Below are 194,299 nucleotides of genomic sequence, written 5' to 3'. Positions count from 1 at the left end.
CGCCGAAATGCTCCATCAGTGGAACCACCACTACAACTGGCACCGCCCGCACCAAGGTATCGGCGGCAAAGCACCAATGTCCAGACTCTCAACCAACCGAAATAACCTCTTGCAACTTCACACCTAGGCCCGTACCGGCTCCCGAAGCGTTGCGGCGAAGGCCAGCATGCCGGATGTCAGGTTGCCGAGCGCCTGCATCCGCCCGCTCCACTCGACAGCGCGCCGTTCGATTCCGGCCAGATCCGCGCGCAGCGAATCCCACGACTGCGGCCAGGCCTGCTGCGCCGTGGCGCCGTTCCATTCCAGCGAAAACGCTTCCAGCCCGTCCAGGCCCGATGCATAGCGCTGCAGGAAGGCGCGCAGCTTCTTGTGGTGCAGATTCTCGTCCTGCGGGTAGATATGCCAGACGAAAGGACGCTGCGCCCATTGGGCGCGCACGAAGGAATCCTCGCCGCGCACGAAATTCAGGTCGCAGGCCCACAGCAGGCGGTCATAGTCCGGCTGGGGCAGGAAGGGAATGACGCGCACGGTCAGCGCACCCTGCGCATGCACTGCCCCGGCGCGAGGCGTCCCGCCGAGAAATGACTGCACCGCGGCGGTGGCCACGCCTTCGGGCACGAGGCAGGTTACCGCCGTGCCGCCATCGCTCCAGGCCGCGAACAAGTCCGCCACCGGGGCATGCGGATAGCAGAACAGCGAAACCTTCATGGCCGCCATCTCGGCCGGGCTGACGCCGAGCTGCCCGAGGAAGCCTTGCATCGCGGCCGGATCGGACTGGAAACGCTGCCGCGCTTCGTCGAGGCCCGCTTCGCGCAGCAGTCCGCCCGTCTTTGCCGTAAAACCGGGAAAGAAGAAATGCTTGGTCAGCGGCAGGCGCGGATGCATCGAGGGCAAGCCGTGGCAACCTTCGACCCACTCCTCGGCAGTCAATCCTTCCAGGTTCAGCCAGACCGGACGCGGCTCGCATTGCGCCATCGCGGCGACATAGGCAGGCGGGAGTTCGCAGCCGAAGAATTCGATGACGATGTCCGGAATCTCTTCCGGCGCAAACGCGCCGTCCTGGTCGCGCCAGTGACGCACCTCGATGCCCTGCACATGCTGGGCATCGGCATCGGGCACGACGTCGGGACAAAGTCTGCGGAAGCTCTTCAGATCGTCGACCCACAGGGTCACCGCGATGCCATGCTCGCGCTGCAATTGCCGCGACAGGCGCCAGCAGATGCCGATGTCGCCGAAGTTGTCGACGACCTTGCAGAAGAGAGCGAGCGTGCGTGGGTTGCGCATGGAAAGACTGACGGAGAGCGATCGCGAAATGCTACGCGAAAAAGAAAAACGCCACGCAGACATTCATGTTCTGCGTGGCGTCTTGTTTGGCGTCCCCACGGGGATTCGAACCCCGGTTATCGCCGTGAAAGGGCGGTGTCCTAGGCCTCTAGACGATGGGGACAGAGCCTGTGCCGGAAACAAAAGCGCCACACGTTTTGCGTGGCGCCTGATCTGGCGTCCCCACGGGGATTCGAACCCCGGTTATCGCCGTGAAAGGGCGGTGTCCTAGGCCTCTAGACGATGGGGACAGTAACCTGTCAAAAACAGCCTAAACTACTTTTTTCTCTTCCGCACTCTGCATCGATGTTCACACATCGATAAGCAATTTGGTGGAGGTAAGCGGGATCGAACCGCTGACCTCTTGCATGCCATGCAAGCGCTCTCCCAGCTGAGCTATACCCCCGTTGCGAAGAGAACGAGAGTATAGCAAATGTTTTTCTGCCGTGTAAATCCTCGGAGCGAATTTATCCAAGATTTTTTTCGAGACGGGCCAGCACGGTCTCTCGGCCGAACAGTTCCAGCACCGCGTCGATCGACGGCGTCTGCAGCTGGCCGGTGACCAGCAGGCGCAGCGGCATCGCGAGCTGCGGCATCTTGAGCTTGTGCGCGGCCAGCACTTCCTTCATGGACGCCGACAGCGCCGCCTTGTTCCATTCGATGCCGCGGCACTGTCCGATGAACTGCGCCAGCGCCGGACGCACGGCCTCGGTCACATGCTGCGCCATGAGCGCCGGGTCGGGCCGGGGTTGACGATAGAACAGCATCGCCGCTTCCGAGAGTTCGTTGATGGTATTGGCGCGCTCCTTGAGCAGCGCGATCACCGGCTCCAGCGCCGGCGCGCCGTCGAACTGCGCGCCCTCCTTTTCCAGCAGTGGACGTACCAGCGCCGCGAGGCGCGCGTCGTCCGACTGGCGGATGTAGTGGTTGTTGAGCCATGCCAGTTTTTCCGGATTGAACTGGGCCGGCGACTTCGACAGGTGGTCGAGGTCGAACCACTGGATGAACTGCTCCATTGAGAAGATCTCCTCGTCGCCGTGAGACCAGCCGAGACGCGCCAGGTAATTGAGCATCGCCTCCGGCAGGAAGCCCTGCGCCGGGTACTCCATCACGCTCACCGCGCCGTGGCGCTTGGAGAGCTTCTCGCCGTCGGCGCCGAGGATCATCGGTACATGGCCGTACTCGGGCAGCGGCGCGCCGAGCGCGCGCAGGATGTTGATCTGGCGCGGCGTGTTGTTGACATGGTCGTCGCCGCGGATCACGTGGGTGATGCGCATGTCCCAGTCGTCGACCGCGACGCAGAAGTTGTAGGTGGGGGTACCGTCGGGACGGGCGATCACCAGGTCGTCGAGTTCGCGGTTGGAGATGGTGATCGTGCCCTTGACCACGTCGTTCCAGGTGACGTCGCCGTCGAGCGGGTTCTTGAAGCGCACCACCGGCCTGATGCCCTCCGGGACCGGCGGCAGCGTCTTGCCGGGCTCGGGACGCCAGGTGCCGTCGTAGCGGGGCTTCTCGCCGATGGCCCGCTGGCGCTCGCGCATCGCCTCGACTTCTTCCGGGGTGCAGTAGCAGAGATAGGCGTTGCCCGCCTCCAGCATCTGCGCCACCACCTCGCGATAGCGGTCCATCCGCTTCATCTGGTAGAACGGGCCTTCGTCGTGCTGCAGGCCGAGCCAGTTCATGCCATCGAGGATGGCCTGCACCGCTTCCGGCGTGGAGCGCTCGAGGTCGGTGTCTTCGATGCGCAGGATGAAGGTGCCGCCGAAGTGGCGGGCATAGGCCCAGGAAAACAGCGCGGTGCGGGCGCCGCCGAGGTGGAGATAGCCGGTCGGGCTGGGTGCGAAACGGGTACGGACGGTCATGGCAAAGAAAAACGGCCTTGGGGTGCCAAAGCCGTGTCGGATGAAAGATGCGCAATTCTACCCCGATGCCAGCCAAAAGCACCGGGGCGCGGGGGACTCAGTCGTTCTTGATGACGATGCTCGGGAACTTGCTGGTCATGTCCTTGGCCTTTTCCGCCACCCTGATCGCGACCTTGCGGGCGATCGCCTTGTAGATCTGGGCTTCCTTGCCGTCGGGATCGGCGACCACGGTCGGGCGGCCGCTGTCGGCCTGTTCGCGTATGGTCATCGTCAGCGGCAGCGCGCCGAGGAAGTCGACGCCGTATTCGGCGCACATCTTCTGGCCGCCGCCGTGGCCGAAGATCGATTCCTCATGGCCGCAGTTGGAGCAGATGTGGGTGCTCATGTTCTCGACCACGCCGAGGATGGGGATGTCGACCTTCTCGAACATCTTCAGGCCCTTGCGCGCGTCGAGCAGGGCGATGTCCTGCGGCGTGGTGACGATGACCGCGCCGGTGACCGGCACCTTCTGCGACAGCGTCAGCTGGATGTCGCCGGTGCCGGGCGGCATGTCGACCACCAGGTAATCCAGATCGCGCCAGTTGGTCTGCTCCAGCAATTGCTGCAGCGCCTGCACCACCATCGGGCCGCGCCACACCATCGGCTGGTCGGGGTCGATCATGAAACCGATGCTGGCCACCTGCACGCCGTGGTTCTCCAGGGGCTCCATGGTCTTGCCGTCGAGGGTTTCGGGCTGGGCGGAAATGCCGAGCATCATCGGCTGCGACGGACCGTAGATGTCGGCGTCCAGGATGCCGACCTGCGCGCCCTCGCTCGCCAGCGCCAGCGCCAGGTTGACCGCGGTGGTCGACTTGCCCACCCCGCCCTTGCCCGAGGCGACGACGATGATGTTCTTGATGTTGTTCATGACCTTGATGCCGCGCTGCACGGCATGCGCGGTGATCTTCGCGGAAATCCCGGCGCTGACGCCGCCGACGCCGGGCAGCGCGCGCACCGCGGCAACCGCGGCGCCGCGGATGCTGTCGAACTGGCTCTTGCCCGGATAGCCGAGTTCGATGTCGAAGCGGACGTCGGCGCCGTTGACCTCCAGATTCCTGATTGCCTTGGAGGAAACCAGGTCGCGGCCAGTATTCGGATCGATGACGCCGGCCAACGCCGTTTTCACGGCTTCCACAGTGATGCTCATTACTTCTCCCAAAAAAATTCCTGCAGAAGTCTATACCAAGCGGTTTGACAGCGTATGGCTCGGACAAACTCGCGCACGCTGATAAAATCCCTGTTTTATTTGGAAAAAGTACCGCCCGATGAGTACCAGCCCGCGCCGCAAGCTGTTCGTCACCACCGCCCTGCCCTATGCCAACGGGGCTTTCCATATCGGCCACATCATGGAATACATCCAGGCCGACATCTGGGTCAGGTTCCAGCGAATGCAGGGGCATGAGGTCTATTTCGTCGGCGCCGACGACGCCCACGGCACGCCGATCATGATCGCCGCCGAAAAGGCCGGCATCACCCCGCAGGAATTCGTCGCCCGCATCGCGGCCGGCCGCGCCCAGTACCTGGACGGTTTCCATATCTCGTTCGACAACTGGCATTCCACCGACTCGCCGGAAAACACCGAGCTTTCCCAGGGCATCTATCTCCGGCTGAAGGAGGCCGGCCTGATCGTGACCCGGGTGGTGGAGCGCTTCTTCGACCCGGTCAAGGGCATGTTCCTGGCCGACCGCAACATCAAGGGCGAATGCCCGAAGTGCGGCGCCAAGGACCAGTACGGCGACAACTGCGAAGTCTGCGGCGCCGCCTACGAGCCGACCGAACTGAAGAATCCCTACTCGGCGCTGTCCGGCGCCACCCCGGTGCTCAAGCCTTCCGAACAGTATTTCTTCAAGCTGTCCGACCCGCGCTGCATCGTCTTCCTGCAGGAATGGCTGCGCTCGCCCGGCCGCCTGCAGCCGGAAATGGTCAACAAGGTCAGCGAATGGCTGGGCAGCGACGGCAGCGAACTCGCGGACTGGGACATTTCCCGGGACGCGCCCTACTTCGGCATCCCGATCCCGGGCGTGGAAGGCAAGTATTTCTATGTGTGGCTGGATGCGCCGGTCGGCTATCTCGCCAGCCTCAAGAATTACTGCGGCAAGATCGACGTCGATTTCAACGCGCTGCTCAACGACCCGGCGACCGAACAGATTCACTTCATCGGCAAGGACATCGTGTCCTTCCACCTGCTGTTCTGGCCGGCGATGCTGAATTTCTCGGGCCATCCGATCATCGACAAGCTCAAGGTCAACGTCCACGGCCACCTGACGGTCAACGGCGAGAAGATGAGCAAGTCGCGCGGCACCGGCATTTCGCCGCTGCGCTACCTCGAGCTGAAGATGAATCCGGAGTGGCTGCGCTACTACATCGCGTACAAGCTCAATGCCCGCGTCGAGGATATCGACTTCAACGCCGAAGACTTCGTGGCCAAGGTCAATTCCGACCTGATCGGCAAGTACGTCAACATCGCCAGCCGCGCGGCGGGCTTCATCACCAAGCGCTTCGGCGGCCGGCTCAGCGACGAGGTGACCGGCGACGAGGCGATGAGCTGGCGCCTGCGCCTGGCCGAGCAGGAAGCCTCGGTGCGCGACGCCTACGAGACCCGCGAATACGGCAAGGCGATCCGGCAGATCATGGCGCTGGCCGACGAAGTCAACCAGTATGTCGACCAGAAGAAGCCCTGGGAACTGGCCAAGGATCCGGCCAACAACCAGGAGCTGCAGGACGTCTGTAGCAACCTGCTGCGCTCTTTCTGGTGCCTGTCGGTCTACCTGGCCCCGATCCTGCCGGCGCTGTCGCGCAAGGTCGCGACCCTGTTCGGCCTGGAGCGCGATCTGACCTGGTCCGACCTGCAGCAGTCGCCGTCCGCGATCGGCACCTTCGAGCACCTGATGCAGCGCGTCGATCCGAAGATGCTGGAGGCGCTGTTCGAGGGACCGGAGCCGGCGGCCCAGGCAGCGTCGGCGGCGGCGACGGCGGCGGCCGGCATCGAACCGATCGACGCCGAGATCAGGATCGACGATTTCGCCAAGGTCGACCTGCGCATAGCGAAGATCGTCAACTGCGAGCACGTGGAAGGCTCGGACAAGCTGCTGCGCCTGACGCTGGACGTGGGCGAAGGCCGCATGCGCAACGTCTTCTCGGGCATCAAGTCGGCCTACAAGCCGGAAGACCTGGTCGGCAAGCTGACGGTGATGGTCGCCAACCTGGCGCCGCGCAAGATGAAGTTCGGCGTGTCCGAAGGCATGGTGCTGGCCGCCTCCGCCGCCGATGAAAAGTCGAATCCGGGCATCTACGTGCTCAATCCCTGGCCGGGCGCCGAGCCCGGCATGCGGGTGCGCTGACATGGACGGCGACAGTAGCGGGCGGCAGGCCCCCTCCCTCGCCATCGTGGTCCGCGAAGCGGGCTTCGACGATGCCCAGTGCATCGCCGACCTGACCCGCGCCTGCTGGGCCGGCAAAGTCGCCGTCACCTCCTCCGGGCACCGCGAAACCGCGGTCCGCGTCCTGCAGGACCTGCAGGACGGCGGAGGCTTCATTCTGCTCAACGACGAGTCGCCGATCGGCTCGGTCCGCTGGCTGCCCCTCGACAGCGAGCCCGACGTCTGGGAAATCCTGCGCATGGGCGTGCTACCGCAATACCGCGGCCAGCACCTGTCCGAACATCTGCTCGAAGCCGTGATCCACCAGGCGCTGCTGTGCGACGTGAAGGAGTTGCGGCTGGCGGTGCGCGCCGACCAGGACAGGCTGCTCGACCTGTACGCGGCGCATGGCTTCGAACTGGCGCCCGAACTCGAATACTCCCACGCCAATCCGCTGGAGCCGCCGCCGTCGGTGATGCGCCGGATGCTCTGAGCCTGCCGGTGCGGGCGGGCATCCCTGCCTGCGGCGCCGGCGGCGGACCTCCGCATCGCCTCTCCTGACCTGGCCTCGTGCCCGGGCCAGGCGCGCGCCACTGGCTTCATTTCGCGCAGCGGCGCACAATACCCGCAATAACAACAACCGGGGAGATGTCCGCATGCCCAAGCTGCCCGTCGCACGCTTTCGCCCGATGCTGTTCGACGCCCTGCGCGGCTATGACCGCACCCGCTTTGCCGCGGACCTCGGTGCCGGACTCACCGTGGGCATCGTCGCCCTGCCGCTGGCGATGGCGTTCGCGATCGCTTCCGGCGCCAAGCCCGAGGCCGGCCTCTTCACCGCGATCATCGCCGGCTTCCTGGTCTCCGTGCTGGGCGGCACCCGGGTGCAGATCGCCGGACCGGCGGGCGCCTTCATCGTGATCGTCTACGGCATCATCGAGCGCTACGGCTTCGCCAATCTGCTGATCTCGACCATCTGCGCCGGCGTGCTGCTGTTCGCGCTCGGCCTGTTCCGGCTGGGCAGCCTGATCCGGCTGATCCCGGTGCCGATCGTGATCGGCTTCACCAACGGCATCGCGGTGCTGATCGCGCTGTCCCAGGTGAAGGATTTCTTCGGGCTGCGCATCGACAGGCTGCCCGGCGATTTCTTCGCCCAGATGCACGTGCTCGGACAGGCCGCGCATACCGTGAATCCGGCCGCGCTGGCGGTCGGCCTGGCCTCGCTGCTGGTGCTGTTCGGCTGGCCGCAGCTGTTCCGCAGCGACCGCGATCCCGCCGCCCTGCCGCGCGCGCTCCGCTGGATGCGGGTCTTGCCCGGCCCGATCGTGGTGCTGGTGCTGGCCACGCTCGCGGCCGGCCTGCTGGACCTGCCGGTGGATACGATCGCGAGCCGCTTCGGCAGCATTCCCCAGGGCCTGCCGGATTTCCGGCTGCCGGAGTTCAGCTGGCAGCTGGTCAAGCAGCTGGTGGCGCCGACCCTGACCATCGCGCTGCTGGGCGCGATCGAGTCGCTGCTGTGCGCGCGCGTGGCCGACAAGCTCGCGCGGCAGCGCCACGATCCGAACCAGGAGCTGATGGCGCAGGGCGTGGCCAACGTCGTGGCGCCCTTCTTCGGCGGCCTGCCGGCCACCGGCACCATCGCCCGCACCGTCACCAATATCCGCAGCGGCGCCAGTTCGCCGGTCGCGGGCATGGTGCACGCGGGGACGCTGCTGGCCATCGTGCTCGCGGCCGCGCCGCTGGCCGGCGGCATTCCGCTGGCGGCGCTGGCGGCCATCCTGCTGCACGTGGCCTACAACATGGGCGAATGGCACGAGTTCCGCCGGCTGCTCCGGTTCTCCGTCAACTACCGCATCCTGGTGCTGGCCACCTTCGCACTGACCATCGTGTTCGACCTGTCGGTCGCGGTGGAAGTCGGCCTGGTGCTGGCCTGCCTGTTCTTCATCTACCGGATTTCCAGCCTCACGCGCATCGAGCCGCTCGACGCCGCCGCCCTGCCGCTGCCGCCGGCCCCGGGAGTGGCGGTGTATTCGCTGTTCGGCTCGCTGTTCTTCGGCGCAGTGGGCAAGCTGGAAGCGCTGGCCGAACCCGAGCGTCTTCCGCACCGGGCGCTGGTGCTCAGGCTCGACCAGCTGATCAACATGGACACGACCGGCCTCGAGGCGCTGGACGACCTGCGCCATGCGCTGGCCGCCCGCGGCTCCCGCCTGGTCCTGTGCGGGGTGGGCGGCCAGCCGCTGTCGCTGATGCAGCGTACCGGCTTCCTCGACCGGCTGGGGACGGAGAACCGCGCCGACGACCTGGCGCAGGCGCTGGCGCTCGCCAACCGCTGAGCGAACCGGCGGCCATGAGACTTGTCTGAAGATCAAGTCCGGCCTGTGGCGGACGACGCATTCCCTTGGGGAAGAGCCGTGGAACTCAAGGTAGAATACTGCCTGCTTTTTCCTTTGCGACTCCTGACACCATGAAATTCAGCAAGCACAACTCGCATTACGAGTCCGACATCACGCGGTTCCTGAAGGATCTGAAGCAGAAGGACCCGGCGCTGGAAGAGAAGCAGCGGACCGGCCGCGCGATTTTCTGGGACAAGTCGCCGATCAACCTGGATGAGCGCAAGCGCGCGGAAGAATCCCGCGTCAGGCAGCAGCCCTACGTCTACCAGACCAAGGGATGAGCGGCCAGCAGGAGGCGCTGCTGCCGCACCTGGCGGCCGACGCGCCCGAGCTTGCGCTGTCGCAGCAGCCGGACTCGACCCCCGACGTGGTGGACGGCATGGCCTACGCGAAGCTCTACGGCGAGCCGCTGTTCAAGCTCCCGAACGACCTCTACATCCCGCCGGACGCGCTGGAGATCTTCCTGGAGGCGTTCGAGGGCCCGCTCGACCTGCTGCTCTACCTGATCCGCAAGCAGAATTTCAACATCCTCGACATCCCGATGGCACAGGTGACGCGCCAGTACCTGGAGTACGTCGACCAGATCCGCGTGCGCAACCTGGAGCTGGCCGCCGAGTACCTGCTGATGGCGGCGATGCTCATCGAGATCAAGTCGCGCATGCTGCTGCCGGTGAAGAAGGCCGACACTGGCGAGGAGGCGGAAGACCCGCGCGCCGAACTGGTGCGCCGCCTGCTGGAGTATGAGCAGATCAAGGTGGCGGCACAGCAGCTCGACACGATTCCCCAGCTCGGCCGCGACTATGTGCGCGCGCAGGTGCTGGTCGAGCAGACCGTGGTCACCCGCTGGCCCGACGTCAACATCGGCGAGCTGCAGTCGATCTGGGCCGACATCATGAAGCGGGCCAGGCTGACGCAGCATCACACCATCACGCGGGAAGAGCTGTCGGTGCGCGAGCACATGACCGGCATCCTGCGGCGCCTGCAGTCGGCGCGCTTCGTGGAGTTCGCCGACCTGTTCGATCCCTCGCGCGGGGTGCCGGTGGTCGTGGTGAATTTCATCGCGCTGCTGGAGCTGGCCAAGGAAACCCTGATCGAGATCACGCAGGCCGAAGCCTTCGCGCCGATCTATGTCCGGCTCGCGTATTCTCCGAGCTGACCCATCTTCCCACCCGCCTCGCGCGGGATCATTTCCCAGGCATGCCATGAAAATCATCACTTCGATCGAAGAATTGCGCGACCAGCTGCGCGGCCAGCTGCGGACGGCTTTCGTGCCGACCATGGGCAATCTGCATGAAGGCCACCTGTCGCTGATGCGCCTGGCGCGCCGGCACGGCGACCCGGTGGTGGCGTCGATCTTCGTCAATCGCCTGCAGTTCGGGCCGAACGAGGATTTCGACAAGTATCCGCGCACGCTCCAGGCGGATGTGGAAAAGCTGGAAAAGGAAGGCGTGTACGTGCTGTTCGCGCCGACCGAGAAGGAGCTGTATCCGGAGCCGCAGGAATACCGGGTGCGTCCGCCCGACGACCTGGGCAACATCCTCGAGGGCGAATTCCGTCCCGGTTTCTTCACCGGCGTGACCACGGTGGTGCTCAAGCTGTTCTCCTGCGTGCAGCCCAGGGTGGCGGTATTCGGCAAGAAGGACTACCAGCAGCTGATGATCGTGCGGAACATGGCCAAGCAGTTCGCGCTGCCGACCGAGATCATCGCCGCCGAGACCTGGCGCGCCGAGGACGGGCTGGCGCTGTCGTCCCGTAATTCCTATCTCAGCGAGCAGGAACGCGCGGAGGCGCCGCAGCTGTACAGGCTGCTCAACGACGTCGCCGACGAAGTGCGCGGCGGCCACCTCGACGTGTTCGAACTCGAACGCAAGGCCATGGCCCGCCTGGCCGGGCGCGGCTGGAAGCCCGACTACATCTCCATCCGCAAGCGCGCCGACCTGCAGCCGCCGTCGGCCGGCGACCTCGCCAACGGCGAACCGCTGGTGGTGGTGGCCGCCGCCAGACTCGGCAACACCCGCCTGATCGACAACCTCGAGATCTGATGAGGCCGCGCGGGCTGGCCTGCGCCGTCTGCACCGTGCTCATGCTGCTGCCGCCGGCCTCGGTCGCGGCAGTCAGCGCCACGGACGATACCGGCCAGACTATTACCCTGCCCGCGCCGGCGCGGCGCATCGTCAGCCTGGCGCCGCATGCGACCGAACTCCTGTTTGCGGCCGGCGCCGGCAATGCGGTCGTCGGCGTCACCGAATTCAGCGACTACCCGGAGCAGGCCAGGCGCGTTCCCTCCGTCGGAAACGGACAGACACTCGACCTGGAGCGCATCGTCGCGCTCAAGCCCGACCTGGTGGTCGGCTGGCATACCGGCCTCGCGTCCGGCCAGCTGGCGCGGCTGGAAGCCGTAGGTATCCGCGTATTCCGCAGCGCGCCGTCAGACTTCGCCGCCATCGCCGCTTCCCTGGAGGGGCTCGGCCGCCTCGCCGGACATGAAGGCGCGGGCACGACGGCCGCCGCCGACTTTCGCAAGCGGCTCACGATCCTCCAGGAACGCTACCGGGATCGGCGCCGGGTCAGCGTTTTCTACCAGATCTGGCGCTCGCCGCTGATGACACTCAACGGCAAGCACATGGTTTCGTCGGCCCTGCGCCTGTGTGGTGCCGAAAACGTCTTCGCGGACCTGCCGCAGCTGGCGCCAACCGTCAGCGAGGAGGCGGTGGTCAGGGCCGACCCGGAAGCGATCATCGCGAGTACCGGCGAGCAGGACCACGTGCTGGCGGGCTGGAAGCGTTTTTCCGGCATGCGCGCGGTCCGGCGCGGCAACCTGCTGACCGTGGACGGCGGACTGCTGAACCGCGCCGGCCCCCGCGTGCTGGACGGGACCGAGGAACTCTGCCGGCTGCTGGACGAGGTGCGCGCCCGGCGCTAGCCGGCGGCGCCGCGCCTCACATGGAACCGGCGCGCAAACCTGAGCCACCCAACTTCAGGGCGGGACAGCAACGGACGAGCCCCCGCTTCGCAGCACTGATATCCGGTGCCGCCAGCCTGGCGAAGCGCCAGAAACAGGGGGTCAAATGGAGGCAAAACCGATCGGCGTCGTCGTGCCTTACTTCCGGGCTCCGGAGCAACTGGAGCGTTGCCTCAGGAGCCTCGAGCAGCAGGAAAGCGTGAGGACGGATGTATTCGTGCGCGACAACTCGCACGACAACATCCTGTACACGAAAGCCATCAACGAGGGCTTGCGCCGCTTCTGCTTCAACGGCTCGCACGACTATGTCCTGATCCTGACCCAGGATGCCTGGCTGTTCCCCGATTGCCTGCGCACGCTTGTTGACGTCATCGAATCCGATCCGAGGATAGGGATCGCCGCGCCGATCCAGACCACCGAGAGCGGCGAGGCGACATGGTTCGGCTCGCTGCAGGCCTATCCCTGGGGCCACCATGCGGGCGGCAACGCGAAGGACACACCTGATCCTTTCGACACCTATTGGGCCAACGGCGCCTGTCTGCTGATACGTACCGCGATGGTGCATGAGATCGGCATGCTCGACGAGAACATGCGCTTCGTCTGCTCCGACAGCGACTATTCATTCACCGCGAGGTCCAGAGGCTGGAGGGTCGTCGCCGTCCCGCGCGCCCGGGTGGTTCACAGCCTGCACACCAGCGGGGGCAAGACCGAGAAACCGGCGTGGCTGAGCAAAAGGATATGGGAAGACCAGCTCTATTTCGCACGCAAGTGGCTCTCGGGTGATGTGTACAGGCAGCTCGCCTATGAGGGCGACATCCTGACGCATGAGTTCGTTCAGCAGGAGGTCGCCAGATCGATGTCCGCCGTCGAGGAGTGGCGAACGCATGCGCGCGTCGAAAGCGCCGAGCGGAAATGACGGGGGCGGTCATGGATACTGACGGGATTCAGACAGGCAGCTTCATTTTCTGCACCTCGTACATTGTCGACAGCGCCGATTCACAGGAGCGTTATCGGAAATGGCTCGCCTACTATGACGAAATGAAGCCACGTTTCGGCGCCGCGCGTATTTTTCTGATCGATGACGGCTCCGCGCTGAAGAACATCCCGGGCGCCCTATCGGTCGTTGACGCAGATCAGCGGCTGCCTGCCCGCTTGCCGGACGGGCCGGTCATGTTCCGCTTTGACCAACACTACGGCCGCAAATCGATTTCCGTTTACCCGGGCTGGTGGCGGAGTTTCAGCTTTGCCGCCAGGATTGCCGCGCGCTACGGATACCGTAAGGCGATCCACTGCGAGTCGGATGCTTATGTCATCAGTGAGCGCATGATGAACTTCATGGCAGGACTGGACGACGGCTGGACCACCTTCTGGTGCCAGCGCTGGGGATTCCCTGAAACTGCGCTGCAGGTCATCGCCGGCCCCCAGCTGTCAACGCTGGAGGCGTTTCACGACCTGGGTGAGGATTTCTGGTTCACGGATCTGGGTAATGCGGGATTCGCGGAACACATCCTGCCCTTCACCCAGGTCATCAAGAACTTCGTCGGGGACCGCTACGGCGAATGTATGGAGGACTATCCGGACGACGTCGATTTCGTCTGCCAGGCAGTACCGTCCATGCAGTTCCAGAATCGGGGCAGGCGGGTGGTGAAAACTGCGGACTGAGGCGGAGACGGTGGCCGGTATTCACTGCCCGCTCCAGCGCACCCGCTCCTGCCACGACCCGGTATCCTCCGCCACGGCGCCACCCGGCCGCGCTCAGACGCGCCGCCGCCAGTAGCCGAAACCGACCAGCAGCGCCGCCAGCAGCAGCAAGGCCAGCGCGCCGATTGTCTTCTGCTGCGGCGACATCTGCGTGACGGTCTGCATTTCGAAGCCTGATACCGCATCCGGCTGCGGCGTCGCCTGCGATGGCGCGGCTTGCGGGGTCTGCGGGCTGCGCGGGGTTTGCGGCGCCTGGGCCGACGGCGGTGCGGCTTCCCGGCCGCCGGCATCCGCGACGGGCGCACCCGCGGCATCCGGCGAAGGCGCCCCCGTCTGCGACGGCGGCACAGTCTGGCGCAGGCTGGCGCGGCTGCAGGATTCGGCGGCGCAGGCCGCGCCCGCTTCCCGGATCGCGCGCGCGTTTTCCCGCTCCAGCCGCTGGCGCACCGCGTCCGGCGGCGTCCAGTACCCGCGCTCGATCGCGGTCAGCATGCGGTCGGTGATCGCCTGCCAGGCGCGCAGATTGTTCGCCTCCGCAAAGCGTTCGCGCACCCGCAGTCCGTGGCGGTCGGCCACATAGGTGTCGTACATGCGCTGCCACTTGCCGGCATCCACCGCCTCCGGCACGGTCACCTGCCACGCCCAGAGATAGTCGACCACGCGGTTGATGAAGCGCGCGCCCGCATAGCCTTCCCTGAGCATGCTGTCGGCCCAGCGCGGATTGAGATAGCGGCTTTGCAGCTCCTGCCCCATGTAGCTGTCCAGGCTCGCATGCCGCGGCCGTTTCGGATTCGACAGGTCGGTGACGGTCACCTCGGGCGTCTTGCCGTCGACGCTGCGTACGGCGAGCGCGACGCCGCCGAGGTACTGGAAGAAGTCGTCGTTGTCGAGCGTGGCGAACAGGTTGCTCGAGCGGCTGTGCAGGGCGATGCGGCTGCCGGAGAGCGCGCTGCGGAAAAGCGCCTCGCGCAGGTTTTCCCTGCCCGCCTGCCCGAGTTCGTCGCCCCATCGGCCGGCGCCGAAGGGATGGCTCATGCGGCGGATGAAGACCTCGGCCACCTGGCGTTCGTCCTGCCATGCATTGCTGAGGGGGATCAGCTTTTCGATATTGGTGCCGTAGGCGCCGGAGGGCAGTCCGAACACGCGGGTGGCCGCCAGCTGCTCCGCTTCGTCCTGCGGCATGCCGCGCCCGCGCAGCATGGCGGCGGTGCGCGCGCTGTGCGCCCGCATCGGATTGTCGGCCTCATCCTCGCGCTGGGCCAGCCGCGCCGCCTCGTCGAGCAGCTGCAGCAGATTGGGGAACAGGTCGCGGAACAGGCCGGACGACACCATGGTGACGTCCACGCGGGGCCGGCCGAGCTGCGCGCGCGGGATGACCTCGATCCCGGCGACCCGGCCGCGCTCGTCCCAGCGGGGGCGCACGCCGAGCAGCGCCAGCACCTGGGCTTCCATGATGCCTTCGTGGCGCGAGGTTTCCACGCCCCAGAGATTGACGGTCAGCCTGTCCGGCCACTGGCCGTGGCGCGCCCGGTAGTCGTCGACCAGCTGGCGGGCCAGCTTCGCGCCCTCGTCATAGGTGGCGCGGGCCGGGATGCGGGCCGGATCGAGGCCGTAGAAATTGCGGCCGGTCGGCAGTGCGGCCGGATTGCGCAGCAGGTCGGCGCTTGGCCCGGCGGGAATGTAGCGGCCTTCGAGCGCCTGCATCAGCCGGTCGAGTTCGAGCGCGGCGCTGTGCTCGATTTCCTGCTCCAGCTGGCGCGCGCGCTCGTCGCGCCGTGCCGCGGTGAGCGTGTTGTCGAGGCTGGCGATGGCGCGCGCGGTGGACTGCCGCAGCTCGGGCGCCGGCGCCACGCCGAAAGTATGCAGGCCGAACGGCGTGAGCTTGCCCGCCACCGTGTCGAGATAGGCTTCGAGCGCCTCGAGATCGGCCTCCCCGGCAAGCCTCTTCCTGCCCATGTCCTTGAGCACCCCGCTCCTCGAAGCCACCGCATTGAGTTCCTTGAGCCGTGAGCGCGCCAGCAGCGGGCTCTTCTGCTCCGCCACCCGGTAGTCGTTGAGCAGCGCGAGCAGTTCGCGCAGGTCGGGATTGAGGCCGGCGACGTCGAACGGCGGCGTCATGTGGTCGATGATGGTGGCCATGCCGCGCCGCTTGGCCTGCAGGCCTTCGCCGACATCGTCCATCACATAGGGATAGAGGTTGGGCAGCGCGCCGATCAGGGCCTCGGTGGGATCGCTCTCGTCCAGCCCGGCTTCCTTGCCGCTCAGCCATTCCTGCGTGCCGTGGGTGCCGAGGTGGATCAGGCCGTGCGCCTGGAAGCCATGCTGCAGCCAGAGGTAAAAGGCCATGTATTCATGGCTGGGCGGCAGGGTCACGTCGTTGTGCAGTTTTTCGAGATGCTGTTCCCATGCGCGCGCGGGCTGGGGCGCGAGCAGCAGATTGCCGTAGCGGCGCGCGGGAAAGACGAACTGCGCCTCGCCCCGGCCGTCGCGCCACAGGGTCGGCGCCTGCTGCGGACTGCCCCAGGCCTTTTCCACCGCGCGCCGCAGTTCGGCCGGCAGGCGCGCATACCAGCGCAGATAGTCGGCCAGCGGCACCAGCTGCGCCTCCCCGCTCTCCGCCAGCTTCGCCATGGAACGCGCATGGTCGCGCGCGCCCTTGGATGGATAATTGCCCCAGCGCTGGATGTCCTGCTGCAGCGTCTGGCGGTCGGCCGGCAGCATGCGCAGGGCCTGGCTGTCGAAATAGGCTTCGTTGCGCATGCGCTGCAGCACCTGCCACATGCTCTCGGGAAGCACGTTCAGATAGGCCGCGCCGATGGTCTCGGCGCCGTGCGGATAGTTGTAGTACAGCAGCGCGACGCGCTTGTCGGCATTGGCCGTGCGGCGCAGCGCCAGCCAGGCGTCGACGCGCTCGCGCAGCCGCTGCACGCGCTCCGCGATCGGCTGCTCTTCGATGTAGGCGAGTCCGGTCGCGGCATCGCTCACGCGCTCGCGGCTCGCCACCACCGTCGGCTGCACCAGGCCGGCCAGTTCCGCGCCGGCCATCTGCCAAGTGCGCTCGATGATGTCGAGGCCGGTCTTCGACGCGCGCCACTGTTGCGCGGATTGCTGGCTGAGCGTGATCGCGTTGATCGCCGGCACGCCGATCTTCTCGAGCATGGCGCCGGTGGCGGCGGTGCCGCCGACCTTCATGCCGAGCGCGACGATCAGGTCCACGCGCGGCCGCCCGCCGTCGTCGAGAAAATGCCGCAGCGGTGCTTCATAGGGATAGCCGAAGACGGGCAGCACGTTGTAGCCCGCCTTTTCCAGGCTGTCTGCGATGGCGGCCAGCGGCAGGGTCTGGCCGGCGGCGAGGCTGGCGCGGTAGAACGGAATGCCGACCCAGGGCGCGCCGGGACGATGCCCGGCATAGTCGCGCAGGTAGTCGTCGAAGCGCGCCGCCACCCGGCCGCTGCGGATGTCGTAGATGCCGTCGGCCGGCAGGACGCGCACCGGCTCCGGCGCGACCGCGGCGCCGAAACGGGTCTGCAGCAGCAGGCGCAACAGGCTGGCGAGGTTGTCGCTGCCGCCGGCGCGGTAATAGGCGTTGAGCGCGGCGTCCTCGCGCACGCCCGCCTGCCGCAGGCGCTCGTCGGGCGTGCCGCCGACCGCGAATACCGGGCGCTGGCGTTCCTGCAGCGCGCGCAGTTCGGCGGCGAGGCCGTCGGCGAGCTGGCGTCCGAGCACGTCGAGCACGACCGCGTCGGCCGATGCGAGCAGCGCGCGGTCGGCGCCGTCGATGCGGTTGACCGGCAGCACCCGCACCGTGACCGCCGCCTGCCGCAGTTCCTGCTGCAGCGCGCGCACCGCCAGCACCGCCGGCCGCGACTCGACATCTCCAACGACCAGCGCGATCACGCGGTCCGCCGCCTGCGCGCCGCTCAGCAGGCCGAACCACAGCCACAGCAGCGCGATCCATTTATTCCGGCACATAGACGACCTTTCCGTCGGGGAGCTGGTAGGCGGTGCCGAGGCGCTTGCCGGCGCCGGACAGCGGCTGGTCGCTGACCCGGCTGACCTTGATCTCCGGGCCTTTCTTGGTAATGACCTCGACCTTGCCGTCGGCGCCCTTCTTCGCGATGGTGACTTCGGAAGCGGGATCGAGCAGGTCGAGCATGTTCCAGGCGCTGAACAGCGCGATCATCATGGCGGCGATGAAAGCGATGCTGGCATCGAACAGGTTGGCCACGCCGGACAGCGGATCCTCGGGCTGGCCCGCTTCGCCGTAGCGGCGTTTTTTCATGAATCGCATGTCACGCCTCCCGGGTCTCCGTGGCGGCGGCGCGTGCATAGAGCGTCTCGGCCGCATAGGCGATGTCGGTCATGTCGCTGCGCAGCCAGTGCTCGCGCACCAGCGACAGCAGGTAGGCGAGCACGCTGCACGCGAGGCCGACGACGGTGGCGGTGAAGGCGGTCACCATGTTGTGCGCCATGCGCGCGAGGTCGCCCTGGGCCAGCCCGGCAAGCGCGATGCCCATCGGGATCAGCGTGCCCATCAGTCCCAGCGCCGGGGCGATGCGGATCGCGCAGCGCACGCGGTCGAGCTGCCGCAGGCCGCGCGCCTCGGACTGCTGCACGATGCGTTCGAGCCGCGCCTCCAGCCCGGGCTGGTCTTCATGCGCGGCGAGCGAGGACAGCATCTCCGCCTCCGCCGATGCCGGCAGCGCCCGCACGCCGCGCCGGCGCTCGCGCCACTCCGCGCACAGCGCGCCGAGCGCGACGAGCTGCCACAGCGCGAGCCCGGCTACCGCCAGCAGCACGGGCAGGTAAAGCAGCGACGAAATCGAATACAGCAGTTGTTCGAGACCTTGCACGGCGACATCGGCATTGAGTGTGGGCATGGCAATCCTTGAAAAAGTCAGGTGCTGGCCGAAGGCAGCCGCAGCAGCGCATCGAACAGCGGTTGGGCGGCGTCGGCGATGCGGTCCAGGCTTTGCTCGCGCAGCGCGGCCGGGTCGACTGTGGTGTCGCTCTCCATGCCGGCCCAGCGCAGCAGCGCGGACAGCGCCTGCGGGTTGTCGAACAGGCCGTGCAGATAGGTGCCGAGCACTTGTTCGTCCTCGCTCCTGGCGCCTTCCGGCACGCCGGCGATATGAAAGGCGGGTCGCGCCATCGCCGGGCCGCGCGATACGCCCATGTGGATTTCATAGCCGCTCACCGCGGCGTCGGCGAACGCGCAGCGTCCCTGCACCTGCACCAGCCGCTTGTCGCGGGTGAGTTCGGTATCGATGTCGATCAGCCCGAATCCGTCCGACGTGCCGGGCGGGCCTTCCACTCCGTGCGGGTCGGCGACGCCGCGGCCGAGCATCTGAAAGCCGCCGCAGATGCCGATCACCCTGCCGCCATACCGCAGATGACGCCGCAGCGCCTGCGGCCAGCCCTGCTCCCGCAGCCAGGCGAGATCGCCGCGGGTGTTCTTGCTGCCGGGGAGGATGACGAGATCGGCCGGCGGTATCGGCTGGCCGGGGCCGATGAAGCGCAGGTCGACTTCCGGATGCGCGCGCAGCGCATCGAAGTCGGTGTGGTTGCTGATGCGCGGCAGTGCCGGCACGATCACGCGGAAGCGTCCGGCGCCGCTCTGCGCCGCTTGTATCGCGTCTTCCGCATCGAGGAACAGGCCGTGCATATAGGGCAGCACCGCCAGCACCGGCTTGCCGGTCTGCCGCTCCAGCCAGTCGAGCCCCGGCTCCAGCAGGCCGATGTCGCCACGGAAGCGGTTGATGACGAAGCCGACGATGCGCGCGCGTTCGCTCTCGGACAGGCAGGCCAGGGTGCCGACGATGTGAGCGAAGACGCCGCCACGGTCGATGTCGGCGACCAGGATGACCGGGCAGTCGACCGCTTCGGCGAAGCCCATGTTGGCGATGTCGCGGTCCCGCAGGTTGATCTCGGCGGGACTGCCGGCACCCTCGACCATCACATGGTCGTAGGCGCCGCGCAACCGGCTGTAGGACGCCAGCACCGCTTCCATTGCCACGGGCTTGTAGCGATGGTAGTCGCGGGCGTTCATGTCCGCACGTACCCTGCCGTGGATGATCACCTGCGCGCCGATGTCGCTGGAAGGCTTGAGCAGCACCGGGTTCATGTCGGTGTGCGGCGCGACGCGCGCGGCCTGCGCCTGCAGCGCCTGGGCGCGGCCGATCTCGCCGCCGTCCGCCGTCACCGCACTGTTGAGCGCCATGTTCTGCGGCTTGAAGGGCGCCACCTTCGCCCCCGTGCGCGCGAGCAGGCGGCACAGCGCGGCGACCACGGTGCTCTTGCCGGCGTCCGAGGTCGTGCCCTGCACCATCAGGGTATGAAAGGGCAGCTTCGGTGCGGCGTTCATCGGCCCTCCGTGCGGCGGCTGCGCGCCTCTTCCAGCCGTTCGCAGAGTTCGGCCGCGCCGTCGACGATGCGCGGTCCCGCGCGGTTCATCAGGTCGGCGCTGATGGCGAACAGGTTGCCGCGCCGGACCGCCAGCATGCCCGGATACTGCTTCCAGAAATCGATCCCGGTCGCCTGCGCCTGGTCGTCGCGGTCGCCGCTGACGATGGCTTCGGGGTTTTCCTGCAGCACGGATTCATGGCCGATGTTCGGCGCCGCCGCGGTCAGCCGGCCGAAGATGTTTTCACCGCCGCAGACGCGGATGGCGTCGCTGACGATGTGCCGGTCATTGAGGGTGTACAGCGGCTTGCTCCATACCTGGTAGAACACCCTCACCTGCGGCCGCCTGCTGTAGCGCTCCGTCAGCTGGTCGATGCGTTTTTGCAGGGCGGCGCCGGCGCGCTGCGCTTCCTGCTCGGTTCCCATCATGCGGCCGAGCTGCTGTATCGCGCGCGGCACGTCCTGGAGGCGGTGGGGATCGCTGTAGAAGAGCGGGATGCCGAGCTGGCGCAACTGCTCCATCTGCCGCATCGAGGTATTGTGCCGCCACACCACGAGCAGATCGGGCTTGAGGGCGAGCAGGCGCTCGATGTCCACCTGACGGTTGTCGCCGACACGCGGAATGTCGCGCGCCGCCGGCGGATAGTCGCTGTGCCTGACGGTGCCGACGATGCGCGAGGCGCCGCCGGCGGCGAACAGCAGTTCCGTCACATGTGGCGACAGCGATATCACGCGCTGCGCGGGCCGCGGCAGCACGACGGTGTCGCCGGCGTCGTCCTGCACGGTGATCGCGGCCTGCGCCGCGCCGGTCAGCAGGCAAAACAGGACTGGCAGTGCAAGCCGCTTCATCGTGTCTCCTTTCGCTGTGTCCAGTCCGCCAGCGCCCGCTCCAGGCGCTCCCAGCCCTGTTCGTCGCCGGGCAGTCCGAGCCGGATGCCGCGCCCGGCCTCGCCGAAGTAGCGCACCCAGATGCCGTGCCGGGCCATCAGCTCGCGGAAGGCTTCCGGCTGCGTCTCCGGCCACCAGCGGAACAGCGCGGTGCCGCTCGACCGGATGCCGTGACGGCCGAGCAATGCATGCAGGCGCTCGCCCTCGCCCAGCAGGCGCGAGCGCTCGGCCTGCTGCCAGGCGCGGTCGCCGAGCGCGGTAGTGCCGATGCGCTGCGCGGCGGCGGACACCGACCACGGCCCGAGGCAGTCTGCCAGGCGCGACAGCAGATCGGGGCGTGCCGCCACGAAGCCGAGCCGCAGTCCGGCCAGTCCGAAAAACTTGCCGACCGAGCGCAGCACGATCAGGCCTTCGCGCGCGGTTTCAGTAGCGACGCTCAGTTCGGGCGCGGTGTCGCCGAAGGCTTCATCGACCACCAGCCAGCCGCCGCGGCGCTGCAGCCGCGCATGCCATTCGAGCAGGGATGCCGGCGGCACGACCGCGCCGGTGGGATTGTTGGGGTTGATCACGACCATCACGTCGGCCATGTCCGCCTGGCGGGCGAGATCGTCGAATGCGACCTCATGCACGTCGTGCCCGGCGCTGCGCCAGGCATGGGCGTGTTCGGCATAGGACGGCGCCGACACCACGACGCGGCAGGCGGCGCGCATGCGCGGCAGGGCCTGGATCGCGGCCTGGGTACCGGCCACCGGCAGCACGGCCGGAGCACCGTAATACGCGCGCGCGGCGGCCGCCAGCGCCGGATCTTCCTCCGGCAGGCGGTGCCAGATGGCGGGATCGAGCGGCGGCGCCGGATACCAGCGCGGATTGATGCCGGTGGACAGGTCGAGCCATTCCGCGAGCGGCCGGCCGTGGCGGGCGGCCGCTTCCCGCAGTTTTCCGCCATGCTCAAGCATGCAGCGTCCTTTCGAAAATGATGGCGGCGAGCACGGTCAGCGCGAGCCAGAGCAGTGCGCCATGCGCGACCAGGCGCCAGGCGCGGGCGATGTCCGGCGCCGAGGCCGGTGCGCCGCCGCCGAGCGGCGGGCGCTGCTCCACCCTGCCCTCATACTGCGCGGCCCCGCCGAGCGCGACACCGAGCGAGCCGGCGCCCGCCGCCATCACCGGGCCGGCATTCGGACTCGGCCACGCAGCCGCCTGCGTCCGCCAGCATCGCCAGCCGCGACGGGGATCGCCGAGCAACAGGTAAGTCAGGGCGGTGAGACGCGCCGGCGCCAGGTTCAGCAGATCGTCGATGCGCGCGGCGGCCCAGCCGTACTGCAGAAAACGCGCATTGCGGTAGCCCCACATGGCGTCGAGCGTGTTGGCGAGGCGGAACAACAGGGCGCCGGGCCCGCCGGCGACCGCAAACCAGAACAGCGTGCCGAACACCGCGTCGTTGCCGTTCTCCAGCGTCGACTCCACCGCCGCCCTGGCGAGATCGTCGGCCGAGGCGGTGCCGGTATCGCGGCTGACGATGCGTGCGGTCAGGCCGCGCGCATCGTCGAGGCGGCCGGTAGCCAGTGCCGCCGCGATCGGCAGCACATGGTCGCGCAGGCTGCGCAGGCCAATGGAGAAATACAGCAGCAAGGCATGGACAGCGGCCGCCAGCCAGAGGTCGGCCGTGCTGCAGATCCACGCCGCCAGCGCGACCGGCGGCACGACCAGCAGCGCCCAGCCAAGCACACCGCGCAGTCTGCGCAGCCCGCCACGATTGAGCACGCGCTCGAGCGAGGATGCACAGTTGCCGAAACCCGCCAGCGGATGCCAGCGGCGAGGCTCGCCCAGCAGGGCATCGAGCAGCAGGCCCGCCGCCATCAGCCCCGCGAGCAGCGGCAGCGGGAGGCCGCTCAGCACGGCGGCCCCTTGAGCACCAGCGGCAGGCCGGCGGCGACGAAGACGACGCGGTCGCAGCGCTCGGCCAGGGCCTGGTTCAGGCGCCCCGCCTCATCCACGAACCAGCGCGAGACCGCGCCCATGGGCACGATGCCGAGACCGACTTCATTCGACACCAGCACCAGGTCGCCGCGCATGTCGTCCACCGCCTGCAGCAGCGCGGCGCGCTCGCGGGCAAAGCAGTCGGGCGGCTCTATGCGGCCGATCTCCGGGAAATCGTGCGCCCCGGCGAACAGCAGATTCGACAGCCATACGGTGAGGCAGTCGACCAGCACCAGCCTGCCGGCATCCTCCTCGCGCGCGATCGCGGCGCCGAGCGCGATCGGTTCTTCCACCGTTTGCCACTGCGGGTCGCGGCGCTGCCGGTGGCGTTCGATGCGCTCGGCCATCTCGCTGTCCTGCGCGCGCGCGGTGGCGATGCATGCGACCGTCTGCCCCGACTGCGCCGCCAGCCGCTCGGCGAACAGGCTCTTGCCGGAGCGCGCCCCGCCCAGCACCAGTGTGCGCGTCATGCGGGACTCCGTCCGAGAAAGATATCGGCCACCGCCTGCGGGCAGGACGGGAAGTACGCGTGAAAGTAGGAAGCGGTCAGCGAGCCGCTGCGATAAATCGCTTCGCCCTCGGTACCCGATGGGTGCCGCACCGCTCGCGCCGACGGCGCCGGCCCGTCCTCCAGCCGCGAATAGTGGAATGCATGCCCGCGCAGCACACCGTGCCGTGTCTGCCAGCCCTGCATGCCGAGCGCGGCCAGGCGCTGCTGCATCACCGCCCTGCCGGGCAACAGCCCAGCCATGTCCCATCGCGTGCCGTCCACGGCCGTGATGGAATCGGTCAGCGCCATCATCCCGCCGCATTCGGCCAGCACCGGCAGCCGCGCCTGGAGGGCGGACGTCAGCGACGCGCGCCATGCCAATGCAGAGGCCAGCGCCTCGCCATGCAGTTCAGGATAGCCGCCCGGCAGGAACACCGCGTCAGCCTCCGCCGGCACCGGCTCATCGGCGAGCGGAGAAAAGAAAACCAGCTCTGCCCCGAGCGTGCGCAGGCAATCGAGATTGGCCGGATAGATGAAGGCGAAGGCCGCATCGCGGGCGACGGCAATCGTCTTGCCGGCGAGCGTCGCTTCCTGTGGCGGCTGCGCGGATTGCCGGAAGGACGCCAGGGGCAGCGCGTTCCATGTCGCCTCGTCGAGTGCCAGTTCATCGGCCAGCCGGTCGAGCAGGCTGTCGAGATACTCGACCTCGTCCGGCTGCACCAGTCCGAGATGGCGCTCCGGCAGGGCCGACGGCTGGCGCCCGAGGCTGCCGAGCAGCGGCACCTCGCGCAGCGCGCCGACGACCATCTCGGCGTGGCGCTGGCTGGCTACGCGGTTGGCGATCACGCCCGCCAGATGCACCGGCCCGTAATCGCGCAGGCCGAGCACGATCGCACCCGCCGTCTGCGCCATCGCCGAGGCATCGATCACCGCCAGCACCGGCAGCCCGAAATGCCGCGCGAGGTCGGCCGAGGACGGCTCGCCGTCGTACAGCCCCATCACGCCTTCGATCAGGATGACGTCGGCGTCGGATGCTGCGTCGGCCAGCTGGCGCCGGCAGTCTTCCTCGCCCACCATCCACAGGTCCAGCGACTGCACCGGCGCGCCGCTGGCGCGGGCCAGCAGCATCGGGTCGAGGAAGTCGGGGCCGGTCTTGAATACCCGAACCCGCTGCCCGGTCCGGCTCAGCTTGCGCGCCAGCGCGGCGGTGACGCTGGTCTTGCCCTGGCCCGACGCGGTCGCCGACACGAGTACGGCACGCGCCGCCGGCGCACTCACCACTCCACTCCCGGCTGCGCGGCGATGCCGGCGGCGAAGGCGTGCCTGACGAGCTGCATCTCGGTGACGGTGTCGGCCGCCTCGATCAGCTCCGGCGGGGCGGCGCGGCCGGTGACGACCACATGCTGCATCGGCGGGCGGGCGCGCAGATCGGCGATCACCTGCTGCACATTGAGATAGCGGTACTTGAGCGCGATATTGAGCTCGTCCAGCACCACCAGCCCGACCGAGGCGTCGGCGAGAAAGCCGCGCGCCTTATCCCATGCGCGCTGCGCGGCTGCGATGTCGCGTTCCCGGTCCTGGGTCTCCCAGGTGTAGCCTTCGCCCATCGCATGGAAGCTGACCTCGTCGGGAAAACGCCGCAGGAAGAGTTCCTCTCCGGTCGGTTTCGCGCCCTTGATGAACTGCACCACGCCGACCTTCATGCCATGACCGAGCGCGCGGATGGCCATGCCGAAGGCGCTGGAACTCTTGCCCTTGCCATTGCCGGTATTGACCAGCAACACGCCGGCGTCGCGCCGGGCCGAGGCGATCTTCTGGTCGACGACTTCCTTCTTGCGCTGCATGCGCGCGCGGTGCCGCTCGTTGATGTCCTGCTCATCCATGACGCCTGTCCTCCTCCGGAATGAATATGGTCCTGCCCTTGTGCCGCACCGCCTCGACCGGATAGCCGAGGCACTCGCCGAGCAGCGCGGGCTGCATGCTTTGCGCCACGGTGCCGGCATGCCAGCGGCCGTCGCCCATCAGCAGCAGCGCATGCGTCGCCACCTCGTGCGCGAGGCTGAGATCGTGGCTCACGATCACGATCGACCGGCCCTCGGCGGTGAGGCGCGACAGCAGCCGCATCATGCCGACCTGATGCGCGAGGTCGAGCGCGCTCGCCGGCTCGTCGAGCAGCAGCAGCGGCGTGTCCTGTGCCAGCGTGGCGGCGATCGCCACGCGCTGCCGTTCGCCGCCCGACAGACTGCGCACGTCGCGCATCGCCAGGTGGTCGGCGTCGAGCAGGCGCAGCGCGTCATGCGCAGCCTGACGGTCGGCATCGGCATCCCAGTAGCTGCCCTCCTGGCACGGGTGGCGGGCCGCCAGCACGGTATCGAGCGCGCGGTAGCCGAAGGCATCGTTGCGGCCCTGCGGCAGATAGGCGCGGCGCCGCGCCAGGGCGGTCAACGGCCATCCCCGCAGCGCCTGCCCGTCCATCGTCACGACGCCGGCATCCGGCTCGCGCAGACCGGCGAGCGTGCGCAGCAGCGTGCTCTTGCCGGCGCCGTTGCGTCCGATGATGCACCAGCACTCGCCCGGCCCCGTTTCCCAGTTCAGGTTGTCGATCAGCACGCGCTTGCCGGCGCGCAGGGACAGATGTTCGGTTCGCATCGGCTTATCTCCTGTGCAGCTGATGCAGTTGAACGAGGAATACCGGCACGCCGATGATTGCCGTGATGACGCCGACCGGCAGCTGCTGCGGCGCGATCACGGTACGCGCCAGCGTGTCGGCCAGCACCAGGAAGGCGCCGCCGGCCAGCGTCGCGGCCGGCAGCAGCAGCCGATGGTCCGGCCCCCAGGCGAAGCGGCAGGCATGCGGCACGATGAGGCCGACGAAGCCGATGCTGCCGGCGGTACTGACCGCGCTCGCCGTCAGCAGCGCGGAAGAAATGAACAAGCCCTTGCGCAGCGCGCTGACCCTGACGCCGAAAGCCGCCGCGTTATCGGCATGCATGGCGAGGATATTGATCGAGCGCGCCGCCCGCAGCACGTAGACGAGTGCCCCGCCCCAGACCAGCCACGGCAGGATGCCCGGCTGCGCGCTCGACAGATCGCCGATCAGCCAGAACACCATGCCGCGCAGGCGGTTGTCGGGCGCCACCGACAGCATCAGCGTCACCAGCGCGCCGCAACCGGAAGCCACGACGACGCCGGTCAGCAGCAGCAGCGGCGCGCTGCCCTCGGCGCTGGCGGTTCCGCGCAAATCGCGGTAAGCGAGCAGAAACAGCAGCAGCGCCACCCCGATGGCGCCGCCGAAGGCAGCGGCATCGACCATCCAGCCGATGCCGAAGAAAAGAATGGCCGCCAGCGCACCGACGGCGGCACCGCCGGACACCCCCAGCACATAGGGGTCCGCAAGCGGATTGCGCAGCAGCGCCTGCATCATCACCCCGGCCAGCGCGAGCGCGGCGCCGGTGACGAAGGCGGCGAGTGCGCGCCCGAGCCGCAGTTCCAGCAGCGTGGCGGCGAGCGTGCCGCGCTCGCCGCGGGCGAGTTCGCCGAGCGCGGCAAACAGCTCGCCCGGCGACAACGGCACCGAGCCGATGGCGCAGGCGAGCAGGATGCTTACGCAGGACGCGGCCGCCAGCACGAGCAGCACGATCAACGCCGTGCGGCGCTCGTGGCGCACGAACCTGACAGCGGGCGCGTGGGCGGCCATGCTACGGATCCCGCTTAGCGGGCGCCGTAGCGCACGCCGACGAAGAAGCTGGAGCCGGCGGTGTTGTAGTTGCGGGCAAGTTCATAGTCCTTGTCGAAGACATTGTTCCAGCGGCCGAACAGCGACCATTCCTTGGTCAGTGCGTAGGTCGCGTGCAGGTTCAGGAGGCCGTAGCCGCCGAGCTGGTTGCGATTGGCGGCGTCGTCGTAGCGGTCGCCGGAGAAGATCACTTCCGCGCCTGTCGTTAGCGGACCGGCGCCGTAATCGATACCGAGTGTGCCATGCTTTCTGGCGCGGCGCGCCAGGCGGTTGCCGGTGGTTTCGTCACGCGGATCGAGGAAGTCCAGGGTGCCGCTCAGGCGGAAATTGCCGAGGGCCGCGCCGGCACCGAGCGACACGCCCTCCAGCACGGCACGGTTGACGTTGTACGCGCAGCCGAACGGGAAGCTGGCCGGCGTGACGGGGCAGGTGCGCGTGCTGACGAGCAGATCGCTCAGACGATTGCGGAAGTAAGTGGCATTCAGGCGGTACTTGCCGTCGTCGTAATGCACGCCTGCCTCGGTGTTCCGGCCTTTCTCGGGCTGGTTGGTCGGCACGCCGTAACCGGGGAAGTAAAGCTCGTTGAAGGTCGGCGCGCGGAAGCTGGTGCCCATGCTGGCGCTGGCGCGCCATGCGCGGTTGAACTTGTAGCCATAGGAGAGGCTGCCGGTGGTATGCGAGCCGAACTGCGAGTTGTCATCGTTGCGCACGCTGGCGGCAGCCAGGTGGGCGCCGCGCCGCAGCTGATAGGCGAGCGCAATGGCATTGTTGCTTCGATCACGGGACACCGCCGCTTCCGACGACTCGACTTCTTCTTCCCGTCGCTCGGCGATCACCTGCAGCACGTCGGTACCGAACAGCGTGAAATTATTCTGCCAGCTCAGAGTGTCCTGCACGGTATCGTAGGAGGTGCGGCCGAACACGGCATCGCTGTCGCTCGTGTCATAGGATCGGCCGAATTGCACCGTGCTGTGCCAGTTTGGCAGGATGCGATTCTTCAGGAACATGCCGTAGGCGGCGACCTTGCTGTCGCTGCGATCGTCATAGGTCCGCCCGCTGTCGAAGCGCGATTCCAGACGGTTGTGAAGGAAGGTGGCCCCAAGTTCATGACCAGCCGACAGCTCGTAGGAAAGACGACCGCTCGCGCTCTTGCTGTCGTAGCCGTCCCGGTCCGGGTTATAGGACGAAGCCCGGGGCTTGAGCGCGGAAAAGCTGTCCGACTCCTCGTGCGCCGCCCTCAATGCGTAGCGCCAGCCCCCGGCGCCGCCCGAGATGCCCGCCTCCACATTGCGCGTGTCCCAGCTGCCGAATCCCGCTGATGCGCTCAGTGCGGGCGGGCCCTCGCCCTGCCTGGTGAAGATCTGGATCACGCCGCCCACCGCGTCCGCGCCGTACATCGTGCTCAACGGTCCGTACACCACTTCCACGCGGTCGATCTGCGACAGCGGGATGGCGTTCCAGCTGGCGCCGCCGCTGGTTGCCGAGCCGATGCGTACGCCGTCGACCAGCACCACTGTCTGGCGGTTGTCGGCGCCACGGATCAATACCGAGGACTGGGTCCCCGGCCCGCCGTTGCGCACGATCTCCAGTCCGCGCTGCCGCTGCAGCACATCGACCAGCGAGGTGCCGCCCGAGCGCGCGATCTCTTCGCTGGAGATCACGAGATTGTCGTTGAGCACTTCGGTGGCCAGCTGGGGTACGCGGTTGGCGGTGACCACCACCGGCTCGAGCGGCTTGTCCTGCGCGAAGGCGTTGAACGAGAAGACTGCGGCGAGTGCGGCAGACAGCGGAGCGCGTACCGGACGGAAGCGCCGTGAAACAGAGAAAGTCATGTTGAATATCCGAGAAAACGCCACCGGCCCGCTTCCCCGCAAGCCGGATGAACGGAAGCGCACGCACGGATATATCGACGGAAAAAGATGCGGCCGGGAAGCCGAACGATTCGCGCCGCGAACATCCCCGTCCGCGCACTTCCACCTGTCCTGGCCGGTATCCGGGCTATCAAGTCGGACGGTTCACCTTCCCATGCAGACTGCACAGTGGTATCAGAACCGCCTGTCATCGACCGCTTCGCGGTGATGACGCTTGCTTACCGTTGCGGGGGCAGCACACGTTTTGCGCCCAGGGCGCCGCAGCCTGGGGCTGCATCGTGTTTCCCGTTTAACCGCCCTCATGAACATGCGGGCGGGCACCAGAACGGCCGCTATTGTAAGGCTTGCAGGGTAGCCGGACAACAAGCAATCGGTTCAGGCCTTGTCCAGATCAAGCATCTGCACTTCGCCGTAGGCAATGCGGTGCGGCGTGCGCGCCGCTTCCAGCGCGATGTCGGCGACGGACCGCCCCGGTTTCCAACGCGTGAGCAGACGTATCGTCCCGGCGTGGCAGATGACTGCCGCCTCACCCCTGCGCCGTCGCAGGTCCTCGCAGAACGAGACGACCCGGGCAGCAACGTCGCGCACGGAGTCGCCGCCGCCGGGCCGGTAGTCGAGCAGGTCGGCATTCCAGGCATCGACCTCGGCCTGCGGAATGTCGTCCCAGCGCTGCATTTCCCAGGTGCCGAACGCCATCTCGCGCAGCCGGCCGTCCAGTGTCGGCGGCGCTGATTTCAGTGCGGCGGCGAGCGCGGCAGCGAGGTCGGCGCAACGTTTCATGGGACTGGAAAAGACCGGGAGGCCGCCGGGCAGACGAGGCAGCAGCCGCGCGAGCAATTCACGCTGGCGCGACGCGGGGACGGACAGGTCCGTGCCGCCGTAGCACACGCCTTCCAGGCCCTCGGGCGCCGCGTGCCGGACGAGGTGGAGCCGCATGTCTCAGGCCGCCATCGCCAGCAGCGCGAGGTAAATGGCCGCCTCGCCCGCCTGCTGTACCGCGCCCAGGCAATCCCCGGTGTAGCCGCCGATGCGGCGTACGAACCTGCGTGCGAGCCAGACGCTGATCAAGGTCAGCGCGGCGAGCGCAACAGCCAGCGCGGCCCATGTCAGCAGTCCGAGCCAGGTCATGAGCAGCGCCGGCGCCGCCACGCTCACCACCCCAACCAAAAACTCCCCCCCCGACATCTTCTGCGCCAGCGGCTTCGCCTTGCCCTCGCCCTTCACATAGTCCAGCTTCCAGATCAGCGCCGCCGACGCCAGCCGCGACGCGGGATGCGCCAGCAGCAGCGCGGGCGCGACCAGGGCCGGGGGGAGCAACGACAGGGTCGTGCACTTGAGCGCGAGCAGCAGGCCGATGCCCACCGCGCCGTAAGTCCCGATGCGCGAGTCTGTCATGATCTCCATCACCCGCTGCGGCGTCATGCCGCCACCCATGCCGTCGCAGGTGTCGGCGAAGCCGTCTTCATGGAAGGCGCCGGTGACCCAGATGCCGGCGACGACCGACAGCAGCACCGCGACCGGCTGCGGCCAGAGCATCGCGCACAGCAGATAGGTCAGCGCGACGATGCCGCCCACCACCACCCCGACCGCCGGAAAATACCGGCTCGACTGCTGCAGCCACGCCATCTCGAAGCCGACCCAGCGCGGCACCGGCAGGCGGGTGAAGAACTGCAGCGCGATGAAGAACAGGCGCAGCTGGCGCACGGCGGCGGCGATCATGTTCAGCGTTCCTGGTCGCTGACGCCGGCCGAGTCGAAGGTCGCCATCCCGCACAGGAAGCCGGCGGCCGCCTGCACCAGCGGGAGCGCGAGCGCGCAGCCGCTGCCCTCGCCCAGCCGCAGCCCGAGCTGCAGCAGCGGCGACGCGCCGAGATGCGACAGCATCAGCGCATGGCCGCGCTCGTTGGAACAATGTGAGAACACGCAATAGTCGGTGAGCGCCGGCGCCATCCGCGCCGCCGCCAGCAGCGCGGCGGTGACGATGAAGCCGTCGACCAGGATCAGCTTGCGCCGTGCGGCGGCGCCGAGCATGGCGCCGGCCATCATCGCGATTTCATAGCCGCCGAACGCGGCCAGTATCTGCAGCGGCGTGTCCGCATCCGCGTGCCGCCGCAACGCCTGCGCGATCACCCGCTGCTTGTGCGCGATGCCTTCCGGCGGCATGCCGGCGCCGGCGCCCACGCAGTCTTCCAGCGGCAGGCCGGTCAGCCGGTGCATCAGCGCGGCCGCCGAGGTGGTATTGCCGATGCCCATCTCGCCGAAACCGATCAGGTTGCCGGGCATGGACGCCGCCAGGTCGGCGCCCGCTTCCATCGCCCGGGCGCAGGCCTCGACGCTCATCGCCGGTTCATGCAGGAAGTTGCGGGTGCCGTAGCCCTGCTTGCGGTCGAGCAGCCGCTCGCGCGGACCGAAATCATGATTGACCCCGGCATCCACCACGTGCAGCGCGCAGCCGTTCTGGGCGGCGAAGACATTGATGGCCGCGCCGCCGGCAAGGAAGTTCTCCACCATCTGCCAGGTCACGCTTTGCGGAAAGGGAGAGATTTTTTCCTCGGTCACGCCATGATCGCCGGCGAACACCAGGATCGACGGCTCGCGCAGTTGAGGACGCACGGACTGCTGCACCAGGCCGATCTGCTTCGCCAGGGACTCGAGGCGGCCGAGGCTGCCGCGCGGCTTGGTCTTGTTGTCGATGGCGGCGTCGAGGCGGGCGGCGAGCGCGGCATCGGCGACCGGCGGTATGGACGGGATCTGCATCATGGACTGTCGGTGACGGGAGAAGCGCTGCAGTGTATGCGCCCCCTTGCAAACCCGTCAAATCGCTCTCCGGGTTTTCCACGAGCCGGCGGCCGCCCGGAATGGCAGTACACTTGCGGCTTTTCACCGCCGCCAACGCTGTCATGAAGAATCCCGCCGAATACTACAGCCAGCAGTACAACGCCCGCGCCGCCATCCCCGACCATCCGTACATCTTCACCCGCTGGGTGAAGGAATCGGCGCAGGTGCGCCGTTCGCGCGCCGGCCTGTACGACCTCGCCTATGGCGAAGCGGCCGGCGAGCGTCTCGACTTCTTCCCGGCCAGCCGCGGCGACGCGCCGCTGCTGGTGTTCATCCACGGCGGCTGGTGGCGTTCGCTCGACAAGTCCGATTTTTCCTTCGTCGCGCCGGGCTTCGTGCGCGCCGGCTTCAACGTCGCTCTCACCAACTACACCCTCGCGCCCGAAGCATCCATCGCGGAGATCGTGCGCCAGCAGCTGCGCGCGCTGGCCTGGCTCTACCGCAACGCGGAGAAGTATGATTTCGACCCGGACCGCATCGTGGTGGCCGGGCATTCGGCGGGCGCCCACCTTGCCTCGATGATGATGGCCGCCCACTGGCAGGTATACGGCGACGACCTGCCGGCCGACCTGGTCAAGGGCGGCATCCTGATGTCCGGCATCTATGACCTGGAGCCGGTGCGCCATGCGCAGTTCGTCAACGTCGACCTCGGGCTGGCCGAGGAGGACATCGCCCCGCTGTCGCCGGCATTCATGCCCCGGCCGCATCCGGCCCCCTTCCTCACGGCGGTCGGCGAACAGGAGTCGGATGAATTCCAGCGCCAGCGCCGCCTGATCGCGGATCACTGGAAGGACGGACACCAGCGCGCCGTCCCCCTGCCCGGCCACAACCACCTCACCATCTGCGACGCCTTCGCCGACCCCGGCCATGCGCTGCACCAGGCCGCGCTCGCGCTGCTCGACACTGTCAAACAGGCAAGGGTTCCGGACGCCGCGCCGCGCGACTGAGGTTTTACCGCATCGGCGGTCAACTTTATGATGTTTCCGTGTTGCAAGGATAAAACCGCTGGCTGATAATCGAGTTCGAATCCGCGCGCGCCGCATCGCGCCATTGCGCGCGATGTAAGCATAAAGCCGACACCACCATTAGGAAGCACCGACATGAGCGACGCAGCAGACGACCTGGACCTGGAAGCATTGTTTGACGAAGTGGCCGCGCAGCGCGCCGAAACCGTCGCCGAACCGGTCGCCAGCGATGCCCCGGCTGAAGCCGATGCCGGCGGCGAGGAGCAGGCGGATGGCACGATGTACGAGCGCCTGGGGGGCATCGTGCGCATGCTGCACGACTCGCTGCGCCAGCTCGGCTACGACCGCTCGCTGTCCGACGTCGCCAGCCAGATCACCGATGCGCAGGGCCGGCTCGAGCATATCGCCAGCCTGACCGAGCAGGCCGCCAACAAGGTGCTCAACACCGTCGACACCAGCATCCCGGAGCAGGAAGCCCTGGCAAAGAAGGCGCAGGAAATGCACGCGCGCTGGGACGACCTGTTCGCCGGCAGGCTGAGCGTCGAGCAGTTCAAGGCCCTGGCCGGCGACTCGAAACAGTTCGCCGCCACCGTCAGCGAAGCCACCGACGCCGAAAAGGCCCGCCTGCTCGACATCATGATGGCGCAGGACTTCCAGGACATCACCGGCCAGCTGATCAAGAAGATCGTCTCCATCACCAGCAAGGCGGAGCAGGAACTGGCGCAGCTGTTGCGCGACAACGCGCCGCCGGAAGTGAAAGCCGCGATGGCGGAAAACAAGCCCGTCGACCTGATGTCCGGACCCGCCGCCCCGGGCGCCGCGATGGGACAGGACGACGTTGACAGCCTGCTGGCCGACCTGGGGTTCTGATGGACGACATGCTCAAGGAATTCGTCGTCGAGGCGCTCGACCTCGCGACGAACGTGGAAGAACACCTGCTGTCGCTGGAGCGTCGCCCGGACGACACCGACGCGCTCAACGCGCTGTTCCGTTCCTTCCATACGATCAAGGGCGGCGCCGGTTTCATGAACCTGCCGGCCATCGTGTCCGCCTGCCACCTGACCGAAAACCTGTTCGACGGCCTGCGCACCGGCAAGGTGCCGGTCACGCCGACCGCGATTGAAGCCGGCCTGCAGGCCAGCGGCTTCGTGGCCGACCAGCTCGGTCAGCTCGCCAACGGCATGGCGCCGGAAAGCCTGGCGGCGATGCCGGCCTCGCTGGAGGAATTGCTGCGCCAGGCGATCGAGGGCGCGCCTGCCCCTGCTCCGGCCGCGGTGGCGGCGCCTGCCGCGCCGACAGCGGCGGCCACGCCCGCCGAAGCGACCGCGCCGGCGCCAGCCGCATCGGCCGACGGTATCGACTGGGTGGCGCTCTATCACGCGGTGGTCCCCGCCGGGACCGCCGTCGGGACGCCGGCGACGGCACCCGAGGCCGTCGCACCCGCGCCCGCATCCGCGGCGCCGGTCGCGCCGGCACCTGCCGCGGCGACGCCCATCGCCAAAGCCGCCGACGAACACGCGGCGCGTCCCATCGTCGCCCCGGTCAAGGAAGACAGCATCCGCATCGATTCGGCCAAGCTCGACGCCCTGCTCGAAGTCGCCGGCGAATCGGTGCAGGCCGCCAACCAGGCCGCGGTGCTCGTCGAGAAGCTCAGCCAGTTCAAGTTCGAGGGCCAGGCGGCGGTGCTGATGACCACGCTGCAGGAAACCCTGGCGCGCGCCTCGCGCTATTCCACCGAGCTGCAGCGCGCCACCCTGTCGACCCGCATGCAGCCGGTCGGCCGCCTGTTCCAGAAATTTCCGCGCCTGGTGCGGGAACTGGCGCGCGACCTCGGCAAGGATGTCGACCTGGTGATCGAGGGCGCCGAGACCGAAGTGGACCGCGTGGTGGTCGACAGCCTGTACGACCCGCTGGTGCACATGCTGCGCAACTCGCTCGACCACGGCATCGAAAACGCCGAGGAACGCGCGGCCACCGACAAGCCGGCCAAGGCGACCATCCTGCTCAAGGCCTGGCAGGAAGGCAGCAGCGTGATGATCGAAGTCTCCGACGACGGCCGCGGCATGGACGCCGCCAGGCTGCGCAGCAAGGCCATCGCCAAGGGCCTGATCACCGAGCACATGGCGCAGTCGAATGAAGAAGCGCTGCAGCTGATTTTCCTGCCCGGCTTCTCGACCAAGGAAGTCGCCTCCAGCGTCTCGGGACGCGGCGTCGGCATGGACGTGGTCAAGACCGCGGTCGAGAAGCACCGCGGCGCGATCCGCACCGAATCCACCCTGGGCAAGGGCACGACCTTCACCATCCGCCTGCCGATCGAGCTTTCGATCGTGCCAACAATGTTGGTACGCACCGCCGGCGCGCCGCTGGCCATGCCGATGGCGGTGGTGGAGCGCGTGGTCGAGCTGCCCGAGGATTTCGACGCGGTGGGCGGCGCCCCCGTGATGCGCGACCAGGGCCGCCCGCTCGCGGTGCGTTCGCTGGCCGCCGTGCTCGGCTATGAGCCCTGCCGCGAAAAGGTCGGCGTCGTCATCGCCGCCCCGCAGCCCTACATCCTCGCGGTGGAAGCCGTGGACGGCACCGCCGACCTGGTGATCAAGCCGCTGACCGCGATGGCCGTCCCCGGCATCAACGGCACCGCCCGCTCCGCCGAAGGCGAACTGGTGCTGGTCATCAGCCTGGCCTTCCTGCTCGACGGCTGCAAGAGCACCGAGCTGCCGACCAGGCTGGCCGCCTGAACCCTCCCGCCGTCGCGCAAGGCCCGGACTGGTTCCGGGCTTTTTTTATTGCCCGCGCGGAATGGCGCAGACGCGGTCATGCTTCGATCCTGCCCGCCCGAGTGATCAACCGCTCTTGCCCTCCGCACGAACCTGCGGCGATAAGCGCATGCCATGGAACAGATGACGGGATTTAGATCACTCATTCGCAGCGATCGGGTAAACCGTGGTCATTTTTCCAACCTCGGTCAACGGAGGAAAACTTGAGCGGGCCAACACAACTGCCCGGGGCCAGCACCTGGGCCTCCAACATGCGAACCTGGGTGGAGCAGAATCGCACCGTCAATCCGGACTATGCGGGGAGCAGTGGTGTGCGCGACGCGATTACCGCACAGGCGAAGGTGGTCGGCGTGGATCCCGGGGCGATCCTCGATGCCCCGTCGTCCCCCGGTTCCTCCAGCGGGACGTCGGGCGGCGGCACGGGTGGCGGCGGCACGGGTAGCGGCGGGGCCGGCAACCCGCCCGGCTCCAAGACGAATAATGCGCCCTCGGGCGTGTCCGGCCCCGGCGGCGGTCCGAATACGGGCAACAAGCCCGGAACCACCCCGCCTGCTCCCTCGAAGGAAGGATACGGCGACTTCAGCGGCACCGCGCCGAACGGCCGCCCCTCCGCCGACGAATCGGCAGACTTCGCCAAGCGGCTGGCGAATCACCTCAAGAAGAAATACGGACTGACGGATGAGCAAGTCGCCGGTATTTTCGCCAACCTGATGATCGAAAGCCGGTTCAAGGTCAATATCCGCGAAGGCGGCGGGCAATGGGGCGGCGACCTCAGCATCACCGGCGGCAACGGCCTCGCCCAGTGGACCGGCATGGCGCAGAACGGACCGAGCAAGGAGCGCGGTCTCCTGTTCAAGGAGTTCTGCGAAGCCAACGGCCTGGACCCCAACAGCGAACTGGCCAACGTCATGTTCCTCGACCACGAGCTGCAGGGAACGCATAGTCACGTCATCGACGCGATCAAGAAGGCCGGATCGGCACAGGAGTCGATGATGATCTTCGGCAAGCAGTTTGAAAACCCGTCGCAGCCGCACTGGGAGGTGCGCTCCACATTCATCGATGCCTCCCTCGAACTCATTACCGGGCGAGGAGATGAAAACTTCAAGCGGCTGACGGAGAACATCTGACAGAGCACCAATGTGGAAACATCGGCTCAACGATCCGTCAACGCATACGATCGATGCGTCGGCGCAGGGCAAGACGCACCCGGCGAGCCCGGCAGGCTCCCGCTGTCGCTGCGGCGCGGTCCGCTGGCTACGGCTCGCGTAGCGCCGGCGCAGGCTGTTCGCCGGTGCCGATAGCGACGTCCATGCCCCAATGCTTACACGCCGTGGACGACCTCACCGGCATGCCCCTGTTCCCCCTGCTCCCCCTGTTCCCCACACACATATAAATTATCAAAATTCCATTTTTTCCCGGGACCGCCTCCCTCGCTTTTGCGACACATCATTACAAACCCCGCAACGGTCAAGGAACCGTGAATATTGAGAGGCAAGGCCGGGCCGGGAAGGAGAGTTCTCGGCCGAAGAGCTCGCGCAACTTCGGAAGGATCTGGGCATAACGGCATAGCAGGACTACGGGCAGCGGCGTGGTCGGCCGGCCGCCCGCTACCCGACTCGTCCGCGAGGCGAGACCATGTCCTATTTCCCCCGCCCGCCCGCCGTTGCAGTGAATATCCCCAGCCCGATGAACGCGCCGGCGGTGACGTAGCGGCCTGCGGACGCCGCCCCGCTCATCCGCGACAGCAGCGGCGCAAGCATGCTCGCCGCCATCACGTAGACGGTATCGGTGATGCAGGCGATCACGACGAACACCGCGCCGAGCGCGATGCTCTGCAGCGGCGCCGATGCCGAGGGGTCCATGAACTGCGGCAGGAAGGCGGCGAAGAAGATCGCCGTCTTCGGATTGAGCAGCGCCACGAAAAAGCCGTCGCGGAAGATGCGGCGCAGCGAGGCGTCGCCGAAGCGCGCTTCGGCCGGGGCCGCGTCGCGCGCGCGCAATGCCCGGATGCCGAGCCAGACGAGGTAGGCGGCGCCCGCATATTTGACCAGCGTGAACGCGAGCGACGATACCGCGAACAGCGCGGCCAGCCCGAGCGCCGCGCCGGTGGCATTGCCGAGGTTGCCGAGCGCGACGCCGGCGGTCGAGGCCAGCCCCGCTCCCCTGCCCTGCGCCAGCGTGCGCGTGATGATGTAGACCACCGCCGGCCCGGGCGTGACGGCCAGCGCCACGCTGGCCGCGAAAAACGCGACCATCAGCGGCCAGGAGGGAAACAGCATGTCCATCGCGCTTTCCTTGTCTCGATGAAGTATACGGAACAGGCCCGCCGGTCGCGGCCCGCCGGCGGCGCGCGCCGCCTGCCTAGGCTTGCGGCCTGGCTGCGCCGGGCTGCGCCACCTGCTGATTGATGGCACCGAAGATCGACTTGCCGTTCGCATCCAGCATCTCGATGCGGATGGTGTCGCCGAACTTCATGAACGGGGTTTTCGGCTCGCCGCCCTCGATCATTTCCAGGCAACGCTTTTCGGCGATGCAGGTATAGCCCTTCTTGCTGTCCTTGTTGGACACCGTGCCGGAGCCGATGATCGAGCCGGCGCGCGCATTGCGGGTCCTGGCCAGGTGCGCGATCAGCTGCGGGAAGCTGAACACCATGTCCACGCCGGCATTCGGCTGGCCGACGAGGGCGCCGTTCCAGGTCGCGCGCAGCGGCAGGTGCACCTTGCCCTCCTGCCAGGCATCGCCCAGCTCGTCCGGCGTCACCGCGACCGGCGAGAAGCTCGACGCCGGCTTGGACTGGAAGAAGCCGAAGCCCTTGGCCAGCTCGGCGGGGATCAGATTGCGCAGCGAGACATCGTTGACCAGCATCAGCAGCTTGATGTGAGCCAGCGCCTGCTGCGCCGGCGTACCCATCGGCACGTCGTCGGTGATCACCGCCACTTCGCCCTCGAAGTCGATGCCCCACTCTTCCGAGCCGAGCACGATGTCGTCGGTCGGACCGATGAAGTCGTCGCCGCCGCCCTGGTACATCAGCGGGTCATGCCAGAAAGACTCCGGCATCTCCGCGTCGCGCGCGCGACGCACGAGTTCCACGTGATTCACATAAGCCGAGCCGTCCGCCCACTGATAGGCGCGCGGCAGCGGCGCCATGCAGCGTTTCGGATCGAAGTCGAACGCGCGCGGCGCGCGTCCTGCATTGAGCTGCTGGTAAAGCTCGTCGAGCTGCGGCGCGATGAAATTCCAGTCGTCCAGCGCGCGCTGCATGGTGAGTGCGATGCCGTCGGCGAGGTGAGCGCTCTTCAGGTCGCGCGACACGACGGCAAGCTGGCCGTCGCGGGTGCCGTCTTTGAGGGTGGCGAGTTTCATGTCTTCCTGTGGTTCTTGTCGTGGAAATGGACGTCCGCGATTCGACGCCCGCGCTAGTCTACCTCGCGCCACGCCGGACCGTGAAGACGGCCGCCGGAACGCCCCGGCGGATGCGGGCGCGGGCCGTGGCACGGAGGAACTGACATGGTCAATTTGCTACTCATTCAATACATGGCCGCAATGCGGCCGTGGGTCGGCATGCGGTGTCATACCAGGCACGAGGTGGGTCGGGGCGCCGGATTGCATCGAAAGGACGATGTTCGGGCGAGTCCCGTCAAACCGAAGCAAACGGAGAAGTAACGGAATCCATGGCAACTGTCAGCGACGCGCACAAGCATGCCTTGCATCGCTGGAAGCGCGTGAATGGAGCCGATTCCGGCCGGGGCGTGGCTTGAATACCTGAGCAAGTACATATTTTTGGAACGACGACATCGCCTCGCAGGATCTCGATGTGCAAAGGAAGATGTTCGGGCTGACAAAATGAAGCCATAGGGAGCACGAAATGGGCGGACGGTACATGGAAGGGCGAGAGCTTCCCGATCGCGCGATCCGGGGGAGATATCCGCGCGGTGACGGGCGTGCGCCCGCCCGCCCCCCCTTCGAGGGAAATCAGGAATACGGGTGATCAGACGCCATGGTCTGCCTGTCCGGGATGCTCCGGCATGCCCGATCCGCTCGTCCGGCCGTGAGTCGCCGGACCGCGGCCGGCGGACCGGGAACGGGCGGATCCCGATGCTGCATCGAACGGCGGACTATGTGCTCCACGATATACAGGAAAGGAAAGCATCATGGCAATCAACACTGATCTGAAGGCGATCTGGAATGTGTGGAAGGACCTGCATTCCAATTCCACCGACCCGAATGTCAAGCAGCTCGCACTGGCGAACCTCCAGGCGATGGACATCATCGACGACGGCCAGAAGAACAACTCGGTCGACAGTTCCATGAAGATCTGGGACATACAGGATCCGGGACAGGGCACGAACAACACACCGGGAGGCAGCAACGGGTCCCCCGACACCAACACGACATTCAAGAACCTGTGGAGCCAGCTGCCCAAGGACGTACAGGAGGCTGTAAAGAAGAAGTTCGCCGGCGACGACGGCGAATTCACGGACGCAGAAAAGACGAAGGCGATCGAGTACATGCATACCCACGCATGGAACGACGCGATCGTTTCCCCCGGCGATATCGAAAGGCTGAGAAAGGATCTGGGCCTGAAGATCCCGGACCAGGCCGAGGTCAACAAGAACTTCGACCAGATCATGAGCCAGGTGCCGGCCCCCCTGAAGAACAAATTGACGACGAACTTCGCCGGCCCGGACGGCACTTTCTCCGACGAAGAAAAAGGCCGCGTGGTCGAGTTCGTCAATTCCAAGGGTGGAACCGATGGGCTCAGCCAGGGCGAGATCGAAACCGTGTTCAATGAGGTCGACAGTTACAGCCGCAACCTCGAACAGATCAACGGCTGGCTCGTGCAGCTGCCCCAGGATCTCAAGGTCAAGCTGACGGAGAAGCTCGCTGGTCCCGACATGAACTGGAGCCAGGAGGAAGTGAATGCGGCCCATGAGTACTTCAAGTCGAAGACCAGCGGCGGAAACTTCCTCACGCCGGCCGACGTGGACGCGCTGCGAAAAGACATGGGTCTCGAGAAATCGCAACTGAGCACGCAGGACGTCAACACCTATTTCACTAGCTGGATGAGCGGGCTTCCCGAGGACGTGAAGAAGAAACTGACGGAGAAGTTCGCCGGTGAAGACGGCCAGTTCGACGATGAAGAGAAGCGCAAGGCCGTCGAATACCTGGGACCGATCAACAACTGGCTGCCGACCTTCACCCAACTCGGGCCACTGAAGTCGGAGCTGGGCATGAACGCCAAGGTCAACCTCGAAAGCGAGGAGACGGTTAACACCACGTTTGAAGTCTGGTGGAGATTCCTGCCACCCGATGCGCAGAGAAAACTCACGGAGAAGTACGCGGGCCCGGACAAGCAGTTCGACACCGCCGAGAAGAAGCGAATGCTTGAATACATCGATTCCGTGGGCGACTTGCACACCCTCGATCCGCGGACCGTGGAGGCCATACGGGAAGACCAGGGCATCAAGGGATCGGGATTGACCAAGGACGAGGTTGACAAGCTCTTCAAGCAATGGATGGATCAGCTGCCCGAGGATGTGAGGAACAAGCTCAAGCAGAAATTCGGCGGACTCGACGGCGAGCTGTCGGACGCCGAGAAGTCGGAGGTGGTTGAGTTCATCGCAGTGCTCGCGGGCTGGGATGACAAGATCCTCGCGACCGAACTGCCTGGAATCCAGCTACTGCTCGGCCTGGGTGGCGCGGGCGGTACGGGTGGAACGGGTACCGGTGGATCGGGTGGTACGGGGACGGGCGGATCGGGTGGTACGGGCACGGGTGGCACCGCCTAGCCGTGATGCCTGAGTGGTGGATCGCGCTCCGACCGCCGATCGTCGACATCTCACCACTCGTCCCTGTTTTGCGCGCCACTTCCTGACCGACAGGCATGGTAGCCGCGGCGCGGCCAGGAATTATCAGGAGAACACGATGCAAGTCAACAATGAGTCGATCAGGCAGATATGGAACGCGTGGAAGCAGGTGTATGACAATTCGTCCGACCCGGTGCAAAAGAAGGTCGCGCTGGATAACCTCAGGGCGCTCGACCTGGCGGATGACGGACAGAAGAATAACTCGGTGGACAGCTCAATGAAGGTCTGGGATATACAAGATCCGTCGGTCCCGAAGAACAACACGCCCGCACCTGGTGGTTCGACACCCATAACCGGTGGTTCGACACCCACAACCGGTGGTTCGACGCCCACAACCGGTGGTTCGACGCCCACAACCGGTGGTTCGACGCCCACAACTGGTGGTTCGACGCCCACAACCGGTGGTTCGACGCCCACAACTGGTGGTTCGACGCCCACAACCGGTGGTTCAACACCCACGCCCGGTAGTTCGACGCCCACAACCGGTGGTTCAACGCCCGCACCCGGTGGTTCGACGCCCGCACCCGGTGGTTCAACGCCCGCACCCGGTGGTTCAACGCCCGCACCCGGTGGTTCGACGCCGAAGTCAGGCAAGTCATTCGATGAGTGGTGGAGCCAGCTGCCCGTCGACATCAGGAACAAGCTCGGGGAGAAATTCGGCGGCCCTGACAGAATCTACTCCGAGGAGGAGAAGAAGCAGATCGTGCAATACCTGGAAACGAATGCCGGACCGGACGGCGTCGTCTCCGCGGGGGACATCGAGCGCATGCGGAAATCGCTGGGCAACACGAACCGCGACTTGTCCTTGTGGGATCCGATGCCCGATGACGTCAAGAACAAGCTCAAGGAGAAGTACGCCGGCAGCGATGGCATCTTCTCGGACGATGAATGGCGTCAGCTCAACGACTACATCAAGTCCAAACTCTCGACCACCTATGGTGTCACCCCGGACGACATCGACAAGATTAGCAAGGATCTGGATGCGGCCGGCTTCGACGGCCTTCCCCCGCCCCCGCCGAAGTCCGGCAAGTCATTCGATGAGTGGTGGAACCAGCTGCCCGACGACATCAGGAACAAGCTCAAGGAGAAATACGCCGGCTCTGATGCCGTCTTCTCGGAGGACGAAAAGAAACTGGTCGTGGAATACATGGAGAAGAACGCCGGACCGGACGGCGTCGTCTCCGCGGGGGACATCGAGCGCATGCGGAAATCGCTGGGTAACACGAACCGCGACTTGTCCTTGTGGGATCCGATGCCCGATGACGTCAAGAACAAGCTCAAGGAGAAGTACGCCGGCAGCGATGGCATCTTCTCGGACGATGAATGGCGTCAGCTCAACGACTACATCAAGTCCAAACTCTCGACCACCTATGGTGTCACCCCGGACGACATCGACAAGATCAGGAAAGACCTGTAGTCGCCGGACGACGGTGAATCGGATGGGACGGCCGGCTCCGCACAGGCGCGGCGCCGAGGGACGAGCGGCTGAACCGACAGCAAGTGGTACTGGTGCGGGGCCGATGGCCGCTGCCGGCAAGACCTCCGGCAGCGTCACGAGCCACGCCGGAGCGCGGGCCGGCGGCACCGCGCGATGGGGCTACGCGCCGCCGAGACGCAACAGGTCCCCGAGCGCCCCGCCAGCCAGCGTCACCACCCCCAGCACCGCGAAGATCGCCGCCGCGATCCCGTGCACCAGCCGCAGCGACACCACGCGCATGATGCGCTCGCCGAGGAAGACCGCCGGTACGTTTGCGATCATCATGCCCAGCGTGGTGCCGGCCACCACCGCATAGAAGCCGGAGAATTTGGCGGCCAGCGCGATCGTCGCCACCTGCGTCTTGTCCCCCATCTCGGCGAGAAAGAAGGCGATCACCGTGGTGGCGAACACGCCGAGCCTGGCCGGCTTCGCGTCCACGTCGTCGATCTTGTCGGGTATCAGGGTCCACACCGCCATCGCGAGGAAGGACAGGCCGAGTATCCAGCGCAGCGCATCCGGCCCGAGGAATTCGGTCAGCCAGCTGCCGACGGCGCCGGCAAATGCGTGATTGAACAGGGTGGCGACGAGAATGCCGAGGATGATCGGCAGCGGTCGGCGGAACTTGGCGGCGAGCAGCAGCGACAGCAGCTGGGTCTTGTCACCCATTTCAGCGAGGGCGACGATGCCGGTGGAGATGAGGAAGGCTTCCATGAATGATCCCGGGCCGGAGAACGGACGATTGACCACACGCCTCTCCGGCCCATTGCTGGAGGCGCGCAGTCAATGGTCTCGCCAGGCCCGATGCTGCCTGCGCCATGTCCGCAAAAGGACAAGTCTGTTGACGCAAGCCCCTCTCGCGGATACGGCTTCGGAGGGCGGCTACTCCCCAATGACGGGCGCCATTCTACCCGCAAACCGGGGTTACAAGGAAGCAAAAACGGCCGTCACAGCTCGTACATTTCCTTCTCGCCGTTCATCACCTGCTCGACCAGCTTGCGGGTGAGCGTGGGCGAGATCAGTTCGATGAAGCTGTATACATAGCCGCGCAAATAGGCGCCCTGCTTGAGGGCCACGCGGGAGACGTTGGTGCCGAACAGGTGGCCGACCGGGATCGCGCGCAGGCCCTTGTCGCGGTCGGCGTCATAGGCCATGCCGGCGATGATGCCCACGCCCATGCCCAGTTCGACATAGGTCTTGATGACGTCGGCGTCGATCGCCTCGAGCAGCACGTCGGGCTTCAGGTCGCGCAGCTGGAACGCGTGGTCGATCTTGGCGCGTCCGGTGAAGGCGCTGTCGTAGGTGATCAGCGGGTAGGCGGCGATCGCTTCCAGCGTCAGCGGCGTGATGCGCGTGAGCGGATGGTCGTGCGGCACCACCACCACATGTTCCCACTGATAGCAGGGCAGGCTGATCAGACCGTCGATGCTCGCGATCGCCTCGGTGGCGATCGCCATGTCGGCCTGGTCCTTGAGCACCATCTCCGCCACCTGCTTGGGATTGCCTTGCAAAAGCGACAACCTGACCTTCGGGTAACGCTGGGCGAAGGCCTGCACCACCCTCGGCAGCGCATAACGGGCCTGGGTGTGGGTGGTGGCGATGGTGAAGCTGCCGCTGTCCTGGGCGGCGAATTCCTTGCCGATGCGCTTGAGGCCGTCGATCTCCTGCATGATCAGCTCGACCGAGCGCAGCACCGCCCTGCCCGGCTCGGTCAGTCCGCGGATGCGCTTGCCGTGGCGGGTGAAGATGTCCACCCCCAGCTCCTCTTCCAGCTCGATGATCGCCTTCGACACGCCGGGCTGCGACGTGTAGAGCGCCTTCGCCGCCTCGGTCAGATTGAAGTTCTGGCGCACGGCTTCACGCACGAAGCGCAGTTGGTGGAGGTTCATCCTTGTCTGTCCTGCAATGTTTTTTCCGCGCTTGCATATGCTTTTTGAGCATATAAGCAAATGAGTACTAAATAGTTTGGAATAAGGAATAAGTTTATTACGATTCATGCTCCTTTGCGTGGGGTGCCATGGATCTTCATTACGTAATCTCCGGTTTTGCGGTCGGCCTGCTGGTCGGTCTGACGGGCGTCGGCGGCGGCTCGCTGATGACGCCGCTGCTGACGCTGATGTTCGGCGTCTCGCCCACCGTGGCCGTCGGCACCGACCTCGCGTTCGCGGCCGCCACCAAGTCCGCCGGCACCCTCGCCCACCGCTTCCGCGGCACCGTGCGCTGGGACATCGTGCGCCATCTCTGCTACGGCGCGCTGCCGGCGGCGCTGTTCACCACGCTCGCGCTCAAGTCTTTCGGCGCGCTCGACCAGCAGATCGGCCAGGTCATCCGCTATTCCATCGCCGGCTCGGTGCTGCTGACCGTGGTGGCGCTGCTGTTCCGCTCGCGCATGCAGGCCTGGGTCATCGCCCACCCCGAAAAGCAGCTGCAGGGCACGGCGCTGGCGGTCACCACGGTCATCGTCGGCGCCCTGCTCGGCACACTGGTGACGATCTCCTCGATCGGCGCCGGCGCTGTCGGTGCGACAATCCTCGTCTTGCTGTATCCTCGCCTGTCCCCGGCCGAAATCGCCGGCACCGACATCGCCTACGCCGTGCCGCTCACCGCGATCGCGGCCGCCGGCCACTGGTATCTCGGTTCGATCAACTGGGAACTGCTCGTCACCCTGCTGCTGGGCTCGGTGCCCGGCATCACCATCGGCTCCCTCGCCGCCCGCGCCGTGCCCGAAAAAATTCTGCGCGGCCTGCTGGCGACCACGCTGACCGGCATTGCCGCCAAAATGGTTTTTTAAGATTGGAACAACAAGATGTATCGCTACGACCAATATGATCACCAGATCGTCAAGGAACGCGTCGCCCAGTACACCAGCCAGGTGGAGCGCCGCCTTTCGGGCGAACTGAGCGAGGATGAATTCCGGCCGCTGCGCCTGCAGAACGGCCTCTACTATCAGCGCCATGCCTACATGCTGCGCGTCGCCGTGCCCTACGGCCTGCTGTCGTCGAAGCAGGTGCGCATGTTCGCCCACATCGCGCGCGAACACGATCGCGGCTACGGCCACTTCACCACCCGCCAGAACATCCAGTTCAACTGGATCAAGCTGGAAGAAACGCCGGAAATCCTCGGCAAGCTGGCCTCGGTCGAAATGCATGCGATCCAGACTTCGGGCAACTGCGTGCGCAACACCACCTCCGATCCGTTCGCCGGCGTGGCCGAGGACGAGATCGTCGATCCGCGTCCCTACTGCGAAATCATCCGCCAGTGGAGCACCTTCCATCCGGAGTTCGCCTTCCTGCCGCGCAAGTTCAAGATCGCCGTCAACGGCGCGAAGGAAGACCGCGCCGCGATCATGGTGCATGACATCGGCCTGTCCATCGTGAAGAACGAGCAGGGCGAAGTCGGCTTCCGCGTGCTGGTCGGCGGCGGCATGGGCCGCACCCCGATCCTCGGCAGCGAAATCCGCGCCTTCCTGCCGTGGCAGCATCTGATGAGCTACATCGAAGCCATCCTGCGCGTGTACAACCAGTACGGCCGCCGCGACAACATGTACAAGGCCCGCATCAAGATCCTGGTCAAGGCGCTCGGCATCGAGGAATTCGCGCGCCAGGTGGAAGCCGAATGGCAGGACCTGAAGGACGGCCCCGCCACCCTGACCGAGGAAGAACTGGCCCGCGTCGCCGCCCACTTCACCGCGCCCGCCTACGAAACCCTGCCCGCGACCGACGCCGGCTTCGAGCAGACGCTGGCCGGCAACAAGGCTTTCGCCAACTGGGTCAGGCGCAATGTGCGCGGCCACAAGGTCCCCGGCTACAAGGCCGTGGTGCTGTCGCTGAAGAAGACCGGCGTACCGCCGGGCGACGCCACCGCCGAGCAGCTCGACTTCGTCGCCGACATCGCCGACCGCTACAGCTTCGGCGAAGTGCGCGTCACCCACGAACAGAACCTGGTGCTGGCCGACGTGCGCCTGTCCGACCTGGTGAAGCTGTGGGAAGAGATCAAGGCCCAGGGCCTGGCCACGCCGAACATCGGCCTGCTGACCGACATGATCTGCTGCCCGGGCGGCGACTTCTGCGCGCTGGCCAATGCCAAGTCGATCCCGATCGCCGGCGACATCGCCGAGCGTTTCGACAACCTCGACTTCCAGCACGACATCGGCGAACTCGAGCTGAACATCTCCGGCTGCATCAACTCCTGCGGTCACCACCATGTCGGCCACATCGGCATCCTCGGCGTCGACAAGGACGGCAGCGAGTGGTACCAGGTGTCGATCGGCGGCGCCCAGGGCAACGAGTCGAGCATCGGCAAGATCATCGGCCCCTCGTTCTCCGCGCACCAGATGCCGGAAGTGATCGACCGCATCCTGCAGGTCTACCTGCGCGAGCGCAACGAAGACGAGCGCTTCATCGACACCGCGCGCCGCATCGGTGTCACGCCATTCAAGGAATTCGTGTACGCCACCCCGATCAAGATTGTGCATCCCGCTGGAGAAGACGCCTATGCGTAACATCATCAAGAACAAGGCTGTCGTCGGCGACGACTGGACGGTACTGCGCCTGACCGAGGAACAGACCGCCGACAGTGTGGCCATCCCGGCGGGCAAGGTCATCGTGCCGCTCAAGGTCTGGCAGGCGCAGCGCGCCGCGCTCGAAGCCCGCGCCGCCGACAGGCAGCTCGGCGTCTGGCTCGCCAGCAGCGAGCGCCCCGAGGAGCTGAAGGACGAGCTCGGCCGCTTCCAGCTGATCGCGGTCGACTTCCCCAAGTTCATGGACGGACGCGGCTACTCGATCGCCTACAACCTGCGCGCCCGCCTCGGCTGGACCGGCGAACTGCGTGCCATCGGCGACGTGCTGCGCGACCAGCTGTTCTACATGCAGCGCGTCGGCTTCGATGCCTTCGCGGTGCGCGAGGACAAGAACATCCACGACGCGCTCAAGGGTCTGTCGGATTTCTCCGAGCCCTACCAGAACTCGTGGGACCTGAAGTCGCCGCTGTTCCGCCGGGTGCAGCGCGGAGCCGCGGCATGAGCGATTTCGACAAGCTCGTCGCGGACACCCAGGCCACGCTCGCGCGCGTGGCCGCAGAGTTCTCGCCGGCCGTCTTCGCCTCCAGCCTCGCGGCCGAGGACATGGTGCTGACCGACCTCATCCTGCGCGCGAAGCTGCCGATCGGGATCTTCACGCTCGAGACCGGGCGCCTGCACGAGGAAACCCTGGGCATGGTCGAGCGCATCCGCGAGACCTACGGCTACGAGGTGCGCCTGTACACGCCTGAGACGGCGGCGATCGACGCCTACGTGCGGCAGAACGGCCTGAACGCGTTCTACGACAGCGTCGAGATGCGCAAGGAATGCTGCCGCATCCGCAAGGTCGAGCCGCTCAACCGCGCGCTCGCCGGCAACAAGGCATGGATAACCGGCCAGCGCCGCGCCCAGTCGACCACCCGCGCCGAACTCGCGGTGCAGGAAGACGACGCCGCGCACGGCATGACCAAGTTCAATCCGCTGGCCGACTGGTCGGAAGAGGACGTGTGGCGCTACATCCGCGACAACAAGGTGCCCTACAACCCGCTGCATGACAAGGGTTATCCCTCGATCGGCTGCGAACCCTGCACCCGCGCGATCCAGCCGGGCGAGGATGTGCGCGCCGGACGCTGGTGGTGGGAGAACCCGGAATCCAAGGAATGCGGCTTGCACGTCGTCGACGGCAAGCTGGTCAGAATCAAGTCCGTACCTGCGTGAGAATTTTATGAATACCGCTGTCGAAAAACTTTTCCTGGACGCCGCCAGCAACCGGCACCTCGACTGGCTCGAATCCGAAGCCATCCACATCATGCGCGAGGTGGCCGCCGAGTGCACCAACCCCGCCCTGCTCTTCTCGGGCGGCAAGGACTCGGTGGTGCTGCTGCGGATCGCGGAAAAGGCTTTCCGCCCCGGCAAATTCCCGTTCCCGCTGGTGCATATCGATACCGGCCACAACTTCCCGGAAGTGATCGAATTCCGCGACCGCCGCGCGGCCGAACTCGGCGAGCGCCTGATCGTGCGCTCGGTCGAGGACTCAATCAAGCGCGGCACCGTGCGCCTGCGCAATCCGCAGACCGACTCCCGCAATGCGGCGCAGGCGGTGACGCTGCTGGAGACCATCGCCGAATTCCAGTTCGACGCCTGCATCGGCGGCGCCCGCCGCGACGAGGAAAAGGCGCGCGCCAAGGAGCGCATCTTTTCCTTCCGCGACGAATTCGGCCAGTGGAATCCCAAGGCCCAGCGTCCCGAACTCTGGGATCTGTACAACACCCGCGTTCATCCGGGCGAGAACATGCGCGTGTTCCCGATCTCGAACTGGACCGAACTCGACGTCTGGCAATACATCGCCCGCGAAAAGCTCGCGCTGCCGTCGATCTATTTCGCGCATGAGCGCCAGGTCATCCCGCGCAACGGCCTGCTGGTGCCGCTGACCGACCTGACCCCGGCACGCGAGGGCGAGACCGTCGAGACCCGCACCGTGCGCTTCCGCACCGTGGGCGACATCTCCTGCACCTGCCCGGTCGCCTCCGACGCCGCCGACGTCGACGCCATCCTGGCCGAGACCGCCGTCACCCAGATCACCGAGCGCGGGGCGACCCGCATGGATGACCAGACATCCGAAGCCTCGATGGAAAAACGCAAGAAGGAAGGATATTTCTGATGAACGCCGTGCTAGCCGAAAAAGAACTGTCGCAAGCTGCCGCCGAGCGCGGGTTGCTGCGCTTCATCACCGCCGGCTCGGTCGACGACGGCAAGAGTACCCTGATCGGCCGCCTGCTGTTCGACAGCAAGGGCATCTTCGCCGACCAGCTCGACGCCATCTCGCGCGCCAAGCACAAGCGCACCGTCGGCGACACCGTCGACCTGTCGCTGCTGACCGACGGCCTCGAAGCCGAGCGCGAACAGGGCATCACGATCGACGTCGCCTACCGCTACTTCGCCACGCCCAAGCGCAAGTTCATCATCGCCGACACCCCCGGCCATGAGCAGTACACCCGCAACATGGTGACCGGCGCCTCCACCGCCGACGCGGTGATCATCCTGGTCGACGTGTCCAAGGTGAAGCTGGGCGAGGACGGCAGCGTCGAACTGCTGACCCAGACCAAGCGCCATTCCACCATCGCCCATCTGCTGCGCATCGAGCATGTGATCGTCGCCGTCAACAAGATGGACCTGGTCAACTACGACCAGACCGTCTACGACCGAATCGTCGCCGCTTACCGCCAGTTCGCGCAGCAGCTCGGCCTGGCCGACGTGCACGCGATCCCGATGTCGGCGCTGGTCGGCGACAACGTCGTGGCCGCGGGCGAGCGCATGCCCTGGTACCAGGGTCCGACCCTGATCGAGCTGCTGGAAAGCCTGTCCGTCTATGACGACGCCCACGATCAGCCGCTGCGTTTTCCGGTGCAGCTGGTGGCCCGTCACAACGGCCACGAAGCCAACGATTTCCGCGGCTACATGGGCCGCGTCGAATCCGGCAAGGTCAGCCGCGGCGACAAGCTGGTGGTGCAGCCCGGCGGACAGACCGCCACCGTGAAGGACATTCTCACGCTCGACGGTTCGCTGGAAACGGCGCGCGCCGGCCAGTCGGTCACGCTGCTGCTGGAAGAGTATCTCGACATCTCGCGCGGCGACATGCTGGCCGCCGCCGAGCAACCGGCCACGCTGCAGAAGACCGTCAACGCAGACATCTGCTGGCTGTCGGAAGAGCCGCTCGATCCGCGCCGCAAGTACTGGCTCAAGCACACCACCCGCCAGGTACCGGCCAAGGTGACGAAGATCGACACCCTGCTCGACATCAACACCCAGGAACGTCGCACCGCCGAGGCGCTCAAGCTCAACGACATCGCCACCGTGTCGATCAACGTCGCGCAGCCGCTGGCCGCCGACGCCTATGCCCAGATCCGCGCCACCGGCGCGTTCATCCTGATCGACGAAGTCAGTCACCAGACGGTCGCGGCGGGCATGATCCGACTGGACTGAGATGGACTCGCAGACTCCCGCGACCGGCAAGGTCTACCTGCTCGGCGCGGGCCCCGGCGCCGCCGACCTGATCACGGTCCGCGGCGCCCGTCTTTTGGCGCAGGCGGATGTCGTGCTGCACGATGCGCTCGTCACCGACGAAGTGCTCGCGCTCTGCCCGCAGGCGGAGAAGATTTCCGTCGGCAAGCGCTCGGGCCAGCGTTCCACCGCGCAGGCGCTGATCAACCAGACCCTGATCGAGTGCGCGCGCAAGTACCGGATGGTGGTGCGGCTGAAGGGCGGCGACCCGATGATCTTCGGCCGTGCCGACGAAGAGTTGCGTGCGCTAGAAGCCGAAGGCATAGCCGTGGAAGTCGTCCCCGGCGTCACCACCGCGCTAGCAGCCGCCGCCTCCACCAGACAGCCGCTCACCCGCCGCGGCATCGCCCGCAGCATCGCGTTCTTCACCTCCAGCACCGCGCCGGATCATCCCGAGCAGACGACGCTGCCCGACTGCGACACCCTGATCCAGTACATGGGCGGACGGGAGGCCCGGGAGACCGCACACAAGCTTCTGGCCCAGGGCCGCCCGCCCTCGCTGCCGGTCATCGCCGTCGAAAACTGCAGCCGGCCGGCTGAGCGCGTGATTCGGATGACGCTCGCCGAGCTTGAACAGGGCCTGGCCGACTGCAAGGGGCCGGTGCTGGTGATGATCGGTGAAGCGATGGCGAGCCGGCAGCCCGGGTAACTCGGTCGCTTCTCACGCCGATTCGCCCCTTCTCACGCCGATCCGGCCTTCGCCCGATCCTTCCCGTCTTACGCCGATCCGCCCTTCTCACGCCGATCAGTAGGGCCGGCGTCCCTGCCGGCCAACGGGCGGCAGTCCGGAGAACGATTGATACGCGGCAGCCCGCGCCATCCGCCGCAGGTCTTGCGACCTCCGCAAGGCCGGCACGGAGGCCGGCCCTACTCACGCCGGGACGGTCGTGCCACCGTCGCTGCCTGGCCAGATCAAGGGTTACCGGGAGAGTGGTTGATACGCAGCTTGGAGCGCACGATGCAGCCCATGCGCCCCCGGTGAGTCCGGCACGTAGACAAGTCCCATACACCCCGACAGTAGGGCCGGCGTCCCTGCCGGCCCAAACCACCTACGTCCGGAGAAAGGTGAATACCCGGATCGCCCCCCGTCTAAGGTCGTCGAAGCCCCAATGCACCGGCACGGACGCCGGCCCCACCCAAGCCAGGCCGGTAACCGCTACCCGGCCGACTCGGTCATCCGGACGCAGTACCCGGCAATCGCCTTCAACACGGTCTCGTCTTCGCCGACCGCGGGCGCGACCCGAAAACCAAGCCCGGGATACTCGGTGCGCAGCTGCTCCACCATGAGCGGCAGATCGCGCAGCACATGTCCTCCCTGCCCGAAAAACACCGGGACCACCGACACGCCGGTGCAGCCGTTCGCCGCCAGCGAGGCCACGAGTTCTGGCAGGCGCGGCTCCATGAGTTCCAGAAAGGCCAGCTCGACCCTGACCTCCGGCATCTGCGCCTGCGTGATCGCCTGCAGACGCCGAAACGGCTCGGCCCAGCGGGGATCGCGGGCGCCGTGGGCGAACAGTACGAGTGCATTCATGCTCATGCGAACCCTCCTAGTGTTTCTGCACCCATGCCAGCGCGCCCATGGCGACCAGCAGGAAGAGCACGCTCGGCAGCAGCGCGGTGGCGACCGGCGGCCAGGTGTTGAGCAGGCCGATATGCGAGAACAGGCTGTTGATCAGCTGGAAGCTCACGCCGATCATCACGCCGATGAAAATCTTCAGGCTGACACCGCCGGAACGGAAGTGCAGATAGGCGAACGGCAGCGCCAGCGCCATCATCACCATCACCGCCAGCGGATAGAACAGCTTTTTCCAGAACGCGATCTCGTAGCGTTCGGCGTTCTGGCTGTTGTCCTCGAGATGGCGGGTGTAAGTGGCCAGGCTGAGCGCCGACATGCGCTCCGGGTCCACCACCAGCACCGACAGGATCTCGGGCGTGATTTCGGACACCACGTCGTACGTCGCGTGCTTGCGCGAACTCACCACCTCCGCAAGGTCCGAACCCTTGGGCGCAAAGCTGGTTTCCGCCACATCGACGAAACGCCAGACATTGTTGCCCCGGTAGTCGGCGTGTCCTGCGGTGATGACGGCACGCAGCTGCATGTCGCGGTCGAATTCATAGACCTTCAGCCGGCGCAGCTGCCCGTCGGGCGTCACATTGCCCACGTTCAGAAAGCGCGAGCCGATGTTCTCTCCGGTCATGCCTTCGCTGCGGATCACGTCCTTGGTCCAGAGACCGGAGCGGAACTCGCGGGAGATGGAGGACTCCTGCGCCGCCAGCCGGAATTTCTCCGCGTATTCGCTGCTGGCCGGGGCGATGAACTCGCCGAACAGAAAGGTCACCAGCACCAGCACGATGCCGACCCTGGCGAGCATCCAGCCGGCCATGCCGGTGGAGAGGCCCGAGGCGCGCATGATGGTGAATTCGGAGCGGGCGGCCAGCTGCGCCAGCGTGTAGATGGTGCCGATCAGCGCCGCGATCGGCATCAGGTCGTAGACATAGGCCGGCAGGTTCATCGCCACGTACAGGAAGGCGTGCTGCAGCTCGTAGCTGCCGCGGCCGACGCGGGGCAGTTCGGCGATCAGGTCGAAGAACGCGAACAGCGACAGGAAGGCGACCAGCGCGAAGACGGTGGAGGTCAGGATCTCCGCCGCGACATAACGGTGCAGGACTTTCATTGCGGGGCCGCCTTGCGGAAGATGAAGGCACGCTTGAACGCGCCCCACATGGCCGCCGGATGCCAGGGGCTGTTGACCCCAAGGCGCCACGCGAACAGCCCGACGGTGAGCAGCAGCACGGCGAGATGCAGCGGCCACCAGCCGGCCTCGAAGGACAGGCGCTGCTTCTGCACCGCGGTCTGGAAGACGCTCACCATGTTGCTGTAGATGATGAACATGAGCAGCGCGACCAGCAGGTTGGCGGAGCGTCCGCCGCGCGGGTTGACGAAGCCGAGCGGAATGGCGAGCAGCATCAGCAGCAATCCCATGATGGGCAGCGACAGCCGCCAGAGCAGTTCTGCACGGTTATAGCGGTTCATGTCGGCCAGCAGCGCCGGGGTCGGCAGCGCGCGCGCCGACAGGTCGCCGACGACGGACGGCGATTGCTGCGCCACCAGCACGCCGTAGCGCTGGAACTCGGTCAGCCGGAGGTCGTCGCCGCCGGTCACGTTGTCGTAACGGCGTCCCTGGTCCAGGATCAGGAACTTGTCGCCGCGCTCGTCGACCGTCACCGTGCCTTCCCTGGCCACCACCAGGCTGTCCTTCCCGTCGCGCACGGTGTTGACGAAGACATTGCGCACTTTGGTGGCGTCGCCGGTCGTGCCCTCGACGAAGAACACCCGGTCCGAGGACGAGGACTCCTGGAACTTGCCGGGAGAGATGCGCGCGATGTCCTCGCGCTTTTCATAGCGTTCGCGGAATTCGGCGCTCTGCTGGTTCGACCACGGGGTGACGACGAAGCTGAGCAGCGCGATCACCGCCACGATCGGCAGCGCGAACAGCAGCACCGGCCTGATCCAGCGCGACAGGCTGAGTCCGGAGGCGAACCACACCACCATTTCGGAGTCCTGATAGCTGCGGGTGACCGCGACCAGCACGGAAATGAAACCGGTGAGGATCAGGATGATCGGCAGGTATTTGAGGGCTGCGAATCCGATCAGTGCGATCACGTCCTGCGACGAGACCTTGCCCCCGGCGGCCTGGCCGAGGATCTTGATCAGCATGACGGTAATCGTGATGGTAAACAGCGTGGTGAAGACGGCGCCAGCGGTGCTGACAAGTTCGCGTCGGAGAGCGCGCTGAAAGATCATTGAATGAAAGACTATAATTGCGTCTCGAGAAGGAGCGACCCATGGACTTTAGCATAAAACCTATTGACGCAAAAACCGGCCTGGCCGGGGTAAAGACGGGCTGTATCGCTGTTGGTGTATTTGAAGACAAGAAACTCTCCCGCACCGCGCAAGCACTTGACGCCAAAGGGGAAATCACCGCTGCCGTGAAGTCGGGCGATATCAGCGGCAAGCCGGGTTCCACCCTGCTGCTGCGGGGGATCGAGGGCGTCGCCGCCGAGCGCGTGCTGCTGGTCGGCCTGGGCAAGCAGGACGGCGTCACCGACAAGAACTTCCAGAGCGCCCTGCAGGCGGTCGCCAAATCCTTCTCGGGCATCGGCGCGACCGATGGCGCGCTGGCGCTGCCGCTCGACCTGGTCGCCGGGCGGGACGCCGCCTGGGCCATCCGCGGCGCGGTGCTGGCGGCGCGCGATGCCGGCTACCGCTACGACGAGACCAAGAGCAAGAAGGAAGCCGAGCCGACCGGCGTGCGCAAGATGACGGTGCTGGTGCCGGCCGAAGACCTGGCGCTCGCCAAATCCGCCGCCGCCCAGGGCCAGGCCCTCGCCAACGGCGTCGAACTGACCAAGACCCTCGGCAACCTGCCGCCCAACATCTGCACCCCGACCTATCTCGCCGACACCGCGAAGAAGCTGGCCGGCGAGTTCGGCTTCAATGTCGAGATCCTCGACCGCAAGCAGCTCGAAGCGCTCAAGATGGGCAGCTTCCTGTCCGTGACCAAGGGCAGCGACGAGCCGCCCAAGTTCATCGTCCTCAAGCATATGGGCGGCAAGCAGAAGGATGCGCCGGTGGTCCTGGTCGGCAAGGGCATCACCTTCGATACCGGGGGCATTTCCCTGAAGCCCGGCGCCAACATGGACGAGATGAAGTACGACATGTGCGGCGCGGCGTCGGTCCTCGGCACCTTCCGCGCGATCGGTGAAATGGCGCTCAGGCTCAATGTGATCGGCGTCATTCCCGCCTGCGAAAACATGCCCTCGGGCCGCGCATCCAAGCCTGGCGACATCGTGACATCGATGTCCGGCCAGACCATCGAGATCCTGAACACCGATGCCGAAGGCCGCCTGATCCTGTGCGACGCGCTGACGTATGTCGAGCGCTTCAAGCCGGCGGCGGTGGTGGACATCGCGACGCTCACCGGCGCCTGCGTCACCGCGCTCGGCCACCACAACACCGGCCTGTTCACCCGCCACGACGATGCGCACGATGCGCTCGCCGCGGAACTGCTCGCGGCAGGCAAGGCGACCGGCGATACCGCCTGGCGCATGCCCATCGAGGACGCCTACCAGGAGCAGCTCAAGTCCAACTTCGCCGACATGGCCAACATCGGCGGCCCGCCCGGCGGCAGCATCACCGCCGCCTGCTTCCTCGAGCGCTACACCAGGAAGTACACCTGGGCGCACCTGGACATCGCCGGTACCGCCTGGAAGAGCGGCGCGGCCAAGGGCGCGACCGGTCGTCCGGTGCCGTTGCTGACCACCTTCCTGATCAATCGCGCCAACGGCAAGAAGTCCTGATCAGCGGCGTCCGCAAGACCCGTCCTGACCAATGGCCCGCGTGCTCCGCACCCGGGCCATTGCTTCATATGTATCCAAGCCGGCTCAGCATCGGCAGTCCGAAGATGCCGAACATCGCCACGGCGATCGCGAAAAAAAATGGTAGCTTTTTGGTGCTCGCCGCCGTCGTGACCAGCCCGACCTTGTGCAGGGCGACCGACAGCAGCACGACCGCCGCCCCGATCGCCACCAGCAGAATCTGATGCATCGTCATGGACTCCTCCATTTGATTCAGCCCAACCGAACAGCGTCACCGCGGAGTGCCAGCCCCCGGGCCCGGCACTCCGCGTCCGCGGTTACGGATTAAAAGTCGAAGGCGGCCCCTTCGATGAACCCATCTCCGATCGCGACACCGCCGAAGTAGGAAATTCCGGCCGCGGCCGCTGCGCCGAAGGCGCCGACGGGTGTGGCGGCGATGGCGACGCCGAGGCCGAGCGCGCCGAATCCGACACCCACCTGCTCCCAATTGACGCCGCCGCTGACGGCCTTCACTTCTTCGGGACTGAGTACCTGCATAGTTTCTCCTGTTTGCGTGACATTGACGATATTCCCCGTTGCCTGCGGCCCCAACCCGCTGAGGCAGGCGGGACACGCGAGGATTTCGGGAAGGCGTGCATTGCAATGCATGGCCATTGTTCACCGTTTTCATGCGCTTCGAACAGATGCAGAAATGCATATATACAGCGGGAAACCAGGCTGCTAGCATGAAGCGCCGCCAGTCCCGGCGCAGTGCCGGCATCACAGTCGATCGAGCGCTGCGGTAAGATGCGGGCACGCTGAAACGCCGCCGCGCCGGCCGCACATCCCGAACAAGAGGACCGCATCGATGAAACTCGCCACCTGGAACGTCAACTCCCTCAAAGTCCGCCTGCCCCAGGTGCTGCAATGGCTGTCGGAGAATCCGGTCGACGTGCTCTGCCTGCAGGAGACCAAGCTCACCGACGACAAATTCCCGCAGGCGGAGATCGAGGCCGCCGGTTACCAGGTGGCATACACCGGACAAAAGACCTACAACGGCGTCGCCATCCTGTCGCGTCTGCCGATGACGGACGTGGTCAGGAACAATCCCCGCTTCCAGGACGAGCAGCAGCGCATCATCGCCGCCACCATCGACGGCATGCGCATCGTCTGTGCCTATATACCGAACGGGCAGGCGGTCGGCACCGACAAATACCTGTACAAGCTGCGCTGGCTGGATGCGCTGCATGAGTGGCTGGCCGAGGAACTGCAGGCCTACCCGCAGCTCGCCCTGCTCGGCGACTATAACATCGCGCCCGACGAACGCGACGTGCACGACCCCAAGGCCTGGGAAGGGCAAGTGTTGTTTTCGGAGCCGGAGCGGTCGCAATTCCAGCGCCTGCAGGCACTCGGCCTGAAGGACGCGTTCCGGCTGTTCGAGCAGCCCGAGAAAACATTCAGCTGGTGGGATTACCGGATGATGGCCTTCCGCCGCAACATGGGCCTGCGCATCGACCATATCCTGCTCTCGCCACCGCTGGCCGCGCGCTGCACTGCCTGCATAGTGGACAGAGCGCCCCGCAAGTGGGAGCAGCCGTCCGATCATGCGCCGGTGGTGGCGACGCTGGAGTGAGCGCGGCGGTGTCGAGGCAGTCCGGATTGCTACGCTTTGCGTAACGATAGGGCATCGACGTCGCGGCCGGTGGCGTTGCCTTCCTGCGGTCGAGCGGCCTGCTGTCGGTTGTGCGGCCTCCGCTGGACCGGCACGGAGGCCGGCCCTACTCAGACTCGGTGGGGCCGGCGTCCCTGCCGGCCCAGACCACGTGCGTCCGGAGAGGGCTTGATGCACGGCTCGCGCCACCCGACGAAGGTTGTGCGGCCTCCGCTGGGCCGGCACGGAGGCCGGCCCTACTCAGACTCGGTAGGGCCGGCGTCCCTGCCGGCCCAAACCACGTGCGTCCGGAGAGGGCTTGATCCGCGGCTCGCGGCGCGCGCCACCCGACGAAGGTCGTGCCAGCTCCGCTGGTCCGGGACGGAGGCCGGACCTGCTCACGCCGAGCCGGTGGGGCCGGCGTCCCTGCCGGCCCGGACCACGTGCGTGCGGAGAGCGGTTGATCCGCGGATCGCGACCCGGCGAAGGCGTGTCACCTCCACCCGGCCAGCACGAAAACGCGCCATGCTTCACCCTTCACGCAGTGCTTACTCCGCCAGCGCCGCCTTCACCTGCTGCAGCGAAGCCGGATCTTCGATCGTGGTGAGGTCGCCCGGATCGCGTCCCTCGCACAGCGCCTGGATGGAGCGGCGCAGCAGCTTGCCCGACCGGGTCTTCGGCAGCAGTCCGACGAAGTGCACCCGCGACGGCCGCGCGACGGCGCCGAGCTGACGGTCGACGACGGCCATGATCTCCGCCTCCAGCGCCTTGCGTCCCTCGGGCGTCGAGGCCGGCTCGGCGTTTTTCGGGATCACGAAAGCGACCGCGACCTGGCCCTTGAGCTTGTCTTCCACGCCCACCACCGCGACCTCGGAGACGTTCGGGTGGCTGGAAATGCTTTCCTCGATCTCGCGCGTGCCGAGGCGGTGGCCGGCAACGTTGATGACGTCGTCGGTGCGGCCGAGGATGAAGTAGTAACCATCCTCGTCGCGTATGCCCCAGTCGAAGGTCGAATACACCTGCTGCCGGAAGTTGGACCAGTAAGTCTTGACGAAGCGTTCGTCGTCGCCGTACACGGTCTGCATGCAGCCGGGCGGCAGCGGACCGTCGATCACCACCACACCCTTTTCATTGGCGCCGCATTCCTCGCCGGTGGCCTCGTTCAGCAGGCGCACCTTGTAGCCGTACATCGGCACGCCGGGACTGCCGAGCCGGGTCGCCTTTTCCTGCACGCCGCAGGCGATCGACAGGATCGGCCAGCCGGTCTCGGTCTGCCAGTAATTGTCGATGATCGGCACGCCGAGCTCGGACGAAATCCACTGCGAGGTCGTCTCGTCCAGCGGCTCGCCGGCTAGATAGAGCGCCTTGAGCGAGGACAGGTCGTATTTCTTCATGAACTCCGGCGGCTGCTTCTTCAGCACGCGCACCGCGGTCGGCGCCGAGAACATGCGCGTGACCTTGTACTTCTCGACGATGCTCCACCAGATGCCGGCATCGGGACGAATCGGCAGTCCCTCGTACATGACGGTGGCCATGCCGGCGATCAGCGGACCATAGACGATATAGGAATGACCGACCACCCAGCCGATGTCGGAGGTGGAGAAATAGGTTTCGCCCGCCTTGCCGCAAAAGATGTAATCCATCGAGGCCGCCAGGGCCACGGCATAGCCGCCGACGTCGCGCTGCACGCCCTTGGGCTTGCCGGTGGTGCCGGAGGTATAGAGGATGTAGGAGGTGTCGTTGGACTCCAGCCAGGTCACGGGCACCTGCGCATGCATGTGCTGTTCGCGCAGCGTCTCGTAGTCGACATCGCGTCCTTCGACCGTGGCGATCGGCGCCAGGGCCCGGTTGACCAGCAGCACGTGACGCGGCTTGTGCGAGGACAGGCCGATGGCTTCGTCCAGCAGGGGCTTGTAGGGAATCGCCTTGCCCGCGCGCGAGCCGGCATCGGCCGACACGATCAGCACCGGCTTCGCATCGTCGATGCGGGTGGCGAGGCTGTTGGCCGCGAAGCCGCCGAAGACGACCGAGTGGATGGCACCGATGCGCGCGCAGGCGAGCATCGCGAACGCCGCCTCGGGAATCATCGGCATGTAGATCAGCACGCGGTCGCCCTTGCGAACGCCGAGCGACTGCATCATCGCCGCTGCGCGCATGACTTCCTGCTTCAGCTCGCTGTAGCTGTAGACCTTCTCGGTATTGGTCTCGGTCGAGATGCCGATCAGCGCCGGCTTGTCGCCCTGGCTCTCGGCCCAGCGGTCGACCGCGTTGTAGCAGAGATTGGTGGTGCCGCCGACGAACCATTTCGCGAAAGGCGGACGCGAATGATCGAGCACCGTTTCGAACGGCTTCTCCCAGTGGATGCGCCGCGCTTCATTCGCCCAGAAAAGCTCGGGCTGTTCAACCGATTGCCTGTAGAAATCCTGGTAGTTCATGCTGTCTCCTGTTCGTCCCGCGCCGCGGCGCACTGTTCTGATTTCAGTATTGTTTTCGCGGCTTACTCTGCACTTACGCGATGCCGCGCATCGATAAAAAAACGCAGCGGATTTTCATGCGCGCTGCGTTTTTCTTATTCCCGGTCAAGCCTTCAGAAAATCTCAGAAGGTATCGCCGGGCACGCGCACCCAGCCTTCCATCAGCACGCGCGCGCTGCGGCTCATGATGGCCTTGGTCACGCTCCAGTCGCCGTTGACGCGCGTGGCTTCCGCGCCGACGCGCAGCGTGCCGGACGGGTGGCCGAAACGCACCGCGGTGCGCTCGCCGCCGCCCGCGGCAAGATTGACCAGCGTGCCGGGAATCGCCGCCGCCGTGCCGATGGCCACCGCGGCGGTGCCCATCATCGCGTGATGCAGCTTGCCCATGGACAGCGCGCGCACCAGCAGGTCGATGTCGTCCGCCTTCACCTGCTTGCCGCTGGAGGCGACGTAGTCGGCGGGCGGCGCGACGAACGCGATCTTCGGCGTGTGCTGGCGCTTCGCCGCTTCGTCGATGTCCTTGATCAGGCCCATGCGCAGCGCGCCGAACGCGCGAATGGTCTCGAACATCGCGAGCGCCTTCGCATCGCCGTTGATCGCTTCCTGCAACTCGGTGCCGGTATAGCCGATCGCGTCGGCGTTGACGAAGATGGTCGGAATGCCGGCGTTGATCATGGTCGCCTTGAGCGTGCCGACGCCCGGCACTTCGAGGTCGTCGACCAGATTCCCGGTCGGGAACATCGCGCCGCCCGCGCCCTCTTCTTCCGCCGCCGGGTCCATGAATTCCAGCTGCACTTCGGCCGCCGGGAAGGTCACGCCGTCGAGTTCGAAGTCGCCGGTTTCCTGCACCTGGCCATGGGTGACCGGCACATGGGCGATGATGGTCTTGCCGATATTGGCCTGCCAGATGCGCACGGTCGCGGTGCCGTTCTGCGGGATGCGCGCGGCATCGATCAGGCCGTTGCTGAGGGCGAACGGCCCGACCGCCGACGACAGGTTGCCGCAGTTGCCGCTCCAGTCGACGAAGGCCTTGTCGATCGATACCTGTCCGAACAGGTAATCGACGTCGTGGTCCGGCCGCGTGCTGCGCGCCACGATCACCGTCTTGCTGGTGCTGGAGGTCGCGCCGCCCATGCCGTCGATCTGCTTGCCGTAGGGGTCGGGACTGCCGATGACGCGCATCAGCAGCGCGTCGCGCGCGGCGCCGGGCACCTGTGCCGCTTCCGGCAGGTCCTGCAGGCGGAAGAACACGCCCTTGCTGGTGCCGCCGCGCATGTAGGTGGCGGGAATCTTGATCTGGGGTTGATGAGCCATGTTGTAATCCTGTGAGCGCCGGGCGTCCGCTTTGAACGCCCGGCACAGGCCCGCTTGCGCTAGGCCGCTTTTGCTTCCGATGCCAGGAAGTCCTGGGCGAAGCGCTGCAACACGCCGCCGGCTTCATAGATCGACACTTCTTCCGCGGTATCGAGGCGGCAGGTGACGGGCACGTCGACCCGCTCGCCGTTGCGGCGCTGGATGACCAGCGTGAGATCCGCGCGCGGCTTGCGCTCGCCGATCACGTCGTAGGTCTCGGTGCCGTCGATGCCCAGCGTGAGGCGGTTGACGCCCGGCTTGAACTCCAGCGGCAGCACGCCCATGCCGATCAGGTTGGTGCGGTGGATGCGCTCGAAGCCTTCGGCGACGATCGCTTCCACCCCCGCCAGCCGCACGCCCTTGGCCGCCCAGTCGCGCGACGAACCCTGGCCGTAGTCGGCGCCCGCGATGATGATCAGCGGCTGCTTGCGTTCCATGTAGGTCTCGATCGCTTCCCACATGCGGGTGACCTTGCCTTCCGGCTCGATGCGGGCGAGCGAGCCCTGCTTCACCTTGCCGTCGACCACCACCATCTCGTTCTTCAGCGTCGGGTTGGCGAAGGTGGCGCGCTGCGCGGTGAGGTGATCGCCGCGGTGGGTCGCGTAGGAGTTGAAGTCTTCCTCCGGCAGGCCCATCTTCGCCAGGTATTCGCCGGCGGCGCTGTCGGGCAGGATGGCGTTCGACGGCGACAGGTGGTCGGTGGTGATGTTATCGCCGAGGACCGCCAGCGGACGCATGCCGCGCAGCGTGCGCGGGCTGGCGGCGAGCGCGCCCTGACCTTCCTTGTCCCAGTACGGCGGACGGCGGATGTAGGTGCTCATCGGACGCCAGTCGTACAGCGGCTTGACCGCTTCGGCCGCGGTCGCCTTCTTCTCGAACATCGGGATGTAGACGTTGCGGAACTGCTCCGGCTTGACCGAGGCCTTGAGGATCGCGTCGATCTCCTCGTCCGACGGCCACAGGTCCTTGAGCATGATCGGCTTGCCGCTGGCGTCGGTGCCGAACGCATCCTTTTCGATGTCGAAGCGGATGGTGCCGGCGATCGCATACGCCACCACCAGCGGCGGCGAGGCCAGGAAAGCCTGCTTCGCATACGGATGTATGCGGCCGTCGAAGTTGCGGTTGCCCGACAGGACGGCGGTCGCGTACAGGTCGCGGTCGACGATCTCTTGCTGGATCTTCGGATCGAGCGCGCCCGACATGCCGTTGCAGGTGGTGCAGGCGAAGGCGACGATGCCGAAGCCCAGCTTTTCCAGTTCCTGCTTCAGGCCCGCCTCTTCCAGGTACAGCGCCACTGCCTTGGAACCCGGCGCGAGCGAGGTCTTGACCCAGGGCTTGCGCACCAGGCCGAGCTTGTTGGCGTTGCGCGCCAGCAGGCCGGCGGCGATCACGTTGCGCGGATTGCTGGTGTTGGTGCAGCTGGTGATGGCGGCGATGATCACCGCGCCGTCGGGCATCTGGCCGGGGACTTCCTCCCACTTGCCGGCGATGCCCCTGGCGGCGAGATCGGCCGTGGCCACCCGCGCGTGCGGGTTGGACGGGCCGGCCATGTTGCGCACCACGCTCGACAGATCGAACTTCAGCACCCGCTCATACTCGGCATTCTTCAGCGCGTCGGACCAGAGGCCGGTTTCCTTCGCGTAGATCTCGACCAGCTTCACCTGCTCGTCCGGACGGCCGGTGAGTCTGAGGTAGTCGATGGTCTGCTGGTCGATCGAGAACATCGCCGCCGTGGCGCCGTATTCCGGCGCCATGTTGGAGATGGTCGCGCGGTCGCCGAGCGTGAGCTTCGAGGCGCCTTCGCCGTAGAACTCGAGATAGGCGCCCACCACCTTGGCCTTGCGCAGGAATTCGGTCAGCGCCAGCACGATGTCGGTGGCGGTGATGCCGGGCTGCGGCCGGCCGGACAGCTCGACGCCGACGATGTCCGGCAGGCGCATCCAGGATGCGCGGCCGAGCATGACGTTTTCCGCCTCCAGGCCGCCGACGCCAATGGCGATCACGCCGAGCGCATCCACGTGCGGCGTGTGGCTGTCGGTGCCGACCAGCGTATCCGGGAAAGCCACGCCGTCCAGCGCATGGATCACCGGCGACATCTTTTCCAGATTGATCTGGTGCATGATGCCGTTGCCGGCGGGGATGACGTCCACGTTCTTGAAGGCCAGCTTGGTCCACTCGATGAAGTGGAAGCGGTCTTCATTGCGGCGGTCCTCGATGGCGCGGTTCTTTTCGAAGGCCTGCGGATCGTAGCCGCCGCATTCCACCGCCAGCGAGTGGTCGACGATCAGCTGTACCGGCACCACCGGATTGACCTTGGCCGGGTCGCCGCCCTGCGCGGCAATGGCGTCGCGCAGGCCGGCCAGGTCCACCAGCGCGGTCTGGCCGAGGATGTCGTGGCAGACCACGCGCGCCGGGAACCACGGGAAGTCCATCTCGCGCTTGCGCTCGATGATCTGGCGCAGCGACGGCGTCAGGGTCAGCGGATCGCAGCGGCGCACCAGGTTTTCCGCCAGCACGCGGGAGGTGTACGGCAGCTTGTCGTAGGCGCCCGGCTGGATCGACTCGACCGCCTCGCGGGTGTCGAAGTAATCCAGGTCGGTGCCCGGCAGCTTCTTTCGGAATGAAGTGTTCATGGAATTACTTGCGCTCCTGGATGGGCACGAACTTCAGGTCTTCCGGACCGACGTAGTTCGCGCTCGGGCGAATGATCTTGTTGTCGATGCGCTGCTCGATGATGTGCGCCGACCAGCCCGAGGTGCGGGCGATCACGAACAGCGGCGTGAACATCGCGGTGGGCACGCCCATCATGTGATAGGACACGGCCGAGAACCAGTCGAGGTTGGGGAACATCTTCTTGATTTCCCACATCACCGACTCGAGGCGCTCGGCGATGTCGTACATCTTGGTCGAGCCGGCTTCCACCGACAGCGTGCGCGCGACTTCCTTGATGACCTTGTTGCGCGGGTCGGAGACGGTGTACACCGGGTGGCCGAAGCCGATCACGACTTCCTTGTTTTCGACGCGCTTGCGGATGTCGGCTTCCGCCTCGTCCGGATTGTCGTAGCGCTTCTGGATTTCGAACGCCACTTCATTGGCGCCGCCATGCTTGGGACCGCGCAGCGCGCCGATGGCGCCGGTGATGGCGGAATACATGTCGGAACCGGTGCCGGCGATTACGCGGCCGGTGAAGGTCGAGGCATTGAACTCATGCTCGGCGTACAGGATCAGCGAGGTATGCATCGCCTTGACCCAGCTCTCCTGCGGCTTGCGGCCGTGCAGCAGGTGCAGGAAATGGCCGCCGATGGAATCGTCGTCGGTCTCGACCTCGATGCGCTTGCCGTTGTGGCTGTAGTGGTACCAGTAGAGCAGCATCGAGCCGAGCGACGCCATCAGGCGGTCGGCGATGTCGCGCGCGCCGGGGGCGTTGTGGTCATCCTTCTCCGGCAGCACGCAGCCGAGCGCGGACACGCCCGAGCGCATCACGTCCATCGGATGCGAGGACGCCGGCAGCGCCTCCAGCACCGCCTTGACCTGCGCCGGCAGGCCGCGCAGCGCCTTCAGCTTGGCCTTGTAGCCCTTCAGTTCGGCGACGGTGGGCAGCTTGCCATGGACCAGCAGATGCGCGATCTCTTCGAACTCGCAGGTATCCGCCACGTCGAGAATGTCATAGCCCCGGTAGTGCAGGTCGTTGCCGGTGCGGCCGACGGTGCACAGCGCGGTATTGCCGGCGGTGACGCCGGACAGGGCAACGGATTTCTTGGGCTTGAAGCCGGCTTGTTGTTCGCTCATGGTTGGGTCTCCGGTGGGGATGGGGATTATTTGGATTTCTGCTGCGCGAAGAGCGCATCGAGCTTCTGCTCGAAGTCGTGGTAGTTGATGCGGTCGTACAGCTCCATGCGGGTCTGCATGGTGTCGACCACATTCTTTTGCGTGCCGTCGCGGCGGATCGCCTCGTAGACGTTCTCCGCGGCCTTGTTCATCGCGCGGAAGGCCGACAGCGGATACAGCACCAGGCCGACGTCGACGCTGCGGAGTTCCTCGACGGTAAACAGCGGCGTGGATCCGAACTCGGTGATGTTGGCCAGCACCGGCACCTTCACCGCATCGGCAAAGGTCTTGTACATGTCGAGCTTGGTCATCGCCTCCGGGAAGATCATGTCCGCGCCGGCTTCGACGCAGGCGATCGCGCGATCGATCGCGGCCTCCAGGCCTTCGACGGCCAGCGCATCGGTGCGGGCCATGATCACGAAATTCTCGTCGGTGCGCGCGTCGACGGCGGCCTTGATGCGGTCCACCATTTCCTGCTTGCTGACGATCTCCTTGTTCGGGCGATGGCCGCAGCGCTTGGCGCCGACCTGGTCCTCGATATGCATCGCCGCCGCGCCGAACTTGATCATCGACTTGACCGTGCGGGCAACGTTGAAGGCGGACGAGCCGAAACCGGTGTCCACGTCCACCAGCAGCGGCAGGTCGCAGACGTCGGTGATGCGGCGCACGTCGGTCAGCACATCGTCCAGATTGGAAATGCCGAGGTCGGGCAGGCCGAGCGAACCGGCCGCGACGCCGCCGCCGGACAGATAGATCGCGCGATAGCCGGCGCGCTTGGCCAGCAGGGCGTGGTTGGCGTTGATGGTTCCGACCACCTGCAGCGGGGATTCTTCCTGCACCGCTTTGCGGAAGGCTGCGCCTGGCGAGTGAAGAGGCATGTGTTCCCTTTCGATAAGTTTGGTTTTCTGCGTGCGGCATCATTGCAATCGGTGTGCCATCCGGCATCCGGCGCTTCCCGGCTTTGGTAAAGCTCTACTTTTCAAGCACTTAAGCTCTTCCGGTCGCGCCATCCACACCGCCGGCCGTTTCATTTGTTTCGCAGCGGGCGTACAATTGAAACGCCACTGAAACATGGAGTGAAACATGCGCCAGGCCTCCCGTCCCTCCCCCGATCTGCCGGACAAGCCCATCCTCTGGACGGTCTCGATATCCCGCCTGTCCGACCTGTTCCGCGACATCACGCTGGAATTCGACGACCGGGCCAGCATCGAGCCGATCAACCTCGGCTTTGAAGACGCGGTGCGCCACATCCGCGAGCGACTGGAAACCGAGCATTGCGATGCCGTCATCTCCGCCGGTTCCAACGCCGCCTACCTGAAGAGCCGGCTCTCGGTGCCGGTGGTGACCGCCAAGGCGAGCGGCTTCGACGTGCTGCATGCCCTGGCCCGCGCCCGCAAGCTGTCGTCACGCATCGCCATCGTCACCTACCAGACCACCTCGCCGGAGTTGCAGGAATTCCAGCAAAGCTTCGGCTTGAGCATCGTCCAGCGGACTTATGCGACAGAAGAAGACGCACGCACGCAGATCACCGAACTCAAGGCATCCGGGATAGAAGTGGTGGTCGGCGCCGGTCTCATCACCGACCTGGCGGAAGAAGCCGGCCTCACGGGCGTCTTCGTCTATTCCGCGATGTCGATCCGCCAGGCCTTCGAAGACGCGCTGGAAATCGCGCGTTTCACCCATCTCGAAACCGGCCGCCAGCGCAATCCGCTGGCCGACACCAGGCGCGCGAAACATGGCCTGGCCGACCTGCGCGGCGAGTCCGCCGCCATGGACGCGGTACGCCACTCCATCCAGCTGTTCGCCAAATCGCCCGCCACCGTCCTCATCCAGGGCGAGACCGGTACCGGCAAGGAACTGGCCGCCCAGGCCATCCACCGCGAGAGCCAGCGCGCCCGCCAGCCCTTCGTCGCCATCAACTGCGGCGCGGTCGCGGAATCGCTGCTGGAATCCGAACTCTTCGGCTACGAGGAAGGCGCGTTTACCGGCAGCCGGCGCGGCGGCCATGCCGGCCTGTTCGAAGCCGCCAATCGCGGCACCCTCTTCCTCGACGAGATCGGTGAAATGCCCCTGCCCCTGCAGACACGGCTGCTGCGTGTGCTCGAAGAGCGCGAGGTCGTGCGGGTCGGCGGCACCCGGCCGATTCCGGTCAATGTGCGCATCATCAGCGCCACCCACTGCGACCTCGACCAGCGGGTCAGGGACGGCCGTTTTCGCGCCGACCTGTTCTACCGCCTCGGCGTGCTCAGGATGACCCTGCCGCCGCTGCGGGAGCGGACCGGCGACATCGTCGCCCTCGCGGAATGGGGCCTGAAGAACGCGCTCGCGGCGCTCGGCGTCCGCCCGCACGCCAACCTGCACGCCGAGCTGCAGGCCTGCGCACCGCTGATGGCAGCCTATGCCTGGCCGGGCAACGTGCGTGAGCTGCGCAACCTGATGGAGCGGCTGGCGCTGTTTCTCGCGTCAGAGCCATTACAGGCCCTGACGCCCGGGCTGGTACTGCGCGTCGCGCCCGAACTCAGGAGCGAGACATTATTGGCATCATCCCCGGGCGTTGTGTCGGCACCCCCTTCGGAAACCGTCGAGCAGGTGCTCGCGCGCTTCGCCGGGAATCGGGATGCGGCGGCCCGGCACCTGGGCATCAGCCGTACGACCTTGTGGAGGAGGCTGAACCGGTCCGCTGAACCACGCTAGCGTCTTCCGCGCATGCACGCAGTGACGGTGATTCCGGCCCGGGGCAGCGCGGACTGCGTCTTTGCTGAAACCGGCACGACCGATGCCCCGTTTCCTTTCGCCAGCGACTTGATCAAGGAACAATTGCTCGGCTCACGCCACCCATAGGAGTAGCAGCAATCCATTGACGAACGCATCGTTTGAAGGGGGAATAATAATGGGTGGTGTCAGCACTGTAGGCGGTCCCGCAGGCGGGAACGTTCCAAATACCAATGCTCCGACAAACAATTTCAAGTCCGAACTGAAAACCAAGTCGGATCAGGAACTGTTTGACATGCTTAAAGACCCGAAGCTGTCGAAAGATCAGCTCAAGGACGTCGTTGACGAGATCCTCAGCCGCCGAAAACCAGACGCCGAGACCCCGAACGTCGGCAGCGGCAGTGGCAGCAGCGGTAGCGGTGGTGGCGGCGGTGGCATCGGAGACATGCTCGCCGAATTGCTGAAGAAGCTACTCGGGGGCATCATCTCACCGGAAGACATGGAAAAGCTCAAAGGCCTGCTCAAGGGACTCGGCTTAAGCGACGATAAAATCGACGCCCTGACGAAGTCGCCGGGCGGACAGTCCGGAGGCAGCGGGTCAACTCCTCCGCCGGCTCCGAACAGTGGCGATATAGCCTGAACGAAGCAACCCCGGGGCGGCCTGCGAACAGCGTGGCCGCTCCCGGCTGCCGTGGCTTCCTATCGCATTGTCCCTGTATGCAAAGAATGGGTGTCGCGCAGGTCGCGCCACCCGACAAAGCCCGTGCCACCTCCGCTGAGCCGGCACGGAGGCCGGCCCTACTCACGCCGAACCAGTAGGGACGGCGTCCCTGCCGGCCCAAACTACGCAAGTCCGAAGAATGCTACGCCCACACTTAGAAAGGCATCACATCGCAATCACCTCTCGTAAGTCTCGATCGCGACATATGTCCCCATCTTGCCCTTAACCGAGGTCACGCGGATGTCGACCCGCCCATTCTTCCAGCTGTGATACGTATATCCCTCTGGCGAATGAATCTTCCTTGGCCAAAAGCCGCCCTCCACTATCCGGATCATCACGCTCTTATCGATAGACATTCCAATCCCATCCCTATGGTGCGGGAACTGGATGTGACGAGGCATATACACGTACCAGATAAGAAGACCGTTCATGCCATCCCACGGTCTGCCGTCTGTCGCGGCGATTATCCTGGCGTCCGCTGGCAACTCTATACCAACTCTTTTCTGGATCAGCTCGCGGTGATCTGCTTGGTTTATATCGCTCGGGGCTTCGGGCGGCAAATAGCGGAAGTACATGGCGTAGAAGGCCACGCAGCCAACGACGAGCGCGACTAGGCAAGAGAGGAAGGGACGCTCGCGCAGCAGACGCTTCATAGCCCAGCGTCTACTACTGCCGTACATCTTCGAACTGCCATCGAACGTGTCTTTTGGCTCGCTGTGCCCAATCATTAATTTGCATCAGATAGCCGCGGCCGATGATGCCGTTGGCGTCCGTCGGCTTGCTGAATGCGCTGTTGTAGTGACGCACCAGTTCCAGGCCAAGCACGCCCGGCAAGGCGGGCATGTCGACTTCGCGCTGGTACTTGTTGCCGGTGATGATGTTGATCGGGTTGCCGGCGCCGGTATTGATGTTGGCAGCGTCTCCTTCCGAAGCCGGCGCCCTCATGTTGCACACTGCGCCCGCGTCTGCGGGAGAGCATCGGGCGGGCGCGCCGGCGCCGGCGCCGGCGGAATTGGGCGTGCAATTCTGCGTGCCCGGATCACAGCCCCCGCTGTTCTGACGGATCACGTCCATCAGATTCCGCGGTTGCTGAGCGTATGCGGGCTGTGCCGCGGGAAGCAGCAGGACGGCCAGGACGGCCATCAGCCGCCGGCATCGTGAATTGGGTGTCATCGGCTTGGAGACAAAAAAATGGTTGCACGTTTTTTTTGCTCCGGCAGACGGCAATGGCGAACCGTCCGGGTGGCGTCCGCCTGCGTGGTTGGACGGCTTGGTATGGTCATTGCAGTTTTTGCAATGCGGACCAGTCTAAAGAAATGTTGCTCCGCCGTCCACACGGCTGTGAAGGCGGAGCAACAGAAGAAGGGATCAGGGGATGAGGAAGACGGCCTTTTCCCTCACCTCGACGCCGGCGTCGTCGACGGCACGCACGGTGAAGTGGATGGAATGCGAGCCCTTTTCCGCCGCCTTGTGCGGCACATGCACGCGCACCGGGAAGGCGCGCGTCGAGGCGGGCTGCATGTCGACCTCGGTGCCGTCGTCTATCGTCACGCCCGGCACGCCCGTCACCTCGAGGCGGAAGCGGCGCGGCTGCTCGGCCGTGTTCATCACTTGCAGGCGGTAGACGTTCTCGATGGTGCCGGCGTCGAGTTCACGGGGCAGGCCGCGGTCGCGGATCACATCGACCTTTAGCGGAACGCGCGCGGTGAGCGACAGCGCGGCGGCGAAGACGATCGCCATGAACAGACCGATGTAGATGAGCGTACGGGTACGCAACACGCGGCGCCAGATGTCGCGCTTGCCGAGGCCGTTGTCGATCGCGTTCTGCGTGGTGTAGCGCACCAGGCCGCGCGCGTAGCCGAGCTTGTCCATGACCTGGTTGCAGCTGTCCACGCAGGCGGCGCAGGCAATGCACTCGTACTGCAGGCCGTTGCGGATGTCGATGCCGACCGGGCAGACCTGCACGCACAGTTCGCAGTCGATGCAGTCGCCGAGGCCGAGGCTGGCCGGATCGGCCTTCTTCGAGCGCGCGCCGCGCGGCTCGCCGCGCTTGCTGTCGTAGGTGATGATGAGCGTGTCCCGGTCGAACATCGCGCTTTGGAAGCGCGCATAGGGGCACATGTATTTGCAGACCTGTTCGCGCATGAATCCCGCGAAGCCGTAGGTGAAGAAGCTGTAGAACAGGATCCAGAAGGTCTGCCACGGGCCGAGCGAGACGGCGGCGACCTGGTGCGCGAGACTGCGCACCGGCGTGAAGTAGCCGACGAAGGTGAAACCGGTCCAGCCGGCGACCGCGAGCCAGACCGCATGCTTGGTCGCCTTCAGGCGCAGCTTGCGCAGTGAGAGCGGCGCGGCGTCGAGGCGCATGCGGGCGGAACGGTCGCCTTCGACCTTGTGCTCGATCCAGAGGAAGATCCTGGTGTAGACGGTTTGCGGGCAGGCATAACCGCAGAACAGGCGGCCTCCGATCGCGGTGAACAGAAACAGCGAGAGCGCGGAGATCACGAGCAGCACGGCGAGGTAGATGAAGTCCTGCGGCCAGAACACGAGGCCGAAGACATGGAACTTCCTCGCCTCGAGGTCGAACAGCACCGCCTGCCTGCCGTTCCACTGCAGCCAGGGCACGCCATAGAACAGCAGTTGCGTCAGTCCGACCATGATCCAGCGCCAGGTTGCGAACCAGCCGCTGTAGGCCCGCGGGTAGATCTTCCGGCGCTTTTCGTAGAGCCGCTTCTCGATGACCTTCGTCTCGTGCCCGGGATCGGGCGGCACCGGCTTGATCGGGATGATGTTCGGTTGTGCGGACATGCCTGCCTTCTTTCTTCTCAGGTTTGGGTACGGAGCGCGCCGTCGCCCTGGGCCGGTGGGGATAGTGTGCTCGCGTCCTTGCGGAACGCAAACAGCCAGACGAAGTAGACGATCATCACCAGCAGCACGGCAAAGACGGCCGCGGTGAACAATCCGACATCGCTGGTGAACAGCAGCTTCAGGGCTTGCATGGTGGGCTCCTCATCGTGGTTGAAAAACCTGTCTGCCGGCGACGCTAGGCCTCGCCCTCCTCGTCCCGGCCGATGACGACGCGGGTGGGGCCGAGGAACATGTGGCGCGGCACCTGCAGGTTGTCGGGCGCCGGCTTGTTGGCGAACACGCGTCCCGCGAGGTCGAAGGTCGAGCCATGGCAGGGGCAGAAGAATCCGCCCGCCCAGTCGTCGGGCAGCGAAGGCTGCGGGCCGGTGTCGAACTTGCTGGTCGGCGAACAGCCGAGATGGGTGCAGATGCCGATCACCACGAGGTATTCGGGATGGATCGAGCGATGCTTGTTGCGCGCGTACGGCGGCGTCATCTCGTCCATGTTCCGCTGCGACAGCGGGTCGGCGACCTGCGGTTCGGTCTGCGCGAGCGAGGCCAGCATTTCAGGCGTGCGCCGCAGGACCCACACCGGCTTGCCCCGCCATTCGACGGTTTTCATCTGGCCCGGCGCGAGGTCGCCGATGTCGAGTTCGACGGCGGCGCCGGCGGCGCGGGCTCTTTCGGAGGGCTGGAAGGTACTCACGAAAGTGCCGACCGAGGCCACGGCGGGCACGGCGGCGGCGATGGCGGTGGCGGCGATGAGCTGGCGCCGCTCGGTGTCGATCGGAAGCGAATTGTCCATGTTGCTGTTCCTGAGATGGATTGTTTCCATCTGTCTGGCAACATGCGTGCCACCACCAAGGGCGCTACAAGTACTTGAATCGAAAGGGGATTATCAGCGGTGGAGGCGGCACCGTGGTAGCTGCCGCCGCTGCCACTGTCAACGATGGCAGTCGTGGCAGGGAGGTGGCAGGCGCGAAACTTCATGGAGTTACGGTGCGCGAAGCGCAGGCGCAGCGCCTTGCGTTCTAACTCGTTTGCATCGACGTGCGGCCGTTCAATGTTTGAATTCCGCCCCGATACCTCTGCTCATTTCATCTGTCGTTCAGGATTGTTGAGCAAAGCAGGGTTTCGGCGACCCATGACAAAGGAACAATCCCGAAGCGCATTCCACCCATATCGGCAGCACCCTTATTTTGTAGTCTTAACAACTTTTAAAGAGGCGCTACTCATGAGTCAGAACATCATCTCTGCTCGTCCTGGAGTCAACACGCGTGCCGGCATTGAATACAACAACTTCAGGGATGGTTTGCGTAACAAATCCGACGACGAACTGCGAGACATGCTCAACAGGAACAAGGGACTGACCGATATCCAGATCACGGCCATCAGGGACGAGCTCGCCGCGCGGTCAGCCGAAACAGTGGCCAAGGAGCGCCCTGCCGGGATGGTGGAAGCCGAACGCGTCTCAAGGCCCGATCGCATCTAAGCGACGGGAGACAGGAGCAGCGGGGCCGCTCCTGAACTTCTGCTCTGTCCTACAGCTTATTCGCGATCAGCGCGCCCAGCTTCTGCACCCCTTCGCGGATCTTCTCCGGGGGCACCGTGACGAAGCTCAGTCGCAGCGTGTTGCGCTCGATCTCGTTCGCGTAGAAGGGCGCGCCCGGAACGAAGGCGACGTTCTGCGCGATCGCTTCGTCCAGCAACTGCATCGCGTCGATGTGCTTCGGCAGCGTGATCCAGATGAACATGCCGCCTTCGGGACGTGTCCAGGTGGCCGAGGACGGGAAGTATTCCTGCAGCGCGGCGAGCATGGCCTGGCACTGGTCGGCGTACAGCTTGCGGATGGTCGGAATGTGCTCGTTCAGGAAGCCGTCCTTGATGGCCTCGTAGACCACCATCTGCGTCAACTGCGAGGTATGCAGGTCGGCCGCCTGCTTGGCCTGCTCCAGCTTGCGGATCAGCGGTACCGGCGCGACGACATAGCCGAGGCGGATGCCGGGCGTGAGCACCTTGGAGAAGGAGCCCATGTAGATGACGCCCTCCGGGTTCATGGTCAGCATCTTGGGCAGGGGCTCGCCGCGATAGCTGAGGGCGCCGTAGGGATCGTCCTCGATCAGCGGCAGGCCCAGGCTCGCGCAGGCTTCGACCAGCTGCAGGCGGCGTTCGACGGAGAGCGTGCGGCCGGTGGGGTTCTGGAAGTTCGGCAGCGCGTACAGCAGGCGCGCGCCCTTGGCCAGAGGCGCGACTTCCTGCGGCAGCAGGCCGTGGTCGTCGGTCGGCACCGACAGAAACTGCGGGCGATAGACCGAGAACGCCTGGATGGCACCGAGATAGCTCGGGGTTTCGACCAGCACCTTGCTGCCTTCGTCGATCAGCACCTTGGCCAGCAGATCCAGGCCCTGCTGCGAGCCGGACACCATCAGCACCTGTTCGGGATGGATGCGTGCGCCATCGGTCGAGAGGGAGTTGGCGATCCACTCGCGCAGCGGCAGATAACCATCGGTGGTGCCGTACTGGAGCGCTACCCGGCCCTGCTCCGACAATACCTTGTCATGCGCGGCGCGCATGCGTTCCACCGGAAAGGTGGCGGGGGAAGGCAATCCGCCCGCGAAAGAGATGACTTCCGGACGGACGGTCACCTTCAGGATTTCGCGGATCACCGAGCTTTGCAGCTGCTGCGCGCGCTCGGAGAATTGCCATTGGATCGGGGTCGGGTTTTCCATTTTCATATTCGTCTCGCTGTCAGTGCGCAAAAAGCGCGTTGGCCGGGGGTTGCTTGTGGCTCCCCTCTTTCATGCCGGACATCGGGTGGACGGCCGGCGGAAGCAGGATTGTATATCGGGTGTCAGGTATCAGGGATCGGGCATCAGATCGTGAGGGTGCCTTCCATGCAACTCATGGCGGCGCCGCCGAGCCAGATCGTGTCGCCCTCGTGCGTGATCTCTATCCGCCCGTCGCGCGCCATGCAGCGGCCCTGCCGCGCCTGGTAATCGACGGGTCCCCGTTGTTTTCTCAGGTAATACGCCACCGCACCGTTGCCGCTGCCGCAGACCGGGTCTTCCGGGGTGCCGGCGTGCGGGATCAGGGAACGGACTTCGATCGTTTCGCCGTCTTCGCCGAACAGGTTGATGCCGGCGCCGTCGGCCATCCTGCCCGCGCGGGCGACGGCATCCATGTCGGGCGTGAGGCTGCGCAGCAGCTCGCCGCTCGCCACGCGGCCGGTAAGCCAGGCGATGCCGAGGTCGACGATCACCGGCTCCTCGACGAAGCGCGCGCCGATCGCGCCTTCCAGCGCATCGCGGACTGCGGGCGCGACCGGGATGAACTTCGCGGGCGGAAGCGCCACGCGGATGACATCCTCGCCGAGCGACAGCCGCACCAGACCGACGCCGCATTCCTGCACGATACGGCCCGGCTGCTTCGGCGTGTACCCGGATGACAGTACCGCATGCGCGCTGCCGATGGTGGGATGGCCGGCGAAACGCATCTCGTAGCCAGGGCAGAAGATGCGCAGGCGATAGTCGGCGCGCGGATCTTCCGGGGCGCAGACGAAGGTGGTCTCGGACAGGTTGGTCCAGCGCGCGATCTGCTGCATCTGTTCCGTGCTCAATCCGTCGCCGTCGAGGATGACGGCGACCGGATTGCCCAGGAAGGGCACCCGGGTGAAGACATCGACCTGTCTGAAACGACGCTGCATGCGCCCCTCCTTATGTTGTCAGCCGAGTTCGGCGATCATGTCGATTTCGACGCAGGCGCCGAGCGGAACCTGGGCGACGCCGAAAGCCGCGCGCGCGTGCTTGCCCTGCTCGCCGAACACTTCGCCGATGAGTTCGGACGCGCCGTTGGTCACCAGGTGCTGCTCGGTGAAGTCCGGCGTGGAGTTCACCAGGCTCACCAGCTTGACGATGCGCCTGACCCGGTTGAGGTCGCCGCCACAGGCCGCCTGCAGCGTGGCCAGCAGGTCGATCGCCACCGCGCGCGCGGCCAGCTTGCCTTCCTCGGTGCCGATATCCTTGCCGAGCTGGCCGACCCAGGGCTTGCCGTCCTTCTTGGCGATGTGGCCGGACAGGTAGACGGTATTGCCGGTCTGGACATACATCACGTAGGCGGCCGCGGGCGAGGCGACGGCAGGCAGGTCGATGTTCAGGGCTTTGAGCTTTTCATAGACGGACAAGATGTTCTCCTTTGGATGTGATGAGCGCGCGATTTTACCGCCTGATCGCGGCGCGCCTTCCGAGCGCGACCACGGCGATCACCGCCAGCGCGAAGAGGAAGTGCACCGCCTCCAGGCTTTCGCCGAGGATCAGGGCGGCGCCGATGAGCGTCAGGAAGGGCTGCACCAGCTGCACCTGGCCGACGCGGGCGATGCCGCCCAGGGCCAGCCCTTTATACCAAAAGAAAAACCCAATAAACATCGAAAATAGCGACACATAACCGAATCCCAGCCAGGCGCGCGGCGAGGCGTCCAGCCCGTGCACCAGCGACAGCCAGATGGTCACCGGCAACAGCACCGGCAGCGCCAGCACCAGCGCCCACGAAATCACCTGCTGTCCGCCCATCGTCTGCGACAGGCGGCCGCCTTCCGCATAGCCCATGGCGGCGGCAACCACGGCGGCGAACAGCGCGAGATCCGCGACGTGGAAGCTGCCGTCGCCCTGCCACAGCGCGAAGCCGACCACCAGCCCGCTCCCCGCCACCGCCGCCGCCCAGAAGGCGGTGGAGGGACGTTCGCCGAAGCGCAGCGCGCCGAACAGCGCGGTGGCCAGCGGCAGCACGCCGATCACCACGGCGCCGTGCGCCGCCGGCACGTAACGCATCGCGATCGAGGAAAACAGCGGAAAGCCCACCACCACGCCGAGCGACGTGATCGCCAGCGCTTTCCACTGGCGGGCGGTCGGGCGCGGGGCACGCATCCACCACAACAGCGCCGCCGACCCGGCGGCGGCCACCACCGCCCTGCCGAGCGCGACCAGCACCGGATCGAGTTCGGCCACCGCGAGCCGGGTAAACGGCAGGGTCAGGCTGAAGATTGCCACCCCGACCAGGCCCAGCCACATGCCCCTGCTTTCCTGCGACATCACCGCGCTCATCGTTCGTCTCCTTACCGGCTACAGCCAGATCGCCGCGGCCGAATACACCGTCAGCCCCACCATCACCATGCAGAACAGGCGCTGCCACCTGGGCTGCGCGAGATACTTGCGCAGCGCCGCGCCGGTGCCGGCCCAGACGCTGATGCAGGGCAGGTTCACCACGCAGAACACGAGGCAGAAGATTGCCACCGCCATCCACACCGGCTGCATGACGGGCAGGAAGGCCGAGGCGCCGGTGATCGCCATCACCCATGCCTTGGGATTGGCGAACTGGAACAGTGCGGCGCCCGCGAACGACATCGGCCGCGCCCGTCCGTCATCCTGCTGGCCGAAGGCCATGCTGCGCAGCTGCCAGGCGAGGTACACCAGGTAGGCGGAGCCCGCCAGCTTGAGCGCCACGTGCACCGCCGGCACCGCGATGATCAGGCTGCCGACGCCCGCCGCGCACAGCGCCAGCAGCACGCCGAAACCGAAGGTGATGCCGAGCATGTGCGGGATAGAGCGCGTGAAGCCGAACAGTATCCCCGACGAGGTCAGCATGATGTTGTTCGGGCCGGGCGTGATCGATGACACGAAGGCGAAGAAGGCAAGCGGCAGCAGCGTTTCCATGTGAGTCTCCTGGTGGCGGACGGACGGTGCATGAACCGCCTGCGCGGCGCCGGCAGGATAGCTGCGGTCTGCCTGCGGGGCGCTGTTGCGCCGTCCGATCGGTTGAACTATGCTAACCAAAAACACCAGTACAGTACCAGTACAGTTCTCCATATAATTTTCTTCACTGTCACGGCAATATGACCAGTACAGCTCACTCCCGCCGGCCGGCCCCCGCCCTGTCCATCGTGTCGCCCCAGGTCCTGTCGCGCGAGTCCGGCGCGTCCCTGGTGGAGCAGATCGTGCGCTCCATCGAATCGCGCATCGACGACAAGCTCCTGCGCAGCGGTGCCCGCATGCCCTCGATCCGCGAGTTCGCCGAGTCGCACCAGGTGTCGCGCTTCACCGTGGTGGAAGCCTATGACCGGCTGGTGGCCAAGGGTTACCTGGAATCGCGCCGGGGCTCCGGCTTCTTCGTGCGCGAACGCGCGCCGATGACCGCCGCCGGCAAGCCGCGCGCGGTGGACAGCGCGCCGCAGCAGCTCGACGTGGTATGGCTGGTGAGGAACATGTTCCGCCAGTACCCGACGCAGAATTCGCCAGGTTCGGGCCTGCTGCCGGCCGAATGGCTGGACGGCGAACTGGTGGCCAACGGCCTGCGCGCCGTCAGCCGCCAGCATCAGAGCCTGCTGCTGAACTACGGGAATCCGCAGGGCTCGCCGCAGCTGCGCCAGCAGCTGCAGCTCAAGCTGGCCGAACTCGAAATCGCCGCCACGCCCGAGCAGTTCGTCACCACCGCCGGCGTCACCCAGGCGCTGGACATCATCGCGCGTCACTTCACGCTGCCCGGGGATACGATCTTCGTCGACGATCCGGCATGGTTCCTGATGTTCGGCTCCTTCGCCGCCATGGGCACCAAGGTGATCGGCATTCCCCGCCTCGCCGACGGTCCCGACATCGACAAGCTGGCCGAGCTGGCGGCGCTGCACAAGCCCAAGCTGTACGTGATCAATTCGGTGCTGCACAACCCGACCTCCACCTCGCTGTCCGCGGCCAAGGCCTTCCAGATCCTGAAGATCGCGGAACAGCACGACTTCACCATCGTCGAGGACGACATCTACTGCGACCTGCATCCCGGCGCCGCGGTGCAGCCGGCGACCCGCATCGCGGCGCTGGACCAGCTCAACCGGGTGATTTATCTCGGCGGGTTTTCCAAGACGCTGGCGGCCAACCTGCGGGTCGGCTTCATCGCCACCTCGCCCGACATGGCCAAGCGTCTTGCCGACCGCAAGATGCTCAGCACGCTGACCACCTCCGATATCGGCGAGCGGGTGATCTACAAGATCCTGTCGGAGGGGCACTACCGCAAGCATGCCGACCGCCTGCGCGGCAAGCTCGACGCGGTGCGCGACAAGACCGTGCGGCAGCTGGAACGCATCGGCCTGGAGATCGACATCGGCGCGCCGGCCGGCATTTTCCTCTGGGTCGATGCCCGTTGCGACACCAATGTCCTGACCGAAAAAGCGATGGAACAGGGCTACCTGCTGGCGCCGGGCAGCCTGTTCTCGCCCAGCCAGCTGCCGTCCACCCGCATGCGCGTCAACGTCGCCAACATGCAGGACAGCGGCCTGCTGCGCTTCCTGGAGCGGGAAATCGGAAAAGTTGCATCCAGGGCTTGAAATCTTTGCCAGCGCCCTCATGTCAGGCGCGCGAGTTTCCAGAACTTCCGGGGCGGCATTTCTTTCCGCCTCCCCGCACCGATTGCCAAACCAACAACTCAAGAGGTAAAAATGGTCGTAGCCGAAAAGCAGACGATGGGTTTTCAGGCGGAGGTAAAACAGCTCCTGCACCTGATGATTCACTCCCTGTATTCCAACAAGGAAATCTTTTTGCGCGAGCTGATCTCGAACGCGTCTGACGCCGCGGACAAGCTGCGCTTCGAGGCGATCAACAACGCCGGCCTGTACGAGAATGACCCGGACCTGAAGATACGCGTCACCTTCGACAAGGCGGCACGCACGCTGACCATCTCGGACAACGGCATCGGCATGAGCCGGGACGAGGCGATCCAGCATCTCGGCACCATCGCCAAATCCGGCACCAAGGAATTCTTCTCCCGGCTCTCCGGCGACCAGCAGAAGGATGCGGCGCTGATCGGCCAGTTCGGCGTGGGCTTCTACTCGGGCTTCATCGTCGCCGACCGCATCACCGTCGAGAGCCGCCGCGCGGGCCTGCCGGCCGACCAGGGCGTGCGCTGGGAGTCCGCCGGCGAGGGCGAATTCAGCGTGGAGCAGCTCGACAAGCCGGGCCGCGGCACAGACATCATCCTGCACCTGCGCGAAGGCGAGGATGAGCTGCTGTCGGTCTGGAAGCTCAAGTCCATCGTCCGCAAGTACTCCGACCATATCTCGCTGCCCATCCTGATGCAGAAGGAAGAGTGGGACGCCGACAAGAAGGAAACCGTGCTCAAGGACGAGTTCGAGACGGTCAACCAGGCCAGCGCCCTCTGGACCCGCAGCAAGTCCGACATCACCCCTGAGCAGTACGAAGAGTTCTACAAGCACGTCTCGCACGATTTCGAAGGACCGCTCGCCTACACCCACAACCGCGTCGAGGGCCGCAGCGAGTACACCCAGCTGCTCTACATTCCGCAGCGCGCGCCGTTCGACCTCTGGGACCGCAACAAGCGCGGCGGCATCAAGCTGTATGTGAAGCGCGTCTTCATCATGGACGATGCCGAGCAGCTGATGCCGGTCTACCTGCGCTTCGTCAAGGGCGTCATCGACTCCGCCGACCTGCCGCTCAACGTCTCGCGCGAGATCCTGCAGGAGTCGCGCGACGTCCGCGTGATCCGCGAAGGCTCGACCAAGCGCGTGCTCGGCCTGCTGGAAGAACTCGCCAACAGCGAGGAGCAGGAACAGAAGGACAAGTACACCACCTTCTGGAAGGAATTCGGCCAGGTGCTCAAGGAAGGCATCGGCGAAGACCAGGGCAACAAGGACCGCATCGCCAAGCTGCTGCGCTTTGCCTCCACCCACAACGACAGCGACGAGCAGAGCGTCTCCTTCGACGCCTACATCGGCCGCATGAAGGAAGGCCAGGACAAGATCTACTACGTCACCGCCGAGACCTATGCCGCGGCCAAGAACAGCCCGCACCTGGAGATCTTCCGCAAGAAGGGCGTGGAAGTGCTGCTGCTGACCGATCGCGTCGACGAATGGATGCTGTCCTTCCTGCATGAAGTCGAAGGCAAGGAACTGGTATCGGTGGCCAAGGGCGACCTCGACCTCGGCAAGCTGGAAGACGAAGCCGAGAAGAAGCAGCATGAGCAGACCGAGTCCGAATACAAGGACCTGGTGGAAAAGATGAAGACCGCGCTGGCCGACAAGGCCAAGGATGTGCGCGTGACCTTCCGCCTGACCGATTCGCCGGCCTGCCTGGTGGCGGACGAGCATGAACTGTCGGGCAACCTGCTGCGCATGCTCAAGGCGGCCGGCCAGAATGCCCCGGAAACCAAGCCCATCCTCGAGATCAATCCCGACCATCCGCTGGTGCAGCGGCTGAAGTACGAGGAAGCGAAGTTCGCCGACTGGTCGCACATCCTGTTCGACCAGGCCGCGCTCGCCGAAGGCGGCAACCTCGCCGACCCGGCCGGCTTCGTCAGGCGGCTCAATGAGATGCTGCTGGGGATGGCGGGCAAGTAAGCAAGCCTCGCCTGTCCCGACCATGCCGCCCCGCCTTGCCGGCCGGGCGGCATTTTCTTTCCTGTCGCCCAGCGCGGCGGCGATGGGAGCGGTCCGGGAACCGCCGCGCCGCCATGCCCACACATCTGATAGATCCGGGCATGCACCGCCTGGCGGACGCGGGGAGCGGCGCATGATATCGGCGACGAGCTATATCGATCAGTTGAAGCATCGGCTTACCGGCCGGGACGGCGCGCAGCCCCGTCCCGGCACGGGCGTCGGTCTCGCGCAGTGCGAGGCGCTGCTGGACGACGCCGAGCGCGTGTTCCGCCCATACCTCGCCGCGTCCGGCATGTCGCTGCAAAGCCAACTGGGCAGCCTGGCTTCCGATGGACGCTTCAGCGCGGCGCTGCTGCAGAAGCTCCTCAACGGCATGCACCCCGACCTCACGCCCGACACCATGTGCGCGCCGGTCCTGGTCGACCATGTCCACGCTTGCGTGATGCAGGTGATTCTGTCGCAGGTCCCCGGCGATTTCATCGAAACCGGCGTCTGGAAAGGCGGCATCCCGGTGCTGATGCGCGGAATACTGAAAGCCTATGGCATCACGGATCGCAAGGTCTGGGTGGCCGATTCATTCCAGGGCTTGCCGCGGCCCGACCCGGAGAAGAACCTCGACGACGCGATATGGTTCCATCTGCTCGGCCCGCTCGATCACCTGCGCATTTCGCTCGACCAGGTGCGCTCGGTGTTTCGCAAGTACGACCTGCTCGACGAACAGGTCTGTTTTCTGGCGGGATGGTTCGGCGAGACCCTGCCCGCCGCGCCCATCGAGCGGCTCGCGCTGATGCGGCTCGACGGCGACTGGTATGACTCCACCCGGGACGCGCTCGAGGCGCTGTATCCGAAACTCTCGCCCGGCGGCTGGGTGATCGTCGACGACTATGGCCTGCCGTTCGGATGCCGGCAGGCGGTCGACGAATACCGGGCCGCGCACGGCATCACCGAGCCGCTTCGTGCGGTGAACGAGCAGACCGTGTGCTGGCGGAAGAACAAGCCGGCCGGCTGAAGCGCGCCGGCGTTCACGCCGCCAGCGGGCTCTCCCGCTCGAGCGCCGTCAGCACCTCGGACGGCGACACCACACCCTCGCGTGAACGGATCACCCCCTTCGAGGTGCCGATGGCCGCCACCCTGTCCCCCGCCATGAAGGTATGGGTCATGTAGAAATACTTGTCGTCCCAGTGGGTCAGCTGCAGCGACACTTCATACGGCTCCCACAGCCTCAGCGGGCGGCGATAGGTCATCGTATGGTCGGCGATCATCGGCATCCATTTCCGCTTCAGCATCAGGCGCGCCAGCCCGGTGCGGATGAACAGGTCGACACGGTTCAGGTCGCAGATCGTCAGATAGCGGCCGTTGTTCATGTGCAGGTTGATGTCGAGATCGTTGGGCAGCGTGCGCAGGCGCAGGCGGCTGCTTGCCGGGCCGGCCGGCAGGCGCTCGCGGAACAGGGACAGCAGCAGCACGTACAGCATGCGCAGGATCAGGCTCATGGCGTTCTCCGGGGGGCTTACCTGAGGTTCATCGTGATGCGGGCCGTGAAGACCTTGCGGCCTTCGGCGTCGAAAGCCTCGACCGGCACCTCGACATCCCCTGTGTGCGACCAGTCCACCGCCGCGCCGTCGGCCACCACCCGCATGTCGGTCCTGGCCTTGGCCAGGTATTGCACGGTCATCCCCACCGGTATCCACTGCCGCCCCTCGGCCAGCGAGACCGTGGTCATGGTGCCGGCGGCGAGTTCGGCCGCATTGCAGAGCGCGATCGCGTGCACCGTGCCCAGATGGTTGTGCACCTCGCGCCGGTTGCCGAAACGCACTTCGGCATGGCCGGGACGCAGCGCCTCGAAGCGCGGCTCGATCGTGGAGAAGTACGGCGCGACACCGGTCACGGCCTTGCTGAAGGCCTCGTTGCCCATGGCCTGGTACATCGCGAGGGTCTGGTTCATGCTGTCTCCTTGGCAGGCCGCCTGGCCATCTGTTAAGTTGCGAGCGCGCTCCGGCTGCGAATCGCCGGAAGCACGTTAGAATACTATTCTAGAATCTTATTCTAGTCAAACCGTCTCTCCCATGGCCAACGATAGAACCGAAAAAAAGAGCAGGAAACAGGAAATCCTCGACGCGGCCCTCGCCTGCTTCACCGAGCACGGGATCGACGCGACGACCGTGGAGATGATCCGGGAGCGTTCCGGCGCCAGCGTCGGCAGCCTGTACCATCATTTCGGCAGCAAGGAGAGTATTGCGGCCGCGCTGTACGTGGAATCGCTCGCCGGCCATCACGCGCTGCAGAAGGACATGCTGGCGCGCGCGAAGACCGCGGAAGACGGCATCCGCGCGGCGGTGCGCGCCTATGTGGACTGGATATCGGGGAATCCGGAGAAAGCGCGCTTCGTGCTCTACAGCCGCAGCGCCATCAGCAAGTCCGACGCGGGCGCCGCGCTGCTCGAACATTCGCGCGCGCAGGCGGGCGAGATCCTGCAATGGTTCCAGCCGCATATCGCCGCGGGCCGCATGAAGAAGCTGCCGCGCGAAGTGTACGGCTCGCTCATCATCGGCCCGGCGCACGACTATGCGCGGCTGTGGTTGTCCGGGCGGGCGAAGACGGATATCAAGTCCTACCGCGACCTGTTCGCCGACGCCGCGTGGGCGGCGGTCAGGCCGGAGTAGCTGCGGGCACGAGCAGGGTTGGGGCAGCGGAGGTCGCACGACCTGCGTCGCTTCGCGCGAACTGCGCTTCATCACTCTCCGGGCGCACGTGGTTTGGGCCGGCAGGGACGCCGGCCCTACCGGCTATGGGTAGGGCGGGCCTCCGTGCCGGCCCGGCGGAGCTCGCACGATCGGCACCGCACGGCGCGACCTGCGCGTCATCACTCTCCGGGCGCACGATGTTTGGGCCGGCAGGGACGCCGGCCCCACCGGCTATGGGTAGGGCGGGCCTCCGTGCCGGCCCGGCGGAGCTCGCACGACCTGCGCCGCCCCGCGCGACCTGCGCGTCATCACTCTCCGGACGCACGATGTTTGGGCCGGCAGGGACGCCGGCCCTACCGCTATGGGTAGGGCGGGCCTCCGTGCCGGCCCGGCGGAGCTCGCACGACCGGCACCGCACGGCGCGACCTGCGCGTCATCACTCTCCGGACGCACGATGTTTGGGCCGGCAGGGACGCCGGCCCCACCGGCTATGGGTAGGGCGGGCCTCCGTGCCGGCCCGGCGGAGCTCGCACGACCTGCGCCGCCCCGCGCTGCTGCACACAATGTTGCAATTTCACTCCCATCCAGACACCGCCGCATTGATACCATCCTTGCCTCACCCGTCGCCACCATGACGGCGTTCTACCAGAACCCTCCACGGGACATACCCACACATGACAGGTCCGCTGCTTATCGCTCTCTCGATCGTCGCCACCCTCATCAGCCTGGCCGCCACCGGACCGGGGTGGGTCCTGGCCGTGGCGGCGATGCTCGTCGGCAGCCTGTTTCATGCCTCGGTCACTCGACGCGCGATGGCATGCGTGCTGATCATCAGTCTCACCCATGCACTGACCACAGGCCCGCTGAGCGGCGCCGACCTGCCGCCTCTCTTCCTGATCGGATTCGTGCTGGCGCCCTTCGCCCTCGCCGTACTCACATTGTTCCAACCCCGGCGCACCGGTTCGTCCCAATAAACTTCCCGCGCGCCCTGCCCGAAAAGCCGCGCCGCGTGGTCCCTTCGACGCGCGCACCTGGCCTTCAGCCGGAACCAAACACCTGCCGCCTGCAACCCACCGGACCGCAAACGCTTCTACAGGAGTAACACATGCCCCGTCCGATAGAAAGCGTAGCGCTTCAGCTTGCGACCCATGACGGCAAGACCGCTGCCGCAGCCAACCTGGACATCGCCATCGAAACGCTTGAACCCGAGGGAGAGGTACTGGCGGGATACGAGGACGTGTCGGCACGGCTGAAAGCGCTGCGGGCCCGCGTTCTCCCTCAGGTAGCTCGGCCGCCGGGAACCTGACGATCACCGGCTGAAAAAGGCGCGGCCTTCGGCGAACCCTGATCAGGCAGGCCGCGGCAAGCCGCGCTGGCCGTGCCGCGGCGGACGTGTCCTGAGCCGGGCTTGCAACCCTTCCCGCAGCTCCCTGATCTGGTCTGGCGGAATAGCGGCGCATCCGCCTATGTCGACGATCGCGAGCGAGGCGTAACTGGCGAATTTCGGCGCGGATGACAGTCTGGCGCAGCCTTGCAGCTGCACGGATCTCAGGTTTGGGTTATTGCTGAAATCAGGCCCTGCCTCAAGCGCAGTGCAATTGCTCAAATTCACCGAGACCAGCGCGGGATTGCTGCCGAAGTCCGGCGGCGCGGTCAGGTCGGCGCATGAACTCAGGTCGATGTCCTCGAGCTTCGGGTTGTCGCGGAAATCCAAAGGAACGACGGCCGCCGGGTTGCCCTTCAGTTTCAGGGACACCAGCCCGGGATTGCGTTCGAGGTTGAGCTGTGTGGTCAGTGCAACGCATCCGCTCAGGTCGAGCGATTTCAACGCAGCGTTGTTTTCGAGGTCTGGCGTGACGGTGATGGCCGGCGCATCCAGCTTGAGGATTTCGAGGTTTTCGAGGCACGACAGATCGGGGGCGGTCCTCAACTCACCGCATCCCCTGAGGTTCAGGATCGCGAGATGCTTGCATTCGCTGAAATCGGGCGGTTCGGTCAGCGCGCAGTGGCCGAGATCGACGAGCACGAGCTCCGGGTTGTTCCCGAACACAGGGGGTTGTTGCAGGAGCGGGCACATCTGTATCCGGACGTGCGCAAGCTTCGTGTTGCGGCTGAAGTCCGGAGGCACCGCGAGCTGCAAGCAGCGAGACAGAGTCACCTTTGCCAGTTCCGGCAGGCCTGAAAAGTCGGGCGCGCGGTTCATCTCCGTGGCATCGCCGATTTCGACTGATACCAGATTCGGGTTATCGCCGAAGACCGGGGGATCGAGCAGGTTCTGACAAGCCTGGAGCCTGACCGCGGTCAGCTCCCGGTACCCTCTCAGATCGGGCGGGGTTGTCACTTCCGGCCCGGCGAAACGGCAATGCCACTCGATCGCCGGGCAATGGTTTCCATGCGCGGCGCGCAGCGCCCCCAGAAACTGCTCCGTCGCGACGAGGTCCCGCTCTCCGGTCAGGAGCCGGAGATTGCGCAGCGTATTTCCTGGTGTTGCGGCTTTGGCGCGCAGCGCGGACAAAAAAGTTTGCACCTGAGCCGGCGAGAAGGCTTCCAGGTCAGCCTCGATGTGCGACGACCTGTCGACCACGGATTTCACGCGCGGCGCGAATTCATGCTCCGGCAGCGACGCGCAGCGTGCCAATGCGCCATTGGTATGCAGAAAGCCGCATTCGGCATTCTTCGCCGTCCGCAGCGAAGCGTAGTACATGTCGCGGAAGAAGCTGTTGATCAGGGGGATGCTGGCACGCGCGCGAAGCGCATGCCTTGCCTGATCCCGCGCCGCCCGCACGGGGTCGGCACTGGCTGCAGTGGAACGGATCGAGCCGGCATTGCCGCCGACATGCTCGATCACATTGAGCAGCGCCTCGTTCGGCAGATCCAGCAATTGCACGCGCGGCGCCGCCGGGGGCGCGATCGGTCTCGTCATGGCGATGCTCCTGATGTAGAGGGTGCTGGTGAAAGCGTGGGCATGAGTGCCCGCATGCCCGGCAGGAGTTCCAGTGCATATGCGGATGCAGCCCGGCAGGCCACCGAGGCGCGGCGCAGGGGCCGCTCCATCGTGCCCGGTATGGTGCCCCGGTCTAGCGTCCGCCGGAGACGTCGATGAACCCGCCGGTGGTGTACGACGACTGCTCCGACACCAGCCACATGATCGCGTGCGCGACTTCCAGCGCGTCGCCGCCACGGCGCATCGGTACGCTGTCCTTGATGCGGTCCACCCTGCCCGGCTCGCCGCCGCTGGCGTGGATCTCGGTGTAGATGACGCCCGGCCTCACCGCGTTGACGCGTATGCCTTCGGCCGCCACCTCCTTGGCCAGGCCGATCGTCATGCTGTCGATCGCGCCCTTGGATGCGGCGTAATCGACATACTCGTTCGGCGATCCGAGCCGCGCCGCCATCGAGGACACGTTCACGATCGCGCCGCCGATGCCGCCATGGCTGGTCGACATCCGGCGCACCGCTTCACGCGCGCAGAGGAAGCTGCCGATGACATTGGTGGCCAGCACCCGCTCGAGACGCCCGACATCCATCTGCTCGACCCGCATATGGTGCTCGAGGATGCCGGCATTGTTGACCAGCGCGGTCAGGGTGCCGAATTCACGGTCGGCGGTTTCGAACAGGCGCAGCACATCCGCCTCGCGCGAGACGTCGGCCTGCACCGCGATCGCCTCGCCGCCGCTGTTGCGTATCGCCGCAACCACCTCGTCCGCCTTGGCCGCCTGGCTTGCATAACTCAGGCAGACCGCATAGCCCTGCACCGCGGCGAGTTGAGCCGTCGCCGCGCCGATGCCGCGGCTGCCGCCGGTGAGTACCATGACCTTCTTGCTCATACGCCTCGCCCCTGAACCGGAATGGCGAGTATCTTAGCAATTCGGGCATTTTCCGGCAGACGGGGCGGCAAACGGCACGCGCTCTGCCAGCCGGCTAAAATCCACCGATGATCCAGACTCCCCTGCTCTCCGGCCTGGCGCCGGTGCTCGACGCACGCACCCGCATCCTGATCCTCGGCAGCTTTCCCGGCAACGCATCGCTGGCCGCCGGGCAGTACTACGCGCATCCCCGCAATCACTTCTGGCCGCTGCTGTCGGCGGTACTGGACGAAGACCTGGTCGGCCTGCCCTATGCGCAGCGCCTGGCGCGCCTGCTCGCGCACGGCGTCGGCCTGTGGGACGTGCTGGCGGCCTGCGCCAGGGAAGGCAGTCTCGACAGCGCGATCCGTCAGGCGCAGGCCAACCAGTTCGACCTCCTGCACGAGCGCTGCCCGCAGCTGCGCAAGGCTTGCTTCAATGGCAAGACATCGGGCAAGTTCGCGCCCCGGTTCGCAGCCGCGGGCTTCGACACCCTCGTGCTGCCCTCGTCTTCGCCGGCCAACGCCCGGTCCAGCTTCGGGCAGAAACTGGCTGAGTGGCGGAATATCCTTCTGTAGAATGGCGGAAACCAGCAGCGCCCGACCTTTCCATGCTCATCAAACGCAAGTCCATCGAAGCCCAGGCCAACCGCAAGGAAGGTCCCGGCAAGCCCGCCGCCAAGCCGCGCAAGCCCAGGTTCGCTCCGGTCACCCTGTCGGAAGAAAAAGGCGTGATCTACCTGCACTTCGGCACCGAATGGATACAGGGCGCGATGCGGGTGCGCAAGCCGAACTGGATCGAACTGGAGTACGCGCAGCAGATGATGGCCTGGATGCTGTTCATCGAGCAGCCGACCCATGTCGCCCAGCTCGGACTGGGCACCGGCGCGCTGACGAAATTCTGCTACCAGCAGTTCCCGCAGGCCCAGGTGACGGCGGTCGAACTCAACCCGTCGGTGGTCGCCGTGTGCCGCTCCATGTTCAGGCTGCCGCCCGACGACGACCGCCTGTCGGTGCGGGAAATGGACGCAATGGATTTCGTCACCGACCCGGCCAATCACGGCACGCTCGACGCGCTGCAGGTGGACCTCTATGACGCCACCGTGCGCGGCCCGGTGCTCGACACGCCGGAATTCTATGAAGCCTGCGCCGCCTGCCTCAAGCCGGAAGGCATCATGACCGTCAACCTGTTCGGCGAGCATGCCAGCTATCCGCGCAACTTCAAGGCCATCGGCTACGCCTTCGACGACGCCGTCTGCCTGGCGCCGGTGCATGAAGGGAATGTCGTCGTGCTCGCCTTCAGGACGAAGCGCGAGTTCGACTTCGCCGCGCTGCACGAGCGCGCCGAACGCATCACCGCCGCCACCAGGCTGCCCACCAGGTCCTGGGTCAACGGCATCAAGGCCTGGCACACCGCGCGCCAGAAAAAAGCAGGAGGATCATGAACGCCCGTCTCAGCCCCGCCACGCCCGCGACCGCGGCCGCCGCCCCCAGGCCGGCGCCGAAGAAGCTCGACCTCAATCAGATCTTCACCTGGCTGATGGCCGATGGCCTGCTCGACAAGGCCATTGCAAAGGCCAAGTACAACGAAGCCCAGGCCCTGCTGCGCAACGCCACCGTGGCCATGCATCCGCTGACGGCGGTCGCGCAATGCAAGCTGCAGGCGGCGCAGCCCCCGCACCGGCAGCTGACGCTGGACTCGCTGACGGAATGGCTGGCGGCCAGGGCGGGCCTGCCCTTCTTCCGCATCGATCCGCTGAAGATCGACTTCACCCGGGTCGCCGACGTCATGTCCGCGACCTACGCGAGCCGCTTCAACATCCTGCCGGTGGACCTGACGGCCACCGAGGTCGTGATCGCGACCACCGAGCCCTTCATTACCGAGTGGGAGCCGGAGATCGCCAAGATCACCCGCCGCAACGTGCAGCTGGTGGTCGCCAATCCGCTCGACATCGCGCAGTACACCTCCCAGTTCTTCACGCTCGCCAAGTCGATCAAGGGCGCCAACAAGACCGGCAACACCGACGTCTCGCTGCGCAACAACTTCGAGCAGCTGGTGGAACTGGGCAAGAGCAACAAGACGCTCGACGCCAACGACCAGCACATCGTCAACATCGTCGACTGGCTGTGGCAGTACGCCTTCGAGCAGCGCGCATCGGACATCCACCTCGAGCCCAAGCGCGACCTCGGCGCGATCCGCTTCCGCATCGACGGCATCCTGCACCAGGTCTACCAGGTGCCGATCGCGGTGATGATCGCCATGACCGCGCGCATCAAGCTACTCGGCCGCATGGACGTGATCGAGAAGCGGCGTCCCCAGGACGGACGCATCAAGACGCTGACCGCCGGCGGGCAGGAAATCGAGCTGCGCCTGTCGACCCTGCCGACCGCCTTCGGCGAGAAGCTGGTGATGCGCATCTTCGATCCGGAAGTGGTGGTCAAGACCCTGCCCGAGCTGGGCTTTCCGCCCGACGACGCGCGCCGCTGGGACGAGCTGACGAGGCGGGCGCACGGCATCATCCTCGTCACCGGCCCCACCGGCTCCGGCAAGACCACCACGCTCTACACCACGCTCAAGGCGCTCGCCACGTCGGAGGTGAACGTCTGCACGGTGGAAGACCCGATCGAAATGGTGGAAGCCTCGTTCAACCAGATGCAGGTTCAGCACGGCATCGACCTGTCCTTCGCCGACGGCGTGCGCGCCCTGATGCGGCAGGACCCGGACATCATCATGGTCGGCGAGATCCGCGACCTCGAAACCGCCGAGATGGCGATTCAGGCGGCGCTCACCGGCCACCTGGTGCTCTCCACCCTGCATACCAACGACGCGCCGTCCGCGGTGATGCGGCTGCTCGAACTCGGCGTGCCCTACTACCTGCTCGAGACCACGCTGATCGGCATCATGGCCCAGCGCCTGGTACGCACGCTCTGCCCCGACTGCAAGCAGCCCGGCGGCGAACTGCTCGACGAGACCTGGGCCGCGCTGTCCGAGGGCCGGCCGCTGCCCAGGCCCGCCACCGTCTACCGCCCGATCGGCTGCCCGGAATGCCGCCAGACCGGCTACCGCGGCCGCACCGGCCTGTACGAGCTGCTCACCGTGAGCCAGCCCTTCGCCAGGCTGATCAAGGAAGAAACCGACATCCACGCGCTGCGCGCGCAGAGCATCGAGGATGGCATGAAGCCGCTGCGCATCGCCGGCGCCCTCAAGATCGCCGAAGGCGTAACCACGGCCGAAGAAGTGCTCAAGGCCACCTCGGCGATCAACCAGTAGCCGTCGCCACTGGCCGCCCGCCGCTTCAGTGAAGCGTGACGGGCGGATGCCAGACGACGTCCGAATTGTCGTCCAGCCATTCCAGCACCGGGTCGCAGACTTCGTCGGTCGGGTCGTACACATCGTGCTTCGACGACACCAGCAGTTCAAGGTCGAAGCCGGCCGTCGTGTTGCGCGTGATGACCATGCCGATCAGGGTCTTGTCTTCCCGCGTCATGATGCCCCACATGCGGCACGCCCCGCGCTCGCCGTCCGCCTCGATCCGGCGCGCGAGCTGGATCGCGTCTTCCGGCGGCCTGTCCCGGAGCGCCGGGACCTTGGCCACGAGCGACTCGTCCCGCAGCAGGTACTCGGCCAGCTGGCGCGCCACGATCGGCGCCAGCGGATACAGCGCGAAACGCGCCGTTTCAAACATCGGAGCAGTACTCGAATTCGCATCCTTCATTTTTGCGCCCCGGTCCGTGAAATGCCCGTGAGTGGCGCGGTAACAAAAATAGTTCGGATCGGGAAATGACCGGGGCCGGCCTGCGGCCTGCGTCCGCCTCCGCGCGCCGGGACGACGCATCCCGGGAAGGATCGGGGCGCTCGATGCCTCGGCGGAACCGGCCGCCAATCCGTAACTATCGGAAGGGGCTTCCTTTCTCTTGCAATCGCCGCTATAATCTTTGGCTTCGTTGGGTCGTTAGCTCAGTTGGTAGAGCAGCGGACTCTTAATCCGTAGGTCGAGTGTTCGAGCCACTCACGACCCACCAGCGAATTCAGGGCGGCTGCATCTTACGGTGCAGCCGCCTTTCTGTTTTGGGCGCGACATCCTTCTCGAGCCGTCACACTGCGCCGTTCGGACGGCCCGGAAGGAACAGAAGCCGCCGATTTCTCCACCCACTGAAGATCAGGCCGGATTACCGTGGGGGAGTCAGGATCATGAGTTGCAGAGTCGGTTCTTCTGGTGGAACGGAACATACCTACCACAGCCATGGCGGCGGCAAGCCCCAAACGGGAAATTCGCCGGGCGCCACCACCGATGAATGGGATATCGATGGCGGGTCTCGCGACGGCGGCGGCGCCGTCTCCGGTTCCGGCACGCCGGATGGCTCGGGCTTCAATGCCGGCCCCAATGGCGGCCTCACGCCCTGGAAGAAGGGCATCGACGATGCCGCCTATATCTCGGGAATCGACCCCAACCTGATCGGCGGGCAGGTATGGGCGGAGTCGCGCGGCAGGCCGAACACCGTCACCACCAATATCGACGGCACCTCGGATGTCGGGCTGATGCAGATCAGCCAGGAGCGCTGGCTCAACGACATCGTGCCGAACCTCACACCCGAGCAGCGGCAGCGCATCAAGGAGCGCACCGGCAAGGATGCCACCGAACTGAACATGAACGACCCGGAGGAAAACCTCATCGGCGGCGCACTGGAGCTTCAGAACTGGATCCGCCAGAAAGGCAGCGTCGAGGAAGCCCTGCGGTTCTATGTGTCCGGCGGCGTCCCCGGCGTCGGCAGCCCGACCTATGTCTCGGATGTACTGAACTTCCAGAGCATCCTCTCGCGCGGGGGATCGTTGCCGCCCTGAGCCGGTTCCTGCATCCCGTGCACGCCGCCCCGTCGCCGCTCGACAAATTCATCGCGGCGCTGGCACTTGGCCTGCCGGCGGCTGTCCTATCCGGGCCGGTCGCGGATTCGCCGCATTGCCGTTTCAGGAGCGCCGATGTACGCCATTCTCGAGCTGTCCCCCGCCGCGCGCGAGCGCCTGCTCCAGGCGGTGCCGCCGGCGCTGCCCGTCGTGGTCTGCGATCACGTCACGCTTTATGACGGCCCGGACGACGAGGACAAGCGCCGGCGTCTTGAGCGCGACTTCGGCAGCGGATGGGAGGCGGTGGGCATCGCGCGCAGCGACGACGTGCTTGCGCTGGTCGTCGCGCACGACGGCGGCACCGTGCGCGAGATCTACGATGGCGGGACCTTCCATTGCACTCACAGCCTGGCCGCCGGGCACGACGCGATCGAATCGAACGAGGTGATCGCGCGTCATGGCTGGGCCCCGCTTCCCGCGCCGATTCCCCTCGACGGAAAGCTCAGCCTCCGCTGATCCTCCCGTGCATTGGCGTGCGGCATTTCCCGCTGCGGAGCGGCGCGTTTGCCAGTGTGAAGGAACATTTTCCTGCTTCCGCCCCTCGAAACTTTCTTTCCGAAGTAATAAGAGGAACACGATATGAGTGCAACCTGGATTGTTTCAGCGAATGCAAGCCGGGCGCGGATCTTCGCGCAGGAAGACGCTTCCTCGGGGCTGCAGGAAGTGCAGGACATGATCAACGATGCGGCCCGGCTGCGCATGGTCGAGCATGAGTCGGAGACCGACAAGTACGGCCCGACCGCGGGCACCAAGAGCATGCACAACACCGGCGGCGCGGTGCCGAACAAGCAGTACGAGCCCAACATGACGCCGGACAAGCACGCGGCCGAGCTGTTCGCGCGCGATCTGAACAAGTTCCTGCTGGAGGCGCACCGCGACGGGCGCTTCGACCAGCTCGCGCTGGTGATCTCGCCGAAATTCCTCGGCGCGGTGCGGCAGCTGCTCGACCAGGAGCTGGAATCCGCGGTCAAGCTGGAGATCAACAAGGACTACACGCACTTCAGCGGACAGGAGCTGCTGGACCAGCTCCGGCAGCATGGCCTGAAGCACTGAGGCCACTCGACCGGCAGGCGCCTGGAACCCATCGTTCCGCTCGCCTGCCCTGTCTCTTCCCGCAGCGCAGCGCTCACCCTTCCCGTATCGCGTTCACCTCGAGGTATTCCGCCTCGACGTGCGTGGTCCCGTCCGTGGCCAGATTGTTGGCACGCCACAGCTGTTCCAGGTCGCGCAGCAATGCCTGCTGTCCCTGCGGATCGAGCGCCGCCCTGGCGCGCACCGTCGGGCCATAATAGGTGCAGAAGAACTCGACCACCTCGGCGGGCGGGAACGGGTAGACCATCGGATAGCGGCGCTTCGTCAACTGGAGGCTGCGGGTGCCGCGTCCCAGACGCTCGCGCACGGTGGCTTCATCGCCCCATTTCGGCGGCGGCGTCATCAGGGGCGGCGGCGGCACATGCCTGCCGATGATCTTGAACATCTGGCCGACATGCCCCTCGGGGGTCCAGTTGGCCATCGCGATGCGGCCGCCGGGACGGCACACCCGCAGCAGTTCGGCCGCCACCAGCTCCGGCCGCGGCGCGAACATGGCGCCGATCAGGCTGACCACGATGTCGAACGAGGCATCGGCGAACGGCAGCGCCTCGGCATCGCCCTCTTCGAATTGCACGTCCAGGCCTTCCGTCCGGGCACGTTCCCTTGCCTGCGCGATCAGGTTGGCCGCGATATCGACACCCGTGACCCTGACCCCGGCGCGGGCGGCGGGGATCGCGATCTGCCCGGCGCCGCAGGCGACATCGAGCATCTTCGTGCCCGGCGGGATTGCCAGCCGTTCCAGGAAGTCGAGCGCCCCGGGCTCGAGATACTTCGCGAAGTGGCCGTAGTCCCCCGACATCCAGGTCGCCTTCAGCTTGTCCTTCAGTGCTTGCATTTCGGCAGTTGATTCCATCATTGCAGTGTCCGTACTCATCTCATCCTCCTTCTGATGTGGGTAAAGGCAGCGTCAGGCTGCGCTTGCCCGCCCCTCGCGTCCAGTCCAGAATCTGAAGTCTTTTCTCCCGCGCGAGGAGGTCGCGATGGACGAGAGCTATGGACAGTTCTGTACGGTGGCGCGCGGCGCGGAAGTGCTGTGCAGCAGGTGGACGCCGTTGGTGGTGCGGGAGCTTTTGTGCGGCAGCAAGCGCTTCAACGATCTGCGGCGCGGCGTGCCGCGCATGTCGACCAGCCTGCTGGCGGAGCGCCTGCGGCAGCTGGAGACGGTAGGCATCGTGCGCCGGCATGCGGCCGGCAAGGTCTGGGAGTACAGCCTGACCGATGCCGGCGAAGAGCTGCGGCCGATCATCATGGCGCTCGGCCATTGGGGCGCGCGCTGGGTCGGCAGCGACCTGCGCGACGATGAACTCGATGTGACGCTGCTGATGTGGGACGTGCGGCGCTCGGTGCGCCTGGAAGCGTTTCCTCCGCGGCCGGTGGTGGTCAACTTCCGTTTCCATGATGCGCGCGAAGGGGAAAGGCTGTGGTGGCTGGTGGTGGAAGACGGCTGCGCCGACCTGTGCCGCGAAGACCCGGGACGCGAAGTGACGCTGCTCGTGCATTCGAGCGTGCGCGCGCTGACCGAGATATGGCGCGGCGATACCACGCCGCAGGAAGCGCTGCGCTCGGGCAAGCTCCGCATCGAAGGGCCTGGCCACGAGGCCCGAAGCTTCTGGGCCTGGCTCGGCACGGGAACGTTCGCGCAGACGCGGCAGCAGGCGCGCGCGCAGGGCATGGGGGTGGCGCTGCATTGAAGTCGTGCGGCCTGGCCGGCGTCCCTGTTGGCACGGCGGAGGTGGCGCAATCGGGCTCGCTGGACAAAGCGCGTGGTGCGATCATTCTCCGGACGACCGCCAGCTACGCCGGCACGGAGGCCGGCGCTATCTGTTTCGCAGGACTGTGATCCATGACAGTAGGGCCGGCGTCCCTGCCGGCCCAGCGGAGGTGGCGCAATCGGCTTCGCTCGACAAACGCGCCGCGCCATCATTCTCCGGACAACCGCCAGCTACGCCGGCACGGAGGCCGGCGCCACCTTTTTCGCAGGACTGTGATCCATGACAGTAGGGCCGGCGTCCCTGCCGGCCCGGAGGTCGCGCAATCGGCTTCGCTCGACAAAGCGCGCGGATTCATCATTCTCCGGACAACCGCCAGTTACGCCGGCACGGAGGCCGGCGCTACCTTTTTCGCAGGGCTGTGATCCATGACAGTAGGGCCGGCGTCCCTGCCGGCCGGCGGAGGTGGCGCAATCGGCTTCGCTCGACAAACGCGCCGCGCCATCATTCTCCGGACGACCGCCAGCTACGCCGGCACGGAGGCCGACGCCACCTTTTTCGTAGGACGTCGATAATTTTTTCGCAGGACGGCGATCAATGACAGTAGGGCCGGCGTCCCTGCCGGCCCAGCGGAGGTAGTGCAATCGGCTTCGCTGGACAAAACGAGTCGAGGCATCATTCTCCGGACAACCGCCAGTTACGCCGGCACGGAGGCCGGCGCTACCTTTTTCGTAGGACTGTGATCCATGAGAGTAGGGCCGGCGTCCCTGCCGGCCGGCGGAGGTGGCGCAATCGGCTTCGCTGGACAAACGCGCCGCGCCATCATTCTCCGGACGACCGCCAGCTACGCCGGCACGGAGGCCGGCGCCACCTTTTTCGTTGAACGACGTCTGTGCAGGCCAGCATCTCCCGCATGAGCCGGCGGCGGATCACACCAACCCATCAAACACAATCACATCCACCATCTCTCCAGGCTGCACCGTCCCCTGCCCGTCGCCGAGCACGACCATGCAGTTGGCCTCGACCATGGAACGCAGGATGCCGGAGCCCTGGGAACCGGTGATGCGTACCCGCTGCACGCCGTCGTCGTCGACCGAGAGAATGCCGCGCTGGTATTCGGTGCGGCCCGGCTTCTTGCGGATCGCGTTCGCGGAGGCGACCTTCATCAGCGGCAGCCGTGCTTCTTCCGCGCCCATCATGCGCAGCAGCGCGTTGCGGACGAAGAAGTAGAAGGTGACCATCACCGCGACAGGGTTGCCGGGCAGGCCGAACAGGTAGGCGCTCCTGCCGTTGGAGGCAATGCGGCCGAAGGCCATCGGTCGGCCGGGACGCATGCCGATCTTCCAGAAGGTGACGTCGCCCAGCGTGGCCATCATCTGCTTGGTGTAGTCGGCTTCGCCGACGGAGACGCCGCCGGTGGTGATGACGGCGTCGGCGTTCTCGCAGGCGGTGCGGAAAGCGGCTTCGAGCGTGGCCGGATCGTCCTTGACCACGCCCATGTCGATCAGCTCGCAGCCGAGGCGGGTGAGCATCCCGTGAAGCGTGTAGCGGTTGCTGTCGTAGACGCTGCCGGCGTCGAGCGGCTCGCCGATGGAGCGCAGTTCGTCGCCGGTGGAGAAGAAGGCGACCCGCAGGCGGCGCTGCACCGGCACCTCGGCGATGCCGAGCGATGCCAGCAGGCCGAGGTCGGCCGGGCGCACCACCCTGCCCTTGCGGAGCGCCGGCGTGCCGGACTTCAGGTCCTCGCCGCGCAGACGCCGGTTGTCGCCGGGGCGGACCGCGCCGGCGGGAACGGTCACCGCGTCGGCGCTGGCGTCGCGCGTGAATTCCTGCGGAATCACCGTGTCGCAGTTGGCCGGCATCGGCGCGCCGGTCATGATGCGCACGCATTCGCCCGCGCCGACCGCGCCTTCATGGCGGGCGCCGGCATGGATGGTGGCGACGACCTTCAGCCTGAGGTCGCGCGCGGGATCGAGCGCCGCGCCGTCGAAGGCATAGCCGTCCATCGCGGAATTGTCGTGCTGGGGCACGTCGATGGTCGAGATGATGTCGTCGGCCAGCACGCGGCCGAGCGCGCTGCGCAGCGCCACTTTTTCTACCGCATGGATGGGCGTGACGAATTCGCGGATGATCTGCTGCGCCCGGACGACCGGGAGTGCGTCCGGATCATAGTCGGACAGGCAGCTGATGACGTCGGAGAGAGTGCTCATGTGAACCTTGGTCAGGATTGCTCGAAGCGGCGCAGGTCGTCGACGGTGTTGATATTGCGGAAAGCGTCGGCATCGTCGAACAGCACCTCGACGAAACGCAGCGAGCGATACCACTTGTCGATCTTGCGGCCGCCGTCCTGCAGGAAGGCGTTCAGGCTCGGCAGCACGCTGCTCTTCATCAGGCAGAACACCGGCTGCGGCTGGCGCCTGCCTTCCTCTTCGGTCACCGCGACCGCGAGCTCGGCCTCCGCCGCCGCGAGCGCCTCGCCGAGACGTTCGGCGAGATCGGCCGGCAGGAACGGCGAATCGCAGGGGGCGGTCAGCAGGTAGCCGGTTTCGCAGTGGGTGAGTCCGGTCTGCAGGCCGGCGAGCGGCCCTTCGAAACCGCCGAGCTGGTCGGGCCACACCGGAAAGCCGAAGCCTTCGTACGGGCCGATGTTCTGGTTGGCGTTGATGATGATTTCGCCAACCTGGGGCTGCAGCCGCATGATGACGTGCATGACCATCGGACCGCCGCGGAAGTTTTGCAGGCCCTTGTCGACCGTGCCCATGCGGGTGCCGCGGCCGCCGGCGAGGATCAGGCCGGTGATTTCTGAAGAAGGGATCGTCATTGTTCGTTGGTTGCGGGTAATATTGCGGCCTCGCCGGCGAGGCCGGGCGGGACCGCACGAATTGTATGTCCGTGCGGCGCGGCTTGTCGAATCGGCCAGCAGGCTTGCTGCCCGCCGTCAAGCGCCGTCCTTTGCCGACGGCAAAGGAAAGACATGCAGGTCCGCGCTTTTTGGCGCACTATTACGAACACACCCGCAACCTCGCTTGCGAATACTTCAGCCACCCATCAGTAACAGGTAGCCGCGCATCAGATGGAGACAGAATCCCTCAGGCTTGCAGTGGTCATGCGGCGCACGCCGCTGAACAACCGCTGGCAGCCCTATCAATGGAAGCCGGTCGAGATCACCGCCGACGAATTGCTGGCCGGCGTGGAACGCCGCTGCCTGCGCAGCGACGAGGCCGACACCCGCTGGCTGTTCGGCGGCTTCGAGGTCAAGCTTTACCGCGACGAGGCGGAAGGCTATTTCCTCAACACCGGCTCGCCCGAACCTTGCTGGTTCGTCATGTGGCGCCTTGAAGACATCGACGGCGCCGAAGTGGCGGTGCCGAAGACGGTGACGCTCTCCTACAACGAAGCCGCGCGCCTGATGGATGGCGGCGAACAGGTCGACACGCTGCCCGCATCGCCCGCGGTCGTCGGGCGGCTGCAGGCTTTCGTGCAGGAATACTATCGTCCCGAGCCGAAGAAGAAGCGGCGCAAGCCTTCCTTCGAGGGCGGCGCCGGCGTCGAGCAGATGGCGCGCGCGGAAGGAGATCGCCATGGAAGCTGAAAGTTTTTTCGCGCGCTGGGAAAAGCGCAATGCGGAAAAGCGGGCAGCCGAGGCGCAGCAGCCGGAGGCCGCGCAGCCAGCCCAGCCCGCGGCGGAGGAAACGCCCCGCCCTCCGCCGACGCTGGAAGACGTTGCCGGACTGACACCGGACTCCGACTTCAAGCCCTTTGTCGCGCGCGGCGTGGATGAGAACGTGCGGCGCTCGGCGATGAAGAAGCTGTTCGCCGATCCCCATTTCAACGTGATGGATGGCCTCGACATCTATATCGAGGATTACAACAAGTTCGAACCTATCCCGGCCCAGGTCCTCGGCGCGCTCAACCATGCCCAGGCCCTGCTCGACCCGCTCAGGCAGCTCCAGCATCCGGTGATGCGGCTGATCGATTCGCTGGCCGCGGCCGGCGACGACGCCGGCCAGGCGCTGCCGGCGGACGAGACCGGGGAACAGGACGACACCCAGGAACAGGCTCCGCCGCAGGCGGACGATGGCGGCGCCGAAAACGCGCCGCCGCAGACGGAAGGACAGCAGGACAATGACCACCCGATTTAAGGTTTGCGATTGCAACCACACCATGCCGCTCGATGCAGCCGCGGGGGAAACCCTCGGCCGCGCGCTCGGCACCGACGCGCTCAAGCCGGCCTCGCAACTCTGCAGGCGCGAAGTCGGCCAGTATCTCGACATGCTGGACAGCCCCGCGCAGGCGGTGGTCGCCTGCACGCAGGAGCGCGCGCTGTTCGCCGAGCTGGCGGAACAGAAGCAGGCGGTGGCGCCCATCCGTTTCGTCAACATCCGCGAGACCGGCGGCTGGGGCGCACAGGCCCGGCAGGCGGTGCCGAAGATGGCGGCGCTGCTGGCCGCCGCCGCCCTGCCCGATCCGGAACCCGTGCCCGAGGTGGAATACCGCTCCGGCGGCAATGTGCTGCTTGTCGGTCCGTCCGAGCGCGTGCTGCCCTGGGCCAGGCGCCTGTCGGCGCAGCTCGACGTGAGCATCCTGCTCACCTCCGGCCACGGCGGCGAGCCGCTGATGGAACGCCGCTTCCCGACCTATTCCGGCGACCGCATCCGCATCGACGGCTGGCTCGGCGCCTTCAAGGTGCAGTGGCGGCAGGCCAACCCGATCGACCTGGAACTCTGCACCCGCTGCAACGCCTGCATCGAGGCCTGCCCGGAAAACGCGATCGATCTGAGCTACCAGATCAATCTGGACGCCTGCCGCGACCATCGCGACTGCGTGAAGGCCTGCGGCGCCATCGGCGCCATCGACTTCACGCGCGAAGCGACGCAGCGCGAAGCGGCCTTCGACCTGATCTTCGACCTGTCCGACGAGCCGCTGATCAAGCTGCACCAGCCGCCGCAGGGTTATTTCGCGCCCGGCGCCGACCTGCTGAAGCAGGCCGAGCAGTCGCTGCAGCTGACGCAGATGGTCGGCGAGTTCACCAAGCCGAAGTTCTTCGTCTACAAGGACAAGCTCTGCGCGCACAGCCGCAACAAGAAGACCGGCTGCACCGCCTGCATCGACATCTGCTCCACCGCCGCCATCAGCAGCGACGGCGACCGCGTCAAGGTCAATCCCAACCTGTGCATGGGCTGCGGCGCCTGCACCACGGTCTGCCCGTCCGGCGCGATGGGCTACGCCTATCCGCGCCCGGCCGACCTCGGCCTGCGCGTCAAGACCATGCTGGGCGCCTATGCAAAGGCGGGCGGAAGCCAGCCGGCGCTGCTGCTGCACAGCCAGGAACAGGGCGGCGCGCTGATCGAACAGCTCGGCCGTCTCGCCGGCAGCCGCGCGGCGCAGGGACTGCCGGCGCGCGTCATGCCGGTGGCGCTGCACCATTCCGCCGCCGCCGGCATCGATGTCTGGCTGTCGGCGATCGCCTGGGGCGCGAGCAATGTCCTGATCCTGTCGACCGGCGACGAGGCGCCGCAGTACCTGGAAGCGCTGGAAGCGCAGATCGACCTGGCGCAGACCATCCTGTCGGCGCTCGGCTACGAAGGCAAGCACTTGCTACTGCTGCGCGCGCAGGATGCGCTCGAGCTGGACGTCGAGTTGCGCCGCGCGCAGCCGGCGGCCGTGCCGTCGCAACCGGGCACCTTCAACATCGCCGCCGAGAAGCGCAATACGCTCGACTTCGTGTTCGACCACCTGCTCAGGCACGCGCCGACGCCGAGCGCCGAGATCCCGCTGCCGGCCCATGCGCCGTTCGGCGCGGTCACGGTCAACACCTCGGCCTGCACGCTGTGCATGTCCTGCGTCGGCGCCTGCCCGGAAAAGGCCCTGCTCGACAACCCCGACCGTCCGCAGCTGCGCTTCATCGAAAAGAACTGCGTGCAGTGCGGGCTGTGCGCCACCACCTGCCCGGAAAACGCGATCACGCTCACGCCGCGCCTGCTGCTCGACGCCCGCGCGAAGGAAAGGGTGGTGCTCAATGAAACCCAGCCCTTCCACTGCATCCGCTGCAACAAGCCCTTCGGCACCCTGCAGATGGTGGAAAACATGCTCGGCAAGCTGGCCGGCCACGGCGCCTTCGCCGGCCATCTCGACCGCATCAAGATGTGCGGTGACTGCCGCGTGATCGACATGATGCAGGGCGGCCGCGAAGCCAGCATTCTCGATCTCAAGCGTTAAGCGTTAAAACTGGATAAAAACACCATGACCACACCCGGCACTTCCCATGTGATGAAGTTTCAGGCGCCCGACAACGGCGAGGAAACCGCGCGCGCCGACCTGTACGGCCTGCTCGCCCAACTGTTCTACGCGCCCCCGGGCGACGACCTGCTGGCCATGATCGCCGACTACCCGTCCAACGGCGACGGCGTGCTGCAGCAGGCCTGGAACGAACTCGGCGAGGCGTGCAAGGAAACCGATGCGCAGAAGACGCGCGACGAGTATGAACACCTGTTCATCGGCGTCGGCAAGCCGGAGCTGATGCTGTACGCCTCCTACTACCTGTCGGGCTTTCTGATGGAGAAGCCGCTCGCCGCGCTGCGCGACGACCTGGCCGCGCTCGGGCTGGCGCGCAGCGACGCCATGCCGGAGAGCGAGGATCACTTCGCCGCCCTGTGCGAAGTGATGCGCTACCTGATCACCTCCGATGATGCGGCGCACAGCAGCCTGGCGATGCAGAAGCAGTTCTTCCAGACGCATCTGCAGACCTGGGCCGGCGACATGTGCGACGCGGTGATGCAGCATCCGCAGGCCGTCTTTTATTCAAAGGTTGCACAACTGGCAAAACAGTTCCTCGAGGTCGAGGCGCAGGCGTTTGAGATGGCTTAAGAGTCCGCGCGCGCCTCGCTGTGCAGGCGCGCGGACCTGCACTACTCTAACTGTAGTGATCGGCCGGCGTCGCCGGCGATCCGCTGTGGTTTGCAATACCCGGTTCGCTGAAAAGTTTTCATCCGTTCGTGAATTTTCTGGCGCTAAGTAAAGCCCGCAATATGAATAGGGGCTCATATGTGCTACCTTGATAGTTGTTTTGAAGCATTAAAGAGCAGCGCGTGAAATTCTTAAAGTTTGAACAACAAACAATCAGTGCAGGACAACCTGCCAAGGAGACAACCATGGCCGAGCAGTCCAAGATCAAGCGGCGGACCTTCTTCGCCGCGCTCGGCGGAGCCGCAGCAGCGGGCGTCGCCGCCAAGATCGCCACCCAGACGAAGCTTCCTGTCGCCGAAGCCACTCCCGAGCCCGAGGGCAAGGGTTACCGGCTCTCCGAGCACATCAAGAAGTACTACCGTACCACCACCATCTGACCGTTCCCGGAGATGACCATGCTGTTAACCCGTAAAGGGCAGACAGGGCAGCGCTCGCCCGATCGTTTTGCCGCCAGCCTCGCCGACAGCCTGTCGCGCGCATTGCCGACGATGGACCGTCGCACCTTCCTCAAGCGTTCCGGGATCGGCATCGGTGCCGGCATCGCCGCATCGCAGCTCAATCTGATCCGCAAGGCGCAGGCCGCCGAAGGCGCGGGCGCCGGCAACGGCAAGATCGAGGTGCGGCGCACGGTGTGCACCCACTGCTCGGTCGGCTGCGCCGTCGATGCGATCGTCGAGAACGGCGTCTGGGTCCGCCAGGAGCCGGTGTTCGATTCGCCCATCAACATGGGCGCGCACTGCGCCAAGGGCGCCGCGCTGCGCGAGCACGGCCACGGCGAATACCGCCTCAAGTACCCGATGAAGCTCGTCAACGGCAAGTACCAGCGCATCAGCTGGGACCAGGCCCTCAACGAGATCTCGGCCAAGATGCTGGACCTGAAGAAGGCCAACGGCCCGGATTCGATGTTCTTCGTCGGCTCCTCCAAGCACAACAACGAACAGGCGATGTTGCTGCGCAAGTTCGTCTCCTTCTTCGGCACCAACAACACCGACCACCAGGCCCGCATCTGCCACTCGACCACCGTCGCGGGCGTCGCCAACACCTGGGGCTACGGTGCGATGACCAACAGCTACAACGATATGCAGAACGCCAAGGCGGTCATGTATATCGGCTCCAACGCGGCGGAAGCGCATCCGGTGTCGATGCTGCACATGCTGCACGCGAAGGAAAACGGCACCAAGATGATCGTGGTCGATCCGCGCTACACGCGCACGGCCGCCAAGTCCGACCAGTACATCCGCATCCGTTCCGGTTCCGACATCCCCTACCTGTACGGGATGCTGTACCACATCTTCAGGAACGGCTGGGAAGACAAGAAGTACATCAACGATCGCGTCTATGGCATGGACAAGATCCGCGAAGAAGTCATGAAGTGGACCCCGGACCGCGTCGAGGAAGCCTGCGGCGTGCCGGAAGCGGAAGTCTTCAAGGCCGCCGAGACGATGGCCAAGAACCGTCCGTCCACCATCGTCTGGTGCATGGGCCAGACCCAGCACACCATCGGCAATGCGATGGTGCGCGCGTCCTGCCTGCTGCAGCTCGCGCTCGGCAACGTCGGCGTGTCCGGCGGCGGCACCAACATCTTCCGCGGCCACGACAACGTGCAGGGCGCGACCGACGTCGGCCCCAACCCCGACTCCCTGCCCGGCTACTACGGCCTGGCCACCGGCTCCTGGAAGCACTGGGCGACGGTGTGGGGCGTGGACTATGAGTGGATCAAGAAGCAGTACGCCTCGCAGGCGATGATGGAAAAGTCCGGCATCACCGTCTCGCGCTGGATCGACGGCGTGCTGGAAAAGAACGAGCTGATCGACCAGGACAGCAACATCAAGGGCGTGGTGTTCTGGGGCCATGCGCCGAACTCGCAGACCCGCGGCCTGGAAATGAAGAAGGCGCTGGACAAGCTCGACCTGCTGGTGGTGATCGATCCCTACCCGTCCGCCACCGCGGCGATGGCGGCGATGAAGGTCGACGGCCAGGAACTCAATCCCAACCGCGCGGTGTACCTGCTGCCGGCGGCGACCCAGTTCGAGACCTCCGGCTCGGTGACGGCGTCGAACCGTTCGATCCAGTGGCGTGAAAAAGTGATCGAGCCGCTGTTCGAATCGCGCACCGACCACATGATCATGTACCAGCTGGCCGAGAAGCTCGGCTTCGCCAAGGAACTGGTCGCCAAGGTCAAGATGGTGCCCGGCAAGGGCGGCATGATGGAACCTGAGGTGGAGTCCCTGCTGCGCGAAATCAATCGCGGCACCTGGACCATCGGCTACACCGGCCAGTCGCCCGAGCGACTCAAGGCCCACATGCGCAACATGCACATGTTCGACGTGAAGACGCTCAAGTGCAAGGGCGGCAAGGACCCGGTCACCGGCTATGACATGACCGGCGACTACTTCGGCCTGCCCTGGCCGTGCTTCGGCACGCCGGAGCTCAAGCATCCCGGTTCGCCCAACCTGTACGACAACAGCAAGCACGTGATGGACGGCGGCGGCTGCTTCCGCGCCAACTTCGGCGTGGAGCGCGACGGCGTCTCGCTGCTGGCCGAGGACGGCTCGCACAGCGTCGGTTCCGACATCACCACCGGCTATCCGGAGTTCGACCATGTCCTGCTCAAGAAGCTGGGCTGGTGGGACGACCTGACCGAGGAAGAAAAGAAACTGGCCGAGGGCAAGAACTGGAAGACCGACCTTTCCGGCGGCATCCAGCGCGTCTGCATGAAGGTGCACGGCGTTCACCCGTTCGGCAACGCCAAGGCGCGCGCCGTGGTGTGGAACTTCCCGGATCCGGTGCCTCAGCATCGCGAACCGCTGTACGGCACCAAGCCCGAGCTGGCCGCGAAGTACCCGACGCACGACGACAAGATGGCCTTCTGGCGTCTGCCCACCCTCTACAAGACGGTGCAGCAGAAGAACATCGAGACCAAGATGTACGAAAAATTCCCGATCATCCTCACCTCCGGCCGTCTGGTGGAGTACGAGGGCGGCGGCGAAGAGACGCGTTCCAATCCGTGGCTGGCCGAGCTGCAGCAGGACGCCTTCGTGGAGATCAATCCCGAGGCAGCCCGCGCGCGCGGCATCCGCAACGGCGAGTACGTGATCGTCTCGACCCCGACCGGGGCGCGCATCAAGGTCAAGGCACTGGTCACCCCGCGCGTGGCGCCGGATACCGCGTTCATTCCGTTCCACTTCTCCGGCTGGTGGCAGGGCAAGGACATGCTCGAGTACTACCCGGAAGGTGCGGCGCCGGTGGTGCGCGGCGAAGCGGTCAACACCGCCACGACCTACGGCTACGACTCGGTGACCATGATGCAGGAAACCAAGACGACCATCTGCAATATCGAACGCATCAGCGCCTGAACCGGAGATAGCCATGGCAAGAATGAAATTCATCTGCGACTCGGAGCGCTGCATTGAGTGCAACAGCTGCGCGACCGCGTGCAAAAACGAAAATGAAGTGCCCTGGGGCGTCAACCGGCGCCGCGTGGTCACCATCAACGACGGCGTGATCGGCCAGGAAAAGACCATCTCGGTGGCCTGCATGCACTGCTCCGACGCGCCCTGCATGGCGGTGTGCCCGGTCGACTGCTTCTACAAGACCGATGAAGGCGTCGTGCTGCACAACAAGGATGCCTGCATCGGCTGCGGCTACTGCTCCTACGCCTGCCCGTTCGGCGCGCCGCAGTTCCCGTCCTCCGGCACCTTCGGCCTGCGCGGCAAGATGGACAAGTGCACCTTCTGCGCCGGCGGCCCGGAAGAAAACGGTTCCAAGGCCGAGTTCGAAAAGTATGGCCGCAACCGCCTGTCCGAAGGCAAGCTGCCGGCCTGCGCCGAGATGTGCTCGACCAAGGCGCTGCTGGCCGGCGACGGCGACGTGGTGGCGGACATCTTCCGCACCCGCGTCATCCACCGCGGCAAGGGCAGCGAAGTCTGGGGCTGGGGCACGGCCTACGGCCAGCCGCCGCAGCAGCAATCCAAGGCACCGGAAGGGAAAAAGTCATGAAGCGCGCAATGATGCTGGGCGCCTGCGCCCTGCTGCTGTCCGCATGCGGCGAGATCGACCAGAGCAAGACCGCCGGCAACACCTACCGCAACGACGTTCCCGCCTCGCAGGGCGCGAAGAACGCTCACGTGGTCAGCGGCTGGCAGCCGGGCAACCAGGGCAGCTGGGAAAACCAGATCCGCGCTCGCGGCCAGCTGCAGAACGAGTACCAGAAGGTGAACTAGCGCGCATCAGCGCTGGCGTGCGGCCGCCTCCGGGCGGCCGCGGCAGAAGGGACAACTCATGAACAAATGGATCACCGGCCTCGCCCTGTCCACGATGCTTGCCATCGGTACGGCAGCGGCACAGGAGGCCAAGACGCCGGCCGCGCAACCGGCCCAGCCGGCACCCACGGCGGCGCTGCCCGCGGTGGAATCGGTCGACATCCTCAAGCAGAACCAGGCCGAGCGCAACCGCACCCAGCCCGGCAATGCCGCGCCGGTCTTCCGCGCGATCAAGGAAGGCGGCGAGCACTACTCCAGCCTGCCCTATCCGGAGGCGGGCGTGCTGATTCAGCCGAAGGCGCAATTCCCCGGCCAGTCGTACGCGACCACCGCCGGCGAAGCCTGGCGCCAGTACCGCAACGGTCCGCTCACCGCGCTCGGCGCAGGCCTGCTGCTGGCCGCGCTGTTCGTGGTCACCCTGCTCTACTTCGTCGCGGGCCAGATCAAGAACAAGGAAGCGCCGACCGGACGCCTGATCGAGCGCTTCACTCCGGCGGAACGCTTCGTGCACTGGACGGTGGCGATCACCTTCCTGGCGCTGGCGCTGACGGGCGTGATCATCCTGTTCGGCAAGCATTTCCTGCTGCCGATCATCGGCCACACGCTGTTCGGCTGGCTCGGCTATCTGAGCAAGAACGTGCACAACTTCGTCGGTCCGCTGTTCACCGTCTCGATCATCGCCTTCTTCGTGCTGTACGTGAAGGACAACCTGCCCGCCAAGCCCGACCTGAACTGGCTGCTGCGCGCCGGCGGCCTGTTCGGCGGCAAGAACGCCAAGGAGCCGAGCTCCTACCGCTTCAACGCCGGCGAAAAGATCTGGTTCTGGGGCGGCCTGACGCTGATGGGTCTGATCGTGTCGGCCTCCGGTTTCGTGCTCGACATGATCGTGCCGGGCATGACCTACAGCCGCAGCAACATGCAGATCGCCAATATCGTGCACGTCGTCGGAACCATGCTGATGATGGCCGGCTCCATTGGTCATATCTATCTCGGCTCGATCGGCATGGAAGGCGCTTACGACGGCATGCGCCACGGCTACGTGGACGACACCTGGGCGAAGGAACATCACGACCTCTGGTATGAACAGGTCCAGAACGGCGAAGTGCCCCGCGTGCGCAGCAAGGCACCCGGTCAAGGGTCCGGCGACGCGCCGGCTCCGGTCAAGGTTTGAGGGAGAAATCGATGCATAAAGCGTTTGTCATGATCACGTCCGCCGCCGCCTTCGTCCTGGCCGGCAGCGCCTGGGCCAAGCTGCCCGCGCCGACGCCGGAAAAGGCGGCCGCCGCGGCGGAAGCCAAGAACAAGGCCGCCTGGACCGACAAAGTCGCGGCCTACAAGCTGTGCCAGGCACAGGACAAGGTCGCCGGCAAGTATCTGAAGTCGGACAAGGGCAGCGGCAAAAAGCCGACCGAGACCCCGGCCTGCGCCGATCCCGGCCCGTACGTGCCGTTGCCCCCGGCTGCCGATGCCGGCACCGCGGCCGCACCCGCCGCACCCGCTGCCGCGCCCGCGGCGGCACCGGCCAGCGCGCAAGCAGCCGCGCCCGTAAAGAAATAAAATCCCCCCATGTCCAGCCGCCCTCATCTGACCAACGCCAGCGCCGCCCTCACACGGGAGGTGGAGGTGATGGATGAGCGCGGCCGGATTTCCACGATCTTCATTCCCGCCGAACGTCCGCTGACGGTCTACGTCGACAAGCGCGAGCTGGTCACGCTGATGACGCTCGGCGGCGCGCCGGAAATGCTCACTCTCGGCTATCTGCGCAACCAGCGCCTGGTCCGCTCGATCGACGACATCGAGTCGGTCACGGTGGACTGGAGCGTGGATTCGGTCGCGGTCAAGACCCGCAACGGCATCGCCGACATCGAGGAACGCACCTCGAAGAAAGTGGTCACCACCGGCTGCGGCCAGGGCTCGGTATTCGGCGGCCTGATGGACGAGGTCGACCAGATCGTGCTGCCGGCCGACGCCCGGCTCAAGCAGTCGGTGCTCTACCGTATCGTCGACACCATCCGCACCCAGCAGTCGGTCTACAAGCAGGCCGGGTCGGTGCACGGCTGCGCCCTCTTCACCGCCGGCGGCGACATGCTGTACTGGGTGGAGGACGTGGGCCGCCACAACGCGGTCGACTCCATCGCCGGACGCATGTGGCTCGATGGCGTGAGCGGCGAGGACAAGGTGTTCTACACCACCGGCCGCCTGACCTCGGAAATGGTGATCAAGGGCGCGCAGATGGGCATCCCCTTCCTGCTGTCGCGTTCCGGCACCACGCAGATGGGCCACATGGTCGCCGAAAAGCTCGGCATGACCCTGCTCGCGCGCTGCACCGGCAAGCACTTCCTGGCGCTGACCGGCCGCGACAGGCTGATCATGGAACCGCACCTCGCGGACGTTTTACGGGTAGCATAAGCGCTACTCCGCTTTACCCCCGGGCCGCGGCCCCCCGCAGTCATCCATGCACCTGATCGACGCCATCACCGATGCCTTTGCCCTGCTGCTGTCCGGCGACGCCGGCCTGTGGCAGATCATCTGGGTGTCGCTCAAGACCACCATCATCGCCCTGCTGCTGGCCGCCCCGCTGGCCGTGATGCTCGGCTACCTGATCGCCAGCCACGGCTTTCGCGGCCGCCGCGTGGTGATCTGGCTGGTGCAGGCCTCGCTGTCGCTGCCCACCGTCCTGATCGGCCTGCTGCTGTACCTGATGCTGTCGCGCCAGGGCCCGCTCGGCGGCCTGCAATGGCTGTTTTCGCAACCCGGCATCATCGCCGGCCAGGTGCTGATCGCGCTGCCGGTGCTGCTGGCGTTTTCGCTGGCGGCGGTGCAGGCGGCCGACCCCCGCATCGCCGAGACCGCCGTCACCCTCGGCGCCTCCCGCTGGCGTGCGATGCGCACCGTCCTGCACGAGGTGCGCTTCGGCGTGATGGCCGCCCTGATCAGCGGCTTCGGCCGCGTCATTTCGGAAGTCGGCTGCGCGGTCATGGTCGGCGGCAATATCGCCGGCGAGACGCGCACCATGACCACCGCCATCGCGCTGGAGACCAGCAAGGGCGAGTTCGCGCAGGGCATCGCGCTGGGCATCGTGCTGGTCGCGATCGCGCTGCTGATCAATGCCGGCCTGGTGTTGCTGCAGGGCGACCCGCGCGCGGCGAGGGGAAGCGCATGACGCCGCTGCTGCTCATCGACCGCCTGCGCAAGGATTTCGGCGAACGCCGCCTGTTCGACATCGACCGCCTCATGCTGCGCCAGGGCGCCGCCTACGTGCTCACCGGCCTCAACGGCACCGGCAAGAGCACGCTGCTGCGCATCCTCGCCGGACTGGAAACCGCCGACTGCGGCCGTGCCAGCTTTCTCGGCGAGGAACTGCCCTGGCAGCCCTATCCGCAGCGGCTGCGCGAAGCGGTCGTCTATGTGCATCAGCACCCGGTCATGTTTTCCACCAGCGTCGCCGAGAACATCGGCTATGGTCTCGCCGCCCGCGGCATGCCGCGCGCCGAGATGCGCGAACGGGTGGAAGCCGCGATGGAATGGGCGGGTGTCACGCATCTGCGGCACAGCAAGCCGCTCACGCTGTCGGGCGGCGAAAAGCAGCGCGTCGCGCTGGCCCGCGCCCGCGTGCTGGAACCGAAACTGCTGCTGCTGGACGAGCCGACCTCCAATCTCGACGGCGCCGCCCGTGAATCGGTGATCGCGCTGATTCCCTCGCTGACCGCGGCCGGCAGCAGCGTCATCGTCGCCTGCCACGACCGCGACCTGATCTCGCTGCCGCAGGTGGAACGCCTCAAGCTGCGCGACGGCCGTCTGCAGGCACGGCAGAACCGCATACGCGCGGTTTCCTGACGACCGCGGCCCGGCGGAGCGCCGCCGCCGTTTCGCCGTAGCGGACAGCGGTTTACTGCTTCGTCGTCCCCGTCGTCTCCGGCACCGAATGGTTGTTCACCTGCCCCGAGTGCGGCATGCCCGCCTGCTCCTGCTGCTTCGCCAGCGGTGCAGGGTTGGCCTGCGTCGGGGTGTTGGCGTCGCCGCTGTTGGCGGTCGTGTCGGCGGGTTTTTCCGTGGTACCGGGTGCCGCACCGGTGGCGGACGGGTCGGCGACCGAGCCGCCCGCCGGGGCGGACGATACCGAGGGTGACGAACCCGGCGTGACGTCGCCGGCGCCGGTCTTCGGCTCCGGGGTGCGCTGGCAGGCCGCCAGCAAGGCCAGCGCGAGGCCGGCGCAGAGGATGGTCCTGTGTCCCATGGTCTTCTCCTTCGCCCGGGCGCGGCAGCCCTGCCGCCGCTCCTTCCGGGCACGCATCTTTTCGACCCGGCACGGATGGCCCGGTTCTTGCGCATGACATCGCGCATATCGCCGACCGCAGCGGTCCTGCTGTAATTGGAACGTTTTCAGGGAAGCTTTATCTATCAACTCCGTTTCAAACATTGGGGAAAAGATGGCCACGATTCGCCTTTCAACCAAGGAAGTCCAGGTTGACGACACGATTTACGTATTCGACGTCGTGCAGGTTGCCGACCGCTTCGAAGCATGCGTCGCGATGACCGATGTCGACCACTGCACGCTCGACCACCCGCCGGTTTCCAAACGTCCGGTCGACGCCGCCGCCCGGCCCGAGGAAGGCGCCGCGGCGTAGGCCGGAAGTCACAGCGCTTCACACACACCGTTACGACTCGAGCAGCAACGACAGGAGGTTCATTCCGAAGGTCTGCTTTTTTCCTGACGGATCTGTTCCGGCAGCCATCCCCGGGAAAAAACATGACCTTCGCCATACCCATCTTGCTTTACCACCGCATCGGCGACACCGCTTCGGCGCGATGTGATGGAGGATCCCGGCGCCCCGCGCGTATGGCTGGCGCATGAACCGCGATTGCCGCGGACAGGTTTCAGTCACCTGGCCTGCCAGGGGACGATTCGAGGGAAGCGTGGCACATCGCGGGCGGCGCCGCGGCCTGCACCAGCAGTACACCGTCGCGCGACAGGCAATTGAACGGAGCAGTCCCCTTCAGCACATACCGCGCACCTGCTACGACGGGGCGACGCCGCGAATTTTCAGGCCCGGATCCGGCTGCAGGCAGGCCCGCTCGCCGGGCTCTGGCTTGCCGCCTGCCCGCTGCCACGGCGGCCGCGCCGTCCGCAGGCCGAAGCGCCGGGGACGGCGCCCGGCCGGATCAGGAAGGAGAAAATCTCAGCCAGCCATCAGGGCTGCTTGGGCACTTCCACCCGCGTGACCTGGTTGGGCGGGGCCACCGGGTCGCTGGCGGGGAAGGTCTGCTCGACCGCATCATCCAGCTGCGCTTCTTCCCGCTCCTCCGGATCGTCCGAGTCGGTCTTGCGCGCATGGACGTCGCGCGAGGTCACATCCTGCGGAGCCACGTCCTTGGGCGTCACCGACTGCGAGTTGTCGCCCTGCGAGGACCGCTCCTTCGGCTCCTTGCGTTCGTCCTCTTCGGGGCTTCTCTTGAGATTCGACATGGTGTTTCTCCAGTTGAAAGACAAACCGACATGCGCCGGTTTTATTCGGATAGCCCCGCCACGAGAAAGTTTCTCCGGATGTCCGGCCGCAAACAAATTGCGCTTGACCTTCCCGCCATGGCAGGCTTTACAGTAGGGCTTTCACCGGGAGATTGCTTATGTACGAGCTGAAAGTCGAAGGTATGAGCTGCGGCCACTGCGTTGCCGCGGTCACGCGGTCCCTGCAGGAGGTCGATGCCGCTGCAAAGGTGGATGTCGATCTCGCGCAGCAGACGGTGCGGGTGGCGACCGCCGCACCGCTGGAGAAGGTGCGCGAGGCGGTGGAAGAGGCCGGCTACACGGTGCTGTCCGGCGCGGCCCGTTCCTGATCCGCCGTCCGGGACCGCTCTTGCCGGGGCGGTCCCTCCGCCCTGCTCAGTGGCAGGCGCCCGTCTTCTCCTCCGCTTCTGACAGGCCCGCAAGAATCGGACAATCCGGTCTGTCATCCCCCGCGCACGCATGCGCCAGATGCTGCAGCGTGTCGCGCATCTCGCTCAGTTCACGTATGCGCTGCTCCAGCTGCATCACATGCTCATGTGCGATCGCCTTCACATCCGCGCTGGCCCGACCCGGGTTCTGCCACAGCGACAGCAGGTCGCGGATCTGTTCCAGCGAAAAACCGAGGGTGCGCGCGCGCTTGATGAAGCGCAGCGTATGCACATCCTTGTCGCCGTAGATGCGGTAGCCGGACGCGGTGCGCGCACCCTGGCGGATCAGGTCGATGCTTTCGTAGTAGCGGATCATCTTGGCCGAGACCCCGGAGGCGGCCGCCGCCTGTCCTATGTTCATTGCATGCTCCTTTCTTTCTTCGGCGCCCAGCGGCGCAGCAAGAGCGCATTGCTGATCACGCTCACCGAACTGAAGGCCATCGCGGCGCCGGCCACCACCGGGCTGAGCAGGCCGAGCGCCGCCAGCGGTATGCCGACCAGGTTGTAGATGAAGGCCCAGAACAGGTTCTGCCGGATCTTGTTCCAGGTGCGGCGCGAGACATCGATGGATGCCGGCACCAGCACCGGGTCGCCGCGCATCAGGGTGATGCCGGCCGCGTGCATGGCGACGTCGGTGCCGGTCGCCATCGCGATGCCGACATCGGCCGCCGCCAGCGCGGGCGCATCGTTGATGCCGTCGCCCACCATCGCCACGCCGTGCCCGGCCGCCTTGAGCGCCGCGATCTTTTCGGCCTTGTCGGCGGGGAGGACTTCGGCCACCACTTCATCGATGCCGAGCGCCTTGCCGACCGCCTGCGCGCTGCCGCGGTTGTCGCCGGTCAGGAGCACGCTGCGCACGCCGAGACGGCGCAGCTGCGCCAGCGCCTCGGCCGCGCCCGGCTTGATCCGGTCGCCGAAGGCAAGCAGGCCGAGCAGGCGCCGCTGCTCGCCATCCTCGGTCAGCCACGACACGGTATTGCCGGCCTGTTCCAGTTCCTGCGCGCGCTGCGCCAGCGGCCCGGGATCGATGCCGGTCTCGCGCAGGAGCCGCGTGCTGCCGAGCCTGAGCAGCCGCCCCTCCACCCGCGCCTGCAGTCCGCGTCCGGGCAGGGCTTCCACCGCCTGCGCTGGCGCGGCGGCGAGACCGGCTGCCGCCGCGGCGTCCAGCACGGCGCGCGCCAGCGGATGTTCGCTGCCCTGCTGCACCGAGGCGGCCAGTCTCAGCAGTTCGCGCTCGTCCACGCCGTGCGGCAGCGCCGCGGTCAGCGCCGGCCGTCCCACGGTCAGGGTGCCGGTCTTGTCGAATACCACGGTGTGCACCGCATGCGCGACTTCCAGCGCCTCGGCGTCCTTGATCAGAATCCCGTGGCGCGCGCCGGCGCCGGTCCCCGCCATGATCGCCGCCGGCGTCGCCAGTCCGAGCGCACATGGGCAGGCGATGACCAGCACCGCCACCGCGTTGATGATGGCCTGTTCGGCGTCGGCGCCGGCCAGCATCCAGCCGCCGAAGGTCAGCAGCGCGATGACCAGCACCACCGGCACGAAGACCGCGCTCACCTTGTCCACCAGATGCTGGATTGGCGCCTTGGCCGCCTGCGCGCTCTCCACCAGGCGGATGATGCGTGACAGCGTGGTCTCGCCGCCGATCGCGGTGGTGCGCACCAGCAGCAGGCCTTCCGCATTGATCGCGCCGCCGGTCGCCTTGTCGCCCGGCTGCTTCGCCACCGGCAGGCTTTCGCCGGTCAGCAGGGATTCGTCGAGATGGCTGCGGCCCTCTTCGATCACGCCGTCGACCGCGACCCGCTCGCCCGGCCGCACGACGACCAGGTCGCCCAGCCTGACGTCGGCAATCGGCATCTCGCGTTCCGTGCCATCGCGCCGCACGCGCGCGGTATCGGGACGCAGCACCTGCAGCGCGCGTATCGCTTCGGTGGTCTGGCGCTTGGCGCGCGCCTCCAGCCATTTGCCGAGCAGGACCAGCGTGATGACGACGGCGGATGCCTCGAAATACAGGTGCGGCATGCCATGCTCGCCGTGCCGCCACAGCAGGTAGACGCTCAGCCCATATGCGGCGCTGGTGCCGAGCGCGACCAGCAGATCCATGTTGCCGGCCCCCGCGCGCACCGCCTTCCATCCGGCGCGGTAAAAGCGCGCGCCGAGCCAGAACTGCACCGGCGTCGCCAGCAGCAGCTGCAGCCAGCCCGGCAGCATCCAGTCGGCGCCGAACAGGCCGCCCGCCATCGGCAGCGCCAGCGGCAGCGACAGCAGGGCCGCGATGATCAGATGGTTGCGCTCGCGGTCGGCGCGTGCCTGCGCTGGTGCCGCGTCGCGGCTGCGAGTCTGATGGGCTTGCGCCTGATAGCCCGCCTTTTCGATCGCGGCGCGCAACTGCTCGGCGGAGACGCCGGCGTCGGCGCGCACATGCGCGCTTTCGGTGGCCAGATTGACGCTGGCCTCGTTGACGCCCGCTACCTTGCGCAGCGCTTTTTCGACGCGCGCGACGCAGGACGCGCAGGTCATGCCCTGCACATCGAAGTCGTACTCGCGCTGCGGCACGCCGTAGCCGGCTTTTTCAATCGCCTCGCGCAGCGCCTGCGCCGGCAATGCCGGATCGGTCCGGACGGTGGCGGTCTCGGTGCCCAGATTGACGCTGGCCTCATGCACGCCCGGCACCTTGCGCAGGGCTTTCTCCACCCGCAGCACGCAGGATGCGCAGGTCATGCCCTCGACGGGCAGCTGAAACTCCCTTTCAGCGGGGTCGGCGGCGACGCTCATCACACTCTCCTTTGACAGATGAGGCGATTATCAACCCTCCCAAGATGGGAAGGTCAAGCACCGAAATCAAGGTCTCAGGAATTGCCTGCGATACTTGCCAAAGCGTCATGCACCGTCGGCCAGCGCAGCCGCGCGCCGAGTTCCGCCTTGAGGCGGCGGTTGTCCAGCCGGCGCGACTCGGACATGAAGGAAAGCAGCATCGGCGATACCGCCTGCGCCAGCGCCGGACGCGGCAGACGGGGCGGCCGCGGCAGTCCGAAGGCGTCGGCCACGGCGTCGAAGTATTCGCCCATCTTCATGTCGCTGTCGTCGACCGCATGGTAGACGCGCCCCGGCTGCAGGCGGAACAGCGCGAGCATGACGATGCGCGCCAGATCGTCGGCATGGATGTGATTGGTGTGGACGTCGTCCTCCGGCGTCAGCGCCGGCGTGCCCTTTTGCAGCCGCTCCAGCGGCAGGCGGTCGGCCGCGTAGATGCCGGGCACGCGCAGGATGGCCAGCCGTCCGCCCCGGCGTTTTGCCCAGCGCCGCAGCACCCTTTCCGCATCCACCCTGCGCGCAGCGCGGGGATTGCGCGGACTGACCGGCCGCGTCTCGTCGAAGCAGGCGCCGCCGCAGTCGCCGTAGACCCCGGTGGTGCTGACATAAACCAGCGTCGCGCCCTCGGGTAAAATGGCGGCCAGGTTACGGGTACGGCGGTCGACGGCGCCCTCGGACGGCGGCGGCGCCAGATGCACCACGCAGGAGGCGAGCCGGCCCAGCCGGGCCAGGGTCTGAGGCCGGTCGAGGTCGGCCACCAGCGGCACCGCCCCGGCGGCGCGCAGTTCGGCGCGGCGCTGCGGCTGGCTGGTCACGGCGAAGATCCGGAAACGGTCGCGCAGCAGCGGCAACAGCCGCATGCCCACATCGCCGCAACCCACGATCAGCAGGCGCGGCCTGCCGGTTTTTTTGACATCACTGCTTTTCATCATCGGGATTGTATGAGTTTCCAGGTAACAGTTCAGCCCAGCGGCCGCCAGTTCAGCTGCGAAGAAGACGAAACCGTATTGAGCGCGGCCATCCGCGCCGGCGTCGGCCTGCCCTACGGCTGCAAGAACGGCGCCTGCGGCAGCTGCAAGGGCAAGCTGCTCGAAGGCCAGGTCACGCACGGCGCGCACCAGGACAAGGCGCTGTCGGTGGCGGAGGAAGAGCGCGGCCTCGCGCTGTTCTGCTGCGCCAGGCCGCATTCGGACCTCACCATCGAAGCGCGCGAAGTGCTCGGCGTGGGCGAATTCCCGATCAAGAAATTGCCGACCCGTGTCGCTAAAATCGACCGCGTGGCCGACGACGTCGTCGTGCTGTCGCTGCAGCTGCCCGCCAACGAGCGGCTGCAGTACAAGGCCGGCCAGTACATCGAGTTCCTGCTCAAGGACGGCAAGCGCCGCAGCTACAGCATGGCCAATGCACCGCACCTCGACGAATACCTGACGCTGCACATCCGCCATATGTACGGTGGCCTGTTCACCGATCACGTGTTCAACAACATGAAGGAGCGCGAGATCCTGCGCTTCGAGGGACCGCTCGGCACCTTCTTCCTGCGCGAGGACTCCGACAAGCCGATGGTGCTGCTCGCCTCGGGCACCGGCTTCGCGCCGATCAAGGCCATCGTCGAGCAGGCGATCCACACCGGCAGCCAGCGGCCGATGGTGCTGTACTGGGGCGGCCGCCGTCCCAAGGACCTGTACATGTCCGCGCTGTGCGAGCAGTGGGCGCGCGAGCTGCCGAACTTCCGCTTCGTGCCGGTGATCTCCGATGCCCAGCCCGACGACAAGTGGAGCGGCCGCACCGGCTTCGTCCATCGTGCCGTGATGGAAGACCTGCCGGACCTGTCCGGCCATCAGGTCTATGCCTGCGGCGCGCCGGTCATGGTCGATTCGGCGAAGAAGGATTTCGTCGCCCGGTGCGGTCTGCCGGAAGACGAGTTCTACGCCGACGCCTTCACCTCGGAGGCCGACGCCGCCGATGCGGTGCTGACCACCACGCCAGCGTTTTGACGCGGCGCGGAAAAACACGGTACCATGCGCCTTATGAAATCGACAGCCAGACAATTGCGACGCCGCACCCTCGTGTCCCACACCGGGGAACCGTGCGCGTAAGAGTTTGCTGCTCACCAAGCCACAGGTCCTCCCTGTGGCTTTTTTTTTGAATCTGCCCATCCTTCCAGGAGCCTGAAATGGAATTCAGCCAGTACGACGTCAACGCCCTCTTGCAGATCACCAACCGGCCGAACCTCGTGTTCACCGAGGGCCGCGGCATGTGGCTGACGGACCATAACGGCAAGCGCTATCTCGATTATCTGCAGGGCTGGGCCGTCAACTGCCTCGGCCATTCGCCGCAGTGCATCGTCGACGCGCTGGCCAGCCAGGGCGCGAAGCTGATCAACCCCTCCCCCGCCTTCTACAACGAACCGTCGATCCGGCTTGCCTCGATGCTGACGGCGAACTCCTGTTTCGACCGCGTGTTCTTCGCCAACAGCGGCGCCGAAGCCAACGAAGGCGCAATCAAGCTGGCGCGCAAATGGGGCAAGCTCAACAAGAGCGCGGCCGGCGAGAACCGCTACGAAATCATCACCTTCAACCACGGCTTCCACGGCCGCACCCTGGCCACCATGTCGGCCAGCGGCAAGTCGGGCTGGGACACGATGTTCGCGCCCCAGGTGCCGGGCTTCCCGAAGGCGGAGCTCAACGACATCGCCAGCGTCGAGGCGCTCATCACCGACCGCACGGTGGCGGTGATGCTGGAGCCGGTGCAGGGCGAAAGCGGCGTCATCCCCGCGCAGCCCGAGTTCATGCAGGCCCTGCGCGCGCTGACGAAGCAACGCAACCTGCTGCTGATCGTGGACGAGGTGCAGGCCGGCATGGGCCGCACCGGCGAACTGTTCGCCTACCAGCTGTCCGGCATCGAGCCCGACATCATGACCCTGGGCAAGGGCATCGGCGGCGGCGTGCCGCTGTCGGCCATGCTCTGCCGCGAAGAGATCGCGGTCTTCGAAGCGGGCGAACAGGGCGGCACCTACAACGGCAACCCGGTCATGACCGCCGTCGGCGCCGCCGTGCTCGATGAACTGCTCAAGCCCGGCTTCCTGCAATCGGTCAAGGACACCGGCGCCTACCTGCGCGCCGAACTGCTCAAGCTGTGCGACCGGCACGGGCTGGAAGGCGAACGCGGCGAAGGCCTGCTGCGCGCGCTCAAGCTCGGCCGCGACATCGGCCCGCAGATCGTCGAGCAGGCACGCAACCTGGAGCCGGTCGGCCTGCTGCTCAACTCGCCGCGGCCCGATCTGCTGCGCTTCATGCCGGCACTGAACGTGAGCCGCGACGAGATCGATCAGATGATCGCGATGCTGTCGGCGGTGCTGGACAAGATCGGCCGCTGAGGCCTATGGCGGCTCCTGCCGCCATCCCCGTGCGCCGGGTCGTGCGTCGCTTCCCGCTGCGTCGCCGGCGCCCTGTTCCCTCGACTGATCAGCGTCGAATACCTAGCCTGGAAAGGAAACGGTCCCGCTGCTTCCGCTCTCCGGGCTCCGGGCTCACGGCCCCGCGCATAACCGATTGCGGCGCGGCCGGCGCTGGATCTCGCGAGCTCCTGCCCCGGTTGCGCAACTGATCAAGGAAATCGACTGACGTCGGGGGCTTGCGCAGCACATTGGGCTTGCGTTTCCCGGACTGCGCGCCCTCCGTGCCGCCGGCCGCCGCAGGTTTCGATCTGAACCGGTTCAACAGCGCACGCATGGTCTTGCCTTTCTCGCGGCCCTGCTCCTGGCTCCCCTCGGCGGTATTCACGTCCTTTCGACGCCACTTTCCGAACGCGACGTCTTTCCAGTTCCGCTTCTTTTCGGCTGTCCGTGTTTCCTTCGCCGGCGGCGTGCCCGGTTGCTGCAGACCGACCTGGGGCGCGTCGGCCAGCTGTAATACGCGCTCGAGGTAATCCTCCCAGCTTTCGTCGGACCGAATGGACGGGGGGCGTCCCTGATCCGGTGTCGCCGGTGGCTGCGGATGCCTCCCCTGTGGATCCGCGACAGGCCGAACCTCCCGCCTCGCCCTCGATGTCGACCGCGACAGGGCGGATATGTCGGAAGCCGCGTGGCCTCGCCCAACGTCTCCGTCAGACTCATGAAGAGAACTGACGCTCGCGTCCGATCCCCCTGCAACCGAAGGCGGCGCTGACGGAACCCTTCCTGCAGGCCCACCGCCCTCGTCATCGTATTCGCCGACGGAGCCCGCCGGCGTTCCGCTCAGAAGCGCGGCCGCTTCTTCGGGGGACATCAGCCCGGACAGGTCAAGGGGTGCCGCTCCATACGCACTCGGCCCTGCGTCTGATCCACCTGCGACCGGACCCGGTGCTGGCGAGGCCCGTCCCGCAGTCCCACCGCCCTCGTCGTCGTCCATGCCTGTCAGAAGCGCCTCGGCTTCTTCAGGGGACATCAGCCCGGACAGGTCAAGGGGTGCCGCTCCATACGCACTCCGCCCTGCGTCTGATCCACCTGCAACCGGACCCGGTGCTGGCGAGGCCCGTCCCGGAGTCCCACGGCGCTCGTCATCGTCCATGCCGGCCAGAAGCGCCGCGGCTTCTTCAGGGGACATCGGCCCGGTCGGGGCAAGGGGTGCCGCTCCATACGCACTCGGCCCTGCGTCTGATCCACCTGCGACCGGACGGGGCAATGCAGAGGCCCTTCCCTCAGTCCCACGGCCCTCTTCATCGTCCATGCTGACTAGAAGCGCCGAGGCTTCTTCAGGGGACATCATCCCGGTCGCGGCAAGAGGCGCACTCGGCCCTGCGTCTGCACCCTCCTCATCGTGTTCGTAAACAGAACTTGCCGCACGCGAGTCCGGATATGCAAAGCGAGCTTCATCGGCGGAGATCGTCGGGGGCTCGACATGCGGTGCCGCTCCATACGCACTCGGCCCTGCGACTGATTCACCTGCCACCGCACCCGGTGCTGGCGAGGCCCTTCCTTCAGCCCCAGGGCGCTCGCCAGCGTAACGCGGGCGCTCGGTGGTCGATGCCGCTGCTGCGAACGCGTACCCCGATGGGGCTTCAAGTGATGGCTGCATCCAGTCCCATCGATCGTTTTCCGCTGTATCGGTCCCATCGCTGTGTGGCCGAGGCGAGGCTGTCCGCAGTTCTTGCACGAGTTCCCCCACTGAGGGGACGGTTTGCTGAGATGCCGTCGTTGCCAGGGCTTCCAAACCCCGCCGGATGTCAGCGAGCGCATCGGATGGTGGAGCTGTCTCTGGCGTATCCGTGTAATCGGCCGAGTCATAGGGAGCGCCCTCGCCGGCATCGAGGTAAAACGCGGCTTGCTCGGGCTCGATCGGAACGCCGCCGTCATCCCTGTCCTCGTCATCAGAGTACCGCGTCCCTCCCGAGTCGGTCGCCGACGGCAGGGCGCCATGCATCACCGCTTCGGGCTCGGCTGCGGGACCGGCGCCTGCCGTACTCGTCGCCCCATCGGCCAGCAGCCTGCCAGCCCCTGACAGGAGTTCGCCTGCCTCCCTGGAATGTTTACCCATGCTGCGGCGAAGTTGGTCCACGCGCACCTGGGCGACAATACCTCCGCCCAATTCCTTGAAAAACATCTGCGCCCCGCCCGGGAGTCCGCGCCACCCGGACTGCAGATGCACGGTGCCGTCGCGCATGCCGCTCAGCAGGCGGCTCCGCATCGCCACCGTCCATGTGTTGGCATTCGGTCCGAAACCCGCGCCGTACAGCGCCGCGAGTCCCAGCGTGCCAACCACGCCGGCGGCCCAGTAGGTGGGCAGCTCGAAATAGCGCACCATGGCGCCGGCGAGCTGCGGCGTCGACGGACCGCCGAATACCAGGGTAAGCGTCTGCACCACCTTGTTGATCGCCAGCGGCACGCTCATTTCAGGCTGGCCGAGGTTTTGAAAGCCGGTGGCGAAAACCCGCTTCAGGTTAGGCAGTGAGTTGCCGAGCGCACCAAACTCGGCCTCGACGATTTTCTTCGATTCCGGGGATATCTCATCCCAGTCGGCGCTCCGGTCCCTCAGGAGGCTGATGTCGTGCGCGATCGCGTCCGCCCGTGCGATGAGCTGGCCGATGACGGCAGCGTTATCCCCCTGCCTGACGGCGGCGAGTTCCGCTTCCAGCCCTGCCAGCTCAGCCGTCTCCGCGGCGTCCCGGCCCACTTTTCCCCGCAGCGTCGACAAGCGGATGTAATTGCTCGGCTTGTCCTTGTTCATCATGCGGCCGACCGTCTGTTGTTCCTTACGCATCGCCTCCGCAAGCACCTTTTCCACCAGGCCGACCCGCTGCTCCATCTGGCCGCCAAACATCTTCCTGCCGAGCGTGTACATGAATTTCTGCACCTGCTCGTCGGTGGCCTTGCCGGGTTCCGGCAGTTCGAGCCCGGCCTCCTTGAAGGGATCGAATGCCCGCAGCGACAGTTCGGCCTGAGCCTTCTGCTTGCGCCATGTATCGGGATACGAGGCGTAGACCTGACCGATGATCTGGCCGGCCACGACAGCGGCGAGTACATGCGCGCCCATCATGGGGTCGCGCAGCATGATGCCCGTGAGCGCGGCACCGATGGAACCGACAGCGCGTGCCCGGCGCACCACGGTGGTGTACCTGGTCGCTTCCTTCTCGACCATGTACTTTGCATCGATCGTGACGGCCTCGCCCACCAGATTCCTCACCTCTGTGACCGCTTTTTGTAACGCGGCGAGGGCCTTGTCCATCGCCTCGCCCGACTCGCCTTGCGGCGCCTCCTGCAGCCTCGTCAGGTTACTGATGGCCGCCTCCAGCGCCTTCACGGCGCGCGGCAGCGCTTTTGCCACTTCCGGAAGCGGCATGGTTTTCACACTGTCCGACGTGACTTTCGCCGTCTTTTCCATGCTCCGGAACTGCGCCTGGAAGACGAAGGTATGGGCGACGAAGAGCGGAATGAAAGCCAGGGCGACGTAGGTCGACATCAGCGCCAGCGCGCGGGACGGCGGCGAGGCCGCGGCTGCATAGGTCGCGGCCAGTCCGATGAGGTTGGACGGTATGTTCACCCACGGGTACTTGCTTGCAGCCTTCCCTGTGCTTTTCTGCCAGTCGATATCAAAGTATTTCGTGACCTGCCCCGCAAACAACTCGAGTTCCTGCGCGCTGACACTGTTCTTATCGAATCGCATTTTTTCTATCAGGTCCGTGGCCAGCTCCACGATCCCCCGTGCCATATGCCTCTTGTCGGGGGGCACCTTCGCATGCTGGTCGACCTCCTTCCAGAACGCCTCCTTGTACCCGTTCAGTCCGGATACCGTCAGCGCCTGTTTCTCATGTGCCGGTTCCGGGGCCTGACGGGCGGCATGCACCCTGGGCATCGGTAGCTTGCCGCCGACATTTAATGCGGGGGTGAAGAACTTTCTGATCCTGCCAAGCTTGCCCGGAAAACCGGTTTTTTCCGAAGAGTCGGCCCGCCGCACCACCGGGCCTGCCGGTCCATGTTCATGCGCGGATGGGACGCCGCGTTGCCGGAGGCCTGCTTCAACATCGGGTGCACTCTCGAATCCCGTGGTATGTGCGGAGTTGTGGGAACCGGGAGTTGAAGGACGCGAAGAAGGGAGATTTCGAGGAACACTTGGGCCTGCAGCTGCACTGATCGCCATTTTCTTTATGCCTTTCTGTCTGTTGTTGATCCGGTGGCCACGGCGGCCTTTCTGACACGCTGCGCCTTGGCGTTGCGGCTTGGCCGGTCGCCGAATTTCATTTCTTCCTCGGACAGAAACCAGGTCTGCCGCCACGTCATGGCCTTGGCCGCGTAGTGCCGGAGCATGGCCGCTAGGTGCTGTCCGTCGAGCTTCGCAACAGGGACCGCGCCGGTCAGCATCACGCGGCCGGTTGCGAAGTTCAGGCCGAAACTCGGGTGCGCCGGCCCTGAGGTCGCGAAGTTCATCTCGAGCAGCCGCACCATCACGAGCACGCCCTTCTTAGTCGGAATCTCGCCAAAGTCGCAGCAATAGAGCAGATGAGGATCGTCCGCATCGCCTCCCGGCGCCAGCGACATGCTGACGCCGTCCACCACGATGTCGGCGAGCTGGTAAAAGGATTCCTGGCCGTCGTCGTCCGGTTTGAATCCCGTCTGCTGGCAAAACTCGTCCAGCACGGTTCGATATGTGCGCGTCTCTTTGTCCACGCTTCCTCCATTGATTGTCTGGTCTTCATCGCCGTCCACATCAGGCGGCCACGGGGTCGGAAGAGCCGCTGCCGGGGATGCAGGTCGCCGCGGGCCGTTCACGCGCTCCGCGACGGGCCTGCCTCGGATATTTCCGGCACCCGGCTGCTCGGCTGGCTGACCGGGCTGACCAGCCACCTGAGCAGCTTGTCCCGATGGTCGAGAACGAACTGCCGTCTGTCTTCAGGCGTGAGACCGCTCAGATCCATGCTGTCCCTCACCTGGGACAGCGCCGGATACCGCACGATATCGATGTCGCGATGGCCGTTCTCGAGCCGCCGCCCCTCCAGCAGGCTTGCGACCGCATCGAGGACGGCGGTCCTGCCTTGTTCCACGACGGAGGCGGCGGCGATGGCGCGCTCGGCGAAGCCATTGACGGCCTTCGCTTTTTCGAGCACTTCCTTGTTGATCGACATGTCGCCTTTGCGTGGAATCGTGATGGCCGCGCCTTCCTGTATCTGGAAATCCGTCGGCTGCCCGAGGGATTCCTGCAAGCCCCTGACGAAGCGGGTGAGCCACCCGGCTTCGTCGGCCGTGAGCGGGACCGCATAGCTGCCCGGCTTGCGGGTGTAAATGTCGTAGGCTTCATTCAGGCTGGCCAGGCCGGTGGTCACGGTCGCGGCCTGCCCGCCCGAACGCCTGGTAATGTCGCCGCCCATGGTGGGAATGGCGTCGTCGATCGCGCCTTGTCCTTCCTGCGCCTCGAAGTCGACATTGACCTGCTCTTTCTCGTGCGGACCAAGCGTGAAATAGCTGTCCGGCCGATCGGGATCCGTGACGCGAGCGCGCTGGCGGGTGGTGTCGGTCCCGGCATGGCAACAGACGATCGCGGCCTGCGGGAAATCGGGCCGCAGCAGCCACGCCGCGAAAGCCATTTCGGTGCTCGGGTTCGTAATGATCTGGATCTGCCCTACGCTCGCCGGTATCTTGCGCAACGCCCCGACCATCACTTCCAGATTACCCCGCATCATCGCCGGACGGTCCGTCACCACTTTCCCACCGCGTACCGGCTTCGGCACCGAGGCCGTCAGGAAGACGGTCTTCGCATCCGGCCCCCTGGTCTTGCCGCCTTCCGGGTGCCAGTAATCAGGCAAGCCTTCCAGCCCGTATTCGGCGATCGGATTTTCCGGACTGCCCAGGTGCGAGACGTCCGGTTTCCGCTTCGCGTAATAGGCGTCAAGCGAAGCCTGAAAGCCGGCGCCGGCGAGGTCGGCGAGATCCCCGGCGGGCTTCCTTCTGACGAGACTTACGCGGGCATTGCCGCCGAGTGTCTCGACCAGTGCGAGGCCGATGTTGCCGTCACCGAAGACCATGCTGTCGCCAACCACGCTGAACAGATCCTTCGGCATCGCCGGCGGGTCGATGACCGGCACATTTTCCAGGTTCAGATTTCTGAACAGCTCGACTGCCGACTGCACGCTCTGAAGAACTTCATCCTGCTCCTTCAGCCCGATATTCTTCACGTACCCCTTCATCGCCTCGCGCCCGATCTTTGCCTTGAGCGCCTGCCATCGGCGCGAGACGGCAGGCGCGTCCGCGGCATCCCCCGCCGCCTGCGGGCTCCGGCTTCCTGCCGCTTCCTTCTCCGCCGCGTGGGACTTGCGCATTCCTGCATTGGCCAGCCTTCGCCCGAGGACGCGCCCCGGATCGGCAAGCGCGGTCGCCGCACCGGCGACCATAGGTACCTCGTGCCGCACCTTCACCTCTTCGAGCGCACGCCTGAAGGCACGCTGGTCCAGCCCGCCGTGCCGGTCGAAGACCGCAGTGATCGCGGTTCCCGGCGCGACCTCGATCCCCAGGTTCTCGGAGATCCATTTGCTGTCCTTCCTGTTGAGCACGTGCGTGACGACATCCTTCGCGCCGCCCAGCACATTCGCCACGCGCGTGAACGCCTCCTTCGCCCCGATGAGGTTTTCCGGATCATGGAGACGCGACGCATGGCCGAACACATTCAGGTCCGGTCTGACATGCGCGAGATAAGAAACCTGCTGGTGCACCGACGCTGTGTCATTGCTGGAGATGACGATCCGCGCGAACGGCGGAATCCGGCTCTTGACGCGATCCATATCGTCGAGGCTCGTCCCCATCATGAAGACCGAATCCGCTGCGTCGTACGGATCGAGCTGTGTCGCGTGCTCGGTCTTGGCGATCGCCGGCGGGTTGTTCTCGAACAGGAATGGCGCCATGTGTCCGCTGACGACCTTTACCTGGGCCGCACCGACGAATCTGAACCTCACCGCCTGCGCATCCTTGCTCGGCGCTGGCACTTTCGCTCCATCGTGCAGCTCCCGGGCGGAGTAGACGACGATGTTCTTGCCATACGCGGCAGCGCCGCCGGCCTGCGCATTGCTTCTGCGGATTCCTTTGCCCGTCAGTGCGGCGAGCAGCTTCTTCAGCGTCCCATGATGCGCTTGCTGTCCCCCGTCGCGCGCCGCTGCCGACGTTTCATGCCCGGCCGTGCCTGATGCCGCGGCCCGCATGCGCGCGGCCACTTCGAGAAACGATCTCGTCCCAATCGGTGCCGGGCGGGTCGCTGCTTGCTGCGGACCGGCGGGTGCTTGCTGGCTTGCCGGCACTTGCTGCCTGGCGGCCGGGCTTTCTCCCGGCGCACGTGCAAGCGTGACCCGGGGTATGTAGCTGCTTATGCTTGCCATTGGGTGCTTCCTGTAACAAGGGTGAATGGAGCCATGCAAGGATCATTGATTTCATCGTCAACGATGCGGCACTGTGTGGCGCGAGTGCGCGCATGGTTCCACGCGCCGCATGCGAAAACCGAAGCCCCTCTCCCTCAACGCTTGGGAACGCCCCACCCCTGGCATGCTTGCGTGTCGGCCGCTTCATGCGGAAAAACACGCCGCAAAAAAAAACGGCAGGCTGGAATACCAGCCTGCCGTCACGGGTTTGCAGCGATTGACGTATATCAGACGCCGTCGAACTTGATGCCTTGCTTGATCACGAGATTCTTCATCTTGCTCAGCTCTGCCGCGATCTCCGCCGCATACTCGGACGGCGAATTGCCGACGGGCTCGGCACCGTTGGTACGCAGCCGTTCCCTGACCTCGGGGTTGTTGAGCACCTTGACCGTCGCCTGGTGCAGCCGGGTGATGATTTCCTTCGGCGTCCTGGGCGGCGCGACGAACCCGTACCAGGCCGGGTCGTTCACCTGCCTGATTCCGAGTTCTTCAAACGTGAGCACGCCGGGCATGTAATCGAGCCGCTTCGGCCAGGCGATCGCCAGAGGACGCAGCTTGCCCGCCTTGATATGGGAGATGGAGGACGGCAGGTTATCGAACATCATGTCGACCTGCCCGCCGAGCAGATCGTTGAGCGCCGGCCCGGAACCGCGGTACGGCACATGCAGGATGAAGGTGCCGGTCGCGACCTTGAACTGCTCGCCCACCATGTGAAGAATGCTGCAGGTGCCCGACGTCGCGTAGGTCAGCTTGCCCGGCTGTGCCTTGACCTGCGCCATGAATTCCTTGAAGTCGGCAGGCTTGAACTTGGGGCCGACGGTGAGGACGTTGGGCGTGCGGGCGACATTCGTGATGGGCGCAAAGTCGGCCAGCGGGTCATAGCCGAGCTTCGGATTGCAGGCGGGGTTGACCGCGTGAGTGGACACGGTGGCCATGCCGATCGTGTAGCCGTCCGGATCGGCCTTGGCGATCGACGCCGCGCCGATGCTGCCTCCGCCGCCGCCCCGGTTTTCGACGATCACGGGTTTGCCCAGTTCCTTGCCGAGCTGCTCGGCGACGATGCGGCCGACGATATCGGTGGTACCGCCGGGCGGGAACGGAATCACGAGCTTGATCGGCTTGTCCGGGTAGGCATCCGCAAGAGCGGAAGCGCTGATGGCGAGCAAGGCGCCCGCAAGTAATGTGCGAAATGTCCTCATGGTGTCTCTCCTCTTGAATTGAACGGCAAGTCAAAGTCTCCGCCTGGCGGCAATCGCGCTTACCCGGCCGGGCCGGGCGGCATGTCATCCGGCCGGTGCGTTTTCCTACGGACGTCGGGATGGCAGTGCGCCGGCATGCAGCAGAAAGGAAGCGTCCAGCTCGTCGAGCCGGTTGATGCCCAGCATGGCCATGTTGCGGTCGACTTCGTCGTACAGGAGGCGGATCGCATGCGAGACGCCGCTGCGCCCCTGCACCACCGCCGCGTACATGAAGGGGCGCCCGGCGAACACCGCTTTCGCGCCGAGCGCGAGTGCCTTGAGCACGTCGCTGCCGCGGCGAATGCCGCCGTCCACCATGACCGTCATGCCGCCGGCGGCCGGCATGACCCTGTCGAGCACGCGCAGCGCGGATGCCGCGCCGTCGAGCTGACGGCCGCCATGGTTCGACACGATGATGCCGTCGGCCCCCGCGTTGCGCGCCCTGAGTGCATCCGCCGGGTTGAGTATCCCCTTGATGATCAGGTGTCCCTGCCATCTGCGGCGGATGGCGGCGATGTTCTCCCAGTTCAGATGATCGCGCCCCACGGTGTCCCTGATCGCGTCACGGGAGAGGATGGGCGCGCCGCGCGTGGCGAAGGAATTCTCGAAGTGCGGCATGCCATGCCTGAGCAGGGTACGTGCGAAGGTCCCGAGCAGCCAGCGCGGGCGGATCAGTCCGTCCCACGCAAGCCTGAGACTGGGACGCAGCGGCGTCGAAAAGCCGGCGCGGATATTGTTTTCACGGTTTGCCCACACGGGGATGTCGACCGTGACGACGAGCGTCCTGAAGCCGGCGCGGGCGACGCGGTCGATCAGCCCGTCGATGCGGACCTGATCGGCCGGCAGATAGGCCTGAAACCAGGTATCGGGCGCACGCTCGGCGACGAGTTCCATCGGCATCAGCGAGCTGCCGCTCATCACCGCCGGGATGCCCGCTTGCTGGGCCGCCTCGGCGAGCACGAGATCGCCCTCGAACGCGGACAGCGCGCTGATGCCCACCGGCGCGATGCCGAACGGCGCGGCGTAGGTCTTCCCGAACAGTACCGTGTGCGCCGAGCGCCGCGAGACATCGACCAGTACCCGCGGCATGAACCGGTATTCGTCGAAGGCGGCACGGTTATCGTCCAGCGACCGGTTGTCTTCCGCCGCGCCGGAGATATAGCCGAACAGGGGGCGCGGCAGAATGCGTCGCGCCCGGTCTTCGAAATCATGCAGTGACAGTATGCCGGCCAGCGTCGCGGCCGGCCGCGCCGGCGCGGCGGGCTTGCTCGGCGCCTGCATGCGGCAAGGATCGAGTGTGGGCGAACGGTCCATCTTCAGGCTCCCGGAATGTGGTGACGGCACAGAAACTGTAGACCCGGAACTCGTTTGCCAAAAGCGAAATTGTTTCCACGTGCTTATTCGATTTATTCGAACGTTTAGACGCCGGGTGAACCCGGATGCGGGCGAACACGCCCGCTGCATGAAGCCTCCCGGGCGATGCAGGCAGGCCTCAGCGCAGCACTTGCCCGTTCCTGTTGACGATGGTGACGTCGACGTAATGAGAGCCGCCGCGAACCCGCGGCCCGAACTCGACCGGGAAGCCGCCGATGTCGGTGCGGCCGAAGGACTCGAGGCTTTTCATGACGGACGCGCGCGTGGGATTGGGACCGGCGCGGCGCAGGGCCTCGACGATCACCCTCGCCGCGATATAGCCTTCGAGCGCGGTCGTCGACGGCGCGGCGTCTTCGGCGCCGAAGCGCGCGAGCGCCTGGCGATACTCCTTCACGATGGGAATGTCGGTCCGGGTAGGACTGGGGAAGACACTGGTCAGTGCGAGGCCGCGCGCCGCCTGTACGCCGATCTCGCGGACGATCGCCGGCAGGTCGTTGACCGACAGACCGATCAGCTGGCCGGCGCCTCCCGCCGCCTTGTACTGGGCGGTGAACGCGGCGGTCGCGCCGGTCGTCGTCAGCAGCAGGATGGCCGGTGTGCCGGCTTGCACCGCCTGCTCCACGGCTTTCTTCACCTCGGTCGAGTTGCGCTCGTAACTCGCGAGGAACTCGGGCTTGAGCCCAAGGCGGGCAAGGGCCAGCTCCGCGGCGCGCAGACCGTCGAGGCCGAAGTTGTCGTTCTGGTACACGATGCCTATTCGCTTGCGGGCGATGGCAGTAAACTGTTCGACCGCCTTGGTGACCTCATCGGCATAGCTGCCGCGAATATGGAACATCCAGGGATTGAAGGGCCTGCGCAGTGCGGTGCCGCCGGTGCGCGGACCCACGAGCGCAATGCCTGCCCGCTCCAGCAGCCCGTTGCGCAGCAGGGCCTCGTTGTTGGCGGTGCCCGCGCCTCCGAGAAGCACGATCGCGTCGTCCTTTTCGATGAGCTCCGCGACATGCTTTTCGGTCAGCTCCGGTTTGTACTGATCGTCCTTGCTGATGAGGTGGACCTTGCGGCCGTGGACGCCGCCCGCCGCATTGACACTGTCGAAATAGAGCTTGGCGCCCGCACGCATCGGTTCGCCTGATCCCGCTTGCGGACCGGAGAGGGTCGTCGACTGGCCGACGACGAGGACTTGCGCGGCAGCGGGGCCGATTGCCACGGCGGCACAGACCAGGCATGCCCACCATGCCCTGATCAGGACGGTTCCGTTCATAACAGGTCTCCTTCTGTTGCGGCGACGCACCGCGGAGTGCAAATCTACGTGGAGCCGTGCTAGCGGGAAAGTGAATTTATGCTAACGTTTTTGTTTGCTTTTCTTGAATGAAGAGGGCCGGCATGACTTTGAAACAGCTTGAGGCATTCTATTGGGCCGCAACCTGCGCCAACTTTGCGATGGCTGCCGAACGCCTGCATCTCTCCACCTCCTCGCTGTCCAAGCGGCTGGTGGAACTTGAGGAGTCGGTCGGTGTACGGCTGTTCGACCGCACCGGTCACAAGGCCGTGCTGACGGTCGCCGGGGAACGCTTCCTGCCGCATGCCGGCGCGCTGCTGCAGTCGGCCGAGGCCACCCGCCGCGCCCTCGGGCAGGATACCGGCCTCTCCGGCCGTTGCCTGCTCGGCGTCGGGGAGCTGTGCGCGCTGACCTGGCTGCCGCGGCTGCTCGCGCACACGCGGCAGCACCATCCCGATCTGCGCCTCGAACCGCATGTCGACATCGGCCGCGTCCTCGGCGAGCGGCTGCGCAACGGCGAGCTGGACTGCGCGGTCATCGCCGGCCGGTCGTCGCATCCGTCCATCGTGTCCCACACCATCGGACAGACTCATTTCGCCTGGGTCGGCTCGCCTTCCGTCGTCGGCAGGAAAGCCGAATACCGGGAGAAGCTGTTCGAAGAGCATCCGATCGTGACGCTGCCCACCGGCGCCGGCACCACGAAGATCCTGGATGAGTGGCTGATGGCGAAAAACCTGGATGTACCGCACCGCCTCATCTGCAACAGCTGGGGCGCGATCGCCGGTTTGCTGATCGGCGGACTCGGCATCGGCTTCCTGCCGGAGATCTGGGCCCGCTCGCTCGCGCGCAAAGGCGTCCTGCGCGTCCTGCGGACCGAACCGTCGCTGGCGCCGCTGACCTATACCCTGCAGCGACGCCGCAACGATGATCGTTCATTCCAGCCGGCGATCCTGGCGTCCGTCCTCGCCTCGGCCGATTTCATGACGCCGCCGCGGCTGTTGTAGCGGGGGCGAGCGGCGCTTCCCGGGCGACCGGCAGAACCGGCGCTCGAAGGGATTGGCGCCATCGCGCAGGCAGCGTCGACTGCGGGCGCTGCGCCTCCCGTTTTCAGTCCGACGGGCCAGCCGATGTGGTCTCGGGGGATTGGGGTTCCGGCGAGTCAAGCAGGTGCAACAACTGCGTGCGCGCCAGGACAGATCTGAGCAACTTTCCATTGATGTCATGCGCGATCTGTTCTTTCAATTTCACACCGAGCACCCGTTCGGTGTCTTCGGTCCGCGGCAGACCGGCTTGCTCGAGCTCCCGTTCGAGTGCAGTGTTGAATTCGTCTCCCATTGCGTCGATCAGCTCTTCCTTGGCTGACTCATGCTCTTCCGCGTGGTTCCGCTGCAGGAACGATTGCCAGGGGCCCCACTCGGTCGACAGAAAGTGGACGAAGTCAGTCGCCTCCGAATCCCGCACGCGCAGTTCCGCCTCATTGAGATCGGACTGGGTAACCTTTGAGTAGCTTTCCTCGGCGCGCATCAGAAACGTCGATATCGGCAGGTTCAGCCGCTGGCGCAGACCGATTTGATAGGCGAGATACACCTGGATAGGATCCAGCGGCGGATCCGAAGGCAAGGCGTGCTGTTCAAGCACTGTCACTTTGTCTTTCGCAATCTCTGCAAGCTTGGCCAAACGGAACATACCTCTCGCCAGGGAGACCAGGCCAGCCACGTTGCGATCGAAGTCTCCCGCTTCGACGCTGGCGATCCTGCGCGCATTGTCCAGCGCGTTCATTGCCAGCGTTACCCGATCCTCACACCGTGTCAGCTCCGTCATGACCATCCTGAAACAAAGGCTCCTTTGCCTGGGGTCAGCGGCTATGGTAGTCAGCAGTTCAACGACACTCTGGCGGAATTCCTCGAATGGGAAATTGGCTGATGCGCGCAGGCGATCGAGGAACGTCGAAAAGTCTGCGCCCCCCTCTTCCTTCTCAAACTCGCTCCACGCATCCTGATCGGCCTCTTGCCCGACGTCCTCATACCAGGCGACGACCGCATTCGCCAAGGGACGGGTTTCGAAATCAAGCGGTGGCTCGTCCTCGGAGAAAGTGATTCGTGGACCGAAATAATTGGCGTTCCCGGCCAGCGCCTTGAGCCGCGCAATTTCATGCGGGGAAAACGGGTTGCCTCCAACGATGACGACGCAATGTGCACCCGAGCGCGTTTCGCCGTGCCATGGCAGGGCAGTCAAGTGGTTGTCGCTCAGATTCAGCGTTTCCAGCGAAGGTGGCAAGGCAAGCTCGTTCGGCAGGCGGTCGAGCTGATTGCCGCGCAGATCGAGCGTTTCCAGCGCTTGCGGCAAAGTGAGATCGTCGGGCAGACGGGATAAGCGGTTCTCAGTCATGCCCAACCACCGCAATCCATGCGGCAGTGGCGGCAGTTCCTCAAGCTGGTTACTGTCCAATTCGATCCAGGTCAGTGAACCCGGCAGTTCGGGCAAATCGGTCAAGCCGCACTCCGCCGCATGAAGCTCTGTCAGCGAGGATGGCAGCGCCGCTCCCAGGGAGTTCAAAGGGTTGCCATCTACATTCAGCTTACGCAGTCCGGCTGGCAGCGGCGGCAGCTCGCGCAGATTGAGGCCTTCGAATGAGAGTTCGCTCTCCAGGCCGCCATCTTCGAACCATTCCTGTATCAGCTCCACGGCGTCAGCACGATATTCGTCCTGCGACCCGCGACTTGCCCAGGCGCTCAGTGCGGAGAGATAGTCCGCCTGCGGCGGCACCAGCGCTGCGACCGTCCGCTGTTCTTGAGGGGAGGCAGTCGCGCTTTCCGAAGGCCCCTCGCTCGGGCCCGCCGACGATCCGCTCGTTTCCGGTGCTGTCGATCCTGAAGCCGCGTCATGTTCCAAACCGACGGCACCGGAACGCGGCGGGCTCGTCCCCTGCGAGGGTCCGGAAGAATCGGTCCGCCCAGCGCTCTCATCGGAAGCAGACGCCGCGCTCTGGTCCGAGCTGCCAGCCACGGATCGGGCCAACGAGGGCGCCTGGGGTGAGGGAGCTACCTGGTGTTCGGGCTGTAGTTCCGAGGATGCGCCTGGGTGGTGTTCCCGCTGCACTTGCGGGGATGTGGCTTGATGATGACCCGGATGCAGCTGCTGTGATGCGCCGGCGTGGTGTCCCGGATGCTGCTGCTGCGATGCGCTTGCGTGGTGTCGGCGCCGCCACATGCACAGCCATCGCAGACGCCCCCCGCGTCCCGCGGACGCAGTGTCTGGGTGAGCGCCAGACGGGTTCATCGCCGTGGAAGACCCGGCAGCCGGCTGCGCCGATACCGGTTGAGACGAGTGCCCGGGCGAGGATGAAGCTCCGCCCCCATGACGCAAGAAAGGTATACCGCAGTTCAGATCGCGCAACCGCACATGATGCTCCCGAAAAAATCGACACCGCTGAGTAACCTTCACCCGGCAAGAGTTCCGCCGGCCGGATCGTTGAGGGCAGTAGGGAAATGAACATTGGAAATAAACGTTAGCAGTCGGACTGTCTGGGTACCGTCTAACGTCGCGGCCGTCCGCCGGCTATCACGTGCCTGACGGCCCTGCTTCGCCCGACGGCGGCTTCGCAGGCATCCGCAGCTGAAATGGGGGCGTCGCGTGCAATTGTCTTCGAAGCGCGGTGGCCGCAGGTCCGCCGACGGCCTCGAAGATTCCATGCAACAGGGGTAGGATACGCTGCCCGAACCTGCCTGTGGAATGCGACGCGGCGGCCGGGCAGCCGCCGCGTGCCTGCGATTACTTCCTGCGTGCCGGCGGCAGGTCGGTGCAGACACCTTCCATGACTTCCGCCGCCATGCCGATCGATTCGCCGAGCGTCGGGTGAGGATGGATGGTCTTGCCGATGTCGACCGCGTCGGCGCCCATCTCGATCGCCAGCGCGATCTCGCCGATCATGTCGCCGGCGTGGGTGCCGACGATGCCGCCGCCGACGATGCGATGCGTCTCGGCGTCGAACAGCAGCTTGGTGAAACCCTCGTCGCGGCCGTTGGCCACCGCGCGGCCGGACGCGGCCCACGGGAACAGGCCCTTCTCCAGCTTGACGCCCTTGGCCTTCGCCTCGTCTTCGGTCAGGCCGACCCAGGCCACTTCCGGATCGGTGTAGGCGACGGACGGGATGACGCGCGCGTCGAAATGCGATTTCTCGCCCGCAGCCGCCTCGGCGGCGACGTGGGCTTCATGCACCGCCTTGTGCGCCAGCATCGGCTGGCCGACGAGGTCGCCGATGGCGAAGATGTGCGGCACGTTGGTGCGCATCTGCGAGTCGACCGGGATGAAGCCGCGGTCGGTGACGGCGACGCCTGCCTTGTCGGCGCCGATCTTCTTGCCGTTGGGGCTGCGTCCGACGGCCACCAGCACCATGTCGTAGAGCTGCGGCTCGGGGGCGGCGACCGCCGGGTCGGCGCTCTCGAACGTGACCTTGATGCCTTCGGCCAGCGCCTCGACGCCGACCGTCTTGGTCTTCGTCATGATGCGGTCGAAACGCTTCTCGTTGAACTTCTGCCAGACCTTGACGAGGTCGCGGTCGGCGCCCTGCATCAGGCCGTCCATCATTTCGACCACGTCGATGCGCGCGCCCAGCGTGGAATACACGGTCGCCATTTCCAGGCCGATGATGCCGCCGCCGATGACCAGCATGCGCCTGGGCACCTGGCGCAGTTCCAGCGCGCCGGTGGAGTCGACGATACGGGGGTCTTCCGGCACGAAGGGCAGGTTCACGACGGAAGAGCCGGCGGCGATGATCGCCTGCCTGAACTGCACCGTCTTCCTGCCGCCGTCGGCGGTCGTCACTTCCAGGTGATTGGGGCCGACGAACTGGCCGACGCCCTGCACCACGTTGACCTTGCGCGCGCGCGCCATGCCGGACAGGCCGGTGGTCATCTTCTTGATGACGCTTTCCTTGTAGCCGCGCAGCTTGTCGATGTCGATCTCGGGCCTGCCGAAAGTGACGCCGTGCGCGGCCATCGCCTGGGTCTCGTCGATCACGGCGGCCACGTGCAGCAGCGCCTTGGACGGGATGCAGCCGACATTGAGGCAGACGCCGCCGAGCGTCGCGTAGCGCTCGACCAGCACGGTATTCATGCCGAGGTCGGCGGCGCGGAAGGCGGCGGAATAGCCGCCCGGCCCGGCGCCAAGCACCAGCATGTCGCATTGCAGGTCGGCCTGGCCGCTGAAGCTCGCCGGCTGCGGCGCCACCGCGGCCGGCGCGGCGGCGGGCGTGGCGGCGGCGGCGGCCGGCGCGGAGCTGCCATAGCCGGCGGGCGGCTGGGCCGGCGTCGCGGCCGATGCCTCGAGCAGCAGGAGCAGGCTGCCTTCCGACACCTTGTCGCCCACCTTGACCTTCAATTCCTTCACCACGCCCGCGTGGCTGGCCGGGATTTCCATGCTGGCCTTGTCCGACTCCACCGTGACCAGCGACTGCTCGACCTTGATGGTATCGCCGGGCTTGACCAGTACTTCGATCACTTCAACTTCCTTGAAGTCGCCGATATCGGGGACTTTGACTTCAGTCAGGCTCATGGTTGTGGCTCCGTTGTTCTGCCCCGCGTCAGCGGCAAGGCGTATTCATTTCATTGGGAAACTGTGGATCCGGAAGGGTCCGGAGGTGCTCTTGTCGAATTCGGCCCCCGCCTTGACGCCGATCTCGGCGATCTCTCGCGCGCTCGCGGTGTGATCCCATGCGGCATACATGGCGCCGAGCGCGAAGTTGCGGCCGCTGCCGATGCCCCAGAAACGGTCGAAGGAAAACACTTCGCGATAGGAGTACACGCCGAAGATGCCGTTCGGGTTGGCGATCAGCGCGGTGATCTGCGACGACTCGTATGGGTCTTCCTCTTCTTCCTTGGTGTTGAGGAAGTACTTTTCCTTCAGGATCTCGTGCACCTTCGAAAAGGTGTCGAACACGTCCTCGCGGCTGCAGAGACGGCAGTCCTCACCCATCCCGGCCAGCAGCTTGCGCATGACCGGGAAATGGGCGGCGGTGCCGGCCAGCGTCACGTAGGATTCGCCGACCTGGAAGATCTTTTCGTTGACTTCGTAGTCGTGCGACAGGCGGGTATCGCCGAAGGTGACGAGGGAATCCGCGGCAATCGCGATCTGCCCGTTTTTCTTGACGACGACGCAAGTGGTCATTGTGGGTCTCCGTATCGGGGAAGCACCGGGCATCGCGGCATCGCTGGCCGCCTCGCCGGGCGGTTGGAAAAGAGAGGAATTCTCTCACTTCCCGCCGCCCGGCCCCGCCCGGCGGCAATGATCACAGCAGCGTCTTGCGCATGTCGCCCAGCACCTCGGCCAGGTAGGCGGCGAAGCGCGCGCCCATCGCGCCGTCGATGACGCGATGGTCATAGGACAGCGACAAAGGCAGCATCAGGCGCGGCGCGAACTGCTTGCCGTCCCACACCGGCTTGATGGCCGACTTCGACAGGCCGAGGATCGCGACTTCGGGCGCATTGACGATGGGCGTGAATGCCGTGCCGCCGATGCCGCCGAGCGACGAGATGGTGAAGGTCGCGCCCTGCATGTCGGCCGGCTTGAGCTTGCCGTCGCGCGCCTGCGCCGACAGCTCGCCCATCTCCTTCGCGATGGCGGAGATGCTCTTGGCGTCGGCATTCTTCACCACCGGCACCACCAGGCCCTGCGGCGTGTCGGCGGCGAAGCCGATGTTGTAGTACTTCTTGAGGATCAGGTTCTCGCCCTTCTCGTCGAGCGAGGAATTGAAGGCCGGGAATTTCTTCAGCGCCGCGACGCTGGCCTTGATGACGAATGCCAGCATGGTGAGCTTGACGCCCGACTTGGCGAGCGCGTCGTTGGACTGCTTGCGGAATTCCTCCAGCTCGGTGATGTCGGCTTCCTCGAACTGCGTCACATGCGGGATCATCACCCAGTTGCGGTGCAGGTTGGGGCCGCTGATCTTCTTGATGCGCGACAGCGGCTGCAGCTCGGTCTCGCCGAACTTGGAGAAATCCAGCGACGGCCACGGCAGCAGGTCGAGACCGGCGCCGCTGCCCTTGGCTGCAGCAGCGGCGGGCGCGGCGGTCGCGCCCGACATGACCGACTTCACGAAGGACTGGATGTCGGTGTGCAGGATGCGGCCCTTCGGACCGCTGCCCTTGACCTTGCCGAGGTCGACGCCGAGTTCGCGCGCGAACTTGCGCACCGAGGGCGAGGCATGCGCCTTGGCCGCCGCCGGCGACAGCGGTTCCAGCGCAGCCGTCGGCGCCGGCTTCGCTTCGGGCGCGGGGACCGGGGCGGCGACGACCGTGGACGCGGGCGCCGGCGCGGATGCGGCAGCGGGCGCCGGTGCGGCGGCGCCGCCCTGCACGGCCAGGGTCAGGATCAGCGATCCCCTGGAGACCTTGTCGCCGACCTTGACCTTCATTTCCTGGACCACACCGGCGTGGCTGGAGGGGATCTCCATGCTGGCCTTGTCCGATTCGACGGTCAGCAGCGACTGGTCGACGCTGACCGTGTCGCCCGGCTTGACCATCAGCTCGATCACTTCGACGTCCTTGAAGTCGCCGATGTCCGGCACTTCGACGTCGACGATGCCGCCGGATGCGGGTGCGGGCGCGCTCGCTGCCGGCGCGGGTGCAGCGGCTGGAGCAGGCGTGCTGGCCGCGGCCGGAGCAGGAGCAGCGGCCGGGGCCGGGGCCGCCGCGGCGCCGGCGCTTTCTTCCACCACCAGCAGCAGGCTGCCTTCCGACACCTTGTCGCCGATCTTGACCTTCACTTCCTTCACGACGCCGGCGTGGGTCGAGGGGATTTCCATGCTGGCCTTGTCCGACTCGACCGTGACCAGCGACTGATCGACCTTGATCGTGTCGCCGGGCTTGACCAGCAACTCGATCACTTCCACTTCCTTGAAATCGCCGATATCCGGGACTTTGACTTCCTGCAGGCTCATAGGGGCTCCGTTCTTTTTCGTCCGCGCAGCAAAGGGCGGCGCCGTTGCGCCATGCCCTTTCCGCGCCGGGCTACATGTTGTTGATGCGTTACAGCGCCACCGGATTCGGCTTGTTCGGATCGATGCCGTACTTCCTGATCGCATCGGCCACGACACTCGCCTCGATCGCGCCGTCTTCCGCCAGCGCCTTGAGCGCCGCCACCGTCACGTAATAGCGGTTGACCTCGAAGAACTCGCGCAGCTTGGCCCGGGTATCCGAGCGGCCGAAGCCGTCGGTGCCGAGCACCTTGTAGCTGCGGCCCTTTGGAATGAAGGCGCGCACCTGCTCGGCGAACGCGCGCATGTAGTCGGTGGAAGCGACCACCGGACCGCTGCGCTCCTGCAGCAGCTTCGTCACATGCGCGACGCGCGGCGTCTCGGTCGGATGCAGCAGGTTCCAGCGCTCCACGTCCTGGCCGTCGCGCGCCAGCAGGGTGAAGGACGGCGCGGACCAGATGTCGGCGGCGATGCCCCAGTCGTTCTGCAGCAGCGAGGCGGCTTCGATCACTTCGCGCAGGATGGTGCCGGAGCCCATCAGCTGCACGCGCTGCCTGGCCTTGTCGTCGCCTTCCTGCAGCAGGTACATGCCCTTGAGGATGTCGGCCTCGGTGCCGGGCCTGAGGCCAGGGTGGCTGTAGTTCTCGTTCATCAGGGTGATGTAATAGAACACATCCTCCTGCTTTTCCACCATGCGCTTGAGGCCGTCATGGATGATGACCGCGACTTCGTGCGCGAAGGTCGGATCGTAGGGCAGGCAGTTGGGGATGGTCGACGCCAGGATGTGGCTGTGACCGTCCTCGTGCTGCAGGCCTTCGCCGTTGAGCGTGGTGCGGCCGGCGGTGCCGCCGAGCAGGAAGCCGCGCGCCCGCATGTCGCCCGCCGCCCAGGCGAGGTCGCCAACGCGCTGCAGGCCGAACATCGAGTAGAAGATGTAGAACGGGATCATCACCCGGTTGTTGGTCGAGTACGAGGTCGCGGCGGCGATCCAGGAACTCATCGCGCCCGCCTCGTTGATGCCCTCCTGCAGGATCTGGCCGGCCTTGTCCTCGCGGTAGTACATCACCTGGTCCTTGTCGACCGGCTCGTACAGCTGACCCATCTGGTTGAAGATGCCGATCTGGCGGAACAGGCCTTCCATGCCGAAGGTGCGCGCCTCGTCGACGAGGATGGGCACCACCCGCTTGCCGAGATTCTGGTCGCGCAGCAGCGCGGTGATGATCCGCACATAAGCCTGCGTGGTCGAGATCTCGCGTCCCTCGGCGGTCGGCTCGAGCACCGCCTGGAAGGCGGACAGTTCAGGCACCTGCAGGGTCTCGTCGGCCTTGACGCGGCGCTGGGGCAGATAGCCGCCGAGCGCCTTGCGGCGTTCATGCAGGTACTTGATCTCGGGCGCGTCGTCGGACGGCTTGAAGAACGGCACCTCGGCCAGCTTGTCGTCGGGGATGGGGATGTTGAAGCGGTCGCGCATCTCGCGCACCGCCGCGTCGTCGAGCTTCTTGGTCTGGTGCGCGGTGTTGCGCGCCTCGCCCGACTTGCCCATGCCGAAGCCCTTGATGGTCTTCACCAGCAGTACGGTCGGCTGCCCCTTGTGTTCCTGCGCCTGCTTGAAGGCGGCATAGATCTTGTGCGGATCGTGGCCGCCGCGGTTGAGGCGCCAGATGTCGTCGTCGGACATCTTCGACACCAGCTCCAGCAGCTTGGGATGCTTGCCGAAGAAATGCTTGCGCACGTAGGCGCCGTCCTTGGCCTTGTAGTTCTGGTACTCGCCGTCGACGGTTTCCATCATCACGCGCTGCAGGATGCCTTCCTTGTCGCGCGCGAGCAGTTCGTCCCAGTAGCTGCCCCAGATGACTTTGATCACGTTCCAGCCGGCGCCGCGGAAGTCGGCTTCCAGCTCCTGGATGATCTTGCCGTTGCCGCGCACCGGGCCGTCGAGGCGCTGCAGGTTGCAGTTGACGACGAACACCAGGTTGTCGAGCTTTTCGCGGCCGGCCATGCCGATGGCGCCCATCGATTCCGGCTCGTCCATCTCGCCGTCTCCGCAGAAGGTCCAGACCTTGCGCCTGGCGGTGTCGGCGATTTCACGCGCATGCAGGTACTTCAGGAAGCGCGCCTGGTAGATCGCCATCAGCGGGCCGAGGCCCATGGAGACGGTGGGGAATTGCCAGAAGTCCGGCATCAGCTTCGGATGCGGATAGGAGGACAGGCCCTTGCCGTCCACTTCGCGGCGGAAGTTGAGCATCTGCTCTTCCGACAGCCGCCCTTCGAGGAAGGCGCGGGCATAGATGCCAGGAGAGGAATGGCCCTGGATGTACAGCAGGTCGCCGCCGTGGTCTTCGGTCGGGGCGTGCCAGAAATGGTTGAAGCCGGTGCCCAGCATGTTGGCCAGCGAGGCGAAGCTGGAGATGTGGCCGCCGAGGTCGCCGTCGGCGCGGTTGGTCTTGACCACCATCGCCATCGCGTTCCAGCGCATCCAGGAGCGCAGCCGCTCCTCGTATTCGAGATTGCCGGGCGAGTGTTCGCCGAGATGCGCGGGGATGGTGTTGACGTAGGCGGTATTGCTGGAGAACGGAATGTGGGCGCCGCGTCGGCGGGCCAGGTCCACCATGCGCTCCATCAGGTAGTGCGCGCGCTCGGGGCCTTCGGTTTCGATGACGGCTTCGAGCGCGTCGAGCCACTCCTGGGTTTCCATTACGTCGGGGTCGTTGGCGGCTTGCGCCAACACTTGGTCGAGCTGGGCGGACATGATGTCTCCTGGTTGAAGGCAGGCCCCGGAATGCATGTCGTCCGGGACTTTTTGGACAAGAATTTGCCGGGATGGTGCGCGGTGAAAAGATTCTAACAGTAGATTTGCGCGTTTTCAAATTACGATATCACTTTCCATAATGCGGAATTTCATGCGGCGGCGCAGCATTTCCCGGCGCCCCGGTCCGCCGGCGCATCCGCGCGCGCGGGCGGACCTTATAATCTCGTTTTTGAAACGACCACTCCTTCTCTTCCATGCCCGCACAACTCATCAACGGAACCCAGCTCTCCCAGCAACTGCGTGCCGACGTCGCCGCGCGCGCCGCCGCCCTGACCGCGAAAGGCAGGCAGCCCGGCCTCGCGGTGGTGCTGGTCGGCGACAATCCCGCGTCCCAGGTCTATGTCCGCAACAAGGTGAAGGCATGCGAAGACAACGGCATTCATTCTGTGCTGGAGAAATACGATGCCGACCTGAGCGAGGAGGCGCTGCTGGCGCGCATCGATGCGCTCAACACGGACCCGAAAATTCACGGCATCCTGGTGCAACTTCCCTTGCCCGCTCACATCAATGCGCATAAGGTGATCGAGGCGATCGCGCCGGAGAAGGACGTGGACGGCTTCCACGTCAGCAATGCGGGCCTGCTGATGACGGGCCAGCCGCTGTTCCGCCCCTGCACCCCCTACGGCGTGATGAAGATGCTGGAGTCCATCGACTTTCCGGTGCGCGGCGCGCACGCGGTCGTGGTCGGCGCGTCCAACATCGTGGGCAAGCCGCAGGCCATGCTGCTCTTGCAAGCGGGCGCCACGGTCACCATCTGCAATTCCAAGACCCGGGATCTCGGCCATCACACCCGTCAGGCCGACATCCTCGTGGTCGCCACCGGCAAGCGTAATATCGTCACCGCCGACATGATCAAGCCCGGCGCGGCAGTCATCGACGTCGGCATGAACCGCGACGACGAGGGCAAGCTGTGCGGCGACGTCGACTTCGCCAACGCGAAGGAAGTCGCCGGCTGGATCACCCCTGTCCCGGGCGGCGTTGGCCCGATGACGATTACGATGCTGCTTGTAAACACGATTGAAGCCGCCGAAAGAACCTGACCCGATGACCCACGCACAAAACCCCCTGCTCGATTTTTCCGACCTTCCCCGTTTCGACGCCGTCCGGCCCGAGCACGTCACGCCCGCCGTCACCGCCCTGCTCGACGAATGCCGCGCCGTGGTGGCACGGCTGGAGCAGCCGATGCAGGAGGTGCGCTGGGAAAATTTCGTGCAGCCGCTGGAGGATGCGACCGAGCGGCTCGGCCGCGCCTGGGGTATCGTGCGCCATCTCAATTCGGTCGCGGACACGCCGGAGCTGCGCGCCGTCTACAACGACAACCTGCCGAAAGTGACCGAGTTCTGGACGCAGCTCGGCCAGAACCTGGCGCTGTTCGACAAGTACAAGACGCTGCGCGAGCGGCCGGACTTCGAAGCGCTCACGCCGGCGCGCAAGAAGATCGTCGAGAACGCGCTGCGCGATTTCCGTCTCGGAGGCGCCGAGCTGCCTGCCGAGAGCAAGGCGCGCTTCGCGCAGATCCAGGAAAGGCTGGCGGCGCTGTCGACGAAGTTTTCGGAAAACGTGCTGGACGCGACCAACGACTATGCGCTGTTCGTCGATGACGAGGCCGAACTCTCCGGCCTGCCCGAGGATGTGAAGATGGCCGCACGCGGCGCCGCCGAAAAGGACGGCAGGAGCGGCTACAAGTTCACGCTGCACTTCCCCTCGTATTTCCCGCTGCTGCAGTACGCCGACAAGCGCGAGCTGCGCGAACAGATCTACCGCGCCAACGCGACCAAGGCTTCCGAACTCGGCGCGCGGCCCGAATGGGACAACACCGCAAACATCGCGGAAATCCTGAAACTGCGGGCGGAAGAATCGAAGCTGCTCGGCTTCGAGAACTTCGCCGAGGTCTCGCTGGTGGCGAAGATGGCCGAGACGCCGAAACAGGTGATCGACTTCCTGGAAGACCTGGCGCAGCGCGCCCGCCCCTTCGCCGAAAAGGACCTGGCCGAGCTGCGCGAATTCGCGCGCGCCGAACTCGGGCTGGAGACGCTGGAAGCCTGGGACGTCACCTATGCGTCGGAAAAGCTGCGCCAGAAGCGCTATGCGTTCTCTGAACAGGAGGTCAAGCAGTACTTCCCCGAACCGCGGGTGATCGAAGGACTGTTCCGCGTGGTGCAGACCCTGTTCTCGGTACAGGTCAGGCCGGACAGCGCGCCGGGATGGCACAAGGATGTGAAGTTCTACCGGATCGAGCGCGACGGCAAGCTGATCGGCCAGTTTTACCTCGACCTGTATGCGCGCCAGGGCAAGCGCGGCGGCGCCTGGATGGACGACGCGCGCGGCAGGCGGCTGATGGCCAGTGCGCTGCAGACGCCGGTCGCCTACCTGACCTGCAATTTCAGTGAGCCGGTCGTGGTGGACGGCAAGTCCCGGCCTGCGCTGTTCACCCATGACGAAGTGATCACGCTGTTCCATGAATTCGGCCATGGGCTGCATCACATGCTGACCCAGGTCGACGAACTCTCCGTGTCGGGCATCTCCGGCGTGGAATGGGACGCGGTGGAGCTGCCCTCGCAGTTCATGGAAAACTTCTGCTGGGAGTGGGATGTGCTGCAGCACATGACGGCCCACGTGGACACCGGGGAGCCGCTGCCGCGCGCGCTGTACGACAAGATGACCGCGGCCAAGAACTTCCAGTCCGGCCTGCAGACCCTGCGCCAGGTCGAGTTCGCGCTGTTCGACATGCACCTGCACTACGACCACGACGCCAACGGCGCCAGGACCGCGCAGGACGTGCTCAACGATGTCCGCCAGCGCGTGGCTGTTGTGATTCCGCCCGCATTCAACCGTTTCCAGAATTCCTTCGGGCATATCTTTGCCGGCGGGTATGCGGCAGGCTACTATAGCTACAAATGGGCGGAAGTCCTGTCTGCCGATGCCTACGGCGCGTTCGAAGAAGTCGGCGCCGAAGGCGGCGACATCCTGTCGCCGGAAATCGGCCGCCGCTTCCTCGATGAGATCCTGGCCATGGGCGGCTCGCGCCCGGCGCTGGAATCGTTCAAGGCCTTCCGCGGCCGCGAACCCAGCATCGACGCCCTGTTGAGACACAATGGCATGACCGCGTGAATGCGTGAATAAGGCGGGGAGGAACATGAAGAAATCGCTAGGTCTGGCAGCCATGCTGCTGCTGACGGCCGGCGCGCAGGCGCAGCTGTACAAATCGGTGGGGCCGGACGGCAAGGTGACTTACAGCGACACGCCGCCGGCGACGAAGTCGGCGCGCGTGGAAACCAAGACCCTGGGCGGCGGCGGCGCGCCGAGCACCGCCGGCCTGCCCTACGAACTGGCCGAGGCGGTGCGCGCCCATCCGGTCGTGCTGTACAGCGCGGCGGAATGCCTCCCCTGCGACGAAGGCCGCCGCCTGCTCAACCAGCGCGGCGTGCCGTTCAGCGAAAAAACCGTCAGCAGCGCCGATGACCATGCCGCCTACAAGCAGATCGCGGGCGACAGCCGGCTGCCCCTGCTGACCGTCGGACGAACCCGCGAGCGCGGCTTCGAATCCGCCGCATGGAACGCGGCGCTCACTGCGGCGGGCTATCCGGAAACCAGCAGGCTGCCGCGCAACTACCGCCAGCCGGAGGCGCAGGCGCTGGCCCAGAAAAAGCCGGAGCCGAAACCCGCGGCCCAGGCGCGCAGCGAGCCGGCGCCGGCGACCGACCTGCCGCCCGCCACCGGCAACGCGCCGCCCGGCTTCCGTTTCTGAGCCCCGGGCAAGACCATGACCCGTATCGATTTTCACAGCAATGTGCCGGACAAGCTCGCGTACGCATGCCGGCTGGTGCGCAAGGCCCGTGCGGCGGACGTCCGCGTCGTGGTGCTGACCGCGGACCGGCAGGCGATGGATGCGCTGGACGAAGCGCTCTGGTCGTTCTCAGGCCTGGACTTCCTGCCGCATGTGGCGGCCGGCGATCCGCTTGCGGCGAGCACGCCCATCATCCTCACCGACAGCGACCAGGCCGAGCTTCCGCATCACCAGGTCCTCATCAATCTCTCGTCCGCCACGCCGGCCCACTTCGCGCGCTTCGAGCGTATGTTCGAAATCGTCGCCGCCGACGAGGCCGACCGGCTGGCCGGGCGCGACCGCTATCGCTACTACCAGCAGCGCGGCTATCCATTGACCCATTTCGTCGCGGACAAGGCATGAGCACCGATTCCCTCGACGCCGGCATCCCGGTACTGACTGAAATCATTCCGGCAGGCGTACCTGCGGCAGGCGTTCCTGAAGCAATTCCCGCCCCCGAAATCCCTGTACTGCGCGCCGCCATCCCTGCCATCGCTCCCGCCGCCGCGGTGCTGCCGCCGCTGAAGCCGGCGCTGCCCGCCGTGGATGTCGAGCAACTCGCCGCCCAGGTCCAGGAGCGGGTGATGACGCAGATGATGATGCGCATCGACCAGATGCTGGAACTCCGCGTGCGCGACTGTCTCGCCGACGTGATGCAGGCCTCGGTCGACAGGCTGGCGCGGGAGCTGCGCGAGGGCTTGCAGCAATCGATACGCGAGGGCGTCGGCCGCGCGCTGGCGCAGGAAATCGCCGAGCTGAAACAACCGAAAATCTAAATTTCCCGCGGTTTTCTTTTGCCCGCGCTCACGCCGCGCCGTGCCGTGTGCAATCGGCAAAATCCCCGGACCGAGTTTGATTACCCGCGCAATCCTGTCGTCTTTACAATCACACCTCATCCAACGAGGAGTTTTCACGCATGAAAGTGATCGTACTGGGCGCGGGCGTCATCGGCACCGCGTCAGCCTGGTTCCTGAACAAGGCCGGCCATGAGGTGACGGTGATCGAGCGCCAGCCGGGCGCGGCGCAGGAAACCAGCTTCGCCAACGGCTGCCAGATCTCCGTCTCGCACGCCGAGCCCTGGGCCAATCCCTCGGCCCCGATGAAAATCCTCAAGTGGCTGGGCAAGGAAGACGCGCCGCTGCTCTACCGCTTCCGCCCCGAACTGCAGCAATGGCTGTGGGGCCTGAGCTTCCTGCGCGAGTGCACGCCGGCGCGCACCGCGCACAACATCCGCCAGATCGTCGCCATCTCCGAATACAGCCGCCAGACGCTGCAGGCGGTGCGGACCGAGACCGGCATCGATTACGACCACCTGACGCGGGGCATCCTGCATTTCTATACCGACCCGAAGGAGTTCGAGCAGTCGCTGCCGGCCGCCCGGTTGATGCGGGACCTGGGCTGCGCGCGCGATTCGATCTCCGCCGACGAGGTGGTGCGCATGGAGCCGGCCCTGGCGACGATCCGCGACAAGATCGCCGGCGGCGACTTCACGGCGAGCGACGAGTCGGGCGACGTGTACAAGTTCACCACCGGGCTGGCGCAGCGGGCGGCGGCGGCGGGCGTCGACTTCCGCTACAACACCGGCATCACCCGGCTGCTGCGCGAAGGCAGCGGCGCGGCGGCCCGCATCGCCGGCGTGGAAGTCATCGATCCGCAGGGCCGCCACCAGATTCTCCAGGCCGACGCCTACGTGATGGCGGCCGGCAGCTTCTCGGCACCGCTGCTGCAGCCGCTCGGCATCCGGCTGATGATCTATCCCGGCAAGGGTTACTCGGCCACCTACCGCGTCATCAATCCGGACGCGGCGCCCACCGTTTCGCTCACCGACGACGGCTACAAGCTGGTGCTGTCGCGGCTCGGCGACCGCCTGCGCGTGGCCGGCACCTGCGAGCTCAACGGCTACACCCGCGAGCTCAACGACGTGCGCTGCGCGGCGATCACCCGCCGCACCCGCGAGCTATTCCCGGACGCCTGCGACTACGACAACCCGGTGTACTGGACCGGCCTGCGTCCGCTGACGCCATCCAACATCCCGTACATCGGCAAGAGCCCGATATCCAACCTCTATCTCAATACCGGCCATGGCACGCTGGGCTGGACCATGGGATGCGGATCGGGACGCGCGATCGCGGAGATCGTGTCGGGGCGGGTGCCGGAGGTGGATTTCGCATTCACCGGCGTGAAGGGAAGCGCCAGGGGCAGCCGCGACTTGTCGCAGGCACTGCGGGCCTGACCGCACTCAGCGCGCAGGGGGCACCGGCACCGGCGGGGGCGCGCCGCCCTCTCCTGCCCCTTCCCGAGAAAGGCTGCGACGATACCTCTCCAGCGCGTCCCGCAACTCGCGTGCCGCGTCGAGCCCCTCGTCAACCGCAGCCATGGTGTCGTGCAAAACGACCCATTTCTCATTGAGGGAGACGAGTTCTCGCAAGTCTTCCAACGAGCGCGACGATGGCTTCATGCCTCCTGCTTGCGCATGCCGGTGCTGCGTTTTCCTTTCCTCCAGGCGCTTTTTGTAGTGGGCATGGAGCGATACGGCTGGGTTGAAACGGGGATCGTAGGAGTTGGGGAGCGCCGGGGCATCCCCTGCAGCCGGTCCCCGGGCGACCGCCAGCGCTTCCCGAAACGCCTCTGATTGCATCACTTCCGGCGCCACCTCCGCCATCTTGAGGACTGCCTTCGGTGCAAGCGGAAAATGCCTGAGCCTGCCCTCGTACAACAGCTTGTTGATGGCCCCCATGTCATCGCCCACGAGCGCCTGCTCAAGCTGGCGCTTCTCCGTACCCCAGTCCTTCTCCAGGATAAGCTTGAGACTCACGAATGCGTTATCCAGCAGTTTCTTCGTCGGTGCCGGCGGAGCCTCCGCCGGGAGCACGGCGGGCTCGCCGGAGAGGCTCGCTTGCGGAGCCGATGCGCGGCGCGCCGTGGCAGGGGGCGCCGCATGTGCCGTCATGGCCGGGCGCCTGCCGAAGAGCCAGAATCGCCGCCGCCTGCTTTCGACTTTCAGAGCTCCGGTGCTGCGGGCGGTGCTTGCGGGCGGCGGCTCTCCTGCGGTGCCGGCCGGCGGCCCACCGCTCGGCGCTGCCGGCTGCCCGGCGCGCCCCCCCGGCGCCAGGGCATGGCCGAGCCGTGACATGAATCGTGCGATGCGAGACATCGAAGCCTTCCTGGACGAGGCAGATGAGCGCGTTCCTGCCGGCCGCAACGGCGCCGTCCCGACACCGCCCAAATGGGTGTCGGCGAAATGTCGAAAAATCCAGGCAAGCGAAAAATTGAAGTTTGGCGGTAACCGCTCAGGGCTACCTCCCCACCTTGACCTGCACCTCGGCCTGCTTCTCGTCGAATGCGATGCGGGTCGCGAACTTCGCCCGCTTCATCGGAAACCGCGACTGGAAGTGCCGCACATTGCCGGATCCGGAAATCACCCGCCGCACGAACTGGTAGTAGGCATCCATGTCGAGCACATGCACCACCAGGAAGTAGTCGTAGTCGCCCGACACGAAATAGCACTGCATGACCTCCGGCTCCTTGGCCATGCGCGCCTCGAAATCCTGCATGTGCTCGTCCGACTGATTGTTCAGCGAAACCTCGAGAAAAGCCAGCATGCCGTAGCCGAGGGCGAAGGGATCGACCAGCGCGACGTCGGCGCTGATGATGCCCGCCTCGCGCAGGTCGCGCATGCGGCGCAGGCAGGTCGGCTGGGAGATGTGCACCTTTTCGGCCAGCACCCGGGTCGGCATCTGATTGTCCTTTTGCAGAAGATTGAGGAGCTTGCGGTCGACCTTGTCGAGTGCGTGGAATTTGGGCATACAAAAATCGAGGGTTTTCACTAAAAACCGCAGAAAAACTCTTTGCGAACGATTTTTTCTGCTGTAACTTCTGTTTGTTCAGATTTCTGAATGGTAACAGAGCCGGATCCCTGCTCGTCACCCGGACTATTAATCCTCTGGAGGCTTATTTTATGCAGTTCAAGACAAAAATGATTCCGCTGGCCGGCGCGATTGCTTTCGCTTTTGCAGGCGCTGCATCCGCGCAGGAACTGGTGGTCAAGATCGGCCACGTCGGCCCGATCTCGGGCGCCATCGCCCACCTCGGCAAGGACAATGAAAACGGCGCCCGCATGGCGATCGACGAGCTCAACGCCAAGGGCGTGACCATCGGCGGCAAGAAGGCCAAGTTCGAACTGCTGGCCGAAGACGACGGCGCCGATCCGAAGCAGGGCACCTCGGCCGCCCAGAAGCTGGTCGATGCCAAGGTCAACGGCGTGATCGGCCACCTGAACTCCGGCACCACCATCCCGGCTTCCAAGATCTACCACGATGCCGGCATCCCGCAGATCTCCCCGTCCGCGACCAATCCGAAGTACACCCAGCAGGGCTTCAAGAGCGCCTTCCGCGTGGTGGCCAACGATGGCCAGCTCGGCGGCACCCTCGGCCGCTACGCAGCCGACCAGCTCAAGGCGAAGAAGGTCGCCGTCATCGACGACCGCACCGCTTACGGCCAGGGCGTGGCTGAAGAGTTCGTCAAGGGCGCCAAGGCCAAGGGCGTGCAGGTGGTGGCTCAGCAGTACACCAACGACAAGGCGACCGACTTCAACGCCATCCTGACCGCGATCAAGGCCAAGCAGCCTGAAGTCGTGTTCTTCGGCGGCATGGATGCGGTGGCAGGCCCGATGCTGCGCCAGATGAAGGCGCTGGGCATCAACGCCAAGTTCATGGGCGGCGACGGCATCTGCACCGAGGCGCTGGCCAAGCTGGCGGGCGACGCGCTGGGCGACAACCAGGTCGTCTGCGCCGAAGCGGGCGGCGTCGAGGAAGCCCAGAAGAAGGGCATGGAAGACTTCCGCGCGGCGTTCAAGAAGAAGTTCAATGCCGACGTCCAGATCTACGCACCCTACGTCTATGACGCGGTGATGGTCATGGCTGCCGCAATGCAGAAGGCGGGCTCCGCCGAGCCGGCGAAGTATCTGCCCGAACTGGCCAAGATCAACCACCAGGGCGTGACCGGCAAGATCGCCTTCGACAACAAGGGCGACATCAAGGAAGGCACGCTGACCCTGTACACCTACAAGGGCGGCAAGCGCGAACAGCTGGCAGTCGTGAAGTAATCGCACTGCACACGCAGTCCAGGAGCGCCGATGGCAACATCGGCGCTTTTTTTTGCGCCGCGCGCAAGCCTGTGCGCCGGTGCCGCGCCTGTAGGATACTGCTGCCTCCGCACAACGCAGAGCGCAATACGATGAAGATACTCGATCAGGCCAGCACGGCCGCCGCCCTCCCCTACGACCGCCTCGTGCCCGCGCTGGCACGCGCCTGCCGCGAACTCGTCGACGGCACGATACGCGCGCCGGAACGCCAGGTGGTGCCGATCGATGCGGCCAGCGTCCTCCTGAGCATGCCCGCCATCGGCGCCGACATCAGCGCGACCAAGCTCATCACCGTGCACGGGGAGAATGCCCGGCACGGCCTGCCCGCGATCCAGGGCGAGGTGATCGTCTTCGACACCGCGACCGGACGCAGGCTGGCCCTGCTCGACGGACCGACCGTGACCGCCCGCCGCACCGCCGCCATGACCCTGCTCGGCATCGATACCCTGGCAGCGCGCAAACCTGCCTCCGCGCTGCTGATCGGCACCGGGACGCAGTCGCGCGCCCATGTCGAGGCGCTCGCCGGATTCTTCGGCATCGAGGATTTCCGTATCGCCGGACGCAGCATGGAATCGGCGGCACGCTTCTGCCAGGCGCTGCGGGTGTCGCATCCCGGGGCGCGATTCTCGCCGCTGTCGGTCGAGGACATCGGCGAGGCGCCGGACGTGGATCTCGTGATCGCGCTGACCACCGCGCGCAGTCCCGTCGTGCCGGCGGTGCTGGCGGCGCACACGCTGGCGGTCGGCGTCGGCGCGTTCAAGCGGGAGATGGCAGAACTGCCGCCGCAGCTGCTCAGGTCGCGCGCCATCGTCGTCGACGACGCGCCCGGCGCAAGGCATGAGGCGGGCGACCTGATACAGGCCGGGGTGGACTGGTCCGCGGTGGCACCGATAGGCGCCATCCTGTCGGGCAAGGCGCCCCGCCCCGCCGGGCCGGCCGTCTTCAAGACCGTTGGACAGGCGGCCTGGGACCTGGCGGCGGCGCGCGTCGCGCTCGGCTCGGCCGGCTGAAAAGCGCACGCCCAAGAAAAAAGCGCTCCGAAGAGCGCTTTGATCAGATCCTGCCTGGCGCGATTACTTCTGCGCCATGATCCACTTCACCAGGGTGCGGGCTTCGGCCTCGCTGACCTGCGCGTTGGCGGGCATCGGCACCTGGCCCCAGACACCCACGCCGCCCTTGAGGACCTTCTGCGTCAGCTTGTCTTCCGCATCCTTCTGACCCGCGTACTTGGCGGCGACGTCCTTGAACGACGGACCAACCACCTTGTTCGCGACTGCATGGCAAGCCATGCAATTCTTCGACTTGGCCAGATCCGCATTGGCCATCGCCGCATTGGAGACGAGGACGCCAGCGGCCAGACAAACCAGCAAAGAAGCTTTCATTACTTTCTCCATTAGAAAAATGCGCACCATTCTAACGCCAGTGCTGCAGGGATGAAACGCCGTCAGACAATTGCTGGTTGACCTGGGACAGAAGAATTAAAATCTTTCTCCATCGCATCAACCTGGTTGCCGCCATGCCCCTCATCGTTCTTATCGTTTTGCTATCCGCGCTGCGCTATTTCGAGATCGGCCCGTTCGCGGGGCTGTCGTGGTGGTGGATCGTCGGCCTGTTCGGCGCCGCCTTCATCTGGTTCGAGTTCATCGAGCGCATGTTCGGGCTCGACAAGCGCAAGGAGCACAAGCAGGCTGAAAAGACCCGCCGCGACCGCATCAAGCGCACGCTGAAATAAAAAAGGGTGGCGCTCGCCACCCTTCATCACGCCGTCCCCGATCAGCGCTTGAGCTGCGCCAGGTCGCGCACCGCGCCGCGATCGGCCGAGGTCGCCAGCGCGGCATATGCCTGCAGCGCCTGCGACACCACCCGCTGGCGGTTCACCGGCTTCCACGCGTTGTCGCCGCGCGCTTCCATCGCGGCGCGACGGCGCGCCAGTTCGTCGTCGTCGATCTTCAGATGGATGCGGCGCTCCGGAATGTCGATCTCGATGATGTCGCCGTCGTTGACCAGGCCGATGGTGCCGCCCTCCGCCGCCTCCGGCGATGCATGCCCGATCACGAGGCCGGAAGAGCCGCCGGAGAAGCGGCCGTCGGTGAACAGCGCGCAGGCCTTGCCCAGTCCCTTGGACTTGATGTACGAGGTCGGGTACAGCATTTCCTGCATGCCCGGGCCGCCCTTCGGGCCCTCGTAGCGAATGATCACCACGTCGCCCTCTTTCACCTGGTCGCCGAGTATGCCTTCGACCGCGGCGTCCTGGCTCTCGAACACGCGGGCGCGCCCGGTGAACTTGAGGATGCTTTCATCCACGCCCGCGGTCTTGACGATGCAGCCTTTCTCGGCGAGGTTGCCGTACAGGACCGCGAGGCCGCCGTCCTTCGAGTAGGCATGTTCCTTGTCGCGGATGCAGCCGTGCGCGCGGTCGAGGTCGAGCTTGTCGAAGCGCTTGTCCTGGGAGAACGCCACCTGGGTCGGCACGCCGCCGGGCGCCGCCAGGAAGCGCTGATGCACCGCCGGATCCTGGGTGAGCATCACGTCGTTGGCCGCGATCGCCTCGCCCAGGGTCCGCGCGTGGACGGTGGCGACGCTGGTGTCGAGCAGGCCGGCGCGGTCGAGCTCGCCGAGAATGCCGACGATGCCGCCGGCGCGGTGCACATCCTCGATGTGATAGTCCTGTGTCGCCGGCGCCACCTTGCACAGGCAGGGCACCTTGCGCGAGATGCGGTCGATGTCGGCCATGGTGAAATCCACGCCCGCTTCCTGCGCGGCCGCCAGCAGGTGCAAAACGGTATTGGTCGAGCCGCCCATCGACACGTCGAGCGCCATCGCGTTTTCGAACGCGCGCTTGGTGGCGATGTTGCGCGGCAGGACCGATGCGTCATCCTGCTCGTAGTAGCGCTTGCACAGCTCCACCACCAGGCGGCCGGCGCGCAGGAACAGCTGCTTGCGGTCGGCGTGGGTGGCGACGATGGTGCCGTTGCCCGGCAGGGACAGGCCGAGCGCCTCGGTCAGGCAGTTCATGGAGTTGGCGGTGAACATGCCGGAGCAGGAGCCGCAGGTCGGGCAGGCGGAACGCTCGATGTTGGCCACCTGCTCGTCGGAGACGCGCGAGTCGCCGGCCTGGATCATTGCGTCGATCAGGTCGACCTTGATGATCTTCTGCGTGCCTTCCTGCTTGCCGTGCAGGGCCTCGATCACCTTGCCGGCTTCCATCGGGCCGCCGGAGACGAAGACCACGGGAATGTTGAGGCGCATCGCGGCCATCAGCATGCCGGGGGTGATCTTGTCGCAGTTGGAGATGCAGACCATGGCGTCGGCGCAGTGCGCGTTGACCATGTATTCCACCGAGTCGGCGATCAGTTCGCGCGACGGCAGCGAGTACAGCATGCCGCCATGGCCCATCGCGATGCCGTCGTCGACCGCGATGGTGTTGAATTCCTTGGCCACGCCGCCGGCGGCCTCGATCTCGCGCGCCACCATCTGGCCCAGGTCCTTCAGGTGCACGTGGCCGGGAACGAACTGGGTGAAGGAATTGACGACCGCGATGATGGGCTTGCTGAAGTCGGCGTCCTTCATGCCGGTGGCGCGCCACAGGGCGCGCGCGCCGGCCATGTTGCGGCCGTGGGTGGTGGTGCGGGAACGGTATTCGGGCATGTCGGTCTCCTGGGATTGCCTGGGTTCTGCTGGATGTGCGCGGCGTCAAGCGCCCGCGCGAAGAGCGCCAGCATGCCTTGCCCTCTACCGAGTGTCAAATATATGATTCCTTGCTTATTGATATGCAATCCATATGAGCATCGAACTCAGGCAGCTGCGCTATTTCGTCGCCGTGGCGGAAGAGAATCACTTCGGCCGCGCCGCGGCGCGCCTGCACATGACTCAGCCGCCGCTGTCGCAGACCATACAGGCGCTGGAAGCGGAACTCGGCGCGCCCCTGTTCGAGCGCACCCGTCGCAGCGTGGCCCTGACCGCCGCCGGTGAGGCGCTGCTGCCCGAGGCCCGGCGCATCCTGCAGCAGGCCGCCGGCCTGCCCGACCTGGCGCGGCGCGCCGCCGCCGGCGAGTCTGGCACGCTCACCCTGTCCTTCGTCTCCACCGCCGACTACAGCCTGCTGCCGCCGCTGCTGAGGGAATTCCGCGAGCGCTACCCGCAGGTGCGCATCGAGCTGCGGGAGGCGACCTCCGACGTCCAGGTCGACGACCTGATGCATGGCCGCATCGACGCCGGCCTGCTGATTCCGCCGCTGGATGAGAAGGCCGGCGCCGAACTCGACTACCTGACGGTGCTGTCGGAGCCGCTGGTGCTGGCGACCCCGCAGGGCCTGAAGGGACTGAAAGGCATGAAGGGCAGCCGCGCCGCGGGGCTGCAGGCGGTGGCCGGCCTGCCGCTCATCATTTTCCCGCGCCGCATCGCGCCGGCCCTGCACGATGCCATCCTCGGCTGCTTCCGCGACGCCGGCCTGGCGCCCCGCATCGGCCAGGAAGCGATACAGATGCAGACCATCGTCGGCCTCGTCTCGGCAGGCATGGGCATCGCGCTTGTGCCACAATCCGTGTCGAATTTGCAAAGGCCGGGCGTCGAATACCATCCGCTCGCCGACGCCGGCGCCATGGTCGATACCGGCCTGGCCTGGCGCCGCGACAACGATTCCCCGGTGCTGCGCACCTTCCTCGAACTCTTGCGAAAGAAAAGCTGATGCTCATACACCCTCTTCCCGATCCGGTCGCGTTCTCGATCGGCCCGGTCGCGGTTCACTGGTATGGCCTGATGTACCTGGTCGCCTTCGTGCAATTCCTCATGCTGGGCAGGCTGCGGGTGAGGCAGCCGCACTGGGCCGCCGCCGGCTGGAAGAAGGAGGACCTGGACGACATGCTGTTCTATGGCGTGCTCGGCGTGGTCATCGGCGGACGCCTCGGGGAAGTGCTGTTCTACCACCCCGGTTTCTACTTCAGCAATCCGCTGGAGATATTCGCCGTCTGGAAGGGGGGCATGTCTTTCCACGGCGGCTTCCTCGGGGTGCTGCTGGCGATGGCGCTGTGGGCGAAGAAGCGCGGGCGGGGCGTGCTCGACGTCTACGACTTCATCGCCCCGCTGGTGCCGCTCGGCTATGCGGCCGGCCGCATCGGTAATTTCATCAATGCCGAGCTGCCGGGACGGGTGGCCGACCCGTCCCTGCCCTGGGCCATGATCTGGCCGAACGTGGACAATCTGCCGCGCCATCCCTCGCCGATCTATCAGGCGCTGGTCGACGGCGTGCTGCTGTTCGTCATCGTCTGGCTGTTCGCGCGCAAGCCGCGCCCCACGCTGGCGGTGGGCGGACTGTTCGTCATGCTGTACGGGATGGCGCGCTTCTTCACCGAGTACTTCCGCACGCCCGATTACGAGGTCGCGTTCGGCCCCTTCACGATTTCCGCCGGCCAGATGCTGTCGCTGCCGATGGTCGCCGCCGGCCTGGCCATGCTGCTGGTGACCTACCGCCTCAACAGGAACGTCCGTACGCAATGAACGCCAATCTCTACGCCCTGTTCGCCTCCCGCTTTCCCAAGGACCGCCAGGCGTGCGCAATCGAGACGCACGACGGCAAGTACTACAGCTGGAACGACATCGAGCGCGCCAGCGCCAAGATCGCCAACCTGCTTGCCGGACTGCGGCTGCAGCCCGACGCACGCATCGCCGCCCAGGTCGAAAAATCGGCCGAGGCGCTGATCCTGTACCTGGCCGTGCTGCGCGCCGGCTATACCTGGCTGCCGCTCAACACCGCCTACCGCGCCGCCGAGATCTCCTACTTCATCGACGATGCCGAACCGGAAGTCGTGGTGTGCTCGCCGCAGAACTTCGGCTGGGTGTCGCAGATCGCCTTCGCCAGCGGCACCCGCCATGTCTTCACGCTCGGCGACGACCGCACGGGATCGCTGCTGACCCGGGCCGCGCTGCAGTCCAACAGCTTCGACACGGTGCATCGCGACGCCAACGAGCTGGCGGCGATTCTCTACACCTCCGGCACGACGGGCCGCAGCAAGGGCGCAATGCTCACCCACGGCAATCTCTCGCACAACGCCCGCGTGCTGCAGCAGTACTGGCAATGGCAGCCGGGCGACGTGCTGCTGCACGCGCTGCCGCTGTTCCATATCCACGGCCTGTTCGTCGCCGCCCACGGCGCGCTGCTCAACGGCAGCAAGATGATCTTCCTGCCGCGCTTCGACGCCGCCGAGGTAATTCGCCAGCTTCCGCGCGCGACGGTGTTCATGGGGGTGCCGACCTACTATGTCCGCCTGCTGGCCGAACCGTCATTCGGACGCGAGCAATGCAGCGGCGTGCGCCTGTTCATCTCCGGCTCGGCGCCGCTGCTGACCGATACTTTCCACGACTTCGCGCAGCGCACGGGCCACACCATCCTCGAACGCTACGGCATGACTGAAACCGCGATGCTCACCTCGAATCCCTACCAGGGCGAGCGCCGCGCGGGCACGGTCGGGCCGGCGCTGCCCGGCGTATCGGTGCGGGTGGTGGACAAGGAAGGCAAACCCTGCGCGGCAGGCGAGATCGGCGACATACAGGTGCGCGGCCCGAATGTCTTCCAGGGCTACTGGCGCATGCCCGAAAAAACCGCCGAGGAATTCACCGCCGACGGCTATTTCAGGACCGGCGACGTGGGCCGCTTCGATGAGGACGGCTATCTGTCCATCGTCGGCCGCAGCAAGGACCTCATCATCTCCGGCGGCTACAACGTCTATCCGAAGGAGATCGAGTCGGTGATCGACGAACTCGAGGGCGTGCTGGAGTCGGCCGTCATCGGCGTGCCGCATCCGGATTTCGGCGAAGCGGTCACGGCGGTGGTCGTCCTGCGCGACGGCGCCGGCCTCAGCGAAGAGCGGGTCATCGACACGCTCAAGCAAAGGATCGCCAACTACAAGGTGCCGAAGCAGGTTCACTTCGTCGCCGAGCTCCCGCGCAACACGATGGGCAAGGTGCAGAAGAACCTGCTGCGCGAGCAATTCGGCAAGCGCTAGCGCCACCACCGTGCGCCCGGCCGGTGCGGGCAGCCGTGCCTGCACCGCACCACGTGCTCAGCGCAGTCCCTTGTAGAGCATGTAGCCCGCGAGCGAGTAAAGCAGGATCGCAAACACCCTCTTCAGCGACTTCACCGGCAGGCTGTGCGCGGTGCGCGCGCCGAGCGGCGCCGTCGTCACGCTCGCGATCGCGATCACGAACAGCGCCGGCAGATAGATGAAGCCGAGCGAGCCTTCCGGCAGCCCGGCCTCCTTCATGCCGAACCAGATGTTGGACAGGGTGCCGGCCAGCGCGATCGGAAAGCCGAGTGCGGCGCTGGTGGCGACCGCGTTGTGAATCCTGACGTTACACCAGGTCATGAACGGCACCGACACGAAGCCGCCGCCGGCGCCGACCAGTCCCGACAGCACGCCGATCACGCCGCCGGCGCCGAACATGCCGGGTGCGCCCGGCAACTCGCGGGACGCGGCGGGCTTCTTATCGATCAGCATCTGCGTCGCCGAAAACGCCACGAACACCGCGAACGACAGCGCCAGCGTCGAGGAATCCATGTGCGCCCCGATCCACGGTCCGACCCAGGAGCCGACCAGGATGCCCGGCGCCAGCAGGCCCACCACCTTCCACAGCACCGCCCCGCGCTTGTGATGCGCGCGCACGGAAGAGATCGAGGTGAACATGATGGTGGCCAGCGAGGTCGCGATCGCCATGTGCACGATGTGCTCCTGCGGGAACTGCCTGGCGGTGAGGACCATCGTCATGAAGGGCACCAGCAGCATGCCGCCGCCGATGCCGAGCAGGCCGGCGGCAAAACCGACGATCGCGCCGAGCACGAGCAGCACGGCGATCAGGGAAACGTCCATTCAAATCTTTCCGGAATTATTCGAGCTCGCGGATGATACACCGCCATTCCGCGGGCGTGACCGGTGTGATGGACAGCCGGTTGCCGCGCCGCAGAATCTGCATGTCGGCCAGTTCCGGGTGTGCCCGCATCTCGGGCAGGCTCATCAGCCGCGTCTTGCGCAGCGCGCGCACATCCACCAGCAGCCAGCGCGGATTCTCACGAGTCGACTTGGGATCGTGGTACTTGCTGCCGGGGTCGAACTGGGTCTCGTCGGGATAGGCGGTGCTGGCGACCTCGGCGATGCCCGCGATACCCGGCTCCGCGCAGCTGGAGTGATAGAACAGCACGCCGTCGCCCTCGCGCATCGCATCGCGCATGAAGTTGCGCGCCTGGTAGTTGCGCACGCCGAACCAGGGCACGACCCCGCCGGGCGCCGCCAGCGCGTCATCGATGCTTACCTCGTCCGGTTCGGATTTCATCAGCCAGTACTGCACAGCCCCTCCCCTTGTCCCCATGATTCGAGCGCGCATAAAAAAACGGCTGCATCGAGATGCAGCCGCTTGTGAATTAAGTCCCGCCTGTGCCGTCTATGCCGGCATCCCGAACCTTGCGGTTCAAGGTGGCCACGGTAGTTCAATTTCGGGTTCATCGGACTAGCGACGATCACGCCCATCAAACGATCCCGCGTCCTATGCACAGAAATGGTTCAAGGAATATATGGCATTCGCGAACACGGCAGGAGAGCTTTAGTGTACTCGAAGCCCTCGCCGAAATGAAGGGCCATGCGGAAAAAAAATCCTGCCTCAGAAGAGTTTTTCCTGAGGAGCAAGCGCGGCGTCGAGAATGCGGTTCATCGCGTCGATCTGCTGCTTGACCTCCGCCACCGCCATGCCCGAGAAGGGCCCTTCCGATGACCTGGTTTCCAGGAGTTCGGCGGCGATGCCGAGCGCCGCCATGACCGCGATGCGATCCGTGCCCTTGATCTTGCCGGCATCCCGGATCGCGCACATCTTGTTGTCGAGATAAGCCACCGCCTGCTGCAGCGTGCCTTCCTCGCCTTCCCGGCAGGCCAGGCGGTAGGGCTGGCCCATGATGGTGACATCGAGCTGGATCATGCTGTCTCTTCCTTCTCGCCGCTGTCGGCCGGTATCTGGGCAAGCAGCGCGCTCACCCGCCGGTAGGCTTCGTCGATGCGCTGCGCGAGTTCGGCGTTCTCCGCCCTGAGCGAGGCCACGTTCAGGCGCAGCTCGGCGTTCTCGCGGCGCAGCTCGTCGGCCAGGCCGGCCAGCCGCGTGACTTTGTCGGCAAGTTGATGAAATTCGGAAATCATCCCGCCACTATAGTGGCCTCAGGGAATTTCCGTCAACAGATCAGGTACTTGCGTCACTTTTTTGAAGTCCCGCCTGCGCCGCCCCGGCTTGCCCGTTGACTACTTGCATCGGCACCGGACAGACAATACAATCCTCCCCCATGGGGCGGTAGCTCAGCTGGGAGAGCGTCGCGTTCGCAATGCGAAGGTCGGGAGTTCGATCCTCCTCCGCTCCACCAAACTTTAAAGGCCACGGCTTGACGATGATGTCAACTCGCGGCCTTTTCTGTTTATTTATACCGGAAGTGACGCCGGTTACAGCTGTCCTTGAAATATCCCGACACGCGTTGGCGTACGTGGACCTGCCCGAGAAGCCGGGTGTGCGCTCGCATCATCGATCGCGGCTTGACATGGTTTTAACCTGCCTTTCGCACCGCCCTTCCGGTCGGTACAGCCGTCAATCCTGCAATGACCCGGACGCAAAGTAGAGTGTTTGCAAAATAACATTCCTGAGTAAATTCCTTGGTCATCCCTCAAGTTCTTTCGAAACTCGTCGTTAGCGGTATTGATTAAGCGCAACCTCGCTTTTGTTTTTGCGCACTCCAGCTAACCGACGCGGTGGTCGTCATTGATGCCGCAGAACAGGACTGAATATGACCATCATCCGCATGTTTTCGCCCGACCAGATCGCAGCGTTGTCGACGACGCAGATCCGTGCGTTGTCAACGTCCGATGCTGCAGCACTAAGCACGGCTCAGGTCGCCGCGCTTACGACGACGCAGATCGCGGCGATGGAAACGGTTGATAAGGTCAGCCTCAGTTCAGCCGCACTTGCCATTCTCTCCAGCGAACAGATCGCGGCGTTCTCGACGGTCGATGTCGCTGCCCTGAAAACCACCCAGATCTCGGCGCTTGGCTCCGCTCAGCTGCAAAGCCTGTCCACGGAGCAAGTGGCGTCACTCACCTATACCCAGCTGGGCATGCTCTCGGTTAATCAGGTACAGAACGGTTTGACTACGACGCAGATCGCCGCGTTGTCGTCCGGCCAGGTAGCTGCACTCACCGGTGCGCAGCTGGCGTCGATGAGCACCGAGCAGATCGGCGCCCTGACAACCGCCGCCGTCGCGGCTCTGAAGACGACCCAAATCGCCGCCCTTTCCACGGCGCAGATCGCTTCGTTGTCCACGGATCAGTTCGCCGCTCTCAGGACGACGCAGGTCAGCGCGCTGTCGACTATGCAGATCGGGGCACTCACTACCGAACAGATCGGCACATTATCGACCGCCGGCATCGCAGCGCTGAAAACAACGCAGGTGGCGGCATTGACCACGACTGCCGTTGCTGCCTTATCGACCGTACAGATTGGCGCCCTGTCCACAACGCAGGTCGGTGCCATCGAGAACGTCGATCTGCAGGCCATGAGTACCGAGCAGATCGCGGCGTTGACGACCGCGGGCGTGAGCGCTCTCAAGACCAGCCAGTTAGCCGCACTCTCGACCGATCAGATCGCAGCACTCTCCACCGACCAGATCGCGGCGCTGAAGACGACGCAAATTGGCGCCCTGACGACCGTGCAGATCGGCGCACTCTCTACGACCCAGATCGGCGCCCTGTCCGCCACTGGCATCGCCGCGCTGAAGACGACGCAGGTGGCCGCGCTGTCCACATTGCAGGTCAGTGAGCTCTCCACCCGGCAGGTAGGCGCATTGTCGACGGCCCAGGTGGCTGCGCTCAGCACCAGCGCGGCGGCGGCTCTGACGACAACACAGATTGGTGCATTGTCGACCATGCAGGTAAGCGCCATCGAAACTGCAGACCTTGCGGCCATGAGCTCCGAGCAGATCGGCGCGCTCACGACCGCCGGCGTGGCGGCACTGAAGACGACCCAGATCGCCGCCATGTCGACCGACCAGGTCGCCGCGCTGTCCACCGCTCAAATCGCCGCACTGAAGACCTCGCAGGTCGGCGCGCTGTCGACCGAGCAGATTGGCTCGCTGTCGACTGACCAGATCAGCGCATTGTCCACCTCAAGCATCGCGGCCCTGAAAACCGCCCAGGTAGCTGCGCTGGGAACGGAAGCAATCGCGGCCCTGTCGACCTCGCAGATCGGCGCGCTGTCGACGCTGCAGATTGCTGCGATGAGCACCAGCGGCGTGGCGACGCTGTCGACGGCCCAGGTCGGCCAGTTGTCGGCATTCCAGATCGCTTCGCTAACCACCTCGCAGGTCGCATCGCTGACGACAGAACAAATCAGTTCGCTATCGACGAGGCAGGCTGCTGCGCTGGAGGTCACCGATTTGGCCGGCATGAGTTCTGTGCAGGTCGCCTCCCTCACCACCGCGCAGATCGGCGTGATGAGCCTGCAACAGATAGGCGCGATGACCTCCATCCACATCGCCGCCTTGACGACTGAGCAGGTTGAGGCGTTGACGACCGCACAGGTCGGTGCGCTGACGACCACACAACTCGCCGCTCTGTCCACCGAGCAGATCGGTGCGATGACGACAACGGATGTTGCTGCACTGAAAACGATCCAGGTGGCTGCGCTGAGCACTGCGCAAATTGCCGCGCTGTCGACCGCGCAGGTCGGCGCGCTGACCACGAATCAGGTCGGCGCTATCGAAACCGCGGACCTGGCCGCCATGAGCACCGAGCAGATCGCGGCGTTGACGGCTGCCGGTGTCGGTGCGCTAAAGACCACACAGATCGCAGCGATGTCTACCGACCAGATCGCGGCCCTCTCGACAGCGCAGATCGCCGCGCTGAAGGCACCCCAGCTCGCTGCGCTATCCACCGCGCAGGTTGCTGCGTTGACCACCACCCAAGTCGGCGCCCTGTCGACGGTCCAGGTCAGCGCGATTGAGACTGCAGATCTGGCAGCCATGAGTACCGAACAGATCGGCGCGCTGACGACCGACGGCGTGGCTGCACTGAAGACCACCCAACTTGCCGCGATGTCGACCGACCAGATCGCGTCCCTCTCGACCGACCAGATCGCTGCGCTGAAGACGACACAGATAGCCGCACTGTCCAGCACCCAGATCGGGGCGCTGACCACGAGCCAGATCGCCTCGTTGTCTACGGCCGATATCGCTGCGCTGAAAACCGCGCAGATTGCTGCGCTGTCCACCGAACAGATCACGCAGCTCTCCACGGCGCAGATTGGGGCGCTGTCGGCGACACAGATGGCGGCGCTGACGGCCAGCTCGGTGGCGGCACTCACGACAACACAGGTAGGTGCGCTGTCAACCATTCAGGTCGGCGCGATCGAGACGGCCGACCTGGCCGCCATGAGCACCGAGCAGATCGGCGCGCTGACGACCTCCGGCGTGGCCGCGCTGAAGACCACTCAGCTGACCGCAATGTCGAGCGACCAGATCGCGGCATTGACCACCTCGCAGATTGCCGCGCTGAAGACGTCGCAGGTCGCAGCCCTGACCACGGGTCAGGTCGCCTCACTGACCACGACCCAGGTTGGCGCACTGTCGACCGCCCAGGTTGGCGCGATCGAGAACGCCGATCTGGCCGCCATGAGCACCGAGCAGATCGGCGCGCTCACGACGGACGGCGTGGCCGCACTGAAGGCCACTCAGCTTGCCGCGATGTCTACCGACCAGATCGCATCCCTGTCCACCGATCAGATTGCCGCGCTGAAGACGTCGCAGGTCGCCGCGCTGTCGACCGCACAGATCGGTGCGCTGACCACGACCCAGATCGGTTCGCTGTCCACGGCCGACATTGCCGCCCTGAAGACCACTCAGGTAGGCGCACTCTCCACGGTCCAGGTGGCGGAGCTGTCCACTAGCCAGATCGGCGCGCTGTCGACAACACAGGTGGCGGCACTGAGCACCAGTGCCGTGGCGGCACTGACAACCACCCAGATCGGCGCACTGTCGACGACCCAGGTCAGCGCGATCGAAACCGCCGATCTGGCGGCCATGAGCACCGAGCAGATCGGCGCGCTCACGACTGACGGCGTGGCTGCGCTGAAGAGTACCCAGCTGACCGCGATGTCGACGGACCAGATCGCCGCCCTGTCGACCGACCAGATTGCTGCGCTGAAGTCCACGCAGGTCAGCGCGCTGTCGACCAGCCAGATCGGTGCGCTGACCACAAGCCAGATTGGCGCGCTGACCACCACTGGCATTGCCGCGCTGAAGACCACGCAGCTGGCCGCACTGTCCACGTCCCAGGTGGCCGAACTATCCACGGGCCAGATCAGCGCACTGTCCGGCGCCCAGGTCGGCTCGCTGACGACCAATGCGATTGCGGCGCTGTCGACCGTTCAGATCGGCGGTCTGTCGGCTGCTCAGATCGCCGCGCTCACCAAGCCGCAGGTCGCCTCGCTGACCACGGAACAGGTCGGCGCGCTGTCGACCGCCCAGGCCGCAGCTCTGGAAGTGACGGACGTCGCCGGTATGAGTTCGGAACAGATCGCCGCGCTGTCGACCGCACAGATTGGCGTAATGAGCGTGCAACAAATCGGCGCAATGACTTCCGTCCATATCGCCGCCCTCTCTACGGAGCAAGTCGAGGCACTCACAACCGCCCAGGTTGGTGCGCTGTCCACCACACAACTCGCCGCGCTGTCGACCGAGCAGATCGGCGCGCTGACGACAACGGATGTCGCTGCACTGAAAACGGTCCAGGTAGCTGCGCTGAGTACTGCGCAAATCGCCGCGCTGACGACCGCGCAGGTCGGCGCGCTGACCACGAACCAGGTCGGCGCAATCGAAACCGCCGACCTGGCCGCCATGAGCACCGAGCAGATCGGCGCGCTGACGACCGCAGCCGTCGGAGCTCTGAAGACGACCCAGATCGCCGCGATGTTGACCGACCAGATCGCCTCCTTGTCGACCGATCAGATCGCCGCCCTGAAGGCCACCCAGGTCGCCGCCCTGTCGACTGCCCAGATCGCTTCGCTGACCACGGACCAGGTCGGCGCGCTTTCAACGGTGCAGATCAGCGCGATCGAGAACGCCGATCTGGCCGCCATGAGCACCGAGCAGATCGGCGCGCTGACGACCTCGGGCGTGGCCGCACTGAAGACAAGCCAGCTTGCCGCGATGTCTACCGACCAGATCGCATCCCTGTCCACCGATCAGATCGCCGCACTAAGCACGACGCAAGTCGCCGCACTGTCGACGGCACAGATCGGTGCGCTGACCACGACCCAGATCGGTTCGCTGTCCACGGCCGACATTGCCGCCCTGAAGACCACTCAGGTAGGCGCACTCTCCACGGTCCAGGTGGCCGAGCTGTCCACCAGCCAGATCGGCGCGCTGTCGACAACACAGGTGGCGGCACTGAGCACCAGTGCCGTGGCGGCATTGACAACCACCCAGATCGGCGCACTGTCGACGACCCAGGTCAGCGCGATCGAAACCGCCGATCTGGCGGCCATGAGCACCGAGCAGATCGGCGCGCTCACGACTGACGGCGTCGGTGCGCTGAAGGCCGCACAGCTCGGCGCGATGTCGACGGACCAGATCGCCTCCCTGTCGACCGACCAGATCGCTGCGCTGAAGACGACGCAGGTCAGCGCGCTGTCGACCAACCAGATCGGTGCGCTGACCACAAGCCAGATTGGCGCGCTGACCACCACTGGTATTGCCGCGCTGAAGACCACGCAGCTGGCCGCACTGTCCACGTCCCAGGTGGCCGAACTCTCCACCGGCCAGATCGGCGCACTGTCCACCGCTCAGGTGGGCTCGTTGACGACCAACGCGATTGCGGCGCTGTCGACCGTTCAGATCGGCGGCCTGTCGGCCGCTCAGATCGCCGCGCTCACCAAGCCGCAGGTCGCCTCGCTGACCACGGAACAGGTCGGCGCGCTGTCGACCACCCAGGCGACCGCGCTGGAGGCTGGGGACCTGGCAGGCATGAGCTCGGATCAGATCAGCGCTCTGTCGACTGATAGTATTGCCGCACTCAAGTCAACCCAGATCGCCGCGCTCGCGAGCACCCAGATCGCCGCCCTTTCTACCGCACAAGTGGCGGCACTGACGACAACTCAGCTCGGCGGCCTGTCTGCGACGCAGATCGCCGCGCTGACGACGACGCAGATCGGCGAACTCTCGACGACCGGCATTGCAACGCTCAGCACCGCACAGGTGGCGGCGTTGACCACCACGCAGATTGCTTCACTGTCCACCACCCAGATCGATGCCCTGAGTACTATCCAGGTGGCGGCGATCGAAACGATCGACCTGGCGGCCATGACCACCGAGCAGATCAGCGCGTTCTCTACCATCGACACGGCGGCTCTTCGGACGACGCAGATCGCCGCACTGACCACGGATCAGGTCGCCGCGCTCACGACGAGCCAGGTCGCCGCGCTGACCTACGTTCAGATTGGCGCACTGACCAACACTCAGGTGGCGGCGCTCTCGAGCACTCAGATCGTATATCTGCAGATCTGACCGAGTGATCGCTTCAGGTACCGGCCGGCCGCTGAGCGGCCGGCCCGCCGTGCCCGACGATGGCGTGAGGAAGGCGCCTTCGCTATGATCTAGCTTTTCCACGCCCGTGCGGCGCGGGCCACAGGCGGCGTTGTTGAAATGCGAAGACAGGGATGGGCGCCGGATGTGTACCCGTGCCAGCGGGCACAATCGTGGCTAAATCCGCCACCGTTATCATGACAACTCCCGCCGCTTCTCCCGCAAACCTGACCGAAACGCTGCTCCACCTGATCCAGAATGGACAGGCGACGGCGGCTCTGGAACAGATTGACCCACTGCTGGCTCAGCAGCCGAATCATCCGGGCCTGCTTACCCTGAAGGCGGAAGCGCTGCGATTTTCGGGCCGCGGCCGCGAGGCGATCGACGTGTACCGTCGTGCCGGCGCCGTGGGCGGCGGAGCGCGCAACTGGCTGGTCGCCGGCCACCTGCTCGTGGCGGAGCGACGCATCGACGAGGCACTGGTCGTCCTCCATTACGCGATCGCGGAGGATCCCGGCAACGAGGAGATTCTGAACACGCTTGTGACCACCCTGTTCAATGCGCAGCGCGCCCGCGATGGCTTGCTGTTTGCACGGCGGCTCATCGGCCTCAGCCAGAATCCGACCTACCTCGCCAATGCCGCCCTGCTCCTGCAGAGCAATGAACTGTACGAAGAGGCAAGCGATGTCTTCAAACGTTTCATCAGCAATACGAGCGAGCCCGCGACACTTGGCGCCGCGCTGGTGCCGGCCCGCTTCACCTGCGAGTGGGATTGGATCGAATCCCTGCAGAACAAGCTCAGCGCGTACTACGGACGGGGGGAATTCGACCGTACGCACGAGTTTCCACTGACCCACATCACGTGGTGCACGGATGAGGCATTCAACCTGGAAGTGACCCGCGCCTATGCTGACCGCATGTTGCCGCGGCCACAACCTCTGCACACCGCGGTGCGTCAGGCGGGGGACGAGGGCCGCATCCGAATCGGCTATCTGTCGTCCGACTTCTGCAACCACGCCACGATGCACCTGATGGCCGGCTTGCTGGAATCGCACGACCGGACCCGTTACGAGATCTTCGCCTACGACTCCAGTCCCAATGATGGCTCTCACTACCGGCGGCGTTTCCTCGATTCGGTGGAACACCATGTCGACATCACGACGCTCAACGACGCGGGCGCGGCCGCCCGGATCGCCGCCGACGGACTAGACATACTGTTCGACCTGAAGGGGCATACCGGCTGGGGACGCCTCGGCGTCATGGCCTACCGTCCAGCGCCGCTGCAGGCGGCTTACCTCGGGTTTCCCGGCTCGACGGGGACGGAATTCATCGATTACCTGGTCGGCGACCGCATCGTAACCCCCGAGAGCAGCGCGATGTACTACACCGAAAAGCTGTGCAGGCTGCCGCACACCTACCAGTGCAACGACGACAAGCGCGCGCTGGCTGGCAAGCCGGGATCGCGGACGACCCATGGTCTGCCCGAACACGCAGTGGTGTTCTGCGCGTTCAACCAGTCCTACAAAATTGATCGCGGCAGTTTTTCGGTCTGGATGAGAGTGCTGCAGGCCGTGCCCGGCAGTGTGCTGTGGCTGCTCGCGCAGGGCGCGGCGGCCGAGCGCAATCTGGGACAGCAGGCGCAGGCGGCCGGGATCGCGCCCGAGCGGCTGATTTTTGCGCCCTTCGCGGCACCCGAGCAGCACCTTGCCCGGCTGCAGCTTGCCGACGCGGCGCTCGATGCGTTGGTATGCAACGGGCACACGACGACGTCCGACATGCTGTGGGCCGGCATACCGGTTGTGACGGCCCGCGGCAGGCATTTTGCCTCCCGGGTAAGCGAAAGTCTGCTCCGCGCGATGGACCTGCACGAGCTCGTGGGACAAGACGGCGACGACATGGTCCGCATAGCTGCCCGCATCGGCGTGGACGAAGCATATCGACGCAGTCTGCGCGAAGAGCTGACGCGCAGGCGCCGCGGCGCGCCGTTGTTCGATACCCGCCGTTTCGCGCGCAACTTCGAAAGCGCCGTCTCGATGATGGTCAGGCGCAGCCGCTCGGGACTGCCTCCTACCCATCTCGACGTGCCCGACGTGCTGGAAGGCTTTACGCCAGATACGCTTGCGTATTGAACACCGGCAGCCATAAATACAGGACAGAAGCGGCGCTGTTTTCCGCTTTGAACGCCACCTACCTGGCGTACCCTGCCGGAGGGCCCGTCGGGCCGTTCGACACTGGAGAAACTTTTGAAGATCAACCTTGGATGCGGGCGCGACTACCGGCCCGGCTGGCTGAACGTCGACTTTTTCGACGCAGCTCAGCCGGATCAGGTGGTCGACCTAGAGAGGACGCCGTGGCCGCTCGACAACGACTGCGCGGAGTTCATCCTGATGAAACACGTGCTTGAGCACCTTGGCAAGGATACGCAATCGTTTCTGAGTATCATGTCCGAGTTGTACCGGATCGCCAAACCGGACGCGCTTATCGAGATTCATGTTTCGCATCCCATGCATGCCGACTATACGAGCGATCCCTCTCGTGTGCGCCCAATTACACCCGAAATGTTGCAGTGCTTCGATCTGGCCCTGGTGGAACGGTGGCAGGCAGCCAGTCTGCCTCGCACGCCGCTCGCGAAATACATAGGCGTCGATTTCGAAACCACCGCCGTGGAATATTTTCTGGATCCGTACTGGATCGATCGCATCGCCAAGGGCGAAATCACCCAGGAGGCGGTGGCACAAAAAGCGCGCTCCGAAGCCAACGTGGTGCAGTGGATGCGCATCGTGCTCAGGGCACGCAAGCCGTTCCGTCATGGCCGCTCCCTCGACCATCTGGGCGCGGTGTGCCTCGAGCGGCGCGGCGGACTCGGGGATGTCCTCATGCTGTTGGGCGCGGCACATGCGCTGAAAGCCATGACAGGCAAGCCCATCTTTCTGCTGACCGATCCCGCGTTTCGCGACTTGGCGTCAGGCTGCCCGCATCTGGAAGGCGTCGTGACTGACGCAGCGGAAGTGGCGGCGCTGCACGAACGCTTCCAGCACCAGGGCGGCATGCACTGCGCCGATCTTGGTGCTGCAAAATTTGGAATCAGCGGTCGGCATCAGATCGACGCTTATCTCGAATACTTCGGGCTTACCGCCCCCCCGCATCTGAAGGAGATCGTGCTGCAGCCAGACGCGGATGGAATCGCCTGCACTGCGGTTTCCGCATTGCCGCCAATAGCCCCCGGAAAAAAACGGGTGCTCGTGCATGCGGCGCAGGGCGACCCCAACCGCACCTGGCCGGCGATACGCTGGTCGGCCCTCTGCGAGCGGCTGGTTGAGGATGGACACCAGGTAATTCTGATCGGCGATACCGGAACCATCCCCGGACGCGGTGCGCATGCCATTTCCGTTCCGGGGACACATGTTCTGGTCGACCAGCTCAGCACCGTTCAGACGCTCGGACTCATGCGGGTATCCGACGTGCTCGTGACGACCGATAGCGGACCTGTACAGCTGGCCGCGGCGACATCGATCCATATCGTCGGGCTCTACAGCGTGGTCGCCCCGGAAAACCGCCTGCCATTTCGCGAGGGGCGGGCCGGAGCCCGGTCCACGGGCCTGAAGCCGGTGTGCGCGGACAGCCCCTGCTACCGGCATTTGTTGAGCGACGACGCCTTGCGACGTGCCAACACGAGCGATCCCGCGCGCCTCTTTTCACACTGGTGCGTTGCCGAACGTAAGTTCGCCTGCATGAATCACGAAATCGGCGTCGACTCGGTGTATGGGGCGATTGCTCACATCGAGAGCTGTCCGGCATGAGCGCCACACGGCGAGGGAGCACTGCTGCCGGAACAAACACGTACGCCTCCGGGGACTTAGGGTTCAGTTCAGGCCGCACGCCTGCGGCGCGAAGCATCGGCCGCCAGTCGGCGGCCGCCGTCGTCTCAGGCGCGGCATCCGGGACGTGGCGTCTCCGGGATTTGGAAACATTTCCCCGCCCGCGAGCCTCAGAGCAACATGTCCGCCAATCGCAGATAATGCCTGGACCGCATACCGCGCGCCACCGGAGACCACATGCTCAAACACCTCAGCCTGCACAAGAAACTTTATCTCGGCTTCGGCACCATCGTCGCGCTGCTCCTGATCCTGCTGCTCAGCACTTACGGGAGTTTCCAGAAACTCAGCGAGGCCAATGAATGGGACCGCCATACCCTGCAGGTACTGGTGAAAAGCAATGCGGTGGAAGCGACCCTGCTCGATATCCAGGCGGAATACCGCGGTTTTCTGCTGACCGGGGACGAGCGCTTTCTCGGGCGGGTGGATCAGAACCGGCGCAGCCTCGACAACCACTTGCGGGAGCTGGTTCGGCTGGTCAGCGACAATCCGAACCAGGTGCAGCGGGTGCGCAATATCGAGCAGCTGATCGGCACCTGGATGAACGATATCGTGGCCCCGCTGATCGACCGCCGGCGCAGCCTCGGGAAGACCGCCACGGCGGCGGATCAGGTCGCACGCGATCCGCTGCTGGCCCAGGGCTTCCGCAACATCACGGATATCCACAACATCCTCGAACAGCTGACGGAGGAAGAAAACCGCCTGCTTGCCGAGCGCCGGGAAAGCGCCGGTTCGCTGCACCGGACCATGCTGGGCACGCTGATCGGCGGCGGCATCGCCTGCGTGCTCGTCGCCCTGCTCATTTCCTGGCTGCTGGCGCGTTCGGTGCTGCGGCCGCTGGCCAACCTGACGGGCGCCGTCAACCAGCTCGCCGCGGGCAATCCGCATGCGCGGGCGGAGGTGTACGGGCGGGATGAGATCGGCCAGGTCGCGGTGCAGTTCAATCACATGGCGCAGGCGATCCACGACAGCCAGACCCGGGAGCGGCAGGCGACGGCGGAACTGCGGGAAAAGGTCGATTCGCTGCTCGGCGTGGTCAGCCGGGCCGCGGCGGGCGACCTCACCGGGCGGGTGATGGTGTCGGGCGAGGATGCGATCGGCCAGCTCGGCAACGGCCTGGCGCGCATGTTCGACAACCTGCGGCTGCTGCTGGATCGGGTGCAGAAGGCGGGCATCCAGGTCGCGACCTCCACCACCGAGATCGCGGCCTCGGCCCGGCAGCAGGAATCGACCGGCGTCGAGCAGGCGCAGACCAGCGTCGAAGTGCTGTCGACGACGAAGGAGATTTCCGCCAATACCGCACAGCTGCTCAAGGCGATGGAGGAAGTCACGCAGGTGACCGAGCGCACCACGGCCGCCACGGTCAGCGCCCACGGCGGCCTCGGCCGCATGGACGAGGCGATGCACCGCATGGTGCAGGCGACTGATTCCATCAATGCCAAGCTGGCGGCACTGTCGGAAAAGGCGAGCAACATCAACAATGTTCTGACCACCATCACCAAGGTGGCGGACCAGACCAATATCCTGTCGCTCAATGCCGCCATCGAGGCCGAGAAGGCCGGCGACGCGGGGCGCGGCTTCTCGGTGGTGGCCACCGAGATCCGGCGCCTGGCGGACCAGACGTCGATCGCGACCTGGGACATCGAGCAGATGCTCAAGGAAATGCAGTCGGCGGTGTCGGCCAGCGTGATGGGCATGGACAAATTTTCGGAAGAGATCCGCCGCAGCGTGGAAGTCAGCCGCGACGTGGGCGATGGCCTGAAATCGGTGATCGACCATGTGCAGAAGCTGGCGCCGCGGTTCGACATGGTGCTCGAGGGCATGCAGTCGCAGGCCGTCGGCGCGCAGCAGATCAGCGAGACGATGACGCAGCTGAACGAGGCGACCCAGCAGGCCGTCGATGCGCTGCGCGCCACCAGCGAGGCGGTGCAGCAGCTGCAGTATGCGGCGCAGGATCTGCAGGCCGGCGTCTCGAGCTTTGCGGTGAACATGTAGGCGCGGCCATGCAGTTTCTGATCTTCCATCTCGGCCAGGACCGCTACGGCCTGCCCACCCGCGAGGTGCTGCGGGTGCTGCCGCTGATGGAACTCAAGCGGCTGCCGGGCGCGCCCGACTTCGTGGCCGGACTGATGAACCTGCACGGCCAGGCCGTGCCGGTGCTGGATCTTTGCCGGCTGGCCTGCGGCCGCGACTGCGCGGCGCAGTTCGATACGCGCATCCTGCTGGTGTCCTATCACGCCGGCGGGCAGGACCGTCCGCTCGGCCTGGTGGCGGAACGGGTCAGCGGCGTCAGGACGATCGATGCCTCGGCCTTCGAGGCCATGCCGGTGTCGAATCCCGCCGCGCCCTGGCTGGGGCGGGTGAGCGCGGGCGCCGACGGCATGCTGCAGCTGGTCGAGCCGGCCGCGCTGCTGGACGCGCAGGTGTGCGCGCTGCTCTACCCTGATGGCGGCGTAACGCAATGAGCGCATCCCGCCTGCTCCAGGTGCTGCGCCAGCGAACCGGCATCGATCTGACGCCGGCCTCGCTGCAGGCCGCGGTACGCCAGCGGGCGCGAACCCGCCGCATCAACGATGCCGCCGCCTATGAAAGCGAGGCGCTGCGCGACGAGGCCGAGCTGCAGGCATTGATCGACCTGGTGGTGGTGCCGGAAAGCTGGTTCTTCCGGGACGAGGAAGCGTTTGCCGCCGCCGTGCGCTTTCTGCGCGAACGGCTGGCCGACCACGGCAGGACGCGGGCGCTCTGCGTGCCCTGCGCGGCGGGTGAAGAGCCCTATTCGCTGGCGATCGCGCTGCGCGAGGCCGGCATCGACGGGGAGGCATGCGAGATCGACGCCCTCGACATCAGCCCGCAGGCGATCGAACGCGCCCGCGCCGGCGTCTACTCCCGCAATGCCTTCCGCAGCCGCGATCTGTCCTTCCGCGGCCGCCATTTCTCTCCGGCGGCGGATGGCTGGCGCCTGCACGAGGAAATCCGGCGCCGCGTGCGCTTTGCCTGCGGCAGCCTGCTCGCGCTCAGCCCGCCCGACCCGTCCCTGCGCTACGACCTGGTGTTCTGCCGCAACCTGCTGATCTATTTCGACGCCCCCACCCAGGCGCTGGCCGCCGCCCGCCTGCGCGGCCTGCTGCACGACGACGGCATGCTCTTCGCCGGCTACGCGGAGACGATGCCGCTGTCGCAGCACGGCTTCCGCCTGCAGCCCATCGCGCGCGCATTCGCCATGACGAAAGCGGCGGCCGTCTCCGAGCCCCGCCCCCGCGCCATCGAGCAGGCTTTTCCGCGCCGGCGGCCGCCCTTTCCCGCCGTCGCCCCGCTGGCGGCGCCCGCCATGCGCACGCCCCTGCGGCGACAGGACGATGCGCACGATCTGCTGGCGCAGGCGCGCGCGCTGGCCGACCGCGGGGCGGTGCGGGAGGCGCAGGCCGCCTGCCGCCGCTGCCTGGAACAGGCGCCCGACGTGCCGGAAGCCTGGTTTCTGCTCGGCCTGCTGAGCGAGCAGCAGCAGGACGCGGCCCAGGCCATCCACTGCCTCAAGCGCGCGGTCTACCTCGAACCCGACCACTATGAAGCGCTGTGCCACCTGGCCCTGCTCGCCGAACGCCAGGGCGACCAGGCGCAGGCGCAGCGCTGCCGCCGCCGCGCGGCGCGCGTGCATGACCGCCTCGCGGCGAAACAGGTGAACCGATGAGCGACTCCGTCAACTGCTGGAACCGGGAGGGCGTGGGCGGCGACCGCAGCTGCGAACGGCTGCGCGAACACATCCACTGCCGCAACTGCGATGCCTGGGCGGAGGGATCGTCGCGCGTGATGCAGCGGCCCCTGCCCAAGGACTACCGGCGCGAATGGGCCGCGCATTACGCCCGCGCCGAACAGGAACGCGCGGACACGCCGCTGGCCGCCCTGGTGTTCCGCATCGGTGGCGAATGGTTCGCATTGCCGGCGGAACTGGCGCTGACGGTGGCGGAACTCGCGCCGGTGCACCGCATCCCCCACCGCAGCGGGCAGGTGCTGCGCGGCCTGGTGAACATCCGCGGCCAGCTGTATCCCTGTTTCTCGCTGGCCGGGCTGTTCGGCATCGATGCCGGCGCACCCGCGACGGCGGCGCATCGCCATGCCTACGCGCGCCTGCTGGCGGTCCGGCTGCAACAGCAGGATTGCGCGCTGCCGGTCGACGAGGTGTACGGGATACACCGCCACGCGGCGCGCGACCTGCATGTCCCGGCCGGCGGCGGACGCGAACTGCTGCGCCATGTGCACGCCATCCTGCATGTGGAGAACCGGATCGTCGGCTGCCTCGACCCGGACCTGCTCGGCCGGCAGCTCGCGGGGCTGATGCGATGAACGGCGAGGACAAGGACTACGGCAGCATGTCGCTGCATGAACTGTTCCGCGGCGAGGCGGAGAGCCAGGCGCAGCTGCTGACCGATGGCCTGCTCGCCATCGAAAACGGCGCCGCCGACGCGGCCGCGATCGAACCGCTGATGCGCGCCGCGCATTCGCTCAAGGGGGCGGCGCGCATCGTCAATCTGGAACCGGTGGAACGGCTGGCGCACGTGATGGAGGACTGTTTCGTCGCCGCGCAGAAGGGACGGCTGACGCTGGGCAAGGCCCGCGTCGACCGGCTGCTGTCGGCGGTCGACATGATCGTGCGCATCGCGTCGCTCGACGAGGCGCAGGCGCAGTCCTGGATGGACAGCCGCAAGCTGGAGCTGGCCAACCTGCTCACCGCGCTCTACGAAGCCGCGGACCCGCAGGCCAGGATCGGGGAGGCGGCGGCGCCCGCCGCCCCGGCGCTCGCCTTGCCGGCCGCCGTGCAGGCCGCGGCTCCGCTGACCGCGCCGCCCGCCGCGCCGGCAGCCCCTGCCCCGGCCCCGGCGCCGGCCGAGGAGCCGCCGGCGGCGGACGCGGTGCTGAAGGTGAGTTCGCGCAGCTTCGACCGCCTGCTGTCGCTGGCGAGCGAAGCCCGCATCGGCGCGCATGCCTGGCAGCCGTTCGCCCAGTCCCTGCAGCGCCACAAGCAGCGCCATGCCGAGATGTTCAAGGCCTTCGAGCAACTGCGGCAGACATTGCTGGAAGGCCCGGCGGATGAACTGCTGCGCGAACGGCTCACGCTGCTGCAGCAGCGCCTCGAGCCGCTGCGCGACGAGCTCGCGGCGCGTATCGCCGAATGCGAGGCGCTGGAGCGGCGCCAGCTGAGCGTGAACCAGCTGATGCTGGACGAGGTGCTGTCGCTGCGCATGCGTCCCTTCCGCGATGGCGTGCGCGGCCTGCCGCGCATGGTGCGCGACCTGGCGCACAGTCTCGGCAAGCAGGCCAGGCTCGAGATCGTCGGCGAGGACACGATGGTCGACCGCGATGTCCTTGCCCGCATCGAAAGCCCGCTGACCCAGATGCTGCGCAATGCGCTCGACCACGGTATCGAGACGCCCGCGCTGCGCCGCGCGGCGGGCAAGCCCGAGCAGGCGACGATACGGGTGGAGGCGCGGCACAGCGGCGGCATGCTCGTCATCCGGGTCGGCGACGACGGCGCGGGCGTCGACCTCGACAAGGTGCGCGACCGCATCGTGCAGCGCGGGATGGCGAGCGCCGCGATGGCGTCGGCGATGAGCACCGCCGAGCTGCTCGATTTTCTGCTGCTGCCCGCGTTCAGCCTGCGCGACAGCGCCAGTACCGTGTCCGGCCGCGGCGTCGGACTGGACCTGGTGCAGGCCGAAGTGCGGGCCATGAACGGCAGCCTGCAACTGACGACCGAGACCGGCCGCGGCTTTTCGCTGGCGCTCACCCTGCCGCTGTCGCAATCCATCGTGCGGGCGCTGGTGGCGGAAATCGCGGGCGAAGCATACGCGCTGCCGATCAACAAGATCGACCGCGTGCTGCGGCTGCCGATGTCGGCCATTCGCTCGCTGGAAGACAGGCAGTTTTTCGCGATGGACGGCGCCGACGGCGAACAGGTCAGCCTGATCCCGGCCGCGCCCCTGCTCGCGCTGGGCGACGCCCGCACCGGGGGCGACGGACTGGCCGTGGTCGTGATCGGCAACGGCCAGCGCCGCCACGGCCTGGTCGTGGACGCGATCATCGGCGAGAAGAGCCTTGCGGTGCAGCGGCTCGACCAGATGTTCGGCAAGCTGCGCGACATCTCGGCGGCGGCGCTGCTGGAGGACGGATCGCCCGTGCTCATCCTCGACGTGGCCGACCTGCTGGTGAGCATCGACAGGATGGCCGGCGAAGGCGCGTTGCGCGGAGTGCGCGCGCAGACCGGCGCCGGCGCGGCGCGGCGCAAGCGCGTGCTGGTGGTCGACGATTCGCTGACGGTGCGCGAGATGGAGCGCAAGCTGCTGCAGGCGCGCGGCTTCGAGGTCGACACGGCGGTCGACGGCATGGACGGCTGGAACGCGGTGCGCGCCAGCGACTATGAACTGGTCATCACCGACGTCGACATGCCGCGCATGGACGGCATCGAGCTGACCACGCTGATCAAGGCCGACGCGCGACTCCATGCGCTGCCGGTGATGATCGTGTCCTACAAGGACCGGCCGGAAGACCGTGCGCGCGGGGTGCAGGCCGGCGCCGACTATTATCTGACCAAGGGCAGCTTCCACGACGAGACGCTGCTGGAAGCGGTGTTCGACCTGATCGGAGACAGCGGGCAATGAAAATCGGTATCGTCAATGATGTGGCACTGATCGCCGAGGCGCTGCGCCGGCTGGTGAGCGCGCACCAGGAACACCAGGTGATCTGGGTCGCGCGCGACGGCGAACAGGCGGTCCAGCTGTGCATCGACCAGCGGCCCGACCTGGTGCTGATGGATCTGAAGATGCCGGGCATCGACGGCGTGGAGACCACGCGCCGCATCATGCAGCAGGCACCCTGCGCGATCCTGATCGTCACCGCGTCGCCGCAGGAAAGCACCAGCCTGGTGTTCCGCGCACTCGGCGCCGGCGCGCTCGACGTGGCGGCCACGCCGGTCATGAGCGGCAACTTCGACCAGGACGGCACGCTGATGGCCAAGATCAGGACCATCGGCAAGCTGATCGCCGCCGATGCGCCGCGGCCGGCAAGAGTCAGCTCTCAGCATTCCGGCGCGACCCGCGCGGAGCTGCTGATCGCCATCGGCGCTTCGACCGGCGGCCCGGTCGCGCTGTCGCGCATCCTGCGCGACTGGCAGCCGCCTGCTCACTGCGCGCTGGTGCTGGTGCAACACATCGACCAGGAGTTCACCGACAGTTTCGCCAAATGGCTGGGCGACCAGAACGGCATGCCCGTCGAGGTGATCGAAGACGCGCAGGTTCCGGCGCCGGGACGGATCTGGATGGCGAAGACGAATGATCACCTGGTGCTCGGCCACAACCAGCGGCTCGCGTATCGCAAGCAGCCGGTCGACTACCCCTACCGGCCGTCGATCGATGTGTTTTTCCACTGCATCGCCCGCCACTGGAAAGGGCGCGCGGCCGGCGTCTTGCTGACGGGCATGGGCCGCGACGGCGCGGAAGGCCTGCTCGCGATGCGCCATGCCGGCCACCCGACCATCGCCCAGGACAAGGCGAGCAGCGCGGTGTATGGCATGCCGCGCGCGGCGGCCGAACTCGGGGCGGCGCAGCAGGTGCTCGCGCTCGACCGCATCGCGCAGGCGCTCGACGCGATCAGCCGGGCCTGAGCGCAGGAACTTGTCCCGGCAGGCTTCGTCTTAACTTTCGTGCAACTCGCGAGCCGCCTTTTCCCCGACTCAATTTTCCTGGCCCCCATCGCACTGCGCGCTTCGCACGCGGCCGGGTCTTGCCCCATTGGTCCGGCGTGAATACGACCGGAGATGCGCCCATGCACCCGCCCAGTCGCACTACCCATCGCTATCACCTGTTCGCGCGCGCCGCGGCGCTGGCGCTCGCGGCGGCCTCGCTGCTGGTGATCCTCGCCTGGGTGGCGGGCTTCGCGCCGCTGACCGTCATGCAGCCGGAATGGCTGCGCGTGGAGCCCTCGCTTGCGCTGGGCATGCTGCTGTGCAGCGGCGCGCTGTTGCCGTGCGCGCTATCGCCGCCGACCGGCGCCGCACGGGTGCTTGCCCACCTGGCGGCGGCCGGCGCTTTGCTGCTCGGTCTGCTCTCCCTGTGCGAATACCTCGCCGTGCGCGACCTCGGCACCGCGCGGCTGCTCGTCGCGCACGGCGGTCGGATGTCGATGATCAGCGCGGTGATCTTCATCCTGCTGTCGCTGGCGCTGATGCTGCGCATCGAGGACGCGCGGCCGCGCGCGGCCGAACTGCTGATCCTGCTCGCGGCGCTCAACGCCTTCGTGCCGGCGATCGGCTACCTGTACGGCAAGAGCGCGCTGTACGAGATCGACTACTACGGCATGATCGGCCTGCCGGTCACGCTCGCCTTTCTGCTGCTGTGCGCGGCGATGTTCGCCGCGCGGCCCGAGTGCGGAGCGATGCGACTGCTCACCAACGGCAGCGCCGGCGGCATCACCGCGCGGCGCCTGCTGCCGGCCGCGCTGCTGATTCCCATCCTGTTCGAACGCCTGCAGTTCTGGGGATACCAGGCGGGCTACTACGACATCACCTTCGGCATGATCCTGATCACCCTGTCGAGCATGCTGGTGTTCGGCCTGCTGATCGCCTGGACCGCGCGCCTGCTGCTGCGGCTGGACGAGCAGCGCAACGAGGCCGGCGTCGCCCTGAACGAGACGCTCGACGTGCTGGAGTCCAATCTCAATGCCCTGTCCGCCACCAATGCCCGCTTGCAGGCCGAGGCGAGCGTGCGCCGCACCGCGGAAGAAAACCTTTTCCACGAGCACGAGCGGGCACAGGTGACGCTCAATTCCATCGGAGACGGCGTCATCACCACCGATACCGACGGCCGCATCGCCTACATGAATCCGGCAGCGGAAAGCATGAGCGGATGGAAACTGGCGGAAGCGGCCGGAATGCCGATCTACGAGGTATTCCGCATCCTCGATCCGGTCACCCGGGAACCCGTCATGCGCGGCGTCAGCGGCACCGTGCAGCAGGACCGCGTGACCCACGTCCCGCCCAACGCCATCCTGATCCATCGCGACGGCAGCGAATCCGCCGTCAACGATTCCTGCGCCCCGATCCATGCCCCCGACGGCAAGGTGATCGGCGCGGTGCTGGTGTTTCATGACGTAAGCGCGGTGCGCGCGCTGTCGCAGCGCATGTCCTGGCTGGCGCAGCATGACTCGCTGACCGACCTTCCCAACCGTTTCCTGCTCAACGACCGGCTCAGCCAGTCGATCGCGCTGGCGCTCAAGCGCGATACGCGCTGCGCGGTGCTGTTCCTGGACCTGGACCGCTTCAAGCATGTCAACGACACGCTCGGCCACTACATCGGTGACCGCCTGCTGATCGAGATCGTGGCGCGCCTGCGCGGCATCGTGCGCGACCCCGATACCATCGCGCGCCACGGCGGCGACGAGTTCGTGGTGCTGCTGCAGGAGGCGAGCGACGGCTACCAGGCCGCCCGCGTGGCGAAGACCATCCTGGAGACGCTGACCGAGCCCTACCTGATCGAATCCCATGAGCTGCACATCACCTGCAGCATCGGCATCAGCATCTGCCCGGAGGACGGCGAGGACGCCGACACCCTCGTCAAGCATGCCGAGGCGGCGATGTATCAGGCCAAGGCGCACGGCCGCAACAACTACCAGTTCTTCAAGCGCCGCATCAACGAGCGCGCGATCAAGCGCTTCGCGCTCGAGGGCAGCCTGCGCCGTGCGATCGCGCGCGAGGAACCGGCGATCTGCTTCCAGCCCAAGATGGCGATCGCCACGCGCGAGGTGGTGGGCGCCGAGGCGCTGCTGCGCTGGCACGACCGGCACAGCGGCCCGGTCTCTCCCTCGCAGTTCATCCCGATCGCCGAGGAGAGCGGGCTGATCATCCAGATGGGCGAATGGGTGCTGCGCAAGGCCTGCGCGCAGAACCGCGCGTGGCAGGATGCGGGACTGCGCCCGATCCCGGTTGCGGTCAATGTGTCGGCGGTGCAGTTCCGCGACCATCATTTCCTCGATCTGGTCGCGCGCGTGCTGCATGAAACCGGGCTGCCGCCGCAGTTCCTCGAACTCGAAGTGACCGAGAGCGTCACCATGCACGATCTCGAACGCACGGTGACCCTGCTGGAAGCGCTCAAGGCCATGGGCGTGGGCCTGTCGATCGACGACTTCGGCACCGGTTATTCCAGCCTCAGCTACCTCAAGCGCTTCCCCATCGACACGCTGAAGATCGACCGCTCATTCGTGCATGACGTGACGGTCGACGCCGACAGCGCGGCCATCACCCGCGCCATCATCAGCATGGCGCGCAGCATGAACCACAAGGTGATCGCCGAGGGCGTCGAGACGGAGGAACAGTTCGCCTTCCTGCGCGCCGAGGGCTGCGACCAGGTGCAGGGCTACTATGTCAGCGGACCGCTGCCGGCCGCCGACTTCCGGCAGGCCTTCCTGCTCCCCGCCGCCGCTCCGCTCACAGACGCTCCACTTCCCACAGGCGCCCGTCAGCAGTGATCAGTGCCGCCCGCATCGCGCGGCCGGGAAAGAGCGGCGCCGCCGCGTCCAGGTAGCGGCGCAGCTGGCTGCGATAGGCGCCGCGCTCGCTGTCGAGCAGGTCGCGCTTGTAATCGAGGATCCAGACTTCGTCGCGGCAGACCACCGCGCGGTCGAATCGCATCAGCTCGCCGCCGGAGAGCAGTTCCAGCTCGTTGCGCGCGAACTCGAAATGCAGCGGGTTGAAGAAGCGCTCCAGCTGCGGCTGCGAGAGGATGCAAAGCGCCTGCTCGCGCACCGCCGCCGCCACCGCCGGCGGGCACCGCAGCCAGCGCGCGATGGTCTGCGCATCGGGCATCGGCGGCGGCCAGGCCTGGCTTTCCGTCAGGCGCTCCAGCAGGGCATGCAGGGCGAGGCCCTCCGCGATCGCCGCGCTCGTCAGCTGCTCGCGCGCGGTCGTCGTTTCCGCCGGCAACGGCGGCGGCCGGAACACCGGGATGCTGAAGTTTTCTTCCGCCGCCGCGGCAGGCGTCTCGTCCGGCGCCGCGAGGCGCTTCTCCGGCACCGGCAGCAGGCGCGCATACCAGCTTCCCTCGGTCACGCCATCCTCGCGCGGACCGGCCACGCCGCTGACGATCAGGATGTCGCGGGCACGGGTGGCGGCGACATACAGCAGATTCCAGTCTTCCTGGCGGCGGAACGCTTCCTCGGCGTCGAACAGCGCATCGCGCGCGCTGCCGCGTTCGGCGGTGCGGCCGAAACCGGAAAAATGCGTTGGCGCCGCCGCATCGTGCGGCCAGTCGCAGAGAATGCCGCAGTCCTCGCCCGCCGGTTCGCTGTGGTTCGCATCGAGCAGCGCCACCACCGGTGCTTCGAGCCCCTTGGCACTGTGTATCGTCAGGATGCGGACGGCGTCGGCGGCGGCATCCACCGCGGCCTCGTCCGGCGCGTCGTTGTCCGCGCCGCGCCGCAGCCGCCGCAGCGCCTCGATGAACTTGGGCACGCTCGGATAGCGCCCCGCGTCGAGGTCGAGCGCGAGTTCGGTAAAGGCTTCGATATTGCCGAGCACCTGGGCGCGCAGCGCCGGCGCGGCCGCCTGCGCATAGCGCTCGGCGAGTTCGCCCTGGTGCAGGATGAGGTCGAGCAGGTCGTGCACCGGCAGGCGGGGCGCCGCCGCCAGCCAGTGCTCGAGCAGCTGCGCGGCGCGGCGCAGCGGCGGCGGGAGCAGCAGGTCCTGCTCCCGCCGCGCGGCCTGCAGCCGCAGCCACCAGCTGGCTTCGCCGCGCTGCGCCAGCATCACCAGGTCTTCATCCTCGGCGCCGAACACCGGCGACTTGAGCACATGCGCCAGCGCCCGGTCGTCGCCCGGCGTGACGAGGAATCCGAGCAGCGCGATCAGGTCGGCCACTTCCAGCGCCTCGAGCAGGCCGCCGCGCCGATCCGAGACGAACGGGATGCCGGCTTCCCGCAGCGCACGCTCATAGGCCGCCAGGTGGGTGCGCTTCTTCACCAGCAGCAGCACATCCGACCAGGGAACGGGCTTGCCGCGGCGCCCGGCAAGCTCGGCCAGCGCCTGCCGCAGGGCCTGCGCCACCGCCCTGCCCTCGTCGAGCCGGCGGGCGTCTTCCTGTTCCTCACGCGGTTCGGCAAGCGGATCGCGCTGGAGCGCGCGTTCTTCCGGCCTGGTGGTGCCGCCCGGCGCGGCGACGGCGAGCGGCAGCCGCCATACCGCGCCGACCGATTCCGCAAGCGTGGTCTGCGGCGCATACAGCGGATTGCCCTGAAAGCAGGCGTTCATCGCCTCGACGATGGATGTGGCGTTGCGCCGGGTCTGGTTGGTGCGCAAGCATTCCGCCCCGCGTGCCGCCAGCATGTCGCGCGCGGCGGCGAACACGCGCGGCTCCGCGCGCCGGAAGCGGTAGATCGACTGCTTGGGGTCGCCGACCACGAACACGCTCGGCTGCTCGCCGCTGCCGTCATAGGCCTGCAGCCAGGCGCGCACGATGCTCCACTGCAGCGGATTGGTGTCCTGAAACTCGTCCAGCAGGATGTGGCGGTAACGGGAATCGAGCCGGGTCTGCAGGTAGGCGGCATGCGACGCGTCGTTCAGCAGCCGCCAGGCATGCCACTCCAGGTCGCCGAAATCGATCAGCCGCCGTTCCGCCTTCAGCGCCTGGTAATGCTCGAGATACGCGGGGCCGACCGCGAACAGCGCCTCGTTCACCGCCAGCACCTGCTGCTCCGCGCTGCGGCGCTGCAGCCGGCGCAGCGCTTCGCCGGCCTGCGCGAACATCTCTTCGAAGGCATCCGCGCCGTCCGGCCCGAGTTCCTTCTGCAGCGCCGCCAGCAGGCGCCCCCGCCGGTGGTCGTTGCCGCGTACCGCCCCCTTGTCATCGAAGAACTGCGCGTAAAGACTGCTGAACGCGTCGAGCCCGGGGCCATCCGACAGCGCCCGCTCGATGGCCTGCGCCCGCTCCTGGTTGCGGCTCGCGCCCTGACCGAGCAGGGCGGCGATATCGAGCAGGCGTTCCGTCAGTCGCCGGTCCTGCCACAGTCCGAGCCGCGCATCCTCCTCGCCATCGACGCCGCACAGCGCACGCAGATCATCGAGCGGACCGCCGGCGCCGTCCTGCGTGGCCGCCCACCATTCGGCGCGTCGCTCGATGAAGGCGTCGAGCAGGCGCCGCGCGGCATGGTCGCCGGCCAGCCGGTACAGGCGTTCGAGCGCGTCGCGCAGCGCGGCGTTGTCCTCGTGCAGCAGCGACTGCATGAACCCGCGCCAGGCCTCCGCCAGCAGCTCGCCGGTGGTCTCCGCCAGCGCGTGCCCGTGCGGCACCCCGGCGGCCAGCGGCGCGATCTGCAGCAGCCGCGCGAACCAGCTGTGGAAGGTATCGATGGACAGGCTGTGCGGGCTCGACAGCACGCGATCGTAGAGACGGCGCGCCAGCGGCAGCGCGCGCGGCAGTTCATCCCGCGTCACGCCGCGCTCGAGCAGCAGTCCGGCGGCCGCCGCCTCGGGCCTGAGCGCCAGCTCCCTGAGCAGCTGCAGCAGGCGCTCGCGCATTTCCTGGGCCGCCTTGCGGGTGAAGGTGATCGCCAGCAGCTGCGACGGCTCGCAGCCGTCGAGCAGCAGGCGCAGCATGCGCGCCACCAGCAGCCAGGTCTTGCCGCTGCCGGCGCAGGCTTCCACCACGACCGAGCGCGCCGGGTCGCAGGCGACGCGGACGAAGCCGGCCGCGTCCATCGCCGCGCCGTTGACTTCATAGGCGCGCGCCTGTCTCACCATGCCCCCTTGCGGCACAGCCCGCGCATTTCGCACCATTCGCAGACCGCCTGCACGCCGTTGGCCGGCAGCGGCGCCCCGCCCGCGATCGCGCGCAGGGTGGCGACGATGCGCGCCTCCAGCTTCGCCTGCCACGCCTCGAAATCCGCGGCCTGGGCATCGCCGGCACGCTCGCGCGTGAGTTCCAGCGCGACGTAGACGCCGGCCTGCACCGGCAGGTCCGACAGCAGTCCGTAGAAGGCCAGCTGGTGATCTTCGCCCTGCCTGAGCTTGTCGCGCAGGGCCGGCACGCCCCGCGTCTTGTAGTCCAGCACCGCGCGTTCCCCCTGCGCGTTCTCGTCGATGCGGTCGACGTAGCCGTGCAGGGTGATCTGGCCGTCGTCCCACACCAGGGTTTTTTCGAAATGCTGTTCGCCGAGCGCGAATCGCCAGCCCTGCGCCTCGCGCGCGTTGGCCCACTCCAGGTAGGCCGGCATCGCCTTTTGCCAGCGCACGTAGTAGCCGAGCGCCGCCCCGCCCTGCGCCAGCGCCTCGGCGAACACCCGGTCCGAGATCTCGCGCAGCAGAGCCGGGCGCGCGTCGTTGTCGACCCGGCGCTCGCGCAGCGTCTCGTGATAGCGGCGCAGGATCGCGTGCAGCCACTCGCCGTAGTCGCGTTTCTCGGGCAGGTCGGACAGTTCGTCGAGTGCGTCGAGACGCAGCATGCGGCCGGCAAAGAACTGATAGGGACAGGCCACCAGGCTGTTCCATGCGCTCGCCGAGAGCCGGCGCGGCAGCAGCTGCGGCGCGACCGGCGCAGGCTGGCGCGCGGGCGTCGGACGCAGGCTGGCCATGGCGATGGAAGCCGGATGGCGCGGCAGCGGTCCCAGCCCCGAACGTTCGCAGGCCAGCTCCAGCCGCTCGATCCACTGGCTCGGCGCATTCTGCTCGCCGTCCCGCGTCGCCTGCCAGGACAGCACCGCCACCGGCGTATTCGCCAGCAGGGCCGCCAGGTCGCGCAGCTGCTGGCGCTGCATCTGGTCGCGCGTGAGGAGGCCGAGCTCACGCCGCACGCCGTCGCCGAAAAAGAGGGTTTCGCCGACGCGCGACGGCAGGTGCGCGGCATCCGCGCCGACCATCAGCACCGCATCGAAGCCGCGCAGCCGGGCGCCGTTGAGCTGCAGCATGACCACCCGGCGGTCGCCGCCCTCCGGTACGAAGGGCGCGGCTTCCAGCTGCAGGCCGAGAAAGGCGCGCCACTCGGCGAGCGAAAACTGCTGCGCCATGCCTGCGCAATCCTGGGTGAGCATGTCAAGCAAGTCGATGAGCTGCGCGCCCGCCGCATCCGCTTCCAGCGCCGCGCGCATGCCGAGCCGGGCGAGCGCGTCGCCGGTGGCGCGCCCCCATTGCTCCAGCGTGCGGCGGCCGGTCAGGCCGCGCGCCTGCTCGGCCACCTGCGCCAGCAGCGCACGCGCCTCGGGCGCCCTGTCCAGTGCCGCCAGCGCCGCCTGCCAGCCGCCCTGCACATTGCGCCGCCGCAGCGCCAGCTCGATCTCCATGACCCGCCCGGCCTTGTCGGCACGCTCCGCGAGCAGGCAGGGCGCCTTGAGCAGGTCGAGCAGCGCCAGGGTGTCGGCGTCGCTCGCGGCCACCTCGAGCAGCGCATCCAGCGCTGCCGCGCTGCGCGTGGTCGACAGCCGCCAGCCGGTTTCGTCGGCGACGAACACCCCGGCGCGCTCGAGCAGCGCCCGCACGCGGCGCGCGGTGACCCGGTCCTGCGCGATCAGGGCGATGCGCTCGCGGCCTTCCCGCAGCCAGTCGATGACGGTGCCCGCTGCATGGCGCGCCTCGGCTTCCAGGCCGTGGGCGGCATGCAGCAGGACGGCCGGCGCCGCACGCGGCGGCGGCATGTCGCCGGCCGGTTCCTCGGGCAGCTCCGGCCAGGCCTCGGCCAGCAGCGGCGGCACCGCGTCGGCCCGCCAGTCCAGGGCCACCGCCCGCACCGGGCGCCGGCGGGCATATGCATTGAGAAAAGCCTGCTGCAGCGGATCGGGACGGGTGGCCTGCACCCACATCAGCGGCGCCTCGGCCTGCTCCGCCAGCGCCATCATCTGCCCATGGGCGGCGGCGACCGGATCCCGTCCGTCGAGCTGGCTCTTCCAGAGCGTCCAGACCAGTTGCGCCTCGTCCGACAGCAGCGTGCGCATCGGCGGCGGCAGCTGCGCGAGCGCCGCCTGCCACCGGCTGTCGGCGGCGCCGGCATCGCCCTGCAGCACCGGCAGCAAGGCCGCGCTCAGTTCGTCGAACAGGCCGAGCAGGGTCTGCGCCAGCGGCAGCAGGTCGGTATTGCGGCGCGCCGAGAACAGTTTCTTCAGCCAGCCGTGCTGGCGCAGTTCCGCGTAGAGCGACATCATCCGCTCGCCGCGCGACGCCTCCGCGCCGGGCGGCGGCTGTTGCGCCAGCCAGGCGGCCGGCGTGACGATCCGCGGCGGGATCAGCGGCCGGCCCGCCTCCCTCGCCAGCGCTTCCTTGAGCGCCCGCGCATGGACGAAGGCCGGCACCAGCACCCGGATTGCTGACAGGTCGCAGCCGTCGCGCCGGCCGCACGCGAGCGCCGGCGCGTCGAGCAGCATGCGCGCGACCCGCGGCCAGAAGCCGGGGCCGGGTGCGATCAGGATCGGGTCGTTCGACATGGAGACGGCGGGAGGCGAAAACAGGGGTGAGGGCAGCGGATCATTGTAGTGCCGGACGGCGATGCGGGTATTTGCGCGAGGTCGAGGCCGCTCCCCGCGGGCCGACAGGCCGCCATCGCGCTCCCGGCCACACTTTTGGAAAAAATCGGTTATGATTTACCAACTTCCCGCCGCACCCCGTCATGCAGGCTCCATCAGCGGCCTTGAAACCAAGCACGACGACTCCACTTGCCTCTTGCAATCCCGGACACAATTGCGGGGATTGCGCAAGTGCACGCAGGCGCTGACTGACATCTTTGAACTCCTTCCGGGGAAACCATGAGCGAAAACATCAAGTACATTACCGACGCATCGTTCGACACGGACGTGCTGAAATCCGACAAGCCTGTTCTGGTCGACTTCTGGGCCGAATGGTGCGGTCCTTGCAAGATGATTGCCCCGATCCTTGAAGAAGTGGCAAAGGAATATGACGGCAAGCTGCAAATCGCCAAGATGGATGTTGACGCCAACCAGCAGGTACCGGCAAAATTCGGCATCCGCGGCATCCCGACCCTGATTCTTTTCAAGAACGGCGTGCCGGCAGCGCAGAAGGTCGGCGCGATGGCCAAGGGCCAGCTGACCGCCTTCATCGACAGCAACATCTGATATTTGTTCGCGCGGCGGTGCACTCGTACCGCCGCTTTTGCATCCCTTACTGATTCTTTCCGCGCAGTTCCCTCCCCCACCTTTACTTACCCGTCCCGGGTCCACATTCACTATGCATCTATCTGAACTCAAGCAGCTCCACGTCTCGGCCCTGCTGGACATGGCGATCAGTCTTGAAATCGAAAACGCCGCACGCCTGCGCAAGCAGGAACTGATGTTCGCGATCCTGAAGAAGCGCGCCAAGGCCGGCGAGCAGATCTTCGGCGACGGCGCCCTGGAAGTCCTGCCCGACGGATTCGGCTTCCTGCGCTCGCCCGACGCCAGCTACATGGCATCGACCGACGACATCTATATCTCGCCCTCCCAGATCCGCCGCTTCAACCTCCACACCGGCGATTCGATCGAAGGCGAAGTCCGCACCCCGAAGGACGGCGAGCGCTACTTTGCACTGGTGAAGGTGGACAAGGTCAACGGCGAGCCGCCGGAGGCATCCAAGCACCGCATCCTGTTCGAGAACCTGACCCCGCTGCATCCGAACAAGCTGCTGCACCTGGAGCGCGAGATGCGCGGCGAGGAAAACATCACCGGCCGCATCGTCGACATGATCGCCCCGATCGGCAAGGGCCAGCGCGGCCTGCTGGTGGCATCGCCGAAGTCGGGCAAGACCGTGATGCTGCAGCATATCGCGCACTCGATCACGACCAACCATCCCGACACCACCCTGATCGTGCTGCTGATCGACGAGCGTCCCGAGGAAGTGACCGAGATGCAGCGCTCGGTGCGCGGCGAAGTGGTCGCCTCCACCTTCGACGAACCGGCCACCCGCCACGTGCAGGTCGCCGAAATGGTGCTGGAAAAGGCCAAGCGCCTGGTCGAGATGAAGCGCGACGTGGTGATCCTGCTCGACTCCATCACCCGTCTGGCACGCGCCTACAACACCGTGATCCCGGCCTCCGGCAAGGTGCTGACCGGCGGCGTGGACGCCAACGCGCTGCAGCGCCCGAAGCGCTTCTTCGGCGCCGCCCGCAATGTCGAGGAAGGCGGCTCGCTGACCATCATCGCCACCGCGCTGATCGAGACCGGCAGCCGCATGGACGACGTGATCTATGAAGAATTCAAGGGTACCGGCAACATGGAAGTGCATCTCGAGCGCCGCCTGGCCGAGAAGCGCGTCTACCCGGCGATCAACCTGAACAAGTCCGGCACCCGCCGCGAAGAACTGCTGATCAAGCCCGACCAGCTGCAAAAGATCTGGATCCTGCGCAAGCTGCTGTACGGCATGGACGAGATCGAGGCGATGGAATTCATCCTCGACAAGATGAAGGCGACCAAGACCAACGCCGAATTCTTCGAGATGATGCGCCGCGGCGGCAGCTGATTCCGCCCGACCCCAGGCACAAGGCGCACTCCGGTGCGCCTTTTTCATGCCAGCCGTAAAACCGCCCCGCCATGCCGGACGCCGCCGCCGGCTATTCCAGATCCTTGATTCCATTGTATAATCGCGGGTTTTCACCCACAGGCAAGTGATTGGCAATCGGGTCGAGAGGCAGCATGGACCGACGAAGTGCCGATTGGCTACCGACAAATCTAGAGGAAGAATCATGAAAGAAGGCGCGCATCCCGATTACCGCGAGGTCGTGTTCCAGGACATGTCGAACGATGAGAAATTCATCATCCGCTCGACCATCCAGACCAAGGAAAAGATCACCGTCGACGGCAAGGAATATCCGCTGGTCAAGCTGGAAGTGACCGCGAGCTCCCACCCGTTCTACACCGGCCAGCACAAGATCGTCGATACGGCCGGCCGCGTCGAGAAATTCCGCCAGAAGTTCGGCAACCGCGGTTCCCGCACTTCCGCAGCCGGCTGATCAGCCAGGCTCCAAAAAATCCCGGTGGCTCGTCCCCCGGGATTTTTTTTGCCCGTTCGCTTTCGCCCCCGCCCATGGATTCCGTCACCCTCGTCGTGATTGCCGGCGCCGTCATGGCGGGCTTCGTGCAGGGTCTGTCCGGGTTTGCCTTCGGCCTGGTGGCGATGTCGGTCTGGGCCTGGACGCTCGACCCGCGCCTGGCGGCGGCAATGGCCGTCTTCGGCGCCCTGACCGGGCAGATCGTGGCGGCGGTGATGGTGCGGCGGCGTGTCGAATTCTCGCTGCTGCTGCCCTTCCTCGCCGGCGGCCTGGCCGGCATCCCGCTCGGCGTCTGGCTGCTGCCCGCGATGAATGTCGACCTCTTCAAGGCGGTGCTCGGCACGCTGCTGGTGCTGTGGTGCCCGGCCATGCTGATGGCCGACCGCCTGCCGCGCATCGTCCGCGGCGGACGCATCGGCGATGTCGTGGCCGGCATGCTCGGCGGCGTGATGGGCGGACTCGGCGGCTTCAGCGGCACGCTTCCCACCCTGTGGTGCACGCTGCGCGGCTTCGACAAGCATGCCCAGCGCACGGTGATCCAGAACTTCAACCTTGCCACCCTGAGCGTGACGATGGCGGTCTACCTGTCCACCGGCCTGGTGACGCGCGAAATGCTGCCGATGTTTGCGATCGTCGCGCCGTCGATGCTGATTCCGTCCCTGCTCGGCGCGCGGCTGTACATCGGCATCTCCGAGGCCGCCTTCCGCAAGCTGGTACTGAGCCTGCTCACCGCCTCCGGCGTCGCCCTGCTGGCATCCTCGCTGCCGAAACTGCTGGCCTGAGGCGGGACGTCCCGGCGCGGCGCAGGCTGTTTCGCCCTGTCCATGCCGGTTTTCCGGCACAATATCGGCCACCCTTGCATGCCTGCCTCCGGCCGGCGCGGGGATCAGAACAAAAGCAAACTTTCCTTCATGAAGCCTGTCCGCCTGCCCGCAGCCGCCACCAACGCCCTACCCCGCCGGATCCTGTTCGCCCTGTGCCTGCTGTACATCCTGCCGGGCCTGTTCGGCCGCGACCCCTGGAAAACCGACGATGCCGCCAGCTTCGGCATCATGTGGACCATGGCCCGGGGCGGGCTGGAGGACTGGCTGTGGCCGCATCTCGTCGGCCTGCCGATGGCGGAGAAAGGCCCGCTGGCGGCCTGGATCGGCGCGCTCTGCATCAGGCTGTTCGACTGGATCGCCGGCGCGCCCTTCGCGGCCCGCATCGCGACCATCGGCTTCTTCCTGCTCGGATCTTCCGCCGTCTGGTACAGCACCTATCTGCTCGGCCGGCGCCCGGAAGCGCAGCCGCAGCGCCTGGCCTTCGGCGGACAGCCCTCGCCGAGCGATTACGGACGCACGCTGGCCGACGGCGCGCTGCTGATCTACCTCGGCTTCCTCGGCCTGCTGCTCATTCTTCACAGCACCAGCAGCGAAGCGCTGCAGGTATCGATGGTCGCGCTCTGCCTGTATGGCGCGATCCGCCTGTTCGAATCCGGCACCGCCGCGGCGGGCGCCCTGTTCGGCCTGGCGCTCGGCCTGCTGGCGCTGACCCGCGGCTGGGTGCTGCCGCTGGCCCTGTGGACCGGCATGCTGACCCTGGTGTCGATACGGGAACGAAGGCTGCTCTGGCGTCTGCTGCTGATCTCCCTGCCGGTGGCCGTCGCGGTGGCGGGCAGCTGGTGGCTGGCATGCCGTATCGTGCGGCCGTTCACCAGCTCGCCGTTCGATGCGTGGATGGTCTGGAACTACAGCCAGGTGGGCATGCCGTCCTGGAACGCCCTGCGCTACCTCGGCAAGAACGTCATCTGGGCCGCTTGGCCGGCCTGGCCCTTCGCGCTGTGGGCCATCTACGCCTGGCGGCGCCAGTCGCAGGCGCCGCACATCACGCTGCCGCTGACCTTCCTCGTCGCCGCATCGGTGCTCGCCCTGTTCGCCGCCAAGCCGGACGAGGGCACGCTGCTGCCGCTGTTGCCGCCGCTGGCGATTCTGGCCGCATTCGGCCTGCCGACGATGAAACGCGGCGCGATCAATGCGGTCGATTGGTTCTCGGTCATGACGCTGACCGCCTGCGCCGCCTTCATCTGGCTCGGCTGGATCGCCAAGCAGACGGGATGGCCGGCGTGGCTCGCGCGCAATGCCTTCAAGCTGGCGCCGGGCTTCAAGCCGGAGTTCGGCCCGGTTGCGTTCGTGGTCGCGCTGCTGGCGACCGCGGGCTGGTTTGCGCTGGTGCAATGGCGGGTCTCGCGCCGGCCCAAGGTATTGTGGCGCGCGGTGGTGCTGTCCTCGGGCGGCGTCATCCTGTGCTGGGTGCTGCTCGCGACGCTGTGGATGCCGTGGATTAACTACGGCAAGAGCTATGCGGGGGTGGCGCGCCAGCTGGCGGAAAAGCTGCCGGCCGGCGCGTATTGCGTCGAGACCAATGTCGGCACCGCGCAGCGCGCTTCCTTCGCCTATTTCGGCGGCGTGCCGTTCGCCGGCTTCACCGACACGCGCTGCGATTTCCTGCTGCTGCAGGACAACCGGCGGGGACGCGACGACGCCATGGTCCTGCGCGAGCGCCGCGAAGAATGGCAGCTGCTGTGGGAGGGGCGGCGGCCGTCGGACCGGCATGAACGCTTCCGTCTCTACAAACGCGCGAATTGACAGAAAACAGACAAGACAACCGCCGCATACTCGCACTGGCCTGGCCGATCCTGGTCGGGCAGCTTGCCGTGATCGCCAACGGCGTCATCGATACCGCGATGACGTCCCGCTTCTCCGCCACCGACCTGGCCGCGCTGGCCATCGGCGCGTCGGTGTATGTCAGCATCTTCGTCGGCCTCAACGGCGTGCTGTCGGCGCTGTCGCCGCTGATCGGCCAGCTGTTCGGGGCGCAGCGCCATGAGCAGGTCGGCGCCGAAGTCAGACAGGGCGTCTGGCTGGCGCTGTTCCTGACGCTGGGCGGTGGCGTGCTGCTGCTGTTCCCGCAGCCGCTGCTGTCGATCGCGCATGCCTCGCCCGAACTCGCCGAAAAGGCTTCCAGCTATTTGCGCATCCTGGCGCTGGCCCTGCCCGCCACCTTCGGCTTTCGCATCTACGCCAGCCTCAACACGGCGATCGGCCGGCCCAAGATGGTGATGGCGCTGCAGGTCGCCGGCCTGGCACTGAAGCTGCCGCTCAATGCGCTGTTCATCTTCGGCGGCTTCGGCATTCCCGCGATGGGCGGGCCGGGCTGCGCCGCGGCCACCGCGCTGACCACCTGGATGGCCTTGCTGGCGGCCCTGGCGGTGCTGCGCAGCGACCCGTCCTATCGCCCGTTCCGGCTGTTCGCGGGCGGACTCGGCAAGCCGAAATGGGCGGCCCAGCGCGAACTGCTGCGGCTCGGCATCCCGATGGGCCTGAGCTATCTGATCGAGGTCACCGCCTTCACCTTCATGGCACTGTTCATCGCGCGTCTCGGCGCCAATGCGGTGGCGGGCCACCAGATCATCGCCAACTTCGCCACCGTGCTTTACATGCTGCCGCTGTCGATGGCGAGCGCGACCGGCACGCTGGTGGCGCAGGCGATCGGCGCCGGCAGCCATGCCGACGCGCGCCGCATCGGCATGGCGGGGATACGGCTGGCCGCGCTGCTGTCGGTGAGCACCGGCTGCGCGGTATGGCTGGCGCGCGACCTGATCGTGCGCGCCTACACGCCGGACCCGGTGATCATCGCCGCCGCGCTGCCGCTGTTCGTCTATATCGCCTTCTACCAGCTGTTCGACTCGGTACAGGTGACTACCGCCTTCGTGCTGCGCGCATACAAGATCGCGGTGATCCCCACCGTGATGTACGCGGTGGCGCTGTGGGGCATCGGCCTTGGCGGCGGCTACCTGCTCGGGCTCGACCCGCTGGGCATCAGTCCGCAGCCGCTGCGCGGCGCCGCCGGATTCTGGCTCGGCAACAGCGCCAGCCTGGCCCTGGTCGCCGCCGGCCTGCTCTGGTATCTGCGCATCGTGCAGCGGCACGCGGGGCGGGAAAGAACAACTTCACGGGAGCTTGCATGACACGCGTAATCTGCATAGGCAATACGACCCTCGACAAGATCTGGCCGCTCACGCAGCTGCCCACGACCGGCGGCAAATACCGCGCTTCCGACTACCTGGAAGTCGGCGGCGGCATGGCGGCCAACGCCGCCGTGGCGGTGGCCAGGCTGGGCGGAAACGCCGCTTACTGGGGCCGGGCCGGCGACGACAGCGCGGGGCGCACGATGGTGCAGGAAATGACGGACTACGGCGTCGACGTCTCGCAGTTCCGGCTGTTTGCCGGCGCCCGCTCGTCCACCTCGGCGATCCTGGTTTCGGGCGACGGCGAACGCGCGATCGTCAATTTCCGCGGCGCCGGGGTGCCCGACGACGCGGGCTGGCTGCCGCTGGAGGAGGTGCGGTCGGCGCAGGCGGTGCTGGCCGACATCCGCTGGGTGGAGGGCGATGTCGCGGTGCTCGGCGCGGCGCGCGCGGCGGGCATTCCCACCGTGCTCGATGGCGAGATCGCGACCGCGGCGGCGTGGCAGGCGGTACTGCCGCTGGTCGACCACGCGATCTTTTCCGAACCCGGCCTGCGTTCCTTCATGGACACGCCGATCGAGACCGACGCCGACCGCATCGCCGCGCTGCGCAAGGTGCGCACGCTTGGCTGCCGGATGGCGGCGGTGACGCGCGGCGGCGAAGGAACGATCTGGCTGGATGAAACCGGCATCCACTTCCAGATGGCATTCACCGTCGACGTGGTCGACACGACCGGCGCCGGCGACGTCTTTCACGGCGCCTATGCGCTCGCCCTCGGGGAGGGGCAGGCGATCCCGCAGGCGGTGAGGTTCGCCAGCGCCGTGGCCGCGCTCAAGTGCACCCGTCGCGGCGGCCGCGCCGGCATTCCCACGCGCGCGGAGGTGGAAAGCTTTCTCGCGGACCAGGGCGGCAGGCACATGCCGCGCTGATCGCACGGCAGGATCGGCAGAGCGCGTGTACTTTCTACCGGCCCGCGCGCGCTGCGGCGCCGCCGAGGGCACAGAACGGGCAGTGGCACGGTGCTTGCAAACCGGGCGGGGCTCCAACAACCCCCAAAGGAGCAAGACGATGAACGCACAGCTTACGGCGATCGCCGCCGCGCTAGCGCTGTCCTTCGCCTCCGTGGCACATGCGCAATCCTCCGGCAGCAGCGGGTCTTCCGGCGAGCAATCCCAGCAGACCGCCAAGCAGCAGATCGAACAGCAGCACAAGGCCGCGACTGAAAAATGCGACAGCATGCAGGACAACGCCAAGAAGATCTGCAACGCCGAGGCGGATGCCCAGAAGAAGATCGCGGAGGCACAGCAGAAAGTGACCGGCCGCGATACCCCGAAGAACCGGCTTGAACTCGCGGAGACCAAGGCCAAGGCCGAGTATGAAGTGGCCAAGGCCCGCTGCGGCGACCAGGTGGGCGACGCGAAGAAGAATTGCGAACAGCAGGCCAAGGCGACGCAGGATCTCGCCATCGCCCAGGCCAAGCAGCAGGCGCAGTCGGCCTCCTCCAGCGGCGCCAGCTCCTCGGGCGGCAGCGCATCGGGAGGAAGCAGCGCATCGGGCGGCGGCACGCCGGGAAGCAGCGCCTCGGCATCAGGCACGCCGCCGTCTTTGCAGCAGCCGCCCCAGCCTTCGGCGCAGCAGCCGTCGTCGGGCAGTCAGCAGCCGCCGCAACAGCAATCCGGCCAGCCGCAGCAGACCCAGTAAATCACGCACCCAAGAAAAGGCCCTCGACGCCGAGGGCC

Annotated in this window: 166 protein-coding genes, 5 tRNA genes, 1 other RNA gene and 2 riboswitches; of the genes, 91 read left to right on the top strand and 81 right to left on the bottom strand. The window is 66.2% G+C overall.

Features of this window, described 5'->3' with window-relative positions; translation table 11 throughout:
• Nucleotides 1-7: 7 nt before the first annotated feature.
• Nucleotides 8-127 carry a hypothetical protein gene (locus NCCP691_RS11015; protein WP_373870352.1) on the top strand — a complete coding sequence of 40 codons (120 nt, stop codon included), beginning with the start codon at nucleotides 8-10 and terminating at the stop codon, nucleotides 125-127.
• On the opposite strand, the gene earP is transcribed toward NCCP691_RS11015, so the two are convergent.
• From earP to apbC, 6 genes are all read right to left on the bottom strand, one after another.
• Nucleotides 124-1,284: an elongation factor P maturation arginine rhamnosyltransferase EarP gene (earP, locus tag NCCP691_RS11010; RefSeq protein ID WP_220808317.1), complete on the bottom strand. Its 1,161-nt coding sequence runs from the start codon at nucleotides 1,282-1,284 to the stop codon at nucleotides 124-126. The genes NCCP691_RS11015 and earP overlap by 4 nt on opposite strands.
• 87 nt (nucleotides 1,285-1,371) lie before the next feature.
• Nucleotides 1,372-1,447 (bottom strand) — tRNA-Glu (locus NCCP691_RS11005).
• A 51-nt stretch (nucleotides 1,448-1,498) separates the two neighbouring features.
• Nucleotides 1,499-1,574: transfer RNA gene (locus tag NCCP691_RS11000), tRNA-Glu, on the bottom strand.
• Nucleotides 1,575-1,653: 79 nt separating this feature from the next.
• Nucleotides 1,654-1,729, bottom strand: a tRNA-Ala gene (locus NCCP691_RS10995).
• Nucleotides 1,730-1,790: 61 nt separating this feature from the next.
• Nucleotides 1,791-3,185: a glutamate--tRNA ligase gene (gene gltX, locus NCCP691_RS10990; RefSeq protein WP_220808316.1), complete on the bottom strand. Its 1,395-nt coding sequence runs from the start codon at nucleotides 3,183-3,185 to the stop codon at nucleotides 1,791-1,793.
• A gap of 97 nt (nucleotides 3,186-3,282) precedes the next feature.
• A complete protein-coding gene (gene apbC, locus NCCP691_RS10985) occupies nucleotides 3,283-4,371 on the bottom strand; it encodes an iron-sulfur cluster carrier protein ApbC (protein WP_220808315.1) in 1,089 nt (362 codons plus the stop codon).
• A gap of 118 nt (nucleotides 4,372-4,489) precedes the next feature.
• Here apbC and metG point away from each other — a divergent pair, with 118 nt between their 5' ends.
• From metG to NCCP691_RS10940, 9 genes are all read left to right on the top strand, one after another.
• Entirely contained in the window at nucleotides 4,490-6,565 is a 2,076-nt protein-coding gene (metG, locus tag NCCP691_RS10980) for a methionine--tRNA ligase (protein ID WP_220808314.1), read from the top strand.
• Nucleotide 6,566: 1 nt separating this feature from the next.
• Nucleotides 6,567-7,076, top strand: a complete 510-nt coding sequence (locus NCCP691_RS10975; RefSeq protein WP_220808313.1) for a GNAT family N-acetyltransferase — start codon at nucleotides 6,567-6,569, stop codon at nucleotides 7,074-7,076.
• A gap of 163 nt (nucleotides 7,077-7,239) precedes the next feature.
• Nucleotides 7,240-8,913 (top strand): SulP family inorganic anion transporter, encoded by a 1,674-nt coding sequence (locus NCCP691_RS10970; protein WP_220808312.1) that lies wholly within the window; start codon nucleotides 7,240-7,242, stop codon nucleotides 8,911-8,913.
• A 131-nt stretch (nucleotides 8,914-9,044) separates the two neighbouring features.
• Entirely contained in the window at nucleotides 9,045-9,254 is a 210-nt protein-coding gene (locus tag NCCP691_RS10965; RefSeq protein ID WP_220808311.1) for a DUF3460 family protein, read from the top strand.
• Entirely contained in the window at nucleotides 9,251-10,129 is an 879-nt protein-coding gene (locus tag NCCP691_RS10960; RefSeq protein ID WP_220808310.1) for a segregation and condensation protein A, read from the top strand. Before NCCP691_RS10965 ends, NCCP691_RS10960 begins: the two co-directional genes overlap by 4 nt.
• A 46-nt stretch (nucleotides 10,130-10,175) precedes the next feature.
• Entirely contained in the window at nucleotides 10,176-11,015 is an 840-nt protein-coding gene (panC, locus tag NCCP691_RS10955) for a pantoate--beta-alanine ligase (RefSeq protein WP_220808309.1), read from the top strand.
• The gene (locus tag NCCP691_RS10950; RefSeq protein ID WP_220808308.1) at nucleotides 11,015-11,896 is read left to right on the top strand and encodes a cobalamin-binding protein; all 882 of its coding nucleotides are present in this window, start codon (nucleotides 11,015-11,017) and stop codon (nucleotides 11,894-11,896) included. The genes panC and NCCP691_RS10950 overlap by 1 nt, the downstream gene beginning before the upstream one ends.
• Before the next feature lie 145 nt (nucleotides 11,897-12,041).
• Nucleotides 12,042-12,851, top strand: a complete 810-nt coding sequence (locus tag NCCP691_RS10945) for a glycosyltransferase (RefSeq protein ID WP_220808307.1) — start codon at nucleotides 12,042-12,044, stop codon at nucleotides 12,849-12,851.
• 11 nt (nucleotides 12,852-12,862) lie between these two features.
• Nucleotides 12,863-13,597: a hypothetical protein gene (locus tag NCCP691_RS10940; RefSeq protein WP_220808306.1), complete on the top strand. Its 735-nt coding sequence runs from the start codon at nucleotides 12,863-12,865 to the stop codon at nucleotides 13,595-13,597.
• A gap of 93 nt (nucleotides 13,598-13,690) precedes the next feature.
• On the opposite strand, the gene NCCP691_RS10935 is transcribed toward NCCP691_RS10940, so the two are convergent.
• From NCCP691_RS10935 to cobT, 16 genes are all read right to left on the bottom strand, one after another.
• A complete protein-coding gene (locus tag NCCP691_RS10935) occupies nucleotides 13,691-17,608 on the bottom strand; it encodes a cobaltochelatase subunit CobN (RefSeq protein WP_220808305.1) in 3,918 nt (1,305 codons plus the stop codon).
• Nucleotides 17,595-17,927 carry a DUF2149 domain-containing protein gene (locus NCCP691_RS10930; RefSeq protein WP_220808304.1) on the bottom strand — a complete coding sequence of 111 codons (333 nt, stop codon included), beginning with the start codon at nucleotides 17,925-17,927 and terminating at the stop codon, nucleotides 17,595-17,597. The genes NCCP691_RS10935 and NCCP691_RS10930 overlap by 14 nt, the downstream gene beginning before the upstream one ends.
• Before the next feature lies 1 nt (nucleotide 17,928).
• On the bottom strand, nucleotides 17,929-18,516 hold the full coding sequence (locus NCCP691_RS10925; protein ID WP_220808303.1) for a MotA/TolQ/ExbB proton channel family protein: 588 nt from the start codon (nucleotides 18,514-18,516) through the stop codon (nucleotides 17,929-17,931).
• Nucleotides 18,517-18,533: 17 nt separating this feature from the next.
• Complete coding sequence (locus tag NCCP691_RS10920; RefSeq protein WP_238482399.1) at nucleotides 18,534-20,000, bottom strand: cobyric acid synthase; 1,467 nt, start codon at nucleotides 19,998-20,000, stop codon at nucleotides 18,534-18,536.
• A complete protein-coding gene (locus tag NCCP691_RS10915; RefSeq protein ID WP_220808302.1) occupies nucleotides 19,997-20,887 on the bottom strand; it encodes a cobalamin-binding protein in 891 nt (296 codons plus the stop codon). The genes NCCP691_RS10920 and NCCP691_RS10915 overlap by 4 nt, the downstream gene beginning before the upstream one ends.
• Nucleotides 20,884-21,882, bottom strand: coding sequence for a threonine-phosphate decarboxylase CobD (gene cobD, locus NCCP691_RS10910; protein WP_220808301.1), 999 nt, complete (start codon nucleotides 21,880-21,882; stop codon nucleotides 20,884-20,886). The genes NCCP691_RS10915 and cobD overlap by 4 nt, the downstream gene beginning before the upstream one ends.
• Nucleotides 21,875-22,822, bottom strand: coding sequence for an adenosylcobinamide-phosphate synthase CbiB (gene cbiB, locus NCCP691_RS10905; protein WP_220808300.1), 948 nt, complete (start codon nucleotides 22,820-22,822; stop codon nucleotides 21,875-21,877). The genes cobD and cbiB overlap by 8 nt, the downstream gene beginning before the upstream one ends.
• Complete coding sequence (cobU, locus tag NCCP691_RS10900; RefSeq protein WP_220808299.1) at nucleotides 22,816-23,373, bottom strand: bifunctional adenosylcobinamide kinase/adenosylcobinamide-phosphate guanylyltransferase; 558 nt, start codon at nucleotides 23,371-23,373, stop codon at nucleotides 22,816-22,818. Before cobU ends, cbiB begins: the two co-directional genes overlap by 7 nt.
• Nucleotides 23,370-24,674, bottom strand: coding sequence for a cobyrinic acid a,c-diamide synthase CobB (locus tag NCCP691_RS10895; protein ID WP_220808298.1), 1,305 nt, complete (start codon nucleotides 24,672-24,674; stop codon nucleotides 23,370-23,372). The genes cobU and NCCP691_RS10895 overlap by 4 nt, the downstream gene beginning before the upstream one ends.
• A complete protein-coding gene (gene cobO / locus NCCP691_RS10890) occupies nucleotides 24,668-25,276 on the bottom strand; it encodes a cob(I)yrinic acid a,c-diamide adenosyltransferase (RefSeq protein WP_220808297.1) in 609 nt (202 codons plus the stop codon). The genes NCCP691_RS10895 and cobO overlap by 7 nt, the downstream gene beginning before the upstream one ends.
• Nucleotides 25,269-26,042 carry an ABC transporter ATP-binding protein gene (locus NCCP691_RS10885; RefSeq protein ID WP_220808296.1) on the bottom strand — a complete coding sequence of 258 codons (774 nt, stop codon included), beginning with the start codon at nucleotides 26,040-26,042 and terminating at the stop codon, nucleotides 25,269-25,271. Before NCCP691_RS10885 ends, cobO begins: the two co-directional genes overlap by 8 nt.
• 4 nt (nucleotides 26,043-26,046) lie before the next feature.
• Nucleotides 26,047-27,090, bottom strand: coding sequence for a FecCD family ABC transporter permease (locus NCCP691_RS10880; protein WP_220808295.1), 1,044 nt, complete (start codon nucleotides 27,088-27,090; stop codon nucleotides 26,047-26,049).
• 14 nt (nucleotides 27,091-27,104) lie between these two features.
• A complete protein-coding gene (locus NCCP691_RS10875; RefSeq protein ID WP_220808294.1) occupies nucleotides 27,105-28,961 on the bottom strand; it encodes a TonB-dependent receptor domain-containing protein in 1,857 nt (618 codons plus the stop codon).
• Nucleotides 28,962-29,096: 135 nt separating this feature from the next.
• Nucleotides 29,097-29,340: riboswitch (cobalamin riboswitch) on the bottom strand.
• 35 nt (nucleotides 29,341-29,375) lie between these two features.
• On the bottom strand, nucleotides 29,376-29,936 hold the full coding sequence (locus NCCP691_RS10870; RefSeq protein WP_220808293.1) for a histidine phosphatase family protein: 561 nt from the start codon (nucleotides 29,934-29,936) through the stop codon (nucleotides 29,376-29,378).
• Nucleotides 29,937-29,939: 3 nt separating this feature from the next.
• The gene (locus NCCP691_RS10865; RefSeq protein ID WP_220808292.1) at nucleotides 29,940-30,719 is read right to left on the bottom strand and encodes an adenosylcobinamide-GDP ribazoletransferase; all 780 of its coding nucleotides are present in this window, start codon (nucleotides 30,717-30,719) and stop codon (nucleotides 29,940-29,942) included.
• 2 nt (nucleotides 30,720-30,721) lie between these two features.
• Complete coding sequence (gene cobT, locus NCCP691_RS10860; protein WP_220808325.1) at nucleotides 30,722-31,756, bottom strand: nicotinate-nucleotide--dimethylbenzimidazole phosphoribosyltransferase; 1,035 nt, start codon at nucleotides 31,754-31,756, stop codon at nucleotides 30,722-30,724.
• 143 nt (nucleotides 31,757-31,899) lie between these two features.
• Here cobT and NCCP691_RS10855 point away from each other — a divergent pair, with 143 nt between their 5' ends.
• The 4 genes from NCCP691_RS10855 to NCCP691_RS10840 all read left to right on the top strand — a co-directional run bounded on the left by NCCP691_RS10855 (nucleotide 31,900) and on the right by NCCP691_RS10840 (nucleotide 36,703).
• On the top strand, nucleotides 31,900-32,784 hold the full coding sequence (locus NCCP691_RS10855) for an alpha/beta hydrolase (protein WP_220808291.1): 885 nt from the start codon (nucleotides 31,900-31,902) through the stop codon (nucleotides 32,782-32,784).
• Nucleotides 32,785-32,937: 153 nt separating this feature from the next.
• Entirely contained in the window at nucleotides 32,938-33,672 is a 735-nt protein-coding gene (locus tag NCCP691_RS10850) for a protein phosphatase CheZ (protein WP_220808290.1), read from the top strand.
• Nucleotides 33,672-35,537: a chemotaxis protein CheA gene (locus NCCP691_RS10845; protein ID WP_220808289.1), complete on the top strand. Its 1,866-nt coding sequence runs from the start codon at nucleotides 33,672-33,674 to the stop codon at nucleotides 35,535-35,537. Before NCCP691_RS10850 ends, NCCP691_RS10845 begins: the two co-directional genes overlap by 1 nt.
• Before the next feature lie 242 nt (nucleotides 35,538-35,779).
• Nucleotides 35,780-36,703, top strand: coding sequence for a phage tail tip lysozyme (locus NCCP691_RS10840; RefSeq protein ID WP_220808288.1), 924 nt, complete (start codon nucleotides 35,780-35,782; stop codon nucleotides 36,701-36,703).
• 513 nt (nucleotides 36,704-37,216) lie between these two features.
• Here NCCP691_RS10840 and NCCP691_RS10835 read toward each other — a convergent pair.
• Complete coding sequence (locus tag NCCP691_RS10835; protein ID WP_220808287.1) at nucleotides 37,217-37,861, bottom strand: LysE family translocator; 645 nt, start codon at nucleotides 37,859-37,861, stop codon at nucleotides 37,217-37,219.
• A 76-nt stretch (nucleotides 37,862-37,937) separates the two neighbouring features.
• The gene (locus NCCP691_RS10830) at nucleotides 37,938-38,939 is read right to left on the bottom strand and encodes a fumarylacetoacetate hydrolase family protein (protein WP_220808286.1); all 1,002 of its coding nucleotides are present in this window, start codon (nucleotides 38,937-38,939) and stop codon (nucleotides 37,938-37,940) included.
• Between the two features lie 788 nt (nucleotides 38,940-39,727).
• Here NCCP691_RS10830 and NCCP691_RS10825 point away from each other — a divergent pair.
• Both NCCP691_RS10825 and NCCP691_RS10820 read left to right on the top strand, forming a co-directional pair.
• A complete protein-coding gene (locus NCCP691_RS10825) occupies nucleotides 39,728-41,365 on the top strand; it encodes a hypothetical protein (RefSeq protein ID WP_220808285.1) in 1,638 nt (545 codons plus the stop codon).
• 136 nt (nucleotides 41,366-41,501) lie between these two features.
• Nucleotides 41,502-42,860 carry a hypothetical protein gene (locus NCCP691_RS10820; protein ID WP_220808284.1) on the top strand — a complete coding sequence of 453 codons (1,359 nt, stop codon included), beginning with the start codon at nucleotides 41,502-41,504 and terminating at the stop codon, nucleotides 42,858-42,860.
• Between the two features lie 180 nt (nucleotides 42,861-43,040).
• Here the strand turns inward: NCCP691_RS10820 and NCCP691_RS10815 are convergent, their stop codons facing one another.
• Together NCCP691_RS10815 and NCCP691_RS10810 are read right to left on the bottom strand one after the other, a co-directional pair.
• Complete coding sequence (locus tag NCCP691_RS10815) at nucleotides 43,041-43,631, bottom strand: TMEM165/GDT1 family protein (RefSeq protein ID WP_220808283.1); 591 nt, start codon at nucleotides 43,629-43,631, stop codon at nucleotides 43,041-43,043.
• Nucleotide 43,632: 1 nt separating this feature from the next.
• Nucleotides 43,633-43,820, bottom strand: a riboswitch (yybP-ykoY riboswitch).
• Nucleotides 43,821-43,864: 44 nt separating this feature from the next.
• Entirely contained in the window at nucleotides 43,865-44,806 is a 942-nt protein-coding gene (locus tag NCCP691_RS10810) for a CysB family HTH-type transcriptional regulator (protein WP_220808282.1), read from the bottom strand.
• A gap of 128 nt (nucleotides 44,807-44,934) precedes the next feature.
• Here NCCP691_RS10810 and NCCP691_RS10805 point away from each other — a divergent pair, with 128 nt between their 5' ends.
• The 7 genes from NCCP691_RS10805 to cobA are packed head-to-tail and all read left to right on the top strand — an operon-like array spanning nucleotide 44,935 to nucleotide 51,643.
• Nucleotides 44,935-45,708, top strand: a complete 774-nt coding sequence (locus tag NCCP691_RS10805; protein ID WP_220808281.1) for a sulfite exporter TauE/SafE family protein — start codon at nucleotides 44,935-44,937, stop codon at nucleotides 45,706-45,708.
• Nucleotides 45,709-45,723: 15 nt separating this feature from the next.
• Entirely contained in the window at nucleotides 45,724-47,418 is a 1,695-nt protein-coding gene (locus tag NCCP691_RS10800) for a nitrite/sulfite reductase (protein WP_220808280.1), read from the top strand.
• Nucleotides 47,411-47,938: a DUF934 domain-containing protein gene (locus NCCP691_RS10795; RefSeq protein ID WP_220808279.1), complete on the top strand. Its 528-nt coding sequence runs from the start codon at nucleotides 47,411-47,413 to the stop codon at nucleotides 47,936-47,938. Before NCCP691_RS10800 ends, NCCP691_RS10795 begins: the two co-directional genes overlap by 8 nt.
• Complete coding sequence (locus NCCP691_RS10790; RefSeq protein WP_220808278.1) at nucleotides 47,935-48,651, top strand: phosphoadenylyl-sulfate reductase; 717 nt, start codon at nucleotides 47,935-47,937, stop codon at nucleotides 48,649-48,651. Before NCCP691_RS10795 ends, NCCP691_RS10790 begins: the two co-directional genes overlap by 4 nt.
• Before the next feature lie 7 nt (nucleotides 48,652-48,658).
• Complete coding sequence (gene cysD / locus NCCP691_RS10785) at nucleotides 48,659-49,594, top strand: sulfate adenylyltransferase subunit CysD (RefSeq protein ID WP_220808277.1); 936 nt, start codon at nucleotides 48,659-48,661, stop codon at nucleotides 49,592-49,594.
• Nucleotides 49,594-50,916, top strand: coding sequence for a sulfate adenylyltransferase subunit 1 (locus tag NCCP691_RS10780; RefSeq protein ID WP_220808276.1), 1,323 nt, complete (start codon nucleotides 49,594-49,596; stop codon nucleotides 50,914-50,916). Before cysD ends, NCCP691_RS10780 begins: the two co-directional genes overlap by 1 nt.
• 1 nt (nucleotide 50,917) lies before the next feature.
• Nucleotides 50,918-51,643 carry a uroporphyrinogen-III C-methyltransferase gene (cobA, locus tag NCCP691_RS10775; RefSeq protein ID WP_220808275.1) on the top strand — a complete coding sequence of 242 codons (726 nt, stop codon included), beginning with the start codon at nucleotides 50,918-50,920 and terminating at the stop codon, nucleotides 51,641-51,643.
• Between the two features lie 507 nt (nucleotides 51,644-52,150).
• On the opposite strand, the gene NCCP691_RS10770 is transcribed toward cobA, so the two are convergent.
• From NCCP691_RS10770 to lptF, 3 genes are read right to left on the bottom strand one after another with little or no spacing between them, the layout of a single operon-like run.
• Entirely contained in the window at nucleotides 52,151-52,531 is a 381-nt protein-coding gene (locus NCCP691_RS10770; RefSeq protein WP_220808274.1) for a sirohydrochlorin chelatase, read from the bottom strand.
• A 10-nt stretch (nucleotides 52,532-52,541) separates the two neighbouring features.
• Nucleotides 52,542-53,669, bottom strand: a complete 1,128-nt coding sequence (gene lptG / locus NCCP691_RS10765) for an LPS export ABC transporter permease LptG (protein ID WP_220808273.1) — start codon at nucleotides 53,667-53,669, stop codon at nucleotides 52,542-52,544.
• Entirely contained in the window at nucleotides 53,666-54,799 is a 1,134-nt protein-coding gene (lptF, locus tag NCCP691_RS10760) for an LPS export ABC transporter permease LptF (protein WP_220808272.1), read from the bottom strand. The genes lptG and lptF overlap by 4 nt, the downstream gene beginning before the upstream one ends.
• A 41-nt stretch (nucleotides 54,800-54,840) precedes the next feature.
• Here lptF and NCCP691_RS10755 point away from each other — a divergent pair, with 41 nt between their 5' ends.
• Nucleotides 54,841-56,355, top strand: a complete 1,515-nt coding sequence (locus NCCP691_RS10755; protein ID WP_220808271.1) for a leucyl aminopeptidase — start codon at nucleotides 54,841-54,843, stop codon at nucleotides 56,353-56,355.
• Between the two features lie 64 nt (nucleotides 56,356-56,419).
• Here NCCP691_RS10755 and NCCP691_RS10750 read toward each other — a convergent pair whose 3' ends face one another.
• On the bottom strand, nucleotides 56,420-56,608 hold the full coding sequence (locus tag NCCP691_RS10750) for a hypothetical protein (RefSeq protein ID WP_220808270.1): 189 nt from the start codon (nucleotides 56,606-56,608) through the stop codon (nucleotides 56,420-56,422).
• A gap of 89 nt (nucleotides 56,609-56,697) precedes the next feature.
• The gene (locus NCCP691_RS10745; RefSeq protein ID WP_220808269.1) at nucleotides 56,698-56,910 is read right to left on the bottom strand and encodes a hypothetical protein; all 213 of its coding nucleotides are present in this window, start codon (nucleotides 56,908-56,910) and stop codon (nucleotides 56,698-56,700) included.
• Between the two features lie 310 nt (nucleotides 56,911-57,220).
• On the opposite strand from NCCP691_RS10745, the gene xth reads away from it, so the two are divergent.
• Nucleotides 57,221-57,985, top strand: a complete 765-nt coding sequence (gene xth, locus NCCP691_RS10740) for an exodeoxyribonuclease III (RefSeq protein ID WP_220808268.1) — start codon at nucleotides 57,221-57,223, stop codon at nucleotides 57,983-57,985.
• A 566-nt stretch (nucleotides 57,986-58,551) separates the two neighbouring features.
• Here xth and NCCP691_RS10735 read toward each other — a convergent pair.
• The 5 genes from NCCP691_RS10735 to prpB all read right to left on the bottom strand — a co-directional run bounded on the left by NCCP691_RS10735 (nucleotide 58,552) and on the right by prpB (nucleotide 66,536).
• Nucleotides 58,552-60,438 carry a propionate--CoA ligase gene (locus NCCP691_RS10735; protein WP_220808267.1) on the bottom strand — a complete coding sequence of 629 codons (1,887 nt, stop codon included), beginning with the start codon at nucleotides 60,436-60,438 and terminating at the stop codon, nucleotides 58,552-58,554.
• A gap of 162 nt (nucleotides 60,439-60,600) precedes the next feature.
• On the bottom strand, nucleotides 60,601-61,791 hold the full coding sequence (prpF, locus tag NCCP691_RS10730; protein WP_220808266.1) for a 2-methylaconitate cis-trans isomerase PrpF: 1,191 nt from the start codon (nucleotides 61,789-61,791) through the stop codon (nucleotides 60,601-60,603).
• Between the two features lie 59 nt (nucleotides 61,792-61,850).
• Nucleotides 61,851-64,463: a Fe/S-dependent 2-methylisocitrate dehydratase AcnD gene (acnD, locus tag NCCP691_RS10725; RefSeq protein ID WP_220808265.1), complete on the bottom strand. Its 2,613-nt coding sequence runs from the start codon at nucleotides 64,461-64,463 to the stop codon at nucleotides 61,851-61,853.
• 4 nt (nucleotides 64,464-64,467) lie between these two features.
• Nucleotides 64,468-65,619: a bifunctional 2-methylcitrate synthase/citrate synthase gene (prpC, locus tag NCCP691_RS10720; RefSeq protein ID WP_220808264.1), complete on the bottom strand. Its 1,152-nt coding sequence runs from the start codon at nucleotides 65,617-65,619 to the stop codon at nucleotides 64,468-64,470.
• Between the two features lie 26 nt (nucleotides 65,620-65,645).
• Nucleotides 65,646-66,536 carry a methylisocitrate lyase gene (gene prpB / locus NCCP691_RS10715; RefSeq protein WP_220808263.1) on the bottom strand — a complete coding sequence of 297 codons (891 nt, stop codon included), beginning with the start codon at nucleotides 66,534-66,536 and terminating at the stop codon, nucleotides 65,646-65,648.
• A gap of 205 nt (nucleotides 66,537-66,741) precedes the next feature.
• Here prpB and prpR point away from each other — a divergent pair, with 205 nt between their 5' ends.
• Together prpR and NCCP691_RS10705 are read left to right on the top strand one after the other, a co-directional pair.
• Complete coding sequence (prpR, locus tag NCCP691_RS10710) at nucleotides 66,742-68,352, top strand: propionate catabolism operon regulatory protein PrpR (protein WP_220808262.1); 1,611 nt, start codon at nucleotides 66,742-66,744, stop codon at nucleotides 68,350-68,352.
• Between the two features lie 196 nt (nucleotides 68,353-68,548).
• Nucleotides 68,549-69,010: a hypothetical protein gene (locus NCCP691_RS10705; protein ID WP_220808261.1), complete on the top strand. Its 462-nt coding sequence runs from the start codon at nucleotides 68,549-68,551 to the stop codon at nucleotides 69,008-69,010.
• Nucleotides 69,011-69,267: 257 nt separating this feature from the next.
• Here the strand turns inward: NCCP691_RS10705 and NCCP691_RS10700 are convergent, their stop codons facing one another.
• The 5 genes from NCCP691_RS10700 to petA all read right to left on the bottom strand — a co-directional run bounded on the left by NCCP691_RS10700 (nucleotide 69,268) and on the right by petA (nucleotide 72,743).
• Nucleotides 69,268-69,744, bottom strand: a complete 477-nt coding sequence (locus NCCP691_RS10700; RefSeq protein WP_220808260.1) for a hypothetical protein — start codon at nucleotides 69,742-69,744, stop codon at nucleotides 69,268-69,270.
• Nucleotides 69,745-69,757: 13 nt separating this feature from the next.
• The gene (locus tag NCCP691_RS10695; RefSeq protein ID WP_238482398.1) at nucleotides 69,758-70,165 is read right to left on the bottom strand and encodes a DUF6531 domain-containing protein; all 408 of its coding nucleotides are present in this window, start codon (nucleotides 70,163-70,165) and stop codon (nucleotides 69,758-69,760) included.
• Between the two features lie 294 nt (nucleotides 70,166-70,459).
• The gene (ccoG, locus tag NCCP691_RS10690) at nucleotides 70,460-71,899 is read right to left on the bottom strand and encodes a cytochrome c oxidase accessory protein CcoG (RefSeq protein ID WP_220808259.1); all 1,440 of its coding nucleotides are present in this window, start codon (nucleotides 71,897-71,899) and stop codon (nucleotides 70,460-70,462) included.
• A gap of 17 nt (nucleotides 71,900-71,916) precedes the next feature.
• Complete coding sequence (locus NCCP691_RS10685; RefSeq protein WP_220808258.1) at nucleotides 71,917-72,090, bottom strand: DUF3149 domain-containing protein; 174 nt, start codon at nucleotides 72,088-72,090, stop codon at nucleotides 71,917-71,919.
• 44 nt (nucleotides 72,091-72,134) lie between these two features.
• A complete protein-coding gene (petA, locus tag NCCP691_RS10680; RefSeq protein ID WP_220808257.1) occupies nucleotides 72,135-72,743 on the bottom strand; it encodes a ubiquinol-cytochrome c reductase iron-sulfur subunit in 609 nt (202 codons plus the stop codon).
• Between the two features lie 429 nt (nucleotides 72,744-73,172).
• Between petA and NCCP691_RS10675 the strand changes: the two genes are divergently transcribed.
• Nucleotides 73,173-73,430, top strand: coding sequence for a hypothetical protein (locus NCCP691_RS10675; protein ID WP_220808256.1), 258 nt, complete (start codon nucleotides 73,173-73,175; stop codon nucleotides 73,428-73,430).
• A gap of 49 nt (nucleotides 73,431-73,479) precedes the next feature.
• Here NCCP691_RS10675 and NCCP691_RS10670 read toward each other — a convergent pair whose 3' ends face one another.
• The 5 genes from NCCP691_RS10670 to NCCP691_RS10650 all read right to left on the bottom strand — a co-directional run bounded on the left by NCCP691_RS10670 (nucleotide 73,480) and on the right by NCCP691_RS10650 (nucleotide 77,643).
• Nucleotides 73,480-74,673, bottom strand: coding sequence for an aminotransferase-like domain-containing protein (locus NCCP691_RS10670; protein ID WP_220808255.1), 1,194 nt, complete (start codon nucleotides 74,671-74,673; stop codon nucleotides 73,480-73,482).
• Nucleotides 74,674-74,810: 137 nt separating this feature from the next.
• Complete coding sequence (locus NCCP691_RS10665; protein WP_220808254.1) at nucleotides 74,811-75,641, bottom strand: PhzF family phenazine biosynthesis protein; 831 nt, start codon at nucleotides 75,639-75,641, stop codon at nucleotides 74,811-74,813.
• 18 nt (nucleotides 75,642-75,659) lie between these two features.
• Complete coding sequence (locus NCCP691_RS10660; protein WP_220808253.1) at nucleotides 75,660-76,118, bottom strand: RidA family protein; 459 nt, start codon at nucleotides 76,116-76,118, stop codon at nucleotides 75,660-75,662.
• Between the two features lie 34 nt (nucleotides 76,119-76,152).
• Nucleotides 76,153-77,034, bottom strand: coding sequence for a DMT family transporter (locus NCCP691_RS10655; RefSeq protein WP_238482397.1), 882 nt, complete (start codon nucleotides 77,032-77,034; stop codon nucleotides 76,153-76,155).
• Between the two features lie 18 nt (nucleotides 77,035-77,052).
• Complete coding sequence (locus NCCP691_RS10650) at nucleotides 77,053-77,643, bottom strand: LysE family translocator (RefSeq protein ID WP_220808252.1); 591 nt, start codon at nucleotides 77,641-77,643, stop codon at nucleotides 77,053-77,055.
• Between the two features lie 179 nt (nucleotides 77,644-77,822).
• Between NCCP691_RS10650 and NCCP691_RS10645 the strand changes: the two genes are divergently transcribed.
• From NCCP691_RS10645 to NCCP691_RS10635, 3 genes are all read left to right on the top strand, one after another.
• Nucleotides 77,823-79,301, top strand: a complete 1,479-nt coding sequence (locus NCCP691_RS10645; protein ID WP_220808251.1) for an aminotransferase-like domain-containing protein — start codon at nucleotides 77,823-77,825, stop codon at nucleotides 79,299-79,301.
• 111 nt (nucleotides 79,302-79,412) lie between these two features.
• Nucleotides 79,413-81,326 carry a molecular chaperone HtpG gene (gene htpG, locus NCCP691_RS10640; protein WP_220808250.1) on the top strand — a complete coding sequence of 638 codons (1,914 nt, stop codon included), beginning with the start codon at nucleotides 79,413-79,415 and terminating at the stop codon, nucleotides 81,324-81,326.
• A 172-nt stretch (nucleotides 81,327-81,498) separates the two neighbouring features.
• Complete coding sequence (locus tag NCCP691_RS10635; RefSeq protein ID WP_220808249.1) at nucleotides 81,499-82,374, top strand: TylF/MycF/NovP-related O-methyltransferase; 876 nt, start codon at nucleotides 81,499-81,501, stop codon at nucleotides 82,372-82,374.
• Between the two features lie 13 nt (nucleotides 82,375-82,387).
• On the opposite strand, the gene NCCP691_RS10630 is transcribed toward NCCP691_RS10635, so the two are convergent.
• Nucleotides 82,388-82,858 carry a thioesterase family protein gene (locus NCCP691_RS10630; RefSeq protein ID WP_220808248.1) on the bottom strand — a complete coding sequence of 157 codons (471 nt, stop codon included), beginning with the start codon at nucleotides 82,856-82,858 and terminating at the stop codon, nucleotides 82,388-82,390.
• 17 nt (nucleotides 82,859-82,875) lie between these two features.
• Nucleotides 82,876-83,310 (bottom strand): hotdog fold domain-containing protein, encoded by a 435-nt coding sequence (locus NCCP691_RS10625; protein ID WP_220808247.1) that lies wholly within the window; start codon nucleotides 83,308-83,310, stop codon nucleotides 82,876-82,878.
• Nucleotides 83,311-83,431: 121 nt separating this feature from the next.
• Here NCCP691_RS10625 and NCCP691_RS10620 point away from each other — a divergent pair, with 121 nt between their 5' ends.
• The 3 genes from NCCP691_RS10620 to NCCP691_RS10610 all read left to right on the top strand — a co-directional run bounded on the left by NCCP691_RS10620 (nucleotide 83,432) and on the right by NCCP691_RS10610 (nucleotide 85,355).
• Nucleotides 83,432-84,028, top strand: coding sequence for a TetR/AcrR family transcriptional regulator (locus tag NCCP691_RS10620; RefSeq protein ID WP_220808246.1), 597 nt, complete (start codon nucleotides 83,432-83,434; stop codon nucleotides 84,026-84,028).
• A gap of 695 nt (nucleotides 84,029-84,723) precedes the next feature.
• A complete protein-coding gene (locus NCCP691_RS10615; protein ID WP_220808245.1) occupies nucleotides 84,724-85,023 on the top strand; it encodes a hypothetical protein in 300 nt (99 codons plus the stop codon).
• Nucleotides 85,024-85,154: 131 nt separating this feature from the next.
• A complete protein-coding gene (locus NCCP691_RS10610; protein WP_220808244.1) occupies nucleotides 85,155-85,355 on the top strand; it encodes a hypothetical protein in 201 nt (66 codons plus the stop codon).
• Between the two features lie 42 nt (nucleotides 85,356-85,397).
• On the opposite strand, the gene NCCP691_RS10605 is transcribed toward NCCP691_RS10610, so the two are convergent.
• Nucleotides 85,398-86,972 carry a leucine-rich repeat domain-containing protein gene (locus NCCP691_RS10605; RefSeq protein ID WP_220808243.1) on the bottom strand — a complete coding sequence of 525 codons (1,575 nt, stop codon included), beginning with the start codon at nucleotides 86,970-86,972 and terminating at the stop codon, nucleotides 85,398-85,400.
• A gap of 154 nt (nucleotides 86,973-87,126) precedes the next feature.
• Nucleotides 87,127-87,876: an SDR family oxidoreductase gene (locus NCCP691_RS10600; protein WP_220808242.1), complete on the bottom strand. Its 750-nt coding sequence runs from the start codon at nucleotides 87,874-87,876 to the stop codon at nucleotides 87,127-87,129.
• 107 nt (nucleotides 87,877-87,983) lie between these two features.
• Here NCCP691_RS10600 and NCCP691_RS10595 point away from each other — a divergent pair, with 107 nt between their 5' ends.
• The 3 genes from NCCP691_RS10595 to tfpB are packed head-to-tail and all read left to right on the top strand — an operon-like array spanning nucleotide 87,984 to nucleotide 91,164.
• The gene (locus tag NCCP691_RS10595; RefSeq protein WP_238482396.1) at nucleotides 87,984-88,472 is read left to right on the top strand and encodes a DNA-deoxyinosine glycosylase; all 489 of its coding nucleotides are present in this window, start codon (nucleotides 87,984-87,986) and stop codon (nucleotides 88,470-88,472) included.
• Between the two features lie 32 nt (nucleotides 88,473-88,504).
• The gene (locus NCCP691_RS10590; protein ID WP_220808241.1) at nucleotides 88,505-89,338 is read left to right on the top strand and encodes a spermine/spermidine synthase domain-containing protein; all 834 of its coding nucleotides are present in this window, start codon (nucleotides 88,505-88,507) and stop codon (nucleotides 89,336-89,338) included.
• A complete protein-coding gene (tfpB, locus tag NCCP691_RS10585) occupies nucleotides 89,335-91,164 on the top strand; it encodes a type IV pilus assembly ATPase TfpB (RefSeq protein ID WP_220808240.1) in 1,830 nt (609 codons plus the stop codon). Before NCCP691_RS10590 ends, tfpB begins: the two co-directional genes overlap by 4 nt.
• 25 nt (nucleotides 91,165-91,189) lie before the next feature.
• Here tfpB and NCCP691_RS10580 read toward each other — a convergent pair whose 3' ends face one another.
• Entirely contained in the window at nucleotides 91,190-91,579 is a 390-nt protein-coding gene (locus NCCP691_RS10580) for a GNAT family N-acetyltransferase (protein ID WP_220808239.1), read from the bottom strand.
• Between the two features lie 261 nt (nucleotides 91,580-91,840).
• Between NCCP691_RS10580 and NCCP691_RS10575 the strand changes: the two genes are divergently transcribed.
• The 4 genes from NCCP691_RS10575 to NCCP691_RS10560 all read left to right on the top strand — a co-directional run bounded on the left by NCCP691_RS10575 (nucleotide 91,841) and on the right by NCCP691_RS10560 (nucleotide 93,849).
• Nucleotides 91,841-91,916: transfer RNA gene (locus NCCP691_RS10575), tRNA-Lys, on the top strand.
• 169 nt (nucleotides 91,917-92,085) lie between these two features.
• Entirely contained in the window at nucleotides 92,086-92,736 is a 651-nt protein-coding gene (locus tag NCCP691_RS10570) for a transglycosylase SLT domain-containing protein (RefSeq protein ID WP_220808238.1), read from the top strand.
• Between the two features lie 135 nt (nucleotides 92,737-92,871).
• Nucleotides 92,872-93,252, top strand: a complete 381-nt coding sequence (locus tag NCCP691_RS10565; RefSeq protein ID WP_220808237.1) for a hypothetical protein — start codon at nucleotides 92,872-92,874, stop codon at nucleotides 93,250-93,252.
• Nucleotides 93,253-93,375: 123 nt separating this feature from the next.
• Nucleotides 93,376-93,849 carry a host attachment protein gene (locus NCCP691_RS10560; RefSeq protein WP_220808236.1) on the top strand — a complete coding sequence of 158 codons (474 nt, stop codon included), beginning with the start codon at nucleotides 93,376-93,378 and terminating at the stop codon, nucleotides 93,847-93,849.
• 73 nt (nucleotides 93,850-93,922) lie between these two features.
• Here the strand turns inward: NCCP691_RS10560 and NCCP691_RS10555 are convergent, their stop codons facing one another.
• Nucleotides 93,923-94,744, bottom strand: a complete 822-nt coding sequence (locus NCCP691_RS10555; protein ID WP_220808235.1) for a class I SAM-dependent methyltransferase — start codon at nucleotides 94,742-94,744, stop codon at nucleotides 93,923-93,925.
• A 124-nt stretch (nucleotides 94,745-94,868) separates the two neighbouring features.
• On the opposite strand from NCCP691_RS10555, the gene NCCP691_RS10550 reads away from it, so the two are divergent.
• Nucleotides 94,869-95,579: a winged helix-turn-helix transcriptional regulator gene (locus NCCP691_RS10550; protein WP_220808234.1), complete on the top strand. Its 711-nt coding sequence runs from the start codon at nucleotides 94,869-94,871 to the stop codon at nucleotides 95,577-95,579.
• A 947-nt stretch (nucleotides 95,580-96,526) separates the two neighbouring features.
• On the opposite strand, the gene moeA is transcribed toward NCCP691_RS10550, so the two are convergent.
• Both moeA and mobA read right to left on the bottom strand, forming a co-directional pair.
• The gene (gene moeA, locus NCCP691_RS10545; protein ID WP_220808233.1) at nucleotides 96,527-97,807 is read right to left on the bottom strand and encodes a molybdopterin molybdotransferase MoeA; all 1,281 of its coding nucleotides are present in this window, start codon (nucleotides 97,805-97,807) and stop codon (nucleotides 96,527-96,529) included.
• A gap of 11 nt (nucleotides 97,808-97,818) precedes the next feature.
• Nucleotides 97,819-98,418: a molybdenum cofactor guanylyltransferase MobA gene (gene mobA, locus NCCP691_RS10540; protein WP_220808232.1), complete on the bottom strand. Its 600-nt coding sequence runs from the start codon at nucleotides 98,416-98,418 to the stop codon at nucleotides 97,819-97,821.
• A 252-nt stretch (nucleotides 98,419-98,670) separates the two neighbouring features.
• Between mobA and NCCP691_RS21370 the strand changes: the two genes are divergently transcribed.
• The 13 genes from NCCP691_RS21370 to NCCP691_RS10480 all read left to right on the top strand — a co-directional run bounded on the left by NCCP691_RS21370 (nucleotide 98,671) and on the right by NCCP691_RS10480 (nucleotide 110,662).
• Nucleotides 98,671-99,189 (top strand): DUF3305 domain-containing protein, encoded by a 519-nt coding sequence (locus NCCP691_RS21370; RefSeq protein ID WP_238482395.1) that lies wholly within the window; start codon nucleotides 98,671-98,673, stop codon nucleotides 99,187-99,189.
• A complete protein-coding gene (locus tag NCCP691_RS10535) occupies nucleotides 99,179-99,739 on the top strand; it encodes a DUF3306 domain-containing protein (protein ID WP_238482394.1) in 561 nt (186 codons plus the stop codon). Before NCCP691_RS21370 ends, NCCP691_RS10535 begins: the two co-directional genes overlap by 11 nt.
• Nucleotides 99,723-101,816, top strand: a complete 2,094-nt coding sequence (locus tag NCCP691_RS10530; protein ID WP_220808230.1) for a 4Fe-4S binding protein — start codon at nucleotides 99,723-99,725, stop codon at nucleotides 101,814-101,816. The genes NCCP691_RS10535 and NCCP691_RS10530 overlap by 17 nt, the downstream gene beginning before the upstream one ends.
• A gap of 24 nt (nucleotides 101,817-101,840) precedes the next feature.
• On the top strand, nucleotides 101,841-102,464 hold the full coding sequence (locus NCCP691_RS10525) for a TorD/DmsD family molecular chaperone (RefSeq protein ID WP_220808229.1): 624 nt from the start codon (nucleotides 101,841-101,843) through the stop codon (nucleotides 102,462-102,464).
• A 284-nt stretch (nucleotides 102,465-102,748) separates the two neighbouring features.
• On the top strand, nucleotides 102,749-102,940 hold the full coding sequence (locus NCCP691_RS10520; RefSeq protein WP_220808228.1) for a hypothetical protein: 192 nt from the start codon (nucleotides 102,749-102,751) through the stop codon (nucleotides 102,938-102,940).
• An 18-nt stretch (nucleotides 102,941-102,958) separates the two neighbouring features.
• Nucleotides 102,959-105,919 carry a formate dehydrogenase subunit alpha gene (locus NCCP691_RS10515; RefSeq protein ID WP_220808227.1) on the top strand — a complete coding sequence of 987 codons (2,961 nt, stop codon included), beginning with the start codon at nucleotides 102,959-102,961 and terminating at the stop codon, nucleotides 105,917-105,919.
• A gap of 13 nt (nucleotides 105,920-105,932) precedes the next feature.
• The gene (fdh3B, locus tag NCCP691_RS10510; RefSeq protein ID WP_220808226.1) at nucleotides 105,933-106,562 is read left to right on the top strand and encodes a formate dehydrogenase FDH3 subunit beta; all 630 of its coding nucleotides are present in this window, start codon (nucleotides 105,933-105,935) and stop codon (nucleotides 106,560-106,562) included.
• The gene (locus NCCP691_RS10505; RefSeq protein WP_220808225.1) at nucleotides 106,559-106,786 is read left to right on the top strand and encodes a hypothetical protein; all 228 of its coding nucleotides are present in this window, start codon (nucleotides 106,559-106,561) and stop codon (nucleotides 106,784-106,786) included. Before fdh3B ends, NCCP691_RS10505 begins: the two co-directional genes overlap by 4 nt.
• A 58-nt stretch (nucleotides 106,787-106,844) precedes the next feature.
• Nucleotides 106,845-107,996, top strand: coding sequence for a formate dehydrogenase subunit gamma (locus NCCP691_RS10500; protein WP_220808224.1), 1,152 nt, complete (start codon nucleotides 106,845-106,847; stop codon nucleotides 107,994-107,996).
• A gap of 11 nt (nucleotides 107,997-108,007) precedes the next feature.
• Nucleotides 108,008-108,382 (top strand): hypothetical protein, encoded by a 375-nt coding sequence (locus NCCP691_RS10495; protein WP_220808223.1) that lies wholly within the window; start codon nucleotides 108,008-108,010, stop codon nucleotides 108,380-108,382.
• Between the two features lie 9 nt (nucleotides 108,383-108,391).
• A complete protein-coding gene (locus NCCP691_RS10490) occupies nucleotides 108,392-109,234 on the top strand; it encodes a formate dehydrogenase accessory sulfurtransferase FdhD (RefSeq protein WP_220808222.1) in 843 nt (280 codons plus the stop codon).
• Between the two features lie 46 nt (nucleotides 109,235-109,280).
• Nucleotides 109,281-109,988 carry an ABC transporter permease gene (locus NCCP691_RS10485; RefSeq protein WP_220808221.1) on the top strand — a complete coding sequence of 236 codons (708 nt, stop codon included), beginning with the start codon at nucleotides 109,281-109,283 and terminating at the stop codon, nucleotides 109,986-109,988.
• Complete coding sequence (locus NCCP691_RS10480; RefSeq protein WP_220808220.1) at nucleotides 109,985-110,662, top strand: energy-coupling factor ABC transporter ATP-binding protein; 678 nt, start codon at nucleotides 109,985-109,987, stop codon at nucleotides 110,660-110,662. Before NCCP691_RS10485 ends, NCCP691_RS10480 begins: the two co-directional genes overlap by 4 nt.
• Before the next feature lie 52 nt (nucleotides 110,663-110,714).
• Here NCCP691_RS10480 and NCCP691_RS10475 read toward each other — a convergent pair whose 3' ends face one another.
• Nucleotides 110,715-111,062, bottom strand: coding sequence for a hypothetical protein (locus NCCP691_RS10475; RefSeq protein WP_220808219.1), 348 nt, complete (start codon nucleotides 111,060-111,062; stop codon nucleotides 110,715-110,717).
• Nucleotides 111,063-111,255: 193 nt separating this feature from the next.
• Here NCCP691_RS10475 and NCCP691_RS10470 point away from each other — a divergent pair, with 193 nt between their 5' ends.
• Entirely contained in the window at nucleotides 111,256-111,453 is a 198-nt protein-coding gene (locus tag NCCP691_RS10470; RefSeq protein WP_220808218.1) for a hypothetical protein, read from the top strand.
• 563 nt (nucleotides 111,454-112,016) lie between these two features.
• Here the strand turns inward: NCCP691_RS10470 and NCCP691_RS10465 are convergent.
• Nucleotides 112,017-112,292, bottom strand: coding sequence for a hypothetical protein (locus NCCP691_RS10465; protein WP_220808217.1), 276 nt, complete (start codon nucleotides 112,290-112,292; stop codon nucleotides 112,017-112,019).
• Between the two features lie 158 nt (nucleotides 112,293-112,450).
• Here NCCP691_RS10465 and NCCP691_RS10460 point away from each other — a divergent pair, with 158 nt between their 5' ends.
• The gene (locus tag NCCP691_RS10460; RefSeq protein WP_220808216.1) at nucleotides 112,451-112,660 is read left to right on the top strand and encodes a heavy-metal-associated domain-containing protein; all 210 of its coding nucleotides are present in this window, start codon (nucleotides 112,451-112,453) and stop codon (nucleotides 112,658-112,660) included.
• 46 nt (nucleotides 112,661-112,706) lie between these two features.
• Here NCCP691_RS10460 and cueR read toward each other — a convergent pair whose 3' ends face one another.
• The 3 genes from cueR to NCCP691_RS10445 form a co-directional block, all read right to left on the bottom strand.
• Nucleotides 112,707-113,120: a Cu(I)-responsive transcriptional regulator gene (gene cueR / locus NCCP691_RS10455; protein WP_220808215.1), complete on the bottom strand. Its 414-nt coding sequence runs from the start codon at nucleotides 113,118-113,120 to the stop codon at nucleotides 112,707-112,709.
• Nucleotides 113,117-115,534: a heavy metal translocating P-type ATPase gene (locus tag NCCP691_RS10450; protein WP_220808214.1), complete on the bottom strand. Its 2,418-nt coding sequence runs from the start codon at nucleotides 115,532-115,534 to the stop codon at nucleotides 113,117-113,119. Before NCCP691_RS10450 ends, cueR begins: the two co-directional genes overlap by 4 nt.
• A gap of 74 nt (nucleotides 115,535-115,608) precedes the next feature.
• Nucleotides 115,609-116,505 (bottom strand): SDR family oxidoreductase, encoded by an 897-nt coding sequence (locus tag NCCP691_RS10445; RefSeq protein WP_220808213.1) that lies wholly within the window; start codon nucleotides 116,503-116,505, stop codon nucleotides 115,609-115,611.
• A 9-nt stretch (nucleotides 116,506-116,514) separates the two neighbouring features.
• Here NCCP691_RS10445 and NCCP691_RS10440 point away from each other — a divergent pair, with 9 nt between their 5' ends.
• Together NCCP691_RS10440 and NCCP691_RS10435 are read left to right on the top strand one after the other, a co-directional pair.
• Nucleotides 116,515-117,567, top strand: a complete 1,053-nt coding sequence (locus NCCP691_RS10440; protein WP_220808212.1) for a CDP-6-deoxy-delta-3,4-glucoseen reductase — start codon at nucleotides 116,515-116,517, stop codon at nucleotides 117,565-117,567.
• Nucleotides 117,568-117,746: 179 nt separating this feature from the next.
• The gene (locus NCCP691_RS10435) at nucleotides 117,747-118,949 is read left to right on the top strand and encodes an acetylornithine transaminase (RefSeq protein WP_220808211.1); all 1,203 of its coding nucleotides are present in this window, start codon (nucleotides 117,747-117,749) and stop codon (nucleotides 118,947-118,949) included.
• 88 nt (nucleotides 118,950-119,037) lie between these two features.
• Here the strand turns inward: NCCP691_RS10435 and NCCP691_RS10430 are convergent, their stop codons facing one another.
• The 6 genes from NCCP691_RS10430 to NCCP691_RS10405 form a co-directional block, all read right to left on the bottom strand.
• Nucleotides 119,038-123,003 (bottom strand): hypothetical protein, encoded by a 3,966-nt coding sequence (locus tag NCCP691_RS10430; protein WP_220808210.1) that lies wholly within the window; start codon nucleotides 123,001-123,003, stop codon nucleotides 119,038-119,040.
• Between the two features lie 188 nt (nucleotides 123,004-123,191).
• On the bottom strand, nucleotides 123,192-123,713 hold the full coding sequence (locus NCCP691_RS10425) for a CesT family type III secretion system chaperone (protein ID WP_220808209.1): 522 nt from the start codon (nucleotides 123,711-123,713) through the stop codon (nucleotides 123,192-123,194).
• A gap of 98 nt (nucleotides 123,714-123,811) precedes the next feature.
• The gene (locus tag NCCP691_RS10420; RefSeq protein ID WP_220808208.1) at nucleotides 123,812-126,244 is read right to left on the bottom strand and encodes a hypothetical protein; all 2,433 of its coding nucleotides are present in this window, start codon (nucleotides 126,242-126,244) and stop codon (nucleotides 123,812-123,814) included.
• A gap of 428 nt (nucleotides 126,245-126,672) precedes the next feature.
• A complete protein-coding gene (locus tag NCCP691_RS10415) occupies nucleotides 126,673-127,644 on the bottom strand; it encodes a tripartite tricarboxylate transporter substrate binding protein BugE (RefSeq protein ID WP_220808207.1) in 972 nt (323 codons plus the stop codon).
• Between the two features lie 105 nt (nucleotides 127,645-127,749).
• The gene (locus tag NCCP691_RS10410; RefSeq protein WP_373870351.1) at nucleotides 127,750-128,997 is read right to left on the bottom strand and encodes an alpha-hydroxy acid oxidase; all 1,248 of its coding nucleotides are present in this window, start codon (nucleotides 128,995-128,997) and stop codon (nucleotides 127,750-127,752) included.
• A 178-nt stretch (nucleotides 128,998-129,175) separates the two neighbouring features.
• Nucleotides 129,176-130,318, bottom strand: a complete 1,143-nt coding sequence (locus NCCP691_RS10405; RefSeq protein ID WP_220808206.1) for an ABC transporter substrate-binding protein — start codon at nucleotides 130,316-130,318, stop codon at nucleotides 129,176-129,178.
• A 122-nt stretch (nucleotides 130,319-130,440) separates the two neighbouring features.
• Between NCCP691_RS10405 and NCCP691_RS10400 the strand changes: the two genes are divergently transcribed.
• A complete protein-coding gene (locus NCCP691_RS10400; RefSeq protein WP_220808205.1) occupies nucleotides 130,441-131,340 on the top strand; it encodes a LysR family transcriptional regulator in 900 nt (299 codons plus the stop codon).
• A gap of 103 nt (nucleotides 131,341-131,443) precedes the next feature.
• Here NCCP691_RS10400 and NCCP691_RS10395 read toward each other — a convergent pair whose 3' ends face one another.
• From NCCP691_RS10395 to aceE, 5 genes are all read right to left on the bottom strand, one after another.
• Nucleotides 131,444-133,228 (bottom strand): NEL-type E3 ubiquitin ligase domain-containing protein, encoded by a 1,785-nt coding sequence (locus tag NCCP691_RS10395; RefSeq protein WP_220808204.1) that lies wholly within the window; start codon nucleotides 133,226-133,228, stop codon nucleotides 131,444-131,446.
• An 879-nt stretch (nucleotides 133,229-134,107) separates the two neighbouring features.
• Nucleotides 134,108-135,889, bottom strand: coding sequence for a dihydrolipoyl dehydrogenase (gene lpdA, locus NCCP691_RS10390; protein WP_220808203.1), 1,782 nt, complete (start codon nucleotides 135,887-135,889; stop codon nucleotides 134,108-134,110).
• A 45-nt stretch (nucleotides 135,890-135,934) separates the two neighbouring features.
• A complete protein-coding gene (locus tag NCCP691_RS10385; protein ID WP_220808202.1) occupies nucleotides 135,935-136,501 on the bottom strand; it encodes an Ntn hydrolase family protein in 567 nt (188 codons plus the stop codon).
• Between the two features lie 121 nt (nucleotides 136,502-136,622).
• Entirely contained in the window at nucleotides 136,623-138,272 is a 1,650-nt protein-coding gene (gene aceF / locus NCCP691_RS10380; protein ID WP_220808201.1) for a dihydrolipoyllysine-residue acetyltransferase, read from the bottom strand.
• 88 nt (nucleotides 138,273-138,360) lie between these two features.
• Complete coding sequence (aceE, locus tag NCCP691_RS10375) at nucleotides 138,361-141,057, bottom strand: pyruvate dehydrogenase (acetyl-transferring), homodimeric type (RefSeq protein WP_220808200.1); 2,697 nt, start codon at nucleotides 141,055-141,057, stop codon at nucleotides 138,361-138,363.
• 254 nt (nucleotides 141,058-141,311) lie between these two features.
• On the opposite strand from aceE, the gene folD reads away from it, so the two are divergent.
• The 6 genes from folD (at nucleotide 141,312) to NCCP691_RS10345 (ending at nucleotide 147,176) form a co-directional block, all read left to right on the top strand.
• The gene (folD, locus tag NCCP691_RS10370; protein WP_220808199.1) at nucleotides 141,312-142,157 is read left to right on the top strand and encodes a bifunctional methylenetetrahydrofolate dehydrogenase/methenyltetrahydrofolate cyclohydrolase FolD; all 846 of its coding nucleotides are present in this window, start codon (nucleotides 141,312-141,314) and stop codon (nucleotides 142,155-142,157) included.
• A 4-nt stretch (nucleotides 142,158-142,161) separates the two neighbouring features.
• Nucleotides 142,162-144,228, top strand: coding sequence for a M3 family metallopeptidase (locus NCCP691_RS10365; protein ID WP_220808198.1), 2,067 nt, complete (start codon nucleotides 142,162-142,164; stop codon nucleotides 144,226-144,228).
• A gap of 25 nt (nucleotides 144,229-144,253) precedes the next feature.
• On the top strand, nucleotides 144,254-144,865 hold the full coding sequence (locus NCCP691_RS10360) for a glutaredoxin family protein (RefSeq protein ID WP_220808197.1): 612 nt from the start codon (nucleotides 144,254-144,256) through the stop codon (nucleotides 144,863-144,865).
• 15 nt (nucleotides 144,866-144,880) lie between these two features.
• The gene (locus NCCP691_RS10355) at nucleotides 144,881-145,306 is read left to right on the top strand and encodes a DNA polymerase III subunit chi (protein ID WP_220808196.1); all 426 of its coding nucleotides are present in this window, start codon (nucleotides 144,881-144,883) and stop codon (nucleotides 145,304-145,306) included.
• Nucleotides 145,303-145,719 carry a DUF2486 family protein gene (locus tag NCCP691_RS10350; protein ID WP_220808195.1) on the top strand — a complete coding sequence of 139 codons (417 nt, stop codon included), beginning with the start codon at nucleotides 145,303-145,305 and terminating at the stop codon, nucleotides 145,717-145,719. The genes NCCP691_RS10355 and NCCP691_RS10350 overlap by 4 nt, the downstream gene beginning before the upstream one ends.
• A gap of 140 nt (nucleotides 145,720-145,859) precedes the next feature.
• Nucleotides 145,860-147,176, top strand: a complete 1,317-nt coding sequence (locus NCCP691_RS10345) for a D-amino acid dehydrogenase (RefSeq protein WP_220808194.1) — start codon at nucleotides 145,860-145,862, stop codon at nucleotides 147,174-147,176.
• Between the two features lie 6 nt (nucleotides 147,177-147,182).
• On the opposite strand, the gene NCCP691_RS10340 is transcribed toward NCCP691_RS10345, so the two are convergent.
• Nucleotides 147,183-148,097 carry a hypothetical protein gene (locus tag NCCP691_RS10340; protein ID WP_220808193.1) on the bottom strand — a complete coding sequence of 305 codons (915 nt, stop codon included), beginning with the start codon at nucleotides 148,095-148,097 and terminating at the stop codon, nucleotides 147,183-147,185.
• Nucleotides 148,098-148,239: 142 nt separating this feature from the next.
• Entirely contained in the window at nucleotides 148,240-148,749 is a 510-nt protein-coding gene (locus NCCP691_RS10335) for an Lrp/AsnC family transcriptional regulator (RefSeq protein ID WP_220808192.1), read from the bottom strand.
• A gap of 152 nt (nucleotides 148,750-148,901) precedes the next feature.
• On the opposite strand from NCCP691_RS10335, the gene NCCP691_RS10330 reads away from it, so the two are divergent.
• On the top strand, nucleotides 148,902-150,047 hold the full coding sequence (locus tag NCCP691_RS10330) for a branched-chain amino acid ABC transporter substrate-binding protein (protein ID WP_220808191.1): 1,146 nt from the start codon (nucleotides 148,902-148,904) through the stop codon (nucleotides 150,045-150,047).
• Nucleotides 150,048-150,178: 131 nt separating this feature from the next.
• Nucleotides 150,179-151,096 (top strand): delta(1)-pyrroline-2-carboxylate reductase family protein, encoded by a 918-nt coding sequence (locus NCCP691_RS10325; RefSeq protein ID WP_220808190.1) that lies wholly within the window; start codon nucleotides 150,179-150,181, stop codon nucleotides 151,094-151,096.
• A 63-nt stretch (nucleotides 151,097-151,159) separates the two neighbouring features.
• On the opposite strand, the gene NCCP691_RS10320 is transcribed toward NCCP691_RS10325, so the two are convergent.
• Nucleotides 151,160-151,468 carry a c-type cytochrome gene (locus NCCP691_RS10320; protein WP_220808189.1) on the bottom strand — a complete coding sequence of 103 codons (309 nt, stop codon included), beginning with the start codon at nucleotides 151,466-151,468 and terminating at the stop codon, nucleotides 151,160-151,162.
• A gap of 134 nt (nucleotides 151,469-151,602) precedes the next feature.
• Here NCCP691_RS10320 and NCCP691_RS10315 point away from each other — a divergent pair, with 134 nt between their 5' ends.
• Nucleotides 151,603-151,818: a TIGR04438 family Trp-rich protein gene (locus tag NCCP691_RS10315; RefSeq protein WP_220808188.1), complete on the top strand. Its 216-nt coding sequence runs from the start codon at nucleotides 151,603-151,605 to the stop codon at nucleotides 151,816-151,818.
• Between the two features lie 41 nt (nucleotides 151,819-151,859).
• Here NCCP691_RS10315 and ilvD read toward each other — a convergent pair whose 3' ends face one another.
• Nucleotides 151,860-153,734, bottom strand: a complete 1,875-nt coding sequence (gene ilvD / locus NCCP691_RS10310) for a dihydroxy-acid dehydratase (RefSeq protein WP_220808187.1) — start codon at nucleotides 153,732-153,734, stop codon at nucleotides 151,860-151,862.
• Between the two features lie 133 nt (nucleotides 153,735-153,867).
• Between ilvD and NCCP691_RS10305 the strand changes: the two genes are divergently transcribed.
• Genes NCCP691_RS10305 through NCCP691_RS10295 form a run of 3 tightly spaced genes read left to right on the top strand, consistent with a single transcriptional unit; the run spans nucleotide 153,868 to nucleotide 157,087 of the window.
• Nucleotides 153,868-154,773: a LysR family transcriptional regulator gene (locus NCCP691_RS10305; RefSeq protein ID WP_220808186.1), complete on the top strand. Its 906-nt coding sequence runs from the start codon at nucleotides 153,868-153,870 to the stop codon at nucleotides 154,771-154,773.
• Nucleotides 154,773-155,582: a prolipoprotein diacylglyceryl transferase gene (lgt, locus tag NCCP691_RS10300; protein ID WP_220808185.1), complete on the top strand. Its 810-nt coding sequence runs from the start codon at nucleotides 154,773-154,775 to the stop codon at nucleotides 155,580-155,582. Before NCCP691_RS10305 ends, lgt begins: the two co-directional genes overlap by 1 nt.
• Complete coding sequence (locus NCCP691_RS10295) at nucleotides 155,579-157,087, top strand: malonate--CoA ligase (RefSeq protein ID WP_220808184.1); 1,509 nt, start codon at nucleotides 155,579-155,581, stop codon at nucleotides 157,085-157,087. The genes lgt and NCCP691_RS10295 overlap by 4 nt, the downstream gene beginning before the upstream one ends.
• Nucleotides 157,088-157,144: 57 nt before the next feature.
• On the opposite strand, the gene NCCP691_RS10290 is transcribed toward NCCP691_RS10295, so the two are convergent.
• From NCCP691_RS10290 to NCCP691_RS10270, 5 genes are all read right to left on the bottom strand, one after another.
• Nucleotides 157,145-157,948: a sulfite exporter TauE/SafE family protein gene (locus NCCP691_RS10290; protein WP_220808183.1), complete on the bottom strand. Its 804-nt coding sequence runs from the start codon at nucleotides 157,946-157,948 to the stop codon at nucleotides 157,145-157,147.
• A gap of 16 nt (nucleotides 157,949-157,964) precedes the next feature.
• On the bottom strand, nucleotides 157,965-158,408 hold the full coding sequence (locus NCCP691_RS10285) for an EVE domain-containing protein (RefSeq protein ID WP_220808182.1): 444 nt from the start codon (nucleotides 158,406-158,408) through the stop codon (nucleotides 157,965-157,967).
• Nucleotides 158,409-158,496: 88 nt separating this feature from the next.
• Nucleotides 158,497-158,674, bottom strand: a non-coding RNA gene (gene ssrS / locus NCCP691_RS10280) — 6S RNA.
• 58 nt (nucleotides 158,675-158,732) lie between these two features.
• On the bottom strand, nucleotides 158,733-159,044 hold the full coding sequence (locus tag NCCP691_RS10275) for a cell division protein ZapA (RefSeq protein ID WP_220808181.1): 312 nt from the start codon (nucleotides 159,042-159,044) through the stop codon (nucleotides 158,733-158,735).
• Nucleotides 159,041-159,259 carry a DUF904 domain-containing protein gene (locus tag NCCP691_RS10270; RefSeq protein ID WP_220808180.1) on the bottom strand — a complete coding sequence of 73 codons (219 nt, stop codon included), beginning with the start codon at nucleotides 159,257-159,259 and terminating at the stop codon, nucleotides 159,041-159,043. Before NCCP691_RS10270 ends, NCCP691_RS10275 begins: the two co-directional genes overlap by 4 nt.
• 142 nt (nucleotides 159,260-159,401) lie before the next feature.
• On the opposite strand from NCCP691_RS10270, the gene NCCP691_RS10265 reads away from it, so the two are divergent.
• The 11 genes from NCCP691_RS10265 (at nucleotide 159,402) to NCCP691_RS10215 (ending at nucleotide 180,065) form a co-directional block, all read left to right on the top strand.
• Nucleotides 159,402-159,477, top strand: a tRNA-Ala gene (locus tag NCCP691_RS10265).
• 414 nt (nucleotides 159,478-159,891) lie between these two features.
• The gene (locus tag NCCP691_RS10260) at nucleotides 159,892-165,660 is read left to right on the top strand and encodes a beta strand repeat-containing protein (protein WP_220808179.1); all 5,769 of its coding nucleotides are present in this window, start codon (nucleotides 159,892-159,894) and stop codon (nucleotides 165,658-165,660) included.
• Nucleotides 165,661-165,875: 215 nt separating this feature from the next.
• Nucleotides 165,876-167,807, top strand: coding sequence for an O-linked N-acetylglucosamine transferase, SPINDLY family protein (locus tag NCCP691_RS10255; RefSeq protein ID WP_220808178.1), 1,932 nt, complete (start codon nucleotides 165,876-165,878; stop codon nucleotides 167,805-167,807).
• A gap of 114 nt (nucleotides 167,808-167,921) precedes the next feature.
• The gene (locus NCCP691_RS10250; protein ID WP_220808177.1) at nucleotides 167,922-169,478 is read left to right on the top strand and encodes a glycosyltransferase family 9 protein; all 1,557 of its coding nucleotides are present in this window, start codon (nucleotides 167,922-167,924) and stop codon (nucleotides 169,476-169,478) included.
• A 255-nt stretch (nucleotides 169,479-169,733) separates the two neighbouring features.
• Nucleotides 169,734-171,548, top strand: a complete 1,815-nt coding sequence (locus NCCP691_RS10245) for a methyl-accepting chemotaxis protein (RefSeq protein WP_220808176.1) — start codon at nucleotides 169,734-169,736, stop codon at nucleotides 171,546-171,548.
• Between the two features lie 8 nt (nucleotides 171,549-171,556).
• Complete coding sequence (locus NCCP691_RS10240) at nucleotides 171,557-172,018, top strand: chemotaxis protein CheW (protein ID WP_220808175.1); 462 nt, start codon at nucleotides 171,557-171,559, stop codon at nucleotides 172,016-172,018.
• Nucleotides 172,015-173,241 carry a CheR family methyltransferase gene (locus NCCP691_RS10235; RefSeq protein WP_220808174.1) on the top strand — a complete coding sequence of 409 codons (1,227 nt, stop codon included), beginning with the start codon at nucleotides 172,015-172,017 and terminating at the stop codon, nucleotides 173,239-173,241. The genes NCCP691_RS10240 and NCCP691_RS10235 overlap by 4 nt, the downstream gene beginning before the upstream one ends.
• A complete protein-coding gene (locus NCCP691_RS10230; RefSeq protein WP_220808173.1) occupies nucleotides 173,238-173,894 on the top strand; it encodes a chemotaxis protein CheW in 657 nt (218 codons plus the stop codon). Before NCCP691_RS10235 ends, NCCP691_RS10230 begins: the two co-directional genes overlap by 4 nt.
• A complete protein-coding gene (locus NCCP691_RS10225) occupies nucleotides 173,891-176,206 on the top strand; it encodes a hybrid sensor histidine kinase/response regulator (protein ID WP_220808172.1) in 2,316 nt (771 codons plus the stop codon). The genes NCCP691_RS10230 and NCCP691_RS10225 overlap by 4 nt, the downstream gene beginning before the upstream one ends.
• The gene (cheB, locus tag NCCP691_RS10220; protein WP_220808171.1) at nucleotides 176,203-177,207 is read left to right on the top strand and encodes a chemotaxis-specific protein-glutamate methyltransferase CheB; all 1,005 of its coding nucleotides are present in this window, start codon (nucleotides 176,203-176,205) and stop codon (nucleotides 177,205-177,207) included. Before NCCP691_RS10225 ends, cheB begins: the two co-directional genes overlap by 4 nt.
• A 161-nt stretch (nucleotides 177,208-177,368) precedes the next feature.
• Nucleotides 177,369-180,065 (top strand): putative bifunctional diguanylate cyclase/phosphodiesterase, encoded by a 2,697-nt coding sequence (locus NCCP691_RS10215; protein ID WP_220808170.1) that lies wholly within the window; start codon nucleotides 177,369-177,371, stop codon nucleotides 180,063-180,065.
• Here the strand turns inward: NCCP691_RS10215 and NCCP691_RS10210 are convergent.
• Nucleotides 180,025-183,330: a UvrD-helicase domain-containing protein gene (locus tag NCCP691_RS10210; RefSeq protein ID WP_220808169.1), complete on the bottom strand. Its 3,306-nt coding sequence runs from the start codon at nucleotides 183,328-183,330 to the stop codon at nucleotides 180,025-180,027. The two genes, NCCP691_RS10215 and NCCP691_RS10210, sit on opposite strands and share 41 nt — an antisense overlap.
• Nucleotides 183,324-185,999: a PD-(D/E)XK nuclease family protein gene (locus NCCP691_RS10205; RefSeq protein ID WP_220808168.1), complete on the bottom strand. Its 2,676-nt coding sequence runs from the start codon at nucleotides 185,997-185,999 to the stop codon at nucleotides 183,324-183,326. The genes NCCP691_RS10210 and NCCP691_RS10205 overlap by 7 nt, the downstream gene beginning before the upstream one ends.
• Nucleotides 186,000-186,317: 318 nt before the next feature.
• On the opposite strand from NCCP691_RS10205, the gene trxA reads away from it, so the two are divergent.
• From trxA to NCCP691_RS10165, 8 genes are all read left to right on the top strand, one after another.
• Nucleotides 186,318-186,644 carry a thioredoxin TrxA gene (gene trxA, locus NCCP691_RS10200; protein WP_220808167.1) on the top strand — a complete coding sequence of 109 codons (327 nt, stop codon included), beginning with the start codon at nucleotides 186,318-186,320 and terminating at the stop codon, nucleotides 186,642-186,644.
• A 112-nt stretch (nucleotides 186,645-186,756) separates the two neighbouring features.
• On the top strand, nucleotides 186,757-188,022 hold the full coding sequence (rho, locus tag NCCP691_RS10195) for a transcription termination factor Rho (protein WP_220808166.1): 1,266 nt from the start codon (nucleotides 186,757-186,759) through the stop codon (nucleotides 188,020-188,022).
• 223 nt (nucleotides 188,023-188,245) lie between these two features.
• A complete protein-coding gene (locus NCCP691_RS10190) occupies nucleotides 188,246-188,512 on the top strand; it encodes a type B 50S ribosomal protein L31 (RefSeq protein ID WP_220808165.1) in 267 nt (88 codons plus the stop codon).
• A gap of 74 nt (nucleotides 188,513-188,586) precedes the next feature.
• Nucleotides 188,587-189,333 (top strand): sulfite exporter TauE/SafE family protein, encoded by a 747-nt coding sequence (locus tag NCCP691_RS10185; protein ID WP_220808164.1) that lies wholly within the window; start codon nucleotides 188,587-188,589, stop codon nucleotides 189,331-189,333.
• A gap of 129 nt (nucleotides 189,334-189,462) precedes the next feature.
• Nucleotides 189,463-191,178 (top strand): ArnT family glycosyltransferase, encoded by a 1,716-nt coding sequence (locus tag NCCP691_RS10180; RefSeq protein WP_220808163.1) that lies wholly within the window; start codon nucleotides 189,463-189,465, stop codon nucleotides 191,176-191,178.
• On the top strand, nucleotides 191,175-192,560 hold the full coding sequence (locus tag NCCP691_RS10175; protein WP_220808162.1) for an MATE family efflux transporter: 1,386 nt from the start codon (nucleotides 191,175-191,177) through the stop codon (nucleotides 192,558-192,560). The genes NCCP691_RS10180 and NCCP691_RS10175 overlap by 4 nt, the downstream gene beginning before the upstream one ends.
• Nucleotides 192,557-193,489, top strand: coding sequence for a PfkB family carbohydrate kinase (locus NCCP691_RS10170; RefSeq protein ID WP_220808161.1), 933 nt, complete (start codon nucleotides 192,557-192,559; stop codon nucleotides 193,487-193,489). The genes NCCP691_RS10175 and NCCP691_RS10170 overlap by 4 nt, the downstream gene beginning before the upstream one ends.
• Nucleotides 193,490-193,628: 139 nt before the next feature.
• Nucleotides 193,629-194,261: a hypothetical protein gene (locus tag NCCP691_RS10165; protein WP_220808160.1), complete on the top strand. Its 633-nt coding sequence runs from the start codon at nucleotides 193,629-193,631 to the stop codon at nucleotides 194,259-194,261.
• The last annotated feature ends 38 nt before the right edge of the window (nucleotides 194,262-194,299 follow it).

This window comes from Noviherbaspirillum aridicola (genome assembly GCF_019656455.1).
In the GTDB taxonomy this organism is placed as follows: Bacteria; Pseudomonadota; Gammaproteobacteria; order Burkholderiales; family Burkholderiaceae_D; genus Noviherbaspirillum; species Noviherbaspirillum aridicola.
The sequence above is the reverse complement of the archived record's forward strand: the minus strand, read 5'-3'. Positions and strand labels throughout refer to the sequence as shown.

Bases quoted from the DNA above. Each gene is read 5' to 3' on its own strand.
- NCCP691_RS11015 (WP_373870352.1), top strand. From the start codon at position 8: ATGCTCCATCAGTGGAACCACCACTACAACTGGCACCGCCCGCACCAA.
- earP (WP_220808317.1), bottom strand. From the start codon at position 1,284: ATGCGCAACCCACGCACGCTCGCTCTCTTCTGCAAGGTCGTCGACAAC.
- gltX (WP_220808316.1), bottom strand. From the start codon at position 3,185: ATGACCGTCCGTACCCGTTTCGCACCCAGCCCGACCGGCTATCTCCAC.
- apbC (WP_220808315.1), bottom strand. From the start codon at position 4,371: ATGAGCATCACTGTGGAAGCCGTGAAAACGGCGTTGGCCGGCGTCATC.
- metG (WP_220808314.1), top strand. From the start codon at position 4,490: ATGAGTACCAGCCCGCGCCGCAAGCTGTTCGTCACCACCGCCCTGCCC.
- NCCP691_RS10975 (WP_220808313.1), top strand. From the start codon at position 6,567: ATGGACGGCGACAGTAGCGGGCGGCAGGCCCCCTCCCTCGCCATCGTG.
- NCCP691_RS10970 (WP_220808312.1), top strand. From the start codon at position 7,240: ATGCCCAAGCTGCCCGTCGCACGCTTTCGCCCGATGCTGTTCGACGCC.
- NCCP691_RS10965 (WP_220808311.1), top strand. From the start codon at position 9,045: ATGAAATTCAGCAAGCACAACTCGCATTACGAGTCCGACATCACGCGG.
- NCCP691_RS10960 (WP_220808310.1), top strand. From the start codon at position 9,251: ATGAGCGGCCAGCAGGAGGCGCTGCTGCCGCACCTGGCGGCCGACGCG.
- panC (WP_220808309.1), top strand. From the start codon at position 10,176: ATGAAAATCATCACTTCGATCGAAGAATTGCGCGACCAGCTGCGCGGC.
- NCCP691_RS10950 (WP_220808308.1), top strand. From the start codon at position 11,015: ATGAGGCCGCGCGGGCTGGCCTGCGCCGTCTGCACCGTGCTCATGCTG.
- NCCP691_RS10945 (WP_220808307.1), top strand. From the start codon at position 12,042: ATGGAGGCAAAACCGATCGGCGTCGTCGTGCCTTACTTCCGGGCTCCG.
- NCCP691_RS10940 (WP_220808306.1), top strand. From the start codon at position 12,863: ATGGATACTGACGGGATTCAGACAGGCAGCTTCATTTTCTGCACCTCG.
- NCCP691_RS10935 (WP_220808305.1), bottom strand. From the start codon at position 17,608: ATGTGCCGGAATAAATGGATCGCGCTGCTGTGGCTGTGGTTCGGCCTG.
- NCCP691_RS10930 (WP_220808304.1), bottom strand. From the start codon at position 17,927: ATGCGATTCATGAAAAAACGCCGCTACGGCGAAGCGGGCCAGCCCGAG.
- NCCP691_RS10925 (WP_220808303.1), bottom strand. From the start codon at position 18,516: ATGCCCACACTCAATGCCGATGTCGCCGTGCAAGGTCTCGAACAACTG.
- NCCP691_RS10920 (WP_238482399.1), bottom strand. From the start codon at position 20,000: ATGAACGCCGCACCGAAGCTGCCCTTTCATACCCTGATGGTGCAGGGC.
- NCCP691_RS10915 (WP_220808302.1), bottom strand. From the start codon at position 20,887: ATGAAGCGGCTTGCACTGCCAGTCCTGTTTTGCCTGCTGACCGGCGCG.
- cobD (WP_220808301.1), bottom strand. From the start codon at position 21,882: ATGCTTGAGCATGGCGGAAAACTGCGGGAAGCGGCCGCCCGCCACGGC.
- cobU (WP_220808299.1), bottom strand. From the start codon at position 23,373: ATGACGCGCACACTGGTGCTGGGCGGGGCGCGCTCCGGCAAGAGCCTG.
- cobO (WP_220808297.1), bottom strand. From the start codon at position 25,276: ATGGATGAGCAGGACATCAACGAGCGGCACCGCGCGCGCATGCAGCGC.
- NCCP691_RS10885 (WP_220808296.1), bottom strand. From the start codon at position 26,042: ATGCGAACCGAACATCTGTCCCTGCGCGCCGGCAAGCGCGTGCTGATC.
- NCCP691_RS10880 (WP_220808295.1), bottom strand. From the start codon at position 27,090: ATGGCCGCCCACGCGCCCGCTGTCAGGTTCGTGCGCCACGAGCGCCGC.
- NCCP691_RS10875 (WP_220808294.1), bottom strand. From the start codon at position 28,961: ATGACTTTCTCTGTTTCACGGCGCTTCCGTCCGGTACGCGCTCCGCTG.
- NCCP691_RS10870 (WP_220808293.1), bottom strand. From the start codon at position 29,936: ATGCGGCTCCACCTCGTCCGGCACGCGGCGCCCGAGGGCCTGGAAGGC.
- NCCP691_RS10865 (WP_220808292.1), bottom strand. From the start codon at position 30,719: ATGATCGCCGCCGCCGTGCGCCAGCTGCGCCTGTTCTTCATCGCGCTG.
- cobT (WP_220808325.1), bottom strand. From the start codon at position 31,756: ATGCAGATCCCGTCCATACCGCCGGTCGCCGATGCCGCGCTCGCCGCC.
- NCCP691_RS10855 (WP_220808291.1), top strand. From the start codon at position 31,900: ATGAAGAATCCCGCCGAATACTACAGCCAGCAGTACAACGCCCGCGCC.
- NCCP691_RS10850 (WP_220808290.1), top strand. From the start codon at position 32,938: ATGAGCGACGCAGCAGACGACCTGGACCTGGAAGCATTGTTTGACGAA.
- NCCP691_RS10845 (WP_220808289.1), top strand. From the start codon at position 33,672: ATGGACGACATGCTCAAGGAATTCGTCGTCGAGGCGCTCGACCTCGCG.
- NCCP691_RS10835 (WP_220808287.1), bottom strand. From the start codon at position 37,861: ATGGACATGCTGTTTCCCTCCTGGCCGCTGATGGTCGCGTTTTTCGCG.
- NCCP691_RS10830 (WP_220808286.1), bottom strand. From the start codon at position 38,939: ATGAAACTCGCCACCCTCAAAGACGGCACCCGCGACGGCCAGCTTGCC.
- NCCP691_RS10825 (WP_220808285.1), top strand. From the start codon at position 39,728: ATGGCAATCAACACTGATCTGAAGGCGATCTGGAATGTGTGGAAGGAC.
- NCCP691_RS10820 (WP_220808284.1), top strand. From the start codon at position 41,502: ATGCAAGTCAACAATGAGTCGATCAGGCAGATATGGAACGCGTGGAAG.
- NCCP691_RS10815 (WP_220808283.1), bottom strand. From the start codon at position 43,631: ATGGAAGCCTTCCTCATCTCCACCGGCATCGTCGCCCTCGCTGAAATG.
- NCCP691_RS10810 (WP_220808282.1), bottom strand. From the start codon at position 44,806: ATGAACCTCCACCAACTGCGCTTCGTGCGTGAAGCCGTGCGCCAGAAC.
- NCCP691_RS10805 (WP_220808281.1), top strand. From the start codon at position 44,935: ATGGATCTTCATTACGTAATCTCCGGTTTTGCGGTCGGCCTGCTGGTC.
- NCCP691_RS10800 (WP_220808280.1), top strand. From the start codon at position 45,724: ATGTATCGCTACGACCAATATGATCACCAGATCGTCAAGGAACGCGTC.
- NCCP691_RS10795 (WP_220808279.1), top strand. From the start codon at position 47,411: ATGCGTAACATCATCAAGAACAAGGCTGTCGTCGGCGACGACTGGACG.
- NCCP691_RS10790 (WP_220808278.1), top strand. From the start codon at position 47,935: ATGAGCGATTTCGACAAGCTCGTCGCGGACACCCAGGCCACGCTCGCG.
- cysD (WP_220808277.1), top strand. From the start codon at position 48,659: ATGAATACCGCTGTCGAAAAACTTTTCCTGGACGCCGCCAGCAACCGG.
- NCCP691_RS10780 (WP_220808276.1), top strand. From the start codon at position 49,594: ATGAACGCCGTGCTAGCCGAAAAAGAACTGTCGCAAGCTGCCGCCGAG.
- cobA (WP_220808275.1), top strand. From the start codon at position 50,918: ATGGACTCGCAGACTCCCGCGACCGGCAAGGTCTACCTGCTCGGCGCG.
- NCCP691_RS10770 (WP_220808274.1), bottom strand. From the start codon at position 52,531: ATGAGCATGAATGCACTCGTACTGTTCGCCCACGGCGCCCGCGATCCC.
- lptG (WP_220808273.1), bottom strand. From the start codon at position 53,669: ATGAAAGTCCTGCACCGTTATGTCGCGGCGGAGATCCTGACCTCCACC.
- lptF (WP_220808272.1), bottom strand. From the start codon at position 54,799: ATGATCTTTCAGCGCGCTCTCCGACGCGAACTTGTCAGCACCGCTGGC.
- NCCP691_RS10755 (WP_220808271.1), top strand. From the start codon at position 54,841: ATGGACTTTAGCATAAAACCTATTGACGCAAAAACCGGCCTGGCCGGG.
- NCCP691_RS10750 (WP_220808270.1), bottom strand. From the start codon at position 56,608: ATGACGATGCATCAGATTCTGCTGGTGGCGATCGGGGCGGCGGTCGTG.
- NCCP691_RS10745 (WP_220808269.1), bottom strand. From the start codon at position 56,910: ATGCAGGTACTCAGTCCCGAAGAAGTGAAGGCCGTCAGCGGCGGCGTC.
- xth (WP_220808268.1), top strand. From the start codon at position 57,221: ATGAAACTCGCCACCTGGAACGTCAACTCCCTCAAAGTCCGCCTGCCC.
- NCCP691_RS10735 (WP_220808267.1), bottom strand. From the start codon at position 60,438: ATGAACTACCAGGATTTCTACAGGCAATCGGTTGAACAGCCCGAGCTT.
- prpF (WP_220808266.1), bottom strand. From the start codon at position 61,791: ATGGCTCATCAACCCCAGATCAAGATTCCCGCCACCTACATGCGCGGC.
- acnD (WP_220808265.1), bottom strand. From the start codon at position 64,463: ATGAACACTTCATTCCGAAAGAAGCTGCCGGGCACCGACCTGGATTAC.
- prpC (WP_220808264.1), bottom strand. From the start codon at position 65,619: ATGAGCGAACAACAAGCCGGCTTCAAGCCCAAGAAATCCGTTGCCCTG.
- prpB (WP_220808263.1), bottom strand. From the start codon at position 66,536: ATGCCTCTTCACTCGCCAGGCGCAGCCTTCCGCAAAGCGGTGCAGGAA.
- prpR (WP_220808262.1), top strand. From the start codon at position 66,742: ATGCGCCAGGCCTCCCGTCCCTCCCCCGATCTGCCGGACAAGCCCATC.
- NCCP691_RS10705 (WP_220808261.1), top strand. From the start codon at position 68,549: ATGGGTGGTGTCAGCACTGTAGGCGGTCCCGCAGGCGGGAACGTTCCA.
- NCCP691_RS10700 (WP_220808260.1), bottom strand. From the start codon at position 69,744: ATGAAGCGTCTGCTGCGCGAGCGTCCCTTCCTCTCTTGCCTAGTCGCG.
- NCCP691_RS10695 (WP_238482398.1), bottom strand. From the start codon at position 70,165: ATGGACGTGATCCGTCAGAACAGCGGGGGCTGTGATCCGGGCACGCAG.
- ccoG (WP_220808259.1), bottom strand. From the start codon at position 71,899: ATGTCCGCACAACCGAACATCATCCCGATCAAGCCGGTGCCGCCCGAT.
- NCCP691_RS10685 (WP_220808258.1), bottom strand. From the start codon at position 72,090: ATGCAAGCCCTGAAGCTGCTGTTCACCAGCGATGTCGGATTGTTCACC.
- petA (WP_220808257.1), bottom strand. From the start codon at position 72,743: ATGGACAATTCGCTTCCGATCGACACCGAGCGGCGCCAGCTCATCGCC.
- NCCP691_RS10675 (WP_220808256.1), top strand. From the start codon at position 73,173: ATGAGTCAGAACATCATCTCTGCTCGTCCTGGAGTCAACACGCGTGCC.
- NCCP691_RS10670 (WP_220808255.1), bottom strand. From the start codon at position 74,673: ATGAAAATGGAAAACCCGACCCCGATCCAATGGCAATTCTCCGAGCGC.
- NCCP691_RS10665 (WP_220808254.1), bottom strand. From the start codon at position 75,641: ATGCAGCGTCGTTTCAGACAGGTCGATGTCTTCACCCGGGTGCCCTTC.
- NCCP691_RS10655 (WP_238482397.1), bottom strand. From the start codon at position 77,034: ATGAGCGCGGTGATGTCGCAGGAAAGCAGGGGCATGTGGCTGGGCCTG.
- NCCP691_RS10650 (WP_220808252.1), bottom strand. From the start codon at position 77,643: ATGGAAACGCTGCTGCCGCTTGCCTTCTTCGCCTTCGTGTCATCGATC.
- NCCP691_RS10645 (WP_220808251.1), top strand. From the start codon at position 77,823: ATGACCAGTACAGCTCACTCCCGCCGGCCGGCCCCCGCCCTGTCCATC.
- htpG (WP_220808250.1), top strand. From the start codon at position 79,413: ATGGTCGTAGCCGAAAAGCAGACGATGGGTTTTCAGGCGGAGGTAAAA.
- NCCP691_RS10635 (WP_220808249.1), top strand. From the start codon at position 81,499: ATGATATCGGCGACGAGCTATATCGATCAGTTGAAGCATCGGCTTACC.
- NCCP691_RS10630 (WP_220808248.1), bottom strand. From the start codon at position 82,858: ATGAGCCTGATCCTGCGCATGCTGTACGTGCTGCTGCTGTCCCTGTTC.
- NCCP691_RS10625 (WP_220808247.1), bottom strand. From the start codon at position 83,310: ATGAACCAGACCCTCGCGATGTACCAGGCCATGGGCAACGAGGCCTTC.
- NCCP691_RS10620 (WP_220808246.1), top strand. From the start codon at position 83,432: ATGGCCAACGATAGAACCGAAAAAAAGAGCAGGAAACAGGAAATCCTC.
- NCCP691_RS10615 (WP_220808245.1), top strand. From the start codon at position 84,724: ATGACAGGTCCGCTGCTTATCGCTCTCTCGATCGTCGCCACCCTCATC.
- NCCP691_RS10610 (WP_220808244.1), top strand. From the start codon at position 85,155: ATGCCCCGTCCGATAGAAAGCGTAGCGCTTCAGCTTGCGACCCATGAC.
- NCCP691_RS10605 (WP_220808243.1), bottom strand. From the start codon at position 86,972: ATGACGAGACCGATCGCGCCCCCGGCGGCGCCGCGCGTGCAATTGCTG.
- NCCP691_RS10600 (WP_220808242.1), bottom strand. From the start codon at position 87,876: ATGAGCAAGAAGGTCATGGTACTCACCGGCGGCAGCCGCGGCATCGGC.
- NCCP691_RS10595 (WP_238482396.1), top strand. From the start codon at position 87,984: ATGATCCAGACTCCCCTGCTCTCCGGCCTGGCGCCGGTGCTCGACGCA.
- NCCP691_RS10590 (WP_220808241.1), top strand. From the start codon at position 88,505: ATGCTCATCAAACGCAAGTCCATCGAAGCCCAGGCCAACCGCAAGGAA.
- tfpB (WP_220808240.1), top strand. From the start codon at position 89,335: ATGAACGCCCGTCTCAGCCCCGCCACGCCCGCGACCGCGGCCGCCGCC.
- NCCP691_RS10580 (WP_220808239.1), bottom strand. From the start codon at position 91,579: ATGTTTGAAACGGCGCGTTTCGCGCTGTATCCGCTGGCGCCGATCGTG.
- NCCP691_RS10570 (WP_220808238.1), top strand. From the start codon at position 92,086: ATGAGTTGCAGAGTCGGTTCTTCTGGTGGAACGGAACATACCTACCAC.
- NCCP691_RS10565 (WP_220808237.1), top strand. From the start codon at position 92,872: ATGTACGCCATTCTCGAGCTGTCCCCCGCCGCGCGCGAGCGCCTGCTC.
- NCCP691_RS10560 (WP_220808236.1), top strand. From the start codon at position 93,376: ATGAGTGCAACCTGGATTGTTTCAGCGAATGCAAGCCGGGCGCGGATC.
- NCCP691_RS10555 (WP_220808235.1), bottom strand. From the start codon at position 94,744: ATGATGGAATCAACTGCCGAAATGCAAGCACTGAAGGACAAGCTGAAG.
- NCCP691_RS10550 (WP_220808234.1), top strand. From the start codon at position 94,869: ATGGACGAGAGCTATGGACAGTTCTGTACGGTGGCGCGCGGCGCGGAA.
- moeA (WP_220808233.1), bottom strand. From the start codon at position 97,807: ATGAGCACTCTCTCCGACGTCATCAGCTGCCTGTCCGACTATGATCCG.
- mobA (WP_220808232.1), bottom strand. From the start codon at position 98,418: ATGACGATCCCTTCTTCAGAAATCACCGGCCTGATCCTCGCCGGCGGC.
- NCCP691_RS21370 (WP_238482395.1), top strand. From the start codon at position 98,671: ATGGAGACAGAATCCCTCAGGCTTGCAGTGGTCATGCGGCGCACGCCG.
- NCCP691_RS10535 (WP_238482394.1), top strand. From the start codon at position 99,179: ATGGAAGCTGAAAGTTTTTTCGCGCGCTGGGAAAAGCGCAATGCGGAA.
- NCCP691_RS10530 (WP_220808230.1), top strand. From the start codon at position 99,723: ATGACCACCCGATTTAAGGTTTGCGATTGCAACCACACCATGCCGCTC.
- NCCP691_RS10525 (WP_220808229.1), top strand. From the start codon at position 101,841: ATGACCACACCCGGCACTTCCCATGTGATGAAGTTTCAGGCGCCCGAC.
- NCCP691_RS10520 (WP_220808228.1), top strand. From the start codon at position 102,749: ATGGCCGAGCAGTCCAAGATCAAGCGGCGGACCTTCTTCGCCGCGCTC.
- NCCP691_RS10515 (WP_220808227.1), top strand. From the start codon at position 102,959: ATGCTGTTAACCCGTAAAGGGCAGACAGGGCAGCGCTCGCCCGATCGT.
- fdh3B (WP_220808226.1), top strand. From the start codon at position 105,933: ATGGCAAGAATGAAATTCATCTGCGACTCGGAGCGCTGCATTGAGTGC.
- NCCP691_RS10505 (WP_220808225.1), top strand. From the start codon at position 106,559: ATGAAGCGCGCAATGATGCTGGGCGCCTGCGCCCTGCTGCTGTCCGCA.
- NCCP691_RS10500 (WP_220808224.1), top strand. From the start codon at position 106,845: ATGAACAAATGGATCACCGGCCTCGCCCTGTCCACGATGCTTGCCATC.
- NCCP691_RS10495 (WP_220808223.1), top strand. From the start codon at position 108,008: ATGCATAAAGCGTTTGTCATGATCACGTCCGCCGCCGCCTTCGTCCTG.
- NCCP691_RS10490 (WP_220808222.1), top strand. From the start codon at position 108,392: ATGTCCAGCCGCCCTCATCTGACCAACGCCAGCGCCGCCCTCACACGG.
- NCCP691_RS10485 (WP_220808221.1), top strand. From the start codon at position 109,281: ATGCACCTGATCGACGCCATCACCGATGCCTTTGCCCTGCTGCTGTCC.
- NCCP691_RS10480 (WP_220808220.1), top strand. From the start codon at position 109,985: ATGACGCCGCTGCTGCTCATCGACCGCCTGCGCAAGGATTTCGGCGAA.
- NCCP691_RS10475 (WP_220808219.1), bottom strand. From the start codon at position 111,062: ATGGGACACAGGACCATCCTCTGCGCCGGCCTCGCGCTGGCCTTGCTG.
- NCCP691_RS10470 (WP_220808218.1), top strand. From the start codon at position 111,256: ATGGCCACGATTCGCCTTTCAACCAAGGAAGTCCAGGTTGACGACACG.
- NCCP691_RS10465 (WP_220808217.1), bottom strand. From the start codon at position 112,292: ATGTCGAATCTCAAGAGAAGCCCCGAAGAGGACGAACGCAAGGAGCCG.
- NCCP691_RS10460 (WP_220808216.1), top strand. From the start codon at position 112,451: ATGTACGAGCTGAAAGTCGAAGGTATGAGCTGCGGCCACTGCGTTGCC.
- cueR (WP_220808215.1), bottom strand. From the start codon at position 113,120: ATGAACATAGGACAGGCGGCGGCCGCCTCCGGGGTCTCGGCCAAGATG.
- NCCP691_RS10450 (WP_220808214.1), bottom strand. From the start codon at position 115,534: ATGAGCGTCGCCGCCGACCCCGCTGAAAGGGAGTTTCAGCTGCCCGTC.
- NCCP691_RS10445 (WP_220808213.1), bottom strand. From the start codon at position 116,505: ATGATGAAAAGCAGTGATGTCAAAAAAACCGGCAGGCCGCGCCTGCTG.
- NCCP691_RS10440 (WP_220808212.1), top strand. From the start codon at position 116,515: ATGAGTTTCCAGGTAACAGTTCAGCCCAGCGGCCGCCAGTTCAGCTGC.
- NCCP691_RS10435 (WP_220808211.1), top strand. From the start codon at position 117,747: ATGGAATTCAGCCAGTACGACGTCAACGCCCTCTTGCAGATCACCAAC.
- NCCP691_RS10415 (WP_220808207.1), bottom strand. From the start codon at position 127,644: ATGAGGACATTTCGCACATTACTTGCGGGCGCCTTGCTCGCCATCAGC.
- NCCP691_RS10410 (WP_373870351.1), bottom strand. From the start codon at position 128,997: ATGGACCGTTCGCCCACACTCGATCCTTGCCGCATGCAGGCGCCGAGC.
- NCCP691_RS10405 (WP_220808206.1), bottom strand. From the start codon at position 130,318: ATGAACGGAACCGTCCTGATCAGGGCATGGTGGGCATGCCTGGTCTGT.
- NCCP691_RS10400 (WP_220808205.1), top strand. From the start codon at position 130,441: ATGACTTTGAAACAGCTTGAGGCATTCTATTGGGCCGCAACCTGCGCC.
- lpdA (WP_220808203.1), bottom strand. From the start codon at position 135,889: ATGAGCCTGACTGAAGTCAAAGTCCCCGATATCGGCGACTTCAAGGAA.
- NCCP691_RS10385 (WP_220808202.1), bottom strand. From the start codon at position 136,501: ATGACCACTTGCGTCGTCGTCAAGAAAAACGGGCAGATCGCGATTGCC.
- aceF (WP_220808201.1), bottom strand. From the start codon at position 138,272: ATGAGCCTGCAGGAAGTCAAAGTCCCGGATATCGGCGATTTCAAGGAA.
- aceE (WP_220808200.1), bottom strand. From the start codon at position 141,057: ATGTCCGCCCAGCTCGACCAAGTGTTGGCGCAAGCCGCCAACGACCCC.
- folD (WP_220808199.1), top strand. From the start codon at position 141,312: ATGCCCGCACAACTCATCAACGGAACCCAGCTCTCCCAGCAACTGCGT.
- NCCP691_RS10365 (WP_220808198.1), top strand. From the start codon at position 142,162: ATGACCCACGCACAAAACCCCCTGCTCGATTTTTCCGACCTTCCCCGT.
- NCCP691_RS10360 (WP_220808197.1), top strand. From the start codon at position 144,254: ATGAAGAAATCGCTAGGTCTGGCAGCCATGCTGCTGCTGACGGCCGGC.
- NCCP691_RS10355 (WP_220808196.1), top strand. From the start codon at position 144,881: ATGACCCGTATCGATTTTCACAGCAATGTGCCGGACAAGCTCGCGTAC.
- NCCP691_RS10350 (WP_220808195.1), top strand. From the start codon at position 145,303: ATGAGCACCGATTCCCTCGACGCCGGCATCCCGGTACTGACTGAAATC.
- NCCP691_RS10345 (WP_220808194.1), top strand. From the start codon at position 145,860: ATGAAAGTGATCGTACTGGGCGCGGGCGTCATCGGCACCGCGTCAGCC.
- NCCP691_RS10340 (WP_220808193.1), bottom strand. From the start codon at position 148,097: ATGTCTCGCATCGCACGATTCATGTCACGGCTCGGCCATGCCCTGGCG.
- NCCP691_RS10335 (WP_220808192.1), bottom strand. From the start codon at position 148,749: ATGCCCAAATTCCACGCACTCGACAAGGTCGACCGCAAGCTCCTCAAT.
- NCCP691_RS10330 (WP_220808191.1), top strand. From the start codon at position 148,902: ATGCAGTTCAAGACAAAAATGATTCCGCTGGCCGGCGCGATTGCTTTC.
- NCCP691_RS10325 (WP_220808190.1), top strand. From the start codon at position 150,179: ATGAAGATACTCGATCAGGCCAGCACGGCCGCCGCCCTCCCCTACGAC.
- NCCP691_RS10320 (WP_220808189.1), bottom strand. From the start codon at position 151,468: ATGAAAGCTTCTTTGCTGGTTTGTCTGGCCGCTGGCGTCCTCGTCTCC.
- NCCP691_RS10315 (WP_220808188.1), top strand. From the start codon at position 151,603: ATGCCCCTCATCGTTCTTATCGTTTTGCTATCCGCGCTGCGCTATTTC.
- ilvD (WP_220808187.1), bottom strand. From the start codon at position 153,734: ATGCCCGAATACCGTTCCCGCACCACCACCCACGGCCGCAACATGGCC.
- NCCP691_RS10305 (WP_220808186.1), top strand. From the start codon at position 153,868: ATGAGCATCGAACTCAGGCAGCTGCGCTATTTCGTCGCCGTGGCGGAA.
- lgt (WP_220808185.1), top strand. From the start codon at position 154,773: ATGCTCATACACCCTCTTCCCGATCCGGTCGCGTTCTCGATCGGCCCG.
- NCCP691_RS10295 (WP_220808184.1), top strand. From the start codon at position 155,579: ATGAACGCCAATCTCTACGCCCTGTTCGCCTCCCGCTTTCCCAAGGAC.
- NCCP691_RS10290 (WP_220808183.1), bottom strand. From the start codon at position 157,948: ATGGACGTTTCCCTGATCGCCGTGCTGCTCGTGCTCGGCGCGATCGTC.
- NCCP691_RS10285 (WP_220808182.1), bottom strand. From the start codon at position 158,408: ATGAAATCCGAACCGGACGAGGTAAGCATCGATGACGCGCTGGCGGCG.
- NCCP691_RS10275 (WP_220808181.1), bottom strand. From the start codon at position 159,044: ATGATCCAGCTCGATGTCACCATCATGGGCCAGCCCTACCGCCTGGCC.
- NCCP691_RS10270 (WP_220808180.1), bottom strand. From the start codon at position 159,259: ATGATTTCCGAATTTCATCAACTTGCCGACAAAGTCACGCGGCTGGCC.
- NCCP691_RS10260 (WP_220808179.1), top strand. From the start codon at position 159,892: ATGACCATCATCCGCATGTTTTCGCCCGACCAGATCGCAGCGTTGTCG.
- NCCP691_RS10255 (WP_220808178.1), top strand. From the start codon at position 165,876: ATGACAACTCCCGCCGCTTCTCCCGCAAACCTGACCGAAACGCTGCTC.
- NCCP691_RS10245 (WP_220808176.1), top strand. From the start codon at position 169,734: ATGCTCAAACACCTCAGCCTGCACAAGAAACTTTATCTCGGCTTCGGC.
- NCCP691_RS10240 (WP_220808175.1), top strand. From the start codon at position 171,557: ATGCAGTTTCTGATCTTCCATCTCGGCCAGGACCGCTACGGCCTGCCC.
- NCCP691_RS10235 (WP_220808174.1), top strand. From the start codon at position 172,015: ATGAGCGCATCCCGCCTGCTCCAGGTGCTGCGCCAGCGAACCGGCATC.
- NCCP691_RS10230 (WP_220808173.1), top strand. From the start codon at position 173,238: ATGAGCGACTCCGTCAACTGCTGGAACCGGGAGGGCGTGGGCGGCGAC.
- NCCP691_RS10225 (WP_220808172.1), top strand. From the start codon at position 173,891: ATGAACGGCGAGGACAAGGACTACGGCAGCATGTCGCTGCATGAACTG.
- cheB (WP_220808171.1), top strand. From the start codon at position 176,203: ATGAAAATCGGTATCGTCAATGATGTGGCACTGATCGCCGAGGCGCTG.
- NCCP691_RS10215 (WP_220808170.1), top strand. From the start codon at position 177,369: ATGCACCCGCCCAGTCGCACTACCCATCGCTATCACCTGTTCGCGCGC.
- NCCP691_RS10210 (WP_220808169.1), bottom strand. From the start codon at position 183,330: ATGGTGAGACAGGCGCGCGCCTATGAAGTCAACGGCGCGGCGATGGAC.
- NCCP691_RS10205 (WP_220808168.1), bottom strand. From the start codon at position 185,999: ATGTCGAACGACCCGATCCTGATCGCACCCGGCCCCGGCTTCTGGCCG.
- trxA (WP_220808167.1), top strand. From the start codon at position 186,318: ATGAGCGAAAACATCAAGTACATTACCGACGCATCGTTCGACACGGAC.
- rho (WP_220808166.1), top strand. From the start codon at position 186,757: ATGCATCTATCTGAACTCAAGCAGCTCCACGTCTCGGCCCTGCTGGAC.
- NCCP691_RS10190 (WP_220808165.1), top strand. From the start codon at position 188,246: ATGAAAGAAGGCGCGCATCCCGATTACCGCGAGGTCGTGTTCCAGGAC.
- NCCP691_RS10185 (WP_220808164.1), top strand. From the start codon at position 188,587: ATGGATTCCGTCACCCTCGTCGTGATTGCCGGCGCCGTCATGGCGGGC.
- NCCP691_RS10180 (WP_220808163.1), top strand. From the start codon at position 189,463: ATGAAGCCTGTCCGCCTGCCCGCAGCCGCCACCAACGCCCTACCCCGC.
- NCCP691_RS10170 (WP_220808161.1), top strand. From the start codon at position 192,557: ATGACACGCGTAATCTGCATAGGCAATACGACCCTCGACAAGATCTGG.
- NCCP691_RS10165 (WP_220808160.1), top strand. From the start codon at position 193,629: ATGAACGCACAGCTTACGGCGATCGCCGCCGCGCTAGCGCTGTCCTTC.